This is a genomic window from Gordonia otitidis, assembly GCF_020735545.1.
GTDB classification, from domain to species: Bacteria; Actinomycetota; Actinomycetes; order Mycobacteriales; family Mycobacteriaceae; genus Gordonia; species Gordonia otitidis.
Genome location: NZ_CP085974.1, coordinates 4,665,180 through 4,895,865, shown reverse-complemented (window position 1 = coordinate 4,895,865; position 230,686 = coordinate 4,665,180). Strand labels below are relative to the sequence as shown.

The 230,686-nt window shown below is 66.5% G+C and carries 167 protein-coding genes, 1 tRNA gene, 1 pseudogene and 1 riboswitch (2 of these 170 only partly in view); of the genes and pseudogenes, 114 read left to right on the top strand and 55 right to left on the bottom strand.

Features of this window, described 5'->3' with window-relative positions; all coding sequences use genetic code 11:
• The 4 genes from metK to LK459_RS22115 form a co-directional block, all read left to right on the top strand.
• A protein-coding gene (gene metK, locus LK459_RS22130; protein ID WP_227920806.1) for a methionine adenosyltransferase crosses the window boundary here: on the top strand, positions 1-33 show its 3' end. 1,179 nt of this gene lie to the left of the window's left edge; 33 of the gene's 1,212 nt are visible here — the last part of the coding sequence; the start codon falls outside the window, past its left edge; its stop codon occupies positions 31-33.
• A 61-nt stretch (positions 34-94) separates the two neighbouring features.
• Positions 95-2,026 (top strand): primosomal protein N', encoded by a 1,932-nt coding sequence (locus tag LK459_RS22125; RefSeq protein ID WP_227920805.1) that lies wholly within the window; start codon positions 95-97, stop codon positions 2,024-2,026.
• 40 nt (positions 2,027-2,066) lie between these two features.
• Entirely contained in the window at positions 2,067-3,011 is a 945-nt protein-coding gene (fmt, locus tag LK459_RS22120) for a methionyl-tRNA formyltransferase (RefSeq protein ID WP_227920804.1), read from the top strand.
• Entirely contained in the window at positions 3,008-4,381 is a 1,374-nt protein-coding gene (locus LK459_RS22115; protein ID WP_227920803.1) for an RsmB/NOP family class I SAM-dependent RNA methyltransferase, read from the top strand. The genes fmt and LK459_RS22115 overlap by 4 nt, the downstream gene beginning before the upstream one ends.
• 20 nt (positions 4,382-4,401) lie before the next feature.
• On the opposite strand, the gene LK459_RS22110 is transcribed toward LK459_RS22115, so the two are convergent.
• Positions 4,402-5,106 (bottom strand): SDR family oxidoreductase, encoded by a 705-nt coding sequence (locus LK459_RS22110; RefSeq protein WP_227920802.1) that lies wholly within the window; start codon positions 5,104-5,106, stop codon positions 4,402-4,404.
• Positions 5,107-5,198: 92 nt separating this feature from the next.
• On the opposite strand from LK459_RS22110, the gene LK459_RS22105 reads away from it, so the two are divergent.
• From LK459_RS22105 to ribD, 5 genes are all read left to right on the top strand, one after another.
• Entirely contained in the window at positions 5,199-5,786 is a 588-nt protein-coding gene (locus LK459_RS22105) for a TetR/AcrR family transcriptional regulator (protein ID WP_227920800.1), read from the top strand.
• Between the two features lie 187 nt (positions 5,787-5,973).
• Complete coding sequence (gene map, locus LK459_RS22100) at positions 5,974-6,753, top strand: type I methionyl aminopeptidase (protein WP_227920799.1); 780 nt, start codon at positions 5,974-5,976, stop codon at positions 6,751-6,753.
• Positions 6,754-6,830: 77 nt separating this feature from the next.
• A complete protein-coding gene (locus LK459_RS22095) occupies positions 6,831-7,361 on the top strand; it encodes a GtrA family protein (RefSeq protein ID WP_174299116.1) in 531 nt (176 codons plus the stop codon).
• An 81-nt stretch (positions 7,362-7,442) separates the two neighbouring features.
• Complete coding sequence (gene rpe / locus LK459_RS22090) at positions 7,443-8,141, top strand: ribulose-phosphate 3-epimerase (protein WP_227920797.1); 699 nt, start codon at positions 7,443-7,445, stop codon at positions 8,139-8,141.
• Between the two features lie 22 nt (positions 8,142-8,163).
• Positions 8,164-9,147: a bifunctional diaminohydroxyphosphoribosylaminopyrimidine deaminase/5-amino-6-(5-phosphoribosylamino)uracil reductase RibD gene (ribD, locus tag LK459_RS22085; RefSeq protein WP_407648827.1), complete on the top strand. Its 984-nt coding sequence runs from the start codon at positions 8,164-8,166 to the stop codon at positions 9,145-9,147.
• A gap of 3 nt (positions 9,148-9,150) precedes the next feature.
• Here ribD and LK459_RS22080 read toward each other — a convergent pair whose 3' ends face one another.
• Entirely contained in the window at positions 9,151-9,414 is a 264-nt protein-coding gene (locus LK459_RS22080) for a lipopolysaccharide assembly protein LapA domain-containing protein (protein WP_007237442.1), read from the bottom strand.
• Positions 9,415-9,560: 146 nt separating this feature from the next.
• A riboswitch (FMN riboswitch) is annotated at positions 9,561-9,718 on the top strand.
• A gap of 94 nt (positions 9,719-9,812) precedes the next feature.
• Between LK459_RS22080 and LK459_RS22075 the strand changes: the two genes are divergently transcribed.
• From LK459_RS22075 to ppc, 13 genes are all read left to right on the top strand, one after another.
• Positions 9,813-10,472 (top strand): riboflavin synthase, encoded by a 660-nt coding sequence (locus LK459_RS22075; RefSeq protein ID WP_227920795.1) that lies wholly within the window; start codon positions 9,813-9,815, stop codon positions 10,470-10,472.
• 5 nt (positions 10,473-10,477) lie between these two features.
• Entirely contained in the window at positions 10,478-11,941 is a 1,464-nt protein-coding gene (locus LK459_RS22070) for a bifunctional 3,4-dihydroxy-2-butanone-4-phosphate synthase/GTP cyclohydrolase II (protein ID WP_227920794.1), read from the top strand.
• The gene (gene ribH, locus LK459_RS22065; RefSeq protein ID WP_227920792.1) at positions 11,938-12,426 is read left to right on the top strand and encodes a 6,7-dimethyl-8-ribityllumazine synthase; all 489 of its coding nucleotides are present in this window, start codon (positions 11,938-11,940) and stop codon (positions 12,424-12,426) included. Before LK459_RS22070 ends, ribH begins: the two co-directional genes overlap by 4 nt.
• 83 nt (positions 12,427-12,509) lie before the next feature.
• Positions 12,510-12,950, top strand: coding sequence for a PH domain-containing protein (locus LK459_RS22060; protein WP_051997999.1), 441 nt, complete (start codon positions 12,510-12,512; stop codon positions 12,948-12,950).
• Positions 12,951-12,996: 46 nt separating this feature from the next.
• The gene (gene uvrC / locus LK459_RS22055; protein WP_227920790.1) at positions 12,997-15,015 is read left to right on the top strand and encodes an excinuclease ABC subunit UvrC; all 2,019 of its coding nucleotides are present in this window, start codon (positions 12,997-12,999) and stop codon (positions 15,013-15,015) included.
• Complete coding sequence (gene rapZ, locus LK459_RS22050) at positions 15,008-15,910, top strand: RNase adapter RapZ (RefSeq protein ID WP_227920788.1); 903 nt, start codon at positions 15,008-15,010, stop codon at positions 15,908-15,910. Before uvrC ends, rapZ begins: the two co-directional genes overlap by 8 nt.
• Positions 15,907-16,917 (top strand): gluconeogenesis factor YvcK family protein, encoded by a 1,011-nt coding sequence (locus LK459_RS22045; RefSeq protein ID WP_227920786.1) that lies wholly within the window; start codon positions 15,907-15,909, stop codon positions 16,915-16,917. The genes rapZ and LK459_RS22045 overlap by 4 nt, the downstream gene beginning before the upstream one ends.
• A gap of 106 nt (positions 16,918-17,023) precedes the next feature.
• A complete protein-coding gene (whiA, locus tag LK459_RS22040) occupies positions 17,024-18,001 on the top strand; it encodes a DNA-binding protein WhiA (protein WP_174299154.1) in 978 nt (325 codons plus the stop codon).
• Between the two features lie 195 nt (positions 18,002-18,196).
• Positions 18,197-19,219 (top strand): type I glyceraldehyde-3-phosphate dehydrogenase, encoded by a 1,023-nt coding sequence (gap, locus tag LK459_RS22035; RefSeq protein ID WP_227920784.1) that lies wholly within the window; start codon positions 18,197-18,199, stop codon positions 19,217-19,219.
• Positions 19,219-20,430 (top strand): phosphoglycerate kinase, encoded by a 1,212-nt coding sequence (locus LK459_RS22030; protein ID WP_007239891.1) that lies wholly within the window; start codon positions 19,219-19,221, stop codon positions 20,428-20,430. Before gap ends, LK459_RS22030 begins: the two co-directional genes overlap by 1 nt.
• Entirely contained in the window at positions 20,430-21,221 is a 792-nt protein-coding gene (gene tpiA, locus LK459_RS22025) for a triose-phosphate isomerase (protein WP_007239890.1), read from the top strand. The genes LK459_RS22030 and tpiA overlap by 1 nt, the downstream gene beginning before the upstream one ends.
• Before the next feature lie 133 nt (positions 21,222-21,354).
• Entirely contained in the window at positions 21,355-21,588 is a 234-nt protein-coding gene (gene secG / locus LK459_RS22020) for a preprotein translocase subunit SecG (protein ID WP_005173296.1), read from the top strand.
• A 125-nt stretch (positions 21,589-21,713) separates the two neighbouring features.
• Complete coding sequence (gene ppc, locus LK459_RS22015) at positions 21,714-24,548, top strand: phosphoenolpyruvate carboxylase (RefSeq protein ID WP_227920782.1); 2,835 nt, start codon at positions 21,714-21,716, stop codon at positions 24,546-24,548.
• Here ppc and LK459_RS22010 read toward each other — a convergent pair.
• Positions 24,545-25,918 carry a glycosyltransferase gene (locus LK459_RS22010; RefSeq protein WP_227920780.1) on the bottom strand — a complete coding sequence of 458 codons (1,374 nt, stop codon included), beginning with the start codon at positions 25,916-25,918 and terminating at the stop codon, positions 24,545-24,547. The genes ppc and LK459_RS22010 overlap by 4 nt on opposite strands.
• A 91-nt stretch (positions 25,919-26,009) precedes the next feature.
• Here LK459_RS22010 and LK459_RS22005 point away from each other — a divergent pair, with 91 nt between their 5' ends.
• Positions 26,010-26,636, top strand: a complete 627-nt coding sequence (locus LK459_RS22005; RefSeq protein ID WP_227920779.1) for a TetR/AcrR family transcriptional regulator — start codon at positions 26,010-26,012, stop codon at positions 26,634-26,636.
• A gap of 12 nt (positions 26,637-26,648) precedes the next feature.
• Positions 26,649-27,672: pseudogene (locus tag LK459_RS22000) on the top strand (alpha/beta fold hydrolase).
• Between the two features lie 48 nt (positions 27,673-27,720).
• Here LK459_RS22000 and pgl read toward each other — a convergent pair.
• From pgl to tkt, 5 genes are all read right to left on the bottom strand, one after another.
• Positions 27,721-28,473, bottom strand: a complete 753-nt coding sequence (gene pgl / locus LK459_RS21995; RefSeq protein ID WP_227920777.1) for a 6-phosphogluconolactonase — start codon at positions 28,471-28,473, stop codon at positions 27,721-27,723.
• Positions 28,470-29,387 carry a glucose-6-phosphate dehydrogenase assembly protein OpcA gene (locus tag LK459_RS21990; protein ID WP_227920775.1) on the bottom strand — a complete coding sequence of 306 codons (918 nt, stop codon included), beginning with the start codon at positions 29,385-29,387 and terminating at the stop codon, positions 28,470-28,472. The genes pgl and LK459_RS21990 overlap by 4 nt, the downstream gene beginning before the upstream one ends.
• Positions 29,388-29,442: 55 nt before the next feature.
• The gene (gene zwf, locus LK459_RS21985; RefSeq protein ID WP_007239438.1) at positions 29,443-30,978 is read right to left on the bottom strand and encodes a glucose-6-phosphate dehydrogenase; all 1,536 of its coding nucleotides are present in this window, start codon (positions 30,976-30,978) and stop codon (positions 29,443-29,445) included.
• 5 nt (positions 30,979-30,983) lie between these two features.
• Positions 30,984-32,105 (bottom strand): transaldolase, encoded by a 1,122-nt coding sequence (gene tal / locus LK459_RS21980; RefSeq protein ID WP_007239439.1) that lies wholly within the window; start codon positions 32,103-32,105, stop codon positions 30,984-30,986.
• 95 nt (positions 32,106-32,200) lie between these two features.
• Positions 32,201-34,279 carry a transketolase gene (tkt, locus tag LK459_RS21975; protein WP_007239440.1) on the bottom strand — a complete coding sequence of 693 codons (2,079 nt, stop codon included), beginning with the start codon at positions 34,277-34,279 and terminating at the stop codon, positions 32,201-32,203.
• A 455-nt stretch (positions 34,280-34,734) separates the two neighbouring features.
• Here tkt and LK459_RS21970 point away from each other — a divergent pair, with 455 nt between their 5' ends.
• Complete coding sequence (locus LK459_RS21970) at positions 34,735-35,610, top strand: heme o synthase (RefSeq protein ID WP_407648826.1); 876 nt, start codon at positions 34,735-34,737, stop codon at positions 35,608-35,610.
• Positions 35,611-35,631: 21 nt separating this feature from the next.
• On the opposite strand, the gene LK459_RS21965 is transcribed toward LK459_RS21970, so the two are convergent.
• Both LK459_RS21965 and LK459_RS21960 read right to left on the bottom strand, forming a co-directional pair.
• The gene (locus tag LK459_RS21965) at positions 35,632-36,594 is read right to left on the bottom strand and encodes a quinone oxidoreductase family protein (RefSeq protein WP_227920773.1); all 963 of its coding nucleotides are present in this window, start codon (positions 36,592-36,594) and stop codon (positions 35,632-35,634) included.
• Positions 36,595-36,663: 69 nt separating this feature from the next.
• A complete protein-coding gene (locus LK459_RS21960) occupies positions 36,664-37,182 on the bottom strand; it encodes a phosphoribosyltransferase (RefSeq protein ID WP_227923957.1) in 519 nt (172 codons plus the stop codon).
• A 150-nt stretch (positions 37,183-37,332) separates the two neighbouring features.
• Between LK459_RS21960 and LK459_RS21955 the strand changes: the two genes are divergently transcribed.
• A complete protein-coding gene (locus LK459_RS21955) occupies positions 37,333-37,707 on the top strand; it encodes a hypothetical protein (protein WP_227920772.1) in 375 nt (124 codons plus the stop codon).
• On the opposite strand, the gene LK459_RS21950 is transcribed toward LK459_RS21955, so the two are convergent.
• From LK459_RS21950 to mptB, 4 genes are all read right to left on the bottom strand, one after another.
• Positions 37,700-38,749, bottom strand: a complete 1,050-nt coding sequence (locus LK459_RS21950) for a COX15/CtaA family protein (protein ID WP_227920771.1) — start codon at positions 38,747-38,749, stop codon at positions 37,700-37,702. The two genes, LK459_RS21955 and LK459_RS21950, sit on opposite strands and share 8 nt — an antisense overlap.
• Positions 38,746-39,549 carry an ABC transporter permease gene (locus LK459_RS21945; RefSeq protein ID WP_007239446.1) on the bottom strand — a complete coding sequence of 268 codons (804 nt, stop codon included), beginning with the start codon at positions 39,547-39,549 and terminating at the stop codon, positions 38,746-38,748. Before LK459_RS21945 ends, LK459_RS21950 begins: the two co-directional genes overlap by 4 nt.
• Complete coding sequence (locus tag LK459_RS21940; RefSeq protein ID WP_039994170.1) at positions 39,546-40,517, bottom strand: ABC transporter ATP-binding protein; 972 nt, start codon at positions 40,515-40,517, stop codon at positions 39,546-39,548. The genes LK459_RS21945 and LK459_RS21940 overlap by 4 nt, the downstream gene beginning before the upstream one ends.
• A gap of 105 nt (positions 40,518-40,622) precedes the next feature.
• On the bottom strand, positions 40,623-42,401 hold the full coding sequence (gene mptB, locus LK459_RS21935; RefSeq protein WP_227920770.1) for a polyprenol phosphomannose-dependent alpha 1,6 mannosyltransferase MptB: 1,779 nt from the start codon (positions 42,399-42,401) through the stop codon (positions 40,623-40,625).
• Positions 42,402-42,528: 127 nt separating this feature from the next.
• On the opposite strand from mptB, the gene LK459_RS21930 reads away from it, so the two are divergent.
• The 10 genes from LK459_RS21930 to LK459_RS21880 all read left to right on the top strand — a co-directional run bounded on the left by LK459_RS21930 (position 42,529) and on the right by LK459_RS21880 (position 54,080).
• The gene (locus LK459_RS21930) at positions 42,529-43,296 is read left to right on the top strand and encodes a helix-turn-helix transcriptional regulator (protein WP_322590825.1); all 768 of its coding nucleotides are present in this window, start codon (positions 42,529-42,531) and stop codon (positions 43,294-43,296) included.
• Positions 43,293-44,726 (top strand): Fe-S cluster assembly protein SufB, encoded by a 1,434-nt coding sequence (gene sufB / locus LK459_RS21925; protein ID WP_007239450.1) that lies wholly within the window; start codon positions 43,293-43,295, stop codon positions 44,724-44,726. The genes LK459_RS21930 and sufB overlap by 4 nt, the downstream gene beginning before the upstream one ends.
• Positions 44,726-45,961 (top strand): Fe-S cluster assembly protein SufD, encoded by a 1,236-nt coding sequence (sufD, locus tag LK459_RS21920; RefSeq protein ID WP_227920769.1) that lies wholly within the window; start codon positions 44,726-44,728, stop codon positions 45,959-45,961. The genes sufB and sufD overlap by 1 nt, the downstream gene beginning before the upstream one ends.
• A gap of 135 nt (positions 45,962-46,096) precedes the next feature.
• Positions 46,097-46,870, top strand: coding sequence for a Fe-S cluster assembly ATPase SufC (gene sufC, locus LK459_RS21915; RefSeq protein ID WP_227920768.1), 774 nt, complete (start codon positions 46,097-46,099; stop codon positions 46,868-46,870).
• A gap of 3 nt (positions 46,871-46,873) precedes the next feature.
• Positions 46,874-48,157 carry a cysteine desulfurase gene (locus tag LK459_RS21910; protein ID WP_227920767.1) on the top strand — a complete coding sequence of 428 codons (1,284 nt, stop codon included), beginning with the start codon at positions 46,874-46,876 and terminating at the stop codon, positions 48,155-48,157.
• A 1-nt stretch (position 48,158) separates the two neighbouring features.
• Positions 48,159-48,629, top strand: a complete 471-nt coding sequence (gene sufU, locus LK459_RS21905; protein ID WP_227920766.1) for a Fe-S cluster assembly sulfur transfer protein SufU — start codon at positions 48,159-48,161, stop codon at positions 48,627-48,629.
• On the top strand, positions 48,626-49,090 hold the full coding sequence (locus LK459_RS21900) for a metal-sulfur cluster assembly factor (RefSeq protein WP_007241152.1): 465 nt from the start codon (positions 48,626-48,628) through the stop codon (positions 49,088-49,090). The genes sufU and LK459_RS21900 overlap by 4 nt, the downstream gene beginning before the upstream one ends.
• A 33-nt stretch (positions 49,091-49,123) precedes the next feature.
• Positions 49,124-50,518 carry a 3' terminal RNA ribose 2'-O-methyltransferase Hen1 gene (locus tag LK459_RS21895; RefSeq protein WP_227920765.1) on the top strand — a complete coding sequence of 465 codons (1,395 nt, stop codon included), beginning with the start codon at positions 49,124-49,126 and terminating at the stop codon, positions 50,516-50,518.
• Positions 50,515-53,085: a polynucleotide kinase-phosphatase gene (locus LK459_RS21890; protein ID WP_227920764.1), complete on the top strand. Its 2,571-nt coding sequence runs from the start codon at positions 50,515-50,517 to the stop codon at positions 53,083-53,085. The genes LK459_RS21895 and LK459_RS21890 overlap by 4 nt, the downstream gene beginning before the upstream one ends.
• A 548-nt stretch (positions 53,086-53,633) precedes the next feature.
• A complete protein-coding gene (locus LK459_RS21880) occupies positions 53,634-54,080 on the top strand; it encodes a DnaJ family domain-containing protein (protein ID WP_227920762.1) in 447 nt (148 codons plus the stop codon).
• Positions 54,081-54,125: 45 nt separating this feature from the next.
• Here the strand turns inward: LK459_RS21880 and LK459_RS21875 are convergent, their stop codons facing one another.
• Positions 54,126-54,578 carry a VOC family protein gene (locus LK459_RS21875; protein ID WP_227920760.1) on the bottom strand — a complete coding sequence of 151 codons (453 nt, stop codon included), beginning with the start codon at positions 54,576-54,578 and terminating at the stop codon, positions 54,126-54,128.
• Positions 54,578-55,729, bottom strand: a complete 1,152-nt coding sequence (locus LK459_RS21870) for an FAD-dependent monooxygenase (protein ID WP_227920759.1) — start codon at positions 55,727-55,729, stop codon at positions 54,578-54,580. The genes LK459_RS21875 and LK459_RS21870 overlap by 1 nt, the downstream gene beginning before the upstream one ends.
• A 113-nt stretch (positions 55,730-55,842) precedes the next feature.
• On the opposite strand from LK459_RS21870, the gene LK459_RS21865 reads away from it, so the two are divergent.
• A complete protein-coding gene (locus LK459_RS21865; RefSeq protein WP_227920757.1) occupies positions 55,843-56,430 on the top strand; it encodes a TetR/AcrR family transcriptional regulator in 588 nt (195 codons plus the stop codon).
• A gap of 6 nt (positions 56,431-56,436) precedes the next feature.
• Here LK459_RS21865 and LK459_RS21860 read toward each other — a convergent pair whose 3' ends face one another.
• Together LK459_RS21860 and LK459_RS21855 are read right to left on the bottom strand one after the other, a co-directional pair.
• A complete protein-coding gene (locus LK459_RS21860; RefSeq protein ID WP_227920756.1) occupies positions 56,437-57,582 on the bottom strand; it encodes a lycopene cyclase family protein in 1,146 nt (381 codons plus the stop codon).
• Positions 57,579-58,379, bottom strand: a complete 801-nt coding sequence (locus LK459_RS21855; protein ID WP_227920754.1) for an SDR family oxidoreductase — start codon at positions 58,377-58,379, stop codon at positions 57,579-57,581. Before LK459_RS21855 ends, LK459_RS21860 begins: the two co-directional genes overlap by 4 nt.
• Positions 58,380-58,465: 86 nt before the next feature.
• Between LK459_RS21855 and LK459_RS21850 the strand changes: the two genes are divergently transcribed.
• Positions 58,466-60,094 (top strand): ABC-F family ATP-binding cassette domain-containing protein, encoded by a 1,629-nt coding sequence (locus LK459_RS21850; RefSeq protein ID WP_227920752.1) that lies wholly within the window; start codon positions 58,466-58,468, stop codon positions 60,092-60,094.
• 11 nt (positions 60,095-60,105) lie between these two features.
• On the opposite strand, the gene LK459_RS21845 is transcribed toward LK459_RS21850, so the two are convergent.
• From LK459_RS21845 to LK459_RS21820, 6 genes are all read right to left on the bottom strand, one after another.
• Positions 60,106-60,690: a class F sortase gene (locus tag LK459_RS21845; RefSeq protein WP_227920751.1), complete on the bottom strand. Its 585-nt coding sequence runs from the start codon at positions 60,688-60,690 to the stop codon at positions 60,106-60,108.
• A gap of 11 nt (positions 60,691-60,701) precedes the next feature.
• Positions 60,702-61,658 carry a prealbumin-like fold domain-containing protein gene (locus LK459_RS21840; protein ID WP_227920749.1) on the bottom strand — a complete coding sequence of 319 codons (957 nt, stop codon included), beginning with the start codon at positions 61,656-61,658 and terminating at the stop codon, positions 60,702-60,704.
• A gap of 134 nt (positions 61,659-61,792) precedes the next feature.
• Positions 61,793-62,389 (bottom strand): hypothetical protein, encoded by a 597-nt coding sequence (locus LK459_RS21835; protein WP_227920747.1) that lies wholly within the window; start codon positions 62,387-62,389, stop codon positions 61,793-61,795.
• A 251-nt stretch (positions 62,390-62,640) separates the two neighbouring features.
• The gene (locus LK459_RS21830; protein ID WP_227920745.1) at positions 62,641-64,188 is read right to left on the bottom strand and encodes an acyl-CoA synthetase; all 1,548 of its coding nucleotides are present in this window, start codon (positions 64,186-64,188) and stop codon (positions 62,641-62,643) included.
• 106 nt (positions 64,189-64,294) lie between these two features.
• Positions 64,295-64,873: a TetR/AcrR family transcriptional regulator gene (locus tag LK459_RS21825; protein WP_007241136.1), complete on the bottom strand. Its 579-nt coding sequence runs from the start codon at positions 64,871-64,873 to the stop codon at positions 64,295-64,297.
• A gap of 13 nt (positions 64,874-64,886) precedes the next feature.
• Entirely contained in the window at positions 64,887-67,721 is a 2,835-nt protein-coding gene (locus LK459_RS21820) for an aconitate hydratase (RefSeq protein ID WP_227920744.1), read from the bottom strand.
• A gap of 516 nt (positions 67,722-68,237) precedes the next feature.
• Between LK459_RS21820 and LK459_RS21815 the strand changes: the two genes are divergently transcribed.
• From LK459_RS21815 to LK459_RS21775, 9 genes are all read left to right on the top strand, one after another.
• Positions 68,238-68,846 carry an Rv1476 family membrane protein gene (locus tag LK459_RS21815; protein WP_227920742.1) on the top strand — a complete coding sequence of 203 codons (609 nt, stop codon included), beginning with the start codon at positions 68,238-68,240 and terminating at the stop codon, positions 68,844-68,846.
• Between the two features lie 360 nt (positions 68,847-69,206).
• On the top strand, positions 69,207-70,760 hold the full coding sequence (locus tag LK459_RS21810) for an NlpC/P60 family protein (RefSeq protein ID WP_227920741.1): 1,554 nt from the start codon (positions 69,207-69,209) through the stop codon (positions 70,758-70,760).
• Positions 70,761-70,941: 181 nt separating this feature from the next.
• Positions 70,942-72,204 (top strand): AAA family ATPase, encoded by a 1,263-nt coding sequence (locus LK459_RS21805; protein ID WP_227920739.1) that lies wholly within the window; start codon positions 70,942-70,944, stop codon positions 72,202-72,204.
• On the top strand, positions 72,194-73,132 hold the full coding sequence (locus LK459_RS21800) for a DUF58 domain-containing protein (protein ID WP_007239261.1): 939 nt from the start codon (positions 72,194-72,196) through the stop codon (positions 73,130-73,132). The genes LK459_RS21805 and LK459_RS21800 overlap by 11 nt, the downstream gene beginning before the upstream one ends.
• Positions 73,133-73,140: 8 nt before the next feature.
• On the top strand, positions 73,141-74,118 hold the full coding sequence (locus LK459_RS21795; RefSeq protein WP_007239260.1) for a VWA domain-containing protein: 978 nt from the start codon (positions 73,141-73,143) through the stop codon (positions 74,116-74,118).
• A gap of 61 nt (positions 74,119-74,179) precedes the next feature.
• A complete protein-coding gene (fabG1, locus tag LK459_RS21790) occupies positions 74,180-74,917 on the top strand; it encodes a 3-oxoacyl-ACP reductase FabG1 (protein ID WP_227920738.1) in 738 nt (245 codons plus the stop codon).
• A gap of 83 nt (positions 74,918-75,000) precedes the next feature.
• Positions 75,001-75,837: an NADH-dependent enoyl-ACP reductase InhA gene (inhA, locus tag LK459_RS21785; RefSeq protein WP_007239258.1), complete on the top strand. Its 837-nt coding sequence runs from the start codon at positions 75,001-75,003 to the stop codon at positions 75,835-75,837.
• Positions 75,834-76,997, top strand: a complete 1,164-nt coding sequence (locus LK459_RS21780) for a ferrochelatase (protein ID WP_227923948.1) — start codon at positions 75,834-75,836, stop codon at positions 76,995-76,997. Before inhA ends, LK459_RS21780 begins: the two co-directional genes overlap by 4 nt.
• A 13-nt stretch (positions 76,998-77,010) precedes the next feature.
• Positions 77,011-77,781, top strand: a complete 771-nt coding sequence (locus LK459_RS21775; protein WP_227920736.1) for a methyltransferase domain-containing protein — start codon at positions 77,011-77,013, stop codon at positions 77,779-77,781.
• Positions 77,782-77,823: 42 nt separating this feature from the next.
• On the opposite strand, the gene LK459_RS21770 is transcribed toward LK459_RS21775, so the two are convergent.
• On the bottom strand, positions 77,824-78,618 hold the full coding sequence (locus LK459_RS21770) for a hypothetical protein (RefSeq protein ID WP_039994124.1): 795 nt from the start codon (positions 78,616-78,618) through the stop codon (positions 77,824-77,826).
• A 108-nt stretch (positions 78,619-78,726) separates the two neighbouring features.
• On the opposite strand from LK459_RS21770, the gene LK459_RS21765 reads away from it, so the two are divergent.
• The 3 genes from LK459_RS21765 to LK459_RS21755 are packed head-to-tail and all read left to right on the top strand — an operon-like array spanning position 78,727 to position 81,276.
• On the top strand, positions 78,727-79,557 hold the full coding sequence (locus LK459_RS21765) for a DUF3097 domain-containing protein (protein ID WP_227920734.1): 831 nt from the start codon (positions 78,727-78,729) through the stop codon (positions 79,555-79,557).
• A 60-nt stretch (positions 79,558-79,617) separates the two neighbouring features.
• Entirely contained in the window at positions 79,618-80,046 is a 429-nt protein-coding gene (locus LK459_RS21760; protein ID WP_227920728.1) for an NfeD family protein, read from the top strand.
• Positions 80,047-81,276, top strand: a complete 1,230-nt coding sequence (locus LK459_RS21755) for an SPFH domain-containing protein (RefSeq protein WP_227920726.1) — start codon at positions 80,047-80,049, stop codon at positions 81,274-81,276. It abuts the gene before it with no gap.
• A 24-nt stretch (positions 81,277-81,300) separates the two neighbouring features.
• On the opposite strand, the gene LK459_RS21750 is transcribed toward LK459_RS21755, so the two are convergent.
• Entirely contained in the window at positions 81,301-82,011 is a 711-nt protein-coding gene (locus LK459_RS21750) for a TVP38/TMEM64 family protein (RefSeq protein ID WP_227920724.1), read from the bottom strand.
• 144 nt (positions 82,012-82,155) lie between these two features.
• On the opposite strand from LK459_RS21750, the gene LK459_RS21745 reads away from it, so the two are divergent.
• The 4 genes from LK459_RS21745 to LK459_RS21730 all read left to right on the top strand — a co-directional run bounded on the left by LK459_RS21745 (position 82,156) and on the right by LK459_RS21730 (position 88,680).
• A complete protein-coding gene (locus LK459_RS21745; RefSeq protein ID WP_227920722.1) occupies positions 82,156-84,090 on the top strand; it encodes a methylmalonyl-CoA mutase family protein in 1,935 nt (644 codons plus the stop codon).
• Positions 84,087-86,384 (top strand): methylmalonyl-CoA mutase, encoded by a 2,298-nt coding sequence (scpA, locus tag LK459_RS21740; protein WP_227920720.1) that lies wholly within the window; start codon positions 84,087-84,089, stop codon positions 86,382-86,384. Before LK459_RS21745 ends, scpA begins: the two co-directional genes overlap by 4 nt.
• A 16-nt stretch (positions 86,385-86,400) precedes the next feature.
• On the top strand, positions 86,401-87,393 hold the full coding sequence (meaB, locus tag LK459_RS21735; protein WP_227920718.1) for a methylmalonyl Co-A mutase-associated GTPase MeaB: 993 nt from the start codon (positions 86,401-86,403) through the stop codon (positions 87,391-87,393).
• A 93-nt stretch (positions 87,394-87,486) separates the two neighbouring features.
• The gene (locus LK459_RS21730) at positions 87,487-88,680 is read left to right on the top strand and encodes a lipase family protein (protein WP_227920716.1); all 1,194 of its coding nucleotides are present in this window, start codon (positions 87,487-87,489) and stop codon (positions 88,678-88,680) included.
• Positions 88,681-88,781: 101 nt separating this feature from the next.
• Here LK459_RS21730 and LK459_RS21725 read toward each other — a convergent pair whose 3' ends face one another.
• Genes LK459_RS21725 through LK459_RS21715 form a run of 3 tightly spaced genes read right to left on the bottom strand, consistent with a single transcriptional unit; the run spans position 88,782 to position 91,227 of the window.
• A complete protein-coding gene (locus tag LK459_RS21725) occupies positions 88,782-89,759 on the bottom strand; it encodes an ABC transporter substrate-binding protein (RefSeq protein ID WP_227920714.1) in 978 nt (325 codons plus the stop codon).
• Positions 89,760-89,816: 57 nt separating this feature from the next.
• A complete protein-coding gene (locus tag LK459_RS21720; protein WP_227920712.1) occupies positions 89,817-90,530 on the bottom strand; it encodes an SDR family oxidoreductase in 714 nt (237 codons plus the stop codon).
• Positions 90,523-91,227: an isochorismatase family protein gene (locus LK459_RS21715; protein ID WP_227920710.1), complete on the bottom strand. Its 705-nt coding sequence runs from the start codon at positions 91,225-91,227 to the stop codon at positions 90,523-90,525. Before LK459_RS21715 ends, LK459_RS21720 begins: the two co-directional genes overlap by 8 nt.
• A gap of 23 nt (positions 91,228-91,250) precedes the next feature.
• Between LK459_RS21715 and LK459_RS21710 the strand changes: the two genes are divergently transcribed.
• A complete protein-coding gene (locus LK459_RS21710) occupies positions 91,251-92,828 on the top strand; it encodes a (2,3-dihydroxybenzoyl)adenylate synthase (RefSeq protein WP_227920708.1) in 1,578 nt (525 codons plus the stop codon).
• A 167-nt stretch (positions 92,829-92,995) separates the two neighbouring features.
• Here the strand turns inward: LK459_RS21710 and entS are convergent, their stop codons facing one another.
• The 4 genes from entS to LK459_RS21690 are packed head-to-tail and all read right to left on the bottom strand — an operon-like array spanning position 92,996 to position 118,288.
• Positions 92,996-94,303: an enterobactin transporter EntS gene (gene entS, locus LK459_RS21705; RefSeq protein WP_227920706.1), complete on the bottom strand. Its 1,308-nt coding sequence runs from the start codon at positions 94,301-94,303 to the stop codon at positions 92,996-92,998.
• Complete coding sequence (locus tag LK459_RS21700; RefSeq protein WP_227920705.1) at positions 94,300-107,769, bottom strand: non-ribosomal peptide synthetase; 13,470 nt, start codon at positions 107,767-107,769, stop codon at positions 94,300-94,302. The genes entS and LK459_RS21700 overlap by 4 nt, the downstream gene beginning before the upstream one ends.
• Entirely contained in the window at positions 107,766-115,244 is a 7,479-nt protein-coding gene (locus tag LK459_RS21695; RefSeq protein WP_227920703.1) for a non-ribosomal peptide synthetase, read from the bottom strand. Before LK459_RS21695 ends, LK459_RS21700 begins: the two co-directional genes overlap by 4 nt.
• Positions 115,241-118,288 carry a non-ribosomal peptide synthetase gene (locus LK459_RS21690; protein WP_227920701.1) on the bottom strand — a complete coding sequence of 1,016 codons (3,048 nt, stop codon included), beginning with the start codon at positions 118,286-118,288 and terminating at the stop codon, positions 115,241-115,243. Before LK459_RS21690 ends, LK459_RS21695 begins: the two co-directional genes overlap by 4 nt.
• A 192-nt stretch (positions 118,289-118,480) precedes the next feature.
• Here LK459_RS21690 and LK459_RS21685 point away from each other — a divergent pair, with 192 nt between their 5' ends.
• The 3 genes from LK459_RS21685 to LK459_RS21675 are packed head-to-tail and all read left to right on the top strand — an operon-like array spanning position 118,481 to position 121,516.
• Positions 118,481-118,747 (top strand): phosphopantetheine-binding protein, encoded by a 267-nt coding sequence (locus tag LK459_RS21685; protein ID WP_227923947.1) that lies wholly within the window; start codon positions 118,481-118,483, stop codon positions 118,745-118,747.
• Complete coding sequence (locus LK459_RS21680) at positions 118,744-120,270, top strand: tryptophan 7-halogenase (protein WP_227920700.1); 1,527 nt, start codon at positions 118,744-118,746, stop codon at positions 120,268-120,270. The genes LK459_RS21685 and LK459_RS21680 overlap by 4 nt, the downstream gene beginning before the upstream one ends.
• A gap of 16 nt (positions 120,271-120,286) precedes the next feature.
• The gene (locus tag LK459_RS21675; RefSeq protein WP_227920699.1) at positions 120,287-121,516 is read left to right on the top strand and encodes a cation:proton antiporter; all 1,230 of its coding nucleotides are present in this window, start codon (positions 120,287-120,289) and stop codon (positions 121,514-121,516) included.
• A 54-nt stretch (positions 121,517-121,570) separates the two neighbouring features.
• Here the strand turns inward: LK459_RS21675 and LK459_RS21670 are convergent, their stop codons facing one another.
• Positions 121,571-122,824 (bottom strand): isochorismate synthase, encoded by a 1,254-nt coding sequence (locus tag LK459_RS21670; protein WP_227920698.1) that lies wholly within the window; start codon positions 122,822-122,824, stop codon positions 121,571-121,573.
• A 220-nt stretch (positions 122,825-123,044) separates the two neighbouring features.
• Between LK459_RS21670 and LK459_RS21665 the strand changes: the two genes are divergently transcribed.
• Positions 123,045-124,385 (top strand): lysine N(6)-hydroxylase/L-ornithine N(5)-oxygenase family protein, encoded by a 1,341-nt coding sequence (locus tag LK459_RS21665; RefSeq protein ID WP_227920697.1) that lies wholly within the window; start codon positions 123,045-123,047, stop codon positions 124,383-124,385.
• Between the two features lie 5 nt (positions 124,386-124,390).
• Positions 124,391-125,260 (top strand): siderophore-interacting protein, encoded by an 870-nt coding sequence (locus LK459_RS21660; RefSeq protein WP_227920696.1) that lies wholly within the window; start codon positions 124,391-124,393, stop codon positions 125,258-125,260.
• Between the two features lie 34 nt (positions 125,261-125,294).
• On the opposite strand, the gene LK459_RS21655 is transcribed toward LK459_RS21660, so the two are convergent.
• Positions 125,295-126,245 carry an LLM class F420-dependent oxidoreductase gene (locus LK459_RS21655; RefSeq protein ID WP_227920695.1) on the bottom strand — a complete coding sequence of 317 codons (951 nt, stop codon included), beginning with the start codon at positions 126,243-126,245 and terminating at the stop codon, positions 125,295-125,297.
• Positions 126,246-126,306: 61 nt separating this feature from the next.
• A complete protein-coding gene (locus tag LK459_RS21650; RefSeq protein WP_227920694.1) occupies positions 126,307-127,341 on the bottom strand; it encodes a nucleoside hydrolase in 1,035 nt (344 codons plus the stop codon).
• A gap of 45 nt (positions 127,342-127,386) precedes the next feature.
• On the opposite strand from LK459_RS21650, the gene LK459_RS21645 reads away from it, so the two are divergent.
• Positions 127,387-128,310: a mechanosensitive ion channel family protein gene (locus tag LK459_RS21645; protein ID WP_174299143.1), complete on the top strand. Its 924-nt coding sequence runs from the start codon at positions 127,387-127,389 to the stop codon at positions 128,308-128,310.
• 165 nt (positions 128,311-128,475) lie between these two features.
• Here the strand turns inward: LK459_RS21645 and LK459_RS21640 are convergent.
• Positions 128,476-128,561: transfer RNA gene (locus LK459_RS21640), tRNA-Leu, on the bottom strand.
• Between the two features lie 97 nt (positions 128,562-128,658).
• On the opposite strand from LK459_RS21640, the gene LK459_RS21635 reads away from it, so the two are divergent.
• Positions 128,659-130,017 carry a M20/M25/M40 family metallo-hydrolase gene (locus LK459_RS21635; RefSeq protein WP_007239229.1) on the top strand — a complete coding sequence of 453 codons (1,359 nt, stop codon included), beginning with the start codon at positions 128,659-128,661 and terminating at the stop codon, positions 130,015-130,017.
• 45 nt (positions 130,018-130,062) lie between these two features.
• Here the strand turns inward: LK459_RS21635 and LK459_RS21630 are convergent, their stop codons facing one another.
• Both LK459_RS21630 and LK459_RS21625 read right to left on the bottom strand, forming a co-directional pair.
• Positions 130,063-131,364: a D-arabinono-1,4-lactone oxidase gene (locus LK459_RS21630; RefSeq protein WP_407648825.1), complete on the bottom strand. Its 1,302-nt coding sequence runs from the start codon at positions 131,362-131,364 to the stop codon at positions 130,063-130,065.
• Positions 131,365-131,378: 14 nt separating this feature from the next.
• Complete coding sequence (locus tag LK459_RS21625; protein ID WP_227923945.1) at positions 131,379-132,611, bottom strand: alanine racemase; 1,233 nt, start codon at positions 132,609-132,611, stop codon at positions 131,379-131,381.
• A gap of 327 nt (positions 132,612-132,938) precedes the next feature.
• Between LK459_RS21625 and LK459_RS21620 the strand changes: the two genes are divergently transcribed.
• Complete coding sequence (locus LK459_RS21620; protein WP_007239226.1) at positions 132,939-133,484, top strand: YbhB/YbcL family Raf kinase inhibitor-like protein; 546 nt, start codon at positions 132,939-132,941, stop codon at positions 133,482-133,484.
• 9 nt (positions 133,485-133,493) lie between these two features.
• Here LK459_RS21620 and LK459_RS21615 read toward each other — a convergent pair whose 3' ends face one another.
• The 3 genes from LK459_RS21615 to LK459_RS21605 are packed head-to-tail and all read right to left on the bottom strand — an operon-like array spanning position 133,494 to position 136,020.
• Positions 133,494-134,597, bottom strand: a complete 1,104-nt coding sequence (locus LK459_RS21615) for a quinone-dependent dihydroorotate dehydrogenase (protein ID WP_227920691.1) — start codon at positions 134,595-134,597, stop codon at positions 133,494-133,496.
• Positions 134,591-134,899: a DUF5703 family protein gene (locus tag LK459_RS21610; RefSeq protein WP_007237155.1), complete on the bottom strand. Its 309-nt coding sequence runs from the start codon at positions 134,897-134,899 to the stop codon at positions 134,591-134,593. Before LK459_RS21610 ends, LK459_RS21615 begins: the two co-directional genes overlap by 7 nt.
• The gene (locus tag LK459_RS21605; RefSeq protein WP_227920690.1) at positions 134,899-136,020 is read right to left on the bottom strand and encodes a YncE family protein; all 1,122 of its coding nucleotides are present in this window, start codon (positions 136,018-136,020) and stop codon (positions 134,899-134,901) included. Before LK459_RS21605 ends, LK459_RS21610 begins: the two co-directional genes overlap by 1 nt.
• 148 nt (positions 136,021-136,168) lie before the next feature.
• Here LK459_RS21605 and LK459_RS21600 point away from each other — a divergent pair, with 148 nt between their 5' ends.
• The 6 genes from LK459_RS21600 to LK459_RS21575 are packed head-to-tail and all read left to right on the top strand — an operon-like array spanning position 136,169 to position 141,164.
• Positions 136,169-137,011 carry an undecaprenyl-diphosphate phosphatase gene (locus LK459_RS21600; protein ID WP_007237157.1) on the top strand — a complete coding sequence of 281 codons (843 nt, stop codon included), beginning with the start codon at positions 136,169-136,171 and terminating at the stop codon, positions 137,009-137,011.
• 43 nt (positions 137,012-137,054) lie between these two features.
• Entirely contained in the window at positions 137,055-137,909 is an 855-nt protein-coding gene (locus LK459_RS21595; RefSeq protein WP_227920689.1) for an MSMEG_4193 family putative phosphomutase, read from the top strand.
• A 25-nt stretch (positions 137,910-137,934) separates the two neighbouring features.
• On the top strand, positions 137,935-138,639 hold the full coding sequence (locus LK459_RS21590) for a DUF3090 domain-containing protein (RefSeq protein ID WP_227920688.1): 705 nt from the start codon (positions 137,935-137,937) through the stop codon (positions 138,637-138,639).
• 5 nt (positions 138,640-138,644) lie between these two features.
• A complete protein-coding gene (locus tag LK459_RS21585) occupies positions 138,645-139,499 on the top strand; it encodes an SCO1664 family protein (RefSeq protein ID WP_227920687.1) in 855 nt (284 codons plus the stop codon).
• Positions 139,500-139,553: 54 nt separating this feature from the next.
• Positions 139,554-140,807: a cysteine--1-D-myo-inosityl 2-amino-2-deoxy-alpha-D-glucopyranoside ligase gene (gene mshC, locus LK459_RS21580; RefSeq protein ID WP_227920686.1), complete on the top strand. Its 1,254-nt coding sequence runs from the start codon at positions 139,554-139,556 to the stop codon at positions 140,805-140,807.
• A gap of 48 nt (positions 140,808-140,855) precedes the next feature.
• On the top strand, positions 140,856-141,164 hold the full coding sequence (locus LK459_RS21575) for a hypothetical protein (RefSeq protein WP_005173561.1): 309 nt from the start codon (positions 140,856-140,858) through the stop codon (positions 141,162-141,164).
• Positions 141,165-141,174: 10 nt separating this feature from the next.
• Here LK459_RS21575 and LK459_RS21570 read toward each other — a convergent pair whose 3' ends face one another.
• A complete protein-coding gene (locus LK459_RS21570; protein WP_227920685.1) occupies positions 141,175-142,053 on the bottom strand; it encodes a PAC2 family protein in 879 nt (292 codons plus the stop codon).
• 51 nt (positions 142,054-142,104) lie between these two features.
• Between LK459_RS21570 and metH the strand changes: the two genes are divergently transcribed.
• Positions 142,105-145,716, top strand: a complete 3,612-nt coding sequence (gene metH / locus LK459_RS21565) for a methionine synthase (protein WP_227920684.1) — start codon at positions 142,105-142,107, stop codon at positions 145,714-145,716.
• 24 nt (positions 145,717-145,740) lie between these two features.
• Here the strand turns inward: metH and LK459_RS21560 are convergent, their stop codons facing one another.
• Positions 145,741-146,679 (bottom strand): manganese-dependent inorganic pyrophosphatase, encoded by a 939-nt coding sequence (locus LK459_RS21560; protein ID WP_227920682.1) that lies wholly within the window; start codon positions 146,677-146,679, stop codon positions 145,741-145,743.
• A 373-nt stretch (positions 146,680-147,052) separates the two neighbouring features.
• Between LK459_RS21560 and LK459_RS21555 the strand changes: the two genes are divergently transcribed.
• From LK459_RS21555 to hisG, 4 genes are all read left to right on the top strand, one after another.
• A complete protein-coding gene (locus LK459_RS21555; protein ID WP_407648824.1) occupies positions 147,053-148,399 on the top strand; it encodes a hypothetical protein in 1,347 nt (448 codons plus the stop codon).
• A gap of 181 nt (positions 148,400-148,580) precedes the next feature.
• A complete protein-coding gene (locus LK459_RS21550; protein ID WP_227923943.1) occupies positions 148,581-149,207 on the top strand; it encodes an HAD family hydrolase in 627 nt (208 codons plus the stop codon).
• Between the two features lie 57 nt (positions 149,208-149,264).
• Positions 149,265-149,528, top strand: coding sequence for a phosphoribosyl-ATP diphosphatase (locus LK459_RS21545; RefSeq protein ID WP_227920679.1), 264 nt, complete (start codon positions 149,265-149,267; stop codon positions 149,526-149,528).
• A 74-nt stretch (positions 149,529-149,602) separates the two neighbouring features.
• On the top strand, positions 149,603-150,448 hold the full coding sequence (gene hisG / locus LK459_RS21540) for an ATP phosphoribosyltransferase (RefSeq protein ID WP_007237168.1): 846 nt from the start codon (positions 149,603-149,605) through the stop codon (positions 150,446-150,448).
• A gap of 50 nt (positions 150,449-150,498) precedes the next feature.
• Here hisG and LK459_RS21535 read toward each other — a convergent pair whose 3' ends face one another.
• Entirely contained in the window at positions 150,499-151,341 is an 843-nt protein-coding gene (locus LK459_RS21535; RefSeq protein ID WP_227920677.1) for a thioesterase family protein, read from the bottom strand.
• 152 nt (positions 151,342-151,493) lie between these two features.
• On the opposite strand from LK459_RS21535, the gene LK459_RS21530 reads away from it, so the two are divergent.
• Positions 151,494-153,158, top strand: a complete 1,665-nt coding sequence (locus LK459_RS21530; protein WP_407648662.1) for an alpha/beta hydrolase family protein — start codon at positions 151,494-151,496, stop codon at positions 153,156-153,158.
• A gap of 32 nt (positions 153,159-153,190) precedes the next feature.
• On the opposite strand, the gene LK459_RS21525 is transcribed toward LK459_RS21530, so the two are convergent.
• Positions 153,191-154,192, bottom strand: coding sequence for a RecB family exonuclease (locus tag LK459_RS21525; protein ID WP_227920675.1), 1,002 nt, complete (start codon positions 154,190-154,192; stop codon positions 153,191-153,193).
• A gap of 114 nt (positions 154,193-154,306) precedes the next feature.
• On the opposite strand from LK459_RS21525, the gene LK459_RS21520 reads away from it, so the two are divergent.
• Both LK459_RS21520 and arc read left to right on the top strand, forming a co-directional pair.
• Positions 154,307-155,137: a tRNA (adenine-N1)-methyltransferase gene (locus LK459_RS21520; RefSeq protein WP_007237172.1), complete on the top strand. Its 831-nt coding sequence runs from the start codon at positions 154,307-154,309 to the stop codon at positions 155,135-155,137.
• Positions 155,138-155,306: 169 nt separating this feature from the next.
• Positions 155,307-157,103 carry a proteasome ATPase gene (arc, locus tag LK459_RS21515; RefSeq protein WP_007237173.1) on the top strand — a complete coding sequence of 599 codons (1,797 nt, stop codon included), beginning with the start codon at positions 155,307-155,309 and terminating at the stop codon, positions 157,101-157,103.
• A gap of 71 nt (positions 157,104-157,174) precedes the next feature.
• Here arc and glgP read toward each other — a convergent pair whose 3' ends face one another.
• Positions 157,175-159,748, bottom strand: coding sequence for an alpha-glucan family phosphorylase (gene glgP, locus LK459_RS21510; protein ID WP_227920673.1), 2,574 nt, complete (start codon positions 159,746-159,748; stop codon positions 157,175-157,177).
• Positions 159,749-159,839: 91 nt separating this feature from the next.
• Here glgP and dop point away from each other — a divergent pair, with 91 nt between their 5' ends.
• The 11 genes from dop to LK459_RS21455 all read left to right on the top strand — a co-directional run bounded on the left by dop (position 159,840) and on the right by LK459_RS21455 (position 172,080).
• Positions 159,840-161,339 (top strand): depupylase/deamidase Dop, encoded by a 1,500-nt coding sequence (dop, locus tag LK459_RS21505; RefSeq protein ID WP_227920672.1) that lies wholly within the window; start codon positions 159,840-159,842, stop codon positions 161,337-161,339.
• A 208-nt stretch (positions 161,340-161,547) separates the two neighbouring features.
• Positions 161,548-161,739, top strand: a complete 192-nt coding sequence (locus LK459_RS21500) for a ubiquitin-like protein Pup (protein ID WP_227923940.1) — start codon at positions 161,548-161,550, stop codon at positions 161,737-161,739.
• Positions 161,736-162,617 (top strand): proteasome subunit beta, encoded by an 882-nt coding sequence (prcB, locus tag LK459_RS21495; RefSeq protein ID WP_227920670.1) that lies wholly within the window; start codon positions 161,736-161,738, stop codon positions 162,615-162,617. Before LK459_RS21500 ends, prcB begins: the two co-directional genes overlap by 4 nt.
• Entirely contained in the window at positions 162,614-163,405 is a 792-nt protein-coding gene (prcA, locus tag LK459_RS21490; protein WP_227920668.1) for a proteasome subunit alpha, read from the top strand. Before prcB ends, prcA begins: the two co-directional genes overlap by 4 nt.
• A gap of 44 nt (positions 163,406-163,449) precedes the next feature.
• Positions 163,450-164,808 (top strand): Pup--protein ligase, encoded by a 1,359-nt coding sequence (pafA, locus tag LK459_RS21485; RefSeq protein ID WP_039993282.1) that lies wholly within the window; start codon positions 163,450-163,452, stop codon positions 164,806-164,808.
• A gap of 16 nt (positions 164,809-164,824) precedes the next feature.
• On the top strand, positions 164,825-165,814 hold the full coding sequence (locus LK459_RS21480) for a helix-turn-helix transcriptional regulator (protein ID WP_227920666.1): 990 nt from the start codon (positions 164,825-164,827) through the stop codon (positions 165,812-165,814).
• A complete protein-coding gene (locus tag LK459_RS21475) occupies positions 165,811-166,776 on the top strand; it encodes a helix-turn-helix transcriptional regulator (protein ID WP_227920664.1) in 966 nt (321 codons plus the stop codon). Before LK459_RS21480 ends, LK459_RS21475 begins: the two co-directional genes overlap by 4 nt.
• A gap of 157 nt (positions 166,777-166,933) precedes the next feature.
• Positions 166,934-167,224: a Sec-independent protein translocase subunit TatA gene (gene tatA / locus LK459_RS21470; protein ID WP_227920662.1), complete on the top strand. Its 291-nt coding sequence runs from the start codon at positions 166,934-166,936 to the stop codon at positions 167,222-167,224.
• A 20-nt stretch (positions 167,225-167,244) separates the two neighbouring features.
• Positions 167,245-168,225 (top strand): twin-arginine translocase subunit TatC, encoded by a 981-nt coding sequence (gene tatC, locus LK459_RS21465; protein ID WP_007237183.1) that lies wholly within the window; start codon positions 167,245-167,247, stop codon positions 168,223-168,225.
• Between the two features lie 5 nt (positions 168,226-168,230).
• On the top strand, positions 168,231-171,044 hold the full coding sequence (locus LK459_RS21460) for a DEAD/DEAH box helicase (protein ID WP_227920661.1): 2,814 nt from the start codon (positions 168,231-168,233) through the stop codon (positions 171,042-171,044).
• 181 nt (positions 171,045-171,225) lie between these two features.
• Positions 171,226-172,080: a DUF4333 domain-containing protein gene (locus LK459_RS21455; protein ID WP_227920659.1), complete on the top strand. Its 855-nt coding sequence runs from the start codon at positions 171,226-171,228 to the stop codon at positions 172,078-172,080.
• On the opposite strand, the gene LK459_RS21450 is transcribed toward LK459_RS21455, so the two are convergent.
• Entirely contained in the window at positions 172,081-173,046 is a 966-nt protein-coding gene (locus tag LK459_RS21450) for a 5'-3' exonuclease (RefSeq protein WP_227923939.1), read from the bottom strand.
• A gap of 13 nt (positions 173,047-173,059) precedes the next feature.
• Between LK459_RS21450 and LK459_RS21445 the strand changes: the two genes are divergently transcribed.
• Positions 173,060-174,220, top strand: a complete 1,161-nt coding sequence (locus LK459_RS21445) for a M24 family metallopeptidase (RefSeq protein WP_227920654.1) — start codon at positions 173,060-173,062, stop codon at positions 174,218-174,220.
• Positions 174,221-174,263: 43 nt separating this feature from the next.
• Here LK459_RS21445 and LK459_RS21440 read toward each other — a convergent pair whose 3' ends face one another.
• On the bottom strand, positions 174,264-174,668 hold the full coding sequence (locus LK459_RS21440; RefSeq protein WP_007237189.1) for a PPOX class F420-dependent oxidoreductase: 405 nt from the start codon (positions 174,666-174,668) through the stop codon (positions 174,264-174,266).
• A gap of 79 nt (positions 174,669-174,747) precedes the next feature.
• Here LK459_RS21440 and LK459_RS21435 point away from each other — a divergent pair, with 79 nt between their 5' ends.
• The 4 genes from LK459_RS21435 to LK459_RS21420 are packed head-to-tail and all read left to right on the top strand — an operon-like array spanning position 174,748 to position 178,329.
• Positions 174,748-175,524 (top strand): SDR family NAD(P)-dependent oxidoreductase, encoded by a 777-nt coding sequence (locus LK459_RS21435; RefSeq protein ID WP_227920652.1) that lies wholly within the window; start codon positions 174,748-174,750, stop codon positions 175,522-175,524.
• Positions 175,521-176,753, top strand: a complete 1,233-nt coding sequence (gene cbiE, locus LK459_RS21430; RefSeq protein WP_227920650.1) for a precorrin-6y C5,15-methyltransferase (decarboxylating) subunit CbiE — start codon at positions 175,521-175,523, stop codon at positions 176,751-176,753. Before LK459_RS21435 ends, cbiE begins: the two co-directional genes overlap by 4 nt.
• Positions 176,750-177,571: a precorrin-4 C(11)-methyltransferase gene (cobM, locus tag LK459_RS21425; protein WP_227920648.1), complete on the top strand. Its 822-nt coding sequence runs from the start codon at positions 176,750-176,752 to the stop codon at positions 177,569-177,571. The genes cbiE and cobM overlap by 4 nt, the downstream gene beginning before the upstream one ends.
• Positions 177,568-178,329 carry a cobalt-precorrin-6A reductase gene (locus LK459_RS21420; protein ID WP_227920647.1) on the top strand — a complete coding sequence of 254 codons (762 nt, stop codon included), beginning with the start codon at positions 177,568-177,570 and terminating at the stop codon, positions 178,327-178,329. Before cobM ends, LK459_RS21420 begins: the two co-directional genes overlap by 4 nt.
• Here the strand turns inward: LK459_RS21420 and cobJ are convergent.
• Both cobJ and LK459_RS21410 read right to left on the bottom strand, forming a co-directional pair.
• Positions 178,317-179,846: a precorrin-3B C(17)-methyltransferase gene (gene cobJ / locus LK459_RS21415; RefSeq protein WP_227920645.1), complete on the bottom strand. Its 1,530-nt coding sequence runs from the start codon at positions 179,844-179,846 to the stop codon at positions 178,317-178,319. The genes LK459_RS21420 and cobJ overlap by 13 nt on opposite strands.
• A gap of 2 nt (positions 179,847-179,848) precedes the next feature.
• A complete protein-coding gene (locus LK459_RS21410; protein ID WP_007237066.1) occupies positions 179,849-180,472 on the bottom strand; it encodes a precorrin-8X methylmutase in 624 nt (207 codons plus the stop codon).
• A gap of 79 nt (positions 180,473-180,551) precedes the next feature.
• Here LK459_RS21410 and LK459_RS21405 point away from each other — a divergent pair, with 79 nt between their 5' ends.
• The 11 genes from LK459_RS21405 (at position 180,552) to LK459_RS21355 (ending at position 212,981) form a co-directional block, all read left to right on the top strand.
• Entirely contained in the window at positions 180,552-181,250 is a 699-nt protein-coding gene (locus LK459_RS21405; RefSeq protein WP_051997846.1) for a thioesterase II family protein, read from the top strand.
• A gap of 324 nt (positions 181,251-181,574) precedes the next feature.
• Positions 181,575-183,356: a fatty-acid--AMP ligase gene (locus LK459_RS21400; protein WP_322590798.1), complete on the top strand. Its 1,782-nt coding sequence runs from the start codon at positions 181,575-181,577 to the stop codon at positions 183,354-183,356.
• Complete coding sequence (locus tag LK459_RS21395) at positions 183,353-188,836, top strand: type I polyketide synthase (RefSeq protein ID WP_227920643.1); 5,484 nt, start codon at positions 183,353-183,355, stop codon at positions 188,834-188,836. Before LK459_RS21400 ends, LK459_RS21395 begins: the two co-directional genes overlap by 4 nt.
• Positions 188,833-193,581 (top strand): SDR family NAD(P)-dependent oxidoreductase, encoded by a 4,749-nt coding sequence (locus LK459_RS21390; RefSeq protein ID WP_227920641.1) that lies wholly within the window; start codon positions 188,833-188,835, stop codon positions 193,579-193,581. The genes LK459_RS21395 and LK459_RS21390 overlap by 4 nt, the downstream gene beginning before the upstream one ends.
• A gap of 5 nt (positions 193,582-193,586) precedes the next feature.
• The gene (locus tag LK459_RS21385) at positions 193,587-199,073 is read left to right on the top strand and encodes a type I polyketide synthase (RefSeq protein WP_227920639.1); all 5,487 of its coding nucleotides are present in this window, start codon (positions 193,587-193,589) and stop codon (positions 199,071-199,073) included.
• Positions 199,070-204,475: a type I polyketide synthase gene (locus LK459_RS21380; protein WP_227920637.1), complete on the top strand. Its 5,406-nt coding sequence runs from the start codon at positions 199,070-199,072 to the stop codon at positions 204,473-204,475. Before LK459_RS21385 ends, LK459_RS21380 begins: the two co-directional genes overlap by 4 nt.
• A complete protein-coding gene (locus LK459_RS21375; protein WP_227920636.1) occupies positions 204,472-208,938 on the top strand; it encodes a type I polyketide synthase in 4,467 nt (1,488 codons plus the stop codon). The genes LK459_RS21380 and LK459_RS21375 overlap by 4 nt, the downstream gene beginning before the upstream one ends.
• A gap of 58 nt (positions 208,939-208,996) precedes the next feature.
• Entirely contained in the window at positions 208,997-209,965 is a 969-nt protein-coding gene (locus LK459_RS21370; RefSeq protein ID WP_322590824.1) for an ATP-binding cassette domain-containing protein, read from the top strand.
• 8 nt (positions 209,966-209,973) lie between these two features.
• On the top strand, positions 209,974-210,807 hold the full coding sequence (locus tag LK459_RS21365; RefSeq protein ID WP_039993229.1) for an ABC transporter permease: 834 nt from the start codon (positions 209,974-209,976) through the stop codon (positions 210,805-210,807).
• Positions 210,804-211,637 carry an ABC transporter permease gene (locus tag LK459_RS21360; protein ID WP_227920634.1) on the top strand — a complete coding sequence of 278 codons (834 nt, stop codon included), beginning with the start codon at positions 210,804-210,806 and terminating at the stop codon, positions 211,635-211,637. Before LK459_RS21365 ends, LK459_RS21360 begins: the two co-directional genes overlap by 4 nt.
• A gap of 84 nt (positions 211,638-211,721) precedes the next feature.
• Complete coding sequence (locus tag LK459_RS21355; RefSeq protein WP_227920633.1) at positions 211,722-212,981, top strand: phthiocerol/phthiodiolone dimycocerosyl transferase family protein; 1,260 nt, start codon at positions 211,722-211,724, stop codon at positions 212,979-212,981.
• Positions 212,982-212,984: 3 nt separating this feature from the next.
• Here LK459_RS21355 and LK459_RS21350 read toward each other — a convergent pair whose 3' ends face one another.
• A complete protein-coding gene (locus tag LK459_RS21350; protein WP_227920629.1) occupies positions 212,985-213,803 on the bottom strand; it encodes a class I SAM-dependent methyltransferase in 819 nt (272 codons plus the stop codon).
• Positions 213,804-213,963: 160 nt separating this feature from the next.
• On the opposite strand from LK459_RS21350, the gene LK459_RS21345 reads away from it, so the two are divergent.
• From LK459_RS21345 to LK459_RS21330, 4 genes are all read left to right on the top strand, one after another.
• Positions 213,964-214,650 carry a flavodoxin family protein gene (locus LK459_RS21345; protein ID WP_227920627.1) on the top strand — a complete coding sequence of 229 codons (687 nt, stop codon included), beginning with the start codon at positions 213,964-213,966 and terminating at the stop codon, positions 214,648-214,650.
• On the top strand, positions 214,650-215,153 hold the full coding sequence (locus tag LK459_RS21340; protein WP_007237052.1) for a DUF2505 domain-containing protein: 504 nt from the start codon (positions 214,650-214,652) through the stop codon (positions 215,151-215,153). The genes LK459_RS21345 and LK459_RS21340 overlap by 1 nt, the downstream gene beginning before the upstream one ends.
• The gene (locus LK459_RS21335) at positions 215,146-216,018 is read left to right on the top strand and encodes a nitroreductase family protein (RefSeq protein ID WP_007237051.1); all 873 of its coding nucleotides are present in this window, start codon (positions 215,146-215,148) and stop codon (positions 216,016-216,018) included. The genes LK459_RS21340 and LK459_RS21335 overlap by 8 nt, the downstream gene beginning before the upstream one ends.
• Before the next feature lie 264 nt (positions 216,019-216,282).
• Complete coding sequence (locus LK459_RS21330) at positions 216,283-218,028, top strand: hypothetical protein (RefSeq protein ID WP_227920625.1); 1,746 nt, start codon at positions 216,283-216,285, stop codon at positions 218,026-218,028.
• Positions 218,029-218,048: 20 nt separating this feature from the next.
• On the opposite strand, the gene LK459_RS21325 is transcribed toward LK459_RS21330, so the two are convergent.
• Positions 218,049-218,837, bottom strand: a complete 789-nt coding sequence (locus tag LK459_RS21325) for an SDR family NAD(P)-dependent oxidoreductase (protein WP_227920623.1) — start codon at positions 218,835-218,837, stop codon at positions 218,049-218,051.
• A gap of 76 nt (positions 218,838-218,913) precedes the next feature.
• On the opposite strand from LK459_RS21325, the gene LK459_RS21320 reads away from it, so the two are divergent.
• Positions 218,914-220,404 carry a flavin-containing monooxygenase gene (locus LK459_RS21320; protein WP_227920621.1) on the top strand — a complete coding sequence of 497 codons (1,491 nt, stop codon included), beginning with the start codon at positions 218,914-218,916 and terminating at the stop codon, positions 220,402-220,404.
• Here LK459_RS21320 and LK459_RS21315 read toward each other — a convergent pair.
• Complete coding sequence (locus LK459_RS21315; protein WP_227923934.1) at positions 220,391-221,626, bottom strand: nitrite/sulfite reductase; 1,236 nt, start codon at positions 221,624-221,626, stop codon at positions 220,391-220,393. The genes LK459_RS21320 and LK459_RS21315 overlap by 14 nt on opposite strands.
• 348 nt (positions 221,627-221,974) lie before the next feature.
• Between LK459_RS21315 and cobN the strand changes: the two genes are divergently transcribed.
• From cobN to LK459_RS21290, 5 genes are all read left to right on the top strand, one after another.
• Positions 221,975-225,604, top strand: coding sequence for a cobaltochelatase subunit CobN (cobN, locus tag LK459_RS21310; protein WP_227920619.1), 3,630 nt, complete (start codon positions 221,975-221,977; stop codon positions 225,602-225,604).
• Positions 225,605-225,711: 107 nt separating this feature from the next.
• Positions 225,712-226,224 (top strand): FxsA family protein, encoded by a 513-nt coding sequence (locus LK459_RS21305; protein ID WP_227923932.1) that lies wholly within the window; start codon positions 225,712-225,714, stop codon positions 226,222-226,224.
• A gap of 37 nt (positions 226,225-226,261) precedes the next feature.
• Positions 226,262-227,887, top strand: coding sequence for an amidohydrolase (locus LK459_RS21300; protein ID WP_007240857.1), 1,626 nt, complete (start codon positions 226,262-226,264; stop codon positions 227,885-227,887).
• Positions 227,888-228,103: 216 nt separating this feature from the next.
• On the top strand, positions 228,104-229,678 hold the full coding sequence (gene lnt / locus LK459_RS21295; protein WP_227923931.1) for an apolipoprotein N-acyltransferase: 1,575 nt from the start codon (positions 228,104-228,106) through the stop codon (positions 229,676-229,678).
• A complete protein-coding gene (locus LK459_RS21290; RefSeq protein WP_227920618.1) occupies positions 229,662-230,468 on the top strand; it encodes a polyprenol monophosphomannose synthase in 807 nt (268 codons plus the stop codon). Before lnt ends, LK459_RS21290 begins: the two co-directional genes overlap by 17 nt.
• 123 nt (positions 230,469-230,591) lie before the next feature.
• Here LK459_RS21290 and LK459_RS21285 read toward each other — a convergent pair whose 3' ends face one another.
• Positions 230,592-230,686, bottom strand: partial view of an RNA polymerase-binding protein RbpA gene (locus LK459_RS21285; RefSeq protein WP_005173696.1) — the final stretch only. Its footprint extends 250 nt past the window's final position; only the last 95 of its 345 coding nucleotides appear in the window; its start codon lies off the right edge, out of view; its stop codon occupies positions 230,592-230,594.

Here is a 230,686-nt window from a genome sequence, read left to right as displayed (position 1 = left end):
GCCGAGAAGCTGCGCGCAGCAGCGGGTCTCTAGACACAGCCGCAGTTCCCTGACGGAACGTGCCGCGTCGAAGCCGGTCGCGAAGGTCCTGCCCATGCTCGGGTTGGCCCACCTCGACCGGCCTTTCGACTATCTGATCAGCGCCGAGCAGGACGGTGATGCCGTGCCCGGCGTCCGGGTACGCGTGCGTTTCGCCGGACGACTCGTCGACGGTTTCCTGCTCGATCGGGTCGCCGAGTCCGATCACCCGGGCAAGCTGGGCTGGCTCGAACGGGTCGTCTCGCCCGAGGCGGTGCTGTCGCCGGAGATGATGCAGGTGTGCCGGGCGGTGGCGCAGCGGTATGCGGGCACCATGTCGGACGTCGTCCGACTGGCGGTGCCGCCCCGACACGCCCGGACGGAGAAGGAAGAATCCGCGGCGCCGACCTCGGAGATCGTCGAGCCTGATCGCGGTGGCTGGCGGGCCTATGTCACCGCCGACTCCTTCCTGGATTCGCTGGCCGAGGGCGCTCCGCGCGCTCTGTGGCAGGCCACGCCGGGGGAGGATTGGCCGACGCGTCTCGCCGAGCTCGCGGCGCACGTGGCCGCAGCGGGCCGGGGTGTCGTCATCGTCGTACCGGATCAGCGCGATCTCGACAGGCTGTCGGCTGCATGCGAACCCCTGCTCGGCGATCGGTGCGTCACCCTGGCCGCTGGTCTAGGGCCGACCGCACGATATCGACGCTGGCTCGCCGTACGTCGTGGGGCGGCCGACGTCGTGCTGGGTACCCGTAGCGCGGTTTTCGCGCCGGTCCACGATCTCGGGTTGATCGTCATCTGGGATGACGGCGACGACAGTCTGGACGAGCCGCGCGCCCCGTATCCGCATCCGCGGGAGGTGGCGGTCCTGCGTTCGCATATCGAGCGGGGCGGTCTGGTGATCGGCGGGTTCGCACGAACTGCAGAAGCGCAAGTGCTGGTCGAGTCCGGATGGGCGCACGACCTCGTCGCCGAGCGTGCGCTCATCCGTGAGCGCAGCCCGAAGGTCGACGCGATCAGCGACGAGGATGCTCGCGTGGCGCGTGATCCGCTGGCGCGCAGTGCCCGTATCCCCGCCGTGGCATTCGACGTCGCCCGCAAGGCCGTCGCCGCCGATACCCCGGTGCTGTTCAGTGTGCCGAGGCGCGGGTACATCCCCTCACTCGCGTGCGCACGGTGTCGCACGCATGTGAGGTGCCGGGCGTGCCACGGGCCGATGCAGATGAGTGCCGATCAGAAGCTCACCTGCCGGTGGTGCGGGCGTGTCGAACTCAGCTTCCGTTGCGTCGAATGCGGCGGCACCAATGTCCGCGCGCTGACGACGGGGGCGCGGCGCACGGCAGAAGAACTCGGGCGCGCGTTCGCGGGTGTTCCGGTGCTCACCAGCGGTGGGAGCTCGATCGTCGACCACATCGACGACGGCGCGCGCGTCGTGGTGTCGACCCCCGGCGCCGAACCGGTCGCCGAACGCGGCTACGGGGCAGCCGTGGTTCTCGACACATGGGCTCAGCTCGATCGCTTCGATCTGCGGGTCGACGAGAATGCAGTACGACGCTGGATGTCGGTCGGTGCGCTCATCCGTCCGCGTGGCGACGGCGGTGCGATGGTGATCGTTGCCGATGCCGCGTTGACACCGGTGCAGGCCGTCATCCGCTGGGATCCGGTGGGATTTGCGGCGCACGAACTGGCCAACCGGGTCGAGCTCGGCTTCCCGCCCGCGGTCACGATGGCCTCGATCGACGGTGACACGGCATCGGTCAACGCCTTCACCGACCTGATCGAGTTGCCCGAGGGCGCCGACGTCCTGGGGCCGGTTCCGTTACCCGCGGGCGTGCGTCCGCCCGCCGGGGTTCCCGAGGGCGCCGAGCTCGAACGCCTCCTCGTACGCACCGACCGACGACATGGACGGCAGCTGACCGCAGCGCTGACCGAGGCCCAGGTCCGTCGCAACACCCATCACGAGACCGGAGCGGTCCGCGTTCAGGTCGACCCACCTACCATCGGATGAGCGCAGACCATGCGCGTCACGACATCGAAGGAGCATCGACGTGCGGATCGTGTTCGCCGGAACACCCGAGGTGGCGGTGCCGTCACTGCAGCGACTGATCGAGTCGCCCGACCACGAGGTCGTCGGAGTGATCTCGCGCCCCGATGCTGTCGCGGGACGCGGTCGTAAGGTGTCGCGCTCGCCGGTCGCCGAACTGGCCGACGCCAACGGCATCGAGGTCATCACACCGCGCCGGATGTCCGAACCCGACGTCGCCGACACACTCCGTGGGTGGCAACCCGACGTGGGGGCCGTCGTCGCCTACGGCGGTCTGATCCCACCGGACGTCCTCGGGATCCCGACGCACGGTTGGATCAACCTGCACTTCTCCGTACTGCCTGCGTGGCGCGGCGCCGCGCCCGTGCAGGCGGCGATCGCCGCCGGCGACGAGACCACGGGCGCCAGCACGTTCCTGCTGGAGAAGGGCCTCGACACCGGACCGGTGTACGGCGTCCTGACCGAGATGATCAGGCCGACCGACACGAGCGGTGAACTGCTCGAGCGGCTTGCGCGGGCCGGCTCGGGACTGCTGATGTCGACCGTCGACGGGATCGCTGCGGGGGCGCTGTCACCGGTGCCGCAACCCGCGGAAGGTGTCAGTCACGCACCGAAGGTCGAGGTCGACGACGCACGCGTCCGGTGGGATCTTCCTGCGCACCTGGTCGATCGGCGTATCCGGGCGCACACGCCCGCGCCGGGTGCCTGGACGACCCTGGGCGACGCGCGCGTCAAGATCGGACCGGTCGGTCTCGTCGAGGGCGACGATCCGGCAGCGCCGACCGAACTCGCGCCGGGACGCGTAGCCGTCACCAAGAAGGCTGTCTTCGTCGGCACCGGTACCGAACCGGTACGCCTCGGCTGGGTACAGCCGCCGGGGAAGAAGCAGATGCCCGCGACCGACTGGGCGCGCGGTGCCCGTCTCGACGACGAGACGGTGCTGGCATGAGCGACCCGAAACTCAGGAGAAAGCCCGTCGACCCGGTCCGTGAGACGGCACGCGATGTGTTGCGGGCCGTCCGCGAGCGTGACGCATACGCCAACCTCGTGCTGCCGAAACTGCTGCGGGAGCGGAAGATCACCGGGCGCGATGCCGCTCTGGCGACCGAACTGACCTACGGCACCGCCCGGGCGCTCGGCACGCTCGACGCCGTGATCGCTGCCGCGGCGAACCGTCCGGTGTCCGAGATCGACGGGGACGTCCTCGACGTCCTGCGCCTCGGTGCCTACCAACTGCTGCGCACCCGCATCGGAGCCCATGCGGCGGTCTCGACGTCGGTTGACCTGGTCCGTAGCGAAAAGGGAATGGGCCCTTCGGGTTTCGTCAATGCCGTGCTGCGCAAGATCTCCCAGCGTGACGAGGACCTGTGGGTCGACCAACTCGCCCCTTCGATGGCGGAGGATCTCGTCGGCAATCTGGCATTCCGCTACGCGCACCCGCGCTGGATCGCGCAGGTGTTCGCCGACGCGCTCGGCGGCTCCGCGGGCGAATTGCAGGCTGCCCTCGCCGCCGACGACGAGCGGCCCCCCGTTCACCTCGTCGCGCGTCCCGGACTGATCACGGCCGAGGAGTTGGCGCTCACGAGCGGCGGTGAGGTCGGGCGCTATTCGCCGTATGCGGTGTATCTGCCCGGCGGCGATCCCGGCGACATCGAGGCTGTTCGGCAGGGGTACGCCGGCGTACAGGACGAGGGCAGTCAGCTCGTGGCGCGGGCCGTCACCGCAGCCGACGTCGGGGAGGACGGCGGCCGGTGGCTGGACATGTGCGCCGGTCCCGGCGGCAAGGCCGCGCTCATCGGCGCTATTGCCGACATCGACGGCGCGCACGTCGACGCCGTCGAGGTGAGCGAACACCGCGCAGACCTGATCCGCGGGGTCACGCGCGACATGCCGGTCGACGTGCACGTCGGGGACGCGCGCGATCTCACCGCGGAGACCGGCTTGGCACCCGGCTACGACAGAATCCTGCTCGACGCACCGTGTTCGGGGCTGGGTTCCCTGCGTCGCCGACCCGAGGCCCGGTGGCGGCGCACACCCGCAGACGTCGATGAACTGGTGGGGCTGCAGCGCGAATTGCTCACGGAGGCTTTGCGTATGGTTCGTCCAGGCGGCGTCGTCGTGTATTCGACGTGCTCGCCGCACCCCGCGGAGACGACAGAACTCGTCGCCGGCGTTCTTGCCGACGTCCCCGAGGCCCGTCAGCTCGACGCCCGGCCGCTCGTCGGTACCGAGGAGATCGGCGACGGCCCGCACGTGCAGCTCTGGCCACACCGGCAGGGCACCGACGCGATGTTCCTGGCGGCGCTGACGAAGGAGTGAGCGCGTCGCTGCGGTGCAGTTCAGGCGACGCGGGCCCCACCGTCGGATTCGACGACGGTCCCGGTGATATTCGGGTTGGTGGCAAGTAGCTCGATGACCTGTGCGATGTCGTCTGCGGCCGCGATCCGCCCAGTCGGCAGCCCTGCTGCGACCTCGCGGAACATCGCCTCGCGGCCCGCGTCGTCGAGCATGCTCCACCACGGGGTATCGACGTAGCCGGGCGAGACCGCGTTGACGCGCGTGGGCGCCAGCTCCGCAGCGAGCGGAGCCACCAGCCCCTCCACCGCGGCGTTGAGGGCGCCGATGCCCGCTGTCCCCGGCATTCCGGCCCGAGCGGTGATTGCACCGACGAGAGTGATCGATCCCGCGTGGGCCAGGTGGGGCAGCATCGCTTTGATCGTCGCGATGGTCGGCCAGAACTTCTCCTCGAAAGCGGTTCGCAGACAGTCGAGTTCGATGTCGGACAATGGGCCGGCACCCTTGTTGCCGCTCACCGTGACGATGAGTCGGTCGACGACACCGATCTCCGCTGCCACGGCAGCGACCTGCCCGACGTCGCCGGCGTCGAGCTCGTGGGGGATGAGCGACGGATGACTCGTCGTCGCGGCGGCGAGTGACTTCGCGGTGCGTCCTGCGATGTGGACGACGTCGTGACGCGCGGCGAGCCGGATGGCTGTGGCGAGTCCGATTCCCGAGCTCCCGCCGATGATGAGTGATGTGGGCATGATGTGAATCCCTTCACGAGACGTTGTGGTTCGCAATTGACGCTAGCAGCAATTGCGGACCGTTGCGTCTCGTGATTGGTAGGCTTGCGATCATGTCCGACGAAGAAAGGGGCCGGCGAGGCCCGAAACGCAGCCAGCAGTCGCGGCTGGCCATCCTGACCGCCGCATTCGAGCTCATCCGCGAAGCGGGTTATCGAGGTCTGACGATCGAGGGCATCGCGACGCGTGCAGGAGTCGGCAAGCAGACGGTCTACAGGTGGTGGCCGACCAAGGCTGACGTCCTACTCGAGGCCGCCGCCACGAAGGCCGATCTCCATGTGTCCACCACCGACCGTGGCGCCTTCCGTGACGATCTGGAGCAGTTCCTGCGGGATTCGTTCCGCCTTCTCCGGGTGCCGGGACTGGCTGAGCTGTTGCGCAGTCTGATGGCCGACTCGCAGATCAATCCCGAGTTCGCGGAGCGATTCCGGGAAGGGTTCCTGAATCGGCGGCGTGCGGCGCTTGTCGAGATCGTCGAGCGGGCTCAGATGCGTGGTGATGCGCCGGTCGGGACATCGGCCGACCTGGTCGCGGACGTCGTGTTCGGGTTCATCTGGTATCGCGTGATGGCCACAGAACGATCGCTCGAGGATGCGGACATCGTCGCCCTCCTCCGACTACTCGCACCCACGGGAATTTGATCGCGAAGTGGTTGCCGCACTGCCCGATCAGGGGTGAGGACCGTCGGCCGAGGCTGGAATCGCGCGAAGGAAACGGTGCCGAAACCCGGACTCGGGATCCGGCCGGCCTCGATCTTCCGAAGTGTCTCCGGTGAGATACTGGGAATACCGGAGGCACGTCGCTGGACGACTTGGACGGGAGGCGCATGTGATCGAACTGAAGACCCCGGGCGAGATCGAGAAGATGGCGGTGACGGGACGGTTCGTCGCCGAGGTCCTCGACGACCTGGCGAGTCGCGCCGAACCCGGGATCAATCTTCTCGATCTCGAACAGCGAGCGCGCGCCATGATCGACGCGCGGGGTGCCGTCTCGTGTTACTGGGATTACGCGCCGTCGTTCGGAAGCGGCCCCTTCCGCAACGTCATCTGTCTCTCGGTCGACGATGCCGTGCTCCACGGGCTGCCGCACGATCGGATTCTCCACAACGGCTCGGTCCTCACACTCGATTTCGCCGTCTCGATCGACGGCTGGGTCGCGGACGCGGCCAAGACGGTCATCGTCGGTGAGTCGGATCCGTCGTTCACCCCGGATCCCGGCGATGTCGCGATGATCGAGTCGACGAGACAGGCACTGCAGGCGGGCATCGACGCGGCGCGACCCGGCGGACGCCTCGGCGACATCTCCGCAGCCATCGGGAAGGTTGCGGCCGCGGCCGGATATCAGGTGAACACCGACTTCGGTGGACACGGCCTCGGGCGCACGATGCACGAGGATCCCCACATCCCTAATGCCGGTAGGCGGAACCGTGGACCGCGACTCCTCGAGGGGATGACATTGGCCATCGAGCCCTGGTGGGGACGTGGATCCGCCGACCTCGTCGTCGACGACGACGGCTGGACATTGCGCATGGCGGATGGTCGACATGCGGCACATTCCGAGCACACGATCGCACTCGTTTCCGACGGCGCGCGGATTCTCAGTGCGTGAGTTTGAGCCGCGACCACGTATATTGCCCATACGTGATCGATACTCGCGACGTCCGGTACGCCGAACACATCCGTAGCATGGGCCAATTCGTCCGTTTCGGCATCGTCGGAGCATGCGGGGTCGTCGTCAACATGATCGTCGCGATCCTGTTGAACAAGGCACACGGGGGCACCGCCAGGGCCAACGACGTGCTCTGGCACGTCAGCGGTACCGACTTCAACATCCGATTCACCGTGATCGTCTGGGTTGTCGGATTCCTGGTGGCCAATTGCGTCAATTTCCAGCTCAACCGCACGTGGACGTTCAAAAGCGCAAAGCATGCGAGCTGGTGGTCGGAGTTCTGGCCGTTTCTGGCCGTCGGAAGTGTTGCCGCGATCGTCGGCATGTTCCTCAAGGTGGGCTTCACCAATCCGACTTCACCGATTTATCTGTCGGCGTCGTTCTTCCACGAGGGGGCGGGACTACACTCCCGTGAGTACTGGGCCCAGATCATCACGATCGTGATCACCATGCCCATCAACTTCGCCGTCAACAAGCTGTGGACGTTCCGCGCGGTTCGCTCGCCTATGACGACACCTGTCGAGCCGACGGAGCCGGTGGAGCGCTGACGCGCCTGTCGACGGTGGGCACAGCCGCAGCCGTCGCACGCGCTGCACGGCGGAACCGGCAGTACGGCTAGATTGACTGCCATGACTGACGCCAACACCCCGATGATCGCGCCGTCGATTCTCTCCGCCGACTTCGCCAATCTCGCTGCGGAATCGGCTGCCGTCGCGCATCCCGGCCCCACGCGTGCGGACTGGTTGCACGTCGACGTGATGGATGCGCATTTCGTGCCCAACCTGACCCTCGGACTTCCCGTGGTCGAGAGCCTGCTCAAGGCCACCGACATCCCGATCGACTGCCATCTCATGATCGACGACCCCAAGCGCTGGGCGCCCCCGTACGCCGAAGCCGGGGCCTACAACGTGACATTCCATGCCGAGGCAACCGACGACCCTGTCGACGTCGCACGCGACATCCGTGCGGCGGGCGGCAAAGCGGGCCTGGCCATCAAGCCGAAGACACCTCTCGAGCCCTACCTGGAGATCCTGCGTGACATCGACACCCTCCTGGTGATGAGCGTCGAACCCGGATTCGGCGGTCAGAAGTTCATTGCCGAGGTGCTCGAGAAGGTCAGGATCGTACGTACGATCGTCGATTCCTCCGACCTGCGACTTCTCGTCGAGATCGACGGCGGGATCAACGCCGACACCATCGAACAGGCCGCCGAGGCCGGTGTCGACTGCTTTGTCGCGGGCTCGGCGGTCTACGGTGCTGACGACCCGGGCAAGGCGGTCGCAGCGCTCCGTGAGCAGGCCGCGACGGCCCGGGCTCGTGGTCACTGACTCCGAGGTACTCGACGCCGCCATGCGGCTCGCCGTCGAGGAATCGGCGGGCGCGCTCGGTGTCAGTTCGCCCAATCCGCCGGTCGGTGCGGTCATCGTGTCTGCCGACGGCGAGGTCGTCGCCGCCGGTCATACACAACCACCCGGTGGGCCACATGCCGAGGTCGTCGCATTGCGCGCGGCAGGACCTGCGGCGCGCGGCGCGACGGCGGTCGTCACACTCGAACCGTGCAATCACACCGGTCGCACAGGACCCTGCTCAGAGGCGCTGATCGACGCGGGAATCGCACGCGTCGTCTTCGCCGTCACCGATCCCAACCCGGCTGCCAGCGGTGGGGCGCAGCGGCTCCGCGACTCGGGCGTCGTCGTCGAATCAGGGCGACTGGCCACCGAGGTCGGCGACGGTCCGCTGCGGCAGTGGCTGTTCCGGCAGCGGCACGGCAGACCGTTCGTGACCGCGAAGATCGCGTCGACCGTCGACGGTCGCATCGCCGCGCCCGACGGCACCAGTCGATGGATCACCGGGACGGCGTCGCGAGAACGTGCACACCGCCAGCGAGCGCAGGTCGACGGGATTGTTGTGGGTACGGGGACGGTGATCGCCGATGACCCGTCATTGACGGCGCGGTTGCCCGACGGAACCCTCGCGTCACATCAGCCGGTCCGGATCGCGATGGGACTGCGTGAGATCTCGGAGTCGGCACGCATCCGCGACGACGCCGCGCCGTTCCTCGCCGTCCCGAGTCACGATCCCGCAGATGTGCTCGCAGCAGTTCCCGACGCCACGTGGGTGGTTGTCGAGGGTGGTCCGGCCGTCATCGGCGCGTTCACGGACGCGGACCTCATCGATGAGGTGGAGGTGTATATCGCGCCGATGGTGCTGGGAGCGGGGGCATCGTCGGTCGATCGTCCGATGGTCACCACGCTCGCCGATGCGCGCCGATTCGCCACCGCCTCCGTCGAGAAACTCGGGGACGACGTCCTCATCCGCATGGCGCGTGCGTGAGCGCTACTTTCGCTTCAGCCGGTTTCTGCCGATGAACCAGCCGGCGACGACACCGGCAACCGCAACGATGGTGAGGATCAGCCACAGCGACGCACCGACGTGGAATGCGAGGAAGTTGATTCGCACATGTTGGGTGTTCTGGGCGATGAAGATGATCCCGACGACGATCAACACGATCGGCACCCAGTTGCGGGCAGCAAGTGCGAGCGCCTTCTGTCCGGTCGACGGTGTCGAGTTGCCGGTGGTACTGCTGGTGCCTGCGGACATGATGCTGCCTTTCCTGGAACCCGAGACGGGTGCTGCGCGGGTGAAACGCCCGCTGATCGGAATTATCGCCCGGTGAGGGCTCGTTGGTGCGTGAACCGCGAGTGGTGAGTGTCGCGTCGTGTGACCAGCGTGCTAGCGTCGAAAGCACACGTTCTCGGGGCGGGGTGCGAGTCCCCACCGGCGGTGAGTGGTCGCGATCAGGTCGCGTCGACAAGCCCGCGAGCGCCCGACCGTCCGGTCGGGGACAGCAGATCCGGTGTGATTCCGGAGCCGACGGTCATAGTCCGGATGCGAGAGAACACGACGACACGGGTGTGTCGTCCTGTCCGCCCCAGAGGGTCGCCCACCAGGGTCACCCACGGCGGGTACCCGGCACCGGGTGAGGACAGGAGCACACATTGTTCACCGGCATCGTCGAAGAGCTCGGCACGATCGTCGCGCGCGACGACCTCTCGGACTCGGCGCGATTCACCATTTCCGGCCCCCTGGTCACCTCTGATGCCTCGCACGGCGATTCGATCGCCGTCAACGGTGTCTGCCTGACCGTCGTCGAATTGTCCGCGGACGGCGAGTTCACCGTCGACGTCATGGCCGAGTCCCTCAACCGCAGTTCGCTCGACGTCCTCGCCGCGGGCAGCCGGGTCAACCTCGAACGGGCCATGGCTGCGGACGGACGGTTCGGCGGCCACATCGTGCAGGGCCACGTTGACGGCACCGGGACCGTCGTCTCGGTCAGTCCCTCGGAACACTGGACCGTGGTTCGCATCGCGATCGGTGACAAACTCTCCCGCTATCTCGTGGAGAAGGGGTCGATCACGGTCGACGGTGTGTCGCTCACGGTCTCGGCGATCGGCACCGACGACACCGGCGGGGCATGGTTCGAAATTTCGCTGATCCCCACCACGTTGAACGAAACGAATCTGGGTGCGGCGCAGTCGGGCGCCGTGGTCAATCTCGAAGTCGACGTCATCGCCAAGTACGTCGAGCGTCTCTTGTCGACGGGCACCTCGGGTGCTGCAGTCGACACGGCGGACGCGAAGGCAGCAGGAGTGAAGTGAGTCAGATGAGCGACAAGAACAACATCGAGGCGCCGTCGATCCCGACGACCATCGGGTCGAACGGCACGGCTGCCACGAACACGATCGCCGCAGCAGAATCGGACGCAGCGGAGTCGCGCACCCCGGTCGACTTCGACACCGTCGAGCGTGCCATCGCCGACATCGCGGCGGGCAAGGCGGTGGTCGTCGTCGACGACGAGGACCGCGAGAACGAGGGCGACCTCATCTTCGCCGCGGAGAAGGCGACCCCCGAATTGGTGGCGTTCATGGTGCGCTACACCTCGGGATACCTCTGCGTCCCGCTCGACGGCGACACCTGCGACCGCCTGGGACTGCCCCCGATGTACTCGGTGAACCAGGACAAGCACGGCACCGCCTACACGGTCACCGTCGATGCCCGCGAGGGCATCGGCACCGGCATCAGTGCATCCGACCGCGCCACCACGATGCGAAAGCTCTCCGATCCGGCGAGCACGGCGAACGACTTCACCCGCCCGGGCCACGTCGTGCCGCTGCGCGCCAAGGACGGGGGAGTGCTGCGTCGCCCCGGACATACCGAGGCCGCCGTCGACCTCGCGCGTCTGGCCGGTTTCACCCCCGCGGGAGTGATCTGCGAAATCGTGTCGCAGAAGGACGAGGGCTCCATGGCGCAGACGCCGGAGCTGCGGGTCTTCGCCGACGAACACGACCTCGCACTGATCTCCATCGCCGACCTCATCGCATGGCGCCGCCGTCATGAGAAGCACGTCGTGCGTGTCGCGGACGCCCGTATCCCGACCCGCCACGGCGAATTCCGCGCGGTCGGCTACACCAGCATCCACGACGACGTCGAGCACGTCGCTCTGGTGATGGGCGACATCGCCGGTGCCGATGGCACCGGCAGCGACGTGTTGGTGCGCGTGCACTCCGAGTGTCTGACCGGCGACGTGTTCGGCTCGCTTCGCTGCGATTGCGGCCCGCAGCTCGACGCCGCGATGGAGATGGTCGCGGCCGAGGGACGCGGGGTGGTGCTCTACATGCGCGGCCACGAGGGCCGCGGCATCGGCCTGATGCACAAGCTGCAGGCGTACCAGTTGCAGGACGCAGGCTCCGACACCGTCGACGCCAACCTGCAACTCGGGCTCCCGGCCGACTCCCGCGACTACGGACTCGGCGCGCAGATCCTCGCCGACCTCGGCGTCACCTCGATGCGGCTGCTCACCAACAACCCCGCGAAGCGCGTGGGACTCGACGGCTACGGCCTGCAGATCGTCGAGCGCGTGCCGATGCCGGTACGCGCGAACAAGGAGAATCTGCGGTACCTGCGGACCAAGCGTGATCGTATGGGCCACGACATCATCGGCCTCGACGAGCCGCTGGCCGACGGAACCATGCTCACCAACGGCAGCATGCTCTCCGACGACGCCGCGCTGCCCGAGGACGCCGCACTGGGCGAGGGCGCCGTGGTGCGCGAGGGAGGCCAGGCATGAGCGGCGCAGGTGAACCCGTACTCGAACTCGACGATGCGGGCGCGATCAGCCTCGCGATCGTCAGCTCCCAGTGGCACGCGACCATCTGCACCGCGCTGCTCGAGGGCGCGCTGCGCGAGGCGCGCAAGAACGGCGTCCTCGAGCCGACGGTGGTGCAGGTGGCGGGCGCCATCGAACTACCCGTCATCGTGCAGGCGCTCGCACGTACACATGACGCAGTGGTCGCCCTCGGTGTCGTGATCAAGGGGGAGACGCCGCATTTCGAGTACGTGTGTGACGCGGTGACCGCAGGTCTCACGCGGGTGTCGCTCGACGAGTCGACGCCTGTCGGTAACGGCGTGTTGACGACACTCGACGAACAGCAGGCGCTCGCGCGTGCCGGGCTACCGGACTCCAAGGAGGACAAGGGGGCCCAGGCCACGGCTGCGGCACTGGCCTCCGCGCTCACGCTGCGGTCGCTGAACGGCGCCGGGTCGCCCTCGTGACCGCGGGCGGCCCACCCGACGACGCCGGACCCGACGCGAGTGCACCTGGGGCGACCGCAGCCGCGACCGACCCCGAGTGGGACATGATCTACCGACCGCACCGACTGGTGCGGATCGCGATCGTGGTCGCTGCGATCGTGCTGGTGATCCACATCGTCTTCGGTGTCCTGCTCACGATCTCCGACACCGGTCCGGAGAACATCGGCGTGTCCGACCAGGCGTCGATCATCATCATCGGACTGATCATCGCGTGCGCCGTGCTGCTGTTCACCCGACCGCGACTACGCGTCGGGAAGGCGGGGGTGTCGGTGCGGAATCTGTGGTCCGATCGTCTCTTCGAATGGGATCGTGTGCGCGGATTGACCTATCCCGACCGCGGTTTCGGGGCGCAGTTGCTGCTGCCCGCCGACGAGCACATCCCGGTGCTGGCGGTGCAGGCAGGCGACGGTGACCGGGCCGTCGACGCGATGGAACGCTACCGCGAACTAGAGGCGCGATATCAGAGCAGGTCGAGGAAGGCCTGACCGGCGTCCGCGGCTCCGGTCGGTGTCGCGTACTAGCCTGGGTTCCGTGGCAGACCCGACTACCTACCGTCCCGCGCCCGGGACGATCCCGACAGACCCCGGGGTCTACCGCTTCCGCGACGCACATGGACGCGTCATCTACGTCGGGAAGGCCAAGAACCTACGCTCGCGTCTGACGTCGTACTTCGCCGACATCGCGTCCCTGCACCCGCGCACGAGGCGGATGGTCACGACCGCGGCTTCGGTCGAGTGGACGGTCGTGGGAACCGAGGTCGAGGCGCTCCAGCTCGAATACAACTGGATCAAGGAGTTCGACCCGCGGTTCAACGTCCGCTACCGCGACGACAAGACCTACCCGATGCTCGCGGTGACCCTCAACGAGGAGTACCCGCGACTGTTCGTCTACCGGGGACCGCGCAAGAAGGGCGTCCGGTACTTCGGTCCCTACTCCCATGCGTGGGCGATCCGCGAGACCGTCGACCTTTTGACACGCGTCTTCCCGGCGCGCACGTGTTCCGCCGGTGTGTTCAAGCGACACCGTCAGATCGACCGGCCGTGTCTGCTCGGCTACATCGACAAGTGCTCCGCACCCTGCGTCGGACGTGTCAGCGCAGCAGAACACCGAGCCATCGTCAACGACTTCTGCGACTTCCTCGCCGGCCGCACCGACCAGATGATCCGTCGTCTGGAGCGCGAGATGAACACGGCCGCAGAACAACTCGATTTCGAACGCGCCGCGCGTCTGCGCGACGACGTCGGTGCGATGCGACGCGCGATGGAGAAACAGGCGGTCGTGCTCGGCGACGGGACCGACGCCGACGTCGTCGCGATGGTCGGCGACGACCTCGAGGTGTCGGTGCAGGTGTTCCACGTCCGGGACGGTCGCGTACGCGGTCAGCGTGGCTGGGTCGTCGAGAAACCGGACGACGAGTCGTCTGCCGAACAGGTGGCGCAGTTCCTCACCCAGTTCTACGGGCGCCAGGACGACCTCGACGGCAGCGAGGCCATCCCGCGCGAGGTACTCGTCCCCGAACTCCCACCCGACGAGGAGCAACTCACCGAATGGCTCTCGGGACTACGGGGTTCCAGGGTCAGCCTCCGTGTGCCACAGCGCGGCGACAAGCGTGCACTGTTCGAGACCGTCGAGCGCAACGCGGGGGAGGCGTTGGCCCAGCACAAACTCAGGCGCGCGGGTGACCTGACGACGAGGTCGGCGGCGCTGACCGAGCTACAGGAGTCCCTCGGCCTCGACCAGGCGCCCCTGCGCATCGAATGTGTCGACATCTCGCACGTGCAGGGGACAGACGTCGTCGCGTCGCTCGTGGTCTTCGAGGACGGTCTGCCCCGCAAGTCCGACTACCGGCACTATTCGATCCGACAGGCGGCCGGTGACGGCCACTCCGACGACGTGGCGTCCATCGCAGAGGTGACACGGCGTCGTTTCCTCCGTCACCGCGCCGACCAGGAGGCCGCAACACTGGCTGCGGCACAGGTCACCTCGGGCGAGATACCGGCTCGTGCGGTCGATTCGGCGCCACCTCAACCCAAGAAGTTCGCCTATCCGCCGAACCTGTACGTCGTCGACGGGGGTGCGCCGCAGGTCCACGCGGCAGCGGCCGTCCTCGACGAGCTCGGTGTCAACGACGTCTCGGTGATCGGTCTCGCCAAACGCCTCGAAGAGGTCTGGGTGCCAGGCGATGACGATCCGGTGATCCTCCCGCGTACCAGCGAGGCCCTGTTCCTCCTGCAACGCGTGCGCGACGAGGCCCACCGTTTCGCGATCACGTTCCATCGCAGCAAACGCAGCAAGCGGATGACCGAATCGGTACTCGACGGCGTCGCAGGGCTCGGCCGCGCACGACGGACCGCGCTGGTGACGCACTTCGGTTCCGTCGCGCGACTGCGCGAGGCCACGATCAACGAGATCGCCGAGGTACCCGGGATCGGTGAGGCGACCGCACGCGCGGTGCACGAGGCGCTCGGTGTCGCGCAGCGAACAGAGTCGGCAGATGACGTGGCGGTGTCGAGCGGACACTCCACGAGAGCAGGAGCAGAGAGTGGATGAGATCGCCGACGACGATCAACTCGTCGTCCTGTTCGTGGCGGGAATGTCGGGGGCGGGCAGGTCGACCGTCGCCAACATCCTCGAGGACGACGGTTGGTATGTCGTCGACAACGTGCCCGCCCCGCTCTTCTCCACCCTCGTCGAGACCGTGCGCGAGTCCGACCCGCCGATCACCCGGCTAGCGATGGTCTTGCGTGCATCCGACCCGTCGATCGGCGCGCAGCTGGAGTCGCTGCGTACCGAGCTCGAGCTCGCGGGTGTCGCCACCAAGGTGTTGTTCCTCGATGCCACCGACCCCGTGCTGGTGCGCAGGTTCGAGCAGGTCCGTCGCAGACATCCGTTGCAGGGCACCGAGACGCTCGTCGAGGGTATTGCGCGCGAACGTGTGATCCTCGCGCCCATCAAGAATTCGGCAGATCTCGTCGTCGAGACGTCGTCTTTGACCGTCGCGAAACTGCGTGAGCTCGTCGAGGAGGTCTATCCACACGACGGTGAGCCCAGGCTGTCGGTCGCGGTCCAGTCGTTCGGGTTCAAGTACGGTCTGCCGATCGACTCCGACATGGTTGCCGACGTCCGCTTCCTGCCCAACCCGTACTGGGTTGCCGAACTGCGCGAGAAGAACGGGCGCGACGCCCCGGTCCGCGACTACGTCCTCGGCCACGACGAGGCCGGACACTTCGTGGATCTCTACACCGACCTCATCGGGGTCGTCGGCAAGGGGTATCTACGCGAGGGCAAGCGGTACATGACCATCAGCGTGGGATGCACCGGCGGCAAGCACCGCAGCGTCGCGATCGCGGAGGAACTGGCCGCCCGCCTGAAAGCGGCGGGCGACGAAACCAGTTCCACGCGTTACGAAGTCCGGGTGATGCACCGGGATCTGGGGCGCGAATGAGCGCCCCGGATCGCATCGTCGCCCTGGGCGGAGGCCATGGCCTCTATGCAACGCTGACGGCGATGCGCTACCTCAGCCCGAACGTGACGGCGGTGGTCACCGTCGCCGACGACGGCGGTTCGTCCGGCCGACTGCGCAGCGAACTCGACATCATCCCGCCCGGTGATCTCCGGATGGCGATGGTGGCGTTGATGAGCGCACCCGCGGCGCTCGACGACCGTGATCGCCATCCACACTCGGGAGCGATGCACCGCACGCGCCACGAGATGTGGGCGCGCACCCTGCAGCATCGCTTCGGCGGCTACGGCGCACTTGCTGGGCACCCGGTGGGAAACCTGTTGCTCGCGGGGATGTCGGAGGTTCTCGGCGACCCGGTGGCAGCCCTCGACGAGTTGCGCAGACTTTTCGACATCGACGGTCGGGTACTGCCGATGTCGACAGGACCGCTCGAGATCGAGGCCGACGTGTCGGGCCTCGAGTCCGATCCCCGGATCAGCCGTGTGATCCGCGGGCAGGTCGCCGTCGCCACGACGCCGGGCAAGGTGCGCCGGGTGCGGTTGCTCCCGCACGACCCACCCGCCTGTGACGAAGCCATCGAGGCTATCGAAGCCGCGGATCTCGTCGTCCTCGGTCCCGGCTCGTGGTTCTCGAGTGTGATCCCGCACGTGTTGGTCCCCGCACAGCGAAAAGCTTTGCAGCAGAGCAGAGCTCGCAAGATGCTCTTCGTCAACCTAGCCCCCGAGCCGGGGGAGACACCCGGTTTCTCGGTCGAGCGCCACCTGCACGTGTTGCACGCGCACGACGACACCCTGTCGGTCGACGACGTCGTCGTCGACTCGGCGTCTGTACCGTCGGGGGCCGAACGTGATCACCTCGTCCGAGCGGCGAAGAATTTCGGTGCGCAGCTGCGCGTCGGAGACCTCGCGGTACCTGGTGAGCACGTCCACGACCCGGGCAAGGTTGCGTCACTGGTGAAGCAACTGTGCGAAGGTGAAGGCACCGACTAGGCTGTGCCCATTGTCTGTAGGGCGGCGGCCGTGACACGGCGGTCCGCGCAATCGCCTATCCGAGGGGTTTGAGAACCAGGTGACAGGAGGCAAGGGACCGGTGGCAATGACCGCGGCCGTGAAGGACGAGTTGAGCCGACTCACGGTGACACAGGTGAGTTGCCGCAGGGCCGAGGTGTCTGCGCTCCTACGTTTCGCCGGTGGCCTGCACATCGTCGGTGGACGTGTGGTGGTCGAAGCCGAGGTCGACATGGGCAACGTCGCACGCCGGCTGCGCCGCGAGATCCACGATCTCTACGGGTACGCCTCCGACGTCCACGTCCTGCGCAGCGGTGGTATCCGTAAGAGCGCCCGCTACATCGTGCGTGTCACCAAGGACGGCGAAGGCCTCGCTCGTCAGACCGGACTGCTCGACCTGCGCGGTCGACCCGTGCGCGGCCTGCCCGCACAGGTGGTCGGCGGCAGCGTCGCCGACGCCGAAGCCGCTTGGCGCGGAGCTTTTCTCGCGCACGGATCACTCACCGAACCCGGCCGATCCTCAGCGCTCGAGGTCAGTTGCCCTGGGCCGGAGGCTGCGTTGGCGCTGGTGGGGGCGGCTCGGCGGCTGGGGGTCTCGGCGAAGGCCCGTGAGGTTCGCGGCGCCGACCGTGTCGTGATCCGTGACGGCGAGGCCATCGGTGCGCTACTCACGCGGATGGGCGCGCACGACACGCGACTCGTGTGGGAGGAGCGACGGATGCGCCGCGAGGTGCGCGCTACCGCGAACCGGCTGGCGAATTTCGACGATGCCAATCTCCGGCGCTCGGCCCGCGCAGCAGTCGCGGCAGCAGCCCGTGTCGAGCGCGCACTGGAGATCCTCGGCGACGAGGTACCGGATCATCTCGTCGCAGCAGGACAATTGCGTGTCACCCACCGCCAGGCCTCCCTCGAGGAGCTCGGGCAACTCGCCGATCCGCCGATGACGAAAGACGCCGTCGCAGGCCGTATCCGGCGGCTGCTGTCGATGGCCGACAAGAAGGCGCGTACCGACGGCATTCCCGACACGGAGTCAGCGGTCACGTCGGATCTTCTCGACGACGCCTGAGCGCCTGGTTCGTCTCAGATCGCCTCGGCGGGCGCTGTGAGGCCTGTCCGATGGAACAGCTACCGACCCTAATGGGTGCCGCGGCAGGTTGTGACCACTAGGCTGGATGGCGACTGGGTTCGCGGAGGTTCGTTCCTCCGCCCCATGACCGGGCCGCGAGGCTCGAGACCGATGAAACCGCTTAAGGAGCACACAGTGACTGTTCGGGTAGGCGTCAACGGATTCGGCCGGATCGGCCGCAATTTCTTCCGTGCCGTGGAGGCACAAAAGAAGCTGGGCCAGACCGACATCGAGATCGTCGCGGTCAACGACCTGGCAGACAACAAGTCCCTCGCACACCTGCTGAAGTTCGACTCCGTCGGCGGAATCCTCGACGAAGAGGTGTCGCTCGAGGGTGAGGACACGATCGTCGTGGGCAACCGAAAGATCAAGGCGCTCGAGGTACGTGAAGGTCCTGCCGCACTGCCGTGGGGTGACCTCGGCGTCGATGTGGTCGTCGAATCGACCGGTATCTTCACCAATGCCGCCAAGGCGAAGGGCCACCTCGAGGCAGGCGCCAAGAAGGTTGTCATCTCGGCCCCCGCGACCGACGAGGACATCACCATCGTGATGGGTGTCAACGACGACAAGTACGACGGCAGCCAGAACATCATCTCCAACGCGTCGTGCACCACCAACTGCCTCGGCCCGTTCGCGAAGGTGATGAACGACGAGTTCGGCATCATCAAGGGCCTGATGACCACCGTCCACGCGTACACCGCCGACCAGAACCTCCAGGACGGCCCGCACAAGGATCTGCGTCGCGCTCGCGCCGCCGCGATCAACATCGTGCCGACCTCGACCGGTGCGGCCAAGGCCATCGGTCTGGTACTCCCCGAGTTGAAGGGCAAGCTCGACGGATTCGCGCTGCGCGTCCCGATCCCCACCGGCTCGATCACCGACCTCACCGTCGAACTCGAGAAGACACCGTCGGTCGACGAGATCAACGCGGCGATGAAGGCGGCAGCCGACGGCCCGCTCAAGGGCATCCTCCGCTACTACGACGCTCCGATCGTCTCCTCCGACATCGTCGGGGATCCGCACTCGTCGATCTTCGACTCGGGACTCACCAAGGTGATCGAGGGCAACCTGGCCAAGGTCAGCTCGTGGTACGACAACGAGTGGGGCTACTCCAACCGCCTCGTCGACCTCTCCGATCTGGTGGGTAAGTCGCTGTAATGAGCGTGAAAACTCTGAAAGACCTTCTGGCCGAAGGCGTTTCAGGGCGCGCGGTGCTGGTCCGGTCGGATTTCAACGTTCCGCTCGACGGAGACAAGATCACCGACCCGGGCCGCATCATCGCCTCCCTGCCGACGCTCAACGCGCTGATCGACGCGGGCGCCAAGGTCGTCATCGCCGCCCACCTCGGTCGTCCCAAGGGCTCACCGGATCCTAAGTACTCGCTGGCTCCGGTCGCAGAGCGTCTCGGTGAAGAGCTCGGCCGCAACGTCCAGCTCGCCGCCGACGTGGTCGGCCCCGATGCGCTCGCACGCGCAGAGGGACTGACCGACGGCGACGTGCTGCTGCTGGAGAACGTCCGATTCGATGCTCGCGAGACGTCGAAGGTCGACTCCGAGCGTGAGTCGATGGCCAAGCAACTCGCGGAGCTGGTCGGCGACGACGGTGCGTTCGTCTCCGACGGCTTCGGTGTGGTGCACCGCAAGCAGGCCTCGGTGTACGACGTCGCCAAACTGCTGCCGCACTACGCCGGCCAGCTCGTCGAGCGTGAGGTCGACGTCCTGACCACGCTGACAACCGATCCGGCGCGTCCGTACGCCGTCGTGCTCGGTGGCTCGAAGGTGTCGGACAAGCTCGGCGTGATCGAGTCGCTGGCTCCCAAGGTCGACACGCTGGTCATCGGCGGCGGTATGGCGTTCACATTCCTTGCTGCGCAAGGGCATTCGGTCGGTAAGTCGTTGCTGCAGGAAGATCAGATCGACGTCTGCAAGGACCTACTCGACCGGTTCGCCGACGTCATCCATCTCCCGGTCGACGTCGTCGTCGCCGACAAGTTCGCCGCCGATGCCGAATCCGACACCGTGAGCGTCGACGAGATCCCCGACGAGTGGATGGGCCTCGACATCGGCCCGGAGTCGGTCAACCGCTTCGCCGCGGTGCTGACGGGCGCGAAGACGATCTTCTGGAACGGTCCGATGGGTGTGTTCGAGTTCCCGAAGTTCGCGGCGGGCACCAAGGGCGTGGCCGAGGCTATCATCACCGCGACCGACAACGGCGCATTCAGCGTCGTCGGCGGTGGCGATTCGGCTGCGGCCGTTCGCACGCTCGGGTTGCCGGAAGACCACTTCTCGCACATCTCGACGGGCGGTGGCGCATCCCTGGAGTTCCTCGAAGGCAAGGAATTGCCGGGTCTGAAGGTGCTGGAGGACTGATGGCAGGCACTCGTAAACCGCTCATCGCGGGCAACTGGAAGATGAACCTGAACCATCTCGAGGCCATCGCTCTGGTGCAGAAGATCGCTTTCGCACTGCCGGCGAAGTATTTCGAGAAGGTCGACGTGACGGTGATCCCGCCGTTCACCGACATCCGCAGTGTGCAGACCGTCGTCGACGGCGACAAGTTGCTGCTCACCTACGGGGCGCAGGATCTGTCCGAACACGACTCGGGCGCCTACACCGGCGAGATCAGTGGCGCGTTCCTCGCGAAACTGGGCTGCACCTTCGTCGTGGTGGGGCACTCCGAACGTCGGACGATGCACGGCGAAACCGACGAGGTGGTGCTTGCCAAGACCAAGGCGGCACTGCGTCACGGTTTGACCCCGATCGTATGTGTCGGTGAGCAACTCGACGTCCGCGAGGCAGGGGACCACGTCGAGTACTGCACGCAGCAGACGTCGGCATCGCTGGCCGGTCTGTCGGGCGACGAACTGTCGAAGGTCGTCATCGCCTACGAACCGGTCTGGGCGATCGGAACCGGGCGCGTCGCCACGCCTGACGATGCACAAGAGGTGTGTCGAGCAATCCGCGGCAACATCGCCTCTGTTGCCGGCGACGAGGTTGCCTCGCACCTGCGCATTCTCTACGGCGGATCGGTGAGCTCGAAGAACGTCGCGGAGATCGTGGGAAAGCCGGACGTCGACGGCGCTCTGGTGGGCGGTGCATCGCTCAAGGCCGACGAGTTCGCGACTCTCTCGGCAATCGCTGCGGGGGGTCCACTGCCCTGACGGGGGCACCCGCAGGCAGCGGGGCGCTCGCGGGGTCGCAGATTCCGACGCGTAGACTGTGGCAGGTTGGCTTCGCCCTTGCGAGGCCAACCTGCCCTCTGCCGTTACACGACGAAACAGGAATGCTCACGGGATGAAGCTCGCGCTCGAAATCGGTCTGATCGTGACCAGCGTTCTGCTGGTCGTTCTCGTGCTGCTGCATCGCGGCAAGGGTGGCGGTCTGTCCTCACTGTTCGGTGGTGGCGTCCAGTCGAGCCTGTCGGGTTCGAGCGTCGTGGAGCGCAACCTCGACCGGTTGACGATCTTCGTCGGTTTGGTGTGGTTCATTCTCATCATCGGCGTCGAATTGGACATCAAGTTCTCCTGACGCCTCGGGTTCCGTTCTTCACGACAACCAGGGTCTGGTCAAGGGCCGCGCACGGGCGCGGCCCTTTTGCTGTGCGCTGACCTCGCCGAGATGCCCCGCCCGCTGAATACCTGAATACTTGAGGCATGACCTCAACTGATCCGTCCCGTGGCGCCCCTGCCTGGCGTCCGTCGACCTCCATCGACGATCTGATCTCCGTTGACGATGAGGGTCGAGCCCTCACCGAACCGCTTCGGGAGGACATCCGATTGCTCGGCGGCCTTCTCGGTGACGCCATCCGAGAACACTCCGGTGACGACGTCTTCGATTTGGTCGAGGCGGCACGTGTCGCGGCTTTCCGTATCCGGCGTGCCGAAATAGACCGCGACGAGCTCGCCGACATGTTCACCGATCTCGACATCGACACCGCTATGCCCGTCATCCGCGCGTTCGGCAATTTCGCCTTGTTGGCCAACCTCGCCGAGGACATCCATCGTGAGCGCAGGCGCGCCATCCACGTGCGCGCGGGTGATCCGCCGCAGGAGAGCAGCCTGGCGGCCACCTACGCGAAGCTCGCGGCAGCCGATCTGTCCGACGCCGACGTCGGCTCGGCACTCGCCGACGCCACCGTCGTCCCGGTGATCACCGCCCATCCCACCGAGACCCGACGCCGCACGGTGTTCGATGCGCAGAACCGCATCACCGAACTGATGCGTTTCCGCGGACGTACCGACCTGACCTCCGACGAGGACGCACAGGTCATCGAGGCCATCGAGCGTCAGATCCTGACGTTGTGGCAGACGGCGCTCATCCGCCTCGAACGCCTGACCATCCAGGACGAGATCCGGTCGGGTCTGCGCTACTACGACGCCTCGTTCTTCGAGGTCGTCCCCAAGATCAACACGTCGGTACGCGAAACTCTCCAGGCGGCCTATCCCGACGCGGGCCTGTCCGACGACCCGATACTGCGCATGGGTTCGTGGATCGGTGGCGACCGCGACGGCAACCCCTACGTGACCGGCGACGTCGTCGCCCTGGCCACGTCGCTGGCGGCGCGGACAGCAATCGGTCACCACCTGTCCGAGCTGGCGCTGCTGCGTCAGGAACTGAGCATGTCGGCACGACTCATCGAAACCAGCGGACGGCTCGTCGAACTCGCGGGCGTCGACCCGGACGACCCGGCAACCGACGAACCCTTCCGCCTCGCTCTCAAGCACATTCGCGCGCGCCTGGTAGCGACCGCCGAAGCTCTGTTCGGTCCCGACGTCCTGCAGCGCGAGGATCTCGACCTCATCGACGGCAAGGCACCGTACGCCGACTCTGCCGAGCTTCTCGCGGATCTCGACGTCGTCGACGGTGCGCTACGCGAGAATCGTGACGACTCCATAGCAGACGATCGCCTGCTCCGGCTGCGCGAAGGTGTCCGGACATTCGGATTCAACCTCTCGGGTCTGGACATGCGGCAGAACTCCGACATGCACGAGGAAGTCGTCGCGGAACTGCTGGCGTGGGCCGGTGTCACACCTGATTATGCGTCGCTGTCGGAGGAGGAGCGGGTTTCCGTGCTCTCCGGCGAATTGCAGGCCCGTCGGCCACTGACCCGGCCCGATGCCGAACTCTCGGAACTCGCGCGCAAGGAACTCGACATCGTCCGCGCCGCCGCCGACGCCGTTGCCGCCTTCGGCCCGCAGTCGGTGCCGAACTACATCATCTCCATGTGCACGTCGGTCAGTGACATGTTGGAGCCGATGATCCTCCTCAAGGAGGCCGGTCTGATCGACATCGACGACGACGGCAGGTTGGTCTCGACGGTGCGCGTCGTTCCGCTGTTCGAAACCATCGAAGACCTCCAGCAGGGGGCGCAGACGCTTCTCGCCGCACTCGACCTGCCGTTCTACCGGGGCCTCGTCGACTCACAGGCCGGCATGCAGGAAGTCATGCTCGGGTACTCCGACTCGAACAAGGACGGTGGCTACATGGCCGCCAACTGGGCGCTCTACCGCGGTGAGCTCGATCTGGTCGAGGCCGCGAAGAAGGCCGGTATCCGCCTGCGTCTCTTCCACGGTCGCGGTGGCACGGTCGGTCGTGGCGGCGGTCCGAGCTACGACGCCATCCTGGCACAACCACCTGGGGCAGTGCAGGGTTCGCTACGCATCACCGAGCAGGGCGAGATCATCGCAGCCAAGTACGCGGAACCGGTTGTGGCCGAACGGAATCTGGAGACCCTTCTGGCAGCAACGATCGAATCGTCGCTGCTCGACGTCGAGGGACTCGGTGACGAATCGGAGCAGGCGTACCAGAACATGGACGAGGTCGCGGCCCTCGCCCGCGCCGCATATTCGAAATTGGTGCATGAGACGCCCGGTTTTGTCGAGTACTTCACCACGTCGACTCCGCTGTCGGAGATCGGTGCCCTCAACATCGGCAGTCGCCCCGCCTCGCGCAAGCAGACCGAGAAGATCTCCGATCTCCGCGCGATCCCGTGGGTGCTGTCGTGGACACAGTCGCGTGTGATGCTGCCGGGGTGGTACGGCACCGGCTCGGCCTTCGAACAGTGGGTCGGCGACGACCCGCAGCGGCTCGAGACACTTCACCGGTACTACGAGAAGTGGCCGTTCTTCCGCACAGTGATGTCGAACATGGCGCAGGTGCTGGCCAAATCGGATATGGGACTCGCGCACCGATACGCGCAACTCGTTCCCGACGAGGAGCTGCGTGACAAGGTGTTCGGCATGATCGTCGACGAGCACGAGCGGACCCTCGCCATGTACGCGAAGATCACCGGAACCGACGATCTCCTCGCCGACAATGCCGCCCTGAAGCGCTCGGTGTACAACCGCTTCCCCTATCTCGAGCCGCTGAATCTGCTGCAGGTCGAATTGCTGCGGAGGTTCCGTGCTGGTGACGACAGTCCGCGGGTTCGACGCGGCATCCAGCTCACGATGAACGGACTCGCCACAGCGCTGCGCAACAGCGGTTAGCGCCTGGCAGCGCGTACCCCGGTCCGGCTCGTGCACAAGCGCGAACGTCGTCGGACGTGTTCGTCCCGTTCGGCGGCGTGGGACGACGCGCGCTCGAGTGCGTGTGCGATCGACTCGAGCGCGTCGTACTGCGACAGCGCCGACGAGATCGCTGCAGCGTGCCGGCGGTAGTCGGTGTCATCGAGCACGTCGGCGACCGCCTCGCGGATCTGTACGTGGGTCGGGGTCGCGGTGCGAAGGTCGATGCCCGTACCGTGAAACGCGACACGCGCGGCAACCTCGGGTTTGTCCTCGGCGCTCGGGGCGACCACGGCGGGTACGCCGTGTGCGAGCGACAGCATGATCGTGCCGAATCCGCCGTTCGTAACGATCGCCGACGTCGCGGGAAGCAGCTGATCATAGGGGAGGAACTCGGCGGCGCGGCAGTTGTCCGGGAGTGGGCCCAGTGCCTCCACGGGGCGGCCTCCCGTGCTGGCCACGACCGTGACGTCCATGTCCGCCAGTGCCATGGCCGTCGGGCGCACGAGCGAGTCGAAATCCGAGTTGGCGACGGTTCCCTGTGTGACGTGGATGATCGGCCGACTCCGATCGAGATCGTCCCACCAGCCGGGCATCGCCGGGGCCGGGATCGATCGGCTCGTGTCGATCGGCCCGACGAAACGCACGTTGGGCAACAGGTCGTCGAGGGGGTACTCGAACTCGCGGGGCCCGAGATGCAGATAGGAATCGAAAGCTGCCGCGACGTCGAGAACGAATGGGAAGTCCAGCGGCACAGGCGAATCGGTCATCTGGCCATACAGACCGAGCGCGTACTGTTGCAGCGATCGGAACAGGACTCTCTGCGCGAAGAAGTTCATCGCCCGGTTACGGAGCATCCCGGCCCGCGACCACGACGGGGCGAATCCCGAGTTGGGAGGTGCGGTGTTGCGACTGAACTGCGCCAACGGGCCGACTCCGACCGCGAGTACGGGCGGCCGCTGTCCACGCTCTCCGACAAGGAGCGGGAGCGCGCCGAGGAAGAAGTTGTCCACCAGGATCGAGTCGAAACGGGTGACGTCGAGAACTGCAAGAAGGGCACGCCACTGCTCGGGCATCGGGCGGACGAAGGTCTGGGTCAGTTGGTACCGGGAGAGTGCGATGCCGCGGTAACGCTCCGCGTCGGGCAGATAGCTGTCGAGCTCGCGCTCGTCGAAATCGGCGACGCCCTCGAGCGGAACAGGCTCGGCACCCGCAGCACGGATCGACGGGGCGAACCGTGAACCGGTCAGCATCGTCACCTCGTGGCCGCGTGCGGTCAGGTCACGAGCGACAGCCACGAGCGGTGCCACATGGCCGACGAGGGGAGTGCTGGCGAGTAGATAGTTGCTCATCGTCGGCCTCCGTGGGCTCCGTCGAAATTCACCAGATTCGGATTCTGGCTAATATGAGAAATGTAATCGGACATGAACCGGGGTGCAACAGGTGGCACGCAAATACGAGTCGCAACTGCGCAGTGGTCGCGCCGCAGCCACGCGTGCACACGTACTCGCCGCGGCGCGCGACCTGTTCGGCGAACAGGGGTACACGGCTACGTCGATCAAGGAGATCGCGAGTCGTGCCGGGGTGTCGCTCCACACGGTGCACGCCACGGGCGTGAAGGCCGAACTGATGGCGGCGGTCCTCGAGCGTGAGTTCCTGGGCGTCGAGGGCGAATTGTTCGCCGAACAGGCAGAAGTGCGCGACATCTTCGCCGAACCGGACAACGACGTCGCCCTGTTGCGCTACACGCGATTCCTGGCCGCCGGACACTCGCGTATCGCGCGGCTGTGGCACACAGCTCTGCTCGCGGGTGATGCCGACCCTGCGATCAGGGCTGCGTTGCGCCGTTCCGAGTCAGCCAGGGCTGCGGAGATCGACGTTGGCAGTCACGTGTTCGTGGCGCGCGGCCTTGTGTCAGAGGGGGAGCGAGCACGATTCGCCGTGATCCTGACACATCTGACCGATCCGGAGTCGTTCCACTACTTCGTGATCCGTAACGGCTGGAGTGCCGAGGGCTACGCGCAGTGGCTGCTGACGAGCATCCGGGCGCACCTCGGCCGTCCTGCGTGATCACCGCGCACGATTTTCGAGCTCAGTGACTTCACGCTGCAGTCCGGTGTGACGTTGCGCGATGCGAGACTCGCGTACAAGACGTTCGGAAAGCTCAACGACGACAAGAGCAACGTGGTCGTCTATCCCACCTGGTACTCGGGATGGCACACCGACAACGAATGGCTGGTGGGCACCGACAAGAAGGCACTCAATCCGGACGAATGGTTCATCGTCATTCCCAACATGCTCGGAAACGGATTGTCGACGTCGCCGTCGAATGCTCAGGTGCCCTACGACCACGCCAGGTTTCCGCTCGTGACGTTCTACGACCAGGTCGAGGCGCAGCATGCGTTGTTGACTGCACTCGGCGTGTCCTCCATCGAACTGGTCACGGGATGGTCGATGGGCGCGGGTCAGACCTATCAATGGGCGGTGAGCTATCCGGAGATGGTTCAGCGGGCGGCTCCGTTCTGCGGGTCGAGTGTCACCGCGCCGCACAACAAAGTGTTCTTGGAGTCGCTGGAGGTGGCGATGATGGCAGATGCGGCGTGGGCCGACGGTGATTACGATCCGGCGTCGCCGCCGATCAAGGGGCTTCGTGCGTTCGCGCGAATATACGCAGGGTGGGGTTTCTCTCAGGCCTTCTACTGGCAAGAGCAATGGCGCACAAATGGGATTCACCTCATTCGACGACTTCGTGCTCGGGTTCTGGGAGGCGTTCTTCCGCGACGGACGCGATCCCAACAACCTGATCTCGATGCTCAGGACCTGGCACGCGGGCGATGTCGGCCAGACACCCGGTTTCGACGGTGACACCCAGGCAGCGCTGCGCTCCATACGATGCCCGGTGCTGGCGATGCCGGCAGAGAAGGACCTGTACTTCCCTCCCGAGGACGAGGTCTGGGCCTCGCAGTTCATCGAGCGCGGCGACGTGACCGTCATCCCCGGCGTGTGGGGTCACTTCGCGGGTGGAGGCGCCAACCCGGTTGACATCGACTTCATCGATGGCAAGTTCGCCGAGTTCCTGTCGAAACCGGGGCTCGCAGATCTGTGATTGCTCGCGGGGATCAGCGAAACCGGACGGGTCACGCCAGGGGGCAGCCTAGACGGAGAGCTTGCCCGCCGCCGCGTCGTCGAGGAACCACACCGTCTCCGACGTCCCATGAGCGCCCGCGCACGGCCAGTCGTCACGCGACGCGCCGGAGTGCGCGGCCGCGACGGCGTCGGCCTTGTCTGGGCCGGATACCAGGAACCACACCTGAGCCGATCGATTCAGGGCGGGGAAGGTCAGCGTGACACGGCGCGGTGGCGGTTTCGGAGAGTCCTCGACCGACACCACCGTGCGCACGTTCTCGGCGGTGGCCGCGGTGTGAGGGAACAGCGAATTGATGTGTCCCTCGCCGCCCATCCCGAGCAGATGGAGGTCGAAGGCGGGGGAGACGCCGTCGTCGGCATTCGCTGCGAGTGTCGCCGCATAGTCCGATGCCGCGGCCTCGATGTCGTCGCCGAAGACCCCGTCGGACGCCGCGACGGGATGCACCCGCGCAGGATCGACGGGTACGTGCGTGAGCAGGGCGTCGAAGGCTTGTCCGACGTTGCGTTCGGGATCGTCGTCGGGGACGAAACGCTCGTCGCCCCAGTAGAAGTCGATCCGCGACCAGTCCAGCCCACTGGTGTCGACGTCGCTTCCTGGTGCGAGCGCACGCAGGATGGCGATTCCGTTGCTGCCCCCGGTCAGCACCACCGATGCGATCCCTCGCTCGCGTTGAGCGCGTGACACGACGTCGACGAAACGCGTTGCCGCTGTCGTCGTGAGCATGTTCGGGTCGTCGAACACGAGTGTCTCGGTTGTCATACCGGCGCTCCCTGGGCTTGGAGTTCGACCGCGCCGCGCAGGGCGAGCTCGTACATCTCGTCGGTGTCGAGCCTGCGTAGCTCCTCGGCGAGACAGATCGGAAGATCGCGATGCATCATCGCGACGCGGCCATCGGGCTTGCCCGGGGCACTCAAGACGGCGTTGCCGTTCTGGTCGATCGACATGACCGTGGTGCCCTCGTCACGGTGTAACCGCACCTCGAAGCTGCCGATGTTGCGTTGCGTCGGTACGCCCAGCGTCGAACGAAGCCATCCCGCAAGCAGATCCACACTCGGCGAGATCGCGGGACCGGTCACCTCTGCCCCGGTGATCGGGGTGTGCGGCGGACGCTCGACAGCGGAGGCCAGCAGTGCACGCCAGCCCGTGATCTGAGTCCACGCGAGGTCGGTGTCGCCCGGGGCGTAGGTCGCCAGTCTGCGCGCGAGCACGGTCTCGGGATTGGCCGACTTCGTCGCGTCGAGAATCCGTCTCCGCCCGATGCGGCCCATCCTGTCCTTGGCGGGATCCTCGGGCGCAGCGCCCGGCCACCACGTGACGATAGGCGTATCGGGGAGCAGGAAGGGCGTCACGACGCTTCGCGGATGGTTGGCCAACTCGCCGTGCAGGGTGAGCAGCACGACCTCAGACGCGCCCGCGTCGCCGCCGACCCGGATCTCAGCGTCGAGCCGGGACTCCTCGTCGCGTGGATCGCACGAGATAACGATCACTCGGCTCGGGTGCTCGCTGCTGGCGCCGATGGCGGCCTCGATGGCTGCCTCGGTCGGTTCGCCGTGTTCTGCGACCACCACAAGGGTGAGCACCCGGCCGAGGCTGATCGCACCCCCGGCCTCCCGGACCATGACGATTTTCTTGGCGACCTCGTTGGTGGTGGTGTCGGGCAGCGTGACGATCATCGGTACCTCCTCGGCGCGTGCGGTGAGCTACGGGGCGGTGACAGGGTCGGCGGTATCAGGGTCGGCGCCACGTTCGCCCGGTCCTGGCCATCATCTCGTCGGCGGAGTCGGGTCCCCAGGTACCCGACTCATAGGTGTCGGGTCGGCCCGCCTGTGCCCAGTGGTCGAGGACGGGATCGAGGATCTTCCACGACAATTCGACCTCGTCGTTCACCGGGAACAGTGACGGCTCGCCGAGCAGGACGTCGAGGATGAGACGTTCGTAGGCCTCCGGCGACGCCTCGGTGAAGGCGGTGCCGTAGCTGAAGTCCATGTTGACGTCGCGGACCTCCATGCTCGACGCGGGGACCTTCGACCCGAACCGCAGGGTGATGCCCTCGTCCGGTTGGACGCGGATGACGAGTGCGTTCTGGGACAACTCCTCGGTCATCGTCTTGTCGAACGGCAGATGCGGCGCGCGCTTGAACACCAGTGCGATCTCGGTGACCCTGCGCCCCAAGCGTTTTCCGGTACGCAGATAGAACGGCACACCGGCCCAGCGTCGTGAATCCACCTCGAGCGCGATGGCGGCATACGTCTCGGTGATGGAGTCGGCGCTGAAGCCCTCCTCCTCGAGCAGTCCGGGAACCTTCTGGCTGCCCTGCCAGCCTGGGCCGTACTGGCCGCGCGCGGTGTTCTCGTCGAGCGGAAGGATGTTGCTCGTGGCCGAGAGCACCTTGATCTTCTCCGCCTGTAACTGCTTGGGCTCGAACGAGATCGGCTCTTCCATCGCCACCAACGCCATGAGTTGCAGCAGATGGTTCTGGATCACGTCCCGTGCCGCACCGATCCCGTCGTAGTAGCCTGCGCGGCCGCCGAGGCCGATGTCCTCGGCCATGGTGATCTGCACGTGGTCGACGTAGTGCGAACTCCACAGCGGGTCGAAGAGTTGGTTGGCGAAGCGCAGCGCGAGGATGTTCTGCACCGTCTCCTTGCCGAGATAGTGGTCGATGCGGAACACCGACGACTCCGGGAAGACCGCGTTGACGATGGCGTTGAGTTCCTTGGCCGACTGCAGATCGTGCCCGAAGGGTTTCTCGATCACCACGCGACGCCAGTTGTCGCCTTCCTCGGCGGCCAACCCACTGCGTTCGAGTTGCTCGCAGACCGTGGGGAACGCATTGGGCGGAATCGAGAGATAGAACGCATGGTTGCCATCCGTGCCGCGTTCCTTGTCGAGCCGCAGGAGCGTCTCGTGAAGGCGGTCGAACGCTGCGTCGTCGTCGAAAGAACCCTGGACGAAACGAAAGCCCTCCGACAGACGCTCCCAGACCTCCTCGCGGAAGCCCGTCCTTGCATGCTCGCGAACGGCGTCGTGGACGACTTTCGCGAAATCCTCGTCGTCCCAATCCCGTCGGGCAAAACCGACGAGCGCAAACGACGGCGGCAGCAACCCCCGATTGGCGAGGTCGTACACCGCGGGCATCAACTTCTTGCGTGCGAGATCTCCGGTGACGCCGAAGATGACGAGGCTGCACGGGCCTGCGATACGAGGGAGACGTTTGTCACGTGGGTCGCGCAGCGGGTTCTTCCAACCCGCGGTGTCTGCCACCTACGTCAGCTCTTCTTCGCGGCGGATAGCTGCTCCTCGGTTGCGCCGAGGAGACCGGTCCACGCGTCGACGAACTTGGTCACGCCCTCGTCCTCGAGCACCTTGAACACGTCCGAGAAGTCGACGCCGACAGCCGAAATAGCGTCGAAGACCTCACGCGACTCCTTGGCGCGACCCAGGATCGACTTGGTGTCGACCCAGCCGTGGTCGGCAAACGCGTCCATCGTCTTGCCCGGCATGGTGTTCACCGTGTTGGGGGCGACGAGTTCGCTGACGTAAAGCGTGTCGGCGTAGTCGGGGTTCTTGGTACCGGTCGATGCCCAGAGTGCGCGTTGCGGCAACGCGCCCTGCTCCCGCAGAGCGGGGAAGCGGGAATCGATCTCGAACACCTGCTGGTAGGCGTGGTAGGCGATCCGCGCGTTGGCCAGCGCCGCCGAACCCTTGAGCTGCACGGCCTGTGGCGTGCCGATGGCGTCGAGACGCTTGTCCACCTCGGTGTCGACGCGGGAGACGAAGAACGACGCCACGGAGTGGATCTTCGAGATGTCGTGTCCTGCGGCGAGCGCTGCGTCGAGCCCGTTCAGGTAGGCGTCCATGACCTCCTGGTAGCGCTCCACCGAGAAGATCAGGGTGACGTTGACGCTGATGCCCTCGGCGAGGGTGCGGCTGATCGCGGGCAGGCCTTCTTTCGTTGCCGGGATCTTGATCAGCGTGTTGGGACGGTCGACGATCTTCCACAGCTCCACCGCTTGAGCGGCGGTCTTCTCGGTGTCGTGAGCCAGGCGCGGGTCGACCTCGATCGACACCCGACCGTCGAGGCCGTTGGTGCGGTCGAAGACCGGCCGCAGGACGTCGCATGCGTTGCGGACGTCGTCGGTCGTCACTGTGCGCACCGCGCTGTCGACATCGGTGTCACGCGCAGCCAGCTCGTTGATCTGGTCGTCGTATGCGGTGCCCTTGGACAGTGCAGCCTGGAAGATCGACGGGTTGGTCGTCACACCGACCACCGATTTGGTGTCGATGAGTTCCTGGAGCTGGCCCGAGCTGATCAGGTCTCGGGACAGGTCGTCCAGCCACACCGAAACCCCGGCTGCGGACAATTCTGCGAGCTTCTCGTTCTGTGTCACGGTTCTCTCCTCCAACATCACGCTCCTTGTGGGAGCGCCTCTAGTGGGTTGCCTCGGTTGGGATCTCGATGTTGAGTTGTGGATTCGATCGGCGATCAGCCCGCCACAGCGCGGAGAGAGGCCGCAACGACCGCCTCCGCGGTGATGCCGAACTTCTCGTACAGCACCTTGTAGTCGGCGGACGCTCCGTAATGCTCGAGCGACACGATCTGATCGCCGTTGCCCACCCAGCGATACCACGGCATCGCGATACCCGCCTCGACCGACACCCGCGGTACTGCCGGGGGCAGTACCGAGTCGCGGTAGCCCTGTGGCTGTTCGTCGAACCACTCCATGCTCGGCATGGACACCACGCGGGCCGCGATTCCCTTCTCGGCCAGAGTCTTCTGTGCCTCGACGGCCAACTGCACCTCGGAGCCCGTTCCGATGATGACGACCTGTGGATCGTCGTCAGAGTCACTGAGTACGTACGCTCCGGCGGCGACCCCCTCGGCCGACGTCCCCTCGAGGACCGGAACGTTCTGACGTGTCAGGATCAGGCCGACGGGACGATTGCGGCGCGTCATCAGGTGGGCCCACGCCGCAGCGGTCTCGTTGGCATCGGCGGGGCGCACGACGTCGAGATGGGGGATGGCGCGCAGTGCGGCGAGATGCTCCACCGGTTGGTGGGTGGGGCCGTCCTCGCCGAGACCGATGGAGTCGTGTGTCCACACGTAGATCGGATCGATTTCCATGAGCGAGGCCAGTCGCACCGACGGACGCATGTAGTCGGCGAACTGCAGGAAAGTACCGCCGTACGCCCGCGTCGGGCCGTGCAGCACGATGCCGGAGAGGATCGCGCCCATCGCATGCTCGCGGATACCGAAGTGCAGCGTGCGGCCGTACGGGTTGGCCGACCACTTCTTGGTCGAGATCGCGGTGGGACCGAACGAGGCCGCCCCGTCGATCGTGGTGTTGTTCGAACCCGCGAGGTCGGCCGAACCGCCCCACAGCTCCGGGAGGATCCCCCCGAGCGCCGAGAGGACCTTTCCCGACGCCGCGCGGGTCGCGAGGTCCTTGTCGCCGGGAGCCCAGGTCGGCAGGACGTCGCGCCATCCCTCGGGCAGCTCGTGAGCCTGGAGTCGGTCGAAGAGCTTCTTGTTGTCGGGGTTCGAGCTCGCCCAGGCGTCGAACGCCTTCGTCCACGTCTCCTTGGCCTCGACACCCCGCTCGACGAGTTTGCGGGTGTGACCGATGACCTCTTCGGAGACGTCGAAGGTCTTGTCCGGATCGAAGCCGAGAGCTTCCTTCGTCTTGGCGACCTCGTCGGCGCCGAGCGCCGACCCGTGCACGGCACCGGTGTTCATCTTGTCCGGCGCCGGGTAACCGATGATCGTTCGCAGGCAGATGAGCGACGGCTTGTCGGTGACCTTCTTGGCCGCCTCGATCGCGGCCTCGATGGCGACGACGTCCTCGCCGCTCTCGACGGTCTGTACATGCCAGCCGTACGCCTCGTAGCGCAGGGGTGTGTTCTCGCCGAGTGCGATGGTGGTGTCGTCCTCGATCGAGATCTGGTTCTGGTCGTAGAACACGATCAGGTTGCCCAGCGCCTGCGTGCCGGCGAGCGATGATGCCTCGGACGTCACTCCCTCCTCGATGTCGCCGTCGGAGGCGATCACATAGATGAAGTGGTCGAACGGGCTGGCCCCGGGCGCAGCGTCGGGATCGAACAGACCGCGCTCATAGCGCGAAGCCATGCTCATGCCTACCGCAGACCCGAGACCCTGTCCGAGAGGGCCGGTGGTGATCTCGACGCCCTTGGTGTGCCGGAACTCCGGGTGCCCCGGGGTGAGTGAATCCCAGGTGCGCAGGGCCTCGAGGTCGGAGAGTTCGAGACCGAACCCGCCGAGATAGAGCTGGATGTAGAGAGTCAGACTCGAGTGCCCGCAGGACAGGACGAAGCGGTCGCGGCCGACCCAGGTGGTGTCGACGGGGTCGTGGCGCATGACGCGCTGGAACAACGTGTACGCGAGCGGCGCCAAACTCATCGCGGTACCGGGGTGCCCGTTGCCGACCTTCTGCACGGCGTCGGCGGCGAGTACTCGGGCGGTGTTGACCGCGCGTGTGTCCACGTCGGACCAGTCGTCTGGGTAAGCCGCCGTGGTGCGTTCGCGGATCTCGTCGGTGTCAGCCACGTGTGCCGTCTCCTGTGCGTGTTGGTGTGCCTGCGTGATACGTGTCGTGCTGGGTCGTCAGCCGTCGAGCGCGCGTACTCATGCGCGATCTGTCTGCGCGCTGCCGCAGGGCCGTCCGGCCCACGATGTCCAGAGTAATCCGCCTACGCCACTCTGTGGTGCGGTGGCTCGTAACGATCTGTGGGTGGCCCCCGTCGTCGCAGGTTGACCGCGACGCGGAGCCTCAATTCTTCGATCGAATACCCCAGCGTCTACCATGCTGAGTAGTAGTCGGAGATGCCCGCGAACCGAATCATCGGTGGGGCAGGGGAGTTGACGTGAGGATCGGTGAGCGTGTGAGCGGAGATGGTTCCGCCACTTCTCGCAGCACGTCCGAGGTGGATTCTGACCGGCAGGTCAGCGAGTCGATCACAACCGCCGACACACGTGTCGTGGCCCGCATACGCGGACTGGTCATGGCCTACGTCGCACTCACCAAACCGCGCGTCATCGAACTGCTGTTGGTGGCGACGATCCCGGTGATGCTGCAGGCGGACCGAGGTCACGTCGACCTTGCGATCATCGCTTTCACGCTTCTCGGCGGCTGGTTGGGCGCGGCGAGTGCCAACACGCTCAACATGGTCGTCGACGCCGACATCGACAAGAAGATGCGGCGTACCGCCAAGCGTCCGCTTGCTCGGCACGCGGTCACGAGGACCAACGCGCTGATCTTCGGCCTGTTGCTGTGGGTCGCGTCGTTCGCGGTGCTCTGGTGGGCGGCGAATCTGCTCAGCGCGTTGCTGGTGTCGGCGACGATTGTCTTCTACGTCGGCGTCTACACGATGATCCTCAAGCGCCGCACCTGGCAGAACGTGGTGTGGGGCGGCGCAGCGGGTTGCATGCCGACGCTCGTCGGATGGGCCGCCGTGACAGGCTCGCTGAGCTGGCAGCCGATCGTGATGTTCGGCGTGATCTTCTTCTGGACGCCGCCGCACACGTGGGCGCTGGCCATGCGCTACCGCGAGGACTACAAGGCCGCGGGCGTGCCGATGCTTCCGGTGATCGCGACGGAGGAGCGGGTCACCCGGCAGATCCTCGTCTACACGTGGTTGACCGTCCTCTGCTCGTTCCTGCTGATCGGTGCCGCGAGCTGGATCTATGCGGCTGTTGCGGTGCTGGCCGGGGTGTGGTTCCTCAACCGCGTGCACAAGCTCTACCGTGACACCCGACGAGGTGTCGAGGTGACCCCCCTGAAGGTGTTCTTGCAGTCGAACGAGTATCTCGCGGCTCTGTTCTGCGGACTCGCGATCGACGCGGTGGTCAACCTACCCACCATCGCCAGCTACTTCTGAGGCCGCCGGGCCACTCCGCTTTCAGGGAGTGAGTGCGGTCGCTCCCGTTGTCGTCCGGTTCTCCAGGTCGGCTTGTGCGTTCGCCGCGTCTGCGAGCCTGTACTGCTGACCCACACGCGCGTCCAGGCCGTCGAGAACAGCGTCGAAATACTCTGCCGATCGCCAGCGCAGCTCGTCGGTGTCGGCGATGAAGTGGCCGAGCGTCGGACGTGTCACCGACAGCGAGCCGGCCGGATTCAGCCGCTGGATGTCGAAGGGTGGCACCGGCCCGCTCGCGGCACCGAATACGACGACGATGCCGCGGACGGCCGTCGAGGCGAGTGATTGTTCGAAGGTGTCGGCGCCCACTCCGTCGTAGACGACTGGGACACCGTTGCCATCGGTGAGATCGCGCACCTGCGCAACCAGGTCGTCGCCGTACCTGAGCACGTGTGCTGCCCCCGCGGACCGGGACAGTTCTTCCTTCTCGTCTGTGGAGACCGTGGTGATCACCGTGATGCCGCGCCGCGCGGCGAGCTGCGTCAGGATCAGTCCGACACCGCCGGCGCCCGCGTGGAGCAGGATCGTGTCACCCGCAGCCGGGTGTGCGCTGCCGTTGAGCAGGTAGTGGGCGGTCAGGCCGCGTAGCATCGTCGCGCCGGCCACGACGTCGGGGACGCCGTCGGGCACCGGGATGGCGCGGGCGGCGCGGACCGCGACGAGTTCGGCGTAGGAGCCGGGTGCGTCGACCCACGCTATTCGTTGTCCCGGCTGGAGGTCGGTGACCTTGCTGCCGACCGCAACGATCTCGCCGGTGCCCTCGGTACCGGGCACATACGGCGGCGTCGACGGGTACATGCCGCGCCGCAGGTATGTGTCGATGAAGTTCACGCCGATGGCCGAGGTCCGGGCGATCACCTCGTCCGGGGCGGGGATCGGATCGTCGACCGTTCCGTAGTTGAGCACCTCGGGGCCGCCGTGATGGGTCACCTGAATCGCGCGCATGCCTCGTTTCTACACGGTGCCCACCGCGTCGCTACGCAGTGGCGGATGACACCGCGCGGAGGACGACTCCTACCCGTCGGCCTCGCTGGTCGCATTCCTGGTCTCCACGACCGGCGGGTCCACCGACCACGGGAAGTTGATCCACTTGTCGGTGGTGCGCCAGCAGTAGTCGGGAGTCGTGATCGTGTGGGGTTTCTGGTAGATCACGGCATTGCGGACCTCGGCCACGCGCCCCTGCTGCTCGCAGAAATCGTCGACGAGCTTGAGTGTCTTGCCCGTGTCGGCGACGTCGTCGACGACGAGGACACGTTGATCGTGCAACCCGCTGCTCTCCAGCAGTGAGGGCAGCATCACCGGTTCGGACAGTGTCTCGCCGATGCCGGTGTAGAACTCGACATTCAGCGACAGCATGAGTTTGCAGTCGAGGGCGTAGGCCATTGCTCCCGCCGGGATGAGACCGCCGCGGGCGATTCCGATGATGATGTCGGGGACGTATTCGTCATCGGCGACCATCTGTGCCAGTTCCCGGCAGGCGACACCGTTCAATTCCCAGGTGAGGATTTCGCGCTCCTGCGCGGAGAGTTCCATACCCGCCAACTCTGCCAAGTTCGCGGTCCCTGCACATCTCGAACCGTGACTGTTCGGTTCGCGGTGCCGGTCAGATCGACGTCGATCCGGTCGCTCCTGTCGCTACGCCGCGGCGAGCCCGAGGGCTCGGGTCGGTATGCTCTACAGACCATGAGCGACGAGCAGACGACCGACTCCACCAACACCGCTTCGCGTGCCAAGGCACCTGCCGGCGTCGTCGAATCGATCAAGAAATTCGTGGCCGCCGAGGGCGGCGCTGCGACAGCGGTGCTGCAGCCGATCGGGGCCGCGGGTGTACGCATAACCCTCGTCGGTGACTCCAACGGCTACCTCGGCGACCGCGTCGTCGACGATGTCGCGACCGCACATGCTGTCGTCGACGCCGTACCCGGCCTCGAGATCGGGGAGTGGGATCGAGACCTGACGTCGAAGGCGACGGTGTCACCCGAGCACTACCGCAAGATGGCCGGCTGGGTCGCGCACTCCGAGCACTTCCCGAAGGCGCGCAACAGCGCGATCATCTGACCGGTTCGGTCCTCGCGGCGTCTGCTCCCGGGGTGACTGTTCCCGGGGTGACGTCGGCGGGAGCACGCTGATCTCGCCCGAACCACAGCACGAGCCAGGTGGCACCGATCATCAGGAGTCCGCTGCCGAGCATGTGGGCGATCACCAGAGCCATCGGCAGGTTCGTGGCGTACTGGATGCCGCCGATGATCCCCTGCAGGGCCAGCAGCGCGACGTAGGTGAACGCGGCGCGCGTTTGTGGCATGCGGAGAACGCGTGTGGTCACCGCGACTGCCAGCGCCAATCCCACGAGCACGAACACGAAGTCGGCGTGGAGCTGTGTCATCGCGCCGGGATCCAGTCCGTTGCGCGGGGCATCGGCGTCGCCTGCGTGAGGCCCTGATCCGGTGACCACGGTTCCGATGTAGATGGTTGCCCAGGTGAACAGGTAGATCAACCACGAGAGCGCATTGCCCAGGCGCGCGGCCACGGTGTTGGTGGCCCGCTGCCGGACCCGCGTGGATGTGCGGAACACGAGCACCGTCGCCGCGGATACGAGCGCCATCGACAACACGAAGTGCAGCGAGACGACCCACGGATTGAGGTCGGTGAGCACGGAGATTCCGCCGATGACCGCTTGGAACGGGATTCCGAGCGCGATGAGCGTGGCCAACCAGCGGTCGCCGCGGGTGGAGTCGCGGTGACGGAACACCGCGAGCCACGTCCCGATGGCAACGACCACCAGTACCCACGTCAGCATCCTGTTGCCGAATTCGATGGCTCCGTGCATGCCGAGGGCCTGATGGGGCACGAAGGAGCCGTCGGTGCACTGCGGCCAGGTGGGGCAGCCGAGTCCTGAACCGGTGAGTCGCACCGCGCCGCCGGTGACGACAATGCCGACGTTGACCACCAACTGAGCGATGGCCCATCTGTGGACGAATCGCGCGGAGGGGTCGCCGAATCCGGGTATGCGCCCGAACCAGCCCGCTCGCGACGCGGCGTCGGGCCTCGCGGTGTCGGGGGACTCCGCAGCCTTCTCGGTGCGCGTGTCTGACGTCGTCATTGGAATCGGAACCACCTCACTGCCAGCGCTGAGCCGATCACGGCCCAGGCCAGCAAAACCACCACGCCGAAGACGTCTACGCGTCCGTCGGCGGCTTGCTGTAGTGCTTCGGTCAGCGCGCCGGACGGCACGATACGTGCCACCCACCACACCCCGTCGGGGATCCGCGAACCCATGACGACCAGGCTGCCGACACCGACCATGGCGAACCAGAGAAGGTTCGCCAGCGCCAGGACCACTTCTGCCTTGAGAGTGCCGCCCAGCAGGAGACCGAGCGCACAGAACGCAGCCGTGCCGAGCGCGACGACCACAGCGCCGATCAACAGACCGACCGGCTCCGGCCGCCAACCGAACGCGACGCCGATCGCGCCGAGCAGGATTGCCTGGGCGATGACGACGATCACGACGGCCAATGCCTTGCCCGTGATGATCCCCCAACGCGGAATCGGTGTTGCGCCAAGGCGTTTCAAAGCGCCGTACCGTCTGTCGAATCCCACCGCGATCGCCTGGCCCGTGAAGGCCGTCGACATGACCGCGACCGTCAGGATGGCGGGCACGAACGTCGCCGCGCGCTCGGCGTTGGTCGTGCCCAGGTCGGTGTCGAGCGGGAGTAGACACAATCCGATCAGCAGGGTGATGGGAATGAACATGGTCAGCAGCAGCTGTTCGCCGTTGCGGAGCAGAAGCGTCAGTTCCAGGCGCGTCTGGGCGGCGAGCATCGCCGACAGCGACGCCGGTTTCGGTCGCGGCGCGAAGGTCCCCGGCGGGAACTGCGAGGTCGACGGTCGGGCGGTGGTCATCGACGCAACTCCCGTCCGGTCAGGTCGAGGAAGACGTCCTCGAGGCTGCGCGTCTCCACTCGCAGGTCGGTTGCGAGGACATTGATCTTGGCGCACCAGGCAGTGACCGTCGCGAGCACCTGCGGTGTGACGTCCCCACTGACCAGATAGTTTCCGGGGACCGGCTCGGTGCACCGGTAGTCCTCGGGCAGGGCGAGTTCGAGCATCGTCATGTCGAGGCCGCGCGGAGCCGTGAAGCGCAGTTCGTTCTCTGCGCCCCGGCTCGTGAGTTCCGCAGGCGTGCCGTCGGCGACGACGCTGCCGTGGTCGATGATCACCACGTGATCGGCGAGTTCTTCTGCCTCGTCCATGAGGTGTGTGGTCAACAACACCGACACACCGTCGCCGCGCAGCCGGTCGATGATCTCCCAGACGACCAGCCGCGCCTGTGCGTCGAGTCCGGCAGTCGGTTCGTCGAGAAAGACCAGCTCGGGCCGGCCCACGATGGCGCAGGCGAGCGACAACCGCTGCTGCTGGCCGCCGGAGAGACGACGGAACGGCGTGCGAGCCGCCGAGGTCAGGCCGAGGGCGTCGAGCAACCACTCGGGGTCGATGGGATCGGCCGAGTAGGCCGCGCAGAGGCGAAGCATCTCCTCGGCACGGGCGCCCGGATATGCGCCACCACCCTGCAACATCACCCCGATACGTGTGCGCAGTCTGTCGTTGTCGTGCCACGGGTCGAGTCCGAGAACCGACACCTGTCCCTCGTCGGCGTGTTGGAAACCCTCACAGATCTCCACCGTCGTGGTCTTGCCCGCACCGTTGGGGCCGAGGAGTGCGAGGACCGTCCCGGTGTCCAGGTCCAGATCCAGATGGTCCACCGCGGTGCGATCATCGAATCGCTTCACCAACCCCCGCACGCTGAGCGCGGTATCGGGTCTCGTGGACGTGGCCGAGGAAACGGGTCCGTGAGCATGACGATCGGTCATCGGATCGTCTGCCGGAGATGGTGAGGGTGAAGCCGTGCTGCGCACACGCCAAGACTATGCGGTGAGGGGCGCAGGAGAGAAAACGCCATCAGGCCGACGCCGCAGTCACGACTGCGTCTCGGAGGTCGACCGACGACGTCTGTGCCGGGTGAACGGCAGATCCTCGAAGAACAGGGCCGTCAGAACCGCGACCATGATCACACCGGCCAGCAGTCCCTGCGCGAGAACCACACCACTCGTGTTGGAGCTCGTCGGCATGACCACGATCGCAATGATCGCCGACGCCGCGATGCTGAGTACGCGAAACCAGGGGCCGGTAGCCCATGCGGCGAGCGGGATCACGGCCCACAGCAGGTACCAGGCCTGCACGAACGGGAAGAACACGACCACGGTCGCCATCGCGATCCCGAGGCCGCCCAGTGGATGCAGTCGACCCGCGAGGGTGGCGAGCATCCACCTGACCACGAAGATCGCGGCGATCAGTTGCCCGATCGGACGGGCGACGTCGAGGATGGCCTGGGTCTGATCACCGAGGCCGAGCCACACACCGACCCTGCCCGTACTCACCGACATCAGTGTCGGCATCGACATCCATGACCGGACGATCTCGCCCGTCGACAGAGTTGTCGTCCATCCGAAACCGAGTCCGGTGCCCACGCAGATCCCCACCACCACTATGGCGAGAATCACGAACAGACATCCGGCCGACGCGGCGAGGGCACGCACGGACTCACGTGAGCGCGACCACCAACTGCTGATCGGAGCGTGTCGCAGCGCGGGGAGCGTGGCGCCCCAGCGCCGCGCGAGAGCGACACCCACGAAGCCGAGGGCGAGCATCGATGTGACTTTCACCATGGACGACGCCGCGATCACAGCCGTACCCGCGATGAGCAGCCAACCTGCCCGACTCGGCCAGAATCCGGAACCGCGGAGGCGGTCGGCGCTGTAGATACCCGCGAAACACAACTCGAGTCCGACGAGCATGAGGCCGAGCATCAGCGCCTCGTTGTGGATACCTCCGACGAGATGGAGGATGACGAGCGGATTCATCGCGCCCAGCCACAGTGCGGCCACTCCCGACACCCCACAGCGTCGCGCGAGGCGGGGGAGAGCCCACACGATGAACGCGACGCCGAGCAGTGCTACTAGTCGATGCAGGAAGATCGCCGCCGTGATGTTGTCGCCGGTGACCTTGGTGATGCCTTCGCCGATCCAGATGAACAGGGGCCCGTAGGGAGCCGGGGTGTCGCGCCAGAGGTTGGGTACCGATCGCGTCAGGACATCGTCGACGCCGAGTCCGCGCACGGGACTGATGACGTACGGATCCATGCCGCGCTCGGCGATCGCGCTCTGCGCGAGATAGGAGTAGATGTCCTTGCTGAGCAGCGGTGGAGCCACGAGTATGGGCGAGATCCACAGCAGCAGCGTGCTGTCGGCCTGACGTCGTGTCATCCGTCGTTGTGGACTCCGGCGTTCGAGAACCTCCACGCTGAACCGGCCGACGGCGAAGCGTCCGATCATCAGCCACGCCACGACGAGCATCAGCGTGCCGCCGATCGACATCGTCAGAGCCGTACTCCACATGCGTGACGGCAGCGACAACAGACGCATTCCGGCGACGGGATTCTGCAGCACCGGGATCTGGCCGGTACCGAGTGACCCGATCAGCAGCAAAACCGAACCGGTGGCGCCGAATATCTTGATCCGGAACAGTCGCCGGTTCTCTTCCGCGTTGAGCGGGCCGACCTCCTGTTCGGTGTCGTGCAGTGTCGCCACCGACCGGCCGTAGTCGCCCGGGGTGTCGGAATCCGTGTCCGCTCGCTGCAGCGACGTCTGCAGACCGAGGTAGGTCGCAGCGCGACGCACGACACTGGTTTCTGGCACACGACGACTGTAATGGGTGGCGAGTAGGTGCCCCTCGACGCCGCACCCGACGACTTCGCGGCAAGCTCTTAGGCCACCCTTGCTGGAAGCCGGGAAGTAATTACGTCACACTGGCGTTGTGAAAACCATGCGGAGTGATGCTGTGCTGTCTGTCGACAGCGCCCGTCCCGGTGTGGTGGCCGATTCAGGAGCCATGCACACCGACGGGCAGACGCGTGCCGCGGTGGTGTCGTTGCTCGTCGAGGACGGGCCGCTGACCGCGGGCGAAATCGCCGAGCGACTGGGCATCAGTGCCGCGGGCGTTCGTCGACACCTAGACGCGCTCGTCGATGCCGGCGATGCCGAACATGCCTCGCCCGGGTTCGGACGCGGCGGTGAACGTGGTCGGGGCAGACCCGCCAAGTGGTTTCAACTGACGGCCTCCGGCCGTGGGAAGCTTCGGCACGCCTACGACGACCTCGCGGGCGCTGCGATGCGCAAGCTGCGCGACATCGCCGGTGAGGACGCGATAGGAGACTTCGCCCGCGATCGGATCGAGGGCATCGTCGACAGCGTCCGCCCGGTCTCTGAATCCGGTTCGGTCTCGGAGACGGTCGAAGAGATCGCCGACGCGCTCACCAGTGCTGGGTACGCGGCCAACACACGGTTGGTCGGTTCCGGCGTCCAGATCTGCCAGCACCACTGTCCCGTGGCACATGTCGCGGCAGAGTTCCCCGAGCTCTGTGAGGCAGAAACGGCGGCGTTCACCGAGCTCCTCGGTACGCACGTACAACGTCTCGCGACGATCGCCAACGGTGATTGCGCGTGTACGACGCATGTCCCCCTGATGATCGGCGACATCCAGCCCACCCCCGCCGCCGATCCCACGCAGACGAGTCGAAAGGCCTCGCGATGACAGTTACAGATGGACAGGCTCCACTGACACAAGAGGAGACCATCGCCTCACTCGGTACCTACGGGTACGGGTGGGCCGATTCCGACGTCGCAGGCGCGAGTGCGCAGCGCGGACTCTCCGACGCCGTCGTCGCCGACATCTCGTCGAAGAAGAGCGAGCCCGAGTGGATGCTGGAGAACCGTCTCAAGGCGCTGCGCATCTTCGACCGCAAGCCGATGCCGCACTGGGGCGCCGATCTCGACGGTATCGACTTCGACAACATCAAGTACTTCGTGCGCTCGACCGAGAAGCAGGCAGCTTCCTGGGACGACCTGCCCGAGGACATCAAGAACACCTACGACAAGCTGGGCATCCCCGAGGCGGAGAAGCAGCGGCTGGTCGCCGGCGTCGCAGCGCAGTACGAGTCCGAGGTGGTCTATCACCAGATCCGCGAGGATCTCGAGGCGCAGGGCGTCATCTTCCTCGACACCGACACCGGACTGAAGGAGCACCCCGAGCTGTTCAAGGAGTACTTCGGTTCGGTCATTCCGGCTGGTGACAACAAGTTCTCCGCGCTCAACACCGCTGTCTGGTCGGGTGGATCGTTCATCTACGTCCCGCCTGGCGTCCACGTCGACATCCCGCTGCAGGCGTACTTCCGCATCAACACCGAGAACATGGGCCAGTTCGAGCGGACTCTCATCATCGTCGACGAGGGCGCATATGTGCACTACGTCGAGGGATGTACCGCACCGATCTACAAGACCGACTCGCTGCACTCCGCGGTCGTCGAGATCATCGTGAAGAAGGGCGGCCGTTGCCGCTACACCACAATCCAGAACTGGTCGAACAACGTCTACAACCTCGTCACCAAGCGTGCCAAGGCGGAGGCGGGGGCCACGATGGAGTGGATCGACGGCAACATCGGCTCCAAGGTCACCATGAAGTACCCGGCCGTGTGGCTGACCGGCGAGCACGCCAAGGGTGAGGTTCTCTCGGTGGCGTTCGCGGGCGAGGGCCAGCATCAGGACACCGGTTCGAAGATGGTCCACCTCGCGCCGCACACCTCGAGCAACATCATCTCGAAGTCGGTGGCCCGTGGCGGTGGTCGCGCGTCGTACCGCGGACTGATCAAGGTGAACAACGGCGCCCACGGCAGTCGATCGACGGTCAAGTGCGACGCTCTCCTGGTCGACACGATCAGCCGCAGCGACACCTATCCGTACGTCGACATCCGCGAGGACGACGTGACCATGGGTCACGAGGCCACCGTGTCGAAGGTCAGTGACGATCAGCTCTTCTACCTGATGAGCCGAGGGCTGACCGAGGACGAGGCGATGGCCATGGTCGTGCGCGGCTTCGTCGAACCCATCGCCAAGGAACTGCCGATGGAGTACGCGCTCGAGCTCAACCGCCTCATCGAACTGCAGATGGAAGGAGCCGTCGGCTGATGGCTGACCCCACGATCCCGGTCACCGTGCCGGGTAACACCGCCGCGCCCGCCAACCGCGGCGAAGCCGCCCCTGCCAACCGCGGCGAAGCCGCCCCTGTCAACAAGGGCGAACTGTTCACGTCGTTCGACGTCGAAGCGTTCGAGGTGCCGAGCTCACGTGAGGAAGCCTGGCGTTTCACGCCGTTCCGACGTCTGCGCGGGCTGCACGACGGCAGTGCCAAGGCCGACGGTCGCGCGACCGTCGAGGTGACGGGTACCGCGGAGGGCGTAACCGTGGAGACGGTCGGTCGCGACGACAAGCGCCTCGGACAGGGCGGTGTCCCGTTCGATCGCATTGCCGCGCAGGCGTATTCATCGTTCGACGAGGCGACGGTGCTCACGGTCGGCCGTGAGGTCGAGCTCAGTGAGCCCGTGGTCATCACACTCGAGGGCCCCGGCGTGGATTCCACGGCATTCGGGCACGTGCAGATCCACCTCGAGCCGTTCGCGCGCGCCGTCGTCGTCTTCGATCAGAAGGGCAGCGGAACCTACGCCGAGAACGTCGAGTTCATCGTCGACGACCAGGCGGCACTGACCGTGGTAAACGTCCACGACTGGGCCGACGATGCAGTGCACGTCGCCGCGCACCACATCAAGGTGGGCCGCGACGCCGTGCTCCGGCACTTCGCGATCAGCCTTGGTGGCGACCTGGTCCGGCTGTCCCCGCTCGTGCGCTACGCGGCCCCGGGAGGCGACGTCGAGCTGTGGGGTCTCTACTTCGCCGACGCCGGACAGCATCTCGAGCAGCGTCTGCTCATCGATCACAATCAGCCGAACTGCCGCTCCAACGTGGTGTACAAGGGTGCGCTGCAAGGGGATCCGTCGGGTGACCGCAGTAGGGAAGCCCACACGGTCTGGATCGGCGACGTGTTGATCCGACCCGAAGCCGAGGGCACCGACACCTTCGAGCTCAACCGCAACCTGGTGTTGACCGACAACGCCCGCGCCGACTCGGTGCCGAACCTCGAGATCGAGACCGGCGAGATCGTCGGTGCGGGCCACGCCAGCGCCACCGGCCGTTTCGACGACGAGCAGCTGTTCTACCTGCAGGCGCGCGGTATCCCCGAGGATCAGGCACGACGCCTCGTCATCCGCGGATTCTTCGGCGAAGTGATCGCCAGGATCACGGTGCCCGAGCTGCGCGAACGTCTGGCCGCCGCCATCGAACACGAACTCGAGATCTCCGGCGCCTGACCGCTCGTCGGTCGCACCGATCCAGACACTCCCGCTGATCTGACCCGCCCCCGCTGATCTGACCCGCCCCCGCTGATCTGACTCCGACCCTGCTGATCGAGCTTGTCGAGATCACCAGCCCAGAAAGAAAGCACCATGAGCACACTCGAAATCCGCGATCTGCACGTCGACGTCGCGCAGTCCGACACCGACGCCGAACCGATCCACATCCTCAAAGGCGTTGACCTGACGGTGAAGTCGGGGGAGACCCACGCACTGATGGGCCCCAACGGTTCCGGCAAGTCGACGCTGTCGTATGCGATCGCCGGTCATCCCAAGTACAAGGTGACCAGCGGCTCCATCACGCTCGACGGGGAGGACGTCCTCGAGATGAGCGTCGACGAGCGCGCTCGTGCGGGACTGTTCCTCGCGATGCAGTACCCGGTCGAGGTTCCCGGTGTCTCGATGTCGAACTTTCTGCGTACCGCAGCGACCGCGGTGCGCGGTGAGGCTCCCAAGCTGCGCCACTGGGTCAAGGAGACCAAGGAGGCGATGACCGCTCTCGACATCGATCCGTCGTTCGCCGAACGTTCGGTCAACGAAGGATTCTCCGGTGGCGAGAAGAAGCGTCACGAGATCCTCCAGCTCGATCTGCTCAAGCCGAAGTTCGCGATCCTCGACGAGACCGACTCCGGCCTCGACGTCGACGCCCTGCGCGTCGTGAGCGAGGGTGTCAACCGCTACAAGGCGGAGGAGAACGGCGGCATCCTGCTGATCACGCACTACACGCGAATCCTGCGCTACATCCAGCCGGATTTCGTGCACGTGTTCGTCAACGGACGCGTCGTCGAATCGGGCGGTCCCGAATTGGCGGACGAGCTTGAAGAGAACGGGTACGTCCGCTTCACGACGGCTGCCGCGGCGGGCTGAGCCATGTCGACCGAGACCGTGGCCGCACAGGCTCCGACGCTCGACGTCGACGCCATCCGTGCCGATTTCCCGATTCTGACGCGCACGGTGCGCGACGGAAAGCCGTTGGTCTACCTCGATTCCGGTGCCACCTCGCAGCGTCCCGTGCAGGTGCTCGACGCCGAGCGTGAGTTCCTGACGACCCACAACGCAGCCGTGCATCGTGGTGCGCACCAGCTCGCCGAGGAGGCGACCGACGACTACGAAGGTGCCCGCGAGAAGATCGCGTCGTTCGTCGGGGTCACCGCCCCCGAGATCGTGTTCACCAAGAACGCCACCGAGTCGTTGAACCTCGTCACCTACACGCTCGGTGATGACCGCAGCGCACCACTGTTCGGTGGCCGCAGACTCGGTGAGGGCGACACCGTCGTGATCACCGAACTCGAACACCACGCGAATCTCGTTCCATGGCAGGAGCTGTGCCGACGCACCGGCGCGACGCTGAAGTGGTACGGCGTCACCGACGACGGGCGAATCGACATGGACTCGCTCGAACTCGACGACACCGTCAAGATCGTCGCATTCACCCACCAGTCGAACGTGACCGGCGCGGTGGCCGATGTCGACGAGCTGGTACGCCGCGCACGTGCCGTCGGCGCGCTTGTCGTCCTCGACGCCTGCCAGTCGGTCCCGCACATGCCCGTCGACTTCCGTACGCTCGACGTCGACTTCGCCGCGTTCTCCGGACACAAGATGCTCGGTCCGTCGGGGGTCGGTGTGCTCTACGGCAAGGCCGATCTGCTCGCGGCGCTGCCGCCGTTCATCACGGGCGGATCGATGATCGAGACCGTCACCATGGAGGCCACGACCTACGCCGACCCGCCGCAGCGGTTCGAAGCGGGCGTACCGATGACATCCCAGGTCGTCGGACTCGGAGCAGCCGTCGACTACCTGGCCGCGATCGGCATGGACGCCGTTGCGGCGCATGAACATTCACTCACCGAGCACGCACTGCGCGCACTCGGCGAGATCCAGGGACTGCGGGTCGTCGGGCCGACGACCACCGACAACCGCGGCGGTGCGGTGTCGTTCCTGGTCGACGGAATCCATGCGCACGACCTCGGCCAGATCCTCGATGACGAGGGCGTCGCCATCCGTGTCGGACACCACTGCGCGTGGCCACTGCATCGACGCTTCGGTGTCGCGGCCAGTGCGCGCGCGTCGTTCGCCGTCTACAACACGCTCGACGAAGTGGACGCACTGGCAGCGGCAATTGTCAAGGCGCAGAAGTTCTTCGGGGTCGTCTGACATGCGCATGGAGCAGATGTATCAGGATGTGATCCTCGATCACTACAAGCATCCGCACGGGCGCGGACTCCGCGAACCGTTCGGGGCCGAAGTCCATCACGTCAACCCGACGTGTGGCGACGAGGTCACCTTGCGTGTGGCTCTGTCGGACGACGGCAACACGGTGGCCGACATCTCCTATGACGGCCAGGGGTGCTCGATCTCGCAGGCGTCCACATCGGTGCTCTTCGATCAGCTCGAGGGCGCCAGCGTCGACAAGGCATTGGAGACGGTCGCCTCGTTCAACGCGATGATGACCTCCCGTGGCTCCGACGAAGGAGACGAGGACGTCATCGGCGACGGGATCGCGTTCGCCGGCGTGAGCAAGTACCCGGCGCGTGTGAAATGTGCACTGTTGGGCTGGATGGCGTTCAAGGACGCACTCGCCCAGTCCATCGAAGAGCGCGAATCAGAACAGGTGGAGACCTCATGACCGAACAGCCCACAGCTCAGACCGCGACGGCTGCAGACGCCGCCGATGAAGTTCAGGCGACTGACACCCAGGCAATCAAGACTGACGCAGGTGAGACCCAGCCGGCCGACCAGCCCGCGAGCACCATGAGCGAGCCCAGCACGTCGCTTCCGGAGATCTTCGACGTCGAGGAAGCGATGCGCGACGTGGTCGACCCCGAACTCGGCATCAACGTCGTCGACCTCGGTCTCGTCTACGGCATCGAGATCACCGACGACGCGGTGGCCAAGATCGACATGACACTGACGTCAGCGGCGTGTCCGCTCACCGACGTCATCGAGGACCAGTCGCGTGCGGCGCTGATCGGCAGCGGACTGTGCACCGAGTTGGAGATCAACTGGGTGTGGTTGCCGCCGTGGGGTCCCGACAAGATCACCGACGACGGCCGCGAACAGCTACGCGCACTGGGCTTCACCGTCTGACAATTCGCTTGTGCCGCCCAATAGGGTGAAGGCGTGTTACTAGCCCTCGAGATTGCACGAACCGCTGCTGATGGCGGCCGATCGCTACCTCCCGCGACGGATCTGGGCTTTCTGCTGCACAAGCATCCCGACCGGGTGCAGCGCTTCGCCACCACACAGGGGGAGGCGACGGTGTTCTATCCCGTCGCAGCGGCTGATCGCTGCCGCGTCGTCCTGCACGTCGACGGCAGCGGTGCCCGCGTGGACACGCATACCGACGTCGACCGATACGTCAACACGATTCCGTACGCGGCGTCGACTCGCCTCGTGGTCGCGATGGGCAAGGTTTTCGGTGACGCCATTGCAGGACGCTGTCCGAGCCGCGCGGAACTCGTCGACCATGCGTGGGACATGACGGTGTCGATTCCAGCAGTTCCCGTGCGGGCGGAGCTTAGGCCTGAGGACGTGTTCGGGCCCCTCGGCTGGTCGGTGACGGCGCGTGCCGAGCCGCTGATGCCCGCAGACTGGGGTGACTCCGACTTCGCGACCCTCACGTTGTCCGGCCGATTCACGGTGCGCGACAGCCTACGACACATCGCCGTCGCACTGCCTGCCCTCGCGGGCGACAAGCACTATTTCGTCGATGACGACGAGGTCGACAAACTGCTCCGCCTCGGGGACGGCTGGCTCGCGGAGCATCCCCGACGGGACGCGATCGTGCGTGGGTACCTGAAGCACCTGGGCGGCCTGACGACGGAGGCGCTCAGTCGGCTCGGCTCGGATCGTGTCGCTCCGGAGAGTGCCGAGGACGAGACACGCGCCGTCGAAGCCGACCGGCGAAGCCCCGATACGCGAAGGACGCTGGCCGATGAGCGTATTGCGACGGTCGCCGAGATCATCCGCGGCACGCAGGCGCGTTCGATGCTCGACGTCGGTTGCGGCGAGGGGCGCCTGCTCGACGCGCTGTCCGCCGACAGCACGGTTACGCGCCTCGCCGGCGTCGACGTTTCCACCGACGAATTGCGTACGGCTGCAGGACGACTCGAGCGTCGGCGGGGGATCGAACTATGGCAGTCCTCGCTGCTCTACACCGATGAGCGCTGCCGCGGATTCGACGTCGTGGTCCTGATGGAAGTGATCGAGCACATCGATCCCGGCCGGCTGCCGGTTGCCGTCGACTCGGTTTTCGACACGATGCAACCCGGTGCTGTCATCGTCACCACACCGAACGCCGAGTACAACCCGGTCTACGGCCTCGACAACGGCTTTCGTCATCCGGACCACCGCTTCGAATTCACCCGCGACGAGTTCGAGTCGTGGTGTGGACGGGTGGCAGCCGACTATTCGTACGAGGTGACCCTGTCGGGGATCGGGCAGGTCGTCGACGGCGTCGGAACCCCCACGCAGAGTGCGGTATTCCGGCGAATCGACGTGGGAGGTGCTCGATGACGGTCATCGAACTGCCCAGGTTGTGCCTGGTGGTGTTGGTTGGGGTGTCGGGCGCAGGCAAGTCGACGTTCGCGCACAAGCACTTCGCGCCGACAGAGGTGCTCTCGTCGGATGTGTTCCGAGGCCTTGTCGCCGACGACCCGAGAGACCAGTCCGCCACAGGTGACGCGTTCGGTGCACTGCTGGACATCGCGGATCGTCGACTCCGCCGTGGACTACTGACCGTCGTCGACGCGACGTCGGTGCGGCCTGAGGACAGAAAAGTGCTGCTCGATCTCGCCAAGGAGCGGGACGTGTTCGCCGTGGCGATCGTGCTCGACGTAGGGCTCCCCGATCTCGAGCGGCGTGCGGAGAACCGCCCCGACATCGATCCAGGTGTGATCGGACGCCAGCACCGACTATTGCACCGGCACGGAAAAAGCCTCCGCAAGGAGGGATTTCGATTCGTCCACACGCTCGACGGGGTCGATGCGATCGACGAGGCGAGGGTCGTGCGTACCCGGCTCTTCAACGATCGCACCGACGAGCACGGACCGTTCGACATCATCGGTGATGTCCACGGCTGCGCACGAGAACTGTGTGCGCTCCTCACCGCACTCGGCTGGACTGTGCGGCGCTCGCAGGCGGGCGACTTCCTCGGCGTCGACGCTCATCCTGACGGCCGTCGTGTGATCTTCGTCGGTGATCTCGTCGACCGGGGCCCCGACACCCCGGAGGTGCTGCGGATCGCCATGTCGATGACCGCCGACGGGCAGGCGTTCTGCGTACGTGGCAATCACGAAGAGAAGTTGCTCCGCGCGCTGCGTCAGCGGCGGTCGAGGTCGGCGACCACCGAGCAGGCGGCCCGGCACGGACTCGCCGAGTCACTCGAGCAACTCGACGCCGAGCCGCCCGAATTCGTCGCCGAGGTGCTGGATTTCATCGATGGCCTGGTGTCGCACTATGTCTTCGATGACGGACGTCTGGTGATCTCCCACGCCGGGTTGCCGCAGCGTTACCACGGGCGCACGTCGGGCAGGGTGCGGAGTCTGGCCATGTACGGCGAGACGACCGGTGAGACCGATCGGTGGGGTTACCCGGTGCGTCTGGACTGGGCGCGCGATTACCGCGGTGACGCACGGGTCGTGTACGGCCACACCCCGGTGCCGCTGCCCGAATGGGTCAACAACACGCTCTGCGTGGACACCGGTTGTGTGTTCGGTGGACGGCTCACTGCGCTGCGCTACCCGGAGAACGACGTGGTCGGGGTGGCGGCTGCCGAGACGTACTGGCCGTCGGAGCGACCGATGGGCTACGGCGACTCGGACGCCGACGAACGCGTCCGCTCTCGTCTGCGATTCGACGACGTCGTCGCAGGCGACAAGCGGCTGATCTCGACACGGTTCGGTCCGTCGGTCACCGTGCGCGGCGACCGCGCCGCGTCGGCGCTCGAGGTGATGTCGCGTTTCGCGGCCGATCCCCGCTGGCTCCGGTATCTGCCGCCGACGATGAGTCCGGTCGGCGCACAGCGTGCCGACCTGCTCGAGGACCCCGATGCCGCATTCGCCTACTACGCCCAGGCGGGCGTCGACACGGTGCTCTGCGAAGAGAAGCACATGGGGTCGCGTGCGGTGGTGGTCGTCACCCGTGACGCACGCGCGGCCAAGCGGGGCTTCGGCATCGACGGGCCCGGCGCGCTGTACACCAGAACCGGCCGCATGTTCTTCGACGACGAGACCACCGCTGGGTTACTGCTGCGGGCACGCAGCGGGGCGTCCGAGCTGTTCGACGCGCTGGACTGCGACTGGGTGATTCTCGATGCCGAATTGCTGCCGTGGAATATCAAGGGGCAGCAGCTGATTCGCGACAACTTTGCAAATCTCGCCGCAGCGGCGTCCGTCGAACTCGACGCATACGCCGGTGAACTCGACACCGCAGCCACGCGGGGGCTCGACGTGGGCAACCTTCGGGATTCGGTGCACAGCGAGCGTGCGGACATCGACGCCTTCAGTTCCGCATATCTGCGGTACGTGACACCGGGCGCAGGCATCGACGACGTGCGCATCGCGCCGTTCGAGGTGCTTGCAGCGGGCGGAGGCGAGTCGGTGTCGCGGACGTTCGAATGCGAATCGCACCTGTGGCACCTCGACGTCGCCGACCGACTCGTGCGCTCCGAACCCTCGTTGTTCGCGCCCACGGCACGACGACTTGTCACGACGACCGATCCGTCGTCGTGTGCCGCGGGCACGCGCTGGTGGGAACGGGTCACGGCTGACGGAGCGGAGGGCATGGTGGTCAAACCTCTCGCGAACATGGTGCGCGACAAGAAAAATCGTCTCGTGCTCCCCGGTGTGAAGGTTCGTGGCGAGGAGTACCTGCGCATCATCTACGGCCCGGGGTATCGCCATGACCTTGACCGGCTGAGATCTCGCGACCTGCGGCACAAGCGGTCGATGGCGATGCGCGAGTACCAACTCGGTCGCGAAGCTCTCGCCCGGCATGTCGACGGCGCGCCGCTGTGGCGGGTCCACGAGTGTGTATTCGGCGTCCTGGCACTGGAATCCGAGCCGGTGGATACTCGGCTCTGAGCTGAGGAGGCACCATCACCGCTCGGATTCACGGTGATCCGCGTCCTGTCACAGCGTCTGCTGTCGGCAGCCACTCGTCGACGCTGAGCAGGAACGGGAATCGTCTCCGCACGCGAGGAAACCGGGATCATCTCCGACGAGCTGTACACGAGGTGCTCAACCTCGGTCTCGCGCGCCAGGTCGGCCACCATGATGCCGGCGGCGACCTCGGATTCGTCGGACATCGGCCGGCCCGGTTGTCCGGAACTCGGTTGAACGCTGAAGACGCTGTCTGCCCCTCGAATGCCGAACGAATCGATGCGCTGTCGGCGAAGTCTCCACGGACCTTTCCACGCCGGTCGCAGCCAACTGTTCTGCGCGCAGCGTCGACTGGTCCCGGACCACTGCTCGGACCTTCCAGCCCGCAGCGCGCAGGGCTCGGGCGACCGATCCTCCCTGCTACTTCGCACGCTGGGCAGAACAGCACCGGCTCTCTGTGCTCTACGACGGGTAGCGGCGATGGGGCGAGCGCGTGCCGTGGCATCCCGAATACGTGGCACCCTGGATACATGGACGAACCAGAGCGACGGTTTCGTCGTGTCCGTCGATGGAAGCCGCCCACATACGAGACCCGCGTCGAGAAGATGATCCGCGAGGCCACCGAGCGGGGTGAGTTCGACGACTTGCCGGGCATGGGGAAACCGCTCGATCTCTCTGACGCCAACGATCCGGATTGGTGGGTCAAACGCAAGATCCGCGACGAGGGGCTCGATTCGACGGCACTGCTGCCCGCCTCTCTGCAGCTACGCAAGGAGGCACAGGGATTTCCCGCTTCTCTGGTCGATGTCGCCGACGAAGCCGCGGTCCGTGACATACTCACCGACTTCAACCGTCGGGTTCGAGAAGCTCATCTGACCACGCGCGCGGGTCTTCCGTCGGTCGTCACCGCGCGCACTGTCGATATCGACCGGCTTATCGAGGAGTGGCGCGAGCTCAGGCGGTCCGATCGACGCTGAGCGGTGCTGTGGTGGGCTTTCGGTGCTGTCTCACGCCTTCCGTGTTCACCTCGGCGGGTCCACCACCACCGAGCGGTCGAACGTCGCCGACTCGAATCCTCCCTTGGGATCTGTATAGATCTGGATCGTCATGCCGTCCGGTGTCGTCAGGCGTACGACCTGTCCGATGTAGCCGGTGATCGCGCGCGTGTGCGGCACCTGTTGCCGATCGAGATGCGTGATCCACTCCCGGAGTGTCTTCTCGTCGGCGACTCCGAAGGTCACCGGATCGAAGTCCGAGACTCCTTGCGCTGCACTTGGATTCAGGCGCAACTCGACGAGTTGATGCACGCCCGGTATCGAGATCACCACGGCGTAGCGCTGCCCTGCCGAGTCGTGGTGGTCGAATCGCCCGATGTGTTCGGCACCGAAAACCCGTGCGTACCAGTCGATGCTCTGCTCGAGGTCGGAGACGGGAAACTTGAGGTGGTGGACTCCGGTGAGCGACGGCGACGTCATCACGCCACAAGCTCTGCCATGTGCAGCGCCATCTGCTTGCGGGCGGGCGGCAGATGCCCGATCGCGTTCATCGCGAGGTCACGCAGCTTCATGGCGAGCGGATTCTCGGCGACCGACGCGGAGGTCATGATGTTGGTCAACCGCACGGTGGACGCCGCGATCGGTCGTCGACGGTGTTCGTAGGTGTCCAGGTTCACCGTCGGTGTCGATGACAGGGCCGCGGCCAGGACCATGCCGAGCTCGTAGGCGTCCTGGATGCCGAGATTCATTCCCTGGCCGCCGGCCGGGCTGTGCACGTGGGCGGCATCGCCCGCGAGGAAGATGTCACCTTTGCGGAAGCGTTCGGCGATGCGGTGGTGGACACGGAACTGTGATCCCCACGCAATGCGGGTGACCCTCGATCCGGTCGGGCCGCGGGTGTCGAGGACGTCCTGAACCAGAGCGACGTCGACGTCGTCGACCTCGTCCGGCCATGTGAACAGGACCCTTCGTCGGCCTTCGGGCAGTGGCCCGCTCACAACGATTCCGTTGGGGGAGAAGAAGTTCTGCACCTCGTCGAAACGCAGCGGCCAATCGCTGAACTCGGCATCGGCGAGTACGAACGACTGCGGATAGTCGCCGCCCACGAAATCGATGCCCGCCGATTCGCGGACCACCGAGTGCGTGCCGTCGGCGCCGACGACGAATCGCGCCCGGACTGTCTCGCGTCCATCGGGACCGTCGACGTCGACGTCGATGCCCTCGCCGGTGTCGTCGAGCCCGACGACGGTGTAGCCGCGGGTGACCCGGCCGCCGAGATCGTGCAGTTTGTCGGTGAGTACCTGCTCGGTTCGCCACTGCTGAATGGTGGTGACGTGCGGATACCTCGTGTCGAGGTCGGCGAATCGCAGTTCGTTGAGTAGCTTCTCGCGGTTGCGGAACGTGAAGTACGGGACCACGACACCCTCGGCCACGAGTGTGTCGGCGACACCGAGTTCCTGCAGGATCTCCATGGTGCGTGCCTGGATGGCCGCAGCTCGCGAGGCATTATGGCCCTCGGGCTGCTTGTCGAGGGTGAGTACGTTCCGGCCTGCGCGTGTCAGGACGGTGGCGGCGACGAGTCCGGTTGGGCCTCCGCCGACGATCAGTACGTCGATGTTCTCGGGCAACATGTCCTTCTCCTTGATCGGGTGAGGATCTGCGCGCGATGCGCACTCCGGTGGATCAAGTCAGTCAACGCGTGTTGGCCAACGTCTGTTGATCATAACCCGTTAGACTCGTCGGTATGCAACATGTGGCCGGTATGACAAAGAAGGAGAGAGCGGAGCGCTCCCGTGCCGCGATCCTGGTCGCGGCACGGGAACACTTCGCGCGCAGTGGTTTTGCCGGTGCAACTGTGCGGGCAATCGCACAGGACGCCGACATCGACCCCTCGATGGTCATGCGCTACTTCGGCGACAAGAGGGGCCTGTTCACCGCTGCGACGACGGTGGACGTCGACGTCCCCGACCTCGCCGCGCTACCGGAGGAACGACGCGGCGCAGCGGTCGTCGAACACTTTCTGCGCATCTGGGACGATGCCGAGTCGCAGGACCTGCTCAGTGTGCTGCTCCGAAGTGCGATGACCGATCCCGTTGCGCGTGATCGTGTTGTGGAGATCGTCGAGGAGCACATGTTGCCCATGGTCGCGGCGGTGGTACCGGACGAGGGCGAGGCAGTGGTGCGCACCGGCCTTGTCGCCACACAGATCCTGGGATTGGCTTTGTGCCGCAAGGTCTTGGCTCTCCCGTCGGCCACCGAGGTCACCGCGCAGACACTGGTGAGGACCGTCGGGCGCGCGATCCAGGATTACCTGACGGCGCCTCTGGGCTGACCTGGATCAGTCTAGGGTGACGTCAGGCCATCCATGCCCGGCCACCGCGCCGCGACCGACCTTCAGTCGCGTACGCATACCGACCTTGCTGATCACGCGTCCCATCGCCTCCAACGTTCCGGCGAGGTCGTCTCGCCCGCTGAGGTAGCTGCGTTGGGCGCTGATCGGCATGGTGAAAAACGCCTCGAAGAAGTCGAGGGTCTCCTCGGCTGAGAGACCGAGCAGCGCCGACAGTCCGCGTACCCGCAGCTCATGCACCGAACGCACTGACGTCGGCCACAGTGCGGCCACGGGGTCGGCACCCTCGGCGACCGCGGTCGCGACGATATCCGCGCATGCCAATGAAGCGGCCACGCTGTAGCCCGTCGTCGGATTCTTCAGCCCGCCCGCGGCCCCGAACCGGAACACGGGGTCCTTCCACGGCGTCGTCGACGCGCCGACGAGGGGAAAATTCACCGACTCAGTGCGGAGCACCGACGGATGATTGTCGCCCAGTCTCACCAGGAGCCGGTGGTGGAGCTCTGCGAGCGGTAGCGCGGGATGTCCGGCCAGACAGGTCTCCTCGAGCAGTACTGTGCCGTCGCCGAGAGGTACGGCATAGAGGAACGACGGAAGTGGCGAGCCCGCTGCGCCGAGTTGTCGGGGGCCCGTCCACTCCATGAGCAGCGCGCCCGCGCCGTCGAGAATCGGCTCCGCGTCCCGGGCGTCGACGACGATCCCGAACGCCGTCTGATAGGGCGCATCGTGTGGCAGAGCGCCGCGGCAGTCGATGATCTGCTCGGCATGCAGCACCGAGCCATCCGTGCAGACCACCTCCCGTGGCGACACCGAGGTCGCGGTCGACCTCACCAGCGCCACCCCGTCGAGATCCAGTTCTGCTGCGAGGGCTGCATTGTCGAGCACCGTGTAGCCGCGGGCGATCTCGTGGCGGGTTCGAGCGTGGACTGCAACGGTGTCCATCCGAGATCCGAATGCGTTGGTGCTCAGCCAGTTCGGCAACTCGTCTGTCCACGCGGCATACGTGGCCTGCCAGATTCGGTCGGGATGCGGATCGACCAGAGTGGTGCTCACCCCATGCTCACGCAGGCGATGCGCGAGCCCTCGTCCCGCGGGACCGCCACCGACGACGATCGCCGTTCGCGACGGACTCACATCGATCCGGTGGCCAGCAGTCCGCCGTCGACCTGCAGGGTCTGGCCGGTGATCCAGGATGCGTTCTCGCCGACCAGAAATGCCGCAGCCTGTGCGATGTCCTCCGTGCTGCCGAGCCGTCCGAGGGGATAGCCGGCAACGGCGCGGGCTTCGTTGTCACCGGCGATGAGCGCGTCTGCGAACTTCGTCTTCACGATGGCCGGTGCGATGGCGTTGACGCGGATGTGTTTCGGACCCAGTTCCCACGCCAGTTCGGCGGTGAGACGGATCAGTGCCGCCTTCGACGCTCCGTAGGCGGCGATCACGCCCGTTGATCGCAGGCCCGCGACCGAGGCTATGTTGAGCACCGCACCGCCGGAGTCGGCCATCCCTGCGCGGTAGGCCTCCTGCACGAATCCGAGGGCGGCGACCACGTTGGTGTCGAAGATCTTGCGCACCGCATCGAGATCGGCGTCGACGAGCGGTCCGTAGGTCGGGTTGATGCCGGTGTTGTTGACCAGGATGTCGATACCGCCGCCGAGGCGGACTGCGGCCGCCACCGCGTCGGCGCGGTGGGTGGCGTCGCCGGTGTTTCCGGGGCAGACGTCGACCTTTGCCCCGTCGACCGCGGCACGAATCGACTCGGCGGCCTCGCTCAGCGGGTCGGGTTTACGGCCGGTGATCACCACACTTGCGCCCCGACGTGCGAGTTCGGTGGCGATGGCCAGGCCGATGCCGCGACTCGCGCCCGTGACGAGGGCGGATCGTCCGCTGAGATCGGTCGGAGAAACGGAAGTGTCAGCTGTGCGTTCGGTCACCTTGCCACCGTATCGAGCGACGTGGGGGCTGCGTGGGTCAGCGGGGTGGAAAAACCACTGGTTGCCGCACAGTAGACTGGTATGTCGTGATCACCGCGAGCGACCTGGAAGTTCGAGCGGGCGCTCGGACCCTGTTGTCGGCGCCCGGCTCCGCGATGCGTATCCAACCTGGCGACCGTATCGGACTCGTCGGACGTAACGGCGCAGGAAAGACCACCTCACTGCGTATTCTCGCCGGCGAGACGGAGCCGTACGCGGGCACGGTGACGCGCACGGGTCAGCTCGGATATCTGCCGCAGGATCCCAAAGAGGGCGATCTCGACGTCGTCGCGCGTGACCGTGTGCTCTCCGCGCGGGGTCTCGACGAGATCATGCACCAGATGGAGAAGCAGCAGGCCCTCATGGCCGAGGCCGCCGACGACACCGTCCGCGACAAGGCCGTCGCCAAGTACGGCCGACTCGAAGAGCGGTTCTCCGACCTCGGCGGCTACGTCGCCGAATCGGAGGCAGCACGGATCTGCAGCAGCCTCGGCCTGCCAGACCGCGTTCTCGGTCAACCGCTGCGCACATTGTCCGGCGGACAGCGTCGTCGCATCGAACTCGCACGCATCCTCTTCGCCGCGTCCGACGGCTCGGGTAAATCCGATACGACGCTGCTCCTCGACGAACCGACCAACCACCTCGACGCCGACTCGATCACCTGGCTGCGCGGATTCCTGCAGAACCACGAAGGCGGACTCGTGGTGATCAGCCACGACGTCGATCTCCTCGCCGATGTCGTCAACAAGGTGTGGTTCCTCGACGCGGTGCGCGGGGAGGCCGACATCTACAACATGGGGTGGAAGCGCTACCTCGACGCCCGCGCGACCGACGAACAGCGCCGCAAGCGTGAGCGCGCCAACGCCGAGAAGAAGGCGTCGGCGCTGCGCGCGCAGGCCGCCAAACTCGGCGCGAAGGCCACGAAGGCGACTGCGGCACAGCAGATGCTCAAGCGTGCCGACCGGATGATCGATTCGCTCGACGCCGAGCGGGTGGCCGACAAGACCGCGCGTATCAAGTTCCCGGAACCGGCGGCGTGCGGCAAGACCCCGCTGATGGCCTCGGGTTTGAGCAAGTCCTACGGCTCGTTGGAGATCTTCGCGGGGGTCGACCTCGCCATCGACAAGGGCAGCCGCGTGGTGGTGCTGGGCCTCAACGGAGCGGGAAAGACGACGCTGTTGAAGGTTCTCGCGGGAGTCGAGGCGCCAGACACCGGAACGCTCGAACCGGGTTACGGACTCAAGATCGGGTACTTCGCCCAGGAACACGACACGCTCGACGACATGGCGACCGTGTGGGAGAACATCAGGCACGCGGCGCCCGACGCGGGCGAGCAGGATCTGCGTGGACTCCTCGGAGCGTTCATGTTCACCGGTCCTCAACTCGATCAGCCCGCGGGAACGCTGTCGGGCGGTGAGAAGACGCGACTCACTCTCGCAGGACTCGTCTCGTCGGCCGCCAACGTGCTTCTCCTCGACGAGCCCACCAACAACCTGGACCCGATCTCGCGTGAGCAGGTCCTCGACGCCCTGCGCAGCTACACCGGAGCCGTGGTTCTCGTGACCCACGACCCCGGTGCCGCAGCCGCGCTCGATCCGCAGCGGGTGATCCTGTTGCCCGACGGCACCGAGGACCACTGGAGCGAGGAGTACCAGGAGCTGATCGAGCTCGCTTGATCCGCGGTTGATCAGGCGCGGGTTGCCCAGGCGATCACGTTGTCCTTGTAACCCAGCGGTGGTCCGACGAACTGGCCGCCGCACGTGACGAGGGCCAGTGTCTCGGGCCCGTCGACGCGGTTCAGTTCGTCGGAGGGGAACCCGGTCTCTTTGTCGGCGTTCTGGATTCGTGTCACACGGTAGTTGATCTGCTGACCGGACGCAGTGGTCACTGCGACCGTCTCGCCCGGTTTCATCGTCGCGAATCGCGCCGCGAATCCCGTGCCCTGGTCGGCCTCGTTGACGTGGCCGGTGACCACGATGGTGCCCTTTCCGGATCCCGGCAGCGAGGAATCGACCCACCATCCGAGGCGGCGTACGTCCTGCGGCGGCAGCAGCGCCCCGGTCGTGTCGGTTGCCACTGCCTCGGTAATTGCTGAATCACCACCTACGGCAATGCTTTTCGGAGCGGACTTCTCGTCGGTGCGGGCGGCGACGGGCGCCGGCAGTTCAGCCTGCGCCGACGGAGCGGTGGCCGCCGACTCACGGTCGCTCGTCGAACACCCGCCGACCACCAACGCGAAGCCCAGTGCCACCAGGCAGAACAAAGCGCGCATGCGTGGCCCGTTCACGGCTGACTCACCGGTCCCGACGGAACAGACGACAACGGGACGCGCGAGGCCGGATGACGGTCGCTGACGTGTCCCACCGGCGTGTTGTAGACGGTCACCGTCGACAACTTGTCGGTCGAGACATCGACAGTGTATGTACGATCCTCGGCGACATAGCCTTTCGGTGCCGTGATCTCACGAGCCCGATAGCATCCGGGTGCGACCTCGTGGTTGACAACGCCACCGTCACCGGTCGTCACCGTTCCCAGCGACTGCCCCGAACACGTGGACAAGGCGAATCCCGCGCCGGGCAACTTCGCTCCGGTGATCCGGTCGGTCTTGACCAGCTGGAGTATTCCGGTGGTGCCATCACCACCGTCGTCGACCCTCGCAAACGAGATCTGGATGTGGTTGCCCAGCAACCCCACCTCGACGTTGCCGCTCCCGGAGACGAGCTTCAGGCCGTCCGGCCACGCGAGCGTCTCGTATCGATAGGTACCGACGTTGAGAGTGAGGTCGGTCGGCGCGGTCGCGAGGGTCACCGCTCCGGTCTGGGTGTTGGTGAGGCGGATACGCACGTTGTGCACCGGCGTGATGCCGCCGTCATAGGGAATGAACGATGCGACGTACAGATGTGCGCTCCCCGACTCCGGTGGAGTCGACGGAACACTCGAACTCACCGAGGTCGGGGCCTGCACGGGTGTAGACGGGTTGGGGGACGACGGATTCGGCGCCGACGGCACGGTGGGTGACGGGTCGGTCGTCGGCGGTGTGGTGGTCGTTGTCGGTACCGCCGTCGTCGGCGTGTCTACTGACGTCGTCGATGGAGACGACATCGACGGCGGCGGCGGTGTGTCGGCCACGCCGACGGCGGGTGTCGCCACGGCGCCCACGAGAATCCCGGCCGCAAGCGCGGTGATCACTCGGCGTCTGGGCCGAAAACTGTTGTGGCAGTGCGTGATGTGCTTGGACATTGTCACTGAGCCTTTCATGGGGTGGACGGGCCCCGACACCCGGAATGTCGACTACATCGGTGGTTGCGTTATCGCAGTGACGCGGTGCGAGCCCTAAATCATTCGCATGCCGTACGCGCAGCGGTCCACGGCGGTCACGGCCGGTCGACGGGTCCCGACGGGATCGAATCCAGTGGAGTGCGGGCGCCGGGATCGCGACCGGGGACCACTCCGGTCGACCCCTCGTCGACTGCGAGACGGATGAGATAGGTGGCGCTCTGTCCTCGCCGCACCGTCACGCCGTCCGTCGCGGGACTGACCAGTCGCAACCCCTTCGGCACACTGACGACCGTGAACTTCAGCCCGCCGTGAGAGGTCTGCAGCGTCGCCGGTGTGGTGACCGTGTAGGAGCCAGGCCAGGTGACCCGCACCGTGACCCCGTTCACGGTGTCGTGCGCGCCTTCGAGAACCGCGTTCAGGTGCACTGTGCTGACCGGGAGCGAGCCATCAGGTGGTGTCGTGGTGGGCGGTGTCGTGGTCGGTGGGGTCGTGGTGGGCGGTGTGGTCGTCGGTGGGGTCGTGGTGGGCGGTGTGGTCGTCGGTGGGGTCGTGGTCGGCGGTTCGGTGGTGCCCGGAGGTGTGGTGGTTGCCGGGGGAGTCGTCGCAGGCGTTGTGGAGGCGGCAGAGGAACCTGCGGGGACGGAAGGGTCGTCTGCATGTGCGGGTGCCGTGCCGGCTACTGCCGCAGCCATGGTGAGAACGAAGGCTCCCAGCAGGAACGCTGCGCGTAATATGCCGCGCTGCAGGCGAACTCGCGAACAGGCGAGACGTGCGGTGTGGTGCCGTCGAAGACGGCGTGACTCGGTGGTGCGCATGGCGCGCTCTCGATCTCCCCGACCCAATTCGGATCACTGTGTGACCCCCGATACTGTCTCTGTCCGAATCGGGAAGAAGATCGTTAACAGGCGCGAAGAACCGTTACCGGCGCGTTATCGACGGTCATTCAGACGGTCGACGGCCAGTACGCCTTGCGCAGTTGGCCTTTCACCAGCTTGCCTGTCGGTGTGCGCGGTAGTTCGTCGACGAAGTCGACGGTGCGGGGCGATTTGTATGGGGCAAGGGACTCCCGCACGAAGTCGAGCAACTCGGCGGCGAGTTCGTCGGACGGTGTGTATTCGGGGGCGAGTTGGACGCACGCCTTCGCCACTTCGCCGAGATCGTCGTCGGGGACGCCTATCACCGCGACGTCGTAGACGGCCGGATGGTTGATCATGACGTTCTCCGCTTCCTGCGGGTAGATGTTCACGCCACCGGAGATGATCATGAACGCCTTGCGATCGGTGAGGTAGAGAAAACCATCGTCGTCGACGTAGCCCATGTCGCCGGTGGTGGCCCAGGTGGGGTGATCGGGGTGATAGGCGGACGCGGTCTTCTCGGGATCATTGTGGTATTCGAACGCCGGAGTGTCGCGTTCGAAGTACACCAATCCCACTTCGCCGGTCGGCACCTCGGCGCCCGTCTCGTCGCAGATCCTGATGACTCCCATGCCGGCTCGACCGACCGAGCCCGGATGGGTCAGCGCATCCTCGGAACCGATGAAGGTGGCGCCTGCGGCCTCGGTCGATGCGTAGTACTCGTAGATCACCGGACTCCACCACTCGATCATGGCGCGCTTCACCTCGGCGGGGCACGGCGCGGCAGCGTGGATGGCGACCTTCAGGCTCGAGACGTCGTAGCCGGTGCGGACATCCTCCGGCAACTTCAGCATCCGGATGAACATCGTCGGCACCCACTGGCTGTGCGTGACGCGGTACTCCTCGATCAGTTGTAGGGCGTCGATCGGGTCGAAGTGGTCCATGAAGACGACGGTGCCGCCCGTCGAATTCGTCACGCCGCAGAACCGCAGCGGCGCAGCGTGATACAGCGGAGCAGGGGAGAGATAGACGCTGTCGGAGTCGAATCCGTACATCGGGCCGAAGATCGCTGTGTAGGCGTCGGGAACCTCTGCCACGTTCCCCACAGGAAGTGGTGTGCGAATTCCCTTGGGGCGTCCCGTGGTTCCCGACGAATACAGCATGTCGGTACCCCGGGGCTCGTCGGTGCGGGGGGTATCGGGCGCAGCGGCGAGGACGGCGTCGTAGTCGTCGAAACCGTCGATCCGGCCACCCCAGGCGATCCGGTGTCCTGGTACGGCGAGAGCCGGGATCTGCCCGGTCTGCGATACCGCATCGGACACTGTCGCGTCGGCGAACACGACCTGTGCAGCGCTGTCGGTGAGGATGTAGCCGGTCTCGTCAGCGGTGAGATGATGATTGACCGCCGTGACGTAGAGCCCGCTGCGCAGCGCGGCCCAGTAGACCTCGAACATGTGTAGGTCGTTGCGGGACACCATGGCGATCGTGTCACCGGGACGCAAACCCAGTGCCTCGAGGTGGTTGGCGAGACGCGCGGAATTGTCGTCGAGTTCCCGGTAGGTGAGGCTCAGTCCCCGAGCCGCGTCGATGATCGCAGGCTTGTCGGGGGTGGTGGCGGCGATGACACCTGGGAACACGGGCTCTCCTCTGATCGAACAGCATGTACGGCTCCGTGTGATCCTATACCGAGCGATCGCTCGGGGTGAGTGGAATCACAGACACCCGCCGTCGACGAGGACCTGACTAACCCTCCACACTGCTCGGCGCCCGTACCGACGCCTCGACGAGGTCCAGCACGGCGTGCAGGTCGTCAGTCGGGCGACCGGAGGCGAGTCTGGTGATCAAGCCGTCGAGCACGAGGTCGAGGTAGGCGAGCAGGACGTCGGTGGGAACGTCGTCACGCAACCGCCCGGTCTCCCGACCACGCTCGAGCCGATCGAGGGTGGCCTTCTCCAACTCCGCGGAGCGTTCGAGCCACGCGGACCGGAACGTCGGATCCGTTCGCAGCTTGCGCGCGATCTCCAGTCGCGTACCCAGCCAGTCGAAATCCTGTGGGCGAGCGAGCATGTCGCGCATGACCTGGACGAGACCCTGCTCCGCGGCCACGTCGGCCATGCGCTCGGCGTCTTCGCGAGCGAGTGCGAGGAAGAGTGCTTCCTTGTCGCGGAAATGGTGAAAGATCGCGCCACGAGACAGTCCTGTGGACTCCTCGATGCGTTTGACCGTCGCTCCGTCGTAGCCGTACTCGGCGAAGCAATGCCGCGCGCCGTCGAGAATCTCCCGACGACGCGCGGCAAGGCGGTCATCACTGACCTTGGGCACTGAGCTCGCCCTGTCAGCTCTTGATCATGTTGCGGAGCACGTACTGCAGGATGCCGCCGTTGCGGTAGTAGTCGGCCTCACCGGGTGTGTCGATGCGCACCTTGGCGTCGAACTCGATCTTCGAGCCGTCCTCCTTGGTGGCGGTGACGTGAACCGTCTTCGGCGTGGTGCCGTTGTTCAGTTCTTCGATGCCGGTGATGTCGAAGGTCTCGGTTCCGTCGAGGCCCAGCGACTTGTGCGACTCGCCGTCAGGGAACTGCAGCGGGATCACACCCATACCGATGAGGTTCGAGCGGTGGATACGCTCGAAGCTCTCGGTGATGACGGCCTTGACGCCCAGCAGGCTGGTGCCCTTGGCGGCCCAGTCACGCGAGCTGCCGGTGCCGTACTCCTTGCCGCCGAGCACGACCAGCGGGGTGCCCTGCTTCGCGTAGTTCTGCGCGGCGTCGTAGATGAATGACTGCGGAGCACCCTCCTGCGTGAAGTCGCGGGTGTAACCACCCGTGACATCGACGAGCTGGTTGGCGAGACGGATGTTGCCGAAGGTCGACCGGATCATCACCTCGTGGTTGCCGCGACGTGCACCCAGCGAGTTGTAGTCCTTGCGGGCCACACCATGTGCGTCGAGGTACTGCGCGGCAGGGGTGCCGGGCTTGATCGTCGACGCGGGGGAGATGTGGTCGGTCGTGACCGAGTCGCCGAGCTTGGCGAGTACACGAGCACCCTTGATGTCGGAGACCGGATCCGCCTCGAGCTTCATACCCTCGAAGTACGGAGGCTTGCGCACGTAGGTCGACTCGTCGTCCCAGTCGAAGGTCTTGCCCTCGGGAGTGGGCAGGCTCCGCCACCGCTCGTCACCCTTGAACACGTCGGCGTAGTCCGCCGCGTACTGCTCGGGGCTGATCGAGCTGGCGATGGTCTGAGCGATCTCCTCGTTCGACGGCCAGATGTCCTTCAGGAACACGTCGTTGCCGTCCTGATCCTGGCCGAGCGGGTCGTTCTCGAAGTCGAAGTCCATCGTGCCCGCGAGCGCGTAGGCGATGACCAGCGGCGGTGACGCGAGGTAGTTCATCTTCACGTCGGGGTTGATACGACCCTCGAAGTTGCGGTTACCCGAGAGCACCGCGGTGGCGGTCAGATCGTTGTCGTTGATCGCCTTCGAGATCTCCTCGGGCAGCGGGCCCGAGTTGCCGATGCAGGTGGTGCAGCCGTAACCGACCAGGTAGAAGCCGAGCTTCTCGAGGTACGGCCACAGACCGGCCTTTTCGTAATAGCCGGTGACGACCTGCGAACCGGGAGCCATCGAGGTCTTGACCCACGGCTTCTGGGTGAGACCCTTCTCGACCGCCTTCTTGGCGAGCAGGCCCGCGCCGAGCATGACCGACGGGTTCGAGGTGTTGGTGCAGCTGGTAATCGACGCGATGGTGACGATGCCGTGGTCGAGAATCATGTCACCGCGCTCGGGCGAGGAGATCTTGACCGGCTTCGAAGGCCGTCCCTCTGCGCCCTTGCTGGCGTTGTGGGCGGGCTCGTAGTCGTCGTCGGCGAACGACAGCTTCGCGCCGTTCGGGTCGATTGCGGGCGCATCCGACGCCGGGAAGCTCTCGGCGTTCGACTCGTCGACACCGTTGTAGGCGGGGGTGCTGCCCTCTTCGACGTAGTTGTGGATGTCCTTGCGGAACGCGTTCTTGGCGTCCCACAGCTCGATGCGGTCCTGCGGACGCTTCGGGCCGGCGATCGAGGGGACGACCGTCGACAGGTCGAGTTCCATGTACTCGGAGTACGCGGGCTCCTCGGCGTCCTTCTCCAGCCACATACCCTGTTCCTTGGCGTACGCCTCGACGAGGTCGAGGGTCTCCTGGGGGCGGCCGGTGAGCTTGAGATAGCTGATGGTCTCGCTGTCGATCGGGAAGATCGCGCAGGTCGAGCCGAACTCCGGGCTCATGTTGCCGATCGTTGCGCGGTTGGCCAGCGGAACCTCGGCGACACCGTTGCCGTAGAACTCGACGAACTTGCCGACGACGCCGTGCTTGCGCAGCATGTCGGTGATGGTCAGCACGACGTCGGTCGCGGTGACGCCGGGCTTGGTCGCACCTGTCAGCTTGAAGCCGACGACGCGGGGGATCAGCATCGAGACGGGCTGCCCGAGCATTGCCGCCTCGGCCTCGATACCGCCGACGCCCCAACCGAGCACGCCGAGACCGTTCTGCATCGTCGTGTGCGAGTCGGTGCCGATGCAGGTGTCGGGGTAGGCGACATCGGTCCCCTCGGCGTTCGGTCGGACCATGACCGAGCGTGCGAGGTGCTCGATGTTGACCTGGTGGACGATCCCGGTGCCCGGCGGCACGACGCGGAAGTCGTCGAATGCGCCCTGGCCCCAACGAAGGAACTTGTAACGCTCTTCGTTGCGCTGGTACTCGATCTCGACGTTGCGCTCGAAGGCCTGTGCGTTGCCGAACGCCTCGATGATGACGGAGTGGTCGATAACCATCTCGGCGGGCGCAAGCGGGTTGACCTTGTCGGGATCGCCACCGAGTTCCTTGACGGCGTCGCGCATGGTGGTCAGGTCGACCACGCAGGGCACGCCGGTGAAGTCCTGCATGATGACGCGTGCGGGCGTGAACTGGATCTCGATGCTCGGCTCGGCCGAGGGATCCCAGTTGGCGATCGCGGTGATGTGGTCCTTCGTGACGTTCGCGCCGTCCTCGGTGCGAAGCAGGTTCTCGGCGAGGACCTTGAGTGCGTAGGGGAGCTTCTGGGTTCCCTCAACAGCGCTCAGCCGGTAGATCTCATACGACTTGTCGCCCACCTCGAGGGTGCCTTGGGCGCCAAAGGAATTGATACTCACGACTTATCCACTCTCCTCGTGCCGACGGGCTGCGTCGGCGTCGTTCGACGTCTCGCGTGTGCGCACGCGTGACTGCTTGGCTGGCTCGTCGACGAACGCCGCTCGTCGACTCCGACCGTCACCCGACGGGCTGCGTCGAGTGTTCGAGTGCTGTCGGTGGCGTCGGCGGGTGGTGCCGAGGCCTACCTGCCCTCACGGGCGGCCACGGGGCCGCCGTGGTCACCACCTCATGTTAACAGTACGGTTGTACTGTTAACAACACGCGACACGCTCGGCAACCGCCCGCCTCCAGCATCCTCCATTCTGTCGCATGGCACGAGACGAGGTTCACCCGGTCGCGAGGGGGTCGGCGACATTTAATGACCGCGAAACCTTCGCGTGTGACACGCGGGGGTAGGTCCCCGACGACGATCGGCCATTGGGCAGGATGGTCGGGGCAGCCAGGCTAACGGGGCAGCGCTGGCCTCGGGTAGCGCACAGCGTGGTCGACGCGGAGCAGAAAGTTGGGTACATCCGATGAGTCCAGGTCCACAGGGCTATCCCGCGATAATCCCTGCGAACGTCGACATGGCAGCGCTGCGATCAGAACTCCTCGCCGATCACGTCGCCGCGCCCGCTGATCAGGAGCCCGAACTCCGGTCGTTGGTGGCCCGCGCCAAGTCCGACGGCTACGAGCTCAACGTCGTCGTGCTGACCGAGTCGCAACCCAACTTCACCTACTACCGCGACATCGCAACCGAGCTGCAGTCCCAGGTGGGCGGAACAGTGCTGGTGATCGGGCCCAACTCGGTCGGCAGTGCGTCGAACGAGTTCAGTCGCGTCGTGCAGGAGCAGGCGATGGACGATCTCACGCTGCAGAAGCCTACGGTCGCCGCGACCCAGATGTACGACGAGCTGACTGCGCCGCAGATCGACTGGACCCTGGTGACGATCGTCCTGATCCTGGTGACGATCGTCGGCGCGGTGCTCGCCCGCGTGCGGTCTGTTCGAGCGCGTCGACGCCGCGGCGAGGACGCGGCTGTGGTCGTCGATCAGGGACGTCCGGATACACGAGGGTCGTCGGGCCTGGGCGAGCAGACCGCCGAGTCGGCCGCCGACCGGACTGCGGACTCGTCTGCCACGTGAGCCTCGCGGTCACGACCGCCTGAGGTCGGACACGTCCCACATCCGAGGTCCCGCCACCTCCTCACATCTCGTTGCCAATTCGATACGCGACCAGTCGCGTCGTCTTTTGGGCTGTTCACGGCATTTTCGCAGGTAATCACCCGTATGTAATTCGTGGCAGCGGTTTTCTCGTGTGTCCGATGTGACGTACGGTTCTCATGTCACTTGTGTTGCTATTGGTAGCCGATGCACCACATGTGGTAGGTGATGCACGTTAGTCGGTTGGGGAAGACGTGCACCCTGTGTTCGGACATGGAGATGCGTGCGACTCGAGGCGATCACTCGAGTCATGGCATCGCCGGCGAGGGCGAGGAGTTTCACGTGAGGCGAGTGACCACCGGTGTGGCCCGTGGTGCCCCCAGGCGGGGTGGACCGCGGTTCGCACGTTTCGGGGCCGCGCTTGCGGTCGCGTTGCTCAGTGGCATGGGTGCGGGCCAGGCCATGGCCGCACCAGGTGCGACAGCACCGAAGAAGCCGAGTGCGGTGTCGACACTGATCAATCAGATCGCGACGGCAAACCAGAACATCAAGGATCTCGACGGCGCAGTTGCCGTGCGCCAGGAGAACGCCAACCGGTCGCTGGCCGACTACCAGAATTCGGTCGCAGCCCAACAACTCGCCACGCAGGCCGCCGAGGGCGCCGAGAACTCCCTCGACAAGGCCACCCGCGCCACCAAGGACGCGCAAAAGTCCTTCGACGCGCTGATCCGCGATGTCTACCGGAACGGCAGTACGACCAGTTCGATGACGAAATACGTCTCGTCGGACAACCCCGACAGGGTGCTGGAGCGGATGTCCACGCTCGATCGGGTTGCCCGCAACCAGCAGGACACCATCCGTCGCCTGCAGGTTGCCCGCAATCAGGAGGCCAACCGTGTGTCGGCACTGCAGGCGCTCAAACGCCAGGCGGCGCTGGCGACGTCGGGTGCCGAGCAGCGCAAGAACGACGCTCTCGCCGCGGTCCGCGAAGCGCAGTCGGCGATGGCGGGCGAGCAGCAGCGTCGCAACTCGCTGGTCGCCCAGCGCAACGCCGTGCAGCAGAAGCTCGACCAACTGCGGGGCACCGTCACCACGCCCAAGAAGGTCGACGCTCCCGCGCCGACCGACCTGCTGTCGGGCTTGTTCCCGGGCATCCCGGGACTCCCCGGACCGCGACCGGCAGCGCCGGGCGCGACGGAGGTCGACGCCACCAGCGACAACCAGGCCCTCCAGGTCGCCGCAGAGGCGGCCGCGCGCCTCGCGGGAGATCTTGGGCAGAAGGCGTTGGCGGCGTTGGTGGGGCAAGCACAGATCCCGCACTCGGAGTTGCTCGACGAACTCGGTCTCGGAGGTGCGTCGCTCGGATCGTCCGGCGCGGACAGCATCACCAGCCGACTCGGCTCGGGCAGCCTCGGCACGCTGTTCGGCAGCTCCTCGGGTGGTGGCGGGGGTCCGGTCCGGCCGGGCCTGCGTGGCCCCCAGGCGGTCGAGATAGTCGTGAACCGTGCGCTGTCCCAGCTCAACGTGCCCTACGCATGGGGAGGCGGCGACGCCAACGGCCCGACGCAGGGTATTCGCGACGGCGGTGTCGCCGACTCCTTCGGCGACTACAACAAGATCGGCTATGACTGCTCCGGCCTGATGATGTACGCCTTCGCGGGCGTCGGCATCCAGCTTCCGCACTACACCGGCTATCAGTACACGTCGGGTCCGCAGGTGCCGCTCGCGCAGATGCAGCGCGGCGACATGATCTTCTACGGCCCCAACGCGAGTGAGCACGTCGCGCTGTACCTCGGTGACAACAAGATGGTCGAGGCACCGCAGTCGGGTGACGTGGTGAAGGTGTCTCCACTGCGGACCGCGGGCGCGATGCCCAACGTGGTGAGGCTTCTCTAGCCTCCAGGCGCTGATGCGACGACGTCGGCACGACCTTCTTGGCGCGTTTTCAGGACGCACGGCTAGGCTGGCAGCCAACCATGCCGGCACTCGATCGAGCCCTCGCGCGCGGACAGTGTCGACGGACGTGCACCGTGCAAGCCCGGCTGCGCCGGGAACGGACGAACTTTAGGAGTAGGGGTTGACCTCTTCGCATCCGAACACCGAGCCGGCGCAGGACGCGTCGAACGCGGGCGGGGGAGCGGTGACGCTCAGCGACGACGACGTGAAGCTCGTGGAACGGGCGATTTATGAGGTCAAGCGTGTCATCGTCGGCCAGGATCAGCTCGTCGAACGCATTCTCGTCGGACTCCTCGCACGCGGTCACATTCTCCTCGAGGGCGTGCCGGGTGTCGCAAAGACCCTCGCGGTCGAGACCTTCGCGAAGGTCATCGGCGGCACGTTCTCCCGCGTGCAGTTCACGCCCGACCTCGTACCAACGGATCTGTTGGGCACGCGCATCTATCGTCAGGGGCGTGAGGAGTTCGACACCGAACTCGGACCCGTCGTCGCCAATTTCCTGCTCGCCGACGAGATCAACCGTGCGCCCGCGAAGGTGCAGTCGGCCCTGCTGGAGGTCATGGCCGAAAGGCACGTGTCGATCGGCGGCACCACCTACCCCATGCCGGATCCGTTCCTGGTCATGGCGACCCAGAACCCCATCGAGAACGAAGGCGTCTATCCGCTGCCCGAAGCGCAGCGCGACCGCTTCCTGTTCAAGATCCTCGTCGACTATCCCTCGGTCGAGGAGGAGCGAGAGATCGTCTACCGGATGGGTAACGTGCCGCCGAGTGCTGCACAGATTCTCGACCCGGAGACGACTATCCGGCTTCAGGAGACCGCAGCCAACGTCTTCGTGCACCACGCGCTGGTCGACTACGTCGTCCGTGTCATCAACGCCACCCGACGCCCAGCTGAGCTCGGGCTGCACGACGTCGACTCCTGGCTGTCGTACGGCGCGTCTCCGCGTGCGACCCTGGGTATCGTCGCCGCCGCTCGGGCGCTCGCGCTCGTGCGCGGCCGTGACTACGTCATCCCGGCCGACATCGTCGAACTCATCCCCGACGTGCTCCGCCACCGACTCGTGCTCAGCTACGACGCCCTGGCTGACGAAGTGACCGCCGACCAGATCATCAACCGCATCCTGCAGACCATCGGCCTGCCCCAGGTCGGGACACAGCCCGTGCAACCGGCTGCGGGTCCGCCGGTTCAGACAATGCCGGGCCAGCAGGCGCCGGGGCCGCTCGGAGCCGGTCCCCAAGCGCCCGGTCCCCAAGCGTCCGGACCGCACACCGCCGGCCCCAACGGCACGCCGGCACCGGGACAGAACAAGCAGGTGAACGGTGCCCAGCAGGGTCGTTACCCGGGCCAGGCCAACCAGACGTCAGCGCGGTATGGCGGCTAACAGCTCTCTGCCATCGCTTGATTCGGGACTCCTCGACGAACCGCAGCTGTCTGCTGCGCTCAAGTCGTTGGAGTTGACCGTTCGTCGCAAGCTCGACGGTGTCCTGCAGGGCGAACACCAGGGTCTGATCCCCGGGCCCGGTTCCGAGCCGGGGGAGGCTCGCCCATACCAACCCGGCGACGACATCCGTCGGATGGAGTGGTCGGTCACCGCCCGTACGACGCAGCCGCACGTACGTCAGATGATCGCCGACCGCGAGCTCGAGACGTGGCTCGTCGTCGACGCCTCCGCCAGCCTCGACTTCGGGACCGTGGATCACACCAAGCGCGAACTCGCCGTCGCGGCGTCGTCGGCCATCGTGCACCTGACCTCGGGCGGCGGAAACCGCCACGGCGCCATCGTGTGCACGGGAGACAAGATCGTCCGGGTGCCGGCGCACGCGGGGCGCGCCCACGACCTGAGCCTGCTCAAGGCGATCGCGACCACACGCCGCGCGGCGCCGGGAGTCCGCGGCGACCTCAAGGCCGGACTCGAAGCGTTGCGTCGACCGCAGCGCCGACGCGGATTGGCCGTCGTGATCAGCGACTTCCTCGGACCGATCGACTGGGAGCGCTCGTTGCGCGCGATCGGCGCCCATCACGAGCTGTTGGCCATCGAAGTCCTCGATCCCCGCGACCTCGACCTCCCGCCCATCGGCGACGTCACTCTCGCCGACGCCGAGTCGGGTGAGATCCGACAGGTGACGATCACCGACAAGCTGCGCCGCGACTTCGCCGACGCCGCACGCGCACATCAGCAGCAGGTGCACCGCACCATCCGCAGTTGTGGTGGCCCCGTGCTCTCGTTGCGCACCGACCGCGACTGGATCAACGACATGGTGAAGTTCGTCGGACGCCGTCGCCGCGGACTCGCCGCCGGGGTGGGGTGAGGACGGCAGTGTTCTCGCACCCCTGGTGGTTGCTCGCGCTCGTCCTCGTGGCCGCGCTCGCCGTCGGCTACTGGTACATGCTGCGCATGCGACGTCAACGCGCGTTGCAGTTCGCCAACACGGAGATGCTCGATCGGCTCGTGCCCGCGGAGCCGCGGTGGAGGCGCTGGCTACGACACGCCCCGATGGTTGCGCTGCTGTTGGCGCTGGTGTTGCTCGTGGTCGCGGTCGCCGGGCCGCAGGCCAACCGCAAGATCCCGCGCAACAAGGCGACGGTCATCCTGGTGATGGATGTGTCGCGGTCGATGAATGCGACCGATGTCGCGCCATCGCGCATCAAGGCTGCCCAATCCGCCGCGAAGCAGTTCGCCGACAACCTCACCGACGGCATCAACCTCGGTCTGATCTCGTTCGCGGGTACGGCGTCGACCCTGGTGACCCCGACCCCGAATCACGACGCGACGAAGCAGGCCGTCGACAAACTCCAACTCGCCGACAAGACGGCCACCGGTGAGGGAATCTTCGCCGCGCTGCAGCAGATCCAGACACTCAACGCCGTCCTGGGCGGCAACGACGGTGCGCCGCCTGCCCGCATCGTGCTGCTCTCCGACGGCAAAGAGACCGTGCCGGACGACCCCGACGATCCGCGCGGCGGGTTCACTGCTGCGCGTAAGGCCAAGGAGGAACAGGTCCCCGTCTCCACCATCTCTTTCGGCACGTCCACCGGAACCGTCGACCTCGAGGGTGATCAGGTCCCGGTTCCCGTCGACGACGACTCGCTGCGGAAGATCGCCAACCTCAGTGGCGGCAGATTCTTCACGGCGTCGAGTCTCGACGAGCTGAACAAGGTCTACAGCACCCTGCAGGAGGAGATCGGCTACGAGTACCGCAAGGGTGACGACTCGTGGCCCTGGTTGCTCGCGGGCACGATCTTCGTCATCCTCGCCGCGGGCGGAGCGATGCTCATCAACCAGCGATTACCCTGAGCAGCCGACCCGCCGACCCTGCCAACGTCGCACGCATTCTCACCGGATAGGTTTGTTACCCATGTCGCAGAGCAATGAATCTCGCAGCCGTGCCTCGCGCTCAGTACTCGTCACCGGAGGTAACCGCGGCATCGGTCTCGCGGTCGCCCGACGGTTGGTTGCCGACGGCCACAAGGTCGCCGTGACGCATCGCGGCTCGGGAGCCCCCGAGGGCCTGTTCGGGGTGACCTGCGACGTGACGGACACGGTATCCGTCGACGCCGCGTTCAAAGAGGTCGCCGAACACCAGGGGCCGGTCGAGGTCGTGGTCTCCAACGCCGGCATCACCGCCGACACCCTGCTCATGCGCATGAGCGTCGACAGCTTCGAGGACGTCGTCGACGCCAATCTGACGGGCGCGTTCCGCGTGACCAAGGCCGCGACCCGCGACATGCTGCGCAAGCGCTGGGGCCGCTTCATCTACCTCGGATCGGTCGTCGCACTCATGGGGACCCCGGGACAGGCGAACTATGCGGCGTCGAAGGCCGGACTCGTGGGTCTCGCCCGTTCGGTGACCCGCGAACTCGGTGGGCGCAACATCACCGCGAATGTCGTCGCGCCGGGCTTGATCGACACGGACATGACGCGGTCCCTTCCCGAGGAGTACACCAAGACGGCCGTCGACCAGGCGATCCCGGCCAAGCGCATGGGCCAGCCCGAAGAGGTGGCCGCCGTCGTCAGTTTCCTCGCGTCCGACGACTCCGCGTACGTCACCGGAAACGTGATCAACGTGGACGGCGGCCTCGGCATGGGCCACTAGGCCGTTCACCGTCCGATCCCGCCGTCTCCCACCACCCGTCAGCCGACCACGAGCAACGCACACCCGCAGAGGAGCCCAACACTGTGAGCGGAATCCTGGACGGAAAGACCGTCCTCATCACCGGCATCATCACCGACGCATCGATCGCGTTCAGCACCGCCAGCGTCGCGCAGGAGCAGGGCGCCAAGGTGATCATCACCGGCATCCCCGAGCGTCTCCGGCTGATCGACCGTATCGCCAAGCGCCTTCCGAAAGAGGTGCCTCCTGCGATACCGCTCGACGTCACCGACGAGGAGAGCCTCGGTGCGCTCGCCGACAAGGTCCGCGAACTCGCTCCCGAGGGCGTCGACGGCGTGGTGCATTCGATCGCATTCGCCCCGAAGACCCTTATGGGCCCCGATGCCGTGCCGTTCCTCGACGGTCCGGGCCCCGACGTCGCGAAGTCGTTCGAGATCTCCGCGTGGAGCTATGCCTCGCTGGCCCGCGCCGCGCTGCCCGTGATGAACGAGGGCGGCTCGATCGTCGGCATGGACTTCGATCCCCGCACCGCGCTGCCGGACTACAACTGGATGGGCGTGTCGAAGGCCGCACTGGAGTCGGTGAACCGCTATGTCGCTCGCGAGGTCGGCTACGCGAAGAAGATCCGATCCAATCTCGTCGCTGCCGGGCCCATCAAAACCCTTGCAGCCAAGGCGATCTCGGGGACGGCAACCGACGACGCCAAGAAACTCACCATGCTCAACACCTACTGGGACGGTGCGTCGCCCATCGGATGGGACGTCAACGACCCGACGGTGGTCGGCAAGAGCGTCTGCACCCTGCTGAGCGATTGGCTGCCGGGCACCACCGGCTCGATCGTCTACGTCGACGGTGGGGCCAGCCACAACACGTGGTTCCCGGAGAACTTCCTCAGCGAGTGATCTCCCGGGAATCGACCACGCAAAACAGCGCGGCATTCGACGCCGTGCTGTTCCTCTCGTTCGGCGGACCCAACGGGCCCGACGAGGTGATGCCGTTTCTCGAGAACGTCACCCGCGGTCGCGGCATACCGCGCGAACGCCTCGAGGCCGTCGCCGAGCACTACCACCACTTCGGTGGGGTGTCGCCGATCAACCGGCTCAACCTGGACATGATCGACTCGTTACGCGCCGAACTCGCACGCAGGGGCCGCGACCTGCCGGTCTACTTCGGTAACCGCAACTGGGAGCCGATGGTCGAGGACACCGTTGCGCAGATGTACGCCGACGGCCACCGGCGCGTCCTCGTGTTCCCGACGTCGGCATGGGGCGGTTACTCCGGGTGCCGCCAGTACCACGAGGACATCGGACGCGCCCTCGCTGCACTGGTCGAGCGGATACCCGGCGTCGCCGACGATCCGCTGCTGCTCCGCAAACTCCCGCAGTACTGGGCCGAGCCGGCGTTCGTCGAGGCAGGCAGAGATGCCGTCCGGCGCGCGGTGGCGGCGCTGCCGCAGTCGGAAATGCCCGCGCACCTCGTCTACACCGCGCACTCGGTGCCGATGTCGGCCGACGCGGCGTCGGGGCCGATCGACGCCACCGACGAACACACCGGAAACGGCATTCCCGCGGGCGGAGGGCATCTCTACTCGCGTCAGGTCCGTGCCGCGTCCGACGCGGTCGTCGAGGCGCTCAGCGACGGTGGGTTCGACGACGATCTCGACCACAAGGGCAGCGATACGGCGGTCGATCAGGTCTGGCAGTCGAGATCGGGGCCGCCGCTGATCCCGTGGCTCGAACCCGACATCTGCGATCACCTGCAATCGCTGTCGGCCGCGGGCGTACGTCGGGTCGTGGTGAGTCCCATCGGATTCATCTCCGATCACCTCGAAGTGGTGTGGGACCTCGACAACGAAGCCGCTGAACAGGCCGAAGAACTCGGAATGGACTACGCGCGTGCCGACACCGTCGGCACCGATCCGCGGTTCATCAGCATGATCGCCGATCTCATCGACCGCTACGCCGACGGCGGGGGCGACCTCCGCGCACTCGGCTGCGCCGACAACGGCGCGACGTGCCGCCCGAACTGTTGCGTTCCACCGCGTCGTCCGCAGCGTCACTGAGCGGCCCGTCGACATGCCAGACGAGCGGGGTACCGAATCGTTCGATGCATTACTCGACGTCGGTGCCCGGGCCGACGTATCCGGATGGGATTTCTCCTGGCTCGACGGACGGGCCACCGAGGAGCGTCCGCCGTGGGGATATGCCCGGGCGATGTCTGATCGCCTTGCCGGGGCCGAGGCTTCGCTCGACCTCCAGACGGGCGGAGGGGAGGTACTCGCTGCAGCCGCCCGTTACCCGGCGACGGCCGTGGCAACCGAATCCTGGCCGCCCAACGTCGCACACGCCACCCGCCTCCTACACCCGAGAGGTGTGGCGGTCGTGGCGGCACCCGACGAACCGCCGTTTCCGTTCGGCGACAAAGCATTCGACCTCGTGACCAGTCGCCACCCGGCATCTGTCTGGTGGAACGAGATCAGTCGGGTGCTCGTTCCCGGCGGAACGTACTTCGCTCAGCACGTCGGACCGGCCAGCGGCTTCGAACTGATCGAATTCTTCCTCGGACCACAACCGGACACGCGGCGAGACAGGGATCCCGCGGACGAGGTGCGGGCAGCGGAAGCGGCGGGACTCGAGATCGTCGACCTTCGCACCGCTCGACTCCGCATCGAGATCCACGACGTCGCGGCGGTCGTCTACCTGCTCCGCAAGCTCGTGTGGTGGGTGCCAGGGTTCACTGTCGACAGCTATCGTGACCGCTTGCGCGCTCTGCAGGATCAGATCGATGACAAGGGACCGTTCGTCGCACACTCGACGCGCCATCTCATCGAGGCACGTCGACGCTGAACCCCGGCCTCGTCGGACCGAGCGCTCCACATCCGATGTGGCTCAGGGGATGATCGGCAGGTACTCGGAGATGACCCGGTTGACCGCGGCGCCGCGCGCGGCGCGTGCAAGTGCGACGAGTCGGCGCAATTCGCTGTCGCCGGAATGCAATTCGTTCGACGTGGAGCCGAAGGTGACGTCGCCGGCACCGGCGACGGTGACGATGGCCTCGATCTGCGCGGCGGTGTCGATCACTCTGCTCGCGCGAGTGTCGTCGTGGGGTGGAAGATCGACCTGATTCCGCAAGGTGAGCGCGCGGACGGAACCGCGCAGATCGGCCGGAGGGTTGCCCGCGCGCGACCCGACCCGGGTCGCCAGGGATGCTGCCTCCGATACCGACTGTCGCAGTTGATATTCGACTTCACCGACGGGTGCCGACGGGTCTGCGGGCAGCGCCGACGCGTACCGGTCGACGGTCCACCGGCACGCGTCACCGTCGAGTGCGGGGACGAGGGCCAGCGGGCCGGAGCCCACACCGTCGTCGACCAACAGCACTTCGCCCGCTGCGAAGGCGGCCGACGTGGCCCGTCCGGGAGGCAGGCCGTGCGGATCGCCCGCAGACGGCAGGCGAACCGACATCGCCGTTGCGCCGCGCAGAATCCCGAGAATTCCCAGCACACCGTCACCGTCGGCGCGGGGGTGGTCGGTGCGGTCATCGACGATGTGGCGACCGGCGAACGTCGCGAGCGTGTCGGCGACGTCGTCGGGGGAGCATCGGCCGGCGAGCCACGCCGCCGACCAGCCGCCGAGGGCACACGCGGGCCACGCGCGCGCGACGGTGTGGTCGGTACTGGTCACGAAGAACCACGATACCGAGAGCGGCGATGTCACGCTGCGCGCGTTCGCGTCCCGATCGACCGGCGTGGCGAGGAGACTCCGACCGTGCGGCGACCTACCGTATCGCTGGTGAGCGACGACCGATACGGACGAGACGTACTCGCGACCCCGCGGCGGGCCAAGCCCCGCGCGCCCGAAATCGCGGCCGAACGCGATCTGGTGGTCGAGGATGCGGCCACGGGATTCTGCGGTGCGGTCATCGGACTGGAGAAGAGCTACTCCGGCGATCTGGTGCGGCTCGAGGACCGTCACGGACAATCGCGGGTGTTCCTGATGTTGCCTGCCGCCTTCCTCATCGACGGCAAGCCGGTGACCCTGGTGCGTCCGCGGGCCAGGGGGCCGCAGGCAGCAACGCGGACCGCCTCGGGTTCACGCGTCGTGCCCCACCAACGCGCGCGGCAGGCGCGTGCGAGCCGCATCTTCGTGGAGGGCGTGCACGACGCTACGCTCATCGAACGCGTATGGGGTGCCGACCTGCGGGCGGAGGGCGTCGTCGTCGAAAGTCTCGACGGCCTCGACAATCTGGAGGCGGCGCTGGGACAGTTCGGTCCCGCGCCGCACCGTCGTGCCGGTGTCCTCGTCGACCATCTCGTCGCCGGCTCGAAAGAGGAGCGATTGACCGCCGAGGTCGGTGAGAACGTGCTGGTGTGCGGGCATCCCTACATCGACGTCTGGCAGGCTGTGAAACCTGCGTCGGTGCGGATCACAGCATGGCCGGATGTTCCGCGTGGCGAAGACTGGAAAACGGGGATCTGCGCGCGGTTGCGCTGGGGTACACCGCAAGACGGATGGCGCCGAGTTCTGGCGGGTGTCAAGGACTTCCGCGACCTCGAGGTCCCGCTGTTGCGCTCGGTCGAGGAGTTGATCGACTTCGTCACGCTGACCCCCGGCGACAACTGACCCCGCAATCGGACCACGCCGACGTCCGATTTGCCGGATACGCTCTGGCACAATGAATACATGAGCGCACTGATCTGGCTTGCCGCCGCGATCGTGCTGCTGATCGGAGAGATCTTCAGTGGCGATCTCGTCCTTCTCATGCTCGGAGGTGGCGCGCTCGCCGCGGCTGGAGTCGACGTCGCGTTCGACCCGCCCATTTGGGTCGACGGTGTGGTCTTCGCTGTCGTGTCGATCCTGCTCGTCGCCGTCGTACGTCCTGTCGCCAAGCGCCACATGCTCAGTCGTCCGCGGGTACTGACGAACACCGAGGCCTTGGAAGGCAAGCAGGCGGCGGTGACCGAGCTGGTCGACGGCCGCGATGGACGGGTCAAGATCGGCGGTGAGATCTGGTCGGCACGGTCGATGGATCCCGAAGAAACCATCGAGCCGGGAGAGCACGTGACGATCGTGCAGATCGACGGCGCCACCGCCGTCGTCTGGAAGGGATGAATGGCAATGGAATACGTTGGCTTGGCCGTGGTGATCCTGCTGGTACTGCTCGTCGTGGTGGTGCTGGCGAAATCGGTCGCACTGATCCCGCAGGCCGAGGCAGCGGTGATCGAGCGACTCGGTCGGTACACGCGGACCGTCTCGGGCCAGCTGACGCTCCTGTTGCCGTTCATCGATCGCATCCGTGCGCGCGTCGACATCCGTGAGCGCGTCGTGTCGTTTCCCCCGCAGCCGGTGATCACCGAGGACAACCTGACACTGTCCATCGACACCGTCGTCTACTTCCAGGTGACCAACCCCCGCTCGGCGGTGTACGAGATCGACGACTACATCGCGGGTGTCGAGCAACTCACCATCACGACCCTGCGCAACGTCGTCGGTGGCATGACGCTGGAGGAGACGCTGACCTCCCGTGACTCCATCAACGGGCAGCTGCGTGGTGTTCTCGACGAGGCGACGGGACGCTGGGGTCTGCGGGTCGCCCGCGTCGAATTGAAGTCGATCATGCCCCCGCCATCGATTCAGGAGTCGATGGAGAAGCAGATGAAGGCCGATCGAGAGAAGCGTGCGACGATCCTCGCAGCCGAGGGTCAGCGTGAGTCTGCGATCAAGACCGCAGAAGGAAACAAGCAGAGCCAGATCCTCGCGGCCGAAGGCGCGAAGCAAGCCGCGATCCTCGCTGCGGAGGCCGACCGGCAGTCCCGGATTCTGCGCGCGCAGGGTGATCGGGCCGCGGTGTACCTCAAGGCGCAGGGTGAAGCGAAGGCGATCGAGAAGACCTTCGCCGCGGTGAAGACCAGTAAGCCGACCCCGGAAGTCCTCGCCTATCAGTATCTCCAGCAGATTCCTGAGATGGCCAAGGGTGAGGCCAACAAGGTCTGGGTGCTGCCGACCGACTTCGGGTCGGCACTGCAGGGCTTTGCCAGGTCGTTCGCGAATCAGGGTGACGACGGTGTGTTCCGTTACGAGCCCAACCACGACGAGGCGCCGCCGACCGTCGACGACGCCGAGACCGACGACTGGTTCTCGCTGGCCTCAGATCCCAAGGTGGCGCAGGCGGTCGCGGAAGCCGAGGCCGTGGCGCGCAAGCCTGTCGCACCGGAGGTGACCACTCGCCCCGCCCGATCGTCGTTGCCCTACACGGGTGCCGAACCCGCGTCGACCGACCCCGCGTCGACCGAACCCGGGTCGAAGGCCCAGTCCGAAGAACCGGCATCCGGCAACCAGTGACGGCCCGACCCCTGCGGGGGTCACTCAGTCGGCGTCCGCCTGTCGTCGAACGGGGAGTCGGACGTCGAGGATCAACCCGACGACACCGACGGCGAAGAAGGTCCCGCTGAGCAGGATCAGCAGGGGATTGCGCTGGCCGGTCAACGCGTCGCCGAGCAGGACCACGGCGACAGTGCCCGGCGCTGAGGCGACCACCGATGCGACCAGGTAGGGGAGCAGACGCACCGATGAGAGTCCGGCACACCAGTTCAACAGCCAGAACGGACAGACCGGGATCAGCCGAAGTGAGCCGATCGCCAACCACCCGCGTGCTGCGAGGCGGTTGTCGATGGTCATCACGACCGGGCGATGAAGGAACGGGGTGACGCGGTCGCGTCCGGCCCACCGCGCGAGAAGAAACCCGAGCGTCGCGGCAATCGCGGTCGCGATGAGTGCGCCGACGAGGCCGACCACCGGCCCGAACAGTGCACCGGCGGACACGGTGAAGACGGTGCGTGGGATGGGGAACACGGTGAGTAGCGCATAGGCGATGAAAAAGACCCAGACGAAGACGGGTCCGAGGTTCTCGCCCCAGCTACGCACATGTGCGACCGTGGGCATGGGTACCAGATACGACACGGCCAGCAGCACGCACACTGCTCCGAACGCGATCACCGCGTTACGGACCACTCGACGCCGTGCTGTCCTCTCCCCGGCACCCCGCGGGGGCGACGGCGACACGGTCTCAGCAGGCACCGGGCCACTGTACTCGGTCGTGACGCGTGTTCCCGGTGCGCAGCGCCCGGGTTTTCCGCGGGAGCCGATGCCAGACCGAGCGAGCGATCGGCTAAGGTTCGGTTACGCACCCGACAGGAGCCTCACGGAGGTTAGTCAGACCACATGAACGATCAGCCTGTGCAGTCCGAAGCCGCCGACCTCGACGCCACTTACCGCACGTGGTCGGAGTCTGCAGCGGCGGTGCTCGCGAAATCGCGTCGCGTCGACGTCGACGACCTTCCCGATACCCCCGAAGCACTCCTGTCGACGACGACCGCCGACGGTCTCACCATTCGCCCGCTCTACACCCGTAAGGACGAAACAACCGAGGCTGGCCTGCCGGGGGCGTTTCCCTACATCCGCGGCGCCGACCCGGCCCGCGACGTGACGATGGGCTGGCGGGTGACCGAGCGGTTCGGCGACTCCACCGACTCTCCCGCTGCGGTCAACACCGAGATTCTCGAAGCGATGAACAACGGCACGAGCGGACTGTGGATCGCTCTGGGAGGGACGCTCACGCCCGACGACCTACCCGCAGTGCTCGCCGACGTCATCCTCGACCTGGTACCGGTGACGTTCGACGCAGGTGCCGACGGGATCGCCGCCGCCGAGGCGTTCGCCGCGATCCGCGCTGGGGCACCGCAACCGCCGGTCGCCACCACGCCCACCGCGAGTACGACACATTCGCTCGGCCTGTCGCCGCTGACCGCGGCGTTCAGCGGCCGCCCGAGCGTCGAGGCGGAGCGCGCCACGGCGTTCGCGGCCGCCGACCCCGATCCGGCCGTCCGAGCCTTTCGCGTCGACGGCACCGACTTCGCGACCGCAGGAGCCGACAACGGGCTCGAGATCGCGCTCGTCGTCGCCGCGGCGGTCACCCATCTGCGTGACCTCACCGACGCGGGACTGACCGCGGCGCAGGCCTTGACACAGATCACGTTCGGTGTGTCGGTCGACGACGACCAGTTCGCCTCCACCGCCAAGTTGCGTGCCCTGCGCAAGATCTGGGCCCGTGTCGCGCAGGTCGTCGACGCCAGGGACGCCGGTGGCGCACTGACGCATGCGGTCACCGCGTTGTCGATGTATTCGCAGCGCGATCCCTGGGTCAACATGCTGCGCAGCACGGTCGCCACCTTCGGTGCCGGTGTCGGAGGCGCTGATCAGGTGACGGTGCTCGGCTATGACGCGGCACTGCCTGCGGCGCAGCGGACGTCAGGTCCGACGTTCACCCGACGCATCGCCCGCAACACGCAGCTGCTGCTCCTCGAGGAATCCAACATCGGGCGAGTCCTCGACCCCGCCGGTGGTTCGTGGTTCGTGGAGAGCCTCACCGACGACCTCGCGTCGAACGCCTGGGCCGTGTTCACCGACATCGAGGCGGGTGGAGGTTACCGAGCGGCGCTCGAATCCGGCTGGATCACCGATCGCGTCGGCGAATCGCTGGCCAGACGCGACGTCGAGGTCGCCCACCGCCGTAAACCGGTCACCGGGGTGAGCGAGTTCCCGAACCTCGACGAGAGATCTCTCGGCTCCGACGTCGCCGATGCAACCAACCTCGTCACCGGCACTCCGCGCCTCGCACGCGTCGGTCGGGCGTTCGAGGAACTGCGTGACCGATCGGATGCCGTGCTCGCCGACACCGGCAGACGTCCGACGGTGCTGCTGCTCCCGCTCGGTAGCGTCGCAGAACACAACGCCCGTACCACCTTCGTGGCGAACCTCCTCGCCGCGGGCGGTATCGCGGTGATCAATCCGGGACCGGTCACCGCGGACGACGTCGCGGATCTCGTCGCGGGCGCCGACAGTCCCGTCGCGGTGATCTGCGGCACCACGCGCCGCTATGCCGACGACGGACCCGCTGTGTTGGCCGCCGCTCGGGCTGCCGGGGTCTCCACCGTGCTGCTCGCCGGTGCCGACAAGGAATGGCCGTCAACGGAATCCGACAGCCCTGACGGTTCACTGCGCGTGGGCATCGACGCCGTCGCCACACTGCGCGATCTCTTCGACACGCTGACAGCATCGACTCCTGCGGGGTCGACCACCTCGGGAGTCTCGGCATGACCGACACACAGCACACCACCACCACCGAACACGCCTCGACGATCGGCAGCTTCGCCGACGTCGAGCTCGACGGTTCCGGCGACCCGGTGGCGAAGGTCCACTCCGCAGACGTCGACGAGGCGATCGACTCGCTGGCAGCGGCGAACGGGTACTCGACAGAGCAGGTGGTCTGGAGCACGCCCGAGCACATCGACGTCAAACCGATCTATACCCGCGCCGACCGCGACGCCGTCACCCGTGACGGCGAGCACCCCTATCCGCTGGACTCGATCCCGGGCACCGCGCCCTTCATCCGCGGTCCGTACCCGACGATGTATGTGAACCAGCCGTGGACGATCCGCCAGTACGCGGGGTTCTCCACGGCAGCGGAGTCAAATGCCTTCTACCGCCGGAATCTCGCGGCGGGCCAGAAGGGTCTGTCGGTGGCCTTCGACCTCGCGACCCACCGCGGCTACGATTCCGATCACCCGCGCGTCGCGGGTGATGTCGGTATGGCGGGCGTCGCAATCGACTCGATCCTCGACATGCGTCAGTTGTTCGACGGTATCGACCTCGGTTCGGTCTCGGTGTCGATGACGATGAACGGGGCCGTGCTGCCTATTCTGGCGCTGTATGTCGTTGCCGCAGAAGAACAGGGCGTGCCACCGGAGAAGCTGGCGGGGACCATCCAGAACGACATTCTCAAAGAGTTCATGGTCCGCAACACCTACATCTATCCGCCCAAGCCGTCGATGCGGATCATCTCCGACATCTTCTCCTACACCAGCGCCAGGATGCCGAGGTTCAACTCGATCTCCATCTCCGGCTATCACATCCAGGAGGCCGGGGCCACAGCCGATCTCGAGCTCGCGTACACCCTCGCCGACGGCGTCGAGTACATCCGTGCGGGTATCGAGGCGGGACTCGACATCGACAAGTTCGCGCCGCGCCTGTCCTTCTTCTGGGGTATCGGCATGAACTTCTTCATGGAAGTCGCCAAGCTGCGCGCGGCACGCCTGCTGTGGAGTGAACTGGTCGCACAGTTCGAGCCGAAGAACCCGAAATCGCTGTCACTGCGCACACATTCGCAGACCTCCGGCTGGTCGTTGACCGCACAGGACGTCTTCAACAACGTGGCACGAACGTGCGTCGAGGCCATGGCAGCGACTCAGGGGCACACGCAGTCGTTGCACACCAACGCCCTCGACGAGGCCATCGCGCTACCGACCGACTTCTCGGCGCGCATCGCCCGCAACACACAGCTACTCCTGCAGCAGGAGTCAGGGACGACCCGCGCGATCGACCCCTGGGCAGGCTCGAACTACGTCGAATGGCTCACCGCACAGCTTGCCGAGAAGGCCCGCCGCCACATCGCCGAGGTCGAGGAGACCGGCGGCATGACCCAGGCCATAAACGAGGGGCTACCCAAGCTGCGCATCGAAGAAGCCGCAGCCCGCACACAGGCCCGGATCGATTCCGGGCAGCAACCGCTCATCGGTGTCAACAAGTATCGGGTCGACGACGACGAGGAGATCGAGGTCCTCAAGGTCGAGAACTCCAAGGTTCGGGCCGAACAACTCGAGAAGCTCGAGCGGCTTCGCGCGCAACGCGATCCGGTCGCTGTCGACAAGGCACTCGCCGATCTGACCCGCGCGGCGGCGTCGACCGGCAGCTCCGACGGCCTCGACGACAACCTGATGGCCCTCGCGATCGAGGCGGCGCGCCACCAGGCGACGGTCGGCGAGATCTCCGCGGCGTTGGAAAAGGTCTATGGTCGCCATCAAGCGCAGATCAAGACCATCAGCGGGGTATACCGGCATGAGGCAGGCGACGTGAGCAACATCGATGCGGCGACCGACATCGTCCGACGCTTCGCCGAAGCCGAGGGTCGACGCCCCCGTGTCCTCGTCGCGAAGATGGGTCAGGACGGCCACGACCGTGGCCAGAAGGTGATCGCCACGGCATTCGCCGACCTCGGATTCGACGTCGACGTCGGCCCGCTGTTCGCCACACCGGAGGAGGTCGCAGCGCAGGCAGCCGACAACGACGTGCACGTCGTCGGGGTCTCGTCGCTCGCCGCAGGCCATCTCACGCTCGTGCCCGCACTGCGCAAGGCGCTGGCCGAGGTCGGTCGCGACGACATCATGATCGTCGTCGGCGGGGTCATCCCACCGGGAGATTTCGACGAGCTCTACGAGGCAGGCGCTGCGGCGATCTTCCCGCCGGGCAGCGTGATCGCCGACTCCGCCGTCGAGTTGATCTCCAAACTCGCCGACAACCTCGAACTCGAGCTACCGGAGGTGGCTGCCGGCTGATGGGTGTGCAGATCTGATGGGTGTGCAGCGCCGAGTCGACGTCGATGCGTTGGCCGACGGCGTCCTCGGTGATCGTCGCGCCGACCTCGCTCGCGCGATCACGCTCGTCGAGTCCACCCGGGCCGATCACCGGCGGGCGGCGCAAGAGCTTCTGTTGCGGGTGACGCCCCACGCGGGGAAGTCGTTCCGGGTCGGCATCACCGGGGTACCCGGAGTGGGCAAGTCGACGACGATCGAAGCCCTCGGCATGCATCTGATCGAGCAGGGGCATCGGGTGGCGGTCCTCGCTGTCGATCCGTCGTCCACGCGCACCGGGGGATCGATCCTCGGCGACAAAACCCGGATGGGCACGCTCGCCGTGCATCCCGACGCCTACATCCGTCCGTCACCCACCTCCGGGACGCTCGGCGGTGTCGCCAAGGCGACGCGCGAGACCATCGTGCTCGTGGAGGCCGCCGGATTCGACGTCGTGCTGGTCGAGACGGTGGGAGTCGGCCAGTCGGAGGTGGCCGTGGCCAACATGGTGGACACCTTCACGTTCCTCACACTTGCGCGCACCGGCGACTCGCTGCAGGGCATCAAGAAGGGTGTCCTCGAACTCGCCGACGTGATCGTGGTCAACAAGGCGGATGGCTCGCATCTCACCGAGGCCAAAGGTGCTGCGCGCGAACTGAAGAACGCACTGAAGCTGATCTACCCCCACGACGCGCTCTGGGTGCCGCCGGTGCTGACGATGAGTGCACTGGAAAAGACCGGCATCGACGAGTTCTGGTCGACGGTCGAACGTCACCACTCCGCATTGGTCGAAGCGGGGGAGTTCGACGCCCGACGCAGTCGTCAACAGATCGATTGGACCTGGACGATGGTGCGCGACGAGGTACTCAATCGCCTCGCGGCAAGCCCCGACGTCGCGGCGGTCAGATCAGATGTCGAGAGGCGTATCGCGTCCGGAGACGTCACACCCGCTCTTGCGGCGCAGGAGATCCTCACGGCTTTCGACCGCGCGTGACATCCGGGGCGCGCACCGATCGGACAGTTAGGCCTGCTAGGTTGCTTAGGGTCGCCTAATCTCGGGCGGTCTCTGCGTATGGAAGGCGGTCACATGAGTTCTCAGGCCCGGATCCCGCGACGCCGTGTCGCCGCGACACTCGGAGCGGGTGTGTCGATGCTGTTGGCCCTCGTCGTGGGGCTCGCACTCACCGTGACGTCGGCACCGGCCGCCGCCGCGCCGTCGACTGCGGGCACCGTGCTCACTGCCGAGGACATCACCGACCGACCAGACGCGAAGGTCGCCGGTGCGGGCAAAGTCATTGCGGTGACCTATCTCTCGGCGCAGTCGGACGGCCGGCTCGTCCCGGTGCGCGCCACGATCATGATTCCGGCTGTCACGGCGCCGGCAGGTGGTTATCGCGTACTCGCGTACGGACACGGCACCGCAGGTCTCGGCGACGACTGCACTGTCACCGATCGCATGGGACATCAGGGTCGGTACGACGATTGGCTCGGACCGTGGTTGAAGAAGGGCTATGTGATCGCGGCGACCGAGTACGCAGGTATCGGCGGACCGGGCGTCCATGCCTACCTCGACGGTGACGTCGCGGGTAAGAACATCATCGATTCGGTGCGCGCGGCCCGCGTGGTGACGCCTCGGTACACGAACTCCGAGGTGTCCCGGGGCTTCTTGTCGTCGGGAGGCTCGCAGGGCGCACATGCCTCGTTGTGGGCAGGTCACCTCGCGCCGTCCTACGCTCCCGAACTCACCAACGTCGGTGTGGCAGCGACCTCCCCGCCGGTCGACATCGCCGACTACTTCTCCGTCATTCGACCGGGCGTGCCGCCCGTCGAGGTCCCCGATTACGTGACCTACTTCTCCTACGTGCTCGCCGGGCTGAAGGTTGCCCGCCCCGACGTCGACGTCGACTCCTATCTGACCCCGCAGGGACGCAAGGTGGTCGAGGACGCGCAGACGCTGTGCTACCCGAACCAGGGACGCGCCACGAAGGGTATGAGCGTCGGTCAACTGGTGGCCAGGCCGTTCAACGAGGGTCCGCTGATCCCCGCGCTCCGGTCGGTGACCTCGGTTCCGGAGAAGGGCTACCCGGCGCCGATCCTGGTGCAGCAGGGCACCCTGGACCCGGTCGCGTTCGCTCCGCTGACCCAACAGTGGGTCGACCGCGCACGCGGCAACGGTGTCACGGTCGATCTGCGGACCTATCAGGCCGGTCACGGTGTCGGGGTGTACGCGGAGACCAATGCCCTCGCGTGGTCGCAGGGGCTGAACTGGCCGAAGGGCTAGCCAGACCACGCGAGGTCACACGCACCGAGCGATACAGATGCGAGGAGCGCTCGGCTGGACGTCCAGCCGAGCGCTCCTCGTTGTATGAGCCCGGGTCTATCTCACAGCTTGGCGGCCACGGGGTCGAGTTTGTCGATGACGAATCCCACCGACGGCGCGCTGGGCACACTGAAGGCCGGCTGTGTGTTGTCATCGAGGAAGATCACGGTGCCGTTTTTGACCGCGGGCAGCGACGACCATCCCGGAACACGCTCGGCGACTGCGGGATCGCCACCCGGGACGTAGACCACGAGCAGATCCGAATCGAGAAGGTCGATGCGCTCCGCAGAGATCAACGAGCGGGTCGAGCCCTCCTTGTGCTGCTCTGCGACCTTCGGATTCAGGGTGAACCCGAGTTGTGCGATCAGGCCTGCGGCCGCATCCTCGGTCGTGTTGATCGCGCCGACCTGACCGGTCGGACCGACCTGCGCAAAGGTGAAGGTCTTGCCCATTGCGGCCGGATGCTGGGACTTGAAATCGGCGATCTTCTTGTTGGTCGAGTCGACGAGTTCGGTCGCCTGCTGCTGCTTGCCGAAGATCTCACCCGCGGTGGTGGTGATCTTCTCCCACGTGTCGGCTGTCGCGCCCTTCACCAGGACCGGGATGGTCGGCGCGATCTCGGCCAGCTTGTCGTAGCGGCTCTTGTCGCCGAGGTAGCCGGCAAGGATCAGATCCGGCTGGTACTTGGCGAGTTCGCCGACACTCACCTGCGAGGGGTCAGCAACCTGCACCACTTCGCTGTCGTGCTTGGGCGTCCACTCGAACGACGTGCTGCCCTGGGGCACGAATTCCGCGGTGATCGGCACGTTCAGAGCGGCGAGGGTATCGGTCCAGTCGGTGATCAAGGAGACCACCTTGGTGGGCTTCTTGTCGATCTTCGTGCTGCCGAACTCGTGATCGATCGTCACCGGGGTGAACGATTCCGATGACGAGGACGACGCGTTGTCGTCGTCCGAGGAAGAACATGCTGCCAGGAAGCCGATCAATCCTGCGGTGAGCAGGACTGCGAGTGCCCGCGTGGTGCGGCGCGTGTGTTTCACTTCAATCCAATCGTCGATGACGGTTTTGTCTGGTTCCACAGAGGTGTATATCGCACATCACATGTCCAACGTTGCACCTCCGTCAACGCGCAGGTCGTGCATGGTGATATGACGCGCGGCGTCGGACGCCAGGAACACGACGGCGGCGGCTATGTCCTCGGGAGTTGCGATGCGCCCCAGCGGGATTCCGAGACGGAAGGCCTCGGGTTCCCCGGCGAGTACCCGGTCGTGGGCGGTGTCGTCGGACCACATGCCGCGAAGCATCGGTGTGTCCGTCGAGCCGGGGGAGACGATGTTGACCCGCACGCCCTCGGGCGCGGCGCGCAACCCAAGGCTCCGCGTATACGACGTCGCGGCGGCTTTCGATGCGGCGTACGCGGCCAATCCTGATCGTGGGGTGGCACCGGCATTGCTCGAGATCACCACGACGGCACCGTTTTTTCGGCCGGTCAGGTCGTCGATCGCGACGTCGAGCAGGTTGCGTACCCCGTCGGCGTTGACGGCCATGCATGTGTCCCAGTCGTCGGACATCACGCCCGCCGCCGAGACGACGATGTCGATGGGACCGCTCGAGCTTGCTGCGTGCCACGCGTCGATCACCGCCGCTCGGTCGGTGACATCTACGGTACGAAGATCGTTGCGCGCCAGAATGTCCCACGCATCGACCAGCGCTCCGTCGCTGCGCAGTGCGGCGGTGACGGCGGCACCGATACCTCCCGCGGCGCCGGTCACGACGGCACGCAACCCCGAGAGAGTTCCGGGGTCAGACATGGGTATGGCTCGCGTGCGACGGCCTCACGTCGGTGTCCGAATGTCGACGCAGTGCGTCGGTGTCCGAACGCTGACGCAGTGCGTCGACGACGTTGCGGGAGTTCAGGATTCGTCCGGCACGCTTGCCCACGTAGCTGCACGCCATCTCGTGCTCTTCCCGTGTGAAGTCGGCAACGGCGTCGGCGACGAAGAACGGCCGGACATCCATCATGAAGGCCTCGGTGGCGCTGATCATGCAGCCCATGTGGGCGTAGACGCCGATGACGATCAGCTGGTCGCGCCCGTGGTGAGCCAGCAGGTGTCGCAGATCGGTGCGCTGGAATCCGGAGTACCGCCACTTGGTGACCGTGATGTCGCCGGGTCGCGGCGCCAACTCGTCGATGATGTTCTCGTCGCGCCCGGAATCGAGGCCTCTGCCCCAGAAGTCGGCGAGAATGCCGCGCCGCGACGGATGCTGGTCGCCGGGTTGTGCCGTGTAGACGACCGGCACGCCAGCCGACGCACACGCCTCGCGGATCGCGACCATGTTCGGCAGCGCGGTCGCCATCGGCTCGGCGTGCGTGTCGTAGGCGTCGATGAAGTAGTTCTGCATGTCGTGGATCAGCAGCGCGGCGCGTGCGGGATTCAGCTGCCAGTCAACTCGGGCAGGGAACGGCCCCTCGGGGATCTGATACGGGGTGATCGTCGGGATAGCCACCCCGTTAGGGTAGCCTCACCTCTATGTTCGTGTCTGCATGGCCCCCGGAACTCGACGCAGAATATCGGGCGAACGGCCTGTGGGCCGGGGAGACGTTCGACGACGTGCTGCACGCGCGCGCCGCTGCACCCGACACCGCACGCCGGACAGCCGTGGTCGACATCGACCGTCGACTGACGTACGCAGAGCTCGACGCGCGAGCGGGTCGGATCGCGGCGGGACTCGTCGCTCTCGGCATCGCACCCGCCGATCGGGTGATCGTGCAGATCCCCAACCGCGCCTGCTATGTCGAAGCGGTCTTCGCACTGTTCCGCGTGGGTGCCATCCCGGTGTTCACGCTGCCGGCCCATCGTGAGGGTGAACTCGTCGGTATCGCCCGTGCCGCCGGGGCGGTCGCCGTCATCTCGCCACGTCACGACGCCGGTTTCGACTATGCGAGTCTGGCGGACACCATTGCAGCGCAGGTTGATTCGGTGCGGCACTGGGTCGACGCCGACGACCTCGACGCGATCTGTGTCGACCCCGTCGAGCATCCACGTGCCGATCCCGCAGCTCTGGCCTTTCTACAGCTCTCAGGCGGGAGCACGGGGATCCCGAAACTCATCCCGCGCACCCACGACGATTACCTCTACAGCGTCCGGCGGAGCAACGAACTGTGCGCGGTCGACGCCGAGACGGTCTATCTTGCGACACTTCCGGTCGCACACAATTTCCCGATGAGTTCGCCCGGCATCCTCGGCGCGATGTGCGCGGGCGGAACCATCGCTCTCACCGCGTCACCGGCACCCTCGGTGGCCTGGCAGATGGTGGAGCGCGAGCGGGTCACCATGACCGGACTGGTGCCCCCGCTGGCGCGATTGTGGACCGAGACCGCGGAAGCGGGAACGGACTTCGACATCTCGTCGCTGGAGACCATTCAGGTCGGTGGGGCCCGCTGTCCCGACGAACTCGCGCGCCGGATCGGGCCTGCGCTCGGCGTGCGGTTGCAGCAGGTGTTCGGGATGGCCGAAGGGCTCGTCTGTTACACGAGGCTCGACGATCCGATCGAGGCGATCACCACGACGCAGGGGCGTCCGATGTCGGGTGCCGACCAGATCCGACTCGTCGACGAGAACGGCGACGACGCCGGCTCGGGGCCCGGCTTCCTCGAGACCCAGGGGCCGTACACGATCCGGGCGTACTGGCAGGGGGCGAGTCCGGCATCGTTCGCACCCGACGGTTGGTATCGCACCGGGGACATCGTCGAACTCACCGCCGACGGGAACGTCGTCGTTCGCGGGCGTGGTGGTGATCGGGTCAACCGTGGGGGTGAGAAGGTGTCGGCCGAACAGCTCGAGGAACAGCTGCTGACCCATCCCGCGGTGCGCGATGCGATCGTCGTTGCCGTCGCCGACGAGTATCTGGGCGAGCGGACGTGCGCCTACCTGATCCCCGACGATGTCGACGATCCGCCGGATCTCGCCGGCATCCGACGGTTCGTACGTGAGAACGGTCTCGCCGAGTGGAAGCTCCCCGACGCCGTCAAGATCATCGAATCATTCCCCGAAACCGGCGTCGGAAAGGTGAGCCGCAAGAAGTTGCGGGAGTTGCTCGCTGGCTGAGCGGGGAGACGCAAGGTGAGCCGCAAGAAGTTGCGGGAGTTGCTCGCTGGCTGAGCGGGGAGACGCAAGGTGAGCCGCAAGATGTTGCGGGAGTTGCTCGCTGGCTGAGCGGGGAGACGCAAGGTGAGCCGCAAGGAGTTGCGGGAGTTGCTCGCTGACTGAGCGGCTCAGGAAATGCTGCTCTCGACTGGACGCTCGGCGCGGACTTTCACGACGGCTCTGAGTACGCAGGCGGCGATGATCGACAGCACGAGTAGCGCGAGACCGTAGTAGACGATTGCGTCCGATGCCGTCCAGATCGTGCCGAACGCGCCGGCGACGAGTGCGCCGATGGTCACGCCGCCGACCTCCTGTGCCATCCAGATCCCGTTCACCCGGCCGAGCAGCGGCCCGGGCGTGTGGTGCTGGATGAGCGAGTACCTCAGGACCTCCTGCGTGGCTTCCAGATAGCCGACGACGCACAGGAGCACGATCGCAAGCCACGCCACGGGGGCGAATCCGAACCCGATCTGGACCACAGCCGCGGCAGTGAGCGCACCGAGCAGCACGATCCCCGGACGCGCGACGCCTGCGAGCCAGCCGCTCGTGAGGGCACCGAGCATGGCGCCGCACGCGACCGCGGCGTAGAGCAGGCCGGTGGCTCTGGCGTCGCCCCCGAACCGCTCGGCGACCAGTGCGGGAAGCAGAGCGACCAATCCGGCCCCGAGCATCGCGAGCACGCCGACGATCATCACGCCGAGGACCACTCGCTGCGAGGTCAGAAATCCCATGAGCGACTGGGGCGCGTCACGGTGTGCGGCGTCGGCGGCGTTCTCGTCAGAGGCTCCCGGCTCGGGTCGTGCGTCGAGTGTCGGTGCCGACGGTGGCATCGACGGGAGTCCGAGCAGGATGAGCACCGTCGCCGTCGCCAACACAGCCGCGACCGTGTAGGCCCACTCGACGCCTGCCGCGGCGATGATGAAGCCCGCGATGGCGGGGGAGATCGCCGTGCCCACGCGGACCGTGAGCGAACTGAGCGCACCGACGGCGACGAGTTTGTCGCGCGGGATCAGCGTTGGAACGGCCGCCATCAGTGCCGACGTCGACAGTGACCCGATCAGTCCGTCGATCCCCGCCAGCACGTAGAGGGCCACGACCGAGGTTGTTCCGAAGACGCCGAACGCGTTGAGTGCGAGGCCCGCGAAGCTCAGTGCAGCACCGGTGCGACCCAGCAGGATCAGCCGCTTGCGATCGAACCGGTCGGCGAGCACACCACCGATCAACATCCCGACGAAGGTCGTGATGCCCGTGACGGCGGTTGCCGCGCCGACCTGTGCCGACGATCGGGTGAGGTCGTACATCTGGATCGGCACCGACACCATCAGCAGGCCGATTCCGATGATCGAGATCAGTCGTGCGCAGAAGATGCGTCGGAAGGCGGCGCTCTCTCGCAGGGGACTGATGTCGATCAGAACCCCGCGCATACGCCCGCTCATCGACCACCTTTCGTCGTACCGTTCGTCCTGTCGGTCGTGACCTCTGCCAGGTTCACCAGTGCGGCCAGCCACCGATCCGCCAGAGCTGCCACCGCGTGAGCGTCGATCATGCCCGGCTGATAGGTCCACGTCGCCGAGAGTCTCGGCCCGTCCGTTCCGTCGACGGTGGCGACGTCGACGATGAGCCCGTAACCGGCCGGCATCGCGTCGTCTGGGCCGATGTCGACCGATTCCGGCGCCATCGCCCACCCGTCGAACGCGAATTCGCGGTACCGGCCGACGTAATTGAACTCGATCGCCGCAGTGGGTAGGTCAGTCTGTGCACGACGGACAGCACCGTCGCCGAGATCGGATCCGTACCGGAGCAGACCGTACCCCACGCCCTCGTCGGGTATCGCAGCCCGCTGCGCAGCGAGGCGACGTGCCTGCTCGAGTGGGTCGTCGGTGTCTCCGATCCGGATCGGGTGCACCGCGGTGAACCATCCGACAGTGCCGGTGAGATCGGCCCCGGGTACCAGGTGCTCGACACGACCGTGCCCCTCGGAGTCGACGATGGTCGGTGTGCCGACCGCGGCTCCGAAGGCGCCGAGCAGTACGTCGTCGACGCCGACGCCGAGACGGGCACCCACCGGACCGAGAACGGCCCGCGCGGTCTCGGCGTCCACCTCGACGCGATGACGTGCGGCGGAGCCCTGGGTATCGCACGTCGTGTCGAGCGGACGCACGAAGATCGCGGTCGGGTCCGCACCGGCGCCGGCACCGCGCCACAGGTCGAGTTCTGCACTGCGGTCGGTCGTCACCAGCGCACGTGCCCACGCGCCGAAGTCGGTCGAGACGTCCGCCAGTGAGATGTTCTCGGCGGCAACGCCATTCGTCAGCTGCGAGTAGGCGGCCAGTAACTCCGGTACCAGCACTCGCCACGACACCCCGTCGACGACGAGGTGATGGATCGCGAGCAACAGGCGCCCCGACTCGTCTCCGTGGTCGATCCAGGTGGCCGCGAGCATCTGGCCCGCACGGGGATCGAGACGGTCACGGGTGCGATGTGCCACGGCGGTCACGTCGCGGTCGGTCTCACGGACCACCTCGACGGCCGACGCCGACTCGGGGATCTCGAAGCGCCACGGGCGTGACCGGGTCACGAGTCGCGCGCGCAGCATGTGATGCCGTGCGACAAGCTTCGTTGTCGCCGCTGCGAGAGCGTCGACGTCGAGACCGGACGGCACCGTCAGCAGTACGGACTGGTGGAACCCGCCGATGTGCTCACCACTGCCGTCGGTGAGCTCTTCAAGCCACCGCACGATCGGTGTCGCCGGGACCTCACCGGTGCTGACCTGCGCCAGGGTCGGCGTACCAGTGGTGCTCTCCAGCGCATCGGCCAGCGCCGCGAGGGACCTCGTGGTCATCACGACGCGTGGGCTCACGGTGAATCCCTCGGCGCGCAGTCGCGCGACGAGCTGCATGGCGACGATGCTGTCACCACCGAGTTCGGCGAAGTCCTCGTCGAGACCGACACGGTCGATCCCCACGGCGAGAACATCGGCGACCGCGCGGCAGACACTGCGCTGCACCGGCGTCTCCGGCGCTCTGACCTCGTGCTCGAAGTCCGGCTCCGGGAGCGCGCGGCGGTCGATCTTGCCGTTGGGCAGTGTGGGCAGCGCGTCGAGGATGACGACGGCCGCGGGAACCATGTAGTCGGGCAGTAGCGACCGCACCCTGGCGCGGAGAGTTGCGGGCTCGACCTGCCCCGCGCCGCTTTCGCTGCGCAGATCAGCGACGACTACGTAGCCGACGAGTCTCCCGGCCCGCGCGACGACGAGAGCCGAGGTGACGCCGGGGATCGCCGCGAGTGCCGCCTCGACCTCGCCGAGTTCGACACGGAAGCCGCGGATCTTCACCTGGTCGTCGCGCCGACCTCGGTAGTCGAGCTGACCGTCGCGGGTCAACCGCACGGTGTCACCCGTGCGATACATGCGTGCACCGTCGGCCGTGAACGGATCCGCGACGAAACGCTCCGCGGTGAGGTCGCCGCGACCGAGGTAGCCGCGCGCCAATCCCGCACCCGCGAGATACAACTCGCCGTCGACGCCATCGGGGACCGGACGCAACGCGGCGTCGAGTACGTAGGCCCGTGCCCCGTCCACCGGGCGCCCCACGACGGGATGCTCGGCGTCTGCCGCACGGGCTACGAGAGCATCGACGGTCGCCTCGGTGGGCCCGTACAGGTTGTAGGCGTCGGTGCGGGGCAGGGCTCGGTAACGCTGCCACTGGGCGTCGGGGATCGCCTCCCCGCCGAAGCCGACGGCGCTCATCGTCTCCTCGGCACCGTCGAGGTGGCGCAGATGGGACGGCGTGAGCTCGAGGAAGTCCCAGTGCTCGGCGCGTAGTTGCTCGGCGAGCGACTGAGCGTCGTGCTGGGTCTCGGCGTCGACGATGGAGACCTCGTGGCCGTCGAGCATCCACAACTGGGGTTGCCACGAGGCGTCGAAGGCCAGCGACCAGGCGTGCCCGACGCGCAGGCGCTCGCGCCCGGCGCGTCGACGCGCAGGCTCGTACAGCATTCGCCGGTGACTCGCGAACAGATTGGTGAGTCCGCGATGAGGTACGACCACGCCCTTGGGGGTGCCGGTAGAGCCGGAGGTGAAGATGACATACGCGGGATGGTCCGGACGCAACGGGGTTCTCGGGACGACCGAGCGCACAGAGCCGGTGTGTCGCGAATCCGTCTGCACCGCAGCCGAACTCAGGTCGCCGATCGGCATCGGATCGGCTGGATCCGGGTCGGCGAACAGGGGGTCGGCGACGTCGTCGATCACCCGGCGCGGTCGGGCGACCGCGGTCATGGCGGCCACGCGTTCGGCAGGTGTGTCGGGTTCGATCGGCAGGTAGGCGGCGCCTGCGACGAGGACAGAGAAGATCGCCTCGAGGGCCAGCACCCCGCGCGGCAGTGCGACGACCACCACGTCTTCTGGACCGATGCCCTCGGCCACGAGTCGCGTCGCGATCGCCGTCACCCGGGTGTCAAGTTCACCGAACGTGCGAGTGCCGTCTGGACCGCGCAGCGCAGGCGCGCTGGGGTCGCGTGCGACGACGGCGTCGAACAGTTCGGGGAAGGTCGCCGCGGGAGCGGCTGCGCGATGCAGATCGCGGTGTTCGGCGGGGATGCGGATGTCGAGGTCGCGCAGTGCCCGATCCGGTTGTGCGGCCATGAATTCCAGGACCGTGACGAGGCGCTGTCCCATGGCTTCCACGGTCACACGATCGAAGAGGTCGGTGCTGTACTCGATGACACCGCCCACGCGCGGAGTGTCGCCGGACGGATCCTCGGTGAAGTCGAAGGAGAGGTCGAACTTCGCGGTCGTCGGGAGCGGGGGCGCGGCTGGGCTGCCTTCGGCAGGCGACGCGTCCGGCAGTCGTCCCTCGACGTAGACCACCATCGTCTGGAACAGCGGGTTGAGGGCCGCCGACCGGGATGGCGCGACGGCTTCGACGACCTGCTCGAACGGGACGTCCTTGTTCTCGAGCGCCGACAGGTTGCCTGCGCGTACGCGGGCGAGCAGTTCGCTCACCGTCGGATTCCCCGATACGTCGGTGCGCAGCACGAGCGTGTTGAGGAAGAAGCCGACCAGACGATCGAGCCGCGCATCGTCGCGGACGGTGACCGGTGAGCCGAGCGGGATGTCGGTGCCCGCGCCGAGGCGGGAGAGCAGCACCGCGACGGCGGTCTGCAGCACCATGAACATCGACGTGCCGGTCGATGCGGCCAACGTCTTGAGCGCCTGCACGGTGTCGGGGGCGAGAGCGACGAGCACTCCGTCGCCGCGCCCGGACGGACGCGGGGGGCGAGGTCGGTCGTAGGGAAGCGAGAGCTCCTCCGGCGATCCGTCGAGCGCCGCACGCCAGAACCGCACCTGCCGCGCGCCGCGCTCGTCGGCGAGTAGGTCCCGTTGCCACGCAGCGAAATCGGAGTACTGGAGCTCGAGCGCGTCCCACTTCGGTGCATGCCCTGCGCTGCGTGCGCGGTAGGCGGTGCCGAGGTCGGCGCGCAGCGGCGCCGCCGACCACTCGTCGGTGGCGATGTGATGGATCGTCACCACTGCAACCTGCGACGTCACTGCAACCCGGACCGGTATCTCGGTCGCCAGATCGAAGGCGTGCGCCGAGTCGGCGAACAGTTCGTCCGCAGTCCCTGCCACCTGCAGCGGAACCGCCGGATCGTCGACGACGTCCGGGCGATCGTCCGGGTATCGCGTACGCAGGATCTCGTGGCGCGCGACGACGTCGTGGATCGCCGCGCGCATGGTCTCGGGATCGATGGCCGTCGTGCCGGCGGGTCCGCCCGGCCGCCAGAGCAGCGGCACGTTGTAGGTGCTCGTCGGTCCGGAGACGCCGGCAAGGGTGAGCATCTGCTCCTGGCCGTACGACAGCACGGGTGCGGCACCGGGACGCCGCCGCAACGGCGGTACCTGCGACGGGGTGGCGCCCGGTCTCTCCGCGCCGCCCGCACCGTCGGCGACGAGCCATGTGGCGAGTCGCGCGATCGTCGGTTCGTCGAACACCGTGCGCACACCGACGTCGTAGCCGAGCGAACCGCGGATCAGGTTGACGAGTTTGATCGCCGCCAGCGAGTGTCCGCCGATGGCGAAGAAGTTCGCGTGGACGTCGTCGACGTCGGTGCCGAGCACCGACGAGAAGATCTCCGCGAGGTCGGTCTCGAGCCGTGTGCGCGGCGGGGTTCCCGACGTGGCGGCGCCGCCGGGCGTCGGCAGCGCACGCCGGTCCAGCTTGCCGGTGTGATTGAGCGGAAAGGATTCCAGCACCGCGAGCGGCGCGGGGATCATGTACTCCGGCAGGAGTGCGGACAACTGCTCGGTCACGGACGCCACCAGTGTCGCCGGGTCACCCGTCATCTCGTCGCGCGCGGCGACGATCCAGCCGACCACCCGGTCGGAGTCGACCGCCGCAGCCGCGTCCGCGACCTGGGGAAGGGAGCGCATCGCCGACTCGATCTCACCGAGTTCGACACGATTACCCCGCACTTTCACCTGACTGTCGGTCCGGCCGACATACTCGAGGTCGTCGCCTCGACGGCGGACCAGATCGCCTGTCCGGTACACCCGTCCGCCGGGGAACTCACCCGTCGGGTCGGCGACGAACGCACCGGCGGTGCGTCCCGCCCTGGCGTGATAGCCGCGTGCGAGCGGTGTTCCGCGCACGTACAGTTCGCCGACCCCGCCGTCGGGTACCCGGCGTAGCGAGGTGTCGAGCACGAGCAGGTCGGCACCGGCGATGGGTCGGCCGATCGGCGAGGTGGTGGCGTCACAGCCACGCGTGGCGACGTGGTCGGTGACGACGACGGTGGTCTCGGTCGGGCCGTAGGCATTGATCACCGCGAGCGTCGGCGCGGCATCGAGTACCGCGTCGACCAGGTCGGAACGCAACGCCTCACCACCGACGATCATGTGGCGCAACGAGTTCGCGACATCCAGGAAGGTGACGAAGTGCTCGAGAAGTGACGGCACGAACACCGTCGTGGTCACCTCGTGCTCGGAGATGAGCTCGGCGAGCCGCCGGGGATCGCGCTGCGCACCCGGCTCGGCGACCAGCACGGCTGCGCCCGCTGCGAAGGGCAGCAACAGTTCCCAGACCGCGCCGTCGAATCCGACGGGAGTCTTGGCCAGTACCGTGTCACCGGGGCCGAGGCCGCCCGCCGGTATGGTCTGCAGGCGCCAACGCAGGACGTTGACCACACTGCGATGCGTGACCACAACACCCTTGGGCCTGCCGGTGGACCCCGAGGTGTAGACGACGTACGCCGGCTGATCGGGGTGCACCCGTCCGCCGACGGCCGTGGTGTCCTCGAGCGGGCGCCGCCCGGCGGCACCGACGAGGGCCCCGTCGAAGAGGGTGTCGTCGACGCCGACCACGGGCATGGTGCCGTCGGCGAAGGCGTCGACCGCTGTGGGGTCGCAGACGACGGCCGCGTGGCGGGCGTCGTCGAGGATCGTTGCGACGCGCTCGGTGGGAACATCCGTGTCGATCGGCACATATGCCGCTCCGGCACGAAGGACCGCGTGCAGGGCGGCGAGCTGAGCCATACTGCGCGACATCACGACGGCCACGACGTCCCCTGGTTGCACCCCGGAGTCGACGAGCCGCGCGGCCAGTTGCCCGGTTGCAGCGTCGAGTTGCGCGTAGGTGACGGCGTGACCTGCGGTGTCGCGCAACGCGATCTGAGTGGAATGGGCATGTGTGGTCGCGGCGAAGAGGTCGGCCACCGTTGTCTCGTCGTCAGACAGTGCATGCCCGCCGTGCTCTCCGGCACGGATCGACTCGACATCGTCGGGGCCGACGAGCTCGACGGCATCGACGCCGACGTCTGGTGTGGTGGCGACTGTCCGCAGAATGCGCACGAGGCGGGCGAGCAGGTCGCGGGCCGTCGTCGCGCCGAACATCTCGGTGGCGTACTCGAGCGCGACGGTCAACTCACCGGATTCGGTGTTGTCGACAACGGTGAACGCGAGATCGAACTTCGCCGACGCCGACGTCAAGTGCTCGAAAGTCGCCGGTACGCCGAGGAATCGGTCGGGCACCGCACCGAGCGGCAGGTATCCGACACTGACCTGGAAGAGCGGGTTACGTCCGGGAACACGCGGCGGCGCGCAGTGTTCGACGATCTGCTGGAACGGGATGTCCTGGTTGTCGAATGCGGCCAGGTCGACGGCGCGCACGCGATCGACGAGCTCACCGAAGGTGGGGTGGCCACTGACGTCGGTCCGCAGCACCTGGGTGTCGACGAAGAAGCCGACGAGGTCGTCGAGCGCGGGGTCGTTGCGTCCCGAGACCGGTGACCCGAGCGGGATGTCATCGCCTGCACCAGAGCGATGCAGCAGCAGTGCCACGGCGGCCTGGGTGACCATGAACATGCTCGCGGCGTGCGCAGTGGCGAGTTGTGCCAGCGCGGCGCGGGTGTCCGCGTCGACGACGGCCGTCTCGGTGGCCGCCGGACCGAGACCCGACGGTCGTCGTGGCCGATCCCGGGGGAGGGCCAACTCGTCGGGCAGGTCGGCGAGTGCCTCGGCCCAGAACTGGAGCTGGTCCACGTGACGTGTGGCGACGCGGTCACGTTGCCACAGCGCGTAGTCCGGGTACTGGACGGGTAGTGCGGCGAAGTCGGGGGTGGCGCCGGCTACCCTGGCCGCGTACGCCGCGGTGAGATCGGTGAGCAGCGGCCGGTCCGACCACTCGTCGGTGGCGAGGTGGTGCATCGCGATGGTCAGCAGGGCCGTATCCGGTGACCCGGTGTCCGACGCCTCGCTGTCGGCGGGCAACCGCACGAGTTGCACCCGGATGGGCGGAGCGGATCGCAGATCGAAAGGGCGGGTGAGGAATTCGCGGGCGAGCTCGCTCGCTTGCGGTCCGGTGTCAGCGTCGGTCGCTGTGTCGAGGGTGTGGATCTCGACGACGTCGGGCACGTCGGCCGGACCGAGCACGCGTTGGTACACCTCCCCGTCGCGGCTGGTGTCGAACACGGTGCGCAGACTCTCGTGACGCATCAGCACGTCGTGGACCGCCCCGGACAGTGCGGCGGCGTCGATCTCGTCGTGCATCCGCACCACGTGGCCGTAGTGGTAGGAGATGTCGTCGGGGTCGAGCTCGTAGAGCACCCAGAGCCGCTCCTGCGCCGGTGAGAGCGGAATGTGCTCGGGTCGCTCGCCGGTCGGGATGTCGCTGCTCGAACCGGTCAGCTCTGCGCGCAGTGCGATGTCGGCGGGAGTCCTGGCCTCGAACAGATCACGAATGGCCAGCTCGGCGCCCAGGTCGGCGCGCAGGGTGGAGACCAGCCGCATGGCCGCCATGGAGTGGCCACCGAGAGCGAAGAAGTCGTCGTCGATCCCCACCGGGCATCCGTCGTCGGTGTCGGGTAGTCCGAGCACGTCGGCGAAGATCTCGCACAGGCGTCGCTCGAGCTCGGTGCGGGGCGCGCGACGCGTACCGCCGACCTCTGGCGCGGGCAGCGCCTTGACGTCGAGCTTGCCGTTGACGGTCATCGGGAATCCCTGCACGGTGGCGAACAGCGTCGGGACCATGTAGTCGGGCAGCGATGCGCCGAGCTGCCTGCGCACCTCCTGGTAGTCGAGCTCACGCGCCGGATCGGCCGGGATGACATAGGCGACAAGACGTTTGACGTCGGGTGTCGCTGGGTCGGAGCCGGCGACGACGGCCGACGCCGCGATCTCGTCGAGAGAGGTGAGTGCTGCGTCGATCTCGGCGAGTTCGACGCGATGGCCCCGCACCTTCACCTGGTCGTCGGTGCGCCCGAGGAAGTCGAGATTGCCGTCGGGTCTGATCCTCATCGCGTCGCCGGTGCGGTACAGCCGGCCGCCGTAGGAGAACGGATCGGCGACGAACCGCTCGGCCGTCAGATCGGGACGTCCGAGGTAACCGCGGGCGAGTCCCGCGCCGCTGATGTACAGCTCGCCCTGCACTCCCGCGGGCACCGGACGCAGCCAGGGGTCGAGGAGATGTGCTGTGGTGTTCCAGATCGGCGTGCCGACGGACGATGTCCGTGTCTCGTCGGTGCCGACGCCGAGGGTGTTGATCGTGTACTCGGTCGGCCCGTACAGGTTGTAGCCCAGCGTGTGCGGATGTTGGCGCAGTCTCGTCCACACCGGTTCGGGCACCGCCTCACCACCGAGCAGGACGAGCGGGGGGACGTGCGCGCCGTCGAGCAGTCCGTCGGCAACCAGTTGCGCCGCGTAGGTCGGCGTGACGTTGATGACGTCGATGCGGTGCGTCGCGCAGTAGTCGACGAGCGCGGCGGAGTCGGCGCGCAGTTGCTCGTCGGCGATGTGGACCTCGTGGCCCTCGACGAGCCACAGCAGCTCTTCCCAGGACATGTCGAACGCGAAGGACACGGTGTGCGCGATCCGGAGCCGGCCTCGCACCCCTGCTTCTCGGGCGAGGGCGATCGCGGGCTCGAACACCTTCTCGCGGTGGTTGAGCTGCATGTTCGTCAAGCCGCGGTAGGGCGTGATGACGCCCTTCGGCTTGCCGGTGGAGCCCGATGTGTAGATCACGTAGGCGGGCTGCGCGGGATCGACCGACGGGGCGACCCAGGTCGGGGAGTCGGGGTCGGGAAGTGCGTCGATGTGCAGTGTCGGTAGGGCGAGAGTGGCGAACCGCGTAGACACCCGGCTGTGGGTGAGGATCAACACGGGAGAGGCGTCGGCAATGATCTGATGGAGCCGGGCGTCGGGGTGGTCGAGTTCCAGTGGCAGGTAGGCGCCGCCGGTCCGCAGAATCGCGAACAACGCGACCACGGTCTCGATGGATCGGGGAATAGCCAGTGCGACAATGGTTTCCGCGCCAACTCCGTGGTCGGCGATAATATGGGCGACGCGGTCGACCTCGGCGTCGAGTTGCGCGTAGGTGAGTCGACGGTCGTCGAAGACCAGGGCGACTGCGTCGGGGATGGTCGCCGCGCGTTCGGCGAGTAGTCCTGAGACGGTGGTGTCGGGCAGTGGGTGGCTCGCGCCGATCAACGGCGCGTCCGAGTCGAGGGTCAGATCGAGGGCGGCCACCGAGTCGTCGAGGCCGCGTCCGATCGATTCGAGCGCGTTTCTGAACCTCGTGACGAAGCCGTTCGCGTGCCGATGATCGATGAGATCGTCACGGTATTCGAGACGGAATCGGATCGACCGTCCGGGCGTCACGACCAGCGCGAGCGGGTAGTGGGTGTGATCGAGACTGCCCTCCCCGATGACGTCGTGCAGGCGCGACTGTTCGCGCTCCTCGTCCTCGGTGCGGAAGTTCTGCAACACGTAGAGCACATCGAACAGCACCGGATGGCCGGTTTCCTGTTGCAATCTGGCCAGCCCGATGTGGTCGTAGGCCATCAATGCGACGCGCGCGTCCTGACTGCGGCGCAGGAATTCTCGTACCGTCTCGTCGGGTCGGAGCGCGGTTCGTACGGGCACGGTGTTGAGGAACAGCCCGATCACCGTGTCGAGGCCCGCGACCTCGGTCGGCCTGCCCGCCACCGTGGAGCCGAACGCGACATCGGTGACACCGAGAACGCGTGACAGGGTCAGCGTGAGCGCGCCGGAGACGACCGTGTTGAGCGTGACGCCGGCGGCCCGCGCGTCTGCCCGCAGCGCATCCGACACGTCGACGCCCAGGTCGACCTCGATCCGACGCGGTGCTCGTGGCGCCACATTGACGGCCCGCGGCGCGACGAGTGCCGGTTCGGTGTAGCCGTCGAGATGTGCCCGCCACGCGTCGAGCGCCTCGGCGTCGGAGGTTGCTGCAATCCAGGCCAGATAGTCGCGGAGTGACGCTTCGGGTGTCGTGGCGGCGACGCCTTCGAGGTGGGCGAGTAGGCGCGATACGACAAGTCCACCAGACCAGCCGTCCCACAACAGGAATCGGCGATTGACGACAATGCGGTCGCGGTCGCCCGGCAGGTGGATCAACGTCATGCGCCACAGCGGGGCCGTGTCGATCGGTATGTCCGCGGTTCGGTCGGCATCGAGCACGGCGTCGAGTTCGAAGTCGACGAGGTCGGCGGGGGTGTCGACGAGATCGACGACGTCGACCACGGGCTCGACGTCGCGGACGATGAGTTGCACCGGGGCGCCGTCGATCTCGACGAACACGGCACGCAGCTCGGGATTCTCATGCAGCAACGACCGAGCGGCCGCCCGTAGTGAGTCCTTGTCGATACGGTGGCCGAAATCGAGCCAGAACTGGGCGGTGTAGATGTCGTCACCCGCATCGACCTGCGACTGGAAGAACAGTCCCTCCTGTAGCGGGGTCAGCGGCCAGATGTCGTCGATCACCCCGTGGACACCGGTGAGTCGCTCCAGCGTCGACTCGTCGACGGTGACGAGGCGCCGATCGGCGTCGGCAACCACCGCGTCCGCGAGTGCGCGTGTGAGAACCTCGGCGTGCGCGACCACACGGGGATCGGCCTCGGCGATCACCGACCAGCCCCGGGAAGCGTTGCGGGACAGACGGATCGTCACGGGATGTGCGGTCGGCAACCCGTGATCCCCGACGAGCACGTCGGGCTCGACGATCTGACCCGCGGTGGCGGCCGCCGTCAGCGCAGCACTCACCTGGGGTGACAGGTAGCGCACGACGTCGAGGCACGGACCGGTGGTGTTCGCGCGCGTGTCGGGGACCGACGGGTTCGCCAGATCGACACGTAGCGGTTCGAGTGCCTGCAGGGGGCCGACCGTACCAGCCCCCTCAGCGTCGCGCAGGTCGAGCGCAACGTCGATGAGCAGGTGGGTGGGTGCATCGGATCCGTACACATCAGCGGTGGCACGCGCGACGGCGAGTACCAGGGCCTGTCGCGTCGGGGCCGGGATACTCGGATCGTCGACGTCGATACGTGAGGTGACTGTCGCGCGATCGTATGGCGATGACGCGGATTCATCCCCGACCCTCGGGAGGGCAGCGCCTGGCGCCAGGGTCTCGAGATAGTGCGGCAGTCCGGCGACATCGGCTGCCTGAGCGGCCAATGCCGTTGCCAGCGTGCGGAGTCCAGCGCTCGGGACGTCGAACTCGATGTGTCGTGCCGCAGCCGCGTCGTCGAGTGCGGTCTGCAGATCCGCGCGCAGGATCTCCGCGGACGTCGGGTCGACGAGCACGGGGTCGAATGCGGCGATCACCTCGCCGGTCGCGGGCACAAGTGTCACTCCGGGTGCCGACTGGCTGGTCGGCTCGACGTCGGCCTCGGTGACGGGAAGCACGATGTCGTCGACAGCGCTTGTCGTCATCGTCCACAGGATGGGTGCCGGGCGGTTCAGTGTCGTGCGCAGCGCCGGGTGCTTGGCGACAAGTGCTGCGGCGATCTCACGGACATCATCGACGGACACCGACGAGGCGGCTCGTGCTCGCACGACGCGCGGGGGTAGCGACTCCGGGTCGATCTGCCGTTCGCGCAACCGTGCTACAGCCGGTGTGAGTGGTACCGCGCCGACACCGTCGTCGGCCACCACCGGGCCCGCGGGCGGCGCGGGAGCGTCGATTCGACCGTCGGGCGAGAAGGCGCGCAGCCGTGCGCCCGGATTCATGGCGAGTGAATGCAGGAAGACGGCGAACTCCGCACCGACGAGTCGGGCCTCGTCGCGTGCGTCGTCGACTGTGCGGATGACCACCTCGGCCGGGCGTTCTCTCCGCCGCACCTGAATCTGGATCTCGATGTCGGACACGGGTCCCGAGGCGAGCGCGTGCAGGGCGAGCGGTTGTCCGCCGATGGTCTGCCGGGAGGTGTTGGCCATGACGTTCACGCCGAGACCGAACATGCGGTAAGGCTGAACGGACGCAGCCGGCCCGCCGGCCCGACTCTCCTGCGCGGCGAGTGCGCGACCGAGATCCTCGCCGCGGAAACGACTGTGGGCGACCACCGCGAACACCGCACGTTCGGTTCGCGCGGCGAGGTCGGCGAGGTTGTCGCGCGGACCGGCGTCGACGCGCAGCGGTAGCACACTCGTCACCATCGACGGGGTCGTGCGGGCGCTGCGGTCGAGGCGTCCGGTCACCGGAAGTGCGAGGACAAGGTCGGTCTGCCCGGTCCGGACGTGTGCGAACGCTGCGACGGCTGCGATCAACAGCACGGTGGGTCGCACCCCCGCATCCCGCGCCACGGCGCGTAGTGCTTCGAGATCGTCGAGTGGGATGTCGAAGCGCGCGGCCACGACTCCGCGGCCGGGAGCGAGATCGTCGTCGAGCAGACACACGGGTTGCGGTCGGTCACCCATGCGGTCGAGCCAGTAGTCGGCGTCAGCGGCGAAATCGGGTCCCTCGCGGTACTGTGCTTCGGCGTCGAGGACCGGCCGCAACCTCCAGTCCTTGGTGCCCGTCGATGTCTCGGCATCCGACCGGTCGGCCGGGTCGGTTCCGTCAGCGGGGATGCGTGTGCTGTCGTAGTGCTCTTGCACCGCCTGGGTGAAGAACCCTAAACCCATTCCGTCGCACACGAGGTGGTGGACCTTGAGGAGTGCCAGGACGGCCTCGACGCGACCGTCCGGTGCCAGGCTCCTGATGATCGTGCACTCGGTGAGCGGGCCCACCGTGACGTCCATCGGCCGCGACAACTCGGCGGTCATCCACTGGTCCACCTCGGCAGCGGGGATGTCGCGGAACGGGACGTCGAAATCCGCTGTCGGCAGTATTCTCTGGCGTACCTGGCCCGCCTCCTCGACGAACACCGCACGCATGGCCTCCGCGGAGTCGAGGACCGCCAGCAGCGACGTCCGGAGACGCTCGACGTCGATGCCGGCATCGACCTCGACGTAGAGGCCCGTGATGTACAGGGTCGGATCCGGCGACGCCTGCATCGACAGGTAGATGTCGCGCTGTCCGGCGAGCGTCGGCAGCGTGGCGTGCGGACCGTCGGTGTCGGCGGTCGCGTATCCCGCGTCGTCGGCGGATGTGTCCGGCGGGGTCGAGGTCACTGATCGGCTCCGGATTCTGCCGACGCCGATAGCGAGTCGAGCGTCGCGCTCAGTTCGTCGGCGAGTGCGCGCACGGCGGCGTCGTCGAGGTGGTCGGGGAGGTAGCGCAGTGTCGCGGCGACGACGGGGCCCGTCGTCTCGTCACGACAGACGATGTCGATCTCGAGTGGATATGCGACGCCGAGGCCCGGATCAGGGTCTGCGGCGAGAGCTGTCGATTCTGCGGACGGTTGCCATGGCGAGCCTCCGCCGACGGTGAAGCGGCCCAGGTAGTTCAGCAGCACCGACGGTCGGGACATGGCGGCGAGTGCTGCGGACAACTGCGGATTGAGGTAGCGGAGCATGCCGAATCCTGCGCCCGCGGACGGCATCGTCGTCCACGCCTCCTCTGCGGCATGGATGGCGGTGTCGATGTCGTCGGTTGGGTCCAGACGGATCGGTGCGATGGTGGTGAACCACCCGACGGTGTGGGACAGGTCGGCGTCGATACCGAATTCGTGCGCGTCACGACCGTGACGTTCGGTGTCGATGATGAGATCGGCGGTGCCGAGTACGCGGGTCGCGGCGACGCGTAGGGCTCCGATGAGCAGCGATGTGATCCCCACCCCGCGTCGCGCGGGCAGGTCCGACACCAGTGCCGCGGAGGTGCTCGCGGACAGGGTGACGACGTGGCGACGCTGGCCGGCGACTGTGCCGGTTACGGGCGGTCGGCCCGGTACGAGCTCGCCGCCGGGCGCCAACACCTGCGCCCAATGGGTCGCCTCGTCGAGAAGCGCCGGATCGGCTGCCCGCTCGGTGACCGCCGTCGTGAATCGATGCAGGGGCGTCGGCGTCGTGAGCCGAAGCGTGTCGCCTCCGTTGCGCGTGGCGTCCCACAGTGCATGCAGGTCGTCGAGCAGGATTCGCCGCGAAACACCGTCGACCGCGAGGTGGTGGATGACGAGGATGAGTCGTCCAGCCACCGGATCCTCCGGCGAACTGGGCGTCAACCACGTCGCGGCGATCATCCTGCCGGACGTGGGTGCCAATCGGCTTGTGGCCGCGGACGATTCGGCTGTGACGACGGCCGAGAGCGCATCGTCATCGTCGAAGACCGGCCGGTCGACGGGGACGACCTGCACGACATCGTCCACGTCGACGGAGCCGGGCGGCGTGCTCTGCATACTCCAGAGCACGCCCGCGACGACCTGCAACGAACTGCGCAGTGCCTCATGGGAATCCACGAGGGCCGTGAGGATGACACGGAGAGTGTCGACGTCGAGCTCCGGTGGGGTGTCGACGACGAGTGCCTGGTTGAATCGGTCGATCGTGCCCCCGATCTCGCGGAGCCGGTGCACGACGGGCAGGAGTGGTATCGGGGTCGGACGGGTGTTCGTCGAGTTCAGTGCCCCCGCTGAGTGCTCTGCTGCGGCGACCGGCGGGGTATCGACGATCCACTCGGCGACCGTGGCGAGTCCGGCGACGGTGCGGTGACCGAACACGTCGCGTGGCGTGAACCGGATGCCCTCTCGCCGTGCGCGGTTGACCAAAGTCGTCGAGACGATACTGTCGCCACCGAGCGCGAAGAAGTCGTCGTCGACGCCGGGCGGATCTGATAGCCCCAACGTGTCGGCGAAGATGTCGGCGAGTGCCGCCTCGAGGGGCGACTCGGGTGTCCGACTGGCGCCGGAGACCACCTCGGGCTCCGGTAGCGAACGGCTGTCCACCTTTCCGTTGACCGTCAGCGGAATCGAGTCGAGCACGGTGACCACCGAGGGCACTTCGTGTTCGGGAAGCACGTTGCTCAGTTGCGAGCGGAGCGCCTGGCCATCGAGTTCCGTCGTGACCGCGTAGGCCAGAATCCGATCGGCGCCCGTGGGGCCGGGCCGTGTGATGACGGCTGCGTCGCGGACACCCGGCAGCGCCGTGAGCGCAGCCCGGATCTCGCCGAGTTCGATACGGAAACCGCGGATCTTGATCTGGGTGTCGGCGCGGCCGAGATAGATCAATGCGCCCTGCCTGGTCCGGCGGAACAGGTCGCCGGTGCGGTAGAGCACCGAGCCGTCGCCAGCCGGGTCGGCGACGAAACGAGTCGCGTGCAGCGCGGGTCGGCCGGAATAGCCCGCCGCAACCTGGGGGCCCGCGAGGTAGAGTTCGCCGACCGCGCCCACCGGCACGGGGCGCAGGTGGTCGTCGAGCAGATCACCGGTGAATCCGGGCAACAGGGCTCCGACGTCGCTGCCCACCGTCCCGGTGACGGTTTCCTCGCTGATAGCGAGATAGGTTGCGTGAACTGTGATTTCGGTGATCCCGTACATGTTCACCAACCGCGTGTCCGGATAGCGGTGGGCGAACCCGGCCAGTCGCGGAAGGTCGAGCGCCTCTCCGCCGAAGATCACGTAGCGCACCGAGCGGAGCTCCCGATCAGCCTTCTCCGTGTCGGTGGCGTCGAGGGCGAAGAACGCCGACGGCGTCTGGTTGAGCACCGAGACGGCCTCGGACTCGATGAGGGCCGCGAAGTCGGCGGGCGAGCGCGTCGTGGCGCGGTCGGGTACGACGATGCGAGCTCCGGTGGACAGTGGACCCCACAGCTCCCAGACCGAGAAATCGAATGCGTACGAGTGGAACAGCGTCCACACGTCCCGCTCGTCGACGTCGAACAGGTCGGCGGTGGCGTCGAGGAGCGCGAGGACGTTGCCGTGTGTGACGGTGACACCCTTGGGCCTTCCGGTGGAGCCGGAGGTGAAGATCACGTATGCGCGATCGGCCGTCCCGATCGCCGGGGTGACGAACTCGCTGTCGCGGGCCGGGACATTCCTGTCGGATGGAGCGACACCGTCGAGATAATCGGCGTCGACCACGATCGCGGGATCGGCGTCGGCGAGGGTGGTCGCGATCCGCTCCTGCGGGTAGGCGGGGTCGATCGGAACGTAGGCAGCCCCTGCACGCAACACGCCGATGATCGCGGCCACGAGGTCGGCTGACCGGTCGAGGACCAGCGCGACGAGGTCGCCCCGTCGGACACCGTCACGGTGCAGCTGTGACGCGATGGCCGCGCTCCGTGCGTCCAACTCGCGGTAGGAGAGTGTGGTCGAACCCGCGGTGACCGCCGCACGGTCGGCGAACCTGTCCGCCGTGGCGGCGAACACGTCGACCAGGGTGCTCCTGCCGGATTCCGGATCGGTGGAGTGAGTGGGAGCGTCGAGGACGGGCAGCGCGGCCGTCGGGCCGAGTCGTAGCTGCGCGAGGTGTCGTGTGGGGGCTTGCACCATCGCACGCAGGACGTCGTGGACCCGCTCGGCGAGGTCCATCACGGTCTGCTCGTCGAAGAGTGCGGCAGCGTACTCGACGCGCAGCCGGATCCCGGCCGACTCGGGGAGTTCGACGAACTCGAAGGTCAGGTCAAATTTCGAGGTCGCCGACCGTGGGAAGACCGGTTCGGCGTCTAGGCCGTCGAAAGTGGGCGCCACGATGGGATCTCGATACTGCACCATCGTCTGGAAGACCGGGTGCCGGGTGAGCGAGCGCTCCGGCGAGAGAGCGGTGACGATCTCGTCGAACGGCACGTCCTGGTGTGCCAGTGCCGCGACATCCGTCTCGCGCACGCGGCCGAGCACCTCGACGAGCGTCGGGTTCCCGGAGAGGTCCGTCCGTAGCGCGAGTGTGTTGACGAACATGCCGATGAGCGAGTGGGCCGCTGCCGACGAGCGCCCGGCGACCGGGGTTCCGACCACGATGTCGGTGCCCGCTCCCGAGGCGTTGAGTGCGAGCGCGACGGCGGCATGTGCGCCCATGAACACGGTGGCGTCGAGCGCACGGACCGCAGCACGTAGTCCGTCGAGAATCTCTGCGCCGACGACGATCTCGACCTGACCGCCGCACGGATCCGGGTCGAGCGGCCTCGGCCGGTCGTAGGGCAGCCCGAGTTCGGCCGGAGCGCCGGAGAGTTGTCGGCGCCAGTAGTCGAGCTGACGTGACGACAGGGAGTCCGGATCGTCGGTGCTGCCGAGGCGGGCGAGTTCGGCCACCGTGTGGTCGGCGTACTGGACGTCGGGTGCCCGCACGTCGACGCCGTTGTATCCGGCGGCGAGTTCGTCGAAGAGTGTGCCCGCCGACCACTCGTCCGCGGCGATGTGGTGCACCGTGAGCAGCAGGACGGCGCAATCCGCGGCGGTGCGCAGGAGGTCGGCGCGCAGTGGAAGGTCGTCCGCCAAGTGGAACGGGCGGCCGATCAGATCGGCGATCGTCACATCCAGTTGCGTCGGCGCGATGGCGTGTTCGGTGATCTGAATTCTCGCATCCTCCACCGGATCGACATGTTGCGTGTCGTCGACAATCCGCGTGCGCAGTACCTCGTGACGTGCCACGACGCCATCGAGTGTGCTGCTCAGTCGTGCGAGATCGAGTTCGCCGTCGAATCTGACCGCGAAGGGGATCGTGTAGGCGGCGTCGCCGACACCGTTCTGGAACGCGAGTCGACGCTGCGCGGGCGACAGGGGTACGCGTTCCGGACGCGGCACCGAGGGGGTGCGGTCGGCCATGTCGTTCTCGATCGAGGCTCCCGTGTCGGCGAACAACGCCGCAAGCTCTGCCAGCACGGGGTGCGCGAAGACGTCCGCGACGGGAACGACCCGGCCCGTTGCCACCCGCAGCCGTGTGAGAACGCGGGTTGCCGAGAGCGAGTTGCCGCCCACCTCGAAGAAGCTGTCGTCCATGCCGGGGGTGTCGATCCCGAGCACATCTGCCACGGTGTCGACGACGAGCTTCTCGAGATCGGTGGTCGGCTCGCGCCGAGAAGCCGTCCGCGACACCCGTGGTTCGGGCAACGCTGTGCGGTCGATCTTTCCGCCGGGTGTGCGTGGGAGGGCGGCGAGTCGGGTCCAGGTGGCCGGGACCATCGCCGCGGACACCGACTCGAACAACTCGGTGGGCAGCTTCTCGGGTGCCAGATCTCCCGTGACGTACGCATCGAGCCGGGTTGTGCCGTCGTGGTCGTGACCGACGGTTACGACGGCGTCGTCGACGCCGTTGAGGGCGAGAAGTGCCTGTTCGACCTCACCCAGCTCGACCCGTACGCCGCGCACCTTGACCTGTGAGTCGGATCGTCCGAGGAGGCGCAGCTCTCCGTCGGCGCCGATGACCCCGCGATCACCGGTGCGGTACATGCGGCTGCCGGAGCCATCGGGGTTGGCGACGAATCTGGTTGCCGTCCAGTCGGAGTGCCCGTGGTAACCGCGTGCGAGTTGAACGCCGGTCACGTAGACCTCGCCGGGGCGACCGGCCGACACGGGGTGCAGGTGACGGTCGAGCACCACGACACCTGTGCCGGGCACGGGTGTGCCCACGGTGATGGTGCAGGCGCTCTCCGTGATCGTCCCGGTCGTGACGTCCCCGGCGACCTCCGAGGAGCCGTAGGAGTTGATCACGGTGTCAGCGCTCGAGACGAGTCGGGTTGCGGTGGTGGCGGGCAGTGGCTCGCCGGAGACGACCCAGCGGCCGATCGAGCATGCCTCGCCCGCGGCGGCGACGTCGACCATCGCCCGCGCGAGAGAGGGCACCGCCGTGATCTGGTCGACGCTGTAGCGGGCGGCGAGATCGATGAGCGCGGATGCATCGCGGGCGGAATCGTCGTCGGCGACGACGACGGTCGCGCCCGCCGCCAGCGCGCCGAGGATCTCGGTGGTGCCGTCGATGAAGGCGATGGCGCTCTTGGCGAGCACGACCGAACCGTCCCAGCGTCGGGCGGCCCACGCGATGCGGTTCGCCAGTGCCGCTGCGGTCCCTACGACGCCCTTCGGGACGCCGGTCGACCCCGACGTGTAGATGAGGTACGCGGCTGACTCAGGATGCGGTGCTGCGGGTTCGGAGATCGGCGCGTCGAGTGCTGCCGTGCGGAGCCGGGCGTATTCCTCGTCGTCGAGCACGATGTCGGGTGCGGCGTCGTCGAGCATGAATCGGATACGACGCTCGGGATAGGAGGGATCGATCGGCATGACGACCGCGCCGAGTCGCACACCGGCGAGAAGCGCGACGACCATGTCGACGCCGCGTGGCAGTGCGACGGCGACAACGGATTCGGTGCCGACACCGCGCGCGGAGAGCACGTGGGCCAACCGGCCCGCCATCGCATCGAGTTCGCGGTAGCCGACGCTGCGCTCGCGCACGATCAGGGCCGTACGCCGTGGCGATCGGCATGCCGCTGCCGAGATCTGCTCGCCCACCGGGACGTAGGGCACGGACTGCGGCGCCGGTAGCGGCTCAGACCACGACGAGACGGATAACCGTCCGAGCGGCATGTCGCGGGACGACGCGAGCACCTCGAGCCACGCGACGGCGTCGTCCAGCAGTCGTGCATCGGCGCCGCGACGTTCGAGAACGAGTCCGATCTCGGGATCGTCCTCGACGAGAAGTGTTGCGGCGAAGTCGTTGTCGTCCTCGACGTGTGGACGTACCTCGCCGCGCGGGAAGCTCTCGAACACGACCAGTGAGGTGATCAGCCCGTCGATGCCGACCGCGGAGGTGATGTCGGCGAGCGGGACGTGGTGGTCGGCCAGCAGGGCGAGTTGCTCGCGCTGCAGCCGGGTCAGAGCGCGGCCGACGGTCTCCGTCGGGTCGATGCGTACGCGGACCGGGATGGTGTTGACGAGCATGCCGATCATCTCGTCCACACCGGGCACCGACGGGTCACGACCGGACACCACCGTTCCGAACACGACGTCGTCGGAGTCGTTCGAGTCGGCGAGGACGAGCGCCCATGCCAGCTGGACCACGGTGTTGAGCGTTGCGGTGCAGCCTGCGGCCAATGACCGGAGCGATGTGGACAGCTCGGCGTCGAGACGTCTGCGCAACGGGGTCGCGGGGATGGGCGGTCCGACGATGTCGACGGTCGTCGATGCTTCGACACCGTCGAGAGCCTCGACCCACGGTGCGACATCACGCCCGCGGTCGGCAAGCCAGCGTGAGTACTCGCTGATCGCGCGCACCGGCGGCAGTGCTTCTCCGCGATAGGTCCGCACGATCTCGCTGAGCATCAGATGCAACGACCAACCGTCGAGCGCGACATGATGCGCGACGACGAAGAGCCGGTGCGGACCGTCGTCCTCCGTGAGGAGTGTGAACCGTAGCGGGGGAGGCGTATTCAACGCGATGCCGTCGGCTCGGGCACGGTCACGGAATCCGACGAGCCCGCCGTCGACGGTCGCGATGTCGACCACCGGGAGTTCGATCTCGACGTCCATGTGCACCCGTGCGACGGGTTCGCCGCTTCGACGCCTGGTGAAGGAGGTGCGCAGCATGGCGTGTCGTGCGACGACCGCGGAAATAGCCTGGCGCAGTCGCTCGACGTCGACCGTGTCGCCGGGTGTCATGTCGAGCGCGAGATCGGCGAGGATCAGGTAGGGGTCGACGTCGCCCTGCACTCGCGGCGACGTCGACCGGTAGACGATCGCTTCCTGCAGACCGGTGAGGGGCAGAACATCCTCGAGCGCCGCGGTCACAGCAGATCCTCCTGCATCAGTTCAGACAGTTCGTCCCGGTCGATTCCCGTAGTGGTCGTTGCGCACTCGTCGGCAGGGCTCGGGGGGCGCGGCCGGTCGAGCGGGTCGGCAGACACACGACGTCGTGCGACGGTGGCGAGTGCGGCGACCGTCGGATGGTCGAAGACCTGCAGTGGCGTGATCTCCCACCCGGCCTGGGCCGCAGCGCTCACCACCCGGACGGCGACGATGCTGTCACCGCCGAGGGCGAAGAAGTCGTCCTCGGCGCCGACCGCGGGAAGGCCGAGAACAGCGGCGAAGGCCCCGGCGAGATCGCGCTCGGCCGGGCTTGATGGAGGACGCGACCGAGCGGCGCATGCCGCGTAGTCAGGTGCGGGCAGTGCCCGTCGATCGATCTTGCCGTTGGGCGTGAGGGGAAAGGCGTCGAGGACGACCAATGCCGAGGGAACCATGTAGTCGGGCAGGACCGCAGCGAGATCGCGTCGCCAGGTCGACTGCGCGAGATCGACTTCCTCGCAGGATGAGTCAGCGGTCACATACGCGACCAGCCGACCGTCCACCGAGCTGACGACGGCGCCGGACACCCCGGAAAGCGCCGTGAGTGCCGTCTCGATGTCGCCGAGTTCGACCCTGAAGCCCCGCACCTTGACCTGATGATCGGTGCGCCCGAGACATTCGACGCGTCCGTCGGGGCGGACGCGTGCCAGGTCACCGGTCCGGTACATGCGCGCGCCGTCGGAGAACGGATCGGCGACGAAACGGGTGGCGGTCAGATCCGCACGGTTCCGATATCCGCGCGCCACTCCGGCGCCGCTCAGATACATCTCTCCGACGTGCCCATGGCCGACCTGATGCAGTGTCGCATCGAGCACACGCACGCCGGTGTTGGCAATCGGTGTGCCCACCGTGATGTCGTCGGCGTCGTCGACCCATGCCGTGGTGGACCAGATGGTCGTCTCTGTCGGGCCGTACATGTTGCGCACCGACCGCGCGTGGGACGCGAGTCCCCGCGCGACATCGGTCGGCAACTGCTCACCGCCGACGAGCACATCGACAGCGGCCAGTGAGGGGCCGTGGCCCGCTTCGAGGAACGCCGACCACAGCGACGGCGTCGCCTGGATGACATCCGGTCGATGTCGGGTGACGAGTGCAGCAAGTCGTGCCGGATCGTGGACGTCGTCGTTGTTCGCGAGAACCACGCAGGCGCCGGCCGCAAGGGGAACCAGCGTCTCGAGTATCGCGATGTCGAACGAGATGGTGGTCACCGCGAGTACGGCACGGCCGGGCCCGAGACCGAGGTCGCCGATCATGTGGTCGGTGAAGTTCGCCAGCGCGCGGCGCGGGATCACGACACCCTTGGGTGTTCCCGTCGACCCCGACGTGTAGATCAGGTAGGCAGCGCCATCGCGGTTGTCGGTGCCCGACACTGCGGTGTCGCTCCGGCCGTCGAGTCGACGCAGTGAGATCCCGTCGTCGCCTTGTTCGAGTACCGCGACCGGCGACGCATCGGCGATGGCGGCCGCGTTGCGATCGGCGGGAAAACCTGGGTCGAGCGGGAGAAAGGCTGCGCCACTGCGCATCACAGCGAGGAGCGCGACGATCAAGTCGACACCACGGGGGAGGGCGATGGCGACGATGGCCTCGGTTCCGATGGACCCGAGGCGGCCGGCGAGTTCGTCGGCTCGACGATTGAGTTCGCGGTAGTCCACGACGTCGTCGCCGTGACGCACTGCTACGGCATCGGATGGGGCGGCCGCGATACGGACGTCGAGGGGGGTCGGGTCGATCGGTGCGGACGTGCCCGACGGAGGCGTGTTCTGGACGTCGTCGTCGAGTCGCAGGGCGCCGACCGGGCGCGTCGGCTCGTCGAGGAGCGCGGCGACGAACGAGGCGAGGGACTTCGCGATGCGCGAGACATCGGCCCGACTGTAGAGCGCGGTGTCGGCGTCGAGCGTCAGTTCGAGATCGGTGCGGTCGTGCTCTCCCGATCCGAGGTCGAGCGCCGTGATCGACAGGTCGACGACCGGTCCGCGACGCAGCGAGCGCACGGTTGCGTCGAGCGATCCGAATGAGATCGTGGAGCCGAAGGGTTTGACGTTCACCGTGGGTCCCACGACTCCGTCGACTCCACGACGGCGTGCGTCTCGCACGATGTCCTCGCCACGATAACGCGCGTGTGGTGCGATTCGACGTATGCCGTCTGCGGCGTCGGCGGCGAGGTCGTCTGCGGTGGCTGCCGGGGTCACGGCGACGCGCAACGGGAGCACGTTGACTGTCGTGCAGGCGACATTGGCTGTGGGGGAACCGAATCGGTTCATCATCGGGAACCCGATCACCACATCGTCGGTGCCTGTCGTGCGGGCACAGAACGCAGCGACTGCCGCGACGAGACGCTCGGGTGACATCGCCAACGCACCGGCGTCGGGGACGACGATGCTCACCGAGTGTGTGTCGGCCGCAACGCGGTGGCTGCGCGGCACGGAGCCGAGAGTGAGAGCTCCGCGGACGCCGTCGAGTTCGCGCTCCCAGAAGATCGCGTCTGCGCCGACGTCGGGCTCCCGCGGAAGATCAACGACGCTCCCGAGTCGCTTCTCATCGTGTGGATCGGAGTACAGCCTGCCGATGCGTCGAACGAGAAGTCCCAGACCGTAGGCGTCGAGCACGATGTGGTGTGCCACCACGAGCAATGCGATGCGGTCGCCTGCCACGAGGATGTCGACTGCCGCGCACGGGCCGACGACGGGATCGATCGCCACCCGCACGGCAGAATGCGCGTAGGTGTCGATCGCGTCCGGTTCATCCCCGAGTTCGCGGACGGGCACGTCGATGGCGTCGTCGAGGCTCACGATGACCGACCCGTCCCGTTCGGCGAACCGCGACCGCAGGCCGTCGGCCTCGTCAAGGGTGGCGTGCACGGCAGCGGAGAGACGGACGAGATCGGGCTGCTCGTCGAAATCGACGAGCTGACCGATGGTGAAGACGTCGGGGTTCGGCGCAACCCTGTGAGCGAACCACAATCCCTGCTGCGCAGACGTGGCGCGCATCAACATCCCGCCCCGGGGAACTGTGAGGCCGCGCTCCCGGGCACTCGACTGCAGCCAACCATGGAAAGTTAGCTTACCCTAGCCTTAACGACGCGCAGGGGCGGCCCCGGTGTATCAAGTTGGTAAGCCTATGCTTACCAGATGACGGGCTCCGATGCTCGCCATTCGCAGCATGTCACGAGAGAGGACGGCATGGCCACCACGAACACGGTACTCACCCGAGAACGGATCATCGCTGACATCGCGGGCATCCTCGGCGTGGAGGAGAGTGAAATCACCGACGAGACAAACGTTCTCGATGTCGGTTTGGATTCGGTCCGCCTCATGTCGCTCATCGAACGGTGGCGTGCGGCCGGCGCACACAGGGCCGACCTGGTCAGCATGGCCGCCGATCCGGTCGTCGGGTCGTGGATTCGTGAACTCACCGACGAGTCCGGTCACGAAGGGGAGAACCGATGAGCGACGCTCGATCGAACGCACACGCCTCCGAATCCGCGGACGTGGTGGTCGTCGGTGGTGGCCCGGGTGGTTCCACCGTCGCGACGCTACTGGCGCGCAGCGGGCATCGCGTCGTGCAACTGGAGAAGGAGACGTTCCCCAGGTACCAGATCGGTGAATCCCTGCTCCCGTCAACGATTCACGGCGTGTGCAGGCTCCTCGGCGTCGATGAGGAGATCAAGAACGCCGGGTTCATGCACAAGCGCGGCGGAAGCTTCCGGTGGGGCAAGAATCCCGTGCCGTGGAACTTCCTGTTCGCCATCTCGCCCGAGTTCGCGGGTGAGGGGTCGTACGCCTATCAGGTCGAACGCATGAAGTTCGACCAGATATTGCTTGAGAACGCCGCGCGGAAGGGCGTCGACGTGCGTCAACGGTGCCGCGTGAACCAGACCATCACCGACGAGACGGGTCGGGTCACAGGTGTCCGTTACCTGGACGCAGACCGGGTCGAGCACCAGATCGATGCGCGGTTCGTCGTCGACGCGTCGGGGAACACGACGCGGTTGTCGAAACACGCAGGCGGAGAACGTATCTACTCCGACTTCTTCCAGAATGTCGCGGTGTTCGGATACTTCGAGAACGGCAAGCGGTTCCCCGCACCCGATAGCGGCAACATCCTGTGTGCGGCTTTCGACGAGGGGTGGATCTGGTACATCCCGTTGTCGGACAGCCTGACCAGTGTCGGTGCGGTCATCTCGCGCGAGAAGGCCGAGCATGCGCTCAATGCGCAGGAGGAGACACTGCTGCACTACATTGATCGCTGCGAGATCGTGAAGGACATGCTCGCCGACGCCACACGTGTCACCGAGGGCACCTACGGCGAGATCCGTATCCGCAAGGACTACTCGTACGCCAACACTCGTTTCTGGGGCAACGGCATGGTCCTCGTCGGCGACGCCGCATGCTTCATCGACCCCGTCTTCTCCACCGGGGTGCACCTCGCGACCTACTCCGGAGTCCTTGCGGCACGGTCGATCAACAGTGTGCTGGCAGGTGCGCTGACCGAGGAACGCGCGTTCACCGAGTTCGAGGGCCGCTACCGCCGCGAATACGCCGTGTTCTACGAGTTCCTGTCCGCCTTCTACGACATGGAGCAGTCGGAGGATTCGTACTTCTGGAAGGCCCGCAAGGTGACGAACTTCGATCGCAACGACATGACGGCGTTCGTGTCGTTGGTTGCAGGTGCCTACTCGGGTGAACAAGCGTTGACCGATCCCGACCAGATCGTGGAGCGGTTCTCCGCGTCGACGGCGGCGCTCACCGAGGCCTCGACGCGTACCGGCGGCATGGATACAGACTCCGGGCAACGGATGGGTCATCTTTTCGGTACGCAGGTCGTCCGGGACGTGATGGAGGAGATGAACGCGCTGCAGGCCCGCGGCGCGTCGGGTACCGACGGCAGTGAGCCACCGCTGCTCGACGGTGGTCTCGTACCCTCGGCGGACGGCCTGAGTTGGGCGGAGCCCTCTCCGGCTGCGGTCTGACCCACCGGCGCAGGCCATGCTGACGGCACTGGCCCTGATTCTCGGCGCGGCCCTCGTGTGCGGCGCACTGGCGCGCATGCTCGGATTCCCGGCGATGGCAGGCGAATTGGTTGCCGGAGTGCTGCTCGGCCCCTCGGTGCTCGGGTTCGTGGCTCCCAGGGTGACGGGGCTCGTCGTCGATTCCGACGGCACCCCGACGACGGCGGTCTCGGCCGTCGCCACCCTCGCCGTGGTGCTGCTCGTCGGCCTGGCGGCGACCGAGCTCGACGCCCAGTTCCTCCGTGGCCATGCACGCACGATCGGTGTTGTCGGTGCGGTCTCGTTCGTCGTGCCGCTTGCCGCAGGCGTTGCTCTCGGGTTCGTCCTACCGGCGCGCTACATCGGACAGGCCGCGAGCACAACCGCATTCGCGGTGCTGCTCGGCGTGGCGATGTCGGTGAGTGCGATTCCGGTGATCGCGCGGATTCTGGGGGATCTCGACCTGTTGCGAAGCACTCTGGGCCGGCTCATCCTGTCCGTCGGCACGCTGACCGATCTGGCTGCCTGGGTCATGCTCACGGCCGTGTCGGCCCTCGTCACGGTCGGGCTCCGCGGGTGGCACCTCCCGCTGACGCTCCTTGCCATGATCGGTTCGATCGCCGTCGCATTGATTCTGCGACCGCTGATCGGCCGGGTGCTGACACGTCTGGAGACGGCCGGGCACGACGCGCAGTCGGCGGCGGTCATGGTGATCGCGATGGTCGCAGGCGCCGCCGCGACCGACGCCATGCATCTCGAGGCGGTGCTCGGCGCACTGCTCGCGGGAATCGCCTATGGCCGACGTCCCGAGAGAGTGGTCGCGCCGCTGCGTATCGTCACCACATCCGTACTGGCGCCGGTCTTCCTCGCCTCTGCCGGACTGCACGTCGATCTCCGAACACTGGGTGGTCCGACGGTGGCGGGTGTCGCGGTCGGTGTGATCGCGGTGGCCGTATCGGCAAAGCTCCTCGGTGGATACCTCGGAGCTCGCCTCGCCCAACTGTCGAGATGGGATTCGCTGGCGGTCGGCAGTGGCCTGAACGCACGAGGAGTGGTCGAGATCATCATTGCGACAACAGGATTGAGTCTGGCCATCTTCAGCGAGGAGACCTACATGATCATCGTCGTGATGGCCGTGGTGACCTCGGTGATGGCCGGCCCGATGGTTGCTGCCGCAGCCAGACGAGCCCGGCCGGCGACTCGCCGTTCGATCCTCGTCGGCGACTGAGCCTGTTGCCCCATGCGCGCGCCGGCCGCCACGCAGCCGGTGACAGCCGATCGGTCAGGCCTCCTCGACTCCGAGAGCACGGAGCACGGTGCGGAATTTGGCCGTGGTCTCGGCCAGTTCGTCGTCGGGGTCGGAACCGGCGACGATTCCTCCTCCGGCCCAGGTCGTCGCATCGCCTGTCCTCGAATCGAGTTCGGCACATCGGATCGCAACAAGCCATTCTCCGTCGCCTGCGGTGACACCGACCGGCGCGGTGCCGTCGGCCGGGCCGCTCAGCGCTCCGCTGCGCACTCCCGCGGAGACATCACCGACGCACCAGCCGACCGCGCCCCCGTAGAACCCCCGGTCGCCCTCGGTGGCGAGTATGTAGTCGCGCGCCGTCTCCGTCGGTGTGCCGCACACCGCCGGAGTGGGATGCACGGCGAGCGCGAGGTCGAGTGCGGTGGTCGACTCATCGGCCAACTGCCCGACGATCGGTGTGCCCAGGTGCCACATCGAGGCGGTGCTCACGACGCTCGGCCTTTCGGGCACCTCGAGTCGGTTGCACAGCGGCGCGAGTGCATTCCGAAGTGCGTCGACGACGAAGTGATGCTCGCCGAGATCCTTGACCGACGCACTCAGTGCGCTGGCACGTCCGGCGTCCACAGCGGGGTCGGGGTGGCGCGGCGCCGATCCGGCGAGGGGGTGTGCGCTCACCTGGGTTCCGCGTCGACGGACGAGAACCTCGGGACTCGCGCCGACCAGATGCCTGTCGCGGTGGACTCCACCCGCGGGGGTGAGATCGGTGCGGAAGATCGACGAATGCGGGTTCTGTGCGGCGAGGAATGACGCGAACAGCTCGGGGGTCAGGGCAGGTGCGCTGTGTAACAGCAGTTTTCGTGCCAACACCACCTTGACGAGTGGTGATGCCGGATCGGCGAGCACCGCGACTGCTGCCGCGACCCGCCCGCGATGGTCAGCCGGTGACGGATCGGCCCCGCAGAGTCGTGTGCGTGTCACTGGCCGCGGTTCCGGCGACTCGGCCACACGCGACACCCGGGGTGCGTCGATGCAAAGACGCACGGGTGCGGTCAGCGCGCTGGGCGAGTCGCTGTCGAACGCGAGAGCGCCAACGACCGCGGTGTAGGTGCCCTGCGCCAGTGCTTCGGCGGCGCGCGCGGGATCGTCGAACGACGCAAGCGTGCCGCTCGCAGTGACGTGGTGTGTGGTTCCGGCCAGGTCGAAGTGTGTGGTGGATGCCTCGTCGACGCGTCGAGTGTCGGCGGTGTCGGCGTGGCCGCGTGTGACTGACGGGGTCGAGAGGCTCATCGCGTCGTTCCTCCTCGGGTGATGCCGCGTCTCGCGGGGGTATGTGAACGCGAGCTAATGATTAGGTTAGACTTACCTAGCACTTCAGGTGTCGGAGGCCTACGCCAACGCAACACGCGACCCAGAGTGCACTGCCGTAGACAACTGTCCCGGACGGCGTCGGGGACATCAGCACGACAACCCGCACCGCGCGGGTATCACGACGATCTAGGAGCGGCGCGTGTGTAGTGAGCGGAACTCCGAACTCGATGTCGTCGGCATCGGATTCGGACCGTCGAACCTGGCTCTGGCCATCGCGGTCGAGGAGCACAACGACGCGCTACGGCGTGATGACCCGGCGCGCTCGCGAGCGCTCGAGGCCCGCTTCTTCGAGAAGAAGACGCAGTTCGGATGGCACCCCGGGATGCTCCTTCCCGGTGCCACCATGCAGGTGTCGTTCCTCAAAGATCTTGTGACACAACGCAACACGTCGAGTTCCTACTCGTTTCTCAACTACCTCGCCGAGCACGACCGGCTGGGCCACTTCATCAATCGCCAGGACTTCTTCCCGCTGCGCGCCGAGTTCCACGATTACCTCAGCTGGGCTGCCGACCGCGTGGGCGTCCCGGTCGAGTACGGCACGGAGATCACATCCGTCGGCTTCTCCGACGGCGCCTTCGAGGTCACCTCGTCGGCGGGTGAAAGCGTGCGAACGCGCAATCTCGTTCTCGGAGGCGGTCTTCGGGCAAAGTTGCCCGCAGGTGTCGTCGCAAGTAGCCGTGTCTTCCACAATCACCACGTTCTGCCCACTCTGGCCCAGCTACCCCCGTTGACTCACCGGAGATTCGCAGTCGTGGGCGCAGGACAGAGCGCAGCAGAGGTCGCGGCCTTCCTGCACGAGACCACCGATGCCGAAGTGCACGCCGTCTTCTCCAAGTACGGCTACACCCCGGCGGACGACAGCCCGTACGCGAACCGCATCTTCGACGCGGAGGCCGTCGACGAGTACTTCTCGGCCGAACCCGCATGGCGTGACCGGCTGCTCCAATACCACCGCAGTACGAACTACTCGGCCGTCGACCCTGTTCTGATCGAGGACCTGTATCGCCGCGAGTACACCGAGCGGGTGTCGGGGGATCGGCGACTGTTCGTGCACGGCGCCACCGAGGTGATCGATCTCGACGAGACCGACGACACCGCACGGTTGCGCGTCGCACATCGCACCACCGGCGAAGAACTCGACCTCGACTGTGATGCCGTCGTGTTCGCGACAGGATTCGAGCCGACGCCGGTCGCGGCCATGCTCGGCGAACTCGCTGCGCATTGCGCGGCCGATCAACACGGTCGTCCCGTGCTCGACCGCGCCTACAGGTTGCAGACCGCCTCCGAGATCACCGGGCAGATCTTCGTCCAGGGAAACTCGGAACACACACACGGACTGACGTCGACGCTACTGTCGAATGTGGCCATCCGATCGGGCGAGATCCTCGACGCCATCGTGCGACATGGTGCGGGCGAACCGATCACGACGGCCGTCCCTGTTGGCCACAGCGCGCGCGGCGCGTCGATTCTCGAGAGGTGAGTAGTGTGACCGGGCTGGAAACCGTGGAGGGGCAGGACACCACACCCCACCCGACCGAGGTCAAGATGACCATGTACGACCTGCTGCCCCGCACGGTCGAGGTGGTCGAGACCATCGACCTGAGCGCGGACATGCGTCGGGTGCGCTTCTCCATCAGCTCGCCCGAGAGTTTCGTCGTGGTGCACATGGCACCCGACGACCACATCAAGTTGTTCTTCCCTGACCCGGATACCGGCGAGATCCTCATGCCCGGGGTCGGGGCCGAGGGGATGCGTCTGCCGACCGAGGGCAGATTTCCGATCTACCGTGACTACACGATCCGCGCATTCGACCGCTCACGCGGTGTACTCGACATCGACTTCGTGCTCCATGACCACGGAGTTGCGGGCAAGTGGGCAGGCAATGCAGTCGCGGGCGACCGACTCGGCATGCTCGGTCCGCGTGGCTCCCACATCTATCCCACCGGCTACGACTGGTATCTCCTCGGCGCAGACGACACCGCCCTGCCCGCACTGGCGAGATGGCTGGAGGAACTCCCCGCCGACAAGCCTGTGATCGCCTTCGCCGAGGTCACCGGGCCCGAGACCGAGATCGAGCTTCCCGAACGTCCGAATGCCCGCGTGCATTTCGTGCACCGCGGAGCCGATCACGTCGGGCGTGGCGTCAACATGCTGCGCGCTCTGGAGGAACTAGAGCTCCCCGACGGCGATTTCTACAGTTGGTTCGCTGGAGAAGCTCTGTCCCTCAAACCGATTCGGCGCCATCTGCGACGCGAGTTGGGCAGACCCAAGGACTGCGTCAAGGTCGACGGTTACTGGCGCACCGGAACGGTCAACCTCGACCACCACGTCGCAGACGACGACTCCGAGCACTGATCGGCACGCACGTTCGGTGCGCCGACGGTCGAATTCAGCCGATGAGCGGGGAGAGGGTCTGACCGAGGAGGGTCACCCGACCCGGTATGTGACCGTTGGCCGGCGCGTTGACCGTCACTCCGTCGATACCCGTGGCGAGCAGTTCGGAGTATCGAGCAGCCACTTGCTCAGGCGAACCGATGACGGTCGAGGCACGACGCCCCTCGGCTGCCGGATTGCGTGCCACGTAGGACTCGAACTCCGCTCTCGCCTCGTCCTCGGTGGGAGCGACACAGGCCGAGGTCTGCGCGGTCACCGTGATCTCCGATCGGTCGCGTCCCAGACGTTCGCAGTGCGCCGCCAGGACGTCGAGTTTGCGGGGGATATCCGCGGGGGCGGCGAGCAGATTCGATTCGTCTGCGTACTGCGCGACCATCCGTAGCGTCTTCTTCTCACCGCCGCCGCCGATCATGACGGGGATACGGCTGAGCGGTGCTGGTGAATTCATGGCGTCGTGGACCCGGTACCACCGACCGTCGAGCGAGGGCCGCTCGTCGCGCAGCATCGGCAGGATGATCTGGAGGGCTTCCTCGAGCTTCTCGAATCGATCGGTGAAGGTACCGAAGTCGAAGCCGAGGGACTCGTGCTCGAACTCAAACCACCCTGCGCCGATACCCAATTGGGCTCTGCCGCCGGACACGACGTCGAGGGCGGTGACGGTCTTGGCGAGCAGCGTCGGGTTGCGATAGGTGTTTCCGGTGACGAGAGCGGAGAGTCGGACCCGCGATGTGTGTTGGGCGAGCGCCGACAGCAGCGTGTAGCACTCGATCATCGGCTCGTCAGGCGCGCCGAGCATGGGTAGTTGATAGAAGTGGTCCATCACCAGGACGGTGTCGAAGCCGGAGTTCTCCGCCTCGACAGCCTGAGCGGCGATGGTCGGGAAGAGTCGGTCGGGAGCGGTGTCGGGGTAGGTGAAGTTCGGGATCTGGTAGCCGAGTGTCGTCACCTCGCCGACGTTACCGCGATCGCGCGAGGCTGGGATTCGGCGAGGTGGGGATTCGGCGAGGCTACGGAGCTGCGCTGAGCTGCCGTGCGAGGGTGGCTATCGTCTCGATGAGGTGGTCGAACACCGCGTCGACGTCGGTCGCGGTGGCGATAGCGGCATTCGGTGCACCGCCCCACATGCCGCGTTCGTCGGCGACGGTCATGCCGCGAGTGAGTGCACCGGACAATTCGACACCCACCTGGGCCGGCATCGTTCGGGCCACCGCGGGATCGAGCGCAACGATCGCAGCGAACGGGTCGTGCAGGTGTGCCAGGTAGCCCTCGTCGTGCGCGTCGTGGAATTCCAGGTAGAAGCGCATGGCGTCGACGAGGTGACGTACGAGCGGGTTGTCGGCGACAGACCGGATACCTCGCTCGTCGGTCGGATCGAGGTATTCGACAGGATGGCTGCCCGCCGCGGCGGCGAGCCTGACCAGGTGGTCGGGCAGGAGCGCGACGGTTTCGGTGAGGTCGAGCGGACAGATGATGGGTGCTGGCGCTCCGTCGACTCCGAATGCCGCGAAGACCTCGGCGGCCGCCTCCGGATCGACGGCGACGTTCCATTCGGCGACAGGCGTGGTGTTCCCGTGGACGTGGAATGCGCCGCCCATGATCACCAGTCGCCGCAGTCGACGCGGCAGACCGGGGTCGCGCCTCACCGCGGAGGCCAACGACGTGAGAGGTCCGGTGACCAGCCCGACGAGCTCGCCGTCATGCGCGTGCGCGGCGTCGAGCCAGGCATCGACGGCGTCGGTGCCGGCAACCGGTAGATCGGAGGTGGGCAGTTCGGCATAGCCGACGCCGAGCGGACCGTGCGTCTCCTCGGTGGTCATGAGAGGTGCGACAAGAGGCCCATCGGGCCCCCGATGTACGGGGATTTCACCACGACCGCACAGCGACAACCACGCGAGGTTGTTCGCCACCACGACGTCGACCGGCACGTTGCCCGCGGTGCTGGCGATTCCGACGATGTCGACATCCCTGCGTGCCAGCAGATACAGCAGTGCGACCGAATCGTCGATGCCGGTGTCGCAGTCGAAGAACAGGTGCTGTGTCACGAGTCGATTCTGATGGATTCGCGTCGAGTACGTACGGTCGGGTTCATGGCAACGTACACAACGGCTTTCGAATGGACGGAGACAAATCGAGAATGGCTGATCGAGAACCCGATCAGGATCGTCGGATACGTGGTCGTGGCGCTCGTCGTGCGGTTCCTCTGCAATCGCCTCATCGACCGCGTCACTCGGCGTCAGCCGAGCCAGAAGGGTTCTGTGCCGCCGTTGCTGCGCCACCTACGCGATCGCGCTCCGTCGGGCGCCAGTCGCGCCGTGATCAACGAGCGGCGTGCACAGCGCGCCCGCACCATCGGGTCGGTGCTCAAGTCGGTCGTGTCGATCGTGTTGCTCACGTGGGTGGTGCTGGCGGTGCTGTCTGTACTGGGCGTGAACATCGCGCCGTTCATCGCGTCGGCGGGTGTGATCGGTCTCGCCATCGGCTTCGGTGCACAGAACCTGGTGCGTGATTTCGTCACGGGTATCTTCATGCTCCTCGAGGACCAGTACGGCGTGGGCGACGTCGTCGATCTGGGGGAGGCCGTCGGTGAGGTCGAGTCCGTCGGACTGCGCATCACCACGGTGCGCGACCTCGACGGCACGCTCTGGTATGTCCGGAACGGTGAGATCGCGCGAGTGGGCAACATGAGCCAGGAGTACGCGGTCGCACGCGTCGAGGTTCCCGTGGCACTCACCGCCGACGTCGACAGAGCGCAGGAGGTCGCGCTCGACGCCGCGCACGAGGCCGCCGAATCGTCGTCACTGAGCGACGACGTCACCGGGGAACCGGAGATGCTCGGCGTCCAGGAGCTCTCCGCGGACCAGTTGACGCTGCGGATGACGGTCACCACACGACCGAACTCACAGTGGAAGGTCCAGCGCACCCTGCGCCGCGAGATCCTGCGTGCCTACGACGAGAACGGCATCGAACTGCCCTATCCGCGCGGGCAGCTGATCACCACCTCGCCGAACTAGGCTGCCATCGTCGGCACTCGCGCCTTGACCGATACTCGGGGTCGAGACACGTGCTTGCGACAAGCGCGAGTGCCACCATGCGCGGCCGGTGGCGGAAATGCGTGTTCGTGCCCACGAAACGAAACGAGCCCGCCGGGAGCAATTGCTTCCGGCGGGCTCGTGCGGTGTCCGAGGGGGGACTTGAACCCCCACGCCCGTTAATAGGGCACTAGCACCTCAAGCTAGCGCGTCTGCCATTCCGCCACTCGGACTCGGTGCTTCGGTACTCGCGGATTTCTCCGTTTCGCACCGGGCCGGATAACACTAACCGAGGTTGCCCCCGTATCCCAAATCCCGTAGGAGTGAGGGGTGACTTCGGAGCCCGAGAACCCCACCGAGACCATCAAGGCCGTCGACGAAGTCGTCGACATCGTGAGCAAACTGATTCGCTTCGACACCACGAACACAGGCGAGCCCGAGACGACCAAAGGCGAGGAAGACTGCGCCAAGTGGGTCGCGGGAATGCTCGAGGAGGTGGGCTACACCACCCAGTACGTGGAGTCCGGACGTGCGGGACGCGGGAACGTCTTCGCCCGCCTGCCCGGTCCGCCCGATTCCGATCGCGGGGCGCTCCTGATTCACGCCCACCTCGACGTCGTGCCCGCAGAGCCCGCCGACTGGAGCGTCCATCCCTTCTCGGGATCGGTCTCCGACGGCTACATCTGGGGCCGCGGCGCCGTCGACATGAAGGACATGGCGGGCATGGCGCTGGCACTTGCGCGACAGTTCGCGCGTGAGGGCACCGTTCCGCCGCGCGAACTGGTCTTCGCGTTCCTGGCCGACGAGGAGGCCGGCGGCACGTGGGGTTCGCACTGGCTCGTCGAGCATCGGCCAGAACTGTTCGACGGCATCACCGAGGCCGTCGGCGAGGTCGGTGGCTATTCGTTGACGGTCGACCGTCCCGACGGCACACAGCGTCGCCTCTATCTGGTGGAGACAGCCGAGAAAGGCCTGTCGTGGATGCGTCTGACCGCGGAAGCCAGTGCCGGGCACGGATCGTTCCTGCACTCCGACAACGCGGTCACCGAGATCGCCTCGGCGGTCTCCCGGATCGGCAACCACACGTTCCCCCTCGTCATCAGCGAGTCGGTGGCCGAGTTCCTCGAGGCGGTGTCGGAGGAGACCGGCTGGGATCTCGGCCCAGACACACCAGACCTCGAGACCGCGCTGTTCAAGCTGGGCAGCCTCGCCCGGATCCTCGGTGCGACGCTGCGTGACACGGCGAACCCGACCATGCTCAAGGCCGGCTACAAGGCCAACGTCATCCCGCAGAAGGCCGAGGCAGTCGTCGATTGTCGTGTGCTGCCCGGACGCCAGAAGGCGTTCGAGGCTGAGATCGACGAGTTGATCGGCCCCAACGTTCGACGAGAATGGATCACGCACCTCGACTCCTACGAGACGACATTCGACGGACATCTCGTCGACGCGATGAACGACGCCATCCTCGCCTACGACGACGACGGACGCACCGTGCCGTACATGATGTCGGGCGGGACAGACGCCAAGGCATTCGCCAAGCTCGGCATCAGGTGCTTCGGATTCGCGCCGCTGCGGCTGCCGCCGGAGCTCGACTTCGCCGCGCTGTTCCACGGCGTCGACGAGCGTGTCCCCGTGGAGTCCGTTCTCTTCGGCACCCGTGTGTTCGAGCACTTCCTGCACCACAGCTGAGCGGTCCCCCGACCTACTGTTCAGCTGCGGCGCAGGTCGGCTGGGTCAGCTTCCGAGTACGCGTCTGAGGTACGCGTTGCCGAAGACGCGCTCGGGGTCGAATTCGTCACGCAGGGCGAGGAACTCGTCGAACCGTGGGTAGACACTCCGGAGGTACTCCGCGTCGCGGGTGTGCAGCTTGCCCCAGTGTGGCCGCCCGTGATGGGCGACCATGATCTCCTCGACGTCGGCGAAGAACGCGGCGATGTCGGCGGGATCGTCGCGATGGTAGCGGTGGACGGCGATGTAGCCGGTGGTGCGGCCCGACGCGGTCGAGAGCATCAGATCGTCGGCGGCGGCCGCGCGCACCTCCACGGGGAAGCTGACCTTGTACCCCTTCCGCTCGATGAGCCTGTCGATCTCGGTGAGCACCTCGGCGACGGCGGGCAACTCCACGGCGTACTCCATCTCGCGGAAACGTACGTCGCGTATCGACGCGAACACCTCTGCGGATGGTGCCGTGTAGGTGCGCTCCGACAGTGCGTGGCTCGCAACACGGTTGAGTGTCGGCACGGTCGAGGGCAGCCGCCGTCCGAGCTCACAGACCACGCCGTAGACCTTGTTGCTGATCACCTCGTCGTCGATGTACCTGCGTACCCTGCCCGGGCCACTCCGCATTGCTGTGGCGGGAAGCCTGGTGTTGGTCTTGGCCAGTGCCCGCCGCGTGTGGGGAAACCAGTAGAACTCGTGGTGATCACAGCTCTCGACACGATCCACGAATCCACCGGCGGCGTCGTCGAGGTCGAGGGGCTGGTCGTGGGCTCGAAGACTGAAGGCATCGACGCACTCGATGGTGAGATCGACGATGACTCCCAGTGCGCCCAACCCCAATGCGAGAGCGCGTAGTTCGTCGTCCTCATCGGTCACGGTGACCACTTCGCCGGTACCGGTGACGATCGTCGCACCGACGATCTGGGTGGAGATGCCGCCGAACGCCAGGCCTGTTCCGTGGGTGCCGGTCGAGGTCGCTCCGGTGATCGTCTGGCGGTCGATGTCGCCGAGGTTGCGCATCCCGAGTCCGTACGGTGCGAGCAGCGCGGGGATCTCGTGCAGCCGCGTGCCCGCACGCATCCGCACGCGACGGCCGTCGACGCCGACGATCCCGCGCAGTGCCGACATATCGAGCTGAATACCCTCCGGCACACCGATACCGGTGAAACTGTGACCCGAACCGATCGGCTTGACCCTGATCCCGTCGGCTGCCGCCTTGCGAACCAGCTCGGCGACAGCGTCGACGCTGTCGGGGGTGGCGACTGTGGTTGTGGCGGACTGGTTTCCGCTCCAGTTGCGCCACTGCTTGTCCGTCATCTGCTGCTGTGTGGTCACAGGTAGCACCGCCCTTCCCCTCGGTATGTCGGAACGAGATCGTCGACACGGGCGTGCCCGTTCGCGTCCCGACCTATCAGTGCAACAGTCCTCGCGCGTTCGCAGACCTCACCTGATTTGGTGTGGCGGAACCATACCCGGTCCCCAGGTACCAGATTCGACGCCGCTGCGCCGGTCAACGGCGTCTGCACCTCGCCCGCCGCCTCGGTCGTGATGTACGAGAAGCCCTCGGGCCAGACTGGTCGCGGCAGACGATCGGCGGCAGGTGGTCCGGATGCAATCCAGCCGCCTCCCGCGCACGTGACGATTCCCGGTGCGGGCCTGCGTGTCACGTCGAGTCCGAAGGTCAATGCCGGGGCGGGTTGGAAGCGGCGGTATCCGTCGAAGAGATGGCCGCCGAAAAGTCCACTGCCGGCAGCGATGTCGGTGACCGAGTCATCACGGGAGGTCTCCTCGAGTGAGCCTGTTCCGCCTGCATTGACGATCTCGATGTCGGCGATCTCGCGCAACGACGTGACGATCGCACCGCGCCGACGACGCAATTCGAGCATGGAGATGCGTTGCATGGCGCGCGTGGCCCTGTTCATCAGGAATCTGCCGTCGACATCGTCGGCGACCCCGGCCACCTGCGCCTCGTAGGACATGACGCCGACGAGTGCGAATCCGGGGCGCGCGACGATCGCTCGGGCGAGCGTCAGTGCTGCCGTCGAGTCGTGGACAGGGGAGCGTCGGACGCCGAGGTGGACGCGACCACCGAACAGGCGTAGCGAGGCGTCGAGGTCGATGGCGACGCGGACCGTCGGGCGGAGGTTGGGCGACACAACGGAATCGACGATGTCCAACTGGGCGATGTCGTCGACGAGCAGCGTCACGCGTGTCAGGGCGAGCGGGTCGGCGAGTAGATCGGCCAGGGCGGCGCGCCGGACCGTCGGGTAGCCGAGGAGCACGTCGGAGATTCCCGATTCGGTCGCCAGCCACCTCGCCTCCGCGACGTCGAACGCGAGGACACCGGCGAAGCCGTCGCGTGCGACCACGTCGTCGATGATCCTGCGGACCCGCAGTGATTTGCTCGCGAGTCGGATCGGGACGCCCCCTGCGCGCGCGAGGAGATCGGCGACGTTGTGTTCGAGCGCGGACAGGTCGAGCGCCAGGACAGGTGCGTCGAGTCCCGCGTCGCGGACGGCCGAGTCGATCTCTGCGTAGTGGGCCGCCGAATCCTTCTCCCACATACGCGGGACTGCTCGGCCGGGCGGGGCGTCGAGACGACGCATAAGCGCTGCTCCCAGGGGTGTCGTGGCTGGAAACCGGGGCCAGTTCCCAAAGTTGACCATTTGGTCAACTGACCGTACTACACACGCGGGAGGCGCGAGATGTGAAAGCGGGCATCAGGCCGAGAACTCTGCGAGTTCACCCGACGGCGCGCGGGTGCATCCGTGCTGCAGCTGAGGTCGGCTCGCCCGTGGTGGGCGTCGATCGCGGCGACGCGGTTTAGACTCGCGAACGAGTGCACGCACGCTCGGCCATCCAGGGCCACGCTCGCGAGAGAAAGGTGTTCGATGACCTCGTACGACCCTTATGCAGACCTACCCAGCCTGCCGACGTTCACGGTGACGTCGGAGAATGTCACCGATGGCGCACCGTTGGCGAATCCGCAGGTGAGCGGAATCATGGGTGCGGGCGGCGACGACGCCTCCCCACAACTCTCGTGGTCCGGATTCCCTTCGGACACCAAGAGTTTCGCAGTCACCGTCTACGATCCCGACGCTCCGACTGCCGCTGGTTTCTGGCACTGGGCTGTCGCCGACATCCCCGCATCCGTGACCAGTCTGGCCGAGGGTGCGGGCGACGAGGACGGTAGCGGACTGCCCGCAGGCGCCGTCACCCTGGCCAATGATGCGTCCCTGAAGCGTTTCGTCGGGGCAGCCCCGCCTCCCGGGCACGGCCCGCATCGCTACATGATCGTCGTGCACGCCGTCGACGTCGACTCCCTCGAACTCCCGGAGAACGCGACGCCGGCCTACCTCGGGTTCAACCTGTTCTCGCACGCGATCGGGCGGGCGCGGATCATCGGAACCTACGAACTGCCCGCCGAGAACGTCTGAGCACCCTCGTCAGCTGCGCGTCGCGCTGCCGATCGCCTCGGAGATGGTGGCGAATCCGGCGGCGCGCACGCGGGCTGCGAGTCCTTCGTGGATCTCGCGCAGGCGCACCGGCCCCCCGTAGATGAATCCTGTGTAGGTCTGCAACAGGTCGGCGCCCGCACAGATGCGCTCCCATGCCTGATCAGTCGTCTCGATACCGCCGACACTGATCAGAGCCAGTTTGCCGCCGACACGAGAGTACAAGCGCCGGAGCACCTCCAGCGACCGATCTGCCAGCGGAGCGCCGGACAGTCCGCCCGCACCCATGGCAGCCACCTCGTCGGCGGGTGTGCGTAGTCCCTCGCGTGAGATCGTCGTGTTCGTGGCGACGATGCCCGCGAGTCCCAACTCGACCGCCAGGTCGGCAACCGCGTCGATGTCGTCGTCGGCCAGGTCGGGTGCGATCTTGACGAGCACGGGTACGGAGACCTCGTCGAGCACCGCCGAGAGAATGGGCCGCAGCGAGTCGACTGCCTGTAGGTCTCGCAGACCGGGTGTGTTGGGTGAACTCACGTTGACGACGACGAAATCGGCGTGCGGGCCGAGCAGGCGCGCAGACGTGCGGTAGTCCTCGACGGCACCGTCGAGCGGGACCACCTTGGTCTTGCCGATGTTGGCGCCTATCGGGACCGTGATGCCACGCGCACGCGACGCCGCGAGGTTGTCGGCGGCGGCACGCGCACCGGGATTGTTGAAGCCCATGCGGTTGATCAGCGCATGGTCGGCCGGTAGCCGGAACAGTCTCGGCGGCGGATTGCCCGGCTGCGGCTGACCGGTCACCGTTCCGACCTCGGCGTACCCGAAGCCCAGTAGTCCCCAGGCATCGGCCGCCGCAGCTGACTTGTCGAAGCCTGCCGCGAGACCGAGGGGCGCCGGGAAATCGACCCCGAAGACCTTGTGACGCAACACCGGATCACGATCGACGAACAGTCGTGCGCACAGCGCTCGGGTGAGGCCGACTCTCGTCGCCGCCCGGATCGACGCCATGATGATGGAGTGGATACGTTCCGGATCGAGCAGGAACATCGCTCTCAGCGCGAGCGGATACACCGCTCGATTCACTCGGGTCAGCACGCCTGCGCACTCCCGTCGGCCAGGTGGTCGCCTCCGCGCCGGCGTGGCGGTTTCTTGCGGCGCAGCAACACCTTTCGCGTTCCATCGGAATAGAGCCGCACCCGAGAGAGTTCCCAACCACCGAACTCTGCCTCGAGTGACAGGCGCATCGACGCGGTGACCCGGGTGACGTCGGGCGGGAGCTTGATCAACATCGATTCGTAGTCCTCCGACGACACCTCCCATCCACGTGGGTATCGAGCCCCGATGCGGGCACTGGTGCGGTGATGCTGGGGTAGGCGGTGATGACCGGGCACTGACATCAGCGGCCCCCCTCGCCGACCGTCGGAGACGGACTGCTCACAGGATTCCCCCCGGTGTACGGCGGTTCGACGACCTGGACGCCGCCGTCTCTGGTCGACAGGACGTAGACGGCTCCGGTCGTGTCGTCGACGGCGAGCGCATCGGGCTGGGCGACAGCCGCGAAGCGATGCTTCTCGACGGGCTCTCCACCGGCAAGGTCATACGCCACCACCTCGTTGTTCGCCGTCGTCGACACCCACAGGAGGTTGCGGGTGTCGTCGTAGTCTACGGCGTAGGGCCCGTGGGGCACGGGATAGCGAAAGCGCATCACCAGCGGGGATCCGAAGAATCCGATGATCTCGTCGTCGCGGGTGTTCGACACAAGGATTCGTCCGTAGTGGTCGACGGTGGCCTCGGTCGCACCGTTGCCTGCGCGCAGCGCAGCGCCGAATTCGCCGTTCGAGATGTCGACCGGCGTGACCGACGATTGCGCCTTGTCGAGGACGACGACCTGCTCGCCGGGCAGATCGGCTCCGGCGGGGGAGACCGTGATGTCATCGACGCCCACGAACCCGCCGATGTCACGGATCTGCTCGAAATCCTGGCCGAAGACGACGAGGTGACCGTTGCCGGCACCGACGAGGATCTGACCGGAATGCGTCCGGGCCAGCGCTGTCGGCTCCGCGACCGACGTCGGGGAAGTGGAGACGACGCCGTCTGCCCCGATCCGCACCAACGTCTCGGGTCCTGCGCCGACGAATCCGCCGTCGCCCACCCCGATGATCCTCGTCAACCGGGGTGTGCGGATCGTCGTCGATTCGCCGCCGATCGCATCGGTCGACAACCGCAACACCGACGTTCCGTCCGCACCGAGGACGGCCAGAGACTTGCCCGAGTGCGCGAGGACTGTGCTCCCCGCTGGAGTCGGGACGACGGATCCCGCCGGCGGGGCGGCGGGGCCGGCGGGCGCCGCACTGGCGGTGGCAGGGGCGACGGTCTCGGCCTTCTGTGCCGCGTCGTCCTTCGACGACCCACAGCCGACCAGCGACATCGTCGTGGCCAACGCGACGACGATGACACCGAGCGTCACCGGGTGGCGGCGACCATCGGTCGTGTTCTCGGAGAGCCGGGGTGAGCGCATGTGACCATCTTGCGGGACGGACATCCGACGTCCGCCGAGAGGTCGGCGTCGTCGTTCACCACATCACAGTCCCTCGGCGACACGCGGTCGTGCTGCACGGAGCATCGTCGCCAGCCCACGGCCGGACGGGGCGGTAGCATCGTCGCCCGTGACCGAGACCATGACCTGGGCCCAATCGATCGTGCTGGGTGTCATCCAGGGCCTCACCGAGTTCCTTCCCATCTCGTCGTCGGCGCACCTGCGCATCGCATCGGAGTTGATGTTCGGTGGCGACGCGGGAGCGTCGTTCACGGCGGTGATCCAGCTCGGGACCGAGGCGGCGGTGCTTGTGTTCTTCGCCAAGGACATAGCCAGGATCATCACCGCATGGTTCCGGGGGTTGTTCAACGAACACGAACGCAACCTGGATTACCGGATCGGTTGGTACGTGATCTTCGCGACCATCCCGATCGGCATCATCGGCTTCTTGCTGAAGGACGAGATCCGCACCGCGGCACGCAACCTGTGGGTGACCGCGATCGTGTTGATCGTGTTCTCGGGGGTGTTCTGGCTCGCCGAACGCGTCGCGACACAGTCGCGCTCGATCGAGCAGCTCACGCTGCGCGACGGGCTGGTCATGGGCCTGGCCCAGTGCCTGGCACTCGTGCCCGGCGTGTCACGCTCGGGCGCCACGGCCAGCGCAGGCCTGTTCCTCGGGCTGGAGCGCGAAGCCGCGTTCCGTTTCTCGTTCCTGCTCGCGATCCCGGCCGTGCTCGCCTCGGGACTTTTCAGTCTCCCCGACGCCTTCCACCCCTCGGGCGACGGCATGGAGGCGACCGGAGCGCAACTGGCGGTGGCCACGCTGATCTCCTTCGTCGTCGGCTACATCTCCATCGCGTGGTTGTTGCGTTTCGTCAGCGGTCACTCGCTGAACTGGTTCGGCGTCTACCGCGTTGCCCTCGGACTCGTCGTGATCGCGCTGCTGTCAGCCGGCGTCATCAGCGCGACCTGACCTGCGCTGTGCCCCGGCGGGTGCAAGTGCCTATGGTTGAGGGATGACCGTGATCCTGGTTCGCCATGGCCGGTCGGTTGCCAATACCTCGGGCGTACTCGCCGGCCGCACGCCGGGTGTCGCCCTCGACGACAAGGGACGCGCACAGGCGGCGGAACTGGTGCATCGGCTCGGCTCTGCTGCCGCGCAGATCACCGCGGTGGCCCGCTCACCGTTGCAGCGGTGCGGCGAAACGGTCGCACCGTTGCTCGCCGCCATCGCCGAGCAGACCGGCCGTCAGGTCCCCGAGGTGATCGTCGACGATCTCGCAGAGGTCGACTACGGCAGTTGGACCAACCGATCGATCAAAGACCTGCTTTCCGAACCGCTGTGGAAGGTCGTGCAACAGCACCCCTCCGCCGCGGTCTTTCCCGACGGGGAGGGTCTGTCGCAGGTGCAGGCCCGCGCGGTGGCCGCGATTCGCAGACTCGACCGAGAACTCGGCGGGCCGGACGGATCCGGGGTGTGGGTGGCCTGCTCGCACGGCGACGTGATCAAGTCGATCATCTCCGATGCGATGGGTGCCCACCTCGACACCTTCCAACGAATCGTCATCGAGCCCGCGTCGATCAGCATCGTCCGCTACGGCGCCACTCGTCCGTACGTCCAGACCGTCAACAACACCGCGGTGATCTCCATACCCGCGCCCCCGCCGAAGAAGAGCGACGACGACGCGACCGTCGGCGGCGACAGGGGAGTCGACGATCCGACAGCCGCCACACCGGGTACCCCCGTCTCCGACAACCCGCCCGTAGAGGGCGTGTCGGCGACGGCCACCGCCGCCGAATCCGACCGCGACGTCGACGGCAACGTGACGAGACCAGCAACTTCTGCGCAGGCTCCGGTCGGGCGCGGATAATGAACACACGAGAAAAGGAGGTGTGATGTCTCGAGCGATCCATGTGTTCCGCAGCCCGGACCGGTTTGTCGCCGGTACCGTCGGGCAACCGGGCGACCGGACGTTCTACCTCCAGGCAGTCCACGAGGCCCGCATCATCAGCGTTCTCCTCGAAAAGCAGCAGGTGCAGATCCTCGCCGACCGAATCGGTGCTCTCCTCGAGGAGATACACCGCCGGTTCGGCACCCCGATTCCGCCGCCGTCGGACCGTGTCGGCGACCTCAGCCCGCTGGTGATGCCCGTCGACGCCGAGTTCCGCGTCGGAACGATGGGGCTCGGATGGGACGCGGAATCCGAGGCCGTCGTCGTCGAGTTGCTCGCGATCACCGAGGGTGAATTCGACGAGAGCGTCGTCCTCGACGACACCGACGAAGGTCCCGACGCGGTCCGCGTGTTCCTCACCACCGAGGCCGCACGCGAGTTCGCTGCGCGCTCGTCACGCGTCATTTCCGCAGGCAGGCCGCCGTGCCCCCTGTGCGCTGAACCGCTCGATCCCGCAGGCCACCTCTGTGTTCGCACGAACGGTTACAAGCGTGACGCGGAACTGAGCAAGTCGATCGAATTCGTCGACCCCGAGGTGTTCCGCGATCTGTCGCTCGGGGACGACAGCGGCCTCTACGACTCCGACGCCGAGGGCGAGGGACCCGATACCGAGGACGGACCGGAACCCGACGGACCGGGACGGGACTGACGGGTATGTCGGCGGGGGAAGCCGCTGAGGTGCCCGAGGGGAGCGGCGCCGCGTCCGACGAGGTCATTCGCGACGGCGACCTGGTGGTCGTGGGACGCATCCCGACGGCGAGCAACGCGACGCTCGTGTGCGACGCGACGCTCGGCGACACCGAGGTGCGGTGCGTGTACAAGCCGATCCGTGGGGAGGTGCCACTCTGGGATTTCCCGGACGGCACCCTGGCGGGCCGCGAGGTGGCGGCGTACCTGGTGTCCGAGGCGCTCGGGTGGCACACGATTCCCACCACGGTCATGCGTGACGGCCCGCTCGGACCCGGAATGGTCCAGCGGTGGATCGACACGCCCGATCCCGACCCGGGAGACCTCCCCGTGGCTCGGATCGACCTCGTCGACCTGTGCCCTCCCGATGCCGTGCCCGAGAACTATCGGCGCATCCTGCGGGCACTCGACCCTGTGGGCGACCAGGTGGTCCTCGTGCACGCCGACGATCCACGCCTGCTGCGCATGGCGGTGCTCGACGTCATCCTCAACAACGCCGACCGCAAGGGCGGGCACGTTCTCGAAGGACTCGACGGCAACGTGTACGGAGTCGACCACGGTATCTGCCTGCACTCCGACGACAAGCTGCGCACCGTGCTGTGGGGATGGGCCGGCGAACCGGTGCCCGGTCATCTGATCGCCGACATAGTCGGGCTGGCCGAGGCGTTGGAGTCCGACGATTCGCAGTTGCGGCAGGCGCTCGCGGATCACATCACCGACGACGAGATCGACGCACTCGAGCTACGAGCCATCATCCTGGCGGAGTCGGGGCGGCTGCCGCTTCCGCCACCTCACCGTCCCATCCCGTGGCCACCGTTCTGACGGCGCGCAACCCCTGTTCGGTTGGCATCCATACGGGCCAATACAGTGGGAGACATGCAATCGTGGCCTGAACCGGCTGTGCCCACCGTCGAGGGATCCGGACCTGCACTCCGCCTCTACGACACCTCGAGCCGCGCCGTGCGACCTGTCTCGCCCGGCAAGATCGCGACCATGTACGTCTGCGGGATCACGCCTTATGACGCAACACATCTGGGTCACGCGGCCACCTACCTCACCTTCGATGTCGTCAATCGGGTGTTGCGCGATCAGGGCCACGACGTGCACTACGTACAGAACATCACCGACGTCGACGACCCGCTCTTCGAGCGTGCCGCACGTGACGGTGTCGACTGGCGTGCACTCGGCTCGGAGCAGATCCAGCTCTTCCGCGACGACATGACCGCACTGCGCGTCCTGCCACCGCGTGACTACATCGGAGCGATGGAGTCGGTCGACGAGGTCGTCGAGATGGTGGGCAAGCTGCTGGCATCGGGTGCGGCGTACGTCGTCGACGACCAGGAGTTCCCCGACGTCTACTTCCGCGCCGACGCCACCGAACAGTTCGGCTACGAGTCGGGCTACGACCGGGAGACGATGGAGCGGTTTTTCGCCGAACGGGGCGGCGACCCGGACCGGCCGGGCAAGCGTGATCGACTCGATCCGGTGCTGTGGCGGGCCAAGCGTCCGGACGAGCCGTCGTGGGAGTCGCCGTTCGGGCCGGGACGTCCCGGCTGGCACGTCGAATGCTCGGCTATCGCCCTCAACCGTCTCGGCATCGAGTTCGACATCCAGGGCGGCGGAAACGACCTGATCTTCCCGCACCACGAATTCTCTGCGGCGCATGGTGAGGCGTACACCGGTGAGCGACGCTTCGCGCGCCACTATGTGCACACCGGCATGGTCGGACTCGACGGCGAGAAGATGTCGAAGAGTCGGGGGAACCTGGTGTTCGTGTCGGTCCTACGTCGCGCTGGCGAGAACCCGGCCGCCATCCGGTTGGCGTTGCTCGCCGAGCACTATCGCGCCGACCGCATGTGGAGCGACGCGGTTCTCGACGAGGGACGAGCCCGTCTGGGTCGCTGGCAGGCGGCCACGTCGGCCGAGACCGGACCCGACGCCGCACCGGTCATCGCTCGTGTGCGTGAGCATCTCGCCGACGACCTCGACACACCGAAGGCACTCGCGGCGGTCGACGGATGGTGTCGGGATGTCGAACAGGGGATCGGCTCGTCGACGTCGGCTCCCGGCGCCATCGACGATGCCGTCACGGCGCTGCTCGGCGTCGAATTACGCGACCGGACACGATGATCCGACTCGATTCGAACACCCGCGGCGACGCTTAGTAGAGTTCTCCGGGTGGCCCGCGTTCAGGAGATCCGACCCAGCACCGAATCCGGCGTGTACACCGTGATCACCCGGACCTCGACGTATCTGCTCGACTTCAACGACATGACTCTGCTGCGAGCTCCCGGAGTGGGTGGCACCGACAGCGAGGAGTGGGCGGTCAGCAGATTACGGCGCGACTCCGAGGACATCCCGTTGCTGGGCGTGAAGTCGTGCCGGGTGGGTGAGTCCGCCCAGTTCTGGGTACGAGCCGCCGACGATCCCGACGTGCGCACCTGGCGCATCACGACCCCGGTCGTCTCCATCGAACGGATCGACTGACGGCAGTGGGTCAGGCCCCGAAGGGTCCCGGCCGACGTCGCTTGAGGTAGCGCTCGAACTCGGCGGCCAGCGCGTCGCCGTCGATCTTCGCCATCGCCTCGTCCGTGTCGAGTTCGGCGTCGCCGCGCTCCTCGAGACCGCGAACGTACTCGGCGATCTCCTCGTCGTCCTCGGTCATCTCGGTGACCGCCTGCTCCCACTCCTCGGCCTGCTCCGGCAATGTGCCGAGCGGAACCTCGATGTCGAGGACCTCTTCGACCCTGTTCAACAGAGCGACCGTCGCCTTCGGATTCGGCGGAGTCGAGACGTAGTGGGGCACCGCGGCCCAGAACGAGACCGCGGGGAGTCCGGCCTGCACGAACAGATCCTGCAGCACGCCGGTGATCCCGGTCGGTCCCTCGTAGCGGCTCTCGGTCAGGTTGTATCTCTCCGCCGCGTCGCTGCTGTACGCACTGCCGGTGACCGGCACCGGTCGGGTGTGGGGGGTGTCGGCGAGCAGAGCACCGAGCATTACCGTGGTCTCCACACCGAGCTCGTGCGCGAGGTCGACGATTTCCGCGCAGAAGGCGCGCCAGCGCATGTTGGGTTCGATGCCGCGCACGAGTACGATGTCACGGTCAGCGCCCTCGGGGCTGCAGTAGGAGATCGACGTCGTCGGCCAGTCGATGCGTCGGGTCACACCGTCGATCTGCTTCACCGTGGGCCGATTGACCTGGAAGTCGTAATAGTCGTCGGCGTCGATGTCGACAAGGGGGCGTGCATCCCAGGTCAGCGCGAGGTGCTCGACAGCACTGCTGGCCGCATCTCCTGCGTCGTTCCAGCCCTCGAAGGCAGCCAGCAGGATCGGCCGGCGCAACCGGGGAAGGTTCGACAACTGCTCTGCGTTCACCGAACCAGCCTACGACCTGACCACAACAGAGAGCGAACTACGCTGAGAACCATGTCCGAACCCACCCGCACCGACAGCGACTTCGACACGACGTTCCTCACGGACATGTCGCGTCGCGTACTCATCGGCGACGGGGCCATGGGCACCATGTTGCAGGCCGCGGATCTCACGCTCGACGATTTCAACAACCTCGAGGGCTGCAACGAGATCCTCAACGACACGCGCCCCGATGTGCTCGCAGACATCCACCGCGCGTACTTCGAGGCCGGAGCCGACGCGGTCGAGACCAACACGTTCGGGTGCAATCTCTCGAACCTCGGCGACTACGACATCGCCGACCGCATTCGCGAGCTCTCGTTCAAGGGCACGTCCATCGCCCGCGGCGTCGCCGACGAGATGGGTCCGTCGAGCGACGGGACCGGGCGCTATGTACTCGGTTCCATCGGTCCCGGTACCAAGCTGCCGAGTCTGCGCCACACCACGTTCGACGTCATCCGCGACGCCTACTTCGAGTGTGTCGCAGGCATGCTCGACGGTGGAGCCGACGCGATACTCGTGGAGACGTCGCAGGATCTGCTGCAGGTCAAGGCCGCGGTCGTGGCTGCGAAGCGCGCGATGGCTGAGCTCGGTCGTCGCATCCCGATCATCTCGCACGTCACCGTCGAGACGACGGGCACCATGCTGCTCGGCTCCGAGATCGGCGCAGCACTGACCGCGATCGAACCACTCGGTGTCGACATGATCGGCCTCAACTGCGCTACCGGTCCCGCGGAGATGAGCGAGCATCTGCGGTATCTGTCGCGTCATGCCCGTATTCCCGTGTCGGTCATGCCCAATGCCGGTCTGCCGGAACTAGGTCCCAACGGCGCCGTCTACCCGCTGCAGCCACACGAGCTCGCGGAGTCGTTGGCGACCTTCGTCGGCGAGTTCGGCCTGTCGTTCGTCGGCGGATGTTGCGGTACGACGCCCGATCACATCCGCGAGGTCGCCGCCGCGGTCTCCGAGGTGACGAAGGCCAGGCGGACGCCGAAACACGAAGCCGAGACGTCGTCGCTGTACACGGCTGTGCCGTTCGATCAGGATGCCAGCTTCCTGGTCATCGGTGAGCGGACCAACTCCAATGGATCCAAGGCGTTCCGGGAGGCGATGATCGCCGAGGACTACCAGCGCTGCCTCGACATCGCCAAGGACCAGACCCGCGACGGCGCGCACATGCTCGACCTGAACGTCGACTATGTCGGTCGGGACGGTTCTGCCGACATGACCGCACTCGCCAGTCGCTTCGCGACGTCGTCGACGCTGCCGATCATGCTCGACTCGACCGAACCGGAGGTGATCCGGGCAGGTCTGGAGACCCTCGGTGGTCGCTGCGCGGTCAACTCGGTGAACTACGAGGACGGCGATGGACCCGACTCGCGGTTCGCGCGCATCATGCGACTCGTCGTCGAACACGGGGCCGCGGTGGTCGCACTGACCATCGACGAGGAAGGTCAGGCGCGTACCGCCGACTGGAAGGTCCGTGTGGCGGAACGCCTCATCGCCGACATCACCGGCAACTGGGGACTCTCCGAAGAGGACATCATCCTCGACACGTTGACCTTCCCGATCTCGACAGGCCAGGAAGAAGTCCGCAAGGACGGGATCGAGACCATCGAGGCGATCCGTCGTCTGCACGAGTCCCACCCGGACGTGCACTTCACCCTCGGTATCTCCAACATCTCCTTCGGCCTCAATCCCGCTGCGCGCCAGGTGCTCAACTCGGTGTTCCTGCACGAGTGTGTCCAGGCAGGTCTTGATACCGCGATCGTTCATGCGTCGAAGATCCTGCCGATGGCGCGCATCCCGGAGGAACAGCGTGAGGTTGCACTCGACCTCGTCTACGACCGCCGACGACCGCGCGGGACGAACGGGGAGGACGACCCGGGATACGATCCGCTCCAGAAGCTCATGGAGCTGTTCGAAGGCGTCTCGGCGGCGTCGGCGCGCGAGTCGCGTGCAGCCGAGCTGGCGAAGCTACCACTGTTCGAGCGGCTCGAGCGGCGCATCGTCGACGGTGAACGCAACGGGCTCGAGGCCGACCTCGACGAGGCGATGACGCAGAAGCCGCCACTGGAGATCATCAACGAGACCCTGCTGTCGGGCATGAAGACCGTCGGCGAGCTCTTCGGTTCCGGCCAGATGCAGTTGCCGTTCGTGCTGCAATCCGCAGAGGTGATGAAAACCGCTGTCGCGCATCTCGAACCACACATGGAGGCAACGGGCGAGGACGGCAAGGGTCGTATCGTGCTCGCGACCGTGAAGGGCGACGTCCACGACATCGGCAAGAATCTCGTCGACATCATCCTGAGCAACAACGGGTACGAGGTCGTCAACATCGGTATCAAACAACCGATCTCGACAATCCTCGAAGTGGCCGAGGACAAGCGCGCCGATGTGATCGGCATGTCCGGTCTACTCGTGAAGTCGACGGTCGTGATGAAGGAGAACCTCGAGGAGATCAACGCCCGAGGACTCGCCGACAACTATCCGGTGCTGCTCGGCGGAGCGGCTCTGACGCGCTCCTACGTCGAGAACGATCTCTCGGACACCTACGAGGGCGACGTGCACTATGCGCGAGACGCCTTCGAGGGTCTGCGGTTGATGGATGACATCATGGCGCTCAAACGCGGCGGGGGATCGGTGCCGGAGAGCGCCGACTCGATTGCAGCCGCCCAGAAGGCCGCCGAACGCAAGGCACGCCACGAACGCTCGAAGCGCATCGCCGCCAAGCGCAAGGCCGCCGAGACGCCCGTTGAGATACCCGCACGCTCCGACGTGGCCGCCGACAACGATGTCCCGACCCCGCCGTTCTGGGGGACGCGCATCATCAAGGGCGTGCCGGTCGCCGACTACCGCCAGCTGCTCGACGAGCGTGCACTCTTCCTCGGTCAGTGGGGACTGCGTGGCGCGCGCGGCGGCAACGGGCCGTCGTACGAGGAACTCGTCGAGACCGAAGGCCGGCCCAGGCTGCGGTACTGGATCGACAGGCTCTCGACGGAGGGGATCCTCCAGCACGCCGCCGTCGTCTACGGGTACTTCCCGGCCGTCAGCGAGGGCGACACCGTACATGTATTGACCGAGCCACGTCCGGATGCGCCTGTCCGGCACAGCTTTTCGTTTCCTCGTCAGCAGCGGCCGAAGTTCCTGTGCATCGCCGACTTCATCCGCTCGCGTGAGGACGCGATCACCACAGGACAGGTCGACGTCCTGCCGTTCCAGCTCGTCACGATGGGACAGCCGATTGCCGACTTCGCCAACAAGCTCTTCGCCGACGACGCCTACCGCGACTACCTCGAGGTACACGGAATCGGCGTGCAGCTGACCGAGGCGCTGGCCGAATACTGGCACCAGCGGGTGCGCAGCGAACTGATGGTGGGCGACCGGTCACTGGGTACCGAGGACCCCGACGCCGCGCAGGGCTTCTTCGACCTCGAATACCGCGGAGCGCGTTTCTCGTTCGGTTACGGCGCCTGCCCGAATCTCGAGGACCGCGCGACGATGATGGAACTGCTCAAGCCGGAGCGGATCGGCGTCGAACTGTCGGAGGAGTTGCAGTTGCATCCCGAGCAGTCGACAGACGCGTTCGTGCTGCATCACCCGGAGGCGAAGTACTTCAACGTGTGAGTGCGCTCAGGCTGACCACCGGCGCTACGTGGCGCGCAGTACCTCGGTCAGCTGCGGGACGATCTGCTTCTTCCTGGACACGATCCCGGGCGCTTTGGCGTGGCCGTCGTGAACCGTCACGCCGAGCGCCTTCTCCACGGCGTCGACGGGTGCGCCGACGACGAGCAGGTCGGAGTCGACCTTCAGCACGTCGGTGAGGAGCAGGAGGAACAGGTCGTATCCCTCGTGCTGCGCTTCGGTGTTCATCGCGGCGAGGAACTCGTCGCGGCGGGCGAGCAGGGCGTCGACGTCGACGGTGTTGATCTGTGCCACACGGACGGTCGTCGACCCCATGGTGTAACTCTTCGCATCGCGGTCGATGAGTTCGGCTGCCGACGCGTCCCCGACGTCGGAGCCCGCGCGCAGCAGCTCGGTGCCGTAGGCGTCGAGATTGATCCCTGCGCGGTCGGCGAGTGCTGTGGCCGCGCGTCGGTCGAGGTCGGTGGTGGTGGGCGAGTGCAGCAGCAGCGTGTCGGAGATGATCGCCGACACCATCAACCCGGCGATGTCCGGGGGCGGCTGCAAAGAGTTCTCGCCGAACATGCGGGACAGGATGGTGCAGGTGCAGCCGACGGGTTCAGCCCGAAACCACAGGGGCGCTGCGGTCTCGAAATTGGCGATCCGGTGGTGATCGACGACCTTGGTGATGGTGACGTCGTCGATGTCTGCCACGCTCTGCTGGCGTTCGTTGTGGTCGACGAGGATGACCTCATCCACGTCGGGCCTGGCAAGCTCGATCACGCGCGGCGCCGACATACCGAAACGGTCCAGCGCGTGACGGGTTTCGGCCCCCGGTGAGCCGAGCGCCACCGCTTCGATGTCGAGCGCGGAATCGAGTGAGCGTTCGAGATGAGCCATCGCGATGGCCGAGGCGATGGCATCGGTGTCGGGGTTACGGTGACCGAAGACGAAGACCTTCGACATGGTTCCTCCTGGTCTACTCGGTGTGCCGCCCTCGACACTACGGCTTCGTGAGCCCCCGAGTCCCGCGATCACGCGCCACATCCGACCGGGCAAGAAGCGACATCGCGGCCCGGTGCGACTACGGCATGGTCATCTCGGCCGAATCCGACAGCGCGCTCCCACCGGCTTCCCAGGTTCGCCGAGCATCGTTGTCGTCGTGTCGTTGACTCTCACTCCTGCAGGCCCAGACCGCTCCGTCCCGGACACCGCCCTCGATGTCGAGCATTCGCGAGGTACCCGCCGCCCGACGCCGCGATGGGCGCGGTGGGCGATCCTCACGCTCGTGTTCATAGTCGGTCTCGGCGTGCGGTGGTACTTCCTCGACCGTCAGACAATGGACTATCAGAACTTTCTGAGCCGGTGGTACGACACCCTCGACCAGCGAGGATTCGGCGCCTTTCGTGAGCAGTTCGCCGACTACAACTATCCGTATCTGTATCTGATCTGGGGCCTCACGATCCTTCATGTGCCATCCCTGATCGGCATCAAGGCGCTCTCGATCACCTTCGACGTCGTGCTGGCGGCGCTCGCATACCGGATCGTTGCTCTCCGCACCGACCGATTCTCGTTGCGCGCGTTGGCCTTCGGCATCGTGTTTCTCCTGCCGTCGGTGATCATGAACAGCGCCTGGTGGGGTCAGGCCGACGCCATCTACACCGCATGCGTGGTGGCCGGGATCTACTTCCTGCTCCGAGCGCAGTCCGGCGGGGCCCGGCGCGGCGAGCCAGGCCATCGTGCCTATGTGTGGAACTCTGTGTTCGCGTGCGCCTGCTTCGGACTCGCACTCGGGTTCAAGCTCCAGGCGGTGTTCGTGTTCCCCGTACTGCTGTGGTTGCTGATCCGCCGTCGACTTCCGTGGTATTCGTTGCTCGCTGTCCCCGTCGTGTATCTGCTGCTCGACGTGCCCGCGGTACTCGCCGGAGCATCGTGGTCCACGGCGTTGTCGGTGTATCTGAATCAGACGGGCTCCTACAAGCAACTCACGCTCGGTGCGGCGAATCTCTATCAGCTCATTCCGATCTCCGGCGATGCCACGTGGGTGGCTCACCTCGGTGTCGGACTGGCAGCACTGGTGGTGGTCGTGTTCCTTGTGTGGTCGGTGTGGCGGAAGCCTTCCGTCACCCCCACGTCGATTCTCGTGGTGGCGACGGCGAGCGCAGCGATCGTGCCCTTCCTGCTACCCGCGATGCACGACCGCTACTTCTTCACCGTCGAGATCCTCAGCGTCGTTGCCGCATTCTTCCTACCGCTGTGGTTCGTCGCGATTCCGGTGCTGATCCAGGCGTCGGCCATCGGTGTCTACCACTCGTCGCTCACCGGCGACCAGGGTCGGGGCATGGGGTTCGGCGGACAGCACGGGTTCGGGGGACGACAAGATGGCGCGGGCGCGCCGAGCAGTGGCCCGGGTGGGTCCGGATCCGGTGGCGGGTGGAACGGTTCGACGTCGCGCGGGGTGACCGGAGGACCAGGTGATCCGCATGGGGGTGGGGGTCCCGGTGGCGGAGCTCCCGGCGGGGGCCCATCGGGCGGCCACGGCGGTCGGGGAGCCGACGGCTACACCTCGGGACGCGGCGATACCGCACTGACCGTCTACGCTTCCTTCATGGCTGGAGCCGTCATGGGCCTGATCTACACGGCCGTGCGCGTCGTCGGTGTTCGGCCTGGCAATCGCGCCCACTGACCCTCGATGGTCACTCCCACCGACTCCGCCGACCGTGTCGGGGCGGCTCGCGCGACAGTGGGCCGCGGGTGCGGGCCGGGGGAGTGAGCCCCCTCACCCGGATTCGCACTCGGCAGGCGCGGTCGGGAATGATGCCCCTGTGACGAGCCAACCCGTTTTGCCTGCTGCGGTCCTCTGGGATATGGACGGCACCCTGCTCGATTCCGAGAAGCTGTGGGATGTGGCCGTCGCCGAACTCTCGGACCGGCACGGTTACGCGATGACCCCGGAACTGAGGGAGTCGACACTCGGCAACTCGATGACTGACGCGCTGACCAAGGTCTTCGACGCCTCCGGTGTCCCGCTCGACGCACGCGACTACGCCGCCGACGAGCGGTGGTTGCTCGACCGCGTCGCCGAACTGTTCGCCGACGACCTGCCCTGGCGACCGGGTGCGCAGGAGGCGTTGACCACGATCGCCGACGCGGGTATCCCGATGGCACTGGTCACCAACACCGTCCGCGAGCTCACCGACCAGGCGCTCGACACCATCGGTCGGCACTACTTCGCGGTCACCGTGTGCGGCGACGAGGTCGAACACGGCAAACCGGCACCCGACCCGTATCTGCGCGCCGCACGACTGCTCGGCGTCGACGCGAGTAGGTGTGTCGCCGTGGAGGATTCACCCACGGGCACCCAGTCGGCCACCGCGGCGGGCTGCATGGCGATCGTCGTGCCATCGGCCGCCGACGTTCCGCTGGGCCATCGTCGTCAGTTCCGGGACAGCCTCGACGGCCTGACACTCGGTGATCTCGGAATAGGGGAATAGGCCGTTGCGCGGTCCCGTGACACGAACGTCCGGCGACACATGGGAGGATGGACACCCGTGAAGACCTTCGATGAGTTGTTCGCGGAGTTGACCGACAAAGCGGCCACACGTCCCGCAGGCAGTGGCACCGGCGCAGCGCTCGACGCCGGCGTCCACACATTGGGCAAGAAGATCATCGAAGAGGCCGGCGAGGTGTGGTTGGCCGCCGAGTACGAATCCGACGAATCGCTCGGCGAGGAGATCTCGCAGCTTCTCTACTGGCTGCAGGTGATGATGATCAAACGGGGCCTGTCACTCGAGGATGTCTACCGCCATCTGTAGGCCGTGACCGCATCGGTCGCGGCCCGACGATCCCGCCCACAGACATCTCTCACCAACACATCTACGGAGTGACCATGCTGCGTGTCGCAGTCCCCAACAAAGGCGCCCTGTCCGAGTCCGCAGCCGCTGTTCTGGCCGAGGCCGGCTACCGCAAACGATCCGACTCGAAGGATCTCACCGTCCTCGACATCGCCAACGACGTCGAGTTCTTCTTCCTGCGACCGAAGGACGTCGCGATCTACGTCGGCGCAGGAACACTCGATCTCGGTATCACCGGTCGCGACCTGGCCCGCGACTCCGGCGCCCAGGTCGACGAGGAACTCGCGATGGGCTTCGGATCGTCGACATTCCGCTACGCGGCACCGGCCGGACAGAAGTGGACCGTCGCCGACCTCGCAGGCAAACGGATCGCGACGTCGTATCCGAACCTCGTGCGCGAGGACCTCGCATCGCGCGGGATGACAGCCGAGATCATCCGACTCGACGGTGCCGTGGAGATCTCGATCCAGCTCGGCGTCGCCGATGCGATCGCCGACGTCGTCGGCTCCGGACGCACATTGCGACAGCACGATCTCGAGGCTTTCGGCGAATCCCTCTGCGACTCCGAAGGGGTCCTGATCAGCCGCGCGGGCGTCGATCCCGACAAGAAGGCGACCCAGTTCATCAAGCGGGTGCAGGGCGTGGTTTTCGGACAGCAGTACGTGATGATCGACTACGACTGCCCGCGATCACTGCTGGATCAGGCAACCGCGATCACCCCCGGACTGGAATCGCCGACGGTGGCACCCATGGCGGATCCGGAGTGGGCGGCGGTACGAGCCATGGTTCCCCGCCGCGACCACCAGAACCTCATGGACGAACTGTCCGAGCTGGGTGCCCGGGCGATCCTCGCCTCCGACATCCGTTCCTGCCGCTTCTGATCCGCCTTCGAGTCCTCGAACCTCGCGGCGACAGGTTGCGTGCCCGATGATCAGCGGGGGCCGAGGAGAACGGTCTGCGCTGAGCGCCCCAGGAAACCGCTGACGTCGTAGAGGTCGGCGAAGGTCGCTCCGTAGCCGTGCCTACCCGAGGCCATGTCCGCGTCGATACCCAGCCACGACGTCGTGGGCTGACCAACGAGGTGCGCGGTGGTGTCGGTGTTCATCCATGTCCACTCGTCGGGCCGCAGAGTCGTGCCAAGGCCGTTGGCGACGTCGAGGACTGTGAAGATGGATTCCAGGTTCGACATGGTCTCACCCTCGACCAGGTCGAGGGCGGGCCGAATCCAGACCGCCGGGGTGGAACCGTGTAGTCCCGGCGTCGTCGCGGTCTCGGTCGTCCCGATGAATCCGAGCGTGCCCCAGTCGACCCCGAGGTCACTGTCGGCGGTGACACCGCGGACGACGGGAAGCGAGTCCGGAGAGGGCAACGGCTCTCTCGGGGCGCGGGTGATCGTCGTCGAATCCGTCGTACGCATCCGCCACCCGACGCTCTGTGCGGCGAGTCGATACGTTCCGTCGGGTTGCCTGACCTCGAGATCGGCCTCGATCAGTGCAATCTGCCGTCCGGGTCGAACGGTCCTGGCGCGGACCCGGTTGAGACACAGCCCGATGGGTCCGAGTATCTCGGTGGTCACTCGAGTGAACTGCTGCCCGGGATCCGGCGCGCAGCGCAGCATGCCACGCATCAGCAGTCCCGCGGGTGGTCCACCGTGCTGAATGTCGGAGGCCCACACGCTCAGCGTCGCATCCGTCGGTGAGAAGTACTCGAAATCGTCGGCGTCGTCATCGGTGATCGGAATGTCGTCGACTCGTTCGTAGTAGCAGGTCTCCACGGGCTGACCATAGTTCACGTCGTGGCCGGGAGCCGCGACAGGTTCTATGTCGTACGAACGAACGGTTTGGCTACTCCGTTCGGATCAATCCGAAGCGTTTCTGTGGGCGTGTACCTGATCAAACGTCCAGAATGATCCTGTTCACGTCGACAATGACCAGCGTTAGCATCGCAAAGTCGACGTCGAACGCGATCTTCGAGGCCGTCTCGTCCGAGGCGGCCACGTCTTGTGAGGTGAACGTGTCTCGATTCCGGAAGTCCGTCGGCAGTGCAGCCGTCGGGTGCGCCCTCTGCATGGGAACGGTGGTGCCCCTCGCACTCTCGTCGACATCCGCGCACGCCGGCACTCCGTCGGCTGTCGAAACCCAGCACACCGTGGACGAACTCGCTGCCGCCGGTGTCTTCCGTCCCACGGAGCCCGACGACGGCACCGGCCAGGACTGGCTGAGCGGAACGATCGGGCCACATGCCGGCGATCTCCTCATCGTCGTCACACCAGGAACCGACGATGGAACGCTCTACCCGCGCATCAGAGACTTCCGCACCGGTGATCGGCCGACCTACATCATCGACTATCCCGAGGCGATCGGGCCGTTCATCGCCGGGCGCTCGGGCGCCGCGCTGCCGTTCCTCGCGCCGACGTATGACAAGTCGCGTGACGTCGCCGTCGCGAAGAACATGACGGCGATGAGAGCGTTCGCGACGCAGCAGGGAGAGAACCCCTTCGTGGTCTACACCGGCTACTCGCAAGGTGCCGAGGCACTGGGCAACGCTGCAGAGCAGGCGGTTGCGGGCAACGGGGACGGAACCGCGGTCGACGCGGACCGGTCGCACATCATGCTGATCTCGGATCCGCGCAGCCCGTGGGGTCTCAAGGCCTGGGCGGCCGATCATCCCGCGATCGGCGGACTGATGGGGCTGTTCGGCGCCGAGTCCAACGGTGCCCGCGACCCCGGGGCCACCGGCGAACTGCCTGTCACGTCGGTGATCGTGGTCGGCGATCCCGTCGCCAACTTCCAATGGGTGTGGTATCGACCGATGAGTTCGTTGCTGGTCGACGCAGCCGGATTCATCACCATCCATTCCGGCCTCGGCGAACAGAACTACGGCAACCTCATCGACTACAGCCAGGAGCCGACGATCCTGCGCAGCAGGGACGGAAACACCACCTACCTCGTCTACACGCCGAAACAGCATCCGCTGACAGCTCTCGCGGTGCTCGTCAACAGCCGTCTCGGGATCGCTTTCGACGCCGACGACGTGGAGCGGTGGGACGAGGTGAACAACGCGTTCTACCCGCTGCAGGCGCCCGGCGTGGACAACGCGGCCGTCGGCGTCGTCGAACCACAGGCCACTGAGTCGACGCCCTCGACCCCGCCCCTGACTGCGCAGTCTCGTGCGATACCGGAGAAGGTCGCCGACACCACCAGCCAGCCCGCTTCGCCCGCGATTGCATCGAACACAACGTCGCAGGTCACAGAGCAGCACGCCGACGGTGTCGATGCGTCGACCCCGACGCCGTCCACCGGTCGCCACCGCGCACCCGAGGCCGCGCCGGACACCGCGCCCGCACCCTCGACGACAACGACCGCGTCTGATCCGGAGACCCCACAGCCGCCTGCGGAGACCGCGCCACCTGTGCAGGAGTCCTCGCCCGATCAGTCGGAGTCCGACGACGCCTCCACCGGCGGCAGGCACCGGGTAACCGGGCAGGGGCGCCACGCCGCGGACAGTGGCGACGCAGGCAGCCACGCCGAAGGCAGTGGCGACGCGATGGGGACGGCACCTGCGGGGACCGCGACGGCGGCTGCCGCGTAGCTGCCTCGAGTGTCGGGTTCTGTGCGGTCCGATCAGGCTGCGAAGCCGGGCGGGGGACCTGGGTAGACCGGGATCTCGCCGCCGAACTCCGGGCAGCGGGTCTTGTGTTCGCACATCCGACAGAGGCCGGACCGCCGAGGGCGGAAATCGCCGGAGGCCACCGCCTCCCGTATCGCGCGCCAGATGGCGGAGAGTGTGCGACCGAAACGCTCTAGTTCGTCGCGGTCAGGGGTATAGCTCAGCACCTGCCCGTCGGAGAGATACATGAGCTGCAGACGATGCGGCACAACACCCCGGATGCGGAGCACCGCCAGCGCATAGAACTTCATCTGGAACAGTGCCTTGGCCTCGAAGCCCTCACTCGGCGCCCTGCCGGTCTTGTAATCGACGATGCGGATCTCGCCGGTCGGGGCGACGTCGATGCGGTCGATGAAGCCGCGCATCAGGACGTCGTCCGATTCGATCTCCACGTGCTCCTCGACGGCCTCGGGAGTGAACGCGGTCGGATTCTCCAACCGGTAGTAGTTGCCGATCAGTGCGAACGCCTTGCTCAGGAACTTCTCCTCCTCGCCGTCGAGAAGAGCAGCAAGTGACGGGTCGGCCTCGCACATCGCAGCCCAGGCTCCCTCGACGAGAAACTCCGCCGATTCGCGGGTGCGTAGTGCGGCGGGTAACTCGAAGAGATTCTCGAGTGCCGCGTGCACCACCGTGCCGCGCGTCTGCGCCTGGGTCGGGGTCTCGGGAAACCGGTCGATCGCCCGGTACCGGTAGAGCAGCGGACACTGCTTGAAATCGGCTGCCCTCGACGGCGACAACGCGAGGGGTCGCCCGACGAGCCCTCGTGCACCCGTAGCCGTGCCTGACGGCGCAGTGCCGGGCGCTACCGTCTCTGCCGCCGACGTCTCTGCCCCCGACGTCTCTGCCGCTGACGTAACGGCTGCCGATGTGTTTGCCGCTGCCGTGGCGGTGTCGGCCGGACGGGCCGTGGCGTCGATGGTGTCGGTGGTGGACCCGGGGTACGCAGTCGTGCTCACATTTGGCAGGGTAGGTCGCGGCAGTGACACAACTGTTGCCCGACATGCGCAGGCTGATCTCGAAAAATTCTCATCGGTCACATGCGTCACATCAGTCTCGAGAGGAAACACACAATGGCGTCGAGTGGCGTGTTCGTCGAAGGCGATCGGGTCCAGCTCACCGATGCCAAGGGTCGCAAGTTCACGGTCAATCTCGAAGCGGGCAAGCAGTTTCACACCCATCGCGGCGCCATCGAACACGACGACCTCATCGGGTCACCGGAGGGAAGCATCGTCTCGGCGACCAGCGGCACCGAGTATCTGGCGCTGCGACCACTGCTCGTCGACTTCGTCCTGTCGATGCCGCGAGGTGCGCAGGTCATCTACCCCAAGGACTCCGCCCAGATCGTCACCGAGGGCGACATCTTCCCGGGCGCACGGGTTCTCGAGGCCGGCGCGGGCTCCGGCGCACTGACGTGTTCGCTGTTGCGGGCCGTCGGATCCGACGGTGAGGTCGTGTCGTATGAGATCCGTGAGGATCACGCCGACTACGCCAGACGCAACGTCGACACGTTCTTCGGCGGGGCCCCCGCCAACTGGTCGTTGATAGTCGCAGACCTGGCCGACGTCGACAGGACCGAGCGATTCGATCGCGTCATTCTCGACATGCTCGCACCGTGGGAGCCCCTCGATGTCGTTCGATCGGTGTTGAAACCAGGCGGGGTTTTGACGGTTTATGTGGCAACGGTCACTCAGTTGTCCCGTGTTGTGGAAGCGCTCCGCGAACAGGAGTGCTGGACCGAACCGCATGCGTGGGAATCGCTGGTGCGTGACTGGAGCGCGGTGGGACTCGCCGTGCGCCCGGAGCACAAAATGCAAGGACACACGGCGTTTCTGATCACTGCGCGACGCCTGGCCGACGGCGTGACGACCCTGCGTCCGCAGCGCCGTCCGACCAAAGGGTGAACAAAGCACCGTTCACCCGAATAAACATGGCGAATACGTTGCGAAGACGCACATTTAACATGCCGTCAACACCACGTATCGTGCGGTGCGCGGCGATATTTGCCGCCTCCCGGTAGCGTGGTGTTACGGCGCAACCCACTGGGGTCGTAGCCGGGGAGAGGAGTCAGCAATGACCGAATCTGATCGCCATGAAGCCTCCGGTGAGAATATGGCCAACGAATCCGAACGCCATGGCCTCCATTCGTCCGGGGAACAATTCACTCCTGCCTACACGCCTCCCTTGCGGGCGGACACCGACCGTCCGTCTTTCGGGCGACCGACGGATTCCTCGGAACTCCAGGACCGTGTCGACAACCTGACCGCGCGCAACGCCAAGCTCCTCGAGACGCTGAAAGAAGCACGGCAGCAGCTCGTTGCGCTACGTGAGGAGGTCGACCGTCTCGGCCAGCCACCCAGTGGATACGGGGTGCTCCTCGAGATCTATCCGGACCAGACCGTCGACGTCTTCACGTCAGGTCGCAAGATGCGACTGACCTGCTCACCCAACATCGACCTCGACGCGTTGCGGAAGGGCCAGACCCTTCGCCTCAACGAGGCACTGACCATAGTCGAGGCGTGCGAGTTCGACTCGGTCGGCGAGATCAGCACCCTCCGTGAGGTTCTCGGTGACGGTCATCGCGCACTCGTCGTCGGACACGCCGACGAGGAGCGAGTCGTGTGGCTCGCCGAACCGCTTCTCGGCGAGGTCGACGGAGAAGACGGTCACCGGCGCAAACTGCGTCCCGGCGATTCGCTCCTCATCGACACCAAGGCCGGATTCGCGTTCGAGCGCGTGCCCAAGGCCGAGGTCGAGGATCTCGTGCTCGAAGAGGTGCCCGATGTCGGCTACGAGGACATCGGTGGTCTGGGTCGCCAGATCGAGCAGATCCGTGACGCCGTCGAGCTCCCGTTCCTGCACAAGGACTTGTTCCGCGATTACGCGCTTCGTCCGCCCAAGGGCGTCCTGCTGTACGGGCCACCCGGATGCGGTAAGACGCTGATCGCCAAGGCCGTCGCCAACTCGTTGGCCAAGAAGATCGCGCTGGCACGCGGCGACAACGCGCAGGAAGCCAAGTCGTACTTCCTGAACATCAAGGGTCCCGAGCTGCTGAACAAGTTCGTCGGCGAGACCGAGCGTCATATCCGACTGATCTTCCAGCGGGCGCGCGAGAAGGCATCGGAGGGCACGCCCGTCATCGTCTTCTTCGACGAGATGGATTCGATCTTCCGCACCCGCGGCTCCGGTGTCTCCTCCGACGTCGAGACCACGGTGGTTCCGCAGCTGCTCAGCGAGATCGACGGTGTCGAGGGGCTCGAGAACGTGATCGTGATCGGCGCCTCGAACCGCGAGGACATGATCGATCCGGCGATCCTGCGACCGGGCCGTCTCGACGTGAAGATCAAGATCGAGCGTCCCGATGCCGAATCGGCGATCGACATCTTCTCCAAGTACCTGGTCGAGGAACTGCCGGTCCATGCCGACGATCTCAACGAGTTCGGTGGCGACCGGACCGCATGTGTCAACGCCATGATCGAGAAGGTCGTCGAGCGGATGTACGCCGAGAGCGATGAGAATCGCTTCCTCGAGGTCACCTACGCCAACGGCGACAAGGAGATCATGTACTTCAAGGACTTCAACTCCGGCGCGATGATCCAGAATGTCGTCGACCGGGCGAAGAAGTACGCGATCAAGTCGCAGTTGGAGACCGGTGCACCCGGCCTGCGGGTCCAGCACCTGTTCGACTCGATCCTCGACGAGTTCGCCGAGAACGAGGACCTGCCGAACACCACCAACCCCGACGACTGGGCGCGTATCTCCGGCAAGAAGGGCGAGCGCATCGTCTACATCCGCACGCTGGTCACCGGAAAGAGCTCCGGTGCGAGCCGCGCGATCGACACGGAGACCAACACGGGTCAGTATCTGTAAGTCCTCCACCCACGCAACTGCGGTCGACTCCTCTCGGAGCCGACCGCAGTTGCGTGAGCAGCCCGCGGTTGTCAGGAAGGCATCGCGGGGGGCTCGCCCGCCGACGCCGGATAGCGCACCAGGCCGAGTTCGGCATCGTCGGTGAGCAGCGGGTGTCTGGGGAGCACCCGGGCGGTGTAGCCGAGCACCCCCGACCGGTACGGCGTGACCGCAGCCCGGTAGCGCGTTCGACCCGACGGGTCGGTCCCTTCGACAGGTTCCATCGGCGCGTGCACCGAGTCGTAGAGGTCGCCGTCGTCGGTCACGCGCCCGAGTACGGCCTGAACCGTCACCTCGTCCGGCGCGAGCTCGCCGAGGGAGACGTGGGCGGTGAGGTCGAGTTCGTCGTCGGGTGTGGTCTCCTCATCGATCCCGGCGATCGCCACCGACTTCCACGACGACGCGAGTGTCGACCGGTAGGCGGCGAGTGATCTGGCCTCCGCATAATCATCGGCACACGCCTCCTGATACGAGATTCCTGCCGGCACATAGAGTTCCAGCGTGTAGTCACGCACCATCCGCGACGCGAGCACCTTGGGGCCCAGGATCGCGAGCGTGTGCCGGACCATCTCCACCCACCGTATGGGGACGCCGTCGTCACGCGAGTAGAAGAGTGGTACCACGGTTTCCTCGAGTAGCGAGTAGAGCGCCTCGGCCTCCAGGTCGTCGCGGCGGTTCTCGTCCCCGACACCCTCCGCGGACGGAATCGCCCAGCCGTTCTCACCATCGGCCATCTCGTCCCACCACCCGTCGAGGATCGACAGGTTCAAGCCGCCGTTGAGCGCCGACTTCATGCCCGACGTTCCGCACGCCTCCATCGGACGCACCGGGTTGTTGAGCCACACGTCGCAGCCCGCGTAGATGTGTCGCGCCATCGAGATGTCGTAGTCGGGCAGGAAGACGATGCGATCACGGAGTTCGGGATCCTCGGTGAATTTCACGATCTGCTGGATCAGTGCCTTGCCGCCGTCGTCTGCCGGATGTGCCTTACCGGCGACGACGAGCTGCACAGGCCGTTCCGGGTCGGTGAGGATCCGACGCATGCGGTCGGGATCGCGCAGCATCAGGGTAAGTCGTTTGTACGTCGCCGCGCGTCGGGCGAATCCGATCGTCAGCGCGTCGGGATCGAACAGGTCGGCGGTCCAACCGAGTTCGGCGTCGGTGAAGTCGCGGTCGCGGCCGCTGGCGTATGCGCGTCGACGCACCTCGTCGACGAGCCCGGCGCGCAGTTCCGAGCGAATTGCCCACAGGTCGGACGCGGGCATCGCCTCGTACACCGCGGGCGCTGCGTCCTCGTTGCCCGCGCTGAGGTCCTGCCAGCGCCGTGCGACCCACGTCGGACCGTGCACGCCGTTGGTGACGGCACCGATCGGCACCTCGTCAGCGTCGAAGCCCGGCCACAGGTCGGCGAACATCTCGCGACTGACAGCGCCGTGGAGCTGCGAGACACCGTTGGACCGCTGGCCCAGTCGAAAACCCATGTGCGCCATGTTGAACACGCCTGGATCGGCCTCGTCGCCGAGTTCGAGCACCGTGGTCGACGACAATCCGGGAAGCAGATTCGACGAACCGTCGGGTCCCGGGTCGAGGTAGAAGCGGACCAGGTCGTCCGGGAAGCGGTCGATTCCCGCCGGGACGGGTGTGTGCGTCGTGAAGATGGTCGACGCGCGGACGACCGACTCCGCGGAGTCGAAGTCGAGTCCCGATGCGTCGACGAGTTCGCGAATTCGCTCCACACCGAGGAAGCCGGCGTGACCCTCGTTCATGTGGAAGACCGTCGGCTGGGCGCGGTTCTCGATGCGGACATACTCGCGCAGTGCGCGGACCCCGCCGATACCGAGCAGGATCTCCTGCTTGATGCGGTGGTCCTGATCACCGCCGTAGAGGCGATCGGTGATGCCCCGCAACTCGTCGTCGTTCGCCGCGATATCGGAATCGAGCAGCAGCAACGGGATTCGTCCCACGGTGGCCACCCACACCTGGGCGTGCAGGGTCCGCCCGCCGGGCATCGAGATCTCGATGATGACCGGCTTGTCGGCGGCGTCGACGAGCAGGGTGAGCGGTAGTGCGCCGGGATCGTTGACCGGATACCGTTCGATCTGCCAGCCGTCGTGCGACAGGCTCTGTCGAAAGTATCCGCAGCGATAGAACAATCCGACCCCGATGAGCGGCACGCCGAGATCCGACGCCGCCTTGAGATGATCACCGGCGAGGATGCCGAGACCACCCGAGTAGATCGGCAGCACCTCCGAGATACCGAATTCCATGGAGAAGTAGGCGATTCCCTCCGGCATCGGATTGCCCGACGCGGCGTGGTCGCCATACCACTGTGGCGCCGTGCAGTACTCGTCGAGGTCGGCGCGCAGCGCGGTGAGTCGGGCCAGGAATTCCGTGTCGGTGGACAACTCGACGAGTCGTTCCGGCGACACCTCGGCGAGCAACCGAAGGGGATCGCCGGTCGCCTCCCAGCGGTCGGGGTCGACGAGGGCGAACAGATCCTGGGTGGGCGCGTGCCACACCCAGCGCAGGTTGTGGGCGAGAACTGCGAGATCGGACAGGGGAGCGGGCAGCGGAACCCGAACGGTGAACCGGCGGAATGCTTTCACGTGTAGAAGGTCCCACAGGAGCGACGACGGTGCGACCGCTGCGCGGTGGTGGGTCCGACCTTTCATCCGACCGACATCTAGTCTCAATACCATGCAGCGAATCATCGGCACCGAGGTCGAGTACGGGATCTCCGCACCCGGCGACCCGACCGCGAATCCGATCATGACGTCGACACAGGCGGTGCTCGCCTACGCGGCGGCGGCCGGGGTGCCGCGCGCCAAACGCACCCGCTGGGACTACGAGGTCGAATCACCTCTTCGCGATGCCCGCGGCTTCGACCTCGGTCGCGGCACGGGACCTGCGCCGATCATCGATGCCGACGAGATCGGTGCCGCCAACATGATCCTCACGAACGGCGCGCGCCTCTACGTCGATCACGCCCACCCCGAGTATTCGGCACCCGAGGTCACCGACCCCCTCGACGCCGTGATCTGGGACAAGGCAGGGGAGCGCGTGATGGAGGCCGCCGCCAGGCACGTCGCGAGCGTGCCCGGTGCACCACGCCTCCAGCTGTACAAGAACAACATCGACGGCAAGGGCGCGTCCTACGGCACGCACGAGAACTACCTGATGAGCCGCGACACCCCGTTCACCGCGGTCATCGGTGGCCTCACCACGTTCTTCGCCTCGCGTCAGATCATCACCGGATCGGGGCGCGTGGGCATCGGCCAGGCCGGCGACGAAGCCGGATACCAACTGTCGCAGCGGTCGGATTACATCGAGGTCGAGGTGGGACTCGAGACCACGCTCAAGCGCGGCATCATCAACACCCGCGACGAACCCCACGCCGATCCCGAGCGCTACCGCCGACTCCACGTGATCATCGGCGACGCCAACCTCGCCGAAACCGCCACCTACCTCAAGGTCGGCACGACCTCGCTTGTGCTCGATCTCATCGAGGCCGGCGTCGACTTCTCCGACATCGAGTTGGCACGTCCGGTGTCGGCCGTACATGCGATCAGCCACGATCCGACACTGCAGGCGACCGTCGCATTGACCGACGGTCGAGAGGTCACGGCACTCGCGCTGCAGCGCGAGTACCTCGAGCGCTGCGCGAAGTTCCACGAACGCGAGAACTCCGACGATGCGCGTGCCATGGATGTGCTCGCCACGTGGGCTGATGTCCTCGATCGTCTCGAGCGCGATCCGATGGAATGTGCAGACATCCTCGACTGGCCCGCCAAGCTACGCATCCTGGAGGGCTTCCGACAGCGCGAGGGACTCGGGTGGTCGGCCCCACGTCTCCAGCTGATCGACCTTCAGTACTCCGACGTGCGACTCGACAAGGGCCTCTACAACCGCCTGGTGGCACGCGGCTCGATGAAGCGGCTCGTCGACGAGGCAGACGTGACGCGCGCGATCACGGAGCCTCCCGAGAACACGCGCGCCTATTTCCGTGGCGAATGCCTGCGCCGTTTCGGCGCCGACGTGGCGGCCGCGAGCTGGGATTCGGTGATCTTCGACCTGGGCGGCGACTCGCTGGTGCGGATTCCGACCCTCGAACCCCTGCGGGGGAGCAGGGCACACGTCGGCAAACTCCTCGACTCGGTGCACTCCGCATCCGAGCTGGTCGATCAGCTCACCACCTGATCGGATCCCGACGCGACACGTGTTCAACCTCCTTTTCGCAGTCCGCACCGGTAGTGTGGGTTCACGAGCTGGATTTGTCTGCGCCGCACCGCGATGCAGCTGAACGCGACACGCGAGTCCGACGAACGTCGTCGCTGATGTGCACGAGCGGTGAGCAGCGACGCAGGCACGCGGAGCGTGAGGCTTCGTGACGAACAAGGGAGTGCAGATGGCGCAGGAACAGACCAAGCGCGGCGGTGGTGGCGACGACGGCGAACTCGGCTCCGACGGCGGTGCGGGCCAGGAACGTCGAGAGAAGCTCGCCGAGGACACCGATGATCTGCTCGACGAGATCGATGATGTGCTCGAGGAGAATGCCGAAGACTTCGTGCGCGCGTACGTGCAGAAGGGCGGCCAGTGAGCGAGACGTTCAGTTCACTGTCCCCGTCCGGTCCCACAAGGAGTTCCCACCCCACATTCGGCGCCGACATCTCGTCGTTCACCGACTTCCTCCGGGTTCATGCCCCGGATCAGTTGCCGCAGGCGCGGGCTGAGCGCATGGGCACCTTCACCTCGACCACCGACACCTCCGAGATCCCGCATGGCACGACGATCGTGGCGGTGAGCTTTCCCGGTGGTGTGGTGCTCGCGGGCGATCGACGCGCGACGATGGGCAACATCATCGCCACCCGCGACGTGCAGAAGGTCTACATCACCGACGAGTACTCGGCCGCCGGGATCGCAGGTACCGCAGGCATCGCGATCGAGATGGTCAGACTGTTCACGGTCGAACTCGAGCACTACGAGAAGATCGAGGGAGTTCCACTCACACTCGACGGCAAGGTCAGCAGGCTGGCCTCGATGGTGCGCGGCAATCTTGGTGCTGCGATGCAGGGGTTGGCCGCCATCCCGCTGCTCGTCGGCTACGACATCGACCACGACAGTCCGACCGAGCGTGGCCGCATCTTCTCCTTCGACGTTGCCGGTGACCGGCACGAGGAGTTCGGCGGCTACCAGGCGATCGGCTCGGGCTCGGTGTTCGCCAAGTCGTCGCTGAAGAAGCTCTACCGCTCGGATCTCGACGCCGATTCGGCTCTGGCGATCGCCGTCGAATCCCTCTACGACGCCGCCGACGACGATTCGGCGACCGGCGGTCCGGACATCGTCCGCAAGATCTTCCCGACAGCGGTCATCGTGAGCGCGGAGGGCGCGCGGGAAGTCGCCCCCGCTGACATCGAGACGGCAGCACGCGCGATCATCGAGCGTCGTGCGGCTGAGCATGAGGAGGCACCGCGATGACCTTCCCGTACTACGCAAGTGCCGAGCAGATCATGCGCGATCGCTCGGAACTCGCGCGCAAGGGAATCGCTCGTGGTCGCAGTGTGGTGATCCTGACCTACGCCGACGGCGTGCTGTTCGTCGCGGAGAACCCGTCGAACACGCTACGGAAGACGAGTGAGATCTACGATCGGATCGGATTCGCAGCCGTCGGCAAGTACAACGAGTTCGAAAGCCTGCGCAAGGCGGGTATCCAGCTCGCCGACATGCGCGGCTACTCCTACGACCGCGCCGACGTGTCCGCACTGTCGTTGGCCAACACCTATGCGAACGCCCTGGGTTCGGTGTTCACCGAGCAGGCAAAACCATACGAGGTCGAGTTGTGTGTGGCCGAGGTGGCCCGCTACGGCAAGCCGAAGCCGTCGCAACTGTTCCGGATCAGCTACGACGGGTCCATCGCGGACGAGACACGCTTCATCGTAATGGGTGGTGCGACGGACGCCATCTCCGCGGCGCTTAGGGACAGCTACGAACCGGATCTTCCGCTCGCAGATGCTCTGAAGATCGCTGTGGAGGCCTTGTCGGCACCGACCGAGGGCACCAACGGATCGCCAACGGCGCCACGCGAACTCAACCCTGGCGATCTCGAAGTGGCAATCCTCGACCGCAATCGCCCACGTCGTGCGTTCCGACGGTTGACCGCCGCATCCGTCGCCGACCTGCTGCCGGCACCCGCTGGCGAGTCGACCGCCTCCACCAACGGGGGAGACGAGGGCAGCGACGCCTCCACGGATTCGAGCGCGTCCTGATCGCGCAACCGGTCTGCGTCGGACTCCGCGGGTAGGGTTGAGGAGTGCAACGTCGAATCATGGGCATCGAGACTGAATTCGGTGTCACCTGCACCTTCCACGGCCACCGCCGACTGAGTCCCGACGAGGTCGCCCGATACCTGTTCCGCCGGGTCGTGTCGTGGGGGCGCTCATCGAATGTGTTCCTCCAGAACGGAGCGCGGCTCTACCTCGACGTAGGGTCGCATCCGGAGTACGCGACTGCCGAGTGCGACAGTCTCATCCAGCTCATCAACCACGATCGCGCGGGCGAGCTGGTGCTCGAGGACCTTCTCGTCGACGCCGAACAGCGCCTCGCCGACGAGGGCATCGGCGGCGACATCTACCTGTTCAAGAACAACACCGACTCTGCGGGCAACTCCTACGGGTGTCACGAGAACTATCTCGTGGTCCGGGCGGGCGAGTTCTCCCGGATCTCCGACGTCTTGCTGCCGTTCCTGGTCACACGACAGTTGATCTGCGGCGCCGGAAAGGTTCTCGCCACGCCGAAGGCGGCGACGTTCTGCCTCTCCCAGCGCGCGGAGCACATCTGGGAGGGTGTGTCGTCCGCGACGACCCGCTCCCGCCCCATCATCAACACCCGCGACGAACCGCACGCCGATGCCGAGAAGTACCGACGACTGCACGTCATCGTCGGCGACTCCAACATGTCGGAGATGACGACGCTCCTCAAAGTCGGGTCGGCAGCGCTCGTGCTGGAGATGATCGAGGCCGGTGTCGCGTTCCGCGACTTCGCGCTCGACAATCCGATCCGGGCGATCCGTGAGGTCAGCCACGACCCCACGGGCCGACGCCCGGTCCGCCTCGCGGGCGGTCGTCAGGCCACGGCGCTGGAGATCCAGCGTGAATATCACGCGCGAGCCGTGGAGCATCTGGTCAATCGCGCGCCCGACCCCGAGATGGACATGGTGGTCGATCTGTGGGGGCGCATGCTGGACGCCGTCGAGAGCGACGATTTCTCCAAGGTCGACACCGAGATCGACTGGGTCATCAAGCGCAAGCTGTTCCAGCGCTATCAGGACAAGTATTCGATGGAATTGTCGGACCCGAAGATCGCGCAGCTCGACCTCGCCTACCACGACATCAAGCGCGGGCGCGGCGTGTTCGACCTGCTGTCGCGCAAGGGACTCGTCACCCGCGCGACGACGGATGAGGCGATCAAGACCGCGGTCAACGAGCCTCCCCAGACGACGCGGGCCAAGCTGCGCGGTGATTTCATCTCGGCTGCGCAGAAGGCCGGCCGTGACTTCACCGTCGACTGGGTGCATCTGAAGCTCAACGACCAGGCCCAGCGCACGGTGTTGTGCAAGGACCCCTTCCGCAGCGTCGACGAGCGCGTCGATCGCTTGATCGCGTCCATGTAGTCGTAAGCTGCAGGGCGTGGTTACGTCGAAAGTCGAGCGTCAGATCAACCTCGTGATCTGTCTGCTCTCGACCAAGCAGTACGTCACCGCCGAGTACATCCGCCGCAACGTGTTCGGCTACCAGGACCAGGACCGTTCGGCCGAGGCCTTCAACCGGATGTTCGAGCGTGACAAGAACGATCTGCGCGATCTCGGTGTGCCGCTGGTGACCGGTCCGTCGCCGGAAAGCGGCGTCGAGGGGTACCGCATCGATCCCGAGACGTATTCGTTGCCCGACATCACGCTCGACCGGGAGGAGGCTGCGGCGATTGCGATGGCCGCAGCTCTCTGGGACAACTCCGATGTCTCGACCATCTCACAGACGGCCGTTCTCAAACTCCAGGCGGCTGGGATCGATGTCCGTGCCGACGACGAGATCGGTGTGGCAGCGGTTTCTCAGCGTTCACTGGGCGGCGAGCACTCGCTTGCTCCGACGCTGGCGGCCATCGACGCCGGGCAGGCCATCACATTCACCTACCGGGCGGGCTCGACGTCGTCCGGCGAGACCCGCACACTCGAGCCGTGGGGTGTGGTGACACACCGGGGTCGGTGGTACGTCGTGGGCCATGATCGCGACCGCGACGCGACGCGCACGTTCAGGCTCAGCCGGATCAGCGATGTCGCGACCGCTGGTCCGGTCGGCGCAGTGCACCGACCCGACTACACCGACCTGCAGCAGATCGTGGCCGATGCCGTCGACGCCGCGTCGGGTTCGGACGGCCGGGCTGCACGCGTCTGGGTCGCGCAGGGCCGCGCAGCGGGCCTCCGACGTCTCGCGTCGTCGACCACGCCGGCCGTCTTCGACGGCGAGCCGGGCGACGACCTCGTCATCGACATCAGATCGCTGGGCACACTGGCGAGGATGATCCTGGGCGCGGGCCCCGACGCCGTTGTTCGGGAGCCGACGGAGTTGCGCGATCTCGTGGTGGCGGGGCTCGACCGGATCGTCGGGGTGAACGCCTCATGACGAGTGCGCAATCGCGCCGGTTGACTCGACTGCTTGCGCTGGTCCCGTACTTCTCCACCCGCGGTGGCATCTCGGTGGCACAGGCTGCCGGGGACCTCGGCGTCACCGAGACCCAACTCCGCAAAGACCTCGAGCAACTGTTCGTGTGCGGTCTGCCGGGGTATTACCCCGACGATCTGATCGAGCTCGAGTTCTACGAGGGCTATGTCAACGTCGGGTTCACCGCAGGGATGGATCGTCCGCTGAGATTGACGGGTGCCGAGGCGAGCGTGCTGCTGGTCGCGCTTCAAGCGCTGGTCGACATGGCTGGTGTCCTCGACCATCAGGCTGCGCGGCGCGCGATCGCCAAGATCGAACAGGCCGTCGGCAAGTCTCTTCCGGCCGTCGCCACGGTGACCGATGACGAGGACGCCGAGGAGAATCCGACATTTGCCGCGGTACGCACCGCTGTCGCACAGAAGCGAGCACTCGACCTGACGTACTACTCCGCTACCCGTGACACGGTCAGCGAGCGAGTGGTCGACCCGATCCGCCTGCAGGGACTGAACTCCAACACCTACCTCGAGGCGTGGTGTCGAGGCAGCGAGGGTGTGCGCCTGTTCCGGTTCGACCGGATCGAGGCCGCGCAGCTGCGCGACGAACCGTCGACACCACCGGTCTCCGCGGAGGTGACGCAGCAGTCGGCGGTACTCGGTGACAATCCCGACCATCGGTCGGTCGATATCGACATCGATCCCGAGCAGGCGTGGGTACTCGACTACTACCGGATCGAGCAGCTCGACGACGTGTCCGCCGACCGCAACCCAACCGCACCGATCAGGGGTCGCCTCGCATACGGCTCGCCCGAGTGGCTGACCCGGTTCCTCCTGGGATTCGGCGGTACTGTGCGCGCCGTCGGGGATGAACGGGTCGACGACGCGGTGACCGGCGCCGCGCAGGCAGCCCTCGCGCGGTACCGGTGAGCCTGCAGCCGCCGAGACCTGCGGGGTCCGCTGACACGCCGCGACCCGGCAAGCTCATCACTGCGAGGGTAGGGTGCGTCGGGGGCCGGATCTCGGAGCTCGCCCTGGGCTGGCATCGCGGTACGATGGCTGAGAATACAAGCGGAAGGTTGTTCTGATGGGTGCAATGTCGTGGTGGCACTGGCTGATCGTGCTGGTGGTGGTGCTGCTGCTGTTCGGCTCCAAGAAGCTTCCCGACGCGGCGCGTGGTCTCGGTCAGTCGCTGCGTATCTTCAAGAGCGAAGTCCAGGAGATGCAGCGCGACGGCGACAACACGGCGCCCGCCGCTCCGAAGTCGCCCGACGAGGCTACGCCCCAACGCGAGCTGCCCCGGTCGGAGACCGGGACCACCGATACCGGTACCGCCGCAACGCAACCCACCCCGGATCAGACCAAGAAGTCGGCGTAGCCGCGTACCGGGACACCTGAGTGCGGATTCCATTCGACCCGAGGTACCGCAAGCGCAAACTCAACCCCGACGGCACGATGCCGTTGGTGGAGCATCTATTCGAGCTGCGTACCCGTCTGCTCATCTCGATGGCCGCGATCGTCGTCACGACGATCCTCGGCTTCGTCTGGTACTCCTACGGGATCTTCGGACTGCCCACCCTCGGTGATCTGCTCCGCGAGCCGTACTGTTCGCTGCCCGCGTCCTCGCGAGCCACGTTGACCGCGGACGACTCGTGCCGGTTGCTCGCTACAGGCCCGTTCGACCAGTTCATGCTGCGGCTCAAGGTCGCGCTGACCGCGGGAGTCGTGCTGGCTTGCCCGGTGTGGCTCTACCAGATCTGGCAGTTCGTCACTCCGGGTCTGCTCGACAAGGAACGCAAGTACGCGATCTCGTTCGTGTCGGCGGCCGCTGTGCTGTTCGTGGCGGGCGCCGTACTCGCATACCTCGTGGTCGCGAAAGCCTTCCACTTCTTGCTGACTGTCGGAAACAACGTGCAGGTCACAGCGTTGGCAGGCGACCAGTACTTCGGCTTCATGATCCATCTGCTGATCATCTTCGGGGTGAGCTTCGAGTTGCCTCTGCTCATCGTGGCCCTGAACACTGTTGGCGTGCTGCGTTATCCGCGGCTCAAGGCCTGGCGTCGCGGGTTGATCTTCGCACTGTTCGTGTTCGCTGCCGTCGTGACTCCCGGTCAGGATCCGTTCACCATGCTCGCCCTTGCGTTGGCCCTCACCGTGCTGCTCGAGGTGGCCATCCAGTTCTCCAGGATCAACGACCGCCGACGTGCACGCAACGAGCCCGATTGGGCGTCCATCCCCGACGATCAGGCCAGCCCGCTGCCGGACGTGTCGCCACGTCCCCGGCCGTCATCGGTCGCCGGGGCGTCGCCGGTGGCCACCGTGCCGGCGACGGGTCGTACCTCGGTACGCGACGCATCGACCTTCGACGACGTCCTCTGACCGTGATGTCCGCTGAGCACACGGAGTTCGACCGCTTCGCGGAAGGACTGTCGTTCCATCTCGACGACTTCCAACGTGTGGCCTGCCACGCGCTCGAGGACGGGCGCGGCGTCCTGGTGTGTGCACCGACCGGCGCCGGCAAGACGATCGTCGGCGAGTTCGCGGTGCACCTGGCCCTGGCCAGCGGAACCAAGTGCTTCTACACGACGCCGATCAAGGCACTGAGCAACCAGAAGTACGCCGATCTCGTTGCGGTGCACGGCAAGCAAGCGGTCGGGCTCCTGACCGGCGACAGCTCGATCAATTCCGACGCTCCTGTGGTCGTGATGACCACGGAAGTGGTCCGCAATATGATCTACGCCAATTCGCCGGCACTGCAAGGCCTGTCGCACGTCGTGATGGACGAGGTCCACTTCCTCGCGGATCGCTTCCGGGGCGCGGTGTGGGAAGAGGTGATCCTGGGTCTAGACCCGTCGGTGCGCGTGGTGAGCCTGTCGGCGACGGTCAGCAACGCCGAGGAGTTCGGTGACTGGATTCAGACGGTCCGGGGCGAGGTCACGGTCATCGTCGACGAGCACCGGCCGGTTCCGCTCCAACAGCACATGCTCGTCGGCTCGCAGATGTTCGATCTGTTCGACCCGCACTGGCAGGGCGGAGGCAGACCGCAGGTCAACCCCGAGCTCAAACGCTACATCCGGCACAGGATGCTGCTCGCCGACGAGCGGGAGGGTGCTCGTGGACGTGACCGGCGATCAGGCCGGGGCCGAACACGGTCGCCGGCGCGGGGTCGTGGACCGGGAGCACTGGCACGCCCGCAGCTCGTCGCCCGTCTCGACCGCGAGGGGTTGCTGCCGGCGATCGGTTTCATCTTCTCCCGCGTCGGATGCGATGCCGCGTTGGCGCAGTGCCTTCGATCAGGGTTGACGCTGCTGACCCCTGAGGAGTCAAGCGCGGTCGACGAGGTCGTCGACCGCCACATCACCGAGATCGCGCCGGGAGATGCCGACGTGCTCGGAGTCGACGAGTGGCGGGCGGGTCTGCGCCGTGGGTTCGCCGCGCACCACGCAGGCCTTCTCCCAACCTTCCGGCACACGGTGGAAGAGCTCTTCGTCAAGGGCCTGGTGCGGATGGTTTTCGCGACCGAGACACTCGCTCTGGGCATCAACATGCCTGCGCGATCGGTCGTGCTCGAGCGCTTGGTCAAGTTCAACGGCGAATCGCACGTCGACCTGACACCGGGGGAGTTCACCCAGCTGACCGGTCGCGCGGGACGTCGAGGAATCGACGTCGAGGGGCACGCCGTCGTGGTGTGGACGCCCGAGCTGGTACCCGAGCAGGTCGCCGGCCTGGCGGGGGCGCGGACCTTCCCCCTGCGCAGTTCCTTCGCGCCCGAGTACAACATGGCGGTCAACCTGATCGGTCGGCGGGGACTCGCCGGATCGCGTGAGCTGCTGAACCGGTCGTTCGCACAGTTCCAGGCCGACCGCTCCGTCGTCGGACAGTCCCGCAAGGTCGACGACATGTACCGCAGGTTGCGCAAACTCGATGTCGAACTCGCGGGCGCGGCGACGAAACGGGGGATCGAGCCGGGCAGTATCACCGGACTCGACGACGACAGCACCGACGACGACCCCCGGGATCCGTATCGCGGCTTCCTCGGTTACGTGACGCTTCGTGAGGAGATCCGCAGGCGAGAACGTGACCTCAAGTTCCGCAGCCGCGTCGCCTCCCAGGAGTCGACGGTCGCCGACCTCGCTGCGCTCAAGCGCGGACATGTCATCGGCGTGCCGGGCGGCCGCCATCGCGGACTCGCGGTCGTGCTGGAACCGGCGACCCAGTCGGCCGACCCCAAACCGCTGGTACTCAGCGAGGACGCCTGGTGCGGTCGAGTGGGTACGCGCGATTTCGTCAATCCGCCCGAGGTCCTCGGTCACATGAGGTTGCCCAAGAATCCCGATCGCCGGACGGGACGTGGTCGGCGCGACCTGGCATCGGCGCTGCGGTCGACCGGCATCGAAATGCCGCGCGGTCGACAGAAGAAGAGAGCGTTGGCCGCCGACGACACCGAGTTGGCTCGTCTGCGCCACGAACTGCGCGCACACCCTGCGCACCAGATCGCCAACGGTGACGACCTGTTCCGACTCGCCGAGCAACGTAATCGACTGATCCGTGAGATCGTCTCGGCCGAACGCGCGATCGACGAGCGCACGTCGACGCTCGGCGTGACCTTCGACAGGATCGTGGGCGTGCTGATGGAGTTCGGTTACCTCGAGAAGGTTCGTAACGAGGTCGAGGTCACGCCGACCGGGCACCTCCTCAGTCGTATTTACAGCGAGAGTGACCTGCTGGTGACGGAGTGCATCCGCGCCGGGATCTGGGACACGCTCGGGCCGGCAGAGCTCTCGGCCGTCGTCGCCGCGATGGTCTTCGAGTCGCGACGCGACAGCCACGCGGGCGCCGATGCCATGCCGGGCAACACGGCGTTGCGCACTGCGATCGCCGAAACCGTCGACATCTGGCATCAGGTCACCGATGTGGAACGCCGACACGGTGTGTCGCCGACACGCGAACCGGACACCGGGTTCTCGATCGCGGTCTCGCTCTGGGCTTCAGGACGGTCACTCACGGAATCGCTGGCTGCTGCGGGGGAACGCGGCCAATTGCTCTCACCCGGTGACTTCGTACGTTGGAACCGGCAGGTCGTCGACCTGCTGGAACAGATTCGACTAGGCGTCGGCGACGACGCGCCGCTCGCTCGCTCGGCTCGCTCGGCGGTAGGCGCAATCCGTCGCGGTGTGGTGGCCGCGGAGCTCGGCTGAGGTCACAGGGAACTCGCTGCCACAGGCTGTACCGCCTGAACGACCACGAGGATCCGCTGCGGTAACCTTCACTTCGCATAAGGGTCGGCGGCGACGTCACGGGAGACATACGTCAGGCCGCGGAACCGGATCGTTCGACATGCCCACCGGCACCACTGCCGGCTGATCGGAAGAGAGACGTATGAGCCAGCCGTACGAGCCCGAAACTCCAGGCGACAAGTCCCCGGCCGACAGCCAGTCACATCAGGGTGGTCACCCCGGTGAGCAGCAGCCCGGTCAGGGTCAGCCCGGCCAGGGCCAGGCTCCGCAGTACGGGCAGCCCCAGTACGGTCAGCCGCAGTATGGGCAGGGTCAGCCTCCCCAGTACGGTCAGCCGCAGTACGGGCAGGGCCAGCCTCCCCAGTACGGGCAGCCCCAGTACGGTCAGCCCCAGTACGGACAGGGCCAGCCTCCCCAATACGGGCAACCCCAGTACGGTCAGCCGCAGTACGGGCAGGGCCAGCCTCCCCAGTACGGGCAGCCCCAGTACGGACAGGGCCAGGCTCCCCAGTACGGGCAGCCCCAGTACGGTCAGCCCCAGTACGGACAGGATCAGTCCCCCCAGTACGGGCAGCCGGTCTCCCAGGGTGAAGCGGCAACGCAGCCGGGTCAGGTCGGTCAGCCGGGCCAGCCCGGCGATCAGTTCTCTTCGATGACAGTCAAGTCCGGTTCCTCGAAGCGCACGCGGACGGCGATATTCGGGGGCATCGGAGCTCTCGTCGTCATCGCTGCGATCATCCTGATCACGGCATTCGCATGGCCCGGTTGGGCGCCGAAGTCATTGGACCAGAACGCGGTACAGGACGGCGTGAAGCAGGTTCTGACGAAGGACTACCAGGCGACCAACGTCACGGACGTGTCGTGCCCGTCGGGACAGAGCGTCGAGAAGGGCCACTCGTTCACCTGCACGGCAATGGTCGGCGGGCAGAAGCAGCAGGTGAAGGTGACAATCCTCGATGACGACGGCAAGTACGAGGTCTCACGCCCCACGAGCTGATCAGCGCACGCGCAACTCCCAGCCGAGTGCATCGGCGAGCCTGCCTACCGACGCTCCTATGCGCAACTCTTCGATCAGGTTCGCAAGCCTGTCGGGATCCGCTGGTGCACTCGGCAGATGGTCGTCCGGTCGGCTCTCGACGGTCGGCGCGTCGGTCCGTACCGTCACGACGGTGCGAGCGGCGCGCAGATACGCGGTGGAATCGCGAAGTGATGAGCGCACCCGCGGCGTGAGAGTGCTCGACGTGTCGAGCGCCGCCTCCTCCAGCGCGTCGAGGTCGCCGTACGCGGTGATCAGCTTCGCCGCGGTTTTCTCGCCGATTCCCGGTACTCCGGGCAGGCCGTCGGACGGGTCGCCGCGCAGCATGGACATTTCCGCGTACGCGGTTCCCGCGCGTTCGACCGGTACCCCGTAACGGCCGGCGACCTCGGTCGGTCCCATCAATTCCGCCTTGGCCAATCCGCGTCCCACGTAGAGGACTCGGACAGGCACGGGATCGTCGGCGACCACCTGCAATAGGTCGCGATCGCCACTGACGACGATCACCTCGTCCTCGGACTCAGCGGCGGCGAGCGTCCCGATCACATCGTCCGCCTCGCACCCTGTCGCACCCGAGGTCGTCAGCCCCGCGGCGGCGAGCACGTCGAGGATCATGGCAACCTGCGGGGTGAGGGTGTCGGGAACCTCCTCGACATCCACGTCTTCCGCGTCGTCGGAGCCCGTGTGTGGTACCTCCTGCGCCACCCGATGTGCCTTGTAGGACGGCAGAAGCTCCGTCCGGAACGTCGGTCGCCAGTTCAGGTCGAGGCACACGACGAGTCGAGTCGGCTGATGTGCTGCGACAAGTGAGGCGATCGTGTCGACGAAGCCGCGGACCGCGTTGACCGGCCGCCCATCGGCTGCGGTCAGTTTCTCGGGCAGCGCGTGAAACGAGCGGAACCACAGGCTTGCGCCGTCGAGCAGCATCACAGATCCGGCCATGTCCCAACTCTGCCATCCGCGTAGGCTTCGACTCGTGACCGCCACTGCAGAAGAGCGTTTCGACGCGGAAGTCTATCGGCGCCGTCTCGCGCGCGCCGCTGTGCTGACCGGTAAGGCAGGGCTCGACGCGCTCATCGTCGCTCCGGGACCGGACCTGCGCTACCTGACAGGTTCGCGCGCCGACACGTTCGAACGTCTCACCGCTCTGGTCATCCCCGCTGCAGGCACAGCTCGGCTCGTGATCGCACGTCTCGAACTCGCTTCCGTCCGCGATTCCGCAATCGGTGAACTCGACGTCGACGTCGTCGACTGGGTCGATGGCGACGACGCCCACGCTCTTGCGCTCGAGGGGTTGCCGACGCCATCGGCGGTCGCGGTGTCCGAATCGATGCCCGCCCTGCACCTGGTGCCGATCGCCGATCGGTTGGGAGCCACACCGACATTGGCCACCCCGGTCCTGCGCCAGCTGCGAATGATCAAGGACGACAACGAGATCGCAGCCCTGAGGCGAGCCGGCGCCGCGATCGACCGGGTGCATGCACGGATGGGCGAGTGGTTACGCCCGGGACGTACCGAGGCCGAGGTCGCCGCAGACATCGCCGAGGCCATCGTCGCGGAGGGCCACACCGAGCCGGAGTTCATCATCGTCGGGTCGGGTCCGAACGGCGCCGACCCCCATCATGAGCAGTCGGATCGGGTGATCGAACCCGATGACATCGTCGTGATCGACATCGGCGGCCCGGTCGAACCGGGCTACAACTCCGACTCCACCCGCACCTACTGTTTCGGGCCGCCGTCCGATGACACCGCACGTGTCTATGCCGCACTCGAACTCGCCCAGCGCACAGCGGTCGCCGCGGTGCGGCCCGGCGTGACAGCCGAGGAGGTCGATGCCGCCGCCCGTGACGTTCTCGTCGACGCCGGATTCGGTGAGAACTTCATCCACCGAACCGGCCACGGCATCGGATTGTCGGTTCACGAGGAGCCGTACATCGTGAGCGGCAACGGCCTCGTACTCGAAGCGGGCATGGCGTTCTCGATCGAGCCCGGCGTGTATTTCCCCGGACGCTGGGGCGCGCGCATCGAGGACATCGTGATCGTGACCGACGACGGTTGCGAGCCCGTCAATGTGCGCCCGCACGAATTGCTGGTGCTCTGAACCGATCCGAGTGCGGTCCGGCGAACTGACGCGACCTGCCGGCTCAACCGTCGAGCAGTGAATGTGAACCGAGCACGCGGCGCACGTCGATCTCGATGACGACCCGCTCTGGATTCGGCTTCGGCTCCCGATACCGCTCGGCGTAGCGTCGTTCGGCCTCTCCGACGTGACCGCGGTCCCGATACACCGTCGCCGGTCCCTCGAGCGTCAACCATCGCGGACCGTCGACGTTGGTCACCGAGGCGTAGCCGGCCCGCTCGCAGTTGCGGACCTTCTGGGAGCCGGAGCGCGTGATGACGCGAGCTATCCCGCTGGCGGGATCGTAGGTGAATCCGACGGCGACGACGTGCGGGGTGCCGTCGGGTCTCAGAGTCGCGAGTGTCGCGAGGTGTCGTTCGCCCAGGAACTCGAGCGCTGCAGGACCGAGGTCGTCGGGAGTACGCGGCATGTGGGCAACGATAGTCACCGCCGTGATTCGGCCGGACACCGATGTCGGTGCCGCGGCCACCGGTGGAATACTTCGTGTCATGGCGCGCAGCAACGCACACGACGTTCCCGGGACGGTTGTCCTCTTCGGTGGACGGAGCGAAATCGGCATCGCCCTCGCCAGGCGACTCGTCGGCGGCCGCACCGTGGTCCTCGCGGCGCGCAGATCCGCCGACCTCCACGACGAGACGGCCGCGATGCGCGCAGCAGGCGCAGTCGACGTCGTGACGCTCGAGTTCGATGCCGACGCGACCGACACCCATCCCGCGCTCATCGAGACCATCACCACGGAGCACGGGCCGGTGGCCATTGCGATCGTCGCGTTCGGCATCCTCGGTGACCAACACCGCGCCGAGGTCGACGCGGCACATGCACTCGCGATCGCCGAGACGGACTACGTCGGCCAGATCAGTGTGTTGACGCCCCTGGCCAACGCGCTGCGCAGTCAGGGGTCGGGAACGATGATCGTCTTCTCGTCGATCGCGGGCGTGCGGGTACGGCGCGGCAACTATGTGTACGGGTCGGCGAAGGCGGGACTCGACGGCTTCGCCAGCGGCCTGTCCGACGCGCTACACGGATCCGGTGTCCGCCTGCTGCTCGCACGTCCCGGATTCGTCATCGGCAACATGACCGCGGAGCTCATGGCAGCCGGCACCAAACCCGCACCGATGTCGGTCGATGCCGACCAGGTCGCTGACGCGGTGGCGCAGGCGTACCTCCGCGGGCGCTGGGAGGTGTGGATCCCCGCGCCACTGCGTCTCGTCGGATTCGCGATGCGCTTCGTGCCACGTGCGATCTGGCGCAGGTTGCCCCGATGACAACTGCCTCCGCCGAGGTGGATTCCGCACCGCAGTTCGTCGTCGTCGGTATCGGAGCCGACGGATGGACCGGGCTGACCGACCGGGCGCGTGACGAATTGCGAACTGCAACCGTGGTGTACGGCTCCTCTCGCCAGCTCGACCTCCTTCCCGGACTCGACGCCACCACTGTGGCATGGCAATCCCCGATGTCCGATCATCTCGGTGCGGTGCTGTCGGCCGCAGTACCCCGCGTCGTGCACATCCTCGCCAGTGGGGATCCGATGTTCCACGGCGTCGGATCGACAATCGTGAAAGCCGTGGGGCGCAGCAGAGTCCGCGTGCTTCCTGCGGTGTCGTCCGCGAGTCTGGCGTGCGCAGAGCTCGGCTGGGACCTATCGAGAACACAAGTGGTCAGCACGCTGCGCGCCGACGCCGAAGCCGTGGTTCCCACTCTCACCGACGGACGACGACTCTTGGTGCTCAGTCGGGGCGCCGCCACACCGTCCGAGATCGCAGGTGTGCTCGTACGCACCGGGTTCGGGTGGTCGACGATGACCATCCTCGAACAGCTCGGCGGTCCGCGGCAACGCATCGTCGACTGTCTTGCACGGTCGTACAGACCACAATCGCACGATGCGCTCAACATCGTCGCGATCGACTGCGTCGGTCCGCGCTCGACACGGGCGCCGGGACTGCCCGACGACGAGTACGAGCACGACGGGCAGCTCACCAAGGCTGCGGCGCGTGCGCTGACCGTCGCGGCCCTGGCGCCGGGCGGGCAGGCGTTGCTGTGGGATGTCGGCTCCGGGTCGGGGAGTGTCGCGATCGAATGGTTGCGCGCGGACCCGGACGGGACTGCGCTCGCATTCGAACGCGACGCCACCCGCGCCGAACGGATCATGCGCAACGCCCGCCGTCACGGTGTCCGAGCAGCACTGACCGTCGCGGGCGCGGCGCCGGCGGCGCTGACCGTCGCGCCCGATCCCGATGCCGTATTCATCGGTGGTGGTCTCGACGAGTCGGTCATGGACATCGTGTGGCGCGCGCTGCTGCCGGGCGGCCGACTGGTCGCCAATGCCGTCACGATCGAGACACAGTCGGTGCTCGCCGACTGGCACCGTCGCGTCGGGGGCACGCTCCGGCGGCTGTCGATCGAGACCGTGGAGCCGCTGGGTTCGATGACCACGTGGCGCCCGGCATTGCCCCTCGTGCAGTGGGTCGTCACGCGAGAGCTCGACGAGCCATGACCGTCTACTTCGTCGGCGCGGGGCCGGGCGCACCAGACCTCATCACCCTGCGCGGCGCGCGAATCCTCGGGCAGTGCGCCACCTGCCTATACGCCGGCTCGCTGGTCCCGCGAGAGCTTCTCGAACTCTGCCCGCCCGGGGCGACGCTGATCGACACGGCGCGCATGCCGCTCGCCGAGATCATCGGATACATGGTCGATGCGCACGCCTCCGGTGGCGATGTGGCTCGTCTTCATTCGGGCGACATCTCGCTCTACTCGGCATTCACCGAACAGCACCGCGAACTCACACGTCTGGGCATCGACGTCGAGATCGTGCCCGGTGTACCGGCTTTCGCGGCAGCCGCCGCCGCGCTCGGCGCGGAGCTCACCGTCCCGGCTGTCGGGCAGAGTCTTCTGATCACGCGCGTGTCGACACTGTCGACCGACATGCCGGACGGCGAGGAACTCGACCGTCTGGCACAGACCGGCGTGACCCTGGCGCTCCATCTCGCCGCGCACCGGGCAACCCAGATCGTTGCGACCCTCGTTCCGCACTACGGGTCGCAGTGCCCCACGGCGACAGTGGCTTTCGCATCGCGTGACGACGAAGTCGTGCTCAGGTGTCCGCTGTCGGAGCTCGCACAACAACTCGCCGATCACGGCATCCGCCGTACCGCGGTCATCTTCGTCGGCCGGGTACTCGATCCGACGTCGGCCGCGACACCCAGCGACAGCTACCTCTATTCGCAGGCCCGCATGACCAAACTGCGCGATGTCGGTCACGCTGACGGCCACCACGGTCGAGACGGTGGTGGCGGCCGGGATCGGTTGGCATGACCGACGGTCCCGCCGTCCTGATACTCGGCGGCACCGGAGAGGCCCGCGAACTCGCAGCGATGCTTCACGCCGAGGACATTCCGGCCGTCAGTTCCCTTGCAGGCCGGGTGAGTAGACCACGACTACCCGAGGGTGCGGTGCGGGTCGGTGGATTCGGGGGAGCGGCCGGACTACGACAATGGCTACGCGACAACGGAATTCAAGTCGTCGTCGACGCAACCCACCCCTTCGCGAGCGGAATCAGCGCCAACGCGGTGGCCGCCACTCGATCGGGCGGCCCACCGTTGTTACGTCTGTGCCGCGCGCCGTGGTCGCCGGGTGCCGACGACGCGTGGTTCCGGTTCACACACATTGCCGATGCCGCGCGGCATCTCGACGGTCGACGGGCCCGCGTGTTCCTGACCACCGGGAGACAGGATGTCGACGTCTTCGCCGACATCTCGTCCGCATGGTTCCTCATTCGCGTCGTCGACCCACCGCGGACCCGTATGCCTCCCGCGCACACCATCCTGCGGTCCCGCGGACCCTACCGTCTCGCCGACGAATTGGACCTGATGCGCGAACACCGGATCGACGTACTCGTGACGAAGAACAGCGGCGGCGACATGACACGCGCAAAGCTCGATGCGGCAAGAGAACTCGGCATCGAAGTCGTGATGGTCGATCGGCCGGAGGAGCCGGACGTCCCCGCTGTGGCCGACGTGCGAACAGCCCTCGACCGGGTACGCGGTCTACTCGACGACGGTCAGCCGCTGTGATGGCGTGGCGTGAAGACCAGCCGACCCGCGGCCCGCTCGGCCACGGTGGTCGTCGACGACCCGATGATCAGCATCGTGCGCATGTCGACGACCGTCGGGTCGAAGGCGCCGACGGTGGTCACCGACACGGACTCCTCCGGCCCGCCGACGTCGCGCCCGATGATCATCACGCGATCACTCGGCACCATCTCCGACAACATCTCGTGTAACCGCGGGACCTGCCAGGTCCGGCTCTGCGACCCGGGGTTGTAGACGGCGATGACCAGATCGGCTTCGACTGCATGGCGCAATCTGGCCTCGATCACCTCCCACGGCTTGAGCCTGTCGGACAGCGAGATGACCGCGAAGTCGTGCCCGAGTGGGGCCCCGGTGACCGCCGCGACGGCTGTCGCAGCGGTCACCCCGGGTACGACCCTGACCGATACGTCGGTCCACCGCGGTTGTGCCGCCGCCTCGGCGACCGCCGCAGCCATGGCGAAGACGCCGGGATCGCCGGAGGACACCACGACCACGCGGGCGCCGCGTGCCGCGAGATCGAGCGCGAACTCCGCACGCTCGGCCTCGACGCGATTGTCGCTGGCGTGCACTCGTTGGCCAGGTCGCGCTGCGATGCGAGCGAGATACGTGCGGTAACCGACAAGGTCTGTCGCAGCTGCCAATTCGGCACGAACCTGTGGTGTCGTCTGCGCTGGTGCGCCGGGTCCGAGCCCGACGACGACAACCTCGCCTGCACGTGACTGCGTCTGCTCGAATCGTGGATTGTTGCGTCGTCCCGGCACGACGATCATCGAGAAGTAGGGAACCCGTTCCGGATCGACCTCGGCGAGGGGCAGGACTCGCTGCGCGGGAGTCGACGCTCGCTCCACATACCAGGCCTCGTCTATTCGGTCGGCGCGTTCGAGAGCGGTTCGCACCGTCGAGAACGTCCTACCGAGCTTGAGGACGGCAATGGCCTCGGCGCCGGAGAACACCGCGGCCAGCTCGTCGAGCGGGAGCGTTCCCGGAACCACCGTCAGCGTCTCCTCGCCCTCGACGAGCGGGATTCCCAACGCGGCCGACGCACCACTGACCGACGTGACGCCGGGCACGATCTCGACGTCGAATTCGTCGGCAAGCCGCTTGTGCATGTGCATGTACGAGCTGAAGAAGAGGGGATCGCCCTCCGCCAACAAACACACGTCGCGTCCCGCACGCAGGTGATCGGCGAGTGTCTGGGCGCTGGCCGCATAGAAGTCGTCGAGCGCGCCGCGGTAGCCGCCGGGATGATCGGTCGTTTCGACCGTGACCGGATACATCAGCCGTTCTTCGAGCTGGTCGCCACGCAGATACGGCTCGGCAACCCCTCGTGCGATGCTGTTGCCGTGCCGCGCGCTGTGGTAGGCCACGACATCTGCCGCTCCGATGACCCTGGCTGCCTTGACGGTCACGAGTTCGCTGTCTCCGGGACCGAGGCCGACGCCCCACAGCTTTCCCGTGCGCGCAACGGATTCCGCGGTCAACCGGTCATTGGTGCCCATCGTCATTCCTCGGCGCTGGCGAGCGCGTTGACAGCCGCGGCCACGATGGCCGACCCACCCCGCCTGCCGACGACAGTGATGAACTCGAGGTCGTTTCGGTCGGCGAGGACCGCGCAGGACTCGGCGGCTCCGATGAAGCCGACGGGCGCACCGACGATGGCGGCGGGACGTGCCGCACCTGCGTCGATCATGTCGAGGAGCGCGAACAGGGCTGTCGGTGCGTTGCCTATCGCGACGACCGCACCGTCGAGATGCGGTCGCCAGAACTCCAGTGCCGCAGCCGTTCGTGTCGTCGACATCTCCTTCGCCAGCTGCGGCAATCCGGGTTCGGTGAGATAGCACAGCACGTCGTTGTCCGCGGGGAGACGCCGGCGGGTGATTCCGCTCGCGACCATCGTTGCGTCACAGAGGATCGGCGCACCTGTCGACAACGCCGAGCGCGCGGCATCCACGACACCGTCGGTCGCCACGACATCGCGGGTCAGGTCGGTCTCGCCGCAGGCATGGATCATCCGCACGACCACGCCCGCGACGTCGGGGTTGAATCCGGACAGGTCCGCTTCGGCGCGGATGGTTGCGAAGGACTGCCGATAGATTTCAGCGGCGTCGCGAAGATAGTCGACCATGGTGCCCCAAGCCTATCGGGACGGCCCGGTCCTACCGTAGATCGGTTGCCTTCCCGTACGACGAGATAAGGTGACCCGCGTGACAGCGTCAACGCTCTACATCTTCCCGCACGCCGGCGGCTCGGCCGGCTTCTACGTACCGTTCGCCCGCTCGTTCACGTCCGACGTGAAACGGGTCGCGGTGCAATACCCCGGCAAGAAGGGGAGCCAGGATCTCGCGTCGTTCCGTGGAATCCCCGATCTGGCGCAGACCGTGGTCGCCAAACTGCCGCCTGCAGAGCCCGACACGGGTCTGGCCCTGTTCGGCCACAGCATGGGCGCACTCGTGGCGTTCGAGACCGCCCGTCTTCTCGAGGAAGCCGGCCGTACCGTCGAGGCACTCTTCGTGTCGGCATGTGCGGCACCGGGACGCAGTGGCTACGACTACATCCCCGAGTCCGATCGTGGTCTTCTCGACGCGGTCTCGGAGATGACGGGAGTCGATCCGGCACTTCTCGACAGCGAGGAGTTCCAGTCCCGAATCCTGCCGACGCTACGAGGGTTCAAGGCAATCACCGCGTACGAGTGCCCGCCCGACGCGACCATCTCGTGTCCGATTCATGCCTATTACGCCGACGACGACGAGGTCGCCACAGCCGAAAAGGTCCGACCGTGGGCCGAGCGCACCTCGGCACAGTTCACGATGCGCGAATTCAGTGGACACCACTTCTATCTCACGGATCATCTTCCCGAATTGGTTTCGGACATCGAAGACAAACTCTTCCAAGCGGTCCACTAGGAAACTCACAGTCGAATTCATGGTCATTCGACCAGAATTCGCTCACCAGCAGGTCAGCGGTGGGACACCTCTGGTCGCGCCCCACCGCGCGCACGAATGTTTCAGCGGCACACTCCGTTGAGTTGAAAAATGCAACTCGAAATCACGTGTTGCTGAGGTGGCCAGACCGAACATCGGGTGCTACCGTCATTCACACGCAAACCGAGTCGGCGCTGACGTCGGCCGGGACTGCACAGCAGCTGGGGGGCAGCTCCGTTTCAGCGACCATGGTCGTCGTCGGGGCTCGTCGCATATTCTCTGTCGGGGGGAAAGCGAAATTGCTACGTGGATGTCACGACATCGGTGGACCTCACCGGATCGCACAAACCAAAACTTTCAGATCAGACCATTCCGTCTCTTCTCCGCGCACGCGCCACTGCGCACCCTGACCGCACCGCTTTCAGCTTCATCGACTACGACGTCGATGCGGCAGGGTACGAAGAATCGCTGACGTTCGGCGAGCTGTACGACCGTGTCAGGGTCGTCGCCGCAGAACTTCTCAGCCACGGCGCAGCGGGCGACCGTGCGGCAATCCTCGCACCACAGAGTCTCGACTACATCGTGGCCTTCCTGGGTGCGATGGAAGCCGGATTCATCGTTGTCCCACTGTCGGTCCCGATGTTCGGCGCGCATCACGACGAGCGCATCAGTTCGGCTCTCGCCGACTGCACGCCGTCGGTCATCTTCGCGACCACCGCTGTTGTCGACGACGTGCTGCCGTACGCCCAAGAAATGTCGGGCGTCACCCCGGCGGTCGTCGAGGTCGACGCACTCGACTACGACTCACCGGTGGCCGACTATCCGGATACAGTGCGGCGCAACAGAACTGCTGTTCTGCAGTACACGTCGGGCTCGACGAGCGCGCCGCGCGGTGTCATGGTCTCCCATCAGAACGTCGTCACCAATCTCGATCAACTCATCACCGACATGTTCGCCCATCACGGTGGATGGCCCGACCCCGACACCGTGCTGGTGTCCTGGCTGCCCTTCTATCACGACATGGGACTGCTGCTCGGAATCTGCGGCGGTGTGCTGTCCGGTCGCAGAACAGTCGACATGAGCCCGATGGCCTTCCTGCAGAAACCATCTCGCTGGATCACCACGATGGCGTCGTACGGCAAGACGTTCACGTCAGCGCCGAACTTCGCCTACGAACTCGCGGCACGACGTACCACCGACGACGACCTCGGCGGTCGCGATCTGTCGCAGGTCACCGCGTTCATGTGTGGTGCCGAACGAGTGCACGCCAGTACGATCCGACGTTTCGTCGACCGTTTCGAGCGAGACCGGCTGCCCGAGAACATCGTTCGACCCGCCTACGGCCTCGCCGAGGCTACTCTCTACGTGGCCGCATTGACGCCGGGTCGCACAGCCGAAGGCGTCGGTTTCGACTTCGAGAAGTTGGCGTCCGGCTGGGCTCGTAGGAGCGCGGCAGGCCAGGACGGGTCGGAGTTGATGAGTCACGGACCCGAACGGTCGGTCACGTTCCGTATCGTCGATCCCGAGACCTGCCAGGAGAATCCTGCCGACAAGGTCGGGGAGATCTGGGTTCACGGCGACAACGTGCCTGCGGGCTACTGGCGTAATCCCGAACTGACCGACAAGGTCTTCGGTGGCTGGATCGCGGATCCCGCGCCGACGACGCCCTCCGGGCCATGGTTGCGCACAGGAGATCTCGGGGTCCTGTCGGAGGGCGATCTGTTCATCACGGGTCGCATCAAGGATCTGCTCATCATCGACGGCCGCAATCACTACCCGGACGACATCGAGGGCACGGTCACCGAGCTCACGCGCGGACGCGTCGCGGCGGTGTCGGTCGATCGTGGCGCAGGCGAACAACTCGTCGTCGTCGCCGAGATCAAAGATCGCGGACAACCGGTCGATTTCGGTGAATTGCGCGGTCAGATCACCTCGGCGGTGACCAATCGTCACGGCGTTCGAGTCGCCGACATCGTGTTCGTCGCACCTGGATCGATTCCCATCACGACCAGTGGAAAAACCCGGAGATCGGCGGCCGGCGACCACTATCGGGACGGCGCGTTCGTTCGATCGGACTCCGCGCAGTGACGGAGCCTCGAGAAGAGGCGGACCTGCGGGCATGGCTGATCGATCGCTTCATCGGCATCGGGTGCGAACCCGGTGACATCGATGTCGACGCGGCCTTCAACGATCTCGGAATCGGATCCCGCGATGCCGTCGTGTTGTCCGGAGAGCTGACCGAACTGGTCGGCAGGCAGGTCTCACCCGTCGATTTCTGGGAACATCCCACCATCTCCACACTTGCTGCATTCCTCACCGATCCAGATGCAGCGCAGCAGGATCAGCGGGAGCACGTCGAGGTTCACGAGGGCGGCGACGACGCGGTGGCCGTCGTCGGTATCGGCTGCCGCTTCCCCGGCGACGTCTGCGGTCCTGACGACTACTGGTCGTTTCTGCTCGGCTCGGGCAATGGTGTCACCACCGTCTCCGCGGACCGCTGGGCCCGATTCGACGACGGACGCCCCCAGACCGCTGCAGCCCTCGAGCGCACGACACGCTGGGGCGGATACCTGTCCGGGGTGGACGAATTCGACGCCGAGTACTTCGACATCTCGCCGAGCGAAGCCGACAAGATGGACCCGCAGCAACGGTTGCTGCTCGAGGTGACACAGGAAGCGCTGGACAACGCGGGTATTCCGGCCTCGTCGCTTCGCCACTCCCAGACGGGCGTTTTCGCCGGCTCATGCGCGGCCGAGTACGGGTACCTGGCGACCAGCGACCTCAGCGAGGTCGACGCGTGGTCGGGCACCGGTGGGGCACTGTCGATCATCTCCAATCGCCTGTCCTACCACTACGATCTGCGTGGTCCGTCCGTGACGATCGACACTGCCTGTTCGTCGTCGCTCGTCGCCATCCACCTCGCATGTCAGAGTCTGCGTTCCGGTGAATCGACGCTCGCTCTCGCCGCGGGGGTCAATGTCATGCTTTCGCCGGCCATCACCAGGAGTTTCGACCGCGCCGATGCCATGTCGCAAAGCGGGCAATGTCACTCCTTCGACGCGGCCGCGGATGGCTACGTACGCGGTGAGGGAGCAGGTGTCGTCATCCTCAAGCGACTGGCGGACGCTGCTCGCGACGGAGACAGGGTGATCGCCGTGGTTCGAGGGTCGGCGGTCAACCAGGACGGGCATTCAAACGGCCTCATGGCCCCCAATCCTGCGGCCCAGATGGCTGTCCTGCGAAGTGCCTATGCCGCGGCAGGATTGACGCCACGCGACGTCGACTATGTCGAGGCGCATGGCACCGGGACGCTGCTCGGCGACCCCATCGAGGCTCGGGCGCTCGGCACCGTACTCGGGCGTGGGCGTCCCGCCGACGATCCGCTGCTGGTGGGCGCGGTGAAATCGAATATCGGCCATCTCGAGGCCGCAGCAGGCGTTGCCGGGTTCATCAAGGCGGCACTCGCCGTCGAGCGCGGTGTGATTCCGGCGAATCTGGGCTTCGCGCAACCCAATCCGCACATCAACACCGACAGCCTCCGACTTCGTGTCGTCGCCGACCACACCGAGTGGCCGCAGCGTGATCGCGCGCGCCGTGCGGGAGTGTCATCGTTCGGTTTCGGCGGCACCAACGCGCACGTCGTTCTCGAGCAGGCGCCGCGAGGACCACAGCCGTTGCCCGACCCCGCCCGGAGCCCGGTGACGACACTGACCATCACGGGCAAGTCGGCCGATCGTGTCCGCACAGAAGCCCGCTCGTTGGCGGAATGGATGGAGCATTCCGGACAAGGCGTCGCTCTCGCCGACATCGCGCACACGCTCGACCACCACCGGACACGACACAGCACCTGTGCGACGGTCACCGCCGTCGATCACGGACAGGCAGTCGCCGGTCTCCGTGCGCTCGCCGCCGGCGAGCGAGCACCGGGAGTCGTCGACGTGCACGACGGTCGCTGCAGACCCGGTGTGGTGTTCGTGTATTCCGGCCAGGGAAGCCAGTGGGCGGGGATGGCGCGCTCACTGCTGGCGACCGAGCCCCACTTCGCCGCAGCTGTCTCTGACATCGAACCCGACTTCCTTGCGCAGGTTGGGTTTTCGCTGATCGATGTCATCCGTTCCGGCGAACCGGTCGTGGGAATCGACAGAATCCAGCCCGCGCTGACCGGGTTGCAACTTGCGTTGACGCGTCTCTGGGCTGCTTACGGCGTGGTGCCGGACGCCGTGATCGGTCATTCGATGGGCGAGGCCGCTGCCGCAGTCGTTTCCGGCGCGATGACAGTTGCCGACGGCTTGAAGGTCATCGCGACACGTTCCCGGCTGATGGCCGCGCTGTCGGGGCAGGGCGCCATGGCACTCGTGGAGCTCGATGCCCTCACGGCCGGTGAACTCATCGTCGATCACCCCGACGTCACCGTCGCCGTCCACGCATCGCCGCGACAGACGGTGATCGCCGGGCCCCCTGACCAGGTGGATGCGGTGATCACGGAGGTCTCGTCGCGTGATCGACTCGCGCGACGTATCGAGGTCGACGTGGCATCACACCATCCGATCATCGATCCCGTATTGCCCGACCTGCGAATCGAACTCGCCGACCTCTCACCCCGGCGCCCGAGCATTCCGTTCATCTCCACCACGCAGCCGCAGGGTGACCCTGGATTCGACGCCGAATACTGGTGCGCGAATCTTCGTAACCCTGTGCACTTCTCCGAGGCCGTCACGGCCGCGGGCGCCGATCACGGTGTGTTCGTCGAGATCAGTCCGCACCCGATCTTGACGTATGCCATCGACGACACGCTCAGCGACGTCCATCATCACGCGGTCGCGACGCTCCACCGTGACCAGGACGACGCCCTCACGTTCCATACCAATCTGAGCGCGGCCCGGCCGACGGCACCCGCGGTGGTCCCGCACGCACCGGAACCGCACGTGGTGTTGCCACCGACCGTCTGGCACCATGCGTCCCACTGGATCGACCTCCCGGAGCGGTCACCGTCGAGCGGTCTGGCTCCCGCAGAAGGGACGCTGCTCGGCGAGCGCATCGAGGTCGTCGACGCCACTGGCACCTGTTTGTGGCGCGCGCGACTGACCCCGGAGACCAAGCCGTATCCGGGCTCGCACGTTCTCCACGGACTCGAGGTCGTCCCGGTCTCGGTGCTCATCGCCACACTGGCCTCCGCAGCTCGCGACGCAGGTATCGCACAGCTGGGTGATCTGGCGTTCGCCTATCCCATCGCCGTCGACCGCCCACGGGTGATTCACGTTGTCGTCGAGGGCGACTCGCTGTCGATCTCGTCGAGCACCGAAGCCGAGGGCGCCCGCTGGGTACGACATGCCACCGCGCGCGCGATCCATCGTCCCCCCACGCCGCAAACCGAGGCCCTCAACGGTCTGGTTCCCGACGCCGCGGCAACGACACGGTCCACCGCCGAACTACTTCGAGATTGGGGGGTGACCGGCCAACCGTTCCCGTGGTCGTTCACCTCGCTGGCGCGCTCGTCCACGCGCATGCGTGCGGAGGTTTCGCTGCCGACGCCGTCGGTGCACGCCGTACTCGACGCCGCGGCGCATGTGGCGCGACTCGTCGACGACTCGACACGCGATCTCATGGTTCCGGCCGCGCTCGACTCGGTGTGGCTCGCAGAGCACTGCTCGGCGCGGGTGGCATCGGTGGATGTCCGCCGCAACATCGAGTCCAGCGGCGACCTCGTCGTCGACATCAGCGCCACTGCGGCCGAAGGCCCTGTGCTGGAGATCCGTGGCCTGCGATTCAGCTCGGTCGACTCGACCGCTGGGGCGGCCGCCGACGCAGCCGGATCCACCACGGTGGGCCCTGCTGCACCACCGTCGTCGATGGTGCACGTCCTGCGCTGGTCTGCCCCTGATGGCGACAATCCACCTCTGAACGTGCGACCAGTCGGCAGGGTCGCCCTCGTCGGCGACGCCGCACTCGCCGCTGCCCTCGGTGAGCGACTCCACTCGGTCGGCGACGGTCTGACGGTTGGTCCGGTCGACGGCGCCGACGACGTGATCTACCTGGCGCCCACCGCGAGCGGCGATCACACCTCTGCGGCCGTAGGAGCGGCTGCCGAGGTGACGGAGCTCATCGGCCGCCTGGTACAGGCAGGTCGGGCCGCCCGGCTGTGGGTGATCACCAGCGGCGTGCGCTCACCGCGCACGCGGGACTCGCTCCCGCAGAGCGCATTGTGGGGTCTGGCCACGGTCATCGCCGAAGAGCAACCGGAACACTGGGGTGGCCTCATCGATCTACCCGCCGGCGTGACGCCGGCCGCGGTCGCCGAGCAGATCGCTGCTCGTCTTGCTGCGCCGTTGCGTTCGATCAGTGCCCTGGTGGACAACGAATGGCTGGTTCCGACACCGGTTCTCGTCGACGCCGCGCCGGTACGCCAGACGCTGCGGTGTCGGCCCGACGCCGCGTATCTGGTGACGGGCGGATTCGGTGCACTGGGTCTCGTGATCGCCGACTGGCTCGCCGGTCTGGGAGCCCGTCGGATCATCCTCGCCGGCCGCCACGCACTACCTCCGCGACGCGAGTGGGACTCCGCCGATCTCGACACCCGTGTGCGCCACCGGATCGAGTGCATTCGAGCTCTCGAATCGCGTGGGGTGGCAGTTGAGCCGACTGCCCTCGACGTGTCCGACGCCGATGCCGTGCGTGGCCTTCTCGAGCGGCGCGATGACGCGGGGTGTCCGCCGGTCGCGGGCGTCGTCCACGCGGCCGGTGTCACCGAGAACCATCTCGTGACGGATACCGACGCAGTCGCACTGCATACCGTGATGCAACCCAAGATCGGTGGTGCGCAGGCACTGTCAGACGCCTTCGCGAACTCCGAACTCGATTTCTTCCACGTCACCGGCAGTGCCGGGGCGCTCTTCGGCATTCCCGGTCAGGGCGGCTACGCAGCGGCCAACGCCTACCTGGACGCACTGGCCCGGTTCGATCACGCTGCGGGACGCCACACTTTGAGCATCGACTGGGTCGCCTGGCAGGACCTCGGGTTCGCCACCGACGCGCAGATCGTCGTCGCCGAACTCGAGCGGTTCGGGTCGCGACCGGTGCGTGCGGAGGAGGCATTCGCGGCCTGGGAGTACATCGCGCGTCTCGACGTCGCACAGGCGGTCGTGCTGCCTCGTATCGACGCGATTCCGGTCGCCGAGAACCACGACGACACTCATTCGGCGTCGTGGGAACAGATGAGTCGCACCGAGATGATGAGCACTCTCGAGAACGGATTGCGCGCCATCCTCGCCCACGAGATGCGGATCCCCGAGGCCGATCTCGAATCCGACATCCCGTTCGCCGAGCTCGGACTCAATTCGGTGATGGCGATGTCGATCCGTCGTGATGCAGAAAAGCTCGCAGGTGTCGAGTTGTCGGCGACGATGCTCTGGAATCACCCGACGATCGCGGCGCTCGCCACCCATCTGGCCGACAAGATCGCACCGCCGACCGATGTCGAGGACAGTCTCGAGAGTGAGACGGATGGCTTGTTGGACAGCCTGTTCGACGACGTCGAATCGTCGTCGCTTCCAGCGGAGCCGGGTCTGTGAGCGCCGCACACGGCTTCGACGACGAACGCCTCACCGAATGGCTGATCGATCACCTCGTCGCGATCACGGGATCCGCGCGTCACGAGGTCGACCCCGAGGCGTCGATGGCCGATCTCGGTGTGGGCTCGCGTGATTCGGTCGTGCTGTCGGGTGAACTGTCCGAACTACTCCGCCGACAGGTCTCGCCCGTCGAGTTCTGGGAGCACCCCACCATCAATTCGCTCGTCGCCTATCTGCTGCACGACGAACCGATCGAGCTGACCGAACAGGTGCAGACCGGCGGTGGACTCGACGAACCGATCGCCGTCGTCGGAATGAGCTGTCGCTTCCCGGGCGGCGTCAACGGAACCGAGGAGTACTGGGAATTCCTCTCCGCGGGACGTGACGCCGTGACGACCGTGCCGGCGGAACGCTGGGAGCGATTCGACGACGGCACCCCAGCGGTTCGTGCCGCACTCGGTGCCACCACACGCCACGGCTCGTTCCTCGACGACATCGAGGGTTTCGACGCCGAGTTCTTCGAGATCACCGCGCGCGAGGCGACCAAGATGGATCCGCAGCAGCGTCTTCTTCTCGAGATCGCTTGGGAGGCACTGGAGAATTCGGGCATCGCACCCGGGACGCTGAAGCGGTCACCGACGGGCGTGTTCGTCGGCGCATGCGTGAGCGAGTACGGATTCCTCGCATCGACCGACCTTCCCGGGGTCGACGCCTGGAACAATCTGGGCGGCGCGCTGAGCATCATCGCCAATCGCCTGTCCTACTTCCTGGATCTGCGTGGTCCCTCGCTGACCGTCGACACCGCATGTTCGTCATCACTGGTCGCCATTCACCTCGCCTGCCAGAGTCTTCGGTTGGGTGACTGCAACGTCGCGCTCGCCGCGGGTGTCAACGTGCTCCTGTCGCCCGCGGTGTTCCACGGGTTCGACCAGTCGGCCGCGTTGTCGGCTTCTGGTGCCTGCCACGCCTTCGACGCAGATGCTGATGGTTTCGTGCGTGGAGAGGGCTGCGGGGTCGTCGTACTCAAGCGCATGAGTGACGCGCTGCGCGACGGCGACAGAGTGCTCGCTGTCGTCCGCGGGTCGGCGGTGAACCAGGACGGTCATTCCAACGGACTGTTCGCGCCCAATCCCGCGGCCCAGATGGAAGTACTGCGGACGGCGTACGCCAATGCAGGCGTGGGTGTGCACGAGGTCGACTATGTCGAAACACACGGCACCGGAACACTTCTCGGCGACCCAATCGAGGCGCGTGCGCTCGGGACGGTCCTCGGGCGCGGCAGGCCGAGTGACGAGCCGTTGCTTCTCGGAGCAGTGAAGACCAATCTCGGTCACCTCGAGGCCGCCGCGGGCATAGCAGGTTTCATCAAGAGCGTCCTCGCCATCCAACGCGGCACCATCCCCGCCAACCTGCACTATCGGAATCCGAATCCGCACATCCCCTTCGGACAACTGCGGCTGCGTGTCGTCGACTCCGCGATTCCGTGGCCCTCGGCGCCCCGGCCACGCCGGGCGGGGGTCTCCTCCTTCGGATTCGGTGGCACGAACGCCCACGTCGTCCTCGAGCAGGCTCCTGCCGTTCGCCGACCGCCGGCCGACGAGTCGACACCGTCATCTGCGGTCGCGACACTCGTCGTTTCGGGTAAGAGCACCTCTCGCGTCGCGGCACAGGCGGCAATGCTGGCCGAGTGGCTGCAGGGTCCGGGAGCGGGAATACCCCTTCCCGATGTGGCGCACACACTCAATCACCATCGGGCTGCGCTTCCGGTCTTCGGCACCGTCACCTCCCGCGATCGAGCCGGGGCGATCTCCGGGCTGCAGGCGCTTGCCGCGGGGCAACGCACTGCGGGCGTCGCGCTTCCCGATTCTGCTGTCGCGGGGATGGGCACGGTGTTCGTGTACTCGGGACAGGGTTCGCAGTGGTCGGGCATGGCCAGGTCGTTGCTCGACGACGAACCGTCATTCGCCACGGCGGTCGACGAGATTGACGCCGATTTCGTTCCGCAGGTCGGATTCTCGTTGCGCGACACCATCGTCGAGCAACGGGCACTGCGCGGTGACGCCGAGGTGCAACCCGTGCTCATGGGACTACAGCTGGCGCTGACGCGTCTGTGGGCTGCCTACGGTGTGCACCCCGATGCCGTGATCGGCCAGTCGATGGGGGAGGTGACCGCAGCCGTCGTTTCGGGTGCGCTGACGGTCGCGGAAGGGCTGCGGATCATCGCGGTGCGTTCGACATTGATGTCGCGTCTGGGAGGCGAAGGCGCAGTGGCACTGCTCCGCGTTCCCGCAGACGACGTCGAGTCACTGATCACAGCACACCACGGCGTCGAGATCTCGGGACGACTCGCGCCCCGACAGACGGTCATCGCCGGACCGGTCGACGCAGTCGACGCCATCGTTGCCGAGGTGGCGGCGGCGGGGGGCTTCGCACGGCGCGTCAACATGGAGGTCGCCTCGCACACCGCTCTGATGGACCCCATTCTCGACGAGTTGCATTCAGAGCTCGACGAGCTGAGGCCTCGACGGCCGCGCATCGACTTCTTCTCGACCGTTGTCCGCGACGCAACACCGACGCTGGATTCCGCCTACTGGGTGGCCAATGTCCGGCGTCCGGTGATACTCGACGCCGCGGTCGTCGCGGCGTCCGGCGACAACACGACGTTCGTGGAGATCAGTCCACACCCCACATTGACCCAGGCCATAGCAGAAGTACTGGAGGCCGCGGAGGGCCGATACAACGTGCTCGCCACACTCGTGCGTGACGGCGACGACACGATCTCCTTCCACACGGCGGTCAACTCGGCCTGCACGTCGCGTCCGCCGACGACCCCGCATCCCCCGGAGCCGCATCCGGTGCTGCCGCCGACACCCTGGCAGCATGTCGACTACTGGATGCCCGTGCCGTCACCGACCACCGGCGCCGGTTCCGGCGCCGTCGCCGAGGTGTCGGGACCGCTGGATACGTCGATCCCGGCGGAGTGGCTCCACGAGCTCACCTGGCCGGCGGCCCCGCTGCCGCCCGCGGAGTCCTCGTCGGATACGCGCTGGGTGGTGATCGGCCACGACGTCGGGACGGCGCTGGCGCACCGCTTGGGTTCCGACCGGGTCACGGTGATCGATGAGAGTGCGACGGCGACCGCCGATGTCGCCGGCCTACTCGGCGACGTCGACCGCGTCCTCTACGCCCCCGCACCACCGGCGTCGGGGGAGTTGTTCGCCGCTGCACCCGGTTACCGGTTGTTCGACACGGCGCGACGGCTGGTCACGCAGATCGCCGCCGCCGGATCACCAGCGCGAGTGCAGCTGCTGACACGCAACGGACAGCCCGTCGATGAGGGCGATCGCGGCTCGGCTGCACATGCTGTGCTGTGGGGCCTTGGACGCTCACTCGCATTGGAACATCCTGAGATCTGGGGAGGAATCGTCGATGTCGACGAGTCGGTGCCGGCGGCGGTCGCCGCGGGTTACGTCCTGACCGAAGCCACATCCGGCGACCACGAGGACCAGGTCGTCTACCGGGCAGGGGTGCGCAGAGTGCCCCGGCTCGTCGCGAGGGGGCCGCGCGTACGTCCGGCAGATGACCGACTCTCCGACGTGGGTGCTCACCTCGTGGTGGGCGCGACAGGGAACATCGGCCCGCACCTGATCCGCCAGCTCGCCGACATGGGCGCGCGGACGATCATCGCGGTATCGCGTGACCCGGGAAACCGCCTCGCAGGCTTGACCGCCGAGCTAGCCGCACGCGGTACTGCGGTGGTCCCCGTAGCGGCGGATTCTGCGGATCCGACCGCGATGAGCGCGCTGTTCGCTCGATTCGGTGACGATCTCCCGCCACTCGAGGGTGTCTATCTCGCGGCATTCGGCGGTGGACCGGTGACGTTGACCGACATGTCCGACGCCGACGTCGCTGCCATGTTCCGGCCCAAGCTCGACGCCCTGGAGACACTGCACCAGCTGACGTTGTCGACGCCGGTCGAGCGTTTCGTGGTGTTCTCCTCGATCTCCGGCCTGACCGGCTCCCGCTGGTTGTCTCACTACGCCGCGACGACGACGTTCCTGGACACCTTCGCGTACGCGCGTCGCGCGGCCGGTCTACCCGCGACAACTGTCAACTGGGGACTGTGGAAGTCGCTCGACGACGCGCAGGGCGACGTCGAACGTCAGGTCACCCGGGAATCCGGGCTCATCCCCATGGACGACGCCACCGCGATTCGAGCACTGGCATCGATCTCTGCTCCCGGCAGCCACGTGCGCTCGACAGTCGTGGCCGCGGATTGGTCGACCCTCGCCGCGGCGTACCGGACCAGGGCCGCCGTGCGGATTCTCGACGAGTTGCTGGACGACGAGGTGCAGTCGTCAGATGGGCAGTCTCGGTTGCGATCCGAACTCGCTGCCGCGGACACCTCGGCCCGGCTCGGGATTCTGACCGATCACGTGGCCTCGCTCGTCGCCACCGTGATGGGCCTCTCGTCGCCCCGTGAACTCGACCCGACAACTGGGTTCTTCCAGTTCGGAATGGATTCGTTGATGACGGTGACGCTTCAGCGAGCGCTGAGCGATTCGCTCGGCGAGACGCTGCCGACCTCGGTGGTGTTCGACTATCCGACCGTCGAATCGTTGACCGGGTACCTCGCGGCGACCCTGCCCGAGATGGTGGAGGCCACCGAGACCGGGCCCGACGACGAATTCGACGATCTCTCCGAAGACGAACTGTTGCAAGCACTTTCTGAAAGGTTGGGTTGATCCCGATGGCTCCCGAGACCTCCGATCGACGGGCGATCATCACCGATGCGCTCCGCAAGATCGACGACCTGAGCAAGAAGCTCGCAATCGCCGAGCAGGCCGAGACCGAACCCATCGCAGTCGTCGGCATGGGTTGTCGGTTGCCCGGCGACGTCAGCGACCCGGAAGACTACTGGGATCTGCTGACCGAGGGGCGAAGCGGTGTGGTGCGTGTCCCGGACAACCGTTGGGACGCCGACGAATTCTTTGCCGAGGATCACACCATCCCCGGCACGATCGTCAACCGGGAGGGTGGATTCCTCACCCACTGGGATCCCGACGAATTCGACGCCGAGTTCTTCGGTCTTACCCCGCGCGAGGCCATTGGTATGGACCCGCAGCAGCGGCTCCTCATGGAGGTAGCCTGGGAAGCGATCGAAGATGCCGGGTGGACGCCGAAGTCATTGCGCGGCACACAAACCGGCGTGTTCGTCGGTATGACGACCAATGACTACACGCTGTCTTTCGCCGGTAAGCTCGCACCGGAGGAACTCGACCCCTACATACCTTTCGGCAATGCTGCGAACTTCGCTGCCGGACGACTGTCCTACTTCCTCGGGGTCAACGGGCCGGCCGTGGTCACCGACACCGCCTGTTCGTCCTCGCTGGTAGCGATCCACCTCGCATGTCAGAGCCTGCGGCGTCGCGAATCCGACAGCGCGCTCGCCGCGGGTGTCAACCTGAACCTGTCCCCGGAGAACAGCATCGCGTGCTCGCGCTGGGGAATGCTCGCGCCCGACGGCACCTGTAAGGCCTTCGACGCTGCCGCCAACGGCTATGTGCGCAGCGAGGGCTGCGGCGTCGTGGCACTCAAGCGTCTGTCCGACGCCGTGCGTGACTCCGACCCCGTCCTCGCGGTCATCCGCGGTACCGGTGTGAACCAGGACGGCGCGAGCAGCGGGCAAACCGTTCCCAACGGTCCGGCGCAACAGGCTCTGATGCGTCGCGTACTCGACGCCTCGCGACTGAACCCCGCCGACATCGACTACGTCGAAGCGCACGGCACAGGGACGCCACTCGGGGATCCCATCGAGCTCGACGCGCTGTACAACGTGTTCGGAGAGCGCGGTGAGGCGGCACCGCTGGTCGTCGGTTCGGTCAAGACCAATCTCGGCCACCTCGAATCCGCCTCGGGCGTCGCGGGTTTCATCAAGGCAGTACTCGCGGTGGAGAACGCTCACATTCCCCGTCAACTGCACTTCTCCTCGCTCAACCCGCACGCGTGCGAAGGGGCGTCCGCATTCATGATCGCCGCGGAACCCACCGACTGGCCCGACACCGGTCGACCGCGTAGAGCGGGTGTCTCGTCGTTCGGTGTCAGCGGCACCAACGCCCACATCGTCATCGAGCAGGCGCCGGACCCGACCGTCAGCACGGCCGTGCGTCCCGAACCACTCGTCAACACACTTGTCGTGGCCGGTAAGACGCGGGAGCGTGTCGCGACAACAGCGGGAGTCCTCGCCGACTGGCTCGGGGGGGCCGGCGCGGACACCCCACTCTCGGCGGTGGCGTACACCCTCGCCGAGCACCGCGCGTCCTATCCGATATTCGCGAGCGTCACCGCAGCGGACAAGGATTCGGCCATCGCGGGCCTGCGTGCGATCGCAGGTGGATACAAGGCACCGGGTGTCGTCGGCGTGCACAACGGCGTGTGCCGACCCGGTACGGTGTTCGTCTACTCGGGACAGGGCTCGCAGTGGGCGGGGATGGGCCGACGGCTCCTGCAGGACGAACCCGCATTCGCGGCCGCCGTCGACGAACTCGAACCCGACTTCGTCGCACAGGCCGGATTCTCGTTGCGCGACACCATCGCCTCCGGCTGCGCAGTCGTGGGGATCGACCACATCCAACCGGTACTCGTCGGCATGCAGTTGGCCCTCACGGCGCTGTGGCGGTCCAAGGGCGTCGAACCGACCGCGGTGATCGGTCACTCGATGGGCGAGGTAGCGGCAGCGGTGGTGTCGGGAGCGCTCACCGTCGCCGACGGATTGAAGGTCATCTCCACCCGCTCGCGGTTGATGTCGGCGTTGTCGGGGCAGGGCGCCATGGCGCTGCTCGGCATCGACGCAGCGGAGGCCGAAGACCTCGTGCGCAGTGTGGACGGCGTGACGATCGCGGTGTACGCGGCGCCGGGACAGACTGTGATCGCGGGTCCGCCGGAACAGGTCGACTCCCTGGTGGCGCGTGTGGCAGCGTCCGAGCGACTGGCGCGGCGAGTCGAGGTCGACGTGGCCTCCCATCACCCGATCATCGATCCGATCCTTCCCGACCTACGCACCGCACTGGCGGATCTGAACCCGCACGAGCCGACCATCCCGTTGCTGTCCACGGCAGATCCGAGCGGGGCCGTGTCGCCTCGCATGGACGCGGACTACTGGTGTCGCAATCTGCGGAATCCGGTCCGCTTCAGCCAGGTTGTCGCGGAAGCCGGAAGCCGATTCGGAACATTCATCGAGGTCAGTCCGCACCCGTTGCTCACGCACGCGCTCGACGAGACACTGCGCGACGAACACCATCACAGTGTTGGCACGCTTTACCGCGACACCGATGACCTGGTGACGTTCGGCACCAATCTCGCTGCGACACACACGAGCACGCCTCCATCGGTGTCCGAGCCCGCGCAGTTCGTCCATCTGCCCCACACGCCGTGGCATCACTCTCGGTACTGGGTGAGGGTGCCCGACGCTCCGGTGAGCTCTGCGGCCGATGCGGGCGGCCCGGGACGACCCGGGAGCGACGCGCACAGCGGCGGCTCTCCAGTACGTCACGGTCTCCTGGGGGAGTGGCTGCTCGAGTTGGGTTGGCGCGAGCGCGCCATCGGCCCGGCCCCGCATACCCCGGCCCCTGGTACCCCGACCCCTCGAACCCAGTGCTGGCTGGTCGTGTCCGACGATCCCTGTGCCGACGAGATCGCCGCGCTGCTGGGCGGCGCCCGTGTTCTCGGTGGAGAGGATGTGACGGCGGAGTCACTCGAGGGCACGACACATGTCCTCTACGCGCCCGCTCCGTCCGGTGCCGACACCGTCGGGGCGGCGCATCGCACGTTCGGTACGGCACGGCGCCTCGCGACGCATCTCGCCGGCAAAGCAGGGTCTTCCGCGCGTTTGCACATCCTCACCCGCAACGCGCAGTCCGTCGCCGACGACGAACCGGCGGACCCCGGCCAGGCGGTGCTCTGGGGTTTCGGCCGGACACTCGGGCTGGAACGACCCGACATCTTCAGTGGTGCGACAGATGTCGCTGCGCTGGTCCCGCCGGAGCTCGTCGCCGCTCACCTGCTGGCCGAAACGGCGTCCGACGACGGCGACGACCAGGTCGTGTACCGGGCAGGCCGGCGTTTGGTTCCGCGCCTCCGGCGTGCGGATGTCCCCACAGGAATCGCCACGCTCCCCGCACAGGCCACGCAGTTGGTCGTCGGGGCGACGGGGAACGTCGGCCCGGATCTCATCCGGCAGCTCGCCGCCATGGGGGCCGGGACCGTCGTCGCGGTCTCGCGTAGCGGCAGCAGCGTACTCGCAGAGCTGACCGAGGAGCTCGCCGCGAGCGGCACGACACTCGTCACCCATGAGGGCGACGCCGCCGACCCCGGCGCAATGGCCGAGCTGTTCACCCGCTTCGGAGCGGACCTTCCGCCCCTCGACGGTGTCTACATCGCCGCTCTCGCGGGTGGCGCAGCCGAACTCGTCGACATGTCCGACGACGACGCGACAGCCATGTTCCGTCCCAAGGTCGATGCAGTCGACGTACTCCATCGACTCACGTTGCGCACACCGGTGCGCCGCTTCGTGCTGTTCTCCTCCGTCACAGGCCTGTTCGGCTCCCGTTGGCTGGGCCACTACACGGCCGCGAACGCATACGCCGACGCGGTCGGGTTCGCGCGGCATGCCATGGGGCTGCCCGCAACGGTCATCGACTGGGGGCTGTGGAAGTCATGGGCCGATGCCCAGCCCGAGACGGCTGCGGCAGGCCTCACCCCGATGCCGAACGACAAGGCGATCAGCACTCTTCCGGTGCTGTTGGCGCCGGGAGCGGGGGTCCGGCCGATCGTCGTCGGTGCCGACTGGGAACGCCTCGCGCAGGCGTATCGGATGCGGACCTCGTTCCGCATCGTCGACGAATTGCTGGGGATCGACGAGTCGTCGGGCTCCGGCCCCATCACAGACCTCGCAGAACTGCCGTCGGTCCGGCCGGGAACGGTACTCGGCGACACTGACACCGACACCGACGTCGGCCACGTCCACAGGTGGCAGGGACGCTTGGAACCCACCGAGTTGCCCTACCCGGGATCGCATCTCGTGCAAGGCGTCGACGTCGTTCCGGCGTCGGTGCTCATGGCGACGGTCGCTCGTGCCGCACACGAGGCAGGCGCGGCAGGAGTCGGCCGGATTCGGTTCCAGTATCCCGTCGTCGCCGACCGGACCCGTGTCGTGCGGGTGTCGATCGACGCGGACGGCGAACTGATGGTGTCGTCGGCGACCTCACCCGGCGGAGGTGTCGACGAGTGGGTCGTGCACGTGACCGCCCGAACCACGACAGCGTCCGCGAAGCCCGTGCTCGATGCCGTCACCGACGACTCGGCGCCCGCGGGATTCGACGCCGACGACGCACACCGATTGCAACAGCGTTGGGGCATCGACGGGCAGCCGTACCCGTGGAATGTGGTCAGCCACAGTACTTCTCGCGGAACTCTGTCAGCAGACATCGAGGTCGCCGGCCCGTCCGGCGTGGCATTCGTCGATGCGGCCGTGCATCTCGCTCGTCTGCTCGACGACTCCCACGATGAACTCATGTTCCCGGTCTGCGTGGATGCTCTGTCGATCGACGTCAGCACCGACGGTGCCGACACTTCACTCGGGACCGCGCGTGCCGAGATCCGCCACACCGGCGGCGACACAGACGGATTCACGGCCGACGCGGCGATCACCGCACAGGACGGATCGGTGATCGCGGTGCTACGCGGACTCCGTTTCGCGGCTGCAGAGCCCCTTGAGGACTCCGCACACGGCGACGCAGGCGGGCAGGCGGTGGACGCGCCGGACTGGGCGGCGCTGTCGGAGAGCGACACGCGCGAGCAACTACGCGGGCGTCTGCGTGCCATTCTCGCCCGCGAGATCGGTATGCCCGCCGACGCATTGCGCATCGACCAGCCCTTTCCCGAGCTGGGGCTCGACTCGATGATGGCCATGACGGTGCTGCGCGATGCGCGCCACCTCGTCGGCATGGATCTCTCGGCGACGATGCTGTGGAACCACCCGACTATCGAAGCCCTCAGCGATTTGCTGACCGATCTCCTCGAGCCCAGACGCCGCGCGGCGATCCCCGAATCAGAGGCGGACGAGTCCGACGTCGACAGCGTCCTGGACAGCTTGTTCGACAGCGTCGAGTCGCTGTCCGACGATCCCTTCGCCGACGCGGAATCCGTGTCGGCGACAACCGAGAGTGGTGACGCATGAAGACGACCTACAACCGTGTGTCCGCGATGAATTCCAGCCAGCGCGGGGCGTTGTCGGAACAGTTCGACAAGGCAGCCCGTATCTCGGGTGCCGAGCCCATCGCAGTGGTCGGGATCGGCTGTCGTTTCCCCGGTGGGGTCCGCGGCCCGCAGCAGTACTGGTCGCTGTTGACCGACGGCCGTGACGGGATCGTCGAAGTACCCGAAGATCGCTGGGACGCCGAGGAGTACTACGACCCCGATCCATCCGTGCCGGGCCGGATGCCGTCGAAGTGGGGTGGCTTCCTCACCGACATCAGTGGCTTCGACGCCGACTACTTCGGCATCACTCCGCGTGAGGCCGAGGCCATGGACCCCCAGCAGCGGGTGCTGCTCGAGGTCGCACTCGAGGCCCTGCAGAACGCCGGCTACAGCGCGGAGACGGTGAACGGCGTACGTGCCGCGGTGATGATGGGTGTGTACTACAACGAATACCAGGCCAACTCGGCAGCCGATCACACCGCGATCGACGCCTATTCGGCCACCGGGAACGCGCATTCGGTCACCGTCGGACGTGTCGCGTATCTTCTCGGACTCCGCGGACCCGCGGTCGCTGTCGACACCGCGTGCTCGTCGTCGTTGGTGTCGCTGCACCTCGCATGCCAGAGTCTGCGCTCGCGCGAGACCGACCTCGGTCTCGCGGGTGGCGTCAATCTCATCCAGAAGCCGGAAACACAACTCGCGCTGGGGAAGTGGGGCATGTTGTCGCCCCGCGGACGCTGCAACGCGTTCGACGTCGACGCGGACGGCTTCGTGCGTGGCGAAGGCGCGGGTGTCGTCGTGCTCAAACGTCTCACCGACGCCGTCCGTGACGGCGATCGGGTTCTCGCGGTGATCCGCGGTTCGGCCACCAACCAGGATGGCAGGTCCAACGGACTGACAGCACCCAATGCGCCCGCACAGAAGGACGTCATCACGCGTGCACTCGCAGCGGGTGACGTTCCCGCCTCGTCTGTCAACTTCATCGAGACCCACGGCACCGGGACCGCGCTGGGCGACCCGATCGAATTCGACGCTCTCTCGGCCGTGTACGGCAAGGGCACCGCACCACTCGCGCTCGGGGCGGTGAAGTCGAATTTCGGCCACCTCGAGGCCGCCGCGGGAATCGCCGGGTTCATCAAGGCCGTACTGGCGGTCCATCACGGCGCGGTCCCGGCAAACCTGAACTTCACACGGTGGAATCCGGCGATCGACGTGAAGGGCACCAGGATCGTGATGCCCACCGAGACCACTCCCTGGCCGGTCACCGACGCACCGAGACGCGCCGGCATTTCGTCGTTCGGACTCGGCGGCACCAACGCGCACATCGTGATCGAGCAGGGCCCCGAACCACTCACAGCGACACGCGACGTCGACGCACCACGGTCAGTGACCACACTGTTCGTCGGCGGGAAGACCACCGATCGTGCCGAATCGTGGGCGGGCGCGCTCGCTGACTGGCTGGAGTCCGAGCCGGCCGTGTCACTCACCGACGTCGCATACACCCTCGACCGTCAGCGCAGCAGAACCGATCCCGTCGGAAGTGTGTCCGCCCGTGACCGGGCAGAGGCAGTCGCCGGTCTCCGCGCGCTCTCGTCCGGAACCCCGGCGTCAGGTGTTGTGCCGCCGACAAGGCGCATACATGGTCCCGGCACCGTCTTCTGTTATTCGGGTCAGGGCGCACAATGGGCCGGCATGGGCCGCGCCCTGTTGGCCCAGGAAGAGGCATTTCGGATCGCCGTCGACGAGATCGAGCCGGATTTCGTCGCGCAGGTCGGCTTCTCGCTGCGGGAGGTGATCGCGTCGGGCGCCCCCGTCGTCGGGATCGACCGCATCCAGCCGGTGATCGTCGGTATGCAGCTCGCACTGACCGCCCTGTGGCGGTCCTACGGGATCGAGCCCGACGCGGTGATCGGACATTCGATGGGCGAGGTCGCTGCAGCGATCGTGTCGGGTGCGCTCACGCGGGCCGAGGGCCTCAAGGTGATCGCCACGCGGTCGAAGCTCATGGCACGAGACCTCTCGGGGCAGGGCGCCATGGCACTCATCGAAGCAGATGCCGCCACCACTGACGCCCTGGTGCGTGCGTACGACGACGTCTCACTCGCCGTCCACGCGTCCGTCAACCAGAGTGTCGTCGCCGGTCCGCCCGAACAGATAGACAAGATCATCGCCGAGGTACAGGGACGCAATCTCCTGGCCAAGCGGGTCGAGGTCGACGTCGCATCCCATCACAGAACCGTCGACCCGATCCTCGACGAATTGCGGACGGCGCTGGCCGATCTCGCTCCGACGGCGCCTGCCATCACGTTGTTCACCACCGTCTCGCGCGATGGTGAGTCGACGGTCATGGACGCCGACTACTGGGCGCGAAATCTGCGTAACCCGGTGCGTTTCACGCAGGCGGTCACGACGGCGGCACAGACGCATTCGACCTTTGTCGAGATGAGTCCGCACCCCCTGCTCACGCATGCGATCAACGACACGCTTTCGGTCGCACGACCACGCGGCGACACCGCTGTGCTGGGAAGCGTCGTGCGCAACGACGACGAGCCCCTGGTGTTCCACGCGAATCTCGCTGCGATACAGGCAGCGTCGGAGGGTACCCGTCAGCACACCGACGGGTCACTCGTCGATCTGCCGCCGGCGCGTTGGCATCATACGCACTACTGGATGGCCACCAGGCCGTCCGGTATGGCCGCCGGTGCACACCCGTTCCTGGGCGTGCACATCGAGTTGCCCGCGGCCGCAGGACATCTGTGGCAGTCGGAGATCGGCATCGGGACCACACCGTGGTTGGCCGACCACAGTGTCCACGGGCAGTCGGTCATGCCTGCCGCGGGCTTCACCGAGATGATCCTCGCTGCGGGATCGGAAGCCTTCGACATTCCGGGTGATCGTCTCGTTCTCGACCGGGTCGAAGTCGAGCAGATGCTCCCGGTCGACGCGACAATGCGTGTCACGACGCAGATGACCCCGACAGACGACGGTGCGCGGGTGGAAATCCACTCGCGCGATGCCGAGGGCACGTGGCGTCGCCACGCAGTCGGCAGGGTCACGACCGCACCCGACGGACACACACCTCCGACGCCAGCACCGGTCACAGGTTCGGTCGTGTCGGCCGCAGACTTCTACACCGCCCTGCGACGCACCGGTGCGCACCATGGCCGCGGATTCGCGGCTCTGACCCGCATCGTCAGAGCCGACGGAGGCGCATCCGAGTCCGAGATCGTGCTCCCGGACGAAGCAACCGGCAACCCCGCATTCCGACTGCATCCGGTGATGCTCGACGCGGCATTACAGGGCGTTGCCGCGGCGATGCCCGCGGCGTCGCTCGCCGAGTCCGCGGAGGCCACCTACCTGCCCGTCGCGATCGGGGAGCTGCGGACCTTCGGTCCCATCGGCCGGAGTGCGACCTGCTCGGCGCGCGTCGTCGACGCGGAGAACGGGACGGACAAGATCGGCTCCTTCGTCCTCTCCGACGACCACGGCCGACCGGTTGCCGCGGCGTCGGACGTCTACCTGCGACGCGTGGGCAGCCATACCGTTCCGCTACCGCTCGAGCAGAAACTGTTCGACACCTCCTGGGTGCCGTCGCCGTTGCCGACCGATGCCGCGGCCGGGATCGCCTCCGGAAGTTGGCTGGTGCTGAGCTCGTTTGCCGACGACGCGCCGGCGGATGTGCTCGCCGACGACTTCGCCCACACGGTCAAAACCATGGACCACCGGCGTGTCCTCACCGCCGACATGAGTGACGACGCCGCGATCGCCGCAGGGATCGCAGCACTGACCGCCGAACCGTCCAGTCCTCCTGTCGGAGTGGTCGTGGTGGTCGACAAACAGGGCTTCGACGCGAGCGCCGCGTCCGCGGCTCGGGCGCGCGATCTGGTCTGGACGATCTCGTCGACCGTTCGCTGCCTTGTGAATGGTTGGCACGCAACGCCGCCCCGCCTGTGGATCGTCGCCCGAGACGGCCTCTGCGTCGACCCGAGAGAGGCCGGTGATCCCGCTGTGGGAGGGCTCACCGGCCTGGTACGTGTGCTCGCCTACGAACACCCGGATCTGCACACGACGCTCGTCGACCTCGACGATGCGGGCGACACCCTGAGCGAACTCGTCGGCGAGTTGTCGGCGAGTACCGCAGACGACATCGTCGCGTGGCGAGACGGTGTGCGATATGCCGCGCAACTGACTCGCACCACTCTCGGTGTCGCAGCGGACACCCCGCCGGTGAGCGGCGACGGAGCGTACGTCCTCACCGGTGGCCTCGGCGGCCTCGGTCTGGTCATGGCACAGTGGTTGGCACATCGCGGTGCCGGCCGCATCGTCCTCAACGGGCGCAGCGCCCCCCACGACGCGCAGCGCGCCGCCCTCGTCGACCTCGAATCGCGTTGCGAAGTCGTCTATGTGCAGGGTGACATCACCGAACCCGGCGTCGCGGTTGGCCTGGTCGCCGCTGCCGAGGAGACCGGGATGACGCTGCGTGGTGTCATGCACTCCGCCGCAGTCATCGACGACGAACTCGTCAGTGCTCTCTCGCCCGCAGCACTCGACCGTGTCTGGGGCCCCAAGGTTGGGGGTGCACTGGCACTCAACGACGCCTGCGCACACCGTGAGCTGGACTGGTGGATCGTGTTCTCCTCGGTGGCGTCACTGCTCGGCTCGCCCGGCCAGGGCGCCTACGCTGCCGCCAACGCGTGGACCGACGCACTCGTGGCATGGCGACGCGCAGCGGGTTTGCCCGCTACTGCGATCAACTGGGGTCAGTGGGCTCAGGTCGGTGTCGCACAAACCCTCTCGATGGTGGCGATCGATCCGATCACCCCCGAGGAGGGCGTCGAAGCGCTCGAGTCCATCCTGCGTCACGACGTCGCCCACGCGGGCGTGGTCCGGCTACGTCTCGACCGCGCCGCCGCCGCGTTCCCCGAGCTCAACCGACTCGGCTACTTCGCGCCACTTGTCGCCGAACTCGGAGCCGTCGACGACGACGAAGGGTGGGCCGGGGTGGATGCACTACGGCAACTCGACTCCGCGGCGGTGCTCGATGCGGTGACCGAGCGGCTGCGCACCCGAATCGCCACGATCATGGGATATGCCGACAACTCGGCGGTCGATCCGGACTCCGCACTGACCGAACTCGGCATGGATTCGCTGATGGCCGTGCGTATCCGGAACACAGTCCGCGGCGACTTCGGTGCCGAGCCCCCGGTCGCGCTGCTGCTGCAGGGCGCTTCTTCACGCGATCTGGCAGCCGATCTGATCCGCCAACTCGACCTCGCGCAGGCCGAGCAGACCGACACATCCGGTGGGCTGCGGGAACGCGCCCAGCAACGGGCCGCGGCGCGCCAGCGCGCTGCACGGCGCAGGACGGGGCAACGAGTATGACGACGACGAGTGCGTACCAATCACGCAGCATTGATTCCGATGTCGACGTGAACTCCGATGCGTTCCCGTCGGGCGCGATCGCCATCATCGGGATGGCGGGCCGGTTTCCCGGTGCTGGATCGGTCACGGAGTTCTGGCGTTCGCTCAGTGCCGACGAGGAGGGAATCGTCTCACTCGCCGAGGACGAACTCCGTGCCGCCGGTGTCAGCGAGGCGACCCTCGCGAACCCGAACTACGTACGCCGCGCGCCCGCGATGGACGGAATCGACGAGTTCGACGCGGAGTTCTTCGGATTCACTCCACAGGCGGCGAGAACGTTGGATCCGCAGCACCGTCTCTTCCTGCAGACCGCGTGGCATGCGCTCGAGGACGCCGGTTACGATCCCGCCGAGATCGAGGTCAACGTCGGCGTGTTCGGAACCAGTTCTGCGAGTGGTTATCTGCTGCACAATCTCATGTCGCACCTCGATCCTGCGAAGGTGATCGGTGAGGGCGCCAGCTTCGAGATGATCAACCTGTCACTGCAGAACGACAAGGACCATCTGGCCACCCGGGTGGCTCACCAATTCAACCTCCGCGGCCCCGCTTTCGCAGTCCAAACCGCCTGCTCGTCCTCCTTGCTCGCCGTTCACCTCGCAGCCCAGAGCATCCTCAACGGCGAATGCGAAATGGCCCTGGCGGGAGGATCGTCGATCCGCGTACCCAACCGTGTCGGCTACTTCCACGAGCCCGGGTCGATGGCATCCCCGAGCGGATACTGCAGACCATTCGATGTACGTGCCGACGGAACGGTTTTCGGCAGCGGTGTGGGGGCCGTACTACTCAAACCACTCTCCGACGCCCTCGCCGACGGCGACCGGATCCACGCCGTCCTCCGGGGCTCGGCGGTCAACAACGACGGCGCGACGAAGATGAACTACGCCGCACCGAACGCTGCCGGACAGGCAGAGGTCATCGCCGAGGCACACGCCCTCGCCGAAGTCGATGCATCCTCCATCGGCTACGTCGAAACCCACGGCACCGCAACACCTCTGGGCGATCCGATCGAGATCGAGGGGCTACGACAGGCGTTCGAACTCGCCGAGGAGCAACGGGTCGGCCCCTGCGTGCTCGGGTCGGTGAAATCCAACATCGGCCACCTCGAGACGGCGGCCGGTATCGCGAGTCTGATCAAGGCCGTGCTGTGCCTGGAGAACAAGGCCCTTCCCGGCACTCTGCATTACACCGCACCCAACCCCGAACTCCATCTCGACCGTGGTCCGTTCGAGGTTCGCGGTCACCACAGCGAATGGGAGTCAGCCGGTCCGAGGCGCGCCGGGGTCAGTGCATTCGGGGTCGGCGGGACCAACGTGCACGTCATACTCGAAGAGGCTCCGAACTCTGTCCCGGCCTCACCGGGAGCCGGCCCCCGGATTCTCACGCTCTCGGCACGCTCCGCAGATTCCCTCGACCTCGGACGTCGTGTGCTCGCCGATGAACTCGACAAGCGTCCAGAGCTCGACATCGCCGATGTGGCATACACTCTCGCGGGACGTCGTACCGAGCGGGTGCGGCTGGCGGCAGTCGTCGACGGCACAGCCGACGCGGCGGCCGTTCTCCGCGCCGACGAACACGACGACGTCTTCGTCGGCGAGGGCGTCGGCGTCGAGACAACCGGCGAGCGCGTCGCGTTCCTCTTCCCGGGCCAAGGCGCGCAACACATCGGAATGGCGCAGGGACTCATCGAGTCCGAGCCCGTCTTCGCCGAGAACTTTGCCGCGGTCGTCGACCTGTTCGATGCAGAGCTCGGCAGTGATCTTCGCACTGACATCTTCGACGGTTCCGCGCGAACTCTCGAGCGAACCGATCGAACCCAGCCCGCACTGTTCGCAGTCGAGTACGCCCTCGCCAAGCTGGCGATGTCGCGCGGAATCGTCCCGTCGGCACTCGCCGGACACAGCATCGGCGAGTACGCGGCCGCCACGATCGCCGGCGTCTTCGACCTGCCGACCGCTGTCAAGGCCGTGTCGATGCGTGCGCGGTTGATGAATGCCGCGCCGCGTGGCGTGATGGTGGCGGTGCCGTGCGGTCCCGCTGACATCGCCGGACTGCTTGACGGTGAGGTGGACGTCGCCACCGTCAACGACCCTGGTAGTTGCGTCGTCGCGGGTTCGCAGAGTGCGATCGCAGAGTTCACCGCGCGACTCGGTGACAAGGGCATCGCGGCCCGGCGGGTCCGGACGTCACATGCGTTCCACTCGCGTCTGATGGACGGGGTCGTCGCGGAGTTCACCGCGTTCCTGTCGCAACTGACCCTGCACGAGCCCGAGATACCCCTCATGTCGAACATCTCGGGTACCTGGATGTCGGCAGACGAGGCCACCAACCCCGCCACGTGGGCCCGACAGATCCGCGCCACCGTCCGGTTCGCCGACGAGGTCGGCACCCTACTCACCGACCCGACCCGGGTACTCGTGGAGGTCGGCCCCGGAGGCACGCTCACCGGCGCGGCGGCGCGGCACCCGTCGTGGTCGGACAGGCATCGCGCGGTTCGGTTGATGCGCCACCCGGCCCAGAATCGTGACGACGCCACCACCTTCCTGCTCGGGCTCGGTGCGCTCTGGGCCGCGGGAGTCGAGGTCGATCTCGACGGCACCGCCGACCCGGGTCGGCGGGTGACGCTGCCCGGATATCCCTTTGCTCGGCAACGGCATTGGGTCGAGCACAACACCGCGGCCAGATTCGTCGGATCCGGCACCATCGGGGCCGATTCGTCGGCCGATGCCGCCGTCACCGCGACACGCAGTGGTCAGTCGCCGATGGAGGACGTACTCGGCAGAATCTGGGCACAGTGCCTAGGCGTTGCCGACGTCGACCGCAATGCCAACTTCTTCGAGATCGGCGGCGATTCACTCATCGCGATCAGTATCGCCATGAGCGCGTCTCACGAGGGATTGGAGTTGACTCCTCAGGACCTGTACGAGAACCAGACGGTCGCCGGCCTGGCGAAGAGGCTCACCGCACGCTATGAACAAGGCGGCCTGGGGCGCAAGGTCGACGCAGATCCCGATCACCTGCCCGTACCACCGAACGTCACCCGGTTCCTCGAACGTGGGCTCATCGAACCGAACGCGTGGCGCATTCCGGTCATCCTGCGACTCCGGTCGGATATCGACGCCGACACGGTCCGCCGGGTCATCACCGAGATCGTGAATCACCATGACGCGCTGCGTATGCAGTTGGTCGACACCGCAGGTGTCGTCGAGCAGCGCATCGGCGCGCAGATCGACTCGGTTGATCTGATCACGGCCACGATCGGCGCGGGCCTCGAGGCAGGTGAGGAGGGTCGCCGACACGAGATCATCCAGGTACTCGACGACGCCGTCGCCGGGTCACACGAAACGGTCGTCCCACTCATCTCCGCGCATGTGACGGCACCGGATGGTCCTACGTACCTGGCACTCTCGGTGCACGGACTCGTCGCCGACAGTGAGTCCAGGGACATCCTGTTGACCGATGTGTTCACCGCGTTCGGACAGGTGCTGGCAGGGGAGGAGATCACTCTCGCCCCCGTCGCCGCACCGTGGCGCGAATGGTCACAACTGTCGGCGGAACTCGCCGTTCATCCAGCGGTGCAGGCCACACGCGAGTACTGGCTGAACGCCACTGCCGACGTCAACCTCGCGCTCACCGGAGGCGGTGTGGCCGAGCGTCCATCGGCGCGACATTTCATCCGAGTGGCGACCGCGTTGACCGAGAACCAGACGACGGAACTCGACGACGCGCGTCGTAGATTGACCTTTCCACTCGACCATTTCGTGCTCACCGCACTCGGGCGCACCGTTGCCGGTGTACTCGCCGACGGCCAACTCGCCGTCGACCTCGCAGGCAACGGCCGCGCGGTACTGCGCCCCGAACTCGACCCACGGCGGACGGTCGGTTCGTTCTCGGCTGTGCACCCGATCACGCTGCGCTGCAGGGCGGTCAGCGGATACACGGCAGCCGAGCGTCTCGAACAGATCCGTGAGACCGTCACCGACGTACCGCATCAAGGCGTCGGTTACGGTGCGCTGCGGTATCTGTACGCACCGACCGCGAGACGTCTCGAGTCCGCGCCGGCCGCGGATCTCCTCCTGACGTTCGCGGGCGCCGTCCCCGAATTGCCGAACGAGACCGCAGAGGCCCCCGTGTCGCTCAGCAGCGAGGCTGCCATCGCACTCCGCGACACACCACCGGGATTGGGTCACCCCGTAGAGGTTCGGGTCTATCGGGCGGGTGGCGCTGTCCACGTCGACTGGTGGTATGACCACCGTGTGGTCGATGCCGAGCTGGTGCGGCGTCTTGCCGACACGTTCGTCGTCGCCCTGACCGATCTCGCCCGCGAGGCGATCATCTCCGACGAGGCCGAATCCGCCGGGGACGAACTCGAATTCATCGACCTGTCCTCCGACTTCGACCTGGGAGAAGCCGGTGCACGACAATAGCGTGCGGGTCAGACGCCGTGCGGGCCGGCACCGACGCCGAGAGGAGTCCGACTACGCGGTGGTCGTCGACAACCTCCGGAAGCGATTCGGCGATTTCGAAGCGCTACGGGGGGTGAGCTTCTCCATCGGTCGGGGAGAGGTCCTCGGTCTGCTCGGTCCCAACGGCGCCGGCAAGACGACGACCGTCGACATCCTCTCGACATTGAGCAAGCCCGATTCGGGGATCGTGCGTGTTGCCGGTCATGATGTCGCCGACGACCCGGCCGCCGTGCGACGCTCGATCATGCTGACGGGACAGCAGGTTGCTCTCGACGAGATGCTCACCGGTCGTGAGAATCTCATCATGTTCGGGCGGTTGCAGGGGCTGCGTAAGCGTGCCGCGCAGCAGCGTGCCGACGAGCTGCTGCACCAGTTCGACCTGCAGTACGCGTCCGACCGCCAACTCGGCACGTACTCGGGGGGTATGCGCAGGCGTATCGACATCGCCTGTGGGCTCGTAGTCCGACCGGAGGTGGTCTTCCTCGACGAGCCGACGACCGGTCTCGATCCGCGCAGCCGCCAGGCGGTGTGGGATCTGGTGGCGAAGTTCAAGGGCCAGGGAATCGCGACGGTCCTCACCACGCAGTACCTCGAGGAGGCCGACACCCTCGCGGACAAGATCGTGGTCATCAACCGCGGGACCGTGATCGCCGAGGGCACCGCCGACGAACTGAAGGCCCGCACGGGGGCGACGTACTGCGAGATCGTTCCGCGCTACGTCTCCGACATCCCTGCGATCATCCACGCACTCGGTCCCATGCTGCCCCGACAGAAGCGCAACGTCCTGTCCGCCGAAACCGACCGCATCGCGATGCCGGCACCGCGGGGCCCCGAGACCCTTGTCGAGGTGGTCAATCGTCTCTCGCGCACCGGTATCCAGTTGGCCGACATCGGTTTACGACGTCCCTCGCTCGACGAGGTGTTTTTCGCCCTCACCGGCAACGACGTCGCACCGACGAGCCGAGTCGACGACGGGCTGCCGGTATGACGGGCGCGATGCACAACGACATCTACGCACGGGACGCGTCAGCAACCCGTGGTGCCGAGCCGTCCCCACTGCAGCAGTGGTGGGTGTTGACCTCTCGGTCGATTCTTCCGACTTTCCGAAACGGTGAACTCCTCACCCAGATCGCTGCCTCGATCATGTTCACCGTCGGTTTCTACATTCCACTGAAGAAGATCGGGATGTATGCGACCGACATGAGCAGCTATGCGCAATACCTCATGCCGCTGATCGCACTGCAGGCCGTCAGTTTCGCGGCGATCTCGGGCGCATTCCGGTCTGCCTCCGATGCCGTGGCCGGGATCAATCGGCGGTTCCAGGCCATGCCGATATCGCGGTTCATTCCGTTGGCGTCGCGTCTGACAGCGAGCATGTATCGATGCACCGTGGCACTGGTCATCTCCCTGATCTGCGGATACGTGATCGGATTCCGCTTCTACAACGGTGTGACCGCCACGATCGGGTTCTGCCTGTTGGTGCTCGCGATCGGTGCCGTTCTGTCCCTGTTGGGGGAGGTGGTGGGAACGGCCGCCCGAAACCCGGACGCCACAACACACATGATGATGCTGCCGCAGTTGATCTTCGGGCTGCTGTCGGTCGGTGTGCAGGCCGCAGACGCTTTCCCGTCTTGGATTCAGGGATTCGTGCGCAATCAGCCGATTTCGCAGTTCGTGTACGCGCTGAGGGCTCTCGCCGGTGATTCGACGCCTGCAGCAGGAGAGATCGGTTGGGAGACGGTCGGACCAGCCGTGCTGTGGATCGTCGGGTTGTTCGTCGTGCTCGCGCTGGCATACACCGCCGTGTCGTCGAGAGGAACGTCGAAGTGACCCTCACATCGACGGCCGAGCACGATTCCATCGGCGTCCGGAAGCGTACGAACGAACGTTCGCTGCGATCTCTCGTGGGCGACACCGCGACACTCACGAACAGACTTCTGCGACGCTGGACGCGCGATCCCGCGACAACCGCCGAAACGGTTCTCGTTCCGGTTGCCTTCCTCGTCACTCTCAACATCGTGCTCGGGGACGGGATTGCCAGATTCAGCGGTCACAGCGCCCTGTACGGCAGTGTGCCGCTCGTTGCCATGGTCGCCGCAACCCAGGGGGCGACCGTTGGCGGCCTCGGACTCATGCGCGAGCGAGACGACGGCCTCCTCGCGCGGCTGTGGGTTCTGCCGATCAACCGTGCCGCGGGCTTCATCGCCCGCACTGCCGCCGAGGCGGCCCGCATCGTTCTAGCGACCGCCGCTCTCATGATCACAGGACTCATCCTCGGCATGCGCTTCCACGAGGGCATCCTCGCCGCGATCTGCTGGCTGTTCGTGCCGTGCATCTTCGGATTGGCGTTCTTCATCGGGGTGGCGGCGGTCGCGCTGTACGCGGCCAAGGCGATCGTGGTCGAGGCGACGGCGCTCGTGTCCGGGCTCTTCATGTTCTTCTCGACCGGGTTCGTCCCGCTCGAGGCGTATCCCGAGTGGATCAGGCCTGCCGTCGAGCACCAGCCACTGAGTTACACCGTCGACGTGATGCGCGGACTGTCGATGGGCGGTCCGGTGCTCGCGCCGTTCGTCGGACTGGTGACCTGGTCGGCGATCATCGCGGGCATCTGTCTGGTTCCCGCCATCCTCGGCTACCGACGGGCCAGCATGCGTGAATAGCCGCCTCGTCGAACACCGTGCAGTCAATCCGACAACGGTGCGCGTCCCGTTGAGCGTGCACCCCGAGCTCAGGAAGTGGTCCAGATGAGTTCAACCTCCACAGTCAGGAAGCTCGCGAAAAGCGAGGAGATGTTCGCCGAGACACACAACTTCGTCGGTCTCGGAGCGCATCTGGACGGACCGCTCGACGTCGACGCGTTGGCGGAAGCATTCGACGCCCTGCTCGACACACATCCCGTACTCGGTGGACATCTGGAGAGGGCATCCGACGGACGATGGGACATCGTCGTCGACGACCTGATGCATCCCGGGATCATCGTCGTACATGCGACCGACGTCGATGCGGACATCGCACCGATCCTCTTCGACCAGACCGAAACCCTGGTCCACCTGCGCCTGGTGATCCTCCCGGCGTCGGTACAGGCCACGCTCTACGTTCATCACAGTCTTGCCGACGGCCATCACCAGTTCAGCCTGATCGAGGAATTGTTCTCCTACTACACCGATCTCGTCACCACAGGAGACTTTCGGCCGGGACCGATAGAGCCGGCGCCGGCCTCGTTGGAGAGCGTGCTGGCCGACCGCGGCGTCGTCAAACTGCCACGTTCGGGACTCGAGCGGTTCATGCCTGCGTTGTTCGCCTACGACCTACCTCCGTCGCGACGCGCGACATCGTCGCAGCGTCCCGCCGCACCGATGAGAGTTCCGATGGCCTGGTGTCAGATCAGTGCGGAACGCACGCGCGCGATCACCGCATACGCCAGGGAGCACAGGATCAGCCTCAACGGCGTGTTGTCTGCGACAATTCTCATCGCGGAGTGGCGACTCCGTGGCGAACGCGCCATCCCCGTCCCGTACATCTACCCGGTTGATCTGCGTTACATCCTCACACCGCCTGTCACGGCGACGGCGGCCACCAATCCCGTCGGCGTGGGTACGTACCTCGCCGAGATCGACCGCAACACAGATGTTCTCAAGCTCGCGAAGGCCATTTCAGAGGCATACCGCACCGATCTCGACGAGGGCGTCATCGCCCAGTCGTTGCTGCACTTCACCCCGCAGTACGACGGCAATCCACCGGGGCTGCCCGACGTGGTCATGATGACCGACAACGGAATCATCCCACCGATGCGTACACCCCCGGACGTGACGTTGACCGCAGTGCATGGCGAACTGTACTTCCAGGTCGGTGGCGGAATCGAGATGTACACGAGCAAGATCTTCGACGGTCGACTCATGGTGGAATACCACACGCACGGGGTCGATCCGGAACGCTCGATCGCAGCCATCGAGGAGCTGCTCAATGAGCTCGCCGCACACGCGGTCGCCGACCGCGTCGGCTGACCCTCAGAAAGCGAATCGATGATATTGCAACGATTTCCGAGCAGCAGGCGCCAACCGCGAGACGGTGCGCGCCGCACGGAATCCCCCCCGCACCCGATCGAACGTCGGCGCGTCGAACAGGGTGGTGTCGTCCACCAGGCGCAGACCGGGGACCGCGTCGACGACCTCTCCCGGCTCGTTCACAGCCCAGAACAGGGTCGACCCGGAACGCCTGTTGAGCATGTGCATCTTCTGCGTCTTGATCGCGAGCCAGTTGTAGAAATCGATCTGGATCTCTCCGGAGCCGAATCTGTCGACCACGCGACGCAACAGCGCGGTTCCCTCGTCCTGCGTGAGGTACATGCTGATTCCCTCCGCGAGGAAGAGCACCGGACCATCCGCCGGGATCTGTTGGAGCCACGAGGGATCCGTTGCCGACGTCTTGATCAGGTGATAGTTCTCCCGGTTCGGGTAGATCTGCTCACGCAGAGCGATCACGTCGGCGAAATCGCAGTCGTACCAACGAACATCAGGTCCGGGGTCGAGTCGGAAAACCCGAGCGTCGAGACCGCAACCGATGTGGATCACCGTGGCATTGGTCTGTTGCGCAAGGAATTCACGAGCCCACACGTCGTAGAGGGCAGTGCGTACCGTGACGATCGGCGCCCACCTGGCGGTGACTCCCAGGCTGTCCCAGTCGAAGTCGAGCCGCTCGACCGCATCGCGGGCGAACGCGTCACCCAACACCGGTTCGGCGAACCGGGCATCGAGCGCCTTCAGGTACAGAGTTGTGAGCATCGTCTTCGCGGCACCGGTGAGGTCCACGACGGCCTTGTCGGTCATTGGCAACACACTAGTGGTCGACGACGCGCTGCGCCATCGGCCAAATGCGCGAACAGGATTCATGCGCGATGTCGGATGCCTGAACCTTTGTCATCTCCGAACCATCAGTCCCCAGACGATCAATTCACCGACCATCAATTCACTGACGAGAGGTAGACCGGTGAGCGATTCCGATCAGAACGGCCCTCAGCGTGCTCCACGCGTCCTGATGGTCTCCTACAGCTACACCGGACAATCACGGGCAATGCTGGCGGCGGCTGCCGACGAGTTCCGCGCGCGGGGATGGGAAGTCGTGGACGCCGACATCGAGTTCACCGACACCCGGTATGCGGACCGTTTCTCCCGTTTCCCCATGCGTAGGGTGTGGCCGGATATGTTGAGCGTGCTTCCCGCGCAGAGCAGGAGGGCCACCGGATCCATCGCGGTACCCGACACCGTCCGGGACGGCCGGTACGACCTCGTCTGCATCGGCTCCCCGACGTGGTGGAGCAAAGCCAGTATTCCGATCCGGTCGTTCCTGACATCCGACGACGCGCGCCGAGTGCTGGCGGGCACGCCGTTCGCCGTGGTCGTGGTGTGCAGGGACAGTTGGAAGGGAAACCTCGACGAGGTGCGCAGACTCGGTCAGTGGCAGGGCGGGCGCTACCTGGGAGGTATACACGTCCAGTATCCGGGCGACCAGCTGCGTTCGATGTTGTCGTTGACGAGCTATCTCGGTTCCGGGGACTACCGCGAATCCTATCTGGGCATACGCATTCCGCCGACGAACGTCGGCTCGCGCGATCTCGCGGCGTCACGCGATTTCGCCGCAGGGCTCATCGAACAACTGGCTCAGGAGAGGGTCTGATGCCCAAGACATTCGAGGTCGACGTCGAGTCGCCGATCAGCACCACCCGTGTCCTCGACGCCTTCGGCACGGCCGCGTACTGGCACGACAGATTCGAGACCTTCGGTACGCGTACTGTTGTCGACCAACTCACCGTTCACGACACCGGTCGGGTCGACATCGTCACCGTGCAGGATCTCCGGCGAGATGGCCTGCCGTCCCTGCTGACGAAGGTCTATCGCGGGGATCTGCAGGTCAAGACGACTGAGACGTGGATCCCCCGGGGAAACGGGGATGTCACCGGCGAACTCGTCGTCGAGGTGATTGGCGCCCCGGGCTCGGGCGGGGGGAGTGCGCGAATGACCCCGCGCGGCTCGGGATCACACCTGACGTTCTCCGGGGTCGTGCGCTTCCCGGTTCCCGTCGTCGGCGGACGGATCGAGAGCTACGTGGGAGAACAGTTCAGCCAACACATTCCGGAGATCCAGGATTTCACCACCGACTGGGTGCGTGCTCATGGGTGATCAGACGCGACGATCGACGCCCATTCCGACCCCGGAAGAAGCCTTCGCACGCCTGGACATGCCCCTGGGTGAGGCAATGATGACGCAACGCGCGATACGCAGAGTGCTGCCGGACCCGGTCGACGACGCGGTGATATTGCGGTGTATCGAACTCGCCCTGCAGGCTCCGACCGGCAACAACGGACAGCAGTGGGAATTCGTCGTCGTCAAGGACCGCGCGGTCAAGGAGAAGCTCGCGCGCCGCTACCGCCAGGCATGGAATCTGTACACCCGCTTCGCGCTTCGCTATCTGGTGCGGGAGGACGACGCGAGCGCACGCACGGTGAAGGCCGTCCAGTGGCAGGTGGACCATTTCGAGGAGATACCCGTGCTCGTCGTCGCCTGTCTGCGACTCGGGGTTCGTGAGGGCCGCGTCACCGGTCTCCGGATGCCGCATCCAGCGGAATCGGGCTACTGGGGATCGATCTACCCCAGCGTGCAGAACCTGCTCCTCGCCGCTCGTGCGATGGGGCTCGGTGCGTCACTGACCACCATGCCGCTGTGGAATCTCACCTCGGCGCGTCGAATTCTCGACCTCCCCGTCAACGTCACGCCGTTGTGCATCGTGCCGATGGGATGGCCGCGCGGCCGGTACGGGCCGTCTGCGCGACGGCCTGTGGGTGAGGTGACCCACCTCGACGGCTACGGGGTGCGCGCGTGGCTGCGGCCCATTGACGAGCAACCGAAACACAAGGAAGCGCAGGACGGGGGACCACGAGATGAAAGACCTCCCGAGCCGCGATCACGCGATCAGCGCACGGGCACAACCGATTCCGCACCGCAGCCCGACCCCGCCGACGAGGCGACCCTCACACCTCCGAGGTAACACGCGCGCTGGTCGGTCCGATAGACGACCGAGAGCGTGTGCCGAGAGCCACAGCCACCACGGGTCGTGGGGAAGCAGTTGTGCCCCGTGGAGTGCGAATCGACGGTTCTCGGTGTCGAGTCATCCATCCATGCGATAGAGAGCTGAGCATTGACCAGGTCAACCACCGACACCATGTTCACGTACGGCGCCGGGGCCGTACACGGGAATCCGTCGTCCCGTGGCACAACGGTCTCCCGCACAACCACGAAGCGAAGCGGTGCGGTGACTGCCGCCGTCGCGGGGGCAGGACTCGTAGCCGCGCTGGGCGCCCAACTGGCCGCCCCCGGAGCACAAGCACATGCGGCGAGTTCTGTGGCGAACATACCCGCGAATGTCTACGAGACGGTGGCCAACATCCCAGCGGTGCAGTACCAGGCGCTGCAGCAGACCACCAAGGCGTTCAACGACTCCGGCAACTGGTGGTTGTACATCCCCACCAACGTCGTCGGTTTCGACCAGCAGGATTACGAGAAGGTCACTGCGATCAGCCTGCTTCTCATGCCGATCCCGAAGGTCGCTGCCGCGCAATCGGATCAACTCTGGATGACGCTCGCGACCTTTGCTCCGATGACACCCAACTGCACCGGAGTGCCGGGGCCGTGCAGCGATCCGCTGTACATGCTGCAGTACGGCCAGGTCCCGATGTGGCAATTGCTGACACCCGAGGGCTACACCTTTCCCGAGATCCGCAACACGATCGATCCGAAGAACCCGTACTACACGAATGCAGACGGCGACCAGGTCGCAATACAGCCGTGGTGGTCGGGAACGACCGTCCATCTCGACTTCTTCGGACCGGCCAAGGCGATCTGGGCGACACTCACCGACGATCCGACCGGCACGATCGAGCAGGGTCCGACAGCTGACCAGTGGGCACAGGCCTACGGCGACTTCGGTAAGGCGGTGTTCAACGGACTCAATCCGTTCGTCGATGGCACCTACTGCCTGCCGTGCCAGTTGTTCGGTGTTGCGGGCGCTCCCGGATCACTACCGAAGTTCGCGCTGTTCGACAAGTACTACACAGCATTCGACCTCGGTCAGAAGCTCACCGATCAGGACTGGAGCCTGAACCCCGCGAACAACTACGATCCCACCGATCCGGAACGCGACGACTACGTCCCGGTGACCAACATCTGGACGAAGGCGGCCTGGGATCAGATCTTCACCGACGGGGTCGCGTCCGTGACTGATTCGGTGGCGATGATCCCGCAGCTACCGACGATCATCCCCGAGAACCTGGCAGCCTTCGGCGATCAGCTCGATGCACTCTCGACGCTGGTGGCGCGCAACATCGTCACCAACATCCGCGGATTGGGTGTCGCCACCGGCACCACCGTCGAATCCGCCGAAGACCTCGCGTCCATGATCAGGGAGTCGTTCGTCAATGCACTGTCCGCACAGGGGACGACGCCGTCCCCCGGGACCACGAACACCGTGATCCACAAGACGTCCGCGGCCAGGACGTCGGTCACTCTCACGGCCGACGAGGCCCTCCGCGGCGCCCGCACCGCACCGGAAACCGACTCGTACTCCGAGGAACTGCAGAACCTTCGGGGCACCGGCCAGTCGGCCGAGCCCACCGCCGACGCCGCGGCGTCGAACCCCACATCGGCGGCACCCACTCGCGCGCACCCGGCCCTGCCGGGGCAGGAGACGCCGGCCGCGACTCCGAGACTGCCCGAGCCGCAGCCGGTTCCACAGTCGGGCGACTCGACTCCCGGGGGTGCTCCGACCGACATCACCGCCACGGGCTCCGCCGCGTCGTCCACCCAGGCTCCCCAGATCGGAAGTGCGTCCGACTCACCGACGTCACCTACACAGCAGAGCGCTGGTCGGCATCGGGCCGATGACGGCTCCGGATACACCGGTAAACATCGCGCGGACACGGACTCGCCGTCGTCGAACAACACCAATGGTTCGGGCGGTGCATCGTCCGGGAGCGGAGGCGCGAGTAGAGCTGCCGCATAAGACGTGTCGACGGCGCGGGGTCAGCGCTTCGGTCGCTGCCCCTCGCTGATTGCCGCCACCACTTTGTCACTACCCGACAGGCGCGCCAACCGAGCCGCCGTGTCCGGTGCCAACGCCCCCATGAAGGTCGCGGCCCGCAATCCCCATGGCGCGACAGTGATTTCTGCCCGATTTCGCTCGATGGCGTTGACGGTTGCTCGCGCCACTTGAGCCGATGTCCGTGTACCGAGCCGCGGCAATCGCACCTCGGAGTCGGCGATCATCCCTGCATCACGAACCGGTCCGGGAAAAATAGACGACACACCGATTCCGTAGGGCCGCAGATCTTCTCGTAGTCCGAGAGCGAAGCCCCGGATTCCGAACTTCGTTCCGTTGTACAGGGCGGTCTTGGCGGATGCCGACTTCCCTGAGAGGGAGGACATGAACACGAGCTGACCCTGGTTGCGTGGGATCATCTGTTCTGCAACCAGTTTCGCCAGAATGATAGGTGCGCGCAGGTTGACGGCGAGTGCCCTGTCGATGTCGCCGATCGAATAGTCGGTGACTTCACCCGACGCAGGCAGACCGGCGTTGGCGACCAGGATATCGACGCGCCCAGCCGCGGCCACGAGGCGTTGCGGTCCGTCAGCTTCGGCGAGATCGACCGCAATTGCAGTGCCGCACAACCTGTTCGCCAGTACCTCGACCGTCTCTACGCGCCGCCCACTCAATATCAGTCGAGCTCCGCGGGCCGCGAGAGATTCGGCGAGAGCGTGACCGATGCCGCCACTGGCACCGGTCAGAAGAACACGTGCTCCGGAAATGTCCATGTCGACGACGATAGGCCAGAATCACCGCCGAAGGACCCATGACGTGGTGATGTTTCATGGGGTAGCGTTGTCCACCATGACCGCACCGCAACATGACGTCATCATCGTCGGCGCGGGTTTCGGGGGAATCGGTTCGGCAATTCAATTCACACGACTCGGATTCGAGAACATCCTGATCCTCGACCGCGAGGACGATCTCGGCGGGACATGGCATGTGAATCGTTACCCTGGACTCGCAGTCGACGTTCCGTCGCCGACGTTCTCCTTCTGGTTCGAGCCGAACCCGAACTGGTCCAAGCTCTATGCGCCGGGTTCCGAGCTGAAGCAGTATGCGCTCGACGTGGCCGACAAGTACGACATCCGGCGGTTCATGCGTTTCAACACCACAGTCGAGGGCGCGACATGGGACGAGGATGCGTCGATGTGGCAAGTGACACTCGCCGACGGCGAGACACTCACCACGCGCTTCCTGATGTGCGCCACAGGCTTTCTGTCGCAACCGGCCGCGCCCGACATCCCCGGCCTCGAAGATTTCGAAGGACACATCGTGCACACCGCACGGTGGGATGACCAGTACGACTTCACGGGTAAGCGTGCGGCGATGATCGGCACTGGTTCGACGGCGGTGCAGGTGATCCCCGAACTAGCCCCGGTGATCGGTGACCTCACGGTCTATCAACGGACTCCCATGTGGGTGATGCCGAAACTCGATCTACCGATCCCCGCAGCAATGCGTGAGGTATTCCGTCGCGTGCCCGCTACTCAACGTGCAGTTCGCTGGGTCACCGACGTGACCCAGGAGATCCTCATGCTGATCGCCATGTGGAAGTACCGTCGGTTCCGTGCCCTCAACGACAGCGCCAAGAAGCTGGCCGCCCTGTTCCGCTTCGCCCAGGTGCGCGACCGGGGGATCCGGCAGGCACTGACACCGTCTTATGACTACGGCTGTAAACGTCCGACGGTCTCCAACGACTACTACCGCGCATTCGGCCGGGACAACGTTCACCTGGAGACTGCCGGAATCGATCACATCGAGCGCGACGGGATCGTCACGCGCGACGGTCGCAAGACACCGGTCGACGTGCTGCTCCTCGCTACCGGTTACGACGTATGGGAGAAGAATCTGCCGGCGATCGAGGTGATCGGACGAGAGGGTCGCAACCTCGGTAAGTGGTGGCGCGACACGGCATTTCAGGCATACGAGGGTGTATCCATGCCGTACTTCCCCAACTTCCTCAACTCTGCCGGCCCGTACTCCTGGGTCGGGTTGTCGTGGTTCACCACGGTCGAGTGTCAGATGCGGCACATCTCACGTCTGTTCGGCGAGGTGTCGCGACGCGGCGCGCGAACGTTCGAGGTGACAGAGTCGGCCAACTCGCGCTTCTACGACGAGATGACGACGAGAATCGCCGATTCGGTGTTCGCGCTCGGCAACTGCGCGTCGTCGAGGTCCTACTGGTTCAACAGCAAAGGCGAGACACCATTGTTCCGTCCGACGTCGGTGCGCGAGGCGGTCACGGCACAGGACACGTTCGCGTTGTCCGACTACACCTTCACCGACGGGTAGCCCGATACCCCGATTCGGTGGCCTCGACTCGACGGTGCGGCTGCGGCGGTGATCCGCATCCGCGGTCGCACCCCACCCAGTGTTCGCGTTCTGCGACCGGACCGCCCGACTCCACCCGCGCCACGGCATCGACTCGAACGGGGGCCTGGCCGTGAGCGCAACCCGGCGCCCCGGCACACGCGCTCACCTGTGTCCACGGTGACGAGGCGTCGAAGATGAGTCCCATCGGCGCGAGCACGCGGACCACAGTCTCGGCGACACCTTCACCGAGATCGCAGATGAGGATCTCACGATCGGGGGTGAACACGACCGGAGCCCCCACCGCCGCGATGAACTCGGCGAGCCGGGCGGGTAGCCGTCCGAGTTCGACGACGGCTCCGAGCAACACGTTCCCATCGGACTGATCGAACCAACCCACCCGGGGAGCAGCGGCCTCGATGGCCACCCTGTCGTCGGCGAGCACTCCTTCTGCGTGCCCATCCTGTGCGTGCCCATCCTGTGCGTGCCCATCCTGTGCGTGTCCATCCGCTGTGTGCCCATCCTCTGGGCGCCGGCTTTCTGCACTCCGACCCTGTGCGTGTGCCTCGTCAAGCCGCCGTCGACTACGTTCGATCAGCGCGGAGCGCTCGCGCGGCGCCAGATCCGACACACGCCAGGCGCCGGGCGCGATGTCGAGCAGATCGTGTGCCACCGCGAGCAGCGCACCGATGACATCGACCGGGCTCCCGACGGAACCGACATCCTCGCCGTCGATGAGGATGTCGACCGTGACCGAACCGTCTGCTGCCGAGCGCGCATACGCGCAGACGTCGCAGTTGCCGCGCGCGATGTCGGCGTGACCGTCGTCGAGACCGAACAGAAAACGCCCGGAGAGGGCGGAGAGCTCGGCGTCGTCACGCAGTGCCTCGTCGAGCCGACGGACCACCGGCCGGAGGTCCAGCAGCCCGCCCACCCTGCCGGTGAACGGGCTGACCTCGATGTTGCGAACCTTCTCGTGGGTGGTGCTCGGTACCAGTCCGGCGTCGACGAGTTCGCTCGCGACGGCGTCGACGTCGGTGATTCCGCGCAGTTGCACATTGGCTCGCGCTGTCAGATCGATGAACCCGTCGCCGTGGTCCGCCGACACCCGCGCGAGCGTCGCGAGTTGCTCCGGGGTGATCGCCCCACCGAGCAACCGGATCCGTGCCAGTGCACCGTCGGCGGCAGCATGCGGGGCGAACACTCCGGGACAACGATCGGAGGTCGAGCGCGCAGGCGTCGACCCCGCCCGATCAGCGGAGACATCAGCTCCGGCACCACCGGGTATGGCGCAACTCGAAGGGGCGTCGGGGTCGGTCACACCATCCAGGGTAGGTGTCGAGCCGGTGCGCGGACGGCTCGGTAGACGTGCGGGGCTGTCGCCCGTCGTGCTGCACTAGGCTGAGCTGCACGAGGTGCGTGGAAGCCGGTGAGATTCCGGCGCGGTCGCGCCACTGTGACGCGAGAGTCCGCAACTCCTGCGAAGCCAGACCTGCCACCTCGGACCTGTCCCGTCTGCCTCCGCGCGAGCACTGAGGCCTGAGGAGTTTCGATGATCCTGCTGCTGTCCACGTCGGACACCGACCTCATCACCGCCGACGCCTGCGAGGCGCACTATCGCGTTGCCAATCCGTCCCGGGTACTCCTCGACGACGTTCCCGGAATGGTCGCCGATGCAGATCTCACCGTCGTCCGGATTCTCGGCGGGCGCCGCGCGTGGGAGGAGGGGCTCGACGCCGTCCTCGCGGTGGGCAAGCCCGTCGTCGTGCTCTCCGGAGAGCAGCAGCCAGATCCCGACCTGATGGCGTTGTCGACGGTGCCCGCGGGCGTGGCCGCCGACGCTCACAACTATCTCGCGTTCGGCGGCGTGCCCAACCTCACCAATCTGCACCACTTCCTCTCGGACACGGTATTGCTGACCGGCCACGGGTTCGAACCGCCCGTGCAGACCCCGGGGTGGGGAATCCTCGAACGCGAACCGACGTCTGCGGTTCCCGAAACCGCGCCGGTGATCGGTGTGCTCTACTACCGGGCTCAGCACCTGGCGGGCAACACACGCTACGTCGACGCGCTGTGCGCCGCCATCGAGGACCGCGGCGCACGGGCGCTCCCGATCTTCTGCGCGTCGCTGCGCACGGCACCCGACGATCTCGTCGAACTGCTGGCCACCGCGGACGCGCTTGTGGTCACCGTTCTCGCAGCCGGTGGGGCCACGCCGGCCACCGCCTCAGCGGGTGGAGATGACGAGGCGTGGAACATCGAGCGCCTGGCCGCGCTCGATGTCCCCATCCTGCAGGGACTGTGCCTCACCGGACCCCGTGCCGATTGGGACGCCAACGACGACGGACTCTCGCCACTCGACGTCGCGACCCAGGTGGCCGTCCCGGAGTTCGACGGTCGGATCATCACCGTCCCGTTCTCGTTCAAGGAGTTCGACGACAACGGGCTGCCCTGGTATCAACCCGACACCGAGCGCTGTGCCCGCGTCGCGGGAATCGCTGTGTCGCACGCCCGATTACGTCATATTCACCCCGCCGATCGTCGAGTGGCCCTCATGCTGTCGGCATATCCGACGAAGCACGCGCGGATCGGCAATGCCGTCGGCCTCGACACCCCTCGGAGCTTGGTGCGACTGTTGCATGCACTGCGCGCCGCAGGCTACGACATCGGCGCCGAATCGGGTCCCGAAGCCATTCCCGGACTGGCAGAAGATGATTCGGACGCATTGATCCACGCCGTCATCGACCGTGGTGGTCAGGACGCCGATTGGCTCACCGAAGAGTCGTTGGCAGCCAACCCGATACGGGTGTCCGCCGCCGACTACGTACAGTGGTTCGCCACGTTGCCCGACGAATTGTGCGGAGCAGTCGAGCAACACTGGGGTCCCGCTCCCGGCGACCTGTTCGTCGACCGGTCGGTGCACAAGGATGGCGAGATCGTCGTGGCTGCACTGACATTCGGCAACGTCGCCATCATGGTCCAGCCGCCCCGGGGATTCGGGGAGAACCCCGTCGCGATCTACCACGATCCTGACCTTCCGCCATCGCACCACTATCTGGCGTCGTATCGGTGGCTCGCAGGACGGCCGGGAGACGTGCACGACATCCCCGGTTTCGGTGCCGATGCGATCGTGCACATCGGCAAGCATGGCAATCTCGAGTGGCTACCTGGAAAGACCTTGGGAATGTCGGCGCAGTGCGGCACCGACGCCGCGCTCGGCGACGTCCCGCTCATCTATCCCTTCCTTGTCAACGACCCCGGTGAGGGCACCCAGGCCAAACGTCGGGCGCACGCCGTACTGGTCGACCACCTGATCCCCCCGATGGCGAGGGCGGAGTCCTACGGCGACATCGCACGTCTCGAGCAGCTCCTCGACGAGCACGCCAACATCTCCACACTCGATCCGGCGAAACTGCCCGCCATCCGGCAGCAGATCTGGACACTGCTGACCGCGGCAAAGATGGATCACGACCTGGGATTGACCGAGCGACCGGACGAGGAGGTCTTCGACGACATGCTGCTGCACGTCGACGGCTGGCTGTGCGAGATCAAAGACGTCCAGATCCGCGACGGACTGCATGTTCTCGGCGAGCCCCCGGTCGACGATGCCGAAGTCGACCTCGTCCTCGCGATGCTGCGAGCGCGCCAGTTGTGGGGCGGCGCCGAGGCTCTGCCAGGCCTCCGCGAAGCACTGGGACTCGACGAGGGGGCGGACTCGGCGCGCACCGACGTCGACAGCGTCGAAGCGACCGCGCGTGATCTCGTAGCGGTCTGTGCGAAGGGGGACTGGTCGTCGACTGCCGTCGACAACGCCGCCGCCGGGCATCCGACGGCCGTCGGGGACGTGCTGCGTTTCGCCGCCACCGAGGTCGTCCCGCGATTGCGACAGACCTCCGGAGAGATCCCCCGTGTTCTGCATGCCCTCGACGGCGGATTCATTCCCGCGGGGCCGAGCGGTTCGCCCCTACGTGGCCTGATCAACGTGCTGCCCACCGGTCGCAATTTCTATTCGGTCGATCCCAAGGCGGTCCCGTCCCGGCTGGCCTGGGAGACGGGGCGTGCGATGGCCGACAGTCTCCTCGAGCGTTATCTCACCGACCACGGTGAGTACCCGGCGTCCGTTGGGCTGTCGGCGTGGGGGACCAGCGCGATGCGCACCTCGGGGGACGACGTCGCCGAGATCCTCGCGTTGCTCGGGGTGATGCCAGTCTGGGACGAGGCCTCGCGCCGGGTCCGGGAACTCGAACTGATCGACCTCGACGAGCTCGGTCGACCCCGTATCGACGTAACGGTCCGGATCTCCGGCTTCTTCCGTGACGCGTTTCCCCACGTCGTCACGATGCTCGACGACGCGGTCGGACTCGCGGCGTCGGCCGACGAACCGGACGAGCAGAACTTCGTCGCGGCGCATGCGCGCGCGGCACTGGCCGACCACGGTGATCGACGCCGCGCCACGACCCGGATCTTCGGCTCCAAACCCGGTACCTACGGGGCCGGACTGCTGCAGCTGATCGACTCCCGCGACTGGCGCAGCGACGAAGACCTCGCGCGTGTCTACACCGAGTGGGGCGGCTACGCCTACGGCCGCGAACTCGACGGTGTAGCAGCCGTCGACGACATGCGTTCGGCGTACCGCAGGATCAAGGTCGCAGCGAAGAACACCGATACCCGTGAGCACGACATCGCCGACTCGGACGACTATTTCCAATACCACGGCGGCATGGTTGCGACGGTTCGTGCATTGACCGGTCAGTCCCCGGAGGCCTACATCGGTGACTCGACGCGCCCCGACGCCGTCCGCACACGCACCCTCTCCGAAGAGACGAGTCGGGTTTTCCGCGCGCGGGTGGTCAACCCACGCTGGATCACCGCGATGCAGCGCCACGGCTACAAGGGCGCCTTCGAGATGGCAGCCACCGTCGACTATCTGTTCGGATACGACGCGACCACGGGCGTGGTCGCCGACTGGATGTACGAGAAGCTCACCGAGGCCTACGTGCTCGACGAGCGCAATCAGGAGTTCATGAACCAGTCGAATCCGTGGGCTCTGCACGGTATCGCCGAGCGCCTGCTCGAAGCCGTCGACCGCGAGCTGTGGGAGGCCCCGCCCGCTGAGATGCTCGCACAGCTGCGGTCGGTCTACCTACAGGCGGAGGGCGAGATCGAGGGGCGGGCCGAGTAGGCCGGGAGCAAAATCGGACGTTCGTTCGTTGACACGGAGGAATGGCACAGTTCCGGGGCGGTGGTGGGCCACATGACACGCCCGCACCGGACCAGAAAGGCACCGCAATGCGCTTCCCGTACTTCCTCGTCTACCTGGTGATCGAGATCGCCGTGTTCGTGGCCATGGTGATGACCCTGGGCTTCGCGTGGGCGATCCTGATCACCCTCCTGGCCTCCTTCGTCGGATTTCTGATCCTGCGCTGGCAGGGCCGAAAGGTGCTCGGTGAACTCCGCCGGGCCTCGCGCAACGAGGTCGACGCCCGGACTCCGCTCGCCGATACCGCCGTGGTCGGGGCCTCGTCGATCCTGCTGATCCTGCCCGGGCTGGTCTCCACCGTGGTCGGCACGATCGCACTGTTGCCGCCGACGCGCCGTGTCCTGCGGCCACTGTTGGCGGCACTGGGCGCGCGCACGATGATGTCGGCGATGGATCGCGCAGGTTTCTACGGTGCCGCCGGAGTGAGGCGCGGGACAGTGATCGACGGAACCGTCGTCGACGATCCCACCTATTCCGCGGAGAGTTCCGACGCGGCAACCGGCTGGTCGGCCGATCGGCCTCAGCTCCCCCGGGGGCACTGACACATCGATACCCCCGCAGGGGGCACACTGGACAATCGTGGCAACCGAACTGCTCCTGGGTGGAGCCGTCTATTCCTCTGCAACCCCGGACGCGACCGCACTCGCTGTCACCGACGGCGTGGTGACCTGGGTGGGCGCGGACGCGGTGGGACGAGCCCTCCATCCCGACGCCGACATCACCGATCTCGAGGGCCGCTTCGTCGCCCCCGCTTTCGTCGATGCGCACGTACATCTGACATCCACCGGCCTCGCACTCACCGGACTGACCCTCAACGACGCCGTCTCACGCACGGACTGCCTGCTCAGAATCGCCGAGAACGTCGCCACGCTGGGGGAGGGCGAGCTCATCTGGGGTTGTGGCTGGGACAACTCGACGTGGTCGGGCGCCGAGGAATCCGACGGCCGCTTTCCGACGACAGCCGAGCTCGACGAAGTCGTCGGCAACCGCCCCGTCTACCTCGCCCGAGTCGACGAGCACTCGGCCGTCGCATCCACTGCGCTGCGGCGACTGGTCGTCGGGTTGGCGGAAGCACAGGGCTACCACCCGGATGAACCTCTGGTCGCCGAAGCCCACCACATGGTGCGCGCAGCGGCGAGAGCGCTGGTGAGTGCTCGGTCACGCACACTGGCACAGCGACGCGCACTCGATGCGGCCGCGGAAGTGGGTGTCGTGGCCATTCACGAGAACGGCGGACCCGACATCAGTGGTCTCGACGACTTCCTCGCCATCGCCGACCTCGAGCATCCGGTCGAGGTCAGACGGTATTGGGGACAGGCGGCGCAGAACGCCGAGCACGCACGCGAACTCGTGGCGATCACCGGGGCCGACGCACTCGCGGGAGACCTCTTCGTCGACGGCGCGATCGGCTCGCGCACGGCGTGGCTGCGCGAGCCCTACCACGACGCACCGGAGGCGACGGGCATCAACTACGTCTCTCCGGAAAGCGTCCTCGACCATCTCCGGGCGTGCACCGAAGCCGGCCTGCAGGCCGGCTTCCACGTGATCGGCGACGCGGCCACAGCGGCGGTGGTGAGTGCACTCGACGCCCTGGCCGCAGAACTCGGAACACCGGCGATCGCATCACGCGCGCATCGAATCGAGCACGCCGAGATGGTCGACGCCGCGCAGGCGCAGACGCTCGCGGCGTGCGGCGTCGTCGCCAGTATGCAACCGCAATTCGACGCCACGTGGGGAGCGCCAGGCGATCTCTACGACCAGCGACTCGGCGACGAGCGCGCGGCGCGACTCAACGATTTCGCCACACTCGCGAAAGCAGGTGTCGCGCTCTCGTTTTCGTCGGACTCGCCGGTCACACCCATCGATCCGTGGGCGACTGTTCGTGCCGCGGTCCACCACAATCACCCGCGTAATGCCATCTCGGCGCGCGGTGCCTTCGCTGCCTCGACACGCGGCGGGTGGCGTGCGGGAGGAGTCAACGACGGTCTGACGGGCACGCTGTCCGTCGGCGCCCCCGCGAGTTTCGCGATCTGGGAGGCCGAGGAACTCGTCGTGGCGGGCTCACACGAGAGCGTGCAGCGCTGGTCGCTCGACCCGCGCTCCCGTGTGCCCGCCCTTCCCGATGTGTCGCCGGGCCGACCGCTGCCGCGATGTGTCCGGACGGTCCATCGTGGACGGGACATCTACCGCGCCGAGAGCAACTGATCTGTGAGTGACACGGTGAACGACAGCGACACGGCCGACAACGCCGACAAGAGGGGAGACGCCGGCCGAAGCCCCGTCGCCGTCGACGAGTCGACGACGACCCTCGACGCACCGTCGGACGGCCCCCACTCCGATCGTCGGTGGTCGACGGTGACCGGCAGCCGATGGTTGCCGCTGCTGTTGCGTGCGGGACTCGCACTCCTCGCGGGCGTCGCCATGTGGTCGGCCTTTCCACCACGTAACTGGTGGTTCATGGCGGTCATCTCCATGGGCATGTTGTTTCTCGCACTGGCCGGGCCGATCCGGGCCCGGGCGGGAGCTCTCATCGGCTTCGTGTTCGGACTTGCCTTCTTCATCCCATTGCTGCCCTGGATCGGCGTGTACGTCGGTCCGCTCCCGTGGATCGCGCTGTCGATCGTGCTCGCGGTCTACTCGGCGCTCTTCGGGGTCTGCGCGGTCCTGACCATGAGACTGCCGTGCCCACCGGTGTGGTTTGCGTTGTCGTGGGTCACTCTCGAAGCGCTGCGCTCGTCATTCCCGTTCGGCGGATTTCCCTGGGGAAGGGCAGCTTTCAGCCAGGTAGACGGACCGCTGCTCCCGCTGGCATCCGTACTCGGTGCGCCAGGGGTGTCGGCTGCGATCGCATTGCTGGGCGGGGCGGTGGCGTGGTTGGTCGTCGTTCTCGGCTCCCGGGTGATATGCGGTGACACCGGGTCGGTGGCACGTCCCGCGGCCATTGCGGTGGTGTTGGCACTCGTCGGCCCGATAGCCGCGATCGCACTGACACCCGACACACTCGACCGTAACGTCGCCTCGTCATCGGTACAGGTTGCGGCCATTCAGGGGAACGTGCCGCGACTCGGCCTCGATTTCAACGCACAGCGCAGGGCGGTCCTCGACAACCATGTCCGCGAGACGATGCGTCTCGCCGATGCGGTGCGCGCGGGTAGTGCAGAACAACCCGACGTGGTCGCCTGGCCGGAGAACGCCTCGGACATCTCGCCGCTGACCAATGCCGACGCCGCACAGGAGATCACCGACGCGTCGATCTCGGTCGGCGCGCCCATACTGGTCGGGACGCTCGTGATGAACTCCGACGGGCGACCGACCAACACGGTCCTGGTCTGGGATGGCGCGCACGGGCCGGTTGCCCGCTACGACAAGCACATTGTGCAGCCATTCGGCGAGTACCTGCCGTGGCGCCCGTTCTTCAGCATGTTCTCGTCGTACGCGTCGATGGCGGGCAACTTTCGTCCGGGGACCGGGTCCTCGGTCGTCCGAGTCCCGGGACGCTCCGGCGAGGTGACCGTCGGTGTGTCGACCTGTTGGGAGATCGCATTCGACCGATCCGCGAAGGCTGCGGTCGACGACGGCGCCCGGATTCTGTACGTACCGACCAACAACGCCACCTTCGGCAAGACGGACATGACGTACCAGCAGCTGGCCATGTCGCAGTTTCGCGCCGTCGAGCACGGTCGGGCTGTGGTCGTCGCCGCCACCAGCGGTGTGAGCGCGATCATCGAACCCGACGGCTCGATCAGTCGTGAATCGGGCGTGTTCACCCCTGCGGTGCTGGCAGATCGCTTACCGTTGCACTCGGCCAAGACCGTGGCGACCGTTCTCGGTGCGTGGCCACAGTGGATCATCGTCGTGGTGACGGTGGGCGGGCTTTTGGTCGTTCTGGCGCGTCGTTATAGGTTCACTCTCGGGCCTCGCGGGGCCGGCGTCGGTGCAACACCGGCCGCGAAGGGCGATGCAAGGGAGTCGGAGGAGCGTGGTGACAACGGGTAGCGAGCGTGCGACCAGTGAAGACGAGGGTCGGATCGTCGCATCGGACGGATCACGTTCCCTTGTCGTCATCCCCACGTTCAACGAGCGCGAGAACCTGCCGAGGATTGTCACGCGGGTACAGGCGGCCATGCCGGGCGCTCACATCCTGATCGTCGACGATTCGAGTCCCGACGGTACCGGCGACGTGGCCGACGACCTCGCGGCCGCTGATGACCGACGTCGAATTCACGTGATGCACCGCGTGGAGAAGGACGGGCTGGGCAAGGCCTACCTGTCCGGCTTTGCGTGGGGGCTCGAGCGCGATTACGCCGTCATCGTCGAGATGGACGCCGACGGCAGCCATGCGCCTGAGCAGTTGTACCGCTTGTTCGATGCGGTGAACGACGGCGCCGACCTCGCCATCGGATCGCGGTATGTGGCAGGCGGCAAACTGGTGAACTGGCCCAAGTACCGCGAGGTGTTGTCCAGGGGCGCGAACACGTACGCGCGCGTGGCGCTGGGAACGAATGTTCATGACATCACCGCGGGCTATCGGGCGTACCGCCGTGTCGTCCTCGAAACCATCGAGCTCGACACCGTCGAGTCGGCGGGTTACTGCTTCCAGATCGATCTGGCGTGGCGCACGATCCAGGCCGGATACGACGTCCGCGAAGTGCCGATCACCTTTACCGAGCGCGAGGTCGGGACGTCGAAGATGAGCGGCGGCGTGATGGCTGAAGCGTTCGTCAGCGTCGCACGCTGGGGCGTCGAGAGCCGTCTGCACAAGAAGGGCGTGCACGCGCGGGACTGATCGACGACACCCATGGTGTGACGACAGCAGCAGACCGTGTACACAGCACTCAGCCGGGTGGAGTCCGAGGACTCCACCCGGCTGAGTGGTTCATGCTGTGGTCTATATCAGTTCATCGACCGGTCAGTTCGTGACGCCGCGGCGACGCTGCTTGAGAAGATCGAGGCGCTCGTTGAGCAGTACCTCCAACTCCTCTTCGCTACGACGCTCGAGCAGCA

Coding starts and splice junctions, on each gene's coding strand:
- LK459_RS21445 (WP_227920654.1), top strand. CDS start 173,060: ATGTCCCAACTCTGCCATCCGCGTAGGCTTCGACTCGTGACCGCCACT.
- scpA (WP_227920720.1), top strand. CDS start 84,087: ATGACCGACACACAGCACACCACCACCACCGAACACGCCTCGACGATC.
- mshC (WP_227920686.1), top strand. CDS start 139,554: ATGCAATCGTGGCCTGAACCGGCTGTGCCCACCGTCGAGGGATCCGGA.
- LK459_RS21870 (WP_227920759.1), bottom strand. CDS start 55,729: ATGTTGCCCGAGAACATCGACGTACTGATCGTCGGCGGAGGCCCAACC.
- prcA (WP_227920668.1), top strand. CDS start 162,614: ATGACCTTCCCGTACTACGCAAGTGCCGAGCAGATCATGCGCGATCGC.
- LK459_RS21930 (WP_322590825.1), top strand. CDS start 42,529: ATGCGGAGTGATGCTGTGCTGTCTGTCGACAGCGCCCGTCCCGGTGTG.
- LK459_RS21835 (WP_227920747.1), bottom strand. CDS start 62,389: ATGGCTGCGGCAGTAGCCGGCACGGCACCCGCACATGCAGACGACCCT.
- sufB (WP_007239450.1), top strand. CDS start 43,293: ATGACAGTTACAGATGGACAGGCTCCACTGACACAAGAGGAGACCATC.
- LK459_RS21355 (WP_227920633.1), top strand. CDS start 211,722: ATGAGTTCAACCTCCACAGTCAGGAAGCTCGCGAAAAGCGAGGAGATG.
- sufD (WP_227920769.1), top strand. CDS start 44,726: ATGGCTGACCCCACGATCCCGGTCACCGTGCCGGGTAACACCGCCGCG.
- LK459_RS21585 (WP_227920687.1), top strand. CDS start 138,645: ATGTCGGCGGGGGAAGCCGCTGAGGTGCCCGAGGGGAGCGGCGCCGCG.
- pgl (WP_227920777.1), bottom strand. CDS start 28,473: ATGACAACCGAGACACTCGTGTTCGACGACCCGAACATGCTCACGACG.
- dop (WP_227920672.1), top strand. CDS start 159,840: ATGCAGCGAATCATCGGCACCGAGGTCGAGTACGGGATCTCCGCACCC.
- ribD (WP_407648827.1), top strand. CDS start 8,164: ATGCGGCTCGCCGTCGAGGAATCGGCGGGCGCGCTCGGTGTCAGTTCG.
- LK459_RS21335 (WP_007237051.1), top strand. CDS start 215,146: ATGGGTGATCAGACGCGACGATCGACGCCCATTCCGACCCCGGAAGAA.
- LK459_RS21595 (WP_227920689.1), top strand. CDS start 137,055: ATGACCGTGATCCTGGTTCGCCATGGCCGGTCGGTTGCCAATACCTCG.
- LK459_RS22115 (WP_227920803.1), top strand. CDS start 3,008: ATGAGCGACCCGAAACTCAGGAGAAAGCCCGTCGACCCGGTCCGTGAG.
- LK459_RS21800 (WP_007239261.1), top strand. CDS start 72,194: ATGGCGGCTAACAGCTCTCTGCCATCGCTTGATTCGGGACTCCTCGAC.
- LK459_RS21845 (WP_227920751.1), bottom strand. CDS start 60,690: ATGCGCGCTTTGTTCTGCCTGGTGGCACTGGGCTTCGCGTTGGTGGTC.
- LK459_RS21840 (WP_227920749.1), bottom strand. CDS start 61,658: ATGTCCAAGCACATCACGCACTGCCACAACAGTTTTCGGCCCAGACGC.
- tatA (WP_227920662.1), top strand. CDS start 166,934: ATGGGTGCAATGTCGTGGTGGCACTGGCTGATCGTGCTGGTGGTGGTG.
- LK459_RS21550 (WP_227923943.1), top strand. CDS start 148,581: ATGGACGGCACCCTGCTCGATTCCGAGAAGCTGTGGGATGTGGCCGTC.
- LK459_RS21755 (WP_227920726.1), top strand. CDS start 80,047: ATGGCAATGGAATACGTTGGCTTGGCCGTGGTGATCCTGCTGGTACTG.
- LK459_RS22010 (WP_227920780.1), bottom strand. CDS start 25,918: ATGAGCAACTATCTACTCGCCAGCACTCCCCTCGTCGGCCATGTGGCA.
- cobM (WP_227920648.1), top strand. CDS start 176,750: ATGACCGTCTACTTCGTCGGCGCGGGGCCGGGCGCACCAGACCTCATC.
- LK459_RS21450 (WP_227923939.1), bottom strand. CDS start 173,046: ATGCTGCTCGACGGCGCAAGCCTGTGGTTCCGCTCGTTTCACGCGCTG.
- whiA (WP_174299154.1), top strand. CDS start 17,024: ATGACCGCGGCCGTGAAGGACGAGTTGAGCCGACTCACGGTGACACAG.
- LK459_RS21880 (WP_227920762.1), top strand. CDS start 53,634: ATGGACGAACCAGAGCGACGGTTTCGTCGTGTCCGTCGATGGAAGCCG.
- LK459_RS21670 (WP_227920698.1), bottom strand. CDS start 122,824: ATGAGCCTCTCGACCCCGTCAGTCACACGCGGCCACGCCGACACCGCC.
- LK459_RS21745 (WP_227920722.1), top strand. CDS start 82,156: ATGAACGATCAGCCTGTGCAGTCCGAAGCCGCCGACCTCGACGCCACT.
- LK459_RS22080 (WP_007237442.1), bottom strand. CDS start 9,414: ATGTCCGCAGGCACCAGCAGTACCACCGGCAACTCGACACCGTCGACC.
- LK459_RS21375 (WP_227920636.1), top strand. CDS start 204,472: ATGACGACGACGAGTGCGTACCAATCACGCAGCATTGATTCCGATGTC.
- LK459_RS21910 (WP_227920767.1), top strand. CDS start 46,874: ATGTCGACCGAGACCGTGGCCGCACAGGCTCCGACGCTCGACGTCGAC.
- cobJ (WP_227920645.1), bottom strand. CDS start 179,846: ATGGGCACCAATGACCGGTTGACCGCGGAATCCGTTGCGCGCACGGGA.
- LK459_RS21610 (WP_007237155.1), bottom strand. CDS start 134,899: ATGTCAGTGCCCGGTCATCACCGCCTACCCCAGCATCACCGCACCAGT.
- sufC (WP_227920768.1), top strand. CDS start 46,097: ATGAGCACACTCGAAATCCGCGATCTGCACGTCGACGTCGCGCAGTCC.
- LK459_RS21720 (WP_227920712.1), bottom strand. CDS start 90,530: ATGTCTGACCCCGGAACTCTCTCGGGGTTGCGTGCCGTCGTGACCGGC.
- metH (WP_227920684.1), top strand. CDS start 142,105: ATGTCCGAACCCACCCGCACCGACAGCGACTTCGACACGACGTTCCTC.
- LK459_RS21365 (WP_039993229.1), top strand. CDS start 209,974: ATGCACAACGACATCTACGCACGGGACGCGTCAGCAACCCGTGGTGCC.
- LK459_RS21990 (WP_227920775.1), bottom strand. CDS start 29,387: ATGATCGTCACGCTGCCCGACACCACCACCAACGAGGTCGCCAAGAAA.
- LK459_RS22045 (WP_227920786.1), top strand. CDS start 15,907: ATGAGCGCCCCGGATCGCATCGTCGCCCTGGGCGGAGGCCATGGCCTC.
- ppc (WP_227920782.1), top strand. CDS start 21,714: ATGACCTCAACTGATCCGTCCCGTGGCGCCCCTGCCTGGCGTCCGTCG.
- LK459_RS21350 (WP_227920629.1), bottom strand. CDS start 213,803: ATGACCGACAAGGCCGTCGTGGACCTCACCGGTGCCGCGAAGACGATG.
- LK459_RS21775 (WP_227920736.1), top strand. CDS start 77,011: ATGCCAGACGAGCGGGGTACCGAATCGTTCGATGCATTACTCGACGTC.
- hisG (WP_007237168.1), top strand. CDS start 149,603: ATGCTGCGTGTCGCAGTCCCCAACAAAGGCGCCCTGTCCGAGTCCGCA.
- ribH (WP_227920792.1), top strand. CDS start 11,938: ATGAGCGGCGCAGGTGAACCCGTACTCGAACTCGACGATGCGGGCGCG.
- LK459_RS21950 (WP_227920771.1), bottom strand. CDS start 38,749: ATGACGACGTCAGACACGCGCACCGAGAAGGCTGCGGAGTCCCCCGAC.
- LK459_RS21340 (WP_007237052.1), top strand. CDS start 214,650: ATGCCCAAGACATTCGAGGTCGACGTCGAGTCGCCGATCAGCACCACC.
- LK459_RS21530 (WP_407648662.1), top strand. CDS start 151,494: ATGACCAGCGTTAGCATCGCAAAGTCGACGTCGAACGCGATCTTCGAG.
- LK459_RS21675 (WP_227920699.1), top strand. CDS start 120,287: ATGCTGACGGCACTGGCCCTGATTCTCGGCGCGGCCCTCGTGTGCGGC.
- tpiA (WP_007239890.1), top strand. CDS start 20,430: ATGGCAGGCACTCGTAAACCGCTCATCGCGGGCAACTGGAAGATGAAC.
- arc (WP_007237173.1), top strand. CDS start 155,307: ATGACCGAATCTGATCGCCATGAAGCCTCCGGTGAGAATATGGCCAAC.
- LK459_RS21410 (WP_007237066.1), bottom strand. CDS start 180,472: ATGGTCGACTATCTTCGCGACGCCGCTGAAATCTATCGGCAGTCCTTC.
- entS (WP_227920706.1), bottom strand. CDS start 94,303: ATGAGCGGGCGTATGCGCGGGGTTCTGATCGACATCAGTCCCCTGCGA.
- LK459_RS21455 (WP_227920659.1), top strand. CDS start 171,226: ATGAGCCAGCCGTACGAGCCCGAAACTCCAGGCGACAAGTCCCCGGCC.
- rpe (WP_227920797.1), top strand. CDS start 7,443: ATGACTGACGCCAACACCCCGATGATCGCGCCGTCGATTCTCTCCGCC.
- LK459_RS21940 (WP_039994170.1), bottom strand. CDS start 40,517: ATGACCGATCGTCATGCTCACGGACCCGTTTCCTCGGCCACGTCCACG.
- LK459_RS21500 (WP_227923940.1), top strand. CDS start 161,548: ATGGCGCAGGAACAGACCAAGCGCGGCGGTGGTGGCGACGACGGCGAA.
- LK459_RS21645 (WP_174299143.1), top strand. CDS start 127,387: ATGGCAACGTACACAACGGCTTTCGAATGGACGGAGACAAATCGAGAA.
- LK459_RS21590 (WP_227920688.1), top strand. CDS start 137,935: ATGTCTCGAGCGATCCATGTGTTCCGCAGCCCGGACCGGTTTGTCGCC.
- LK459_RS22105 (WP_227920800.1), top strand. CDS start 5,199: ATGTCCGACGAAGAAAGGGGCCGGCGAGGCCCGAAACGCAGCCAGCAG.
- LK459_RS21520 (WP_007237172.1), top strand. CDS start 154,307: ATGGCGTCGAGTGGCGTGTTCGTCGAAGGCGATCGGGTCCAGCTCACC.
- LK459_RS22110 (WP_227920802.1), bottom strand. CDS start 5,106: ATGCCCACATCACTCATCATCGGCGGGAGCTCGGGAATCGGACTCGCC.
- LK459_RS21630 (WP_407648825.1), bottom strand. CDS start 131,364: ATGACGGACAAGCAGTGGCGCAACTGGAGCGGAAACCAGTCCGCCACA.
- LK459_RS21680 (WP_227920700.1), top strand. CDS start 118,744: ATGAGCGACGCTCGATCGAACGCACACGCCTCCGAATCCGCGGACGTG.
- LK459_RS21730 (WP_227920716.1), top strand. CDS start 87,487: ATGAGTTCTCAGGCCCGGATCCCGCGACGCCGTGTCGCCGCGACACTC.
- lnt (WP_227923931.1), top strand. CDS start 228,104: ATGTGGTCGGCCTTTCCACCACGTAACTGGTGGTTCATGGCGGTCATC.
- LK459_RS21815 (WP_227920742.1), top strand. CDS start 68,238: ATGAGTCCAGGTCCACAGGGCTATCCCGCGATAATCCCTGCGAACGTC.
- LK459_RS21690 (WP_227920701.1), bottom strand. CDS start 118,288: ATGCGCGCCACGTCTGCGCAGCAGGGATTGTGGTTCGCTCACAGGGTT.
- meaB (WP_227920718.1), top strand. CDS start 86,401: ATGGGTGTGCAGCGCCGAGTCGACGTCGATGCGTTGGCCGACGGCGTC.
- LK459_RS21320 (WP_227920621.1), top strand. CDS start 218,914: ATGACCGCACCGCAACATGACGTCATCATCGTCGGCGCGGGTTTCGGG.
- LK459_RS21890 (WP_227920764.1), top strand. CDS start 50,515: ATGACGGTCATCGAACTGCCCAGGTTGTGCCTGGTGGTGTTGGTTGGG.
- secG (WP_005173296.1), top strand. CDS start 21,355: ATGAAGCTCGCGCTCGAAATCGGTCTGATCGTGACCAGCGTTCTGCTG.
- LK459_RS21900 (WP_007241152.1), top strand. CDS start 48,626: ATGACCGAACAGCCCACAGCTCAGACCGCGACGGCTGCAGACGCCGCC.
- LK459_RS21965 (WP_227920773.1), bottom strand. CDS start 36,594: ATGCGCGCGATTCAGGTGACCCATCACGGCGGCCCCGAGGTGCTCAAC.
- LK459_RS21955 (WP_227920772.1), top strand. CDS start 37,333: ATGAGCGACGAGCAGACGACCGACTCCACCAACACCGCTTCGCGTGCC.
- LK459_RS21420 (WP_227920647.1), top strand. CDS start 177,568: ATGACCGACGGTCCCGCCGTCCTGATACTCGGCGGCACCGGAGAGGCC.
- cbiE (WP_227920650.1), top strand. CDS start 175,521: ATGACAACTGCCTCCGCCGAGGTGGATTCCGCACCGCAGTTCGTCGTC.
- LK459_RS21325 (WP_227920623.1), bottom strand. CDS start 218,837: ATGGACATTTCCGGAGCACGTGTTCTTCTGACCGGTGCCAGTGGCGGC.
- LK459_RS22125 (WP_227920805.1), top strand. CDS start 95: ATGCTCGGGTTGGCCCACCTCGACCGGCCTTTCGACTATCTGATCAGC.
- cobN (WP_227920619.1), top strand. CDS start 221,975: ATGATCCTGCTGCTGTCCACGTCGGACACCGACCTCATCACCGCCGAC.
- LK459_RS21625 (WP_227923945.1), bottom strand. CDS start 132,611: ATGTGGGAGAAGGATTCGGCGGCCCACTACGCAGAGATCGACTCGGCC.
- LK459_RS21710 (WP_227920708.1), top strand. CDS start 91,251: ATGTTCGTGTCTGCATGGCCCCCGGAACTCGACGCAGAATATCGGGCG.
- LK459_RS21945 (WP_007239446.1), bottom strand. CDS start 39,549: ATGACCACCGCCCGACCGTCGACCTCGCAGTTCCCGCCGGGGACCTTC.
- LK459_RS21760 (WP_227920728.1), top strand. CDS start 79,618: ATGAGCGCACTGATCTGGCTTGCCGCCGCGATCGTGCTGCTGATCGGA.
- LK459_RS21605 (WP_227920690.1), bottom strand. CDS start 136,020: ATGCGCTCACCCCGGCTCTCCGAGAACACGACCGATGGTCGCCGCCAC.
- LK459_RS22095 (WP_174299116.1), top strand. CDS start 6,831: ATGGGCCAATTCGTCCGTTTCGGCATCGTCGGAGCATGCGGGGTCGTC.
- LK459_RS21560 (WP_227920682.1), bottom strand. CDS start 146,679: ATGTCGAAGGTCTTCGTCTTCGGTCACCGTAACCCCGACACCGATGCC.
- LK459_RS21970 (WP_407648826.1), top strand. CDS start 34,735: ATGGCCTACGTCGCACTCACCAAACCGCGCGTCATCGAACTGCTGTTG.
- LK459_RS21385 (WP_227920639.1), top strand. CDS start 193,587: ATGGCTCCCGAGACCTCCGATCGACGGGCGATCATCACCGATGCGCTC.
- LK459_RS22060 (WP_051997999.1), top strand. CDS start 12,510: ATGATCTACCGACCGCACCGACTGGTGCGGATCGCGATCGTGGTCGCT.
- LK459_RS21865 (WP_227920757.1), top strand. CDS start 55,843: ATGCAACATGTGGCCGGTATGACAAAGAAGGAGAGAGCGGAGCGCTCC.
- LK459_RS21380 (WP_227920637.1), top strand. CDS start 199,070: ATGAAGACGACCTACAACCGTGTGTCCGCGATGAATTCCAGCCAGCGC.
- LK459_RS21435 (WP_227920652.1), top strand. CDS start 174,748: ATGGCGCGCAGCAACGCACACGACGTTCCCGGGACGGTTGTCCTCTTC.
- LK459_RS21460 (WP_227920661.1), top strand. CDS start 168,231: ATGTCCGCTGAGCACACGGAGTTCGACCGCTTCGCGGAAGGACTGTCG.
- LK459_RS21960 (WP_227923957.1), bottom strand. CDS start 37,182: ATGGAACTCTCCGCGCAGGAGCGCGAAATCCTCACCTGGGAATTGAAC.
- LK459_RS21555 (WP_407648824.1), top strand. CDS start 147,053: ATGGACTATCAGAACTTTCTGAGCCGGTGGTACGACACCCTCGACCAG.
- LK459_RS21875 (WP_227920760.1), bottom strand. CDS start 54,578: ATGACGTCGCCGTCGCTCACCGGAGTCCACCACCTCAAGTTTCCCGTC.
- LK459_RS21440 (WP_007237189.1), bottom strand. CDS start 174,668: ATGCCGCGTACTCCCGACGACCTCGGTCCTGCAGCGCTCGAGTTCCTG.
- fabG1 (WP_227920738.1), top strand. CDS start 74,180: ATGTCGCAGAGCAATGAATCTCGCAGCCGTGCCTCGCGCTCAGTACTC.
- LK459_RS21305 (WP_227923932.1), top strand. CDS start 225,712: ATGCGCTTCCCGTACTTCCTCGTCTACCTGGTGATCGAGATCGCCGTG.
- LK459_RS21685 (WP_227923947.1), top strand. CDS start 118,481: ATGGCCACCACGAACACGGTACTCACCCGAGAACGGATCATCGCTGAC.
- LK459_RS21475 (WP_227920664.1), top strand. CDS start 165,811: ATGACGAGTGCGCAATCGCGCCGGTTGACTCGACTGCTTGCGCTGGTC.
- sufU (WP_227920766.1), top strand. CDS start 48,159: ATGCGCATGGAGCAGATGTATCAGGATGTGATCCTCGATCACTACAAG.
- LK459_RS22030 (WP_007239891.1), top strand. CDS start 19,219: ATGAGCGTGAAAACTCTGAAAGACCTTCTGGCCGAAGGCGTTTCAGGG.
- LK459_RS22070 (WP_227920794.1), top strand. CDS start 10,478: ATGAGCGACAAGAACAACATCGAGGCGCCGTCGATCCCGACGACCATC.
- LK459_RS21620 (WP_007239226.1), top strand. CDS start 132,939: ATGACCTCGTACGACCCTTATGCAGACCTACCCAGCCTGCCGACGTTC.